The organism is Aromatoleum aromaticum EbN1, assembly GCF_000025965.1.
Lineage (GTDB): Bacteria > Pseudomonadota > Gammaproteobacteria > Burkholderiales > Rhodocyclaceae > Aromatoleum > Aromatoleum aromaticum.
Map to the genome: position 1 here is coordinate 1 of NC_006823.1, position 207,355 is coordinate 207,355.

Annotated in this window: 257 protein-coding genes, 2 pseudogenes and 2 CRISPR repeat arrays; of the genes and pseudogenes, 100 read left to right on the forward strand and 159 right to left on the reverse strand. The window is 57.6% G+C overall.

Going from position 1 to position 207,355, the window contains the following annotated elements; all coding sequences use genetic code 11:
* Positions 1 to 54 precede the first annotated feature (54 nt).
* A CRISPR array of direct repeats spans positions 55 to 579; the repeat unit is 29 nt; unit sequence GTGTTCCCCGCGCATCGCGGGGGTTGAAG.
* Positions 580 to 718: 139 nt separating this feature from the next.
* The 12 genes from EBN1_RS20520 to EBN1_RS20575 form a co-directional block, all read right to left on the reverse strand.
* Entirely contained in the window at positions 719 to 931 is a 213-nt protein-coding gene (locus EBN1_RS20520; RefSeq protein ID WP_004359146.1) for a hypothetical protein, read from the reverse strand.
* Entirely contained in the window at positions 928 to 1,686 is a 759-nt protein-coding gene (istB, locus tag EBN1_RS20525) for an IS21-like element helper ATPase IstB (RefSeq protein ID WP_011254920.1), read from the reverse strand. Before istB (EBN1_RS20525) ends, EBN1_RS20520 begins: the two co-directional genes overlap by 4 nt.
* A complete protein-coding gene (gene istA, locus EBN1_RS20530) occupies positions 1,673 to 3,163 on the reverse strand; it encodes an IS21 family transposase (protein ID WP_041647765.1) in 1,491 nt (496 codons plus the stop codon). Before istA (EBN1_RS20530) ends, istB (EBN1_RS20525) begins: the two co-directional genes overlap by 14 nt.
* A 1,031-nt stretch (positions 3,164 to 4,194) precedes the next feature.
* Positions 4,195 to 4,784: a CRISPR direct-repeat array (repeat unit 29 nt; unit sequence GTGTTCCCCGCGCATCGCGGGGGTTGAAG).
* 198 nt (positions 4,785 to 4,982) lie between these two features.
* Entirely contained in the window at positions 4,983 to 7,004 is a 2,022-nt protein-coding gene (locus EBN1_RS20535; RefSeq protein WP_011254915.1) for a PcfJ domain-containing protein, read from the reverse strand.
* A 230-nt stretch (positions 7,005 to 7,234) separates the two neighbouring features.
* Positions 7,235 to 7,690: a hypothetical protein gene (locus EBN1_RS20540; RefSeq protein ID WP_011254914.1), complete on the reverse strand. Its 456-nt coding sequence runs from the start codon at positions 7,688 to 7,690 to the stop codon at positions 7,235 to 7,237.
* 105 nt (positions 7,691 to 7,795) lie between these two features.
* The gene (locus EBN1_RS20545) at positions 7,796 to 8,365 is read right to left on the reverse strand and encodes a zinc-finger-containing protein (RefSeq protein ID WP_011254913.1); all 570 of its coding nucleotides are present in this window, start codon (positions 8,363 to 8,365) and stop codon (positions 7,796 to 7,798) included.
* Between the two features lie 115 nt (positions 8,366 to 8,480).
* Complete coding sequence (locus tag EBN1_RS20550) at positions 8,481 to 8,750, reverse strand: hypothetical protein (RefSeq protein WP_041647767.1); 270 nt, start codon at positions 8,748 to 8,750, stop codon at positions 8,481 to 8,483.
* A complete protein-coding gene (locus EBN1_RS20555; RefSeq protein ID WP_157866758.1) occupies positions 8,734 to 8,931 on the reverse strand; it encodes a hypothetical protein in 198 nt (65 codons plus the stop codon). The genes EBN1_RS20550 and EBN1_RS20555 overlap by 17 nt, the downstream gene beginning before the upstream one ends.
* Positions 8,928 to 9,233: a hypothetical protein gene (locus EBN1_RS20560; protein WP_011254912.1), complete on the reverse strand. Its 306-nt coding sequence runs from the start codon at positions 9,231 to 9,233 to the stop codon at positions 8,928 to 8,930. The genes EBN1_RS20555 and EBN1_RS20560 overlap by 4 nt, the downstream gene beginning before the upstream one ends.
* A 119-nt stretch (positions 9,234 to 9,352) precedes the next feature.
* Positions 9,353 to 9,700, reverse strand: a complete 348-nt coding sequence (locus tag EBN1_RS20565) for a hypothetical protein (RefSeq protein WP_162014374.1) — start codon at positions 9,698 to 9,700, stop codon at positions 9,353 to 9,355.
* Between the two features lie 19 nt (positions 9,701 to 9,719).
* Positions 9,720 to 9,944: a hypothetical protein gene (locus tag EBN1_RS20570; protein ID WP_041647770.1), complete on the reverse strand. Its 225-nt coding sequence runs from the start codon at positions 9,942 to 9,944 to the stop codon at positions 9,720 to 9,722.
* 192 nt (positions 9,945 to 10,136) lie between these two features.
* The gene (locus EBN1_RS20575) at positions 10,137 to 10,541 is read right to left on the reverse strand and encodes a cell wall hydrolase (RefSeq protein ID WP_041647771.1); all 405 of its coding nucleotides are present in this window, start codon (positions 10,539 to 10,541) and stop codon (positions 10,137 to 10,139) included.
* A 138-nt stretch (positions 10,542 to 10,679) separates the two neighbouring features.
* Between EBN1_RS20575 and EBN1_RS20580 the strand changes: the two genes are divergently transcribed.
* Positions 10,680 to 11,744, forward strand: coding sequence for an ankyrin repeat domain-containing protein (locus EBN1_RS20580; RefSeq protein ID WP_241762889.1), 1,065 nt, complete (start codon positions 10,680 to 10,682; stop codon positions 11,742 to 11,744).
* 62 nt (positions 11,745 to 11,806) lie between these two features.
* Here the strand turns inward: EBN1_RS20580 and EBN1_RS20585 are convergent, their stop codons facing one another.
* Both EBN1_RS20585 and EBN1_RS20590 read right to left on the reverse strand, forming a co-directional pair.
* Positions 11,807 to 12,421, reverse strand: a complete 615-nt coding sequence (locus EBN1_RS20585; protein WP_011254908.1) for a hypothetical protein — start codon at positions 12,419 to 12,421, stop codon at positions 11,807 to 11,809.
* Between the two features lie 204 nt (positions 12,422 to 12,625).
* Positions 12,626 to 13,606, reverse strand: coding sequence for a hypothetical protein (locus EBN1_RS20590; RefSeq protein ID WP_011254907.1), 981 nt, complete (start codon positions 13,604 to 13,606; stop codon positions 12,626 to 12,628).
* Between the two features lie 295 nt (positions 13,607 to 13,901).
* Here EBN1_RS20590 and EBN1_RS20595 point away from each other — a divergent pair, with 295 nt between their 5' ends.
* Positions 13,902 to 14,048 carry a zinc ribbon domain-containing protein gene (locus EBN1_RS20595; RefSeq protein ID WP_422103735.1) on the forward strand — a complete coding sequence of 49 codons (147 nt, stop codon included), beginning with the start codon at positions 13,902 to 13,904 and terminating at the stop codon, positions 14,046 to 14,048.
* Positions 14,049 to 14,242: 194 nt separating this feature from the next.
* Here EBN1_RS20595 and EBN1_RS20600 read toward each other — a convergent pair whose 3' ends face one another.
* The 6 genes from EBN1_RS20600 to EBN1_RS20625 form a co-directional block, all read right to left on the reverse strand.
* Positions 14,243 to 14,914, reverse strand: coding sequence for a hypothetical protein (locus tag EBN1_RS20600; RefSeq protein ID WP_041647773.1), 672 nt, complete (start codon positions 14,912 to 14,914; stop codon positions 14,243 to 14,245).
* A gap of 12 nt (positions 14,915 to 14,926) precedes the next feature.
* A complete protein-coding gene (locus tag EBN1_RS20605) occupies positions 14,927 to 15,298 on the reverse strand; it encodes a type II toxin-antitoxin system VapC family toxin (RefSeq protein ID WP_041647774.1) in 372 nt (123 codons plus the stop codon).
* Entirely contained in the window at positions 15,295 to 15,495 is a 201-nt protein-coding gene (locus EBN1_RS20610; RefSeq protein WP_020686163.1) for a type II toxin-antitoxin system VapB family antitoxin, read from the reverse strand. Before EBN1_RS20610 ends, EBN1_RS20605 begins: the two co-directional genes overlap by 4 nt.
* Positions 15,496 to 15,771: 276 nt before the next feature.
* The gene (locus EBN1_RS20615; protein ID WP_011254903.1) at positions 15,772 to 15,975 is read right to left on the reverse strand and encodes a DUF2283 domain-containing protein; all 204 of its coding nucleotides are present in this window, start codon (positions 15,973 to 15,975) and stop codon (positions 15,772 to 15,774) included.
* A complete protein-coding gene (locus EBN1_RS20620; protein ID WP_011254902.1) occupies positions 15,972 to 16,244 on the reverse strand; it encodes a DUF4258 domain-containing protein in 273 nt (90 codons plus the stop codon). The genes EBN1_RS20615 and EBN1_RS20620 overlap by 4 nt, the downstream gene beginning before the upstream one ends.
* Positions 16,245 to 20,090: 3,846 nt before the next feature.
* Positions 20,091 to 20,681 carry a hypothetical protein gene (locus tag EBN1_RS20625; protein WP_041647777.1) on the reverse strand — a complete coding sequence of 197 codons (591 nt, stop codon included), beginning with the start codon at positions 20,679 to 20,681 and terminating at the stop codon, positions 20,091 to 20,093.
* A gap of 627 nt (positions 20,682 to 21,308) precedes the next feature.
* Here EBN1_RS20625 and EBN1_RS20630 point away from each other — a divergent pair.
* From EBN1_RS20630 to EBN1_RS20640, 3 genes are all read left to right on the forward strand, one after another.
* Complete coding sequence (locus EBN1_RS20630; protein ID WP_011254894.1) at positions 21,309 to 22,310, forward strand: ParM/StbA family protein; 1,002 nt, start codon at positions 21,309 to 21,311, stop codon at positions 22,308 to 22,310.
* 13 nt (positions 22,311 to 22,323) lie between these two features.
* Entirely contained in the window at positions 22,324 to 22,647 is a 324-nt protein-coding gene (locus tag EBN1_RS20635) for a plasmid segregation protein ParR (protein ID WP_011254893.1), read from the forward strand.
* A 550-nt stretch (positions 22,648 to 23,197) separates the two neighbouring features.
* Entirely contained in the window at positions 23,198 to 25,168 is a 1,971-nt protein-coding gene (locus EBN1_RS20640) for a helicase-related protein (RefSeq protein WP_068881199.1), read from the forward strand.
* A 136-nt stretch (positions 25,169 to 25,304) separates the two neighbouring features.
* Here EBN1_RS20640 and EBN1_RS20645 read toward each other — a convergent pair whose 3' ends face one another.
* Positions 25,305 to 27,320, reverse strand: a complete 2,016-nt coding sequence (locus EBN1_RS20645; protein ID WP_011254890.1) for a DEAD/DEAH box helicase — start codon at positions 27,318 to 27,320, stop codon at positions 25,305 to 25,307.
* Between the two features lie 63 nt (positions 27,321 to 27,383).
* On the opposite strand from EBN1_RS20645, the gene EBN1_RS20650 reads away from it, so the two are divergent.
* Both EBN1_RS20650 and EBN1_RS20655 read left to right on the forward strand, forming a co-directional pair.
* The gene (locus EBN1_RS20650; RefSeq protein WP_157866760.1) at positions 27,384 to 27,620 is read left to right on the forward strand and encodes a hypothetical protein; all 237 of its coding nucleotides are present in this window, start codon (positions 27,384 to 27,386) and stop codon (positions 27,618 to 27,620) included.
* 133 nt (positions 27,621 to 27,753) lie between these two features.
* A complete protein-coding gene (locus EBN1_RS20655; protein ID WP_157866761.1) occupies positions 27,754 to 27,978 on the forward strand; it encodes a hypothetical protein in 225 nt (74 codons plus the stop codon).
* On the opposite strand, the gene EBN1_RS20660 is transcribed toward EBN1_RS20655, so the two are convergent.
* The 17 genes from EBN1_RS20660 to EBN1_RS20740 all read right to left on the reverse strand — a co-directional run bounded on the left by EBN1_RS20660 (position 27,949) and on the right by EBN1_RS20740 (position 41,193).
* Positions 27,949 to 28,236 carry a hypothetical protein gene (locus EBN1_RS20660; protein WP_011254888.1) on the reverse strand — a complete coding sequence of 96 codons (288 nt, stop codon included), beginning with the start codon at positions 28,234 to 28,236 and terminating at the stop codon, positions 27,949 to 27,951. The genes EBN1_RS20655 and EBN1_RS20660 overlap by 30 nt on opposite strands.
* 153 nt (positions 28,237 to 28,389) lie before the next feature.
* Entirely contained in the window at positions 28,390 to 28,725 is a 336-nt protein-coding gene (locus EBN1_RS20665; protein WP_157866762.1) for a hypothetical protein, read from the reverse strand.
* A gap of 632 nt (positions 28,726 to 29,357) precedes the next feature.
* Positions 29,358 to 29,576, reverse strand: a complete 219-nt coding sequence (locus tag EBN1_RS20670) for a hypothetical protein (RefSeq protein ID WP_011254885.1) — start codon at positions 29,574 to 29,576, stop codon at positions 29,358 to 29,360.
* 72 nt (positions 29,577 to 29,648) lie between these two features.
* The gene (locus EBN1_RS20675) at positions 29,649 to 30,011 is read right to left on the reverse strand and encodes a hypothetical protein (protein WP_011254884.1); all 363 of its coding nucleotides are present in this window, start codon (positions 30,009 to 30,011) and stop codon (positions 29,649 to 29,651) included.
* Positions 30,012 to 30,105: 94 nt separating this feature from the next.
* Positions 30,106 to 30,534, reverse strand: a complete 429-nt coding sequence (locus tag EBN1_RS20680) for a hypothetical protein (RefSeq protein ID WP_011254883.1) — start codon at positions 30,532 to 30,534, stop codon at positions 30,106 to 30,108.
* Between the two features lie 11 nt (positions 30,535 to 30,545).
* Entirely contained in the window at positions 30,546 to 31,496 is a 951-nt protein-coding gene (locus EBN1_RS20685; protein ID WP_011254882.1) for a DUF3150 domain-containing protein, read from the reverse strand.
* Between the two features lie 101 nt (positions 31,497 to 31,597).
* The gene (locus EBN1_RS20690; protein ID WP_011254881.1) at positions 31,598 to 33,397 is read right to left on the reverse strand and encodes a phosphoadenosine phosphosulfate reductase domain-containing protein; all 1,800 of its coding nucleotides are present in this window, start codon (positions 33,395 to 33,397) and stop codon (positions 31,598 to 31,600) included.
* 124 nt (positions 33,398 to 33,521) lie between these two features.
* A complete protein-coding gene (locus EBN1_RS20695; protein WP_041647784.1) occupies positions 33,522 to 33,707 on the reverse strand; it encodes a hypothetical protein in 186 nt (61 codons plus the stop codon).
* A gap of 75 nt (positions 33,708 to 33,782) precedes the next feature.
* Entirely contained in the window at positions 33,783 to 34,574 is a 792-nt protein-coding gene (locus EBN1_RS20700; RefSeq protein ID WP_011254879.1) for a PRTRC system ThiF family protein, read from the reverse strand.
* A gap of 110 nt (positions 34,575 to 34,684) precedes the next feature.
* Positions 34,685 to 35,350 (reverse strand): PRTRC system protein A, encoded by a 666-nt coding sequence (locus EBN1_RS20705; RefSeq protein WP_011254878.1) that lies wholly within the window; start codon positions 35,348 to 35,350, stop codon positions 34,685 to 34,687.
* Complete coding sequence (locus tag EBN1_RS20710) at positions 35,350 to 36,069, reverse strand: PRTRC system protein B (RefSeq protein ID WP_011254877.1); 720 nt, start codon at positions 36,067 to 36,069, stop codon at positions 35,350 to 35,352. The genes EBN1_RS20705 and EBN1_RS20710 overlap by 1 nt, the downstream gene beginning before the upstream one ends.
* Positions 36,070 to 37,164 (reverse strand): PRTRC system protein F, encoded by a 1,095-nt coding sequence (locus tag EBN1_RS20715; RefSeq protein WP_011254876.1) that lies wholly within the window; start codon positions 37,162 to 37,164, stop codon positions 36,070 to 36,072. It abuts the gene before it with no gap.
* A 110-nt stretch (positions 37,165 to 37,274) separates the two neighbouring features.
* Positions 37,275 to 37,484 (reverse strand): PRTRC system protein C, encoded by a 210-nt coding sequence (locus EBN1_RS20720; RefSeq protein ID WP_083783038.1) that lies wholly within the window; start codon positions 37,482 to 37,484, stop codon positions 37,275 to 37,277.
* A 9-nt stretch (positions 37,485 to 37,493) separates the two neighbouring features.
* On the reverse strand, positions 37,494 to 37,973 hold the full coding sequence (locus tag EBN1_RS20725) for a PRTRC system protein E (RefSeq protein WP_011254875.1): 480 nt from the start codon (positions 37,971 to 37,973) through the stop codon (positions 37,494 to 37,496).
* A gap of 61 nt (positions 37,974 to 38,034) precedes the next feature.
* The gene (locus EBN1_RS20730; protein WP_011254874.1) at positions 38,035 to 39,708 is read right to left on the reverse strand and encodes a PRTRC system ParB family protein; all 1,674 of its coding nucleotides are present in this window, start codon (positions 39,706 to 39,708) and stop codon (positions 38,035 to 38,037) included.
* Between the two features lie 115 nt (positions 39,709 to 39,823).
* Positions 39,824 to 40,444, reverse strand: a complete 621-nt coding sequence (locus tag EBN1_RS20735) for a hypothetical protein (protein WP_011254873.1) — start codon at positions 40,442 to 40,444, stop codon at positions 39,824 to 39,826.
* 107 nt (positions 40,445 to 40,551) lie between these two features.
* A complete protein-coding gene (locus tag EBN1_RS20740) occupies positions 40,552 to 41,193 on the reverse strand; it encodes a hypothetical protein (protein ID WP_011254872.1) in 642 nt (213 codons plus the stop codon).
* Positions 41,194 to 41,219: 26 nt separating this feature from the next.
* Between EBN1_RS20740 and EBN1_RS20745 the strand changes: the two genes are divergently transcribed.
* Complete coding sequence (locus tag EBN1_RS20745) at positions 41,220 to 41,489, forward strand: hypothetical protein (protein ID WP_157866763.1); 270 nt, start codon at positions 41,220 to 41,222, stop codon at positions 41,487 to 41,489.
* Positions 41,490 to 41,656: 167 nt separating this feature from the next.
* Here the strand turns inward: EBN1_RS20745 and EBN1_RS20750 are convergent, their stop codons facing one another.
* The 13 genes from EBN1_RS20750 to EBN1_RS20810 form a co-directional block, all read right to left on the reverse strand.
* Positions 41,657 to 41,929, reverse strand: a complete 273-nt coding sequence (locus EBN1_RS20750) for a hypothetical protein (RefSeq protein ID WP_157866764.1) — start codon at positions 41,927 to 41,929, stop codon at positions 41,657 to 41,659.
* A gap of 323 nt (positions 41,930 to 42,252) precedes the next feature.
* Positions 42,253 to 42,447: a hypothetical protein gene (locus tag EBN1_RS20755; RefSeq protein ID WP_041647793.1), complete on the reverse strand. Its 195-nt coding sequence runs from the start codon at positions 42,445 to 42,447 to the stop codon at positions 42,253 to 42,255.
* The gene (locus tag EBN1_RS20760) at positions 42,447 to 42,953 is read right to left on the reverse strand and encodes a hypothetical protein (RefSeq protein ID WP_011254869.1); all 507 of its coding nucleotides are present in this window, start codon (positions 42,951 to 42,953) and stop codon (positions 42,447 to 42,449) included. Before EBN1_RS20760 ends, EBN1_RS20755 begins: the two co-directional genes overlap by 1 nt.
* A gap of 96 nt (positions 42,954 to 43,049) precedes the next feature.
* Complete coding sequence (locus EBN1_RS20765) at positions 43,050 to 44,051, reverse strand: hypothetical protein (RefSeq protein ID WP_011254868.1); 1,002 nt, start codon at positions 44,049 to 44,051, stop codon at positions 43,050 to 43,052.
* A 1-nt stretch (position 44,052) separates the two neighbouring features.
* Positions 44,053 to 44,277 (reverse strand): hypothetical protein, encoded by a 225-nt coding sequence (locus EBN1_RS20770; RefSeq protein ID WP_011254867.1) that lies wholly within the window; start codon positions 44,275 to 44,277, stop codon positions 44,053 to 44,055.
* Positions 44,278 to 44,336: 59 nt separating this feature from the next.
* Positions 44,337 to 44,573, reverse strand: a complete 237-nt coding sequence (locus EBN1_RS20775) for a hypothetical protein (protein ID WP_011254866.1) — start codon at positions 44,571 to 44,573, stop codon at positions 44,337 to 44,339.
* Positions 44,574 to 44,629: 56 nt separating this feature from the next.
* Complete coding sequence (locus EBN1_RS20780) at positions 44,630 to 45,022, reverse strand: putative quorum-sensing-regulated virulence factor (protein ID WP_011254865.1); 393 nt, start codon at positions 45,020 to 45,022, stop codon at positions 44,630 to 44,632.
* Positions 45,023 to 45,140: 118 nt separating this feature from the next.
* Positions 45,141 to 46,133 (reverse strand): ATP-binding protein, encoded by a 993-nt coding sequence (locus tag EBN1_RS20785; protein ID WP_011254864.1) that lies wholly within the window; start codon positions 46,131 to 46,133, stop codon positions 45,141 to 45,143.
* A 123-nt stretch (positions 46,134 to 46,256) separates the two neighbouring features.
* Positions 46,257 to 46,676: a hypothetical protein gene (locus tag EBN1_RS20790; RefSeq protein ID WP_011254863.1), complete on the reverse strand. Its 420-nt coding sequence runs from the start codon at positions 46,674 to 46,676 to the stop codon at positions 46,257 to 46,259.
* A gap of 94 nt (positions 46,677 to 46,770) precedes the next feature.
* Positions 46,771 to 48,684: a VWA domain-containing protein gene (locus tag EBN1_RS20795; RefSeq protein ID WP_011254862.1), complete on the reverse strand. Its 1,914-nt coding sequence runs from the start codon at positions 48,682 to 48,684 to the stop codon at positions 46,771 to 46,773.
* Between the two features lie 49 nt (positions 48,685 to 48,733).
* The gene (locus tag EBN1_RS20800) at positions 48,734 to 49,231 is read right to left on the reverse strand and encodes a nucleoside 2-deoxyribosyltransferase (RefSeq protein WP_011254861.1); all 498 of its coding nucleotides are present in this window, start codon (positions 49,229 to 49,231) and stop codon (positions 48,734 to 48,736) included.
* The gene (locus tag EBN1_RS20805; RefSeq protein WP_157866765.1) at positions 49,219 to 51,354 is read right to left on the reverse strand and encodes an HD domain-containing protein; all 2,136 of its coding nucleotides are present in this window, start codon (positions 51,352 to 51,354) and stop codon (positions 49,219 to 49,221) included. The genes EBN1_RS20800 and EBN1_RS20805 overlap by 13 nt, the downstream gene beginning before the upstream one ends.
* Positions 51,355 to 51,429: 75 nt before the next feature.
* Entirely contained in the window at positions 51,430 to 52,389 is a 960-nt protein-coding gene (locus tag EBN1_RS20810; protein ID WP_011254858.1) for a hypothetical protein, read from the reverse strand.
* A gap of 389 nt (positions 52,390 to 52,778) precedes the next feature.
* On the opposite strand from EBN1_RS20810, the gene EBN1_RS20815 reads away from it, so the two are divergent.
* A complete protein-coding gene (locus tag EBN1_RS20815; protein ID WP_048704725.1) occupies positions 52,779 to 53,306 on the forward strand; it encodes a hypothetical protein in 528 nt (175 codons plus the stop codon).
* Between the two features lie 95 nt (positions 53,307 to 53,401).
* On the opposite strand, the gene EBN1_RS20820 is transcribed toward EBN1_RS20815, so the two are convergent.
* The 7 genes and pseudogenes from EBN1_RS20820 to EBN1_RS23015 form a co-directional block, all read right to left on the reverse strand.
* Positions 53,402 to 54,406, reverse strand: a complete 1,005-nt coding sequence (locus tag EBN1_RS20820; protein WP_011254855.1) for a YqaJ viral recombinase family protein — start codon at positions 54,404 to 54,406, stop codon at positions 53,402 to 53,404.
* Positions 54,407 to 54,482: 76 nt separating this feature from the next.
* Positions 54,483 to 54,938 carry a hypothetical protein gene (locus EBN1_RS20825; RefSeq protein WP_011254854.1) on the reverse strand — a complete coding sequence of 152 codons (456 nt, stop codon included), beginning with the start codon at positions 54,936 to 54,938 and terminating at the stop codon, positions 54,483 to 54,485.
* A gap of 63 nt (positions 54,939 to 55,001) precedes the next feature.
* Complete coding sequence (locus tag EBN1_RS20830) at positions 55,002 to 55,538, reverse strand: hypothetical protein (protein ID WP_011254853.1); 537 nt, start codon at positions 55,536 to 55,538, stop codon at positions 55,002 to 55,004.
* Between the two features lie 123 nt (positions 55,539 to 55,661).
* Positions 55,662 to 55,925 (reverse strand): DUF7696 family protein, encoded by a 264-nt coding sequence (locus EBN1_RS20835; RefSeq protein WP_011254852.1) that lies wholly within the window; start codon positions 55,923 to 55,925, stop codon positions 55,662 to 55,664.
* 100 nt (positions 55,926 to 56,025) lie between these two features.
* On the reverse strand, positions 56,026 to 56,355 hold the full coding sequence (locus EBN1_RS20840) for a KTSC domain-containing protein (RefSeq protein ID WP_011254851.1): 330 nt from the start codon (positions 56,353 to 56,355) through the stop codon (positions 56,026 to 56,028).
* On the reverse strand, positions 56,352 to 57,014 hold the full coding sequence (locus tag EBN1_RS20845) for a toprim domain-containing protein (protein WP_041647802.1): 663 nt from the start codon (positions 57,012 to 57,014) through the stop codon (positions 56,352 to 56,354). The genes EBN1_RS20840 and EBN1_RS20845 overlap by 4 nt, the downstream gene beginning before the upstream one ends.
* A 72-nt stretch (positions 57,015 to 57,086) precedes the next feature.
* Positions 57,087 to 57,362, reverse strand: a pseudogene (locus EBN1_RS23015) (CHC2 zinc finger domain-containing protein); the annotation flags it as partial.
* Between the two features lie 130 nt (positions 57,363 to 57,492).
* Between EBN1_RS23015 and EBN1_RS20850 the strand changes: the two are divergent.
* The 4 genes from EBN1_RS20850 (at position 57,493) to EBN1_RS20865 (ending at position 60,107) form a co-directional block, all read left to right on the forward strand.
* Entirely contained in the window at positions 57,493 to 58,308 is an 816-nt protein-coding gene (locus EBN1_RS20850; protein ID WP_157866766.1) for a helix-turn-helix transcriptional regulator, read from the forward strand.
* A gap of 210 nt (positions 58,309 to 58,518) precedes the next feature.
* On the forward strand, positions 58,519 to 58,791 hold the full coding sequence (locus EBN1_RS20855) for a hypothetical protein (RefSeq protein WP_011254848.1): 273 nt from the start codon (positions 58,519 to 58,521) through the stop codon (positions 58,789 to 58,791).
* A 6-nt stretch (positions 58,792 to 58,797) separates the two neighbouring features.
* Positions 58,798 to 59,769 carry an RNA polymerase sigma factor gene (locus tag EBN1_RS20860; RefSeq protein ID WP_011254847.1) on the forward strand — a complete coding sequence of 324 codons (972 nt, stop codon included), beginning with the start codon at positions 58,798 to 58,800 and terminating at the stop codon, positions 59,767 to 59,769.
* Positions 59,766 to 60,107: an ArsR family transcriptional regulator gene (locus EBN1_RS20865; RefSeq protein ID WP_157866767.1), complete on the forward strand. Its 342-nt coding sequence runs from the start codon at positions 59,766 to 59,768 to the stop codon at positions 60,105 to 60,107. Before EBN1_RS20860 ends, EBN1_RS20865 begins: the two co-directional genes overlap by 4 nt.
* A 1-nt stretch (position 60,108) precedes the next feature.
* Here the strand turns inward: EBN1_RS20865 and EBN1_RS20870 are convergent, their stop codons facing one another.
* Together EBN1_RS20870 and EBN1_RS20875 are read right to left on the reverse strand one after the other, a co-directional pair.
* Positions 60,109 to 61,230 (reverse strand): tyrosine-type recombinase/integrase, encoded by a 1,122-nt coding sequence (locus tag EBN1_RS20870; protein WP_011254846.1) that lies wholly within the window; start codon positions 61,228 to 61,230, stop codon positions 60,109 to 60,111.
* Positions 61,230 to 61,772 carry a hypothetical protein gene (locus EBN1_RS20875; RefSeq protein ID WP_011254845.1) on the reverse strand — a complete coding sequence of 181 codons (543 nt, stop codon included), beginning with the start codon at positions 61,770 to 61,772 and terminating at the stop codon, positions 61,230 to 61,232. The genes EBN1_RS20870 and EBN1_RS20875 overlap by 1 nt, the downstream gene beginning before the upstream one ends.
* A 437-nt stretch (positions 61,773 to 62,209) precedes the next feature.
* Between EBN1_RS20875 and EBN1_RS20880 the strand changes: the two genes are divergently transcribed.
* The 5 genes from EBN1_RS20880 to EBN1_RS20900 are packed head-to-tail and all read left to right on the forward strand — an operon-like array spanning position 62,210 to position 65,309.
* The gene (locus tag EBN1_RS20880; RefSeq protein ID WP_011254843.1) at positions 62,210 to 62,686 is read left to right on the forward strand and encodes a hypothetical protein; all 477 of its coding nucleotides are present in this window, start codon (positions 62,210 to 62,212) and stop codon (positions 62,684 to 62,686) included.
* A complete protein-coding gene (locus tag EBN1_RS20885) occupies positions 62,676 to 63,083 on the forward strand; it encodes a hypothetical protein (protein ID WP_011254842.1) in 408 nt (135 codons plus the stop codon). Before EBN1_RS20880 ends, EBN1_RS20885 begins: the two co-directional genes overlap by 11 nt.
* Entirely contained in the window at positions 63,080 to 64,057 is a 978-nt protein-coding gene (locus EBN1_RS20890) for a DNA-binding protein (RefSeq protein WP_011254841.1), read from the forward strand. Before EBN1_RS20885 ends, EBN1_RS20890 begins: the two co-directional genes overlap by 4 nt.
* Positions 64,057 to 64,857, forward strand: coding sequence for a hypothetical protein (locus tag EBN1_RS20895; RefSeq protein WP_011254840.1), 801 nt, complete (start codon positions 64,057 to 64,059; stop codon positions 64,855 to 64,857). The genes EBN1_RS20890 and EBN1_RS20895 overlap by 1 nt, the downstream gene beginning before the upstream one ends.
* 8 nt (positions 64,858 to 64,865) lie before the next feature.
* A complete protein-coding gene (locus tag EBN1_RS20900) occupies positions 64,866 to 65,309 on the forward strand; it encodes a bactofilin family protein (protein WP_011254839.1) in 444 nt (147 codons plus the stop codon).
* Between the two features lie 301 nt (positions 65,310 to 65,610).
* Here the strand turns inward: EBN1_RS20900 and EBN1_RS20905 are convergent, their stop codons facing one another.
* Positions 65,611 to 66,972: an IS1380-like element ISAzo40 family transposase gene (locus EBN1_RS20905; protein ID WP_011254719.1), complete on the reverse strand. Its 1,362-nt coding sequence runs from the start codon at positions 66,970 to 66,972 to the stop codon at positions 65,611 to 65,613.
* A 425-nt stretch (positions 66,973 to 67,397) separates the two neighbouring features.
* Here EBN1_RS20905 and EBN1_RS20910 point away from each other — a divergent pair, with 425 nt between their 5' ends.
* Positions 67,398 to 68,660, forward strand: a complete 1,263-nt coding sequence (locus tag EBN1_RS20910; protein ID WP_157866768.1) for a hypothetical protein — start codon at positions 67,398 to 67,400, stop codon at positions 68,658 to 68,660.
* Positions 68,661 to 68,739: 79 nt separating this feature from the next.
* Positions 68,740 to 69,195, forward strand: coding sequence for a 50S ribosome-binding protein YggL (locus EBN1_RS20915; RefSeq protein WP_011254835.1), 456 nt, complete (start codon positions 68,740 to 68,742; stop codon positions 69,193 to 69,195).
* Positions 69,196 to 69,205: 10 nt separating this feature from the next.
* On the opposite strand, the gene EBN1_RS20920 is transcribed toward EBN1_RS20915, so the two are convergent.
* From EBN1_RS20920 to EBN1_RS20950, 7 genes are all read right to left on the reverse strand, one after another.
* On the reverse strand, positions 69,206 to 69,697 hold the full coding sequence (locus EBN1_RS20920) for a GNAT family N-acetyltransferase (protein WP_011254834.1): 492 nt from the start codon (positions 69,695 to 69,697) through the stop codon (positions 69,206 to 69,208).
* Positions 69,694 to 69,975: a type II toxin-antitoxin system TacA family antitoxin gene (locus tag EBN1_RS20925; RefSeq protein ID WP_011254833.1), complete on the reverse strand. Its 282-nt coding sequence runs from the start codon at positions 69,973 to 69,975 to the stop codon at positions 69,694 to 69,696. The genes EBN1_RS20920 and EBN1_RS20925 overlap by 4 nt, the downstream gene beginning before the upstream one ends.
* A 98-nt stretch (positions 69,976 to 70,073) precedes the next feature.
* Entirely contained in the window at positions 70,074 to 71,318 is a 1,245-nt protein-coding gene (locus EBN1_RS20930; RefSeq protein ID WP_041647813.1) for a hypothetical protein, read from the reverse strand.
* Between the two features lie 496 nt (positions 71,319 to 71,814).
* Positions 71,815 to 72,708, reverse strand: a complete 894-nt coding sequence (locus tag EBN1_RS20935) for a ParB/RepB/Spo0J family partition protein (protein WP_011254830.1) — start codon at positions 72,706 to 72,708, stop codon at positions 71,815 to 71,817.
* Positions 72,705 to 73,859: a ParA family protein gene (locus EBN1_RS20940; protein ID WP_011254829.1), complete on the reverse strand. Its 1,155-nt coding sequence runs from the start codon at positions 73,857 to 73,859 to the stop codon at positions 72,705 to 72,707. The genes EBN1_RS20935 and EBN1_RS20940 overlap by 4 nt, the downstream gene beginning before the upstream one ends.
* Positions 73,860 to 73,962: 103 nt before the next feature.
* Positions 73,963 to 75,867, reverse strand: a complete 1,905-nt coding sequence (locus EBN1_RS20945; protein ID WP_011254828.1) for a DNA topoisomerase 3 — start codon at positions 75,865 to 75,867, stop codon at positions 73,963 to 73,965.
* Between the two features lie 12 nt (positions 75,868 to 75,879).
* Positions 75,880 to 76,380 (reverse strand): PH domain-containing protein, encoded by a 501-nt coding sequence (locus EBN1_RS20950; RefSeq protein WP_011254827.1) that lies wholly within the window; start codon positions 76,378 to 76,380, stop codon positions 75,880 to 75,882.
* 138 nt (positions 76,381 to 76,518) lie between these two features.
* On the opposite strand from EBN1_RS20950, the gene EBN1_RS20955 reads away from it, so the two are divergent.
* Positions 76,519 to 76,767 carry a hypothetical protein gene (locus EBN1_RS20955; protein WP_011254826.1) on the forward strand — a complete coding sequence of 83 codons (249 nt, stop codon included), beginning with the start codon at positions 76,519 to 76,521 and terminating at the stop codon, positions 76,765 to 76,767.
* 38 nt (positions 76,768 to 76,805) lie between these two features.
* Here EBN1_RS20955 and EBN1_RS20960 read toward each other — a convergent pair whose 3' ends face one another.
* From EBN1_RS20960 to EBN1_RS21050, 19 genes are read right to left on the reverse strand one after another with little or no spacing between them, the layout of a single operon-like run.
* A complete protein-coding gene (locus tag EBN1_RS20960) occupies positions 76,806 to 79,688 on the reverse strand; it encodes a conjugal transfer protein TraG N-terminal domain-containing protein (RefSeq protein WP_011254825.1) in 2,883 nt (960 codons plus the stop codon).
* A 9-nt stretch (positions 79,689 to 79,697) separates the two neighbouring features.
* Complete coding sequence (locus EBN1_RS20965; protein WP_011254824.1) at positions 79,698 to 81,122, reverse strand: conjugal transfer protein TraH; 1,425 nt, start codon at positions 81,120 to 81,122, stop codon at positions 79,698 to 79,700.
* 2 nt (positions 81,123 to 81,124) lie between these two features.
* Positions 81,125 to 82,072: a thioredoxin family protein gene (locus tag EBN1_RS20970; RefSeq protein ID WP_011254823.1), complete on the reverse strand. Its 948-nt coding sequence runs from the start codon at positions 82,070 to 82,072 to the stop codon at positions 81,125 to 81,127.
* Positions 82,050 to 82,616, reverse strand: coding sequence for a S26 family signal peptidase (locus EBN1_RS20975; RefSeq protein WP_162014375.1), 567 nt, complete (start codon positions 82,614 to 82,616; stop codon positions 82,050 to 82,052). The genes EBN1_RS20970 and EBN1_RS20975 overlap by 23 nt, the downstream gene beginning before the upstream one ends.
* Positions 82,591 to 82,980 carry a hypothetical protein gene (locus tag EBN1_RS20980; protein WP_011254821.1) on the reverse strand — a complete coding sequence of 130 codons (390 nt, stop codon included), beginning with the start codon at positions 82,978 to 82,980 and terminating at the stop codon, positions 82,591 to 82,593. The genes EBN1_RS20975 and EBN1_RS20980 overlap by 26 nt, the downstream gene beginning before the upstream one ends.
* The gene (locus EBN1_RS20985; RefSeq protein ID WP_011254820.1) at positions 82,977 to 83,195 is read right to left on the reverse strand and encodes a hypothetical protein; all 219 of its coding nucleotides are present in this window, start codon (positions 83,193 to 83,195) and stop codon (positions 82,977 to 82,979) included. Before EBN1_RS20985 ends, EBN1_RS20980 begins: the two co-directional genes overlap by 4 nt.
* A 2-nt stretch (positions 83,196 to 83,197) precedes the next feature.
* On the reverse strand, positions 83,198 to 85,645 hold the full coding sequence (gene traC / locus EBN1_RS20990; RefSeq protein ID WP_011254819.1) for a type IV secretion system protein TraC: 2,448 nt from the start codon (positions 85,643 to 85,645) through the stop codon (positions 83,198 to 83,200).
* Between the two features lie 14 nt (positions 85,646 to 85,659).
* Positions 85,660 to 85,974, reverse strand: a complete 315-nt coding sequence (gene traA / locus EBN1_RS20995; protein WP_011254818.1) for a TraA family conjugative transfer protein — start codon at positions 85,972 to 85,974, stop codon at positions 85,660 to 85,662.
* Positions 85,975 to 85,990: 16 nt separating this feature from the next.
* Positions 85,991 to 86,647: a type IV conjugative transfer system lipoprotein TraV gene (traV, locus tag EBN1_RS21000; RefSeq protein WP_011254817.1), complete on the reverse strand. Its 657-nt coding sequence runs from the start codon at positions 86,645 to 86,647 to the stop codon at positions 85,991 to 85,993.
* Positions 86,647 to 87,144: a hypothetical protein gene (locus EBN1_RS21005; RefSeq protein WP_011254816.1), complete on the reverse strand. Its 498-nt coding sequence runs from the start codon at positions 87,142 to 87,144 to the stop codon at positions 86,647 to 86,649. Before EBN1_RS21005 ends, traV begins: the two co-directional genes overlap by 1 nt.
* A complete protein-coding gene (locus EBN1_RS21010) occupies positions 87,144 to 88,406 on the reverse strand; it encodes a TraB/VirB10 family protein (protein ID WP_011254815.1) in 1,263 nt (420 codons plus the stop codon). Before EBN1_RS21010 ends, EBN1_RS21005 begins: the two co-directional genes overlap by 1 nt.
* Positions 88,403 to 89,287, reverse strand: a complete 885-nt coding sequence (locus EBN1_RS21015; protein WP_011254814.1) for a TraK domain-containing protein — start codon at positions 89,285 to 89,287, stop codon at positions 88,403 to 88,405. The genes EBN1_RS21010 and EBN1_RS21015 overlap by 4 nt, the downstream gene beginning before the upstream one ends.
* Positions 89,284 to 89,904 (reverse strand): TraE/TraK family type IV conjugative transfer system protein, encoded by a 621-nt coding sequence (locus EBN1_RS21020; RefSeq protein ID WP_011254813.1) that lies wholly within the window; start codon positions 89,902 to 89,904, stop codon positions 89,284 to 89,286. The genes EBN1_RS21015 and EBN1_RS21020 overlap by 4 nt, the downstream gene beginning before the upstream one ends.
* Positions 89,901 to 90,191: a type IV conjugative transfer system protein TraL gene (gene traL, locus EBN1_RS21025; protein WP_011254812.1), complete on the reverse strand. Its 291-nt coding sequence runs from the start codon at positions 90,189 to 90,191 to the stop codon at positions 89,901 to 89,903. Before traL ends, EBN1_RS21020 begins: the two co-directional genes overlap by 4 nt.
* Positions 90,191 to 90,796: an OmpA family protein gene (locus EBN1_RS21030; protein ID WP_011254811.1), complete on the reverse strand. Its 606-nt coding sequence runs from the start codon at positions 90,794 to 90,796 to the stop codon at positions 90,191 to 90,193. The genes traL and EBN1_RS21030 overlap by 1 nt, the downstream gene beginning before the upstream one ends.
* The gene (locus EBN1_RS21035) at positions 90,793 to 91,431 is read right to left on the reverse strand and encodes a thiol:disulfide interchange protein DsbA/DsbL (RefSeq protein ID WP_011254810.1); all 639 of its coding nucleotides are present in this window, start codon (positions 91,429 to 91,431) and stop codon (positions 90,793 to 90,795) included. The genes EBN1_RS21030 and EBN1_RS21035 overlap by 4 nt, the downstream gene beginning before the upstream one ends.
* Positions 91,406 to 92,848 carry a GspE/PulE family protein gene (locus EBN1_RS21040; RefSeq protein WP_011254809.1) on the reverse strand — a complete coding sequence of 481 codons (1,443 nt, stop codon included), beginning with the start codon at positions 92,846 to 92,848 and terminating at the stop codon, positions 91,406 to 91,408. Before EBN1_RS21040 ends, EBN1_RS21035 begins: the two co-directional genes overlap by 26 nt.
* Positions 92,845 to 93,234: a hypothetical protein gene (locus EBN1_RS21045; RefSeq protein WP_011254808.1), complete on the reverse strand. Its 390-nt coding sequence runs from the start codon at positions 93,232 to 93,234 to the stop codon at positions 92,845 to 92,847. The genes EBN1_RS21040 and EBN1_RS21045 overlap by 4 nt, the downstream gene beginning before the upstream one ends.
* Positions 93,234 to 93,683, reverse strand: coding sequence for a lytic transglycosylase domain-containing protein (locus EBN1_RS21050; RefSeq protein ID WP_338390413.1), 450 nt, complete (start codon positions 93,681 to 93,683; stop codon positions 93,234 to 93,236). Before EBN1_RS21050 ends, EBN1_RS21045 begins: the two co-directional genes overlap by 1 nt.
* Positions 93,684 to 93,773: 90 nt before the next feature.
* Here EBN1_RS21050 and EBN1_RS21055 point away from each other — a divergent pair, with 90 nt between their 5' ends.
* Positions 93,774 to 94,679: a tetratricopeptide repeat protein gene (locus tag EBN1_RS21055; RefSeq protein WP_157866770.1), complete on the forward strand. Its 906-nt coding sequence runs from the start codon at positions 93,774 to 93,776 to the stop codon at positions 94,677 to 94,679.
* Positions 94,680 to 94,718: 39 nt separating this feature from the next.
* Here the strand turns inward: EBN1_RS21055 and EBN1_RS21060 are convergent, their stop codons facing one another.
* The 6 genes from EBN1_RS21060 to EBN1_RS21085 are packed head-to-tail and all read right to left on the reverse strand — an operon-like array spanning position 94,719 to position 100,570.
* A complete protein-coding gene (locus tag EBN1_RS21060) occupies positions 94,719 to 95,120 on the reverse strand; it encodes a hypothetical protein (RefSeq protein WP_011254805.1) in 402 nt (133 codons plus the stop codon).
* Between the two features lie 51 nt (positions 95,121 to 95,171).
* Positions 95,172 to 97,343 carry a conjugal transfer protein TraN gene (locus EBN1_RS21065; RefSeq protein WP_157866771.1) on the reverse strand — a complete coding sequence of 724 codons (2,172 nt, stop codon included), beginning with the start codon at positions 97,341 to 97,343 and terminating at the stop codon, positions 95,172 to 95,174.
* A 44-nt stretch (positions 97,344 to 97,387) separates the two neighbouring features.
* Entirely contained in the window at positions 97,388 to 98,152 is a 765-nt protein-coding gene (trbC, locus tag EBN1_RS21070) for a type-F conjugative transfer system pilin assembly protein TrbC (RefSeq protein WP_011254803.1), read from the reverse strand.
* Positions 98,149 to 99,204, reverse strand: coding sequence for a TraU family protein (locus EBN1_RS21075; RefSeq protein ID WP_011254802.1), 1,056 nt, complete (start codon positions 99,202 to 99,204; stop codon positions 98,149 to 98,151). Before EBN1_RS21075 ends, trbC begins: the two co-directional genes overlap by 4 nt.
* Positions 99,201 to 99,836: a type-F conjugative transfer system protein TraW gene (gene traW / locus EBN1_RS21080; RefSeq protein ID WP_011254801.1), complete on the reverse strand. Its 636-nt coding sequence runs from the start codon at positions 99,834 to 99,836 to the stop codon at positions 99,201 to 99,203. The genes EBN1_RS21075 and traW overlap by 4 nt, the downstream gene beginning before the upstream one ends.
* Complete coding sequence (locus EBN1_RS21085; RefSeq protein WP_011254800.1) at positions 99,833 to 100,570, reverse strand: DsbC family protein; 738 nt, start codon at positions 100,568 to 100,570, stop codon at positions 99,833 to 99,835. Before EBN1_RS21085 ends, traW begins: the two co-directional genes overlap by 4 nt.
* A 62-nt stretch (positions 100,571 to 100,632) precedes the next feature.
* On the opposite strand from EBN1_RS21085, the gene EBN1_RS21090 reads away from it, so the two are divergent.
* The 6 genes from EBN1_RS21090 to EBN1_RS21115 are packed head-to-tail and all read left to right on the forward strand — an operon-like array spanning position 100,633 to position 105,701.
* Positions 100,633 to 102,339, forward strand: a complete 1,707-nt coding sequence (locus EBN1_RS21090; protein ID WP_011254799.1) for a type IV secretory system conjugative DNA transfer family protein — start codon at positions 100,633 to 100,635, stop codon at positions 102,337 to 102,339.
* Entirely contained in the window at positions 102,336 to 102,641 is a 306-nt protein-coding gene (locus EBN1_RS21095; protein WP_041647820.1) for a hypothetical protein, read from the forward strand. The genes EBN1_RS21090 and EBN1_RS21095 overlap by 4 nt, the downstream gene beginning before the upstream one ends.
* A 21-nt stretch (positions 102,642 to 102,662) precedes the next feature.
* On the forward strand, positions 102,663 to 103,622 hold the full coding sequence (locus EBN1_RS21100; protein ID WP_011254798.1) for a hypothetical protein: 960 nt from the start codon (positions 102,663 to 102,665) through the stop codon (positions 103,620 to 103,622).
* Positions 103,622 to 104,155, forward strand: coding sequence for a D-Ala-D-Ala carboxypeptidase family metallohydrolase (locus EBN1_RS21105; RefSeq protein ID WP_157866772.1), 534 nt, complete (start codon positions 103,622 to 103,624; stop codon positions 104,153 to 104,155). Before EBN1_RS21100 ends, EBN1_RS21105 begins: the two co-directional genes overlap by 1 nt.
* A 56-nt stretch (positions 104,156 to 104,211) precedes the next feature.
* Positions 104,212 to 105,201 (forward strand): S49 family peptidase, encoded by a 990-nt coding sequence (locus EBN1_RS21110; RefSeq protein WP_011254796.1) that lies wholly within the window; start codon positions 104,212 to 104,214, stop codon positions 105,199 to 105,201.
* Positions 105,202 to 105,215: 14 nt separating this feature from the next.
* Positions 105,216 to 105,701, forward strand: a complete 486-nt coding sequence (locus EBN1_RS21115) for a hypothetical protein (protein WP_011254795.1) — start codon at positions 105,216 to 105,218, stop codon at positions 105,699 to 105,701.
* A gap of 36 nt (positions 105,702 to 105,737) precedes the next feature.
* Here the strand turns inward: EBN1_RS21115 and EBN1_RS21120 are convergent, their stop codons facing one another.
* Positions 105,738 to 106,238, reverse strand: coding sequence for a hypothetical protein (locus EBN1_RS21120; protein WP_011254794.1), 501 nt, complete (start codon positions 106,236 to 106,238; stop codon positions 105,738 to 105,740).
* A gap of 360 nt (positions 106,239 to 106,598) precedes the next feature.
* Entirely contained in the window at positions 106,599 to 106,994 is a 396-nt protein-coding gene (locus EBN1_RS21125) for a hypothetical protein (RefSeq protein ID WP_011254792.1), read from the reverse strand.
* A 126-nt stretch (positions 106,995 to 107,120) separates the two neighbouring features.
* On the opposite strand from EBN1_RS21125, the gene EBN1_RS21130 reads away from it, so the two are divergent.
* Positions 107,121 to 107,513, forward strand: a complete 393-nt coding sequence (locus EBN1_RS21130) for an H-NS histone family protein (protein ID WP_011254791.1) — start codon at positions 107,121 to 107,123, stop codon at positions 107,511 to 107,513.
* Between the two features lie 57 nt (positions 107,514 to 107,570).
* On the opposite strand, the gene EBN1_RS21135 is transcribed toward EBN1_RS21130, so the two are convergent.
* Genes EBN1_RS21135 through EBN1_RS21155 form a run of 5 tightly spaced genes read right to left on the reverse strand, consistent with a single transcriptional unit; the run spans position 107,571 to position 111,294 of the window.
* The gene (locus EBN1_RS21135) at positions 107,571 to 107,963 is read right to left on the reverse strand and encodes a hypothetical protein (RefSeq protein ID WP_041647919.1); all 393 of its coding nucleotides are present in this window, start codon (positions 107,961 to 107,963) and stop codon (positions 107,571 to 107,573) included.
* Complete coding sequence (locus EBN1_RS21140) at positions 107,960 to 108,493, reverse strand: hypothetical protein (RefSeq protein WP_041647823.1); 534 nt, start codon at positions 108,491 to 108,493, stop codon at positions 107,960 to 107,962. The genes EBN1_RS21135 and EBN1_RS21140 overlap by 4 nt, the downstream gene beginning before the upstream one ends.
* A gap of 57 nt (positions 108,494 to 108,550) precedes the next feature.
* Positions 108,551 to 109,348 (reverse strand): IS21-like element ISAZo16 family helper ATPase IstB, encoded by a 798-nt coding sequence (gene istB, locus EBN1_RS21145; protein ID WP_011254727.1) that lies wholly within the window; start codon positions 109,346 to 109,348, stop codon positions 108,551 to 108,553.
* A complete protein-coding gene (gene istA / locus EBN1_RS21150) occupies positions 109,345 to 110,841 on the reverse strand; it encodes an IS21 family transposase (RefSeq protein WP_011254726.1) in 1,497 nt (498 codons plus the stop codon). Before istA (EBN1_RS21150) ends, istB (EBN1_RS21145) begins: the two co-directional genes overlap by 4 nt.
* 36 nt (positions 110,842 to 110,877) lie before the next feature.
* Positions 110,878 to 111,294: a hypothetical protein gene (locus tag EBN1_RS21155; protein ID WP_041647825.1), complete on the reverse strand. Its 417-nt coding sequence runs from the start codon at positions 111,292 to 111,294 to the stop codon at positions 110,878 to 110,880.
* 186 nt (positions 111,295 to 111,480) lie between these two features.
* Here EBN1_RS21155 and EBN1_RS21160 point away from each other — a divergent pair, with 186 nt between their 5' ends.
* Both EBN1_RS21160 and EBN1_RS21165 read left to right on the forward strand, forming a co-directional pair.
* Positions 111,481 to 113,202 (forward strand): DUF4942 domain-containing protein, encoded by a 1,722-nt coding sequence (locus tag EBN1_RS21160; protein ID WP_011254786.1) that lies wholly within the window; start codon positions 111,481 to 111,483, stop codon positions 113,200 to 113,202.
* 82 nt (positions 113,203 to 113,284) lie between these two features.
* Complete coding sequence (locus EBN1_RS21165) at positions 113,285 to 113,674, forward strand: DUF6884 domain-containing protein (RefSeq protein WP_338390414.1); 390 nt, start codon at positions 113,285 to 113,287, stop codon at positions 113,672 to 113,674.
* A gap of 4 nt (positions 113,675 to 113,678) precedes the next feature.
* On the opposite strand, the gene EBN1_RS21170 is transcribed toward EBN1_RS21165, so the two are convergent.
* Genes EBN1_RS21170 through EBN1_RS21185 form a run of 4 tightly spaced genes read right to left on the reverse strand, consistent with a single transcriptional unit; the run spans position 113,679 to position 116,512 of the window.
* Positions 113,679 to 114,281, reverse strand: coding sequence for a helix-turn-helix domain-containing protein (locus EBN1_RS21170; protein WP_157866773.1), 603 nt, complete (start codon positions 114,279 to 114,281; stop codon positions 113,679 to 113,681).
* 3 nt (positions 114,282 to 114,284) lie between these two features.
* Positions 114,285 to 114,701 (reverse strand): hypothetical protein, encoded by a 417-nt coding sequence (locus EBN1_RS21175; RefSeq protein WP_011254783.1) that lies wholly within the window; start codon positions 114,699 to 114,701, stop codon positions 114,285 to 114,287.
* 36 nt (positions 114,702 to 114,737) lie between these two features.
* Entirely contained in the window at positions 114,738 to 115,217 is a 480-nt protein-coding gene (locus EBN1_RS21180; RefSeq protein ID WP_011254782.1) for a thermonuclease family protein, read from the reverse strand.
* Between the two features lie 14 nt (positions 115,218 to 115,231).
* Positions 115,232 to 116,512, reverse strand: coding sequence for an RNA-guided endonuclease InsQ/TnpB family protein (locus EBN1_RS21185; protein WP_011254781.1), 1,281 nt, complete (start codon positions 116,510 to 116,512; stop codon positions 115,232 to 115,234).
* A gap of 36 nt (positions 116,513 to 116,548) precedes the next feature.
* Between EBN1_RS21185 and tnpA the strand changes: the two genes are divergently transcribed.
* From tnpA to EBN1_RS21305, 24 genes are all read left to right on the forward strand, one after another.
* Positions 116,549 to 116,998, forward strand: a complete 450-nt coding sequence (gene tnpA / locus EBN1_RS21190) for an IS200/IS605 family transposase (RefSeq protein WP_011254780.1) — start codon at positions 116,549 to 116,551, stop codon at positions 116,996 to 116,998.
* A 352-nt stretch (positions 116,999 to 117,350) separates the two neighbouring features.
* On the forward strand, positions 117,351 to 117,509 hold the full coding sequence (locus tag EBN1_RS21195) for a DUF4926 domain-containing protein (RefSeq protein ID WP_085938689.1): 159 nt from the start codon (positions 117,351 to 117,353) through the stop codon (positions 117,507 to 117,509).
* 195 nt (positions 117,510 to 117,704) lie between these two features.
* A complete protein-coding gene (locus tag EBN1_RS21200; protein ID WP_011254777.1) occupies positions 117,705 to 118,379 on the forward strand; it encodes a tyrosine-type recombinase/integrase in 675 nt (224 codons plus the stop codon).
* 33 nt (positions 118,380 to 118,412) lie between these two features.
* The gene (locus EBN1_RS21205; protein WP_041647827.1) at positions 118,413 to 118,616 is read left to right on the forward strand and encodes a helix-turn-helix domain-containing protein; all 204 of its coding nucleotides are present in this window, start codon (positions 118,413 to 118,415) and stop codon (positions 118,614 to 118,616) included.
* 75 nt (positions 118,617 to 118,691) lie between these two features.
* On the forward strand, positions 118,692 to 118,913 hold the full coding sequence (locus EBN1_RS21210) for a hypothetical protein (protein WP_011254776.1): 222 nt from the start codon (positions 118,692 to 118,694) through the stop codon (positions 118,911 to 118,913).
* A gap of 17 nt (positions 118,914 to 118,930) precedes the next feature.
* Complete coding sequence (locus EBN1_RS21215; protein WP_041647828.1) at positions 118,931 to 119,152, forward strand: hypothetical protein; 222 nt, start codon at positions 118,931 to 118,933, stop codon at positions 119,150 to 119,152.
* A 14-nt stretch (positions 119,153 to 119,166) separates the two neighbouring features.
* Positions 119,167 to 119,412, forward strand: a complete 246-nt coding sequence (locus tag EBN1_RS21220; protein WP_041647830.1) for a hypothetical protein — start codon at positions 119,167 to 119,169, stop codon at positions 119,410 to 119,412.
* A 19-nt stretch (positions 119,413 to 119,431) separates the two neighbouring features.
* Positions 119,432 to 119,839, forward strand: coding sequence for a hypothetical protein (locus EBN1_RS21225; protein ID WP_011254773.1), 408 nt, complete (start codon positions 119,432 to 119,434; stop codon positions 119,837 to 119,839).
* Positions 119,840 to 119,882: 43 nt separating this feature from the next.
* Positions 119,883 to 120,113 (forward strand): hypothetical protein, encoded by a 231-nt coding sequence (locus EBN1_RS21230; RefSeq protein ID WP_157866774.1) that lies wholly within the window; start codon positions 119,883 to 119,885, stop codon positions 120,111 to 120,113.
* A 17-nt stretch (positions 120,114 to 120,130) separates the two neighbouring features.
* Positions 120,131 to 120,490 carry a hypothetical protein gene (locus EBN1_RS21235; RefSeq protein ID WP_011254771.1) on the forward strand — a complete coding sequence of 120 codons (360 nt, stop codon included), beginning with the start codon at positions 120,131 to 120,133 and terminating at the stop codon, positions 120,488 to 120,490.
* Between the two features lie 320 nt (positions 120,491 to 120,810).
* Positions 120,811 to 121,371, forward strand: coding sequence for a hypothetical protein (locus tag EBN1_RS21240; protein WP_011254769.1), 561 nt, complete (start codon positions 120,811 to 120,813; stop codon positions 121,369 to 121,371).
* A gap of 17 nt (positions 121,372 to 121,388) precedes the next feature.
* Positions 121,389 to 121,580 carry a hypothetical protein gene (locus EBN1_RS21245; RefSeq protein ID WP_041647833.1) on the forward strand — a complete coding sequence of 64 codons (192 nt, stop codon included), beginning with the start codon at positions 121,389 to 121,391 and terminating at the stop codon, positions 121,578 to 121,580.
* Between the two features lie 9 nt (positions 121,581 to 121,589).
* On the forward strand, positions 121,590 to 121,868 hold the full coding sequence (locus EBN1_RS21250) for a hypothetical protein (protein WP_011254767.1): 279 nt from the start codon (positions 121,590 to 121,592) through the stop codon (positions 121,866 to 121,868).
* 45 nt (positions 121,869 to 121,913) lie between these two features.
* A complete protein-coding gene (locus EBN1_RS21255) occupies positions 121,914 to 122,138 on the forward strand; it encodes a zinc ribbon domain-containing protein (RefSeq protein WP_011254766.1) in 225 nt (74 codons plus the stop codon).
* A gap of 19 nt (positions 122,139 to 122,157) precedes the next feature.
* A complete protein-coding gene (locus EBN1_RS21260; protein WP_011254765.1) occupies positions 122,158 to 122,367 on the forward strand; it encodes a hypothetical protein in 210 nt (69 codons plus the stop codon).
* 27 nt (positions 122,368 to 122,394) lie between these two features.
* Positions 122,395 to 122,622, forward strand: a complete 228-nt coding sequence (locus EBN1_RS21265) for a hypothetical protein (RefSeq protein WP_011254764.1) — start codon at positions 122,395 to 122,397, stop codon at positions 122,620 to 122,622.
* A gap of 12 nt (positions 122,623 to 122,634) precedes the next feature.
* Positions 122,635 to 123,051, forward strand: coding sequence for a hypothetical protein (locus EBN1_RS21270; protein ID WP_011254763.1), 417 nt, complete (start codon positions 122,635 to 122,637; stop codon positions 123,049 to 123,051).
* A 55-nt stretch (positions 123,052 to 123,106) separates the two neighbouring features.
* Positions 123,107 to 123,253, forward strand: a complete 147-nt coding sequence (locus EBN1_RS21275; RefSeq protein ID WP_011254762.1) for a hypothetical protein — start codon at positions 123,107 to 123,109, stop codon at positions 123,251 to 123,253.
* 17 nt (positions 123,254 to 123,270) lie between these two features.
* A complete protein-coding gene (locus tag EBN1_RS21280; protein WP_011254761.1) occupies positions 123,271 to 123,483 on the forward strand; it encodes a hypothetical protein in 213 nt (70 codons plus the stop codon).
* The gene (locus EBN1_RS21285) at positions 123,473 to 123,910 is read left to right on the forward strand and encodes a hypothetical protein (RefSeq protein ID WP_011254760.1); all 438 of its coding nucleotides are present in this window, start codon (positions 123,473 to 123,475) and stop codon (positions 123,908 to 123,910) included. Before EBN1_RS21280 ends, EBN1_RS21285 begins: the two co-directional genes overlap by 11 nt.
* 5 nt (positions 123,911 to 123,915) lie before the next feature.
* Positions 123,916 to 124,137: a hypothetical protein gene (locus EBN1_RS21290; RefSeq protein ID WP_041647835.1), complete on the forward strand. Its 222-nt coding sequence runs from the start codon at positions 123,916 to 123,918 to the stop codon at positions 124,135 to 124,137.
* Positions 124,138 to 124,232: 95 nt separating this feature from the next.
* The gene (locus EBN1_RS21295) at positions 124,233 to 124,595 is read left to right on the forward strand and encodes a hypothetical protein (RefSeq protein ID WP_011254759.1); all 363 of its coding nucleotides are present in this window, start codon (positions 124,233 to 124,235) and stop codon (positions 124,593 to 124,595) included.
* Between the two features lie 26 nt (positions 124,596 to 124,621).
* A complete protein-coding gene (locus EBN1_RS21300; protein WP_011254758.1) occupies positions 124,622 to 124,867 on the forward strand; it encodes a hypothetical protein in 246 nt (81 codons plus the stop codon).
* 22 nt (positions 124,868 to 124,889) lie between these two features.
* Positions 124,890 to 125,285, forward strand: a complete 396-nt coding sequence (locus EBN1_RS21305; RefSeq protein WP_011254757.1) for a hypothetical protein — start codon at positions 124,890 to 124,892, stop codon at positions 125,283 to 125,285.
* Positions 125,286 to 125,545: 260 nt separating this feature from the next.
* On the opposite strand, the gene EBN1_RS21310 is transcribed toward EBN1_RS21305, so the two are convergent.
* The 6 genes from EBN1_RS21310 to EBN1_RS21335 form a co-directional block, all read right to left on the reverse strand.
* Positions 125,546 to 126,595 carry an IS5 family transposase gene (locus tag EBN1_RS21310; RefSeq protein ID WP_041647837.1) on the reverse strand — a complete coding sequence of 350 codons (1,050 nt, stop codon included), beginning with the start codon at positions 126,593 to 126,595 and terminating at the stop codon, positions 125,546 to 125,548.
* A 9-nt stretch (positions 126,596 to 126,604) separates the two neighbouring features.
* On the reverse strand, positions 126,605 to 126,997 hold the full coding sequence (locus tag EBN1_RS21315; protein WP_011254755.1) for a hypothetical protein: 393 nt from the start codon (positions 126,995 to 126,997) through the stop codon (positions 126,605 to 126,607).
* Between the two features lie 135 nt (positions 126,998 to 127,132).
* Positions 127,133 to 127,657 carry a hypothetical protein gene (locus EBN1_RS21320; protein ID WP_011254754.1) on the reverse strand — a complete coding sequence of 175 codons (525 nt, stop codon included), beginning with the start codon at positions 127,655 to 127,657 and terminating at the stop codon, positions 127,133 to 127,135.
* Positions 127,658 to 127,769: 112 nt separating this feature from the next.
* Positions 127,770 to 128,360, reverse strand: coding sequence for a PDDEXK family nuclease (locus EBN1_RS21325; protein ID WP_011254753.1), 591 nt, complete (start codon positions 128,358 to 128,360; stop codon positions 127,770 to 127,772).
* Positions 128,357 to 128,842 (reverse strand): Lcl C-terminal domain-containing protein, encoded by a 486-nt coding sequence (locus EBN1_RS21330; RefSeq protein WP_083783040.1) that lies wholly within the window; start codon positions 128,840 to 128,842, stop codon positions 128,357 to 128,359. Before EBN1_RS21330 ends, EBN1_RS21325 begins: the two co-directional genes overlap by 4 nt.
* A gap of 190 nt (positions 128,843 to 129,032) precedes the next feature.
* On the reverse strand, positions 129,033 to 129,977 hold the full coding sequence (locus EBN1_RS21335; protein ID WP_011254750.1) for a recombination-associated protein RdgC: 945 nt from the start codon (positions 129,975 to 129,977) through the stop codon (positions 129,033 to 129,035).
* A 182-nt stretch (positions 129,978 to 130,159) separates the two neighbouring features.
* On the opposite strand from EBN1_RS21335, the gene EBN1_RS21340 reads away from it, so the two are divergent.
* Together EBN1_RS21340 and EBN1_RS21345 are read left to right on the forward strand one after the other, a co-directional pair.
* Complete coding sequence (locus tag EBN1_RS21340) at positions 130,160 to 130,885, forward strand: Sak single strand annealing protein (RefSeq protein WP_011254749.1); 726 nt, start codon at positions 130,160 to 130,162, stop codon at positions 130,883 to 130,885.
* 84 nt (positions 130,886 to 130,969) lie between these two features.
* A complete protein-coding gene (locus EBN1_RS21345; RefSeq protein WP_011254748.1) occupies positions 130,970 to 131,608 on the forward strand; it encodes a hypothetical protein in 639 nt (212 codons plus the stop codon).
* A gap of 72 nt (positions 131,609 to 131,680) precedes the next feature.
* Here the strand turns inward: EBN1_RS21345 and EBN1_RS21350 are convergent, their stop codons facing one another.
* The 3 genes from EBN1_RS21350 to EBN1_RS21355 are packed head-to-tail and all read right to left on the reverse strand — an operon-like array spanning position 131,681 to position 133,007.
* Positions 131,681 to 132,103 carry an NfeD family protein gene (locus EBN1_RS21350; protein WP_011254747.1) on the reverse strand — a complete coding sequence of 141 codons (423 nt, stop codon included), beginning with the start codon at positions 132,101 to 132,103 and terminating at the stop codon, positions 131,681 to 131,683.
* Positions 132,100 to 132,627, reverse strand: a complete 528-nt coding sequence (locus EBN1_RS23020) for an RES domain-containing protein (RefSeq protein ID WP_422103736.1) — start codon at positions 132,625 to 132,627, stop codon at positions 132,100 to 132,102. The genes EBN1_RS21350 and EBN1_RS23020 overlap by 4 nt, the downstream gene beginning before the upstream one ends.
* Positions 132,525 to 133,007 carry an antitoxin Xre-like helix-turn-helix domain-containing protein gene (locus EBN1_RS21355; protein ID WP_048704501.1) on the reverse strand — a complete coding sequence of 161 codons (483 nt, stop codon included), beginning with the start codon at positions 133,005 to 133,007 and terminating at the stop codon, positions 132,525 to 132,527. Before EBN1_RS21355 ends, EBN1_RS23020 begins: the two co-directional genes overlap by 103 nt.
* Positions 133,008 to 133,140: 133 nt before the next feature.
* On the opposite strand from EBN1_RS21355, the gene EBN1_RS21360 reads away from it, so the two are divergent.
* From EBN1_RS21360 to EBN1_RS21380, 5 genes are all read left to right on the forward strand, one after another.
* Positions 133,141 to 133,734 carry a phospholipase D-like domain-containing protein gene (locus EBN1_RS21360; RefSeq protein ID WP_011254744.1) on the forward strand — a complete coding sequence of 198 codons (594 nt, stop codon included), beginning with the start codon at positions 133,141 to 133,143 and terminating at the stop codon, positions 133,732 to 133,734.
* Positions 133,731 to 133,964, forward strand: a complete 234-nt coding sequence (locus tag EBN1_RS21365; RefSeq protein ID WP_011254743.1) for a hypothetical protein — start codon at positions 133,731 to 133,733, stop codon at positions 133,962 to 133,964. Before EBN1_RS21360 ends, EBN1_RS21365 begins: the two co-directional genes overlap by 4 nt.
* Before the next feature lie 123 nt (positions 133,965 to 134,087).
* The gene (locus EBN1_RS21370; RefSeq protein WP_011254742.1) at positions 134,088 to 135,071 is read left to right on the forward strand and encodes a ParB/RepB/Spo0J family partition protein; all 984 of its coding nucleotides are present in this window, start codon (positions 134,088 to 134,090) and stop codon (positions 135,069 to 135,071) included.
* Positions 135,072 to 135,076: 5 nt separating this feature from the next.
* Complete coding sequence (locus tag EBN1_RS21375) at positions 135,077 to 135,481, forward strand: hypothetical protein (RefSeq protein WP_011254741.1); 405 nt, start codon at positions 135,077 to 135,079, stop codon at positions 135,479 to 135,481.
* Between the two features lie 4 nt (positions 135,482 to 135,485).
* Positions 135,486 to 135,854 (forward strand): hypothetical protein, encoded by a 369-nt coding sequence (locus tag EBN1_RS21380; RefSeq protein ID WP_011254740.1) that lies wholly within the window; start codon positions 135,486 to 135,488, stop codon positions 135,852 to 135,854.
* A 75-nt stretch (positions 135,855 to 135,929) separates the two neighbouring features.
* Here the strand turns inward: EBN1_RS21380 and EBN1_RS21385 are convergent, their stop codons facing one another.
* A complete protein-coding gene (locus tag EBN1_RS21385; RefSeq protein ID WP_049780403.1) occupies positions 135,930 to 136,430 on the reverse strand; it encodes an RDD family protein in 501 nt (166 codons plus the stop codon).
* 62 nt (positions 136,431 to 136,492) lie between these two features.
* Here EBN1_RS21385 and EBN1_RS21390 point away from each other — a divergent pair, with 62 nt between their 5' ends.
* The gene (locus EBN1_RS21390; protein ID WP_041647841.1) at positions 136,493 to 136,726 is read left to right on the forward strand and encodes a WGR domain-containing protein; all 234 of its coding nucleotides are present in this window, start codon (positions 136,493 to 136,495) and stop codon (positions 136,724 to 136,726) included.
* 14 nt (positions 136,727 to 136,740) lie between these two features.
* Here the strand turns inward: EBN1_RS21390 and EBN1_RS21395 are convergent, their stop codons facing one another.
* From EBN1_RS21395 to EBN1_RS21405, 3 genes are read right to left on the reverse strand one after another with little or no spacing between them, the layout of a single operon-like run.
* Positions 136,741 to 137,565: a hypothetical protein gene (locus EBN1_RS21395; RefSeq protein ID WP_011254737.1), complete on the reverse strand. Its 825-nt coding sequence runs from the start codon at positions 137,563 to 137,565 to the stop codon at positions 136,741 to 136,743.
* On the reverse strand, positions 137,562 to 138,935 hold the full coding sequence (gene dnaB, locus EBN1_RS21400) for a replicative DNA helicase (protein ID WP_011254736.1): 1,374 nt from the start codon (positions 138,933 to 138,935) through the stop codon (positions 137,562 to 137,564). Before dnaB ends, EBN1_RS21395 begins: the two co-directional genes overlap by 4 nt.
* Positions 138,932 to 139,861, reverse strand: a complete 930-nt coding sequence (locus EBN1_RS21405) for a DUF1376 domain-containing protein (RefSeq protein ID WP_041647843.1) — start codon at positions 139,859 to 139,861, stop codon at positions 138,932 to 138,934. The genes dnaB and EBN1_RS21405 overlap by 4 nt, the downstream gene beginning before the upstream one ends.
* A 1,255-nt stretch (positions 139,862 to 141,116) precedes the next feature.
* Between EBN1_RS21405 and EBN1_RS21410 the strand changes: the two genes are divergently transcribed.
* The 4 genes from EBN1_RS21410 (at position 141,117) to EBN1_RS21425 (ending at position 142,935) form a co-directional block, all read left to right on the forward strand.
* The gene (locus EBN1_RS21410; RefSeq protein ID WP_157866775.1) at positions 141,117 to 141,992 is read left to right on the forward strand and encodes a class I SAM-dependent methyltransferase; all 876 of its coding nucleotides are present in this window, start codon (positions 141,117 to 141,119) and stop codon (positions 141,990 to 141,992) included.
* Between the two features lie 280 nt (positions 141,993 to 142,272).
* On the forward strand, positions 142,273 to 142,470 hold the full coding sequence (locus EBN1_RS21415; RefSeq protein WP_041647847.1) for a hypothetical protein: 198 nt from the start codon (positions 142,273 to 142,275) through the stop codon (positions 142,468 to 142,470).
* A 114-nt stretch (positions 142,471 to 142,584) separates the two neighbouring features.
* Positions 142,585 to 142,791, forward strand: a complete 207-nt coding sequence (locus EBN1_RS21420) for a hypothetical protein (protein ID WP_011254729.1) — start codon at positions 142,585 to 142,587, stop codon at positions 142,789 to 142,791.
* Positions 142,792 to 142,809: 18 nt separating this feature from the next.
* Positions 142,810 to 142,935, forward strand: a complete 126-nt coding sequence (locus EBN1_RS21425; protein WP_011254728.1) for a hypothetical protein — start codon at positions 142,810 to 142,812, stop codon at positions 142,933 to 142,935.
* Between the two features lie 5 nt (positions 142,936 to 142,940).
* On the opposite strand, the gene istB (EBN1_RS21430) is transcribed toward EBN1_RS21425, so the two are convergent.
* Positions 142,941 to 143,738 (reverse strand): IS21-like element ISAZo16 family helper ATPase IstB, encoded by a 798-nt coding sequence (istB, locus tag EBN1_RS21430; protein ID WP_011254727.1) that lies wholly within the window; start codon positions 143,736 to 143,738, stop codon positions 142,941 to 142,943.
* Entirely contained in the window at positions 143,735 to 145,231 is a 1,497-nt protein-coding gene (gene istA, locus EBN1_RS21435) for an IS21 family transposase (protein WP_011254726.1), read from the reverse strand. Before istA (EBN1_RS21435) ends, istB (EBN1_RS21430) begins: the two co-directional genes overlap by 4 nt.
* A gap of 239 nt (positions 145,232 to 145,470) precedes the next feature.
* Between istA (EBN1_RS21435) and EBN1_RS21440 the strand changes: the two genes are divergently transcribed.
* The 5 genes from EBN1_RS21440 to EBN1_RS21460 all read left to right on the forward strand — a co-directional run bounded on the left by EBN1_RS21440 (position 145,471) and on the right by EBN1_RS21460 (position 148,012).
* The gene (locus tag EBN1_RS21440) at positions 145,471 to 145,680 is read left to right on the forward strand and encodes a hypothetical protein (RefSeq protein ID WP_041647848.1); all 210 of its coding nucleotides are present in this window, start codon (positions 145,471 to 145,473) and stop codon (positions 145,678 to 145,680) included.
* Between the two features lie 63 nt (positions 145,681 to 145,743).
* A complete protein-coding gene (locus tag EBN1_RS21445; RefSeq protein ID WP_011254724.1) occupies positions 145,744 to 145,968 on the forward strand; it encodes a hypothetical protein in 225 nt (74 codons plus the stop codon).
* A 108-nt stretch (positions 145,969 to 146,076) separates the two neighbouring features.
* Positions 146,077 to 146,472, forward strand: coding sequence for a hypothetical protein (locus tag EBN1_RS21450; RefSeq protein ID WP_041647850.1), 396 nt, complete (start codon positions 146,077 to 146,079; stop codon positions 146,470 to 146,472).
* A 286-nt stretch (positions 146,473 to 146,758) separates the two neighbouring features.
* Positions 146,759 to 146,965 carry a hypothetical protein gene (locus EBN1_RS21455; RefSeq protein WP_041647852.1) on the forward strand — a complete coding sequence of 69 codons (207 nt, stop codon included), beginning with the start codon at positions 146,759 to 146,761 and terminating at the stop codon, positions 146,963 to 146,965.
* A gap of 264 nt (positions 146,966 to 147,229) precedes the next feature.
* Positions 147,230 to 148,012 (forward strand): EAL domain-containing protein, encoded by a 783-nt coding sequence (locus EBN1_RS21460; protein ID WP_011254720.1) that lies wholly within the window; start codon positions 147,230 to 147,232, stop codon positions 148,010 to 148,012.
* A gap of 237 nt (positions 148,013 to 148,249) precedes the next feature.
* Here EBN1_RS21460 and EBN1_RS21465 read toward each other — a convergent pair whose 3' ends face one another.
* Positions 148,250 to 149,611, reverse strand: coding sequence for an IS1380-like element ISAzo40 family transposase (locus EBN1_RS21465; RefSeq protein ID WP_011254719.1), 1,362 nt, complete (start codon positions 149,609 to 149,611; stop codon positions 148,250 to 148,252).
* Between the two features lie 182 nt (positions 149,612 to 149,793).
* Here EBN1_RS21465 and EBN1_RS21470 point away from each other — a divergent pair, with 182 nt between their 5' ends.
* From EBN1_RS21470 to EBN1_RS21490, 5 genes are all read left to right on the forward strand, one after another.
* Complete coding sequence (locus tag EBN1_RS21470; protein ID WP_011254718.1) at positions 149,794 to 150,531, forward strand: PEP-CTERM/exosortase system-associated acyltransferase; 738 nt, start codon at positions 149,794 to 149,796, stop codon at positions 150,529 to 150,531.
* A 131-nt stretch (positions 150,532 to 150,662) separates the two neighbouring features.
* Positions 150,663 to 151,700, forward strand: coding sequence for an IS5-like element ISAzo41 family transposase (locus tag EBN1_RS21475; protein ID WP_041647856.1), 1,038 nt, complete (start codon positions 150,663 to 150,665; stop codon positions 151,698 to 151,700).
* Between the two features lie 176 nt (positions 151,701 to 151,876).
* A complete protein-coding gene (locus EBN1_RS21480; protein ID WP_011254715.1) occupies positions 151,877 to 152,098 on the forward strand; it encodes a hypothetical protein in 222 nt (73 codons plus the stop codon).
* A gap of 18 nt (positions 152,099 to 152,116) precedes the next feature.
* On the forward strand, positions 152,117 to 152,431 hold the full coding sequence (locus EBN1_RS21485) for a hypothetical protein (RefSeq protein WP_011254714.1): 315 nt from the start codon (positions 152,117 to 152,119) through the stop codon (positions 152,429 to 152,431).
* A 31-nt stretch (positions 152,432 to 152,462) separates the two neighbouring features.
* Entirely contained in the window at positions 152,463 to 152,939 is a 477-nt protein-coding gene (locus tag EBN1_RS21490; protein ID WP_011254713.1) for a hypothetical protein, read from the forward strand.
* A gap of 209 nt (positions 152,940 to 153,148) precedes the next feature.
* On the opposite strand, the gene EBN1_RS21495 is transcribed toward EBN1_RS21490, so the two are convergent.
* Genes EBN1_RS21495 through EBN1_RS21510 form a run of 4 tightly spaced genes read right to left on the reverse strand, consistent with a single transcriptional unit; the run spans position 153,149 to position 159,573 of the window.
* Entirely contained in the window at positions 153,149 to 154,021 is an 873-nt protein-coding gene (locus tag EBN1_RS21495) for a DUF7281 domain-containing protein (protein ID WP_011254712.1), read from the reverse strand.
* Positions 154,006 to 155,205, reverse strand: a complete 1,200-nt coding sequence (locus EBN1_RS21500) for a hypothetical protein (RefSeq protein ID WP_157866776.1) — start codon at positions 155,203 to 155,205, stop codon at positions 154,006 to 154,008. Before EBN1_RS21500 ends, EBN1_RS21495 begins: the two co-directional genes overlap by 16 nt.
* A gap of 8 nt (positions 155,206 to 155,213) precedes the next feature.
* Positions 155,214 to 155,840, reverse strand: a complete 627-nt coding sequence (locus EBN1_RS21505; RefSeq protein WP_011254710.1) for a condensin complex protein MksE — start codon at positions 155,838 to 155,840, stop codon at positions 155,214 to 155,216.
* Entirely contained in the window at positions 155,833 to 159,573 is a 3,741-nt protein-coding gene (locus tag EBN1_RS21510; RefSeq protein ID WP_011254709.1) for an ATP-binding protein, read from the reverse strand. Before EBN1_RS21510 ends, EBN1_RS21505 begins: the two co-directional genes overlap by 8 nt.
* 85 nt (positions 159,574 to 159,658) lie before the next feature.
* On the opposite strand from EBN1_RS21510, the gene EBN1_RS21515 reads away from it, so the two are divergent.
* From EBN1_RS21515 to EBN1_RS21540, 6 genes are all read left to right on the forward strand, one after another.
* The gene (locus EBN1_RS21515) at positions 159,659 to 159,964 is read left to right on the forward strand and encodes a hypothetical protein (protein ID WP_011254708.1); all 306 of its coding nucleotides are present in this window, start codon (positions 159,659 to 159,661) and stop codon (positions 159,962 to 159,964) included.
* A gap of 72 nt (positions 159,965 to 160,036) precedes the next feature.
* Positions 160,037 to 160,210 (forward strand): hypothetical protein, encoded by a 174-nt coding sequence (locus EBN1_RS21520; protein ID WP_157866777.1) that lies wholly within the window; start codon positions 160,037 to 160,039, stop codon positions 160,208 to 160,210.
* Positions 160,211 to 160,259: 49 nt separating this feature from the next.
* Positions 160,260 to 163,100, forward strand: coding sequence for a class I SAM-dependent DNA methyltransferase (locus EBN1_RS21525; protein ID WP_011254707.1), 2,841 nt, complete (start codon positions 160,260 to 160,262; stop codon positions 163,098 to 163,100).
* Positions 163,101 to 163,261: 161 nt separating this feature from the next.
* Complete coding sequence (locus EBN1_RS22925; protein WP_083783041.1) at positions 163,262 to 163,789, forward strand: thermonuclease family protein; 528 nt, start codon at positions 163,262 to 163,264, stop codon at positions 163,787 to 163,789.
* 119 nt (positions 163,790 to 163,908) lie between these two features.
* A complete protein-coding gene (locus EBN1_RS21535) occupies positions 163,909 to 164,244 on the forward strand; it encodes an HPF/RaiA family ribosome-associated protein (RefSeq protein WP_011254704.1) in 336 nt (111 codons plus the stop codon).
* 67 nt (positions 164,245 to 164,311) lie between these two features.
* Positions 164,312 to 164,974, forward strand: coding sequence for a Bax inhibitor-1/YccA family protein (locus EBN1_RS21540; protein ID WP_011254703.1), 663 nt, complete (start codon positions 164,312 to 164,314; stop codon positions 164,972 to 164,974).
* A gap of 75 nt (positions 164,975 to 165,049) precedes the next feature.
* Here EBN1_RS21540 and EBN1_RS21545 read toward each other — a convergent pair whose 3' ends face one another.
* The 10 genes from EBN1_RS21545 to EBN1_RS21590 all read right to left on the reverse strand — a co-directional run bounded on the left by EBN1_RS21545 (position 165,050) and on the right by EBN1_RS21590 (position 174,004).
* Positions 165,050 to 166,261, reverse strand: coding sequence for a TerD family protein (locus tag EBN1_RS21545; protein WP_011254702.1), 1,212 nt, complete (start codon positions 166,259 to 166,261; stop codon positions 165,050 to 165,052).
* 35 nt (positions 166,262 to 166,296) lie between these two features.
* Positions 166,297 to 167,205: an HpcH/HpaI aldolase/citrate lyase family protein gene (locus EBN1_RS21550; RefSeq protein WP_011254701.1), complete on the reverse strand. Its 909-nt coding sequence runs from the start codon at positions 167,203 to 167,205 to the stop codon at positions 166,297 to 166,299.
* Positions 167,198 to 168,289 carry a cysteine protease StiP family protein gene (locus EBN1_RS21555; RefSeq protein ID WP_011254700.1) on the reverse strand — a complete coding sequence of 364 codons (1,092 nt, stop codon included), beginning with the start codon at positions 168,287 to 168,289 and terminating at the stop codon, positions 167,198 to 167,200. The genes EBN1_RS21550 and EBN1_RS21555 overlap by 8 nt, the downstream gene beginning before the upstream one ends.
* On the reverse strand, positions 168,286 to 169,035 hold the full coding sequence (locus EBN1_RS21560; protein WP_011254699.1) for an HAD family hydrolase: 750 nt from the start codon (positions 169,033 to 169,035) through the stop codon (positions 168,286 to 168,288). Before EBN1_RS21560 ends, EBN1_RS21555 begins: the two co-directional genes overlap by 4 nt.
* Complete coding sequence (locus EBN1_RS21565) at positions 169,010 to 170,209, reverse strand: phosphoribosyltransferase domain-containing protein (RefSeq protein ID WP_049780406.1); 1,200 nt, start codon at positions 170,207 to 170,209, stop codon at positions 169,010 to 169,012. The genes EBN1_RS21560 and EBN1_RS21565 overlap by 26 nt, the downstream gene beginning before the upstream one ends.
* The gene (locus EBN1_RS21570; protein WP_011254697.1) at positions 170,206 to 171,228 is read right to left on the reverse strand and encodes an ATP-grasp domain-containing protein; all 1,023 of its coding nucleotides are present in this window, start codon (positions 171,226 to 171,228) and stop codon (positions 170,206 to 170,208) included. The genes EBN1_RS21565 and EBN1_RS21570 overlap by 4 nt, the downstream gene beginning before the upstream one ends.
* A gap of 7 nt (positions 171,229 to 171,235) precedes the next feature.
* Positions 171,236 to 171,835, reverse strand: a complete 600-nt coding sequence (locus EBN1_RS21575) for a TerD family protein (RefSeq protein WP_011254696.1) — start codon at positions 171,833 to 171,835, stop codon at positions 171,236 to 171,238.
* A gap of 108 nt (positions 171,836 to 171,943) precedes the next feature.
* Positions 171,944 to 172,648 (reverse strand): TIGR00266 family protein, encoded by a 705-nt coding sequence (locus EBN1_RS21580; RefSeq protein WP_011254695.1) that lies wholly within the window; start codon positions 172,646 to 172,648, stop codon positions 171,944 to 171,946.
* 160 nt (positions 172,649 to 172,808) lie between these two features.
* Entirely contained in the window at positions 172,809 to 173,384 is a 576-nt protein-coding gene (locus EBN1_RS21585) for a TerD family protein (protein ID WP_011254694.1), read from the reverse strand.
* 41 nt (positions 173,385 to 173,425) lie between these two features.
* On the reverse strand, positions 173,426 to 174,004 hold the full coding sequence (locus EBN1_RS21590; protein WP_011254693.1) for a TerD family protein: 579 nt from the start codon (positions 174,002 to 174,004) through the stop codon (positions 173,426 to 173,428).
* 350 nt (positions 174,005 to 174,354) lie between these two features.
* Between EBN1_RS21590 and EBN1_RS21595 the strand changes: the two genes are divergently transcribed.
* The 10 genes from EBN1_RS21595 (at position 174,355) to EBN1_RS21640 (ending at position 182,986) form a co-directional block, all read left to right on the forward strand.
* Positions 174,355 to 174,834, forward strand: coding sequence for a phosphatidylglycerophosphatase A family protein (locus EBN1_RS21595; protein ID WP_011254692.1), 480 nt, complete (start codon positions 174,355 to 174,357; stop codon positions 174,832 to 174,834).
* Between the two features lie 41 nt (positions 174,835 to 174,875).
* A complete protein-coding gene (locus EBN1_RS21600; protein ID WP_011254691.1) occupies positions 174,876 to 175,514 on the forward strand; it encodes a VWA domain-containing protein in 639 nt (212 codons plus the stop codon).
* A gap of 43 nt (positions 175,515 to 175,557) precedes the next feature.
* Positions 175,558 to 176,199, forward strand: a complete 642-nt coding sequence (locus EBN1_RS21605) for a TerD family protein (RefSeq protein ID WP_011254690.1) — start codon at positions 175,558 to 175,560, stop codon at positions 176,197 to 176,199.
* A gap of 14 nt (positions 176,200 to 176,213) precedes the next feature.
* Positions 176,214 to 176,858, forward strand: coding sequence for a vWA domain-containing protein (locus EBN1_RS21610; protein ID WP_011254689.1), 645 nt, complete (start codon positions 176,214 to 176,216; stop codon positions 176,856 to 176,858).
* 15 nt (positions 176,859 to 176,873) lie between these two features.
* Positions 176,874 to 177,923, forward strand: a complete 1,050-nt coding sequence (locus EBN1_RS21615; RefSeq protein WP_011254688.1) for a TerY-C metal binding domain-containing protein — start codon at positions 176,874 to 176,876, stop codon at positions 177,921 to 177,923.
* Positions 177,924 to 177,926: 3 nt separating this feature from the next.
* On the forward strand, positions 177,927 to 179,618 hold the full coding sequence (locus tag EBN1_RS21620) for a PP2C family serine/threonine-protein phosphatase (protein ID WP_011254687.1): 1,692 nt from the start codon (positions 177,927 to 177,929) through the stop codon (positions 179,616 to 179,618).
* Between the two features lie 7 nt (positions 179,619 to 179,625).
* A complete protein-coding gene (locus EBN1_RS21625; protein ID WP_011254686.1) occupies positions 179,626 to 181,128 on the forward strand; it encodes a helix-hairpin-helix domain-containing protein in 1,503 nt (500 codons plus the stop codon).
* Positions 181,125 to 181,364 (forward strand): hypothetical protein, encoded by a 240-nt coding sequence (locus EBN1_RS21630; RefSeq protein ID WP_011254685.1) that lies wholly within the window; start codon positions 181,125 to 181,127, stop codon positions 181,362 to 181,364. The genes EBN1_RS21625 and EBN1_RS21630 overlap by 4 nt, the downstream gene beginning before the upstream one ends.
* 48 nt (positions 181,365 to 181,412) lie before the next feature.
* The gene (locus EBN1_RS21635; protein WP_011254684.1) at positions 181,413 to 182,459 is read left to right on the forward strand and encodes a TerC family protein; all 1,047 of its coding nucleotides are present in this window, start codon (positions 181,413 to 181,415) and stop codon (positions 182,457 to 182,459) included.
* A gap of 74 nt (positions 182,460 to 182,533) precedes the next feature.
* Positions 182,534 to 182,986 carry a tellurite resistance TerB family protein gene (locus EBN1_RS21640; protein ID WP_011254683.1) on the forward strand — a complete coding sequence of 151 codons (453 nt, stop codon included), beginning with the start codon at positions 182,534 to 182,536 and terminating at the stop codon, positions 182,984 to 182,986.
* A 37-nt stretch (positions 182,987 to 183,023) separates the two neighbouring features.
* Here the strand turns inward: EBN1_RS21640 and EBN1_RS21645 are convergent, their stop codons facing one another.
* The gene (locus EBN1_RS21645) at positions 183,024 to 183,845 is read right to left on the reverse strand and encodes a hypothetical protein (protein ID WP_049780408.1); all 822 of its coding nucleotides are present in this window, start codon (positions 183,843 to 183,845) and stop codon (positions 183,024 to 183,026) included.
* 204 nt (positions 183,846 to 184,049) lie between these two features.
* Positions 184,050 to 184,205, reverse strand: a pseudogene (locus EBN1_RS21650) (DUF4236 domain-containing protein); the annotation flags it as partial.
* A gap of 579 nt (positions 184,206 to 184,784) precedes the next feature.
* On the opposite strand from EBN1_RS21650, the gene EBN1_RS21655 reads away from it, so the two are divergent.
* Positions 184,785 to 185,081, forward strand: a complete 297-nt coding sequence (locus tag EBN1_RS21655; protein ID WP_041647860.1) for a hypothetical protein — start codon at positions 184,785 to 184,787, stop codon at positions 185,079 to 185,081.
* Positions 185,082 to 185,145: 64 nt separating this feature from the next.
* On the opposite strand, the gene EBN1_RS21660 is transcribed toward EBN1_RS21655, so the two are convergent.
* Together EBN1_RS21660 and EBN1_RS21665 are read right to left on the reverse strand one after the other, a co-directional pair.
* The gene (locus tag EBN1_RS21660; protein WP_011254679.1) at positions 185,146 to 185,883 is read right to left on the reverse strand and encodes a complement resistance protein TraT; all 738 of its coding nucleotides are present in this window, start codon (positions 185,881 to 185,883) and stop codon (positions 185,146 to 185,148) included.
* 13 nt (positions 185,884 to 185,896) lie between these two features.
* Positions 185,897 to 186,175, reverse strand: a complete 279-nt coding sequence (locus tag EBN1_RS21665) for an HU family DNA-binding protein (protein ID WP_041647862.1) — start codon at positions 186,173 to 186,175, stop codon at positions 185,897 to 185,899.
* A 1,545-nt stretch (positions 186,176 to 187,720) separates the two neighbouring features.
* Here EBN1_RS21665 and EBN1_RS21670 point away from each other — a divergent pair.
* Positions 187,721 to 187,924, forward strand: a complete 204-nt coding sequence (locus tag EBN1_RS21670) for a hypothetical protein (protein ID WP_011254674.1) — start codon at positions 187,721 to 187,723, stop codon at positions 187,922 to 187,924.
* A gap of 71 nt (positions 187,925 to 187,995) precedes the next feature.
* On the opposite strand, the gene EBN1_RS21675 is transcribed toward EBN1_RS21670, so the two are convergent.
* From EBN1_RS21675 to EBN1_RS21730, 12 genes are all read right to left on the reverse strand, one after another.
* A complete protein-coding gene (locus EBN1_RS21675; RefSeq protein WP_041647863.1) occupies positions 187,996 to 188,247 on the reverse strand; it encodes a hypothetical protein in 252 nt (83 codons plus the stop codon).
* A gap of 170 nt (positions 188,248 to 188,417) precedes the next feature.
* On the reverse strand, positions 188,418 to 189,161 hold the full coding sequence (locus EBN1_RS21680; RefSeq protein ID WP_011254672.1) for a hypothetical protein: 744 nt from the start codon (positions 189,159 to 189,161) through the stop codon (positions 188,418 to 188,420).
* A 98-nt stretch (positions 189,162 to 189,259) separates the two neighbouring features.
* Complete coding sequence (locus EBN1_RS21685) at positions 189,260 to 189,634, reverse strand: hypothetical protein (protein WP_011254671.1); 375 nt, start codon at positions 189,632 to 189,634, stop codon at positions 189,260 to 189,262.
* A gap of 24 nt (positions 189,635 to 189,658) precedes the next feature.
* Positions 189,659 to 190,687 carry a 3'-5' exonuclease gene (locus tag EBN1_RS21690; protein WP_011254670.1) on the reverse strand — a complete coding sequence of 343 codons (1,029 nt, stop codon included), beginning with the start codon at positions 190,685 to 190,687 and terminating at the stop codon, positions 189,659 to 189,661.
* 20 nt (positions 190,688 to 190,707) lie between these two features.
* The gene (locus EBN1_RS21695) at positions 190,708 to 191,151 is read right to left on the reverse strand and encodes a hypothetical protein (RefSeq protein WP_011254669.1); all 444 of its coding nucleotides are present in this window, start codon (positions 191,149 to 191,151) and stop codon (positions 190,708 to 190,710) included.
* The gene (locus tag EBN1_RS21700) at positions 191,148 to 191,471 is read right to left on the reverse strand and encodes a hypothetical protein (protein ID WP_157866779.1); all 324 of its coding nucleotides are present in this window, start codon (positions 191,469 to 191,471) and stop codon (positions 191,148 to 191,150) included. The genes EBN1_RS21695 and EBN1_RS21700 overlap by 4 nt, the downstream gene beginning before the upstream one ends.
* Positions 191,464 to 191,793, reverse strand: coding sequence for a hypothetical protein (locus EBN1_RS21705; RefSeq protein WP_041647866.1), 330 nt, complete (start codon positions 191,791 to 191,793; stop codon positions 191,464 to 191,466). Before EBN1_RS21705 ends, EBN1_RS21700 begins: the two co-directional genes overlap by 8 nt.
* Complete coding sequence (locus EBN1_RS21710) at positions 191,790 to 192,167, reverse strand: hypothetical protein (protein ID WP_041647868.1); 378 nt, start codon at positions 192,165 to 192,167, stop codon at positions 191,790 to 191,792. The genes EBN1_RS21705 and EBN1_RS21710 overlap by 4 nt, the downstream gene beginning before the upstream one ends.
* Positions 192,160 to 192,597, reverse strand: coding sequence for a hypothetical protein (locus tag EBN1_RS21715; protein ID WP_041647870.1), 438 nt, complete (start codon positions 192,595 to 192,597; stop codon positions 192,160 to 192,162). Before EBN1_RS21715 ends, EBN1_RS21710 begins: the two co-directional genes overlap by 8 nt.
* 9 nt (positions 192,598 to 192,606) lie before the next feature.
* Positions 192,607 to 193,209, reverse strand: a complete 603-nt coding sequence (locus tag EBN1_RS21720) for a hypothetical protein (RefSeq protein ID WP_011254667.1) — start codon at positions 193,207 to 193,209, stop codon at positions 192,607 to 192,609.
* Positions 193,210 to 193,299: 90 nt separating this feature from the next.
* Complete coding sequence (locus EBN1_RS21725) at positions 193,300 to 193,695, reverse strand: ribbon-helix-helix domain-containing protein (RefSeq protein ID WP_011254666.1); 396 nt, start codon at positions 193,693 to 193,695, stop codon at positions 193,300 to 193,302.
* Entirely contained in the window at positions 193,695 to 194,282 is a 588-nt protein-coding gene (locus EBN1_RS21730) for an RICIN domain-containing protein (protein ID WP_011254665.1), read from the reverse strand. Before EBN1_RS21730 ends, EBN1_RS21725 begins: the two co-directional genes overlap by 1 nt.
* A gap of 122 nt (positions 194,283 to 194,404) precedes the next feature.
* Between EBN1_RS21730 and EBN1_RS21735 the strand changes: the two genes are divergently transcribed.
* Positions 194,405 to 194,716 (forward strand): hypothetical protein, encoded by a 312-nt coding sequence (locus EBN1_RS21735; protein WP_157866780.1) that lies wholly within the window; start codon positions 194,405 to 194,407, stop codon positions 194,714 to 194,716.
* Positions 194,717 to 194,901: 185 nt separating this feature from the next.
* Here the strand turns inward: EBN1_RS21735 and EBN1_RS21740 are convergent, their stop codons facing one another.
* The 9 genes from EBN1_RS21740 to csf4 all read right to left on the reverse strand — a co-directional run bounded on the left by EBN1_RS21740 (position 194,902) and on the right by csf4 (position 203,707).
* Positions 194,902 to 195,318, reverse strand: coding sequence for a defense against restriction DarA-related protein (locus tag EBN1_RS21740; protein WP_041647873.1), 417 nt, complete (start codon positions 195,316 to 195,318; stop codon positions 194,902 to 194,904).
* A 109-nt stretch (positions 195,319 to 195,427) separates the two neighbouring features.
* Positions 195,428 to 195,976, reverse strand: a complete 549-nt coding sequence (locus tag EBN1_RS21745) for a uracil-DNA glycosylase (RefSeq protein WP_157866781.1) — start codon at positions 195,974 to 195,976, stop codon at positions 195,428 to 195,430.
* A gap of 46 nt (positions 195,977 to 196,022) precedes the next feature.
* Positions 196,023 to 198,140, reverse strand: a complete 2,118-nt coding sequence (locus EBN1_RS21750) for a putative bifunctional diguanylate cyclase/phosphodiesterase (protein WP_157866782.1) — start codon at positions 198,138 to 198,140, stop codon at positions 196,023 to 196,025.
* Between the two features lie 186 nt (positions 198,141 to 198,326).
* Positions 198,327 to 198,650 carry a hypothetical protein gene (locus tag EBN1_RS21755; RefSeq protein ID WP_011254661.1) on the reverse strand — a complete coding sequence of 108 codons (324 nt, stop codon included), beginning with the start codon at positions 198,648 to 198,650 and terminating at the stop codon, positions 198,327 to 198,329.
* A 27-nt stretch (positions 198,651 to 198,677) separates the two neighbouring features.
* Complete coding sequence (locus tag EBN1_RS21760; protein WP_011254660.1) at positions 198,678 to 199,718, reverse strand: hypothetical protein; 1,041 nt, start codon at positions 199,716 to 199,718, stop codon at positions 198,678 to 198,680.
* Between the two features lie 120 nt (positions 199,719 to 199,838).
* Positions 199,839 to 200,126 (reverse strand): hypothetical protein, encoded by a 288-nt coding sequence (locus EBN1_RS21765; RefSeq protein WP_011254659.1) that lies wholly within the window; start codon positions 200,124 to 200,126, stop codon positions 199,839 to 199,841.
* A complete protein-coding gene (locus EBN1_RS21770; protein ID WP_011254658.1) occupies positions 200,119 to 200,487 on the reverse strand; it encodes a hypothetical protein in 369 nt (122 codons plus the stop codon). Before EBN1_RS21770 ends, EBN1_RS21765 begins: the two co-directional genes overlap by 8 nt.
* 2 nt (positions 200,488 to 200,489) lie before the next feature.
* A complete protein-coding gene (locus EBN1_RS21775; protein ID WP_011254657.1) occupies positions 200,490 to 201,137 on the reverse strand; it encodes a hypothetical protein in 648 nt (215 codons plus the stop codon).
* A 92-nt stretch (positions 201,138 to 201,229) separates the two neighbouring features.
* On the reverse strand, positions 201,230 to 203,707 hold the full coding sequence (gene csf4 / locus EBN1_RS21780) for a type IV CRISPR-associated DEAD/DEAH-box helicase Csf4 (RefSeq protein ID WP_011254656.1): 2,478 nt from the start codon (positions 203,705 to 203,707) through the stop codon (positions 201,230 to 201,232).
* 116 nt (positions 203,708 to 203,823) lie between these two features.
* Here csf4 and csf5 point away from each other — a divergent pair, with 116 nt between their 5' ends.
* From csf5 to csf3, 4 genes are read left to right on the forward strand one after another with little or no spacing between them, the layout of a single operon-like run.
* Positions 203,824 to 204,603 carry a type IV CRISPR-associated endonuclease Csf5 gene (gene csf5 / locus EBN1_RS21785; protein ID WP_011254655.1) on the forward strand — a complete coding sequence of 260 codons (780 nt, stop codon included), beginning with the start codon at positions 203,824 to 203,826 and terminating at the stop codon, positions 204,601 to 204,603.
* The gene (gene csf1 / locus EBN1_RS21790; protein WP_157866783.1) at positions 204,603 to 205,382 is read left to right on the forward strand and encodes a type IV CRISPR-associated protein Csf1; all 780 of its coding nucleotides are present in this window, start codon (positions 204,603 to 204,605) and stop codon (positions 205,380 to 205,382) included. Before csf5 ends, csf1 begins: the two co-directional genes overlap by 1 nt.
* A 49-nt stretch (positions 205,383 to 205,431) precedes the next feature.
* On the forward strand, positions 205,432 to 206,580 hold the full coding sequence (csf2, locus tag EBN1_RS21795) for a type IV CRISPR-associated protein Csf2 (protein WP_011254653.1): 1,149 nt from the start codon (positions 205,432 to 205,434) through the stop codon (positions 206,578 to 206,580).
* Positions 206,580 to 207,296, forward strand: coding sequence for a type IV CRISPR-associated protein Csf3 (gene csf3, locus EBN1_RS21800; RefSeq protein ID WP_011254652.1), 717 nt, complete (start codon positions 206,580 to 206,582; stop codon positions 207,294 to 207,296). The genes csf2 and csf3 overlap by 1 nt, the downstream gene beginning before the upstream one ends.
* Positions 207,297 to 207,355: the final 59 nt, after the last annotated feature.

A 207,355-nucleotide genomic window follows, 5' to 3' on the forward strand; every position in this document is an offset into this window, starting at 1 on the left:
CACCATCACCCAGGGTTGAAGTGCCTTGCGGCAAGAGCTCACGATCTCGACGAGGTGTTCCCCGCGCATCGCGGGGGTTGAAGCGTCAGGTCTGCAACAAAGATCAACCCTACTCGGTGTTCCCCGCGCATCGCGGGGGTTGAAGGGCTGCGAGGATGGCAGCAACCCGCATTTCAGTGTGTTCCCCGCGCATCGCGGGGGTTGAAGTGTCTTTTTTGGGTCTTGCTGTTTGCGCGGCTGGTGTTCCCCGCGCATCGCGGGGGTTGAAGGGCCGACGTTCGGTCAAGAGGCTGGACCCGTCCGTGTTCCCCGCGCATCGCGGGGGTTGAAGCAAGTAACGACACGCCCACCAGTCGCGCCCCCGGTGTTCCCCGCGCATCGCGGGGGTTGAAGAATGCCCTCTTGCGTCTCACGACGTTCGAGGCCGTGTTCCCCGCGCATCGCGGGGGTTGAAGGATCACACGCCGCTCGATTGGATCGTCATCTGCGTGTTCCCCGCGCATCGCGGGGGTTGAAGGGTGGAACGAGCCTTCTCCATGCCCCCTCCGGCGTGTTCCCCGCGCATCGCGGGGGTTGAAGTGACCCAGTGTTGCCGGCTGCCAGAATCCGCACAAATCCGGTGTCGTTAAACGGCGGCGTCGAGCGGGCGCCGCCGGCGCGGTAAGCGTCACGAGGGCCGCGCGCGTCGGCCCTCGTTGTGCTGGGGGGCGGGGCTCGATCAGAACGACGGATCGTCGAACGGCAGCTCGGCCTGCGTGAGGCGGTCCTGGCGGTAGTGCTCGAACAGGGCGAGCTCGTAGTGCGCCCAGATGCGCTCGCGCAGATCGTCGAGCAGCTCGATCACGGCCCGGGCCTGCTCGGGCGTCCAGTCGGCGTCGATGAGCAGGTCCAGGCCGCGCAGCAGCCCGGACGGCGGGTGGTCGGTCTTCATGCGGGACTCCGTGCGGATTTGCGTTTGCGGGCGTTGGTGGCGGCGCGCTCCTGGGCTTCCTTGTGGCGCCAGGACGGGCCCTTGAGGGCGATGATCTCGGCGTGATGGACCAGGCGGTCGATGAGCGCGACCACGCAGGCGGCGTTGGGGAACACCTCGGACCATTCGGCAAAGGACTTGTTGGTGGTGATGAGGGTGCTCTTTTTCTCGTGGCGACGGCTGATGAGCTCGAAGAGCAGATCGGCGTGGCGGTTCGAGTAGGAGAGGTAGCCGACCTCGTCGATCACCAGGAGCGTGGGGCTGGCGTAGTGGCGCAGGCGGCGGCGCAGCGCGGAGTCGGAGTCGAGCGCGGCGAGCTCGCCCAGGAGTTGGCCGGCGGTGGTGAAGAGCACGGTGTGCCCGCGCAGCACCGCCTGGTGGGCGATGTTCTGCGCGATGGTGGTCTTCCCGAGCCCGGAGGGGCCGACCAGCAAGGCGTTGGTGGCGGTCTCGAGGAAGCCGAGCGTCATCAGCTCTGCGATGGCGGCCTGGTCGCACTGCTCGGGCCAGCGCCAGTCGAAGTCGGCCAGCGGCTTGAAGCGGCCGATGTGCGCGCAGCGCAGCCGGCGCTCGAGTGAGCGTCGGGCGCGCTCGGTCTCCTCCCACTCGATGAGCGGGGCGATCCACGGGGCCTGGGCGCACTCGGCCCAGTGGCTCACCACGCCGTGCAGTTGCAGCGCGCGGGCGCGCGCGAGCAGCGGTTCAGGCGTCGTCATGGTCGTCCTCCAGCAGGCGGTCGTAGCCGGCCAAGGGGTGGGCGCGCACGGTGACGTCGCGCGTCTTCAGATGCGCGGGCAGCGGCACGCCCAGCGGCGGGGGCGCCTCGCGCCGGCGCTCGAGCGCCAGGCGCACCGCGTTGGGATGCGGCACGCCGCGCGCGAGCGCCTCGTCGACGGCGGCGCCCAGTTCGTCCGCGCCGTAGCGGTCGAGCAGGTCGGTGAGCGCGCGCGTGGTGCGCCCGAGCGGCTCGCCGCGCTCGGCGGCCTGGGCGAGCAGCGCCTGGCAGGTGGGCACGGCCGCCGTCAGGCGGTCGGTGGCGCGGTGCGCACTGGCCGCGTGCTTGTGTGCGACGAGCGCCTCGAGGTGGGCGTCACACTCGATCTGCTGGCGGCGGTCGTAGCTGCGCGCATGGGTGGCGATCACGTTCTCGCCGTCGAGGATGCGCACCCGCAGCGGGTCGGCGAGCACGGTGAGGGTGCGCCGTACATGGGTGTGGGGGATCGAGTAGTCGTTCAGGTCGAAGCGCACGTACGGGGTCTTGCCCGCCGACACCGCGCGCAGCTCGTCGGTCGGAAACGGTGTCTCGGGCCGCGCGAGCAGGCGCTCGCGCTCGGCCGCGAAGGCCTCGGCCACCGTCATCGAGGCGTCCTCGGGGCAGCGCCGCGCGCCGGCGGCGCCCTCGCACCAGGCCTGGGCCTGCGCGTTCAGGTCGTCCAGATCGGCGAAGGCGCATCCGGCGAAGAAGGCCTCGCGCACGTAGCGGATCGCGCGCTCGACGCGCCCCTTCTCGTTGCCACGCGCCACCGCCACCGGGCGCGGCTCGAAGCGGTAGTGGCCGGCGAGCGCGAGCAGGGTCGGGTGGAAGCGGATCGCGTTGCCGCAACGCTCGAGCACCGCGCTCTTCAGATTGTCGTAGAGGGCGATGCGCGGCACCGCGCCCCAGCACTCGAAGGCGCCGACGTGGCCGCGCAGGAAGTTCTCCATGCGCGCATCGAGGAAGAAGCGCAGATAGATCTGGCGCGACCACGACAGCACCATCACGAAGGCCATCAGCGGACGGCGCGCGCGCCCGATCGTCAGGTGCCCGAAGTGCCCCCAGTCGACCTGGGCCTGCTCGCCGGGCAGGGTGCGTAGCCGCAGGTAGGCCTCGGCGCTCGGGCGCGGGCGGTGGCGGGCGATGAGGTGGCGGAAGTGATCGGGGCGCCCGGGGTAACCGCGTGCGCGCACCATGTCGTAGAGCCGCGCGGCCGTAAGGCGCGGAAACTGCGCGAGCGTCTCGTGGAGGAAGGGCAGATAGGGGTCGATCGCCGAGGCGCGCTGCACGGGGCCGTGCCGGGGCAGGCCGGCCTGGGCGAGCACGCGCGCGACGGTGTCGCGGTGCAGCCCGAGCTGCACGGCGATGGTGCCGATGCGCCAGCGCTCGGCGTGGTAGTAGCGCAGGATCTGCGCTTCGTGTTCAGGGGACAGGGCCATGGCGGGGCGGACTCCGTTCGGATCGCGGACAGGGGCGCCGAACCGGGGAGTGCAGGAAGTCCTGACGCACGAACGGGGACAGCACACGGTGGCACAGGTGGCACTGCCCGCTCGCGGACGGTATGGACTCGGGCACGGTCGGCGCGGTCCTTACTTCAACAGGCGGGGCCGGGGGTGGAGAACCCTGATGCGTCACTTCCTGGCGTCGCGCGCGATAGCGGCGCTGGCGTTGCGCGTGCGCCAGGCGCCCCGCAAAGCTCGCCTGGTAGCGCGTGCCGGCTGCCCGCAGCGAGGCCGCGCGGGCACGCTGGGCGCAGCCGGCGGCGCAATAGCGCTGCCCCCGATCACAGTGGCTGCAGATCAGCACTGCCGCGCGGCACGCGGCACAGAGATAGCGTCGTCCGGTCGACTCCATGGGCCTTGAGGCCCGTGGGAGACTCGACGCCAGCGCCCACTTCGTGAAAGACTACGGGCGCAACGACCGCGCAGCCTTGCGCGGGTGTGGGGCGCGACACTGGGGATGACTTGGCGGTTTGAGCCGGTGTCGCGCCTGCGTTGCCACAGGCCGAGCCCGATTGTGCGCGCATCGGCCACTCGGGTGCCAAACGCCCTCCCTCCCGATTGCACGAACACCCCGCCCGCCATCGGCGCGCTGGGGTCAGGGGCGTTTCCAGTCGCCCTACGGGCGCCTTCCAACGCCCCTGACCCCATCAAGCAAACGGCTGCTATCCGCTCACCAGATCAAGGTCATGCTGTGCCGTGCCGACGGTGGACGCCGGATTTGTGCGGGAATCGACCGCCGTTAACAACCCAGAGCCTGGCAAAGGATCGGCGGCGCAGTGTTCCCCGCGCATCGCGGGGGTTGAAGGGTTATGATGATGTGTGTCGGCGCGACGGTGGCGTGTTCCCCGCGCATCGCGGGGGTTGAAGTGTGTCGCGTTTGCGGACGCGGTCCCCGTCGAGGTGTTCCCCGCGCATCGTATAAGCGGGGGTTGAAGCACTGACCCCCCGCGTTTCTCGGGTCGGCAGGCGTGTTCCCCGCGCATCGCGGGGGTTGAAGGAACGTGGTTCGAGTCGCATTGAGCAAGCTCTTGTGTTCCCCGCGCATCGCGGGGGTTGAAGGTTGTGCAGAACGCTACGGCTACACGCATGACCGTGTTCCCCGCGCATCGCGGGGGTTGAAGTGAGCTGACCTAGTAGCGCTAGCACCTATTCGAAGTGTTCCCCGCGCATCGCGGGGGTTGAAGGTAGCTGAGGGGGTGAGTACACCGTCGATCTCGGTGTTCCCCGCGCATCGCGGGGGTTGAAGCGCGGAAGGGGTCGGAGTTGAACACCATCGCGAGTGTTCCCCGCGCATCGCGGGGGTTGAAGTATGGGCTTCTATTGCGGCGCGTCGAGCGTCACTGTGTTCCCCGCGCATCGCGGGGGTTGAAGGGCCGCCGAGTTGGTCGGGTCGCTCCAGAAGCGGTGTTCCCCGCGCATCGCGGGGGTTGAAGGTCGCGTCCCAGCCCGTTACGTCACCAGCTCCTCGTGTTCCCCGCGCATCGCGGGGGTTGAAGGATCACACGCCGCTCGATTGGATCGTCATCTGCGTGTTCCCCGCGCATCGCGGGGGTTGAAGGATGTACAAACTCATCCAGGCGTCGGTCAAATTGTGTTCCCCGCACCTCGCGGGGTTGAAGGGACTTGCTGTAACTGCCCTCGAAGGCGAATGTTGTGTTCCCCGTATATCTCGGGGGTTAAAAAAACCGCAGCCAACCTTGTGAGGTTGAGCTGCGGCCGAAACCGAGAGCCGTTCTGAAGCCGACTCTCAAACTAACTACCACTGGATCACATCGGGATCGAACTTCGGCTTGGGTTTCGGACGAAAACGTGCCACGACCGCAGCAGCCTTTCGCTTGAACGACCGACCGCGCAAAACCAGAGGCGCCACCCGATAACCCAGCCATGACAACCGCTGGAGCCACCGTGTCCTCGCCACCAGCTCACCGACCACCAAGTCATCGACAACCTGCTTGAGAACCGCCTGGTGGGCCTCGCACGCGGGACTGTTGCACGGCCCGTAGTGTTGGCGGATCACAGGCCTCGCAAGATCGTCGAGACTGATCTCTGCCGAACTCCACATCGAGGTGAGCTTCTCGCTCGATCTGAGACTGAGCAAGACGGTTTTCCCGTAGGACAGCGCCCCAGCGTACCCGCCGATGCAATGATGCAGATCTTCGCCCTCCTGGAAGCATTCGGCTCGGGTCACCAGTTCCTTCACGGCAACGCCGTCATAAACTGACTGACGCAAACGGCGATGGATGAGTGGCTTGAGCATGTCTTCACGTGCCAGGCCAATCTGCTCGGTCAGGTACGCCTCAAGCCCATCGAACGGGTGGCCATAGACATCAGCCCTCGCCTCGATCAGCCCGTATACCCACTGGCCATGCTCGCTAGCGAGCTTTTGGACAACCTGCACCACCCCAACCTGCTCCGCAAGCGAATTCCTCATCTGCACTCTCGACATCAAGCCACGATGCCGGTCGCACACCGCCAGGAATCGATCCATCTCCTTCACCGAGACCTTTTCATGCGCCATCTCAATCACCGAAGAGGACGGATGCGCAGGCCAAATGTGAATGTGCCCCGTGATCGGCTCGAGCGAGACAGGATCGACCCGCAGCAACGCGGCTGCTCTTGCCTTAACTTCCGGCTTATGGGGCCGCAGAAACACCGCGGCGAGCCGAGCGTATTCGGCGACGTGGCGCCTTGACGCAAGCCGCAGAAAAGATTCATCTGGCAAGCGCTTGGGCTCAAGCGAGAACACCCCTCCCGACTGACCTTCCTCACAAAGCGAGAAATAGGGTGAAAGCGTCGACTCGTTGTCCCTCGCCTTTTGAGCGAGAAGCTTGCCGAAGCGCCGCTGGCCATAGAGCGTCCCCATCGCTGAACGAGGATCACTGGCACCCAATGTCGCAAGCGAAGCGATCATCTCGTCTTTCTGCCCTTTTCCCCGCTCGGTGTGCGCCTCCGCGACCTTGAGCCTCATGATCGCACCAGCCAGCGTGCGAAAAACCCGGTCCTGATCGACATACACGTTCTCGAGCTCACCCAGCTTCTTGGCCAGACGAATCGCCGTGTGGGCTGGCGTGTGCGTGCTTTCGACCTCGATCTGCCGTGTCGCCAAAAACCGCTCGAACGCAGGCGTCCAAACCAGCTTCCGCTCGACAAGATCGATCCCAACCTGGACGCAATTGAAATCGAAGGACCTAAGGATCGAGGCTGTCAGCTCAATCGGCTTGTTGCGAGCGTACTCGTCAATCTGAACCAGATTGAGCTTATCCATCCTGGACGAACTCAACACCCTGTACCGCGGCACCACACGAGCATTGATCTGCTCGTAATCGACCTCGCCCACCACGTCGGCCATCTGGACGGTTTTAACCCGACTGCGGACTTCCGTGCTCTCGAAATGATGACCAGCCGCAGGGGCAAAACAATCGACATCGTTGTAGACCCCTCCTCGTCCCCCGAAGAACAGGTCTTGGACAGCGCTGGACACTGCCTGCCCCGCGATACACCCCCCATCCCGATAGCCATCGTGCCTCGAGGCGATATGGAACAACTCCTCCACATCGACAAACTCTCCAAGCGCCGCCAGGATCGGCTCGACGCTCGCACCGGAGAGTGTTCTCCTTACAGCTTGAAGTTTCTTCATTTCGATCTCCATGTGAGGTTGGAACTGCACATAGGAGATGTGCCCAGCCACCTCAGAAAAGCCTATCGAAACGAGAATTTCCGTCAAATCGAAGACCAAAAACAAAGCGACGCCCCAGAGAAGCTGACTCGGACCGGCCAAGAAACCTCCTTCCTCCTGCCCTGCCCATCAAAAAAAGGGCCGCCCTCCTTTCGCGCCTTGGGGGCACTTCAGGAGGGGCTGGATGCGATTCTTAGGCACTTCTGCTCCTGTGGTCGGACGCGGCCTTGCTCCGCGCCGAGGGGGCGCTTCGCAAGGGCAGGAAGTATTGCATTTGTGCGACCCATACCTGTTGCGCGCTGTGTGGCGCGCGCCAGAGCCGGAAGATTGCCTTATTTGCCGGTTTTCCCATGGGATAAGCCCAAAAAGCTGTTTGGCAAAGGGGTGTTGCGGAGCTCGAGCGCACGGCGAGATTGCCTGCTTAGGTGAGGGATGCAATGACGGGTGAAAAGCGTTGCGTTACGGTAACGAGGGTGTAGCTGCGCCTCGGCACCACTGAGACCGACCGAGATGTGACAGCAAGAGGAGCACGCGTGCTTGCATCCGGCGTGGGATGAGATCGCGGCCGCGATCACATCCGCAAATCGTAAGATTCTCGCGAAGCGGCTCTTGAGCGAAGCGTTCTCGTTAGCGATCTGCAGGAGCTTGTCCTCGATCGTCAGAAAGTCTGGGTTGTCTTCCAGGATGCGCGAGAACGCACGTTCGGCGATAGGCCCAACGGCTTTCTTCCTGTGCAGGTACTCCATCTTGCCGTGGAGCTGAACGGGCTGGTCGGTTGTGGACTCCATGTCTGGATTCTCCTTGTGTGCGGGTTTGGACTGCAAGCAGGAGATGAGCAACAGCCCATGAGAAAACCCCCGTGCCAGCAGGCGACGGGGGTTAATGGGTAAGGATCAGAGCAGGCAGTCGTCAGAAAGCTGCGACCTTCTGGCCACGCAAAGTTCGATCACGCGTTGGCAAGTTGCGACGTCGAAGGCGCCAAGGTGTGTTTCTTCGACGCTCAGCCCTAGGGACTCAGCGAGCCAGGCGTAAGCCTTCCGCCGTGAAAGATCGCCTTTTTGCCAGAACGGGTCGAATGCTGCATGTGCGGCCCTGCGAGCGCGACGCGTCGGCTCATCGGCAAGCGTACCCTTTGGGCGCGTGCCGTTTCCCCAGCCGAGACCGGCCTTGTGCGTCCCAACATAGGCTTTGCAGTGATCGCAAAGCCAGAAGTTGAGATCATGCAGGTCGGGGCGATGTGGGTAGATGACTTGGCCTGTCACCAGCATGGCACGCCGGCTGCAGTACGGGCAGGTCACTGGCTGACGCTCCCAAGGCAAAAATTTAGCCTGTGGCTTGCTGTTCTTCGTTGCCTTCTTCTTGCTGTTTTGCTTCTGTTGAGCGGCGATCCGTTCTCGCACACCCCGCTTCCACTTGGACGACTGATTGCATTTGGGGACAGGCTTCTTTTTCGTGCTGGTCATGGCACATCTCCTTGTTGGTTAGGACTGCACGGAGAGATGTGGCGAGGAGCATGTGAACTACCCAAAGGCCGAAAAAAAACGCCAGACCGGGCTGGCGTTTTTTGGCTCGAACGTATCAGGCGTTCAATGTTCGGATGCGATGAGCAAGGATGTCTCCCAGATCATTCGGCTCCTTGCTTTCTTTAAGACAGATGGCGATACACCGCTCTCTCTCTGCACTCCTACCTTTGTTTCTTTCGACCTGATCAAGAAACGGCTTCAAGTCAGAACGAACGTGAATGCCCATGACGAGCTGCTGAAAATACATCTCGGCGCGGTTTTCAGATTGAGTGAGAGCTCTCTGAAGCCGGTTTATTTCCTCTTGAAGTTCAGCAGTGCTTGGCATGAGGCATCTCCATTTTCGACGGAACCGTCAGGGCAGCAACATCAGCCTGAGCCTTGAGTAGGGCTTCGGTGAAGGTATCTGCCACGACCTTTCGAAAGCGCAGACTGTCAGGAGGTACATCGGCATCGGGCTGAACCCGTTGGCCAACCCTGTCACGCACATCAATGATCCAGGTTGTCATTTACGGAAGTCCTCGATTGCATGGTCTCTTGCGGCCGACTCACGGATGTGGAGGCCGCGGCGACGTGCTGCGATTCGCTCAGCAACGCGCTGACGGGCAGCTGCACGGTCTTCAGCAAAGGTGGGAAACTGCATCAACAGTTGATGGCGCAGTTCTCGTTCTTCGGGCGTCATGAAATCGATGTCGGCACCACCGACGGCCCCTGCGAAGTCGGGCGCTGCGCCCAACCTTCGCTCACGTGCTATTGCGGTAAGTGCGTCGAGCTGGCTTCTGATCGGCGCAAGTTCGGGGGTGTTGGACATGCTCATCTCCTTGTTGGGTTGTGCTGCAAGGAGAGAGATGTGCTCAGGGAGAAGCGAAAAAAAATCGCCCTCGTGATGAGGGCGACGTTGGATCGATGTGCCGGATGGCGACAACGGCTTCAGTCGAAAATACGCTGCGCCTTCGCTTGCAGCGCATCGCCGGCGAGCTCACCGGTTGCCGCTTGTTGCGCCACCTCTACGCACGCAAGCAGGAACGGCATCATTTCGTGGGCACGCGCGATGAACAGCGCGTTACCCAGCGCGGAACCTCCGTGCTCATGGCACAGGCCGTTTTCATCCAGGCGGGCGACGACGGAGCGAAGGCCATTGCCAGTAATCGAGATGGTCGGCTTCGTCATCGAGGCCTCCGCATGCCAGCTGCCCTTGGTCGTAGCATCAAAGGCACAACGGAGGGCGTGGATTGATTCCGGTGTAATCCAGAAAACAGGATCAGAGACAGTATTCATTGCGATTCCTTTGTGTCGGTCAAGACAGGGTGCGAAGCACGGTCTGTGGTGCGATGCCGCGATTGATCATCAGACGGGACACAACACAGCGTTCTAAGGGCGTGAAATTGGCAGCCAGCAGGTGCGCGACCTCGATCTGTCCCTTTTCCACGTACTGAATGAGACGTGTCGTTGTGACCAGTACATCGTTGAAGTGGTGGGCCGGACGCAGACCTGCGCCGTCACCATTGATGAGGGTGAGCACGATCTTCTCCTTGCGTGATGGGTTGAACTGCAAGGGAGAGATGCCCAGGCGGAGAAGGTAAAAGGCCGTAATTTCCTGGTGTCCAGATAAGCGCCTAGCAACGCGCAGACAAGCGGCTGTTTCTTTCTTCTGAAATGAAAAACCCCTGCGAATCCATCAAGGAAACGCAGGGGAGCAAAGGTCAAGACCACATCATCGGTAGAAGACGTGACTCCCGATCTGGGCGACCTGACTGAAGGTCGAAGCCCATCGTGGTGCGACGTAGTCGGCATGGTAGTGGGTAGCGCCGCCAACCACGTTCCGTCCTCTTCCTTGGAGTGTTCGGCGAGCGATCTTCTTCGCCAACTCCCATGCCTGTGCTTCTCTCGGCATGTAATTCTCTGCCCGAGCTCGACGAATCTCGGGGGTAGGCGCTTCAACCAAGGGGTTTGTCCACGAGAATTGCCGTGGCTTGAACACGGTGTCACACACTTTGGCCGGATCATGCTCGGCCCGGTTCATCGTCACCTGGGCAACGGCCCATTGGCCGATCTCCGGTTCGCCCCTCGCCTCATGGTAGAGGTTCAGTGCAAGGCATGTGATTGCCATCTCGATCATGTCGATCTCCTTGTGGGTTAGGTCTGCCCCGTGGAGATGGCTTTGCGAGAAATGTAAAGCGTTACGAGCGTTCTGGCCGCGTAAGTGCGCGACTCTACGTGCTCAGATAAGCGCAGCATTCATGATGATGATGTGGAGATGTTCCTTCGGTCAGACATGATTCATACTGAAGGCTTTCGGATTCTTTCAGAAATCTGTATGAAAAATCGACCCGATCTTTCCTTCATCATTGATGCAGGGTTCAGCGAGGTCTATCCACATCAACTCGCAGCGCGTTTTCCTCATGTCGTCGCGAAAATGGAGGATCTTTGGGATAACCCCCAAGCCATGAACGTGTACTTTGAGGACCTCTTGGTTTCAAAGCGCCCAAATCGAAAAGGGTTTCCTCCCGAAGTCGGCAAAGAGATCATTCGGCTCAGCCTGGCTTACGAACGACTTCGCCTCATTACCAGACCGACGGCACGTCTGGAACCTAAGGCCGAAGATCTATCGGAGACGACAAGAAAAGCTCGTGAAAGACTGAAGACACTAGGGATTGAGAACGATCTGGTTAGCTTTGCGCGTGCAGTCAGCACCTGTAACAGTGATCTTTGTGCGCTGATGATCGAAGCTGGACTCGACATCAATATGCGTGATCATCGCGGACTCACCATGCTTATCGTTTGCGCGATGCGAGGCCAAAAAGAGTCCGCGGAAAGACTGATGAAGCTGGGAGCCGATGTCGATGTGAGGGACAGCGATGGCTACACCGCTTTGCACTGGGCGAGCGAAGGGGGCAATACACCATTCGTTCTATCGCTGCTTCGCAAAGGCGCACAAGTCGATCCACAGAGCAGAACTGGCGTGACACCGCTGATGCTTGCAGCCAGTGCCGGACGCTATACCACAGCAGAAGGCTTACTCAAGCATGGCGCTTGTCCGAACATCACGGCAGATACCGGGGCAACCGCCCTATACAGAGCGGTGGCGAATGACCATTTGGCCGTGGCCGAGCTTCTGGTTGCCAAAGGTGCGTCTGTCCATTCTAAGCTTGAGAACGGGCCGAGCTTGATCGAGCTGGCAAAACGATCTGAGCACCCAGGCATCCGCGAGTTGATCGAGCATGTGCAGACGAACCTTTGGAACACCTTCGATACGAAGGAAAACAGAGGGACACGGCCGGCTGGGCATTCGATTCTCGGCTTGTACCCAAAGCCAGCATAAGCGCCAGACGGAAAAATCCCCCGACAGCCAAGCTGTGCGGGGGAGGGGTGCTTGATGACGGATCAGGACTCAGGGCACTCGGACTTCAGTTCGCTGGCCAGTGCGCACATCGCGTTCTGCCAGGCTGCTTCGTACGAATCGAACACACTTTCGCTGGTTTCGACCTCAACCCAATCCTCACGGTAGAGCGACCACCAATACTTGCCTTCCAGTTCGGCGCCGTCGACTTCGTGCCCTCGGTGGACCCGATAGCCGAACTCTGCAGCGGCTTTCCAGAATGGAGCTTCGCGCAAGCCCAACACTTCAAGCGTTGGGCGCCCTTGGCCAAGGAGAAGGTCGGTAATGCTATCGACGGCATCGCCGCCACCGATCTCCTCATCGCGGTCGATCGCTTCTCCAAACTGGGTTTCTAGTGAGAGAACAACCTTCGCGGCCGAATCGAGCTTGATCAAATCCTGACGAAAATCGACAGAGCCAAGCTCGGTGAGCTCACTCTCGATCTGCTGGGCTTGTTGCTGCAGCGAGTGCAGAGACAGGCTGTGAGAGCTGGTCTGTCCATCATGCTCGATGATCTTGCGTTGCGCTTCGATAGCGGCATAGCAACTGGCGCGAAGGTCCAGCAAGTGCGTGTAGCGGATCAACCGCGTTGCGATGATGGTGACGGGTTCTTGCTGCATGAGAATTCTCCTTGAAGGGTAGATGATTGAACTGCCCTGTGGAGATGCGCACCGGTTGATGCGAATTGGCGTTACTGGAAGTCATAAAAGCAATTCAAGCGCGCTTAAATAGGCGAGCCGAAACGATCAGCTAATCGTCTAGTTCTCGCGCAAGCCAACAAAAATGACCGTCACACCCGCGAGGGAAGTGACGGTCTGGATGGCTTACGCGGCAACAGAGATCGTGTCGATCGTCGTCACCTCGATAGGCGTCACCTTGAAGTAGGACTTCACGATGCCGTACACCTTGTTGATGCTCCAGTGCCAGCGTGCTTCCCCGGCAAAGCCCGTCGCGTTGGCGGGTACCACCAGGTAACCATCGTAGGCATCCATGTAGCCCGCGCCGTTGAGCACACCGTCGTGCAGACCGATGTGAACCTTGCCCTGGGCTGTGCTCCAGAACATCGGCTTGGTGCAATCGTGCTCGAAAAGCGCCCGCACGTTGATCTGTGCGTGCGCCATCGGGACGGCCCAGGTGTAGCCGTTCTCGATGATTGACACCACCTCTTCGGGCGAAAGCACCGTTGGACGCTGAGGATCAGCTTCGACTTTCCAGCGCAGATCCGCGGTGTGCTCAACGAAAATCCGTCCCTCAGCGCCATGCGCCATGCAATACGCGCGAAGCGACTCACTCGAGCAGTTGCCCAGCTTGAGCAACTCGATCAACCAACGGCCAGGCTGCACCTCTTCGATGTAGTTCGAGTTATAGCGCTGGCTGCGCTGCCCGAACTCGTCCATCAGTTCATCGAGACTGACCCCGTTCCATCCCGGCACCCAGCACAACTCGCCATGCAGGCTGCTTGGGATGAGATCGAAAGCCCTTTCACGATTGGCCTGGATGTAGGCCTGGTGCATCTTTTCCTGCACCTCGTAAGAGACACAATCAAAGGTCATCCCTTCCTGGCGTGCAGCCTCCAGGAACTCGGCTTCCCATCCCTCGCTGAGTTCGATCACCAGATCGATCAGGGCGTCACGGAAACGAGCGTTGTCCCATTTGCTCTCGACCTGCACCCGCTTGAGCGAGATCCATCCGGCGATGAGCTTGTCGGCCCACGCATCCGAGAAGTGATAATCGTCGGGGTAGATGCAATACGCGGGCAGTGCCTTTGCGGTTTCGATGTACTTGCGGTGTTTCTTGCTGTTCATGGTGCTCTCCTTGTAGGCAATGGGTTAGTGCTGCCTGAAGGAGATGCACAGGGCGTGCTGAGAATCTGGCGACGTTGTCTTAAAAGGGCGTGTTTTCTAGCGCGCAAAAGAGCGCGTACAAGCAAGCAAAAGCGCGGCGTTCTTCACAAAAGAAGCACCAAGCCAGCGCTCATTGACGTGCCACTCCTGGTGACCTAGAGTTCTGCTCAACACGGCCCCTCTCGGTGACCCTGCTTCGGCGGGGACGCTGCTGAGGGGTTTTTTATCCGGTGCGCCGTAAAGCCTCGTCCAAGCGATCTGTCGCGAATGGACCTGCGTGGCGTGCGGAAGCACCCACGACCGCGACATCAACGCGTCCAGGAACATCCTCGGGCGCGGACGTGCGCCTCTAGCTGTAGGAATCCCCGTCCTTCCCCGCGTCAGCGGGCAGCCGGCAGGCTGAGGGCGGGGAGGACGTCAAAGATTCTTCCATCGGAATCCAGCCGCCAAGATGAGCGTTGGCGAACGTGCAGATGCACGGTGATTTCTAGCCGAAAAATCAGCGGATAAACAGGATAAGAAGACGTTGAGTGCAGCAAGGGCGACGATCGCTGCCGCATGCGAGACCGGGATCTCGAGGGTTGCCCACCCCAAGGCTCACCACCCCGGGTAGAGCGCATACAGCCGGGCCCAGTCCTGTAACGCGCCGTTGGTCTTGAGGATCTCGATGCCTTCAGCGGCATGCCATTTTTTCGGCACGCGTACCATCCAGTAACGGTCATCGGATTGAAAGTAGAGCTGCAGGATCGTTGCCACCAGTAGTTGGCGGTACATCGGCAGCTTCCGATAATCGGATCGCCACTGATCCAGTGCTCCAGAGATCTCTGGATTGTCTGCGTTACTCCAGTCGAAACCGCGGGGGCGCATGTAGTAGTGCTCACCGCGGCTGCCGTAGGGTCGATCGACGCGTTGGAAGAACGCCCCAAGGTCGAAGCGCTCGATCATCGACCACAGGTGGGTGCCGAACGGTTCGGGGTTGCTCCAAGAGCCAGGTTCGAGATCGAGCCCGCAGACCGCAGCCAGTGCCCGAGCCTCGATCTCGTCCATCGAAGGCCGCTTGTGAATGAGGTCGATGAAGGTGAATTTCGGAAACCGTCCCGTGGCGAATGTGGGGGATACCTGTGCGTAGCCAACAACTGCCACTGGAACGAGTGAGTGATGGATGTATGCCGTCTCAGCCTGATGGATGTCGACGAGCTCGACCTGGTAGGTACCAAGTGCCAGGCCGAGGCTATCGAGGAGTTGGGCAACAGGGGGCGTGGGTTGCATGGCGATCTCTTTTCAGTGGGCCAATTCGTAAGCGATCCCGAGCCGGGCAGTTGCGCTGCCGAGGCGCCGATCGCGCGTCCAGAGCCGGGTACCCGGTGAAAGCTTGGTAGCTGCCAGCAGGTGCGCATCGGTATAGCCGACGCCCAGCCCGAAGAGGGCGTGATGGTCGATGAAGCGAAAGACTTCGTCGTCGGTGGCCACGATCGCAGGCGGCAGATTCTGCATGGCCTCGAGCACGACTGCCCGATGCTTGAGACTGCCGAGTGCGATCTCGCCCAGCACATGGGGATGCATGCACACCCGTCCTTCGTTCAAGAGTTCGGACAAGTGCGCTTCGGTGCTACGCAAGTGGTCGATCCAGACCGAGGTGTCCACCAGGATCATTCGTCGTGTTCCGGCCGGCGCCGCGGGATGTCGGTCAGCTGTGGTTCTGAGCCGCCTAGCAGGGCCAGCCGGCGGGCGCTTTCGCGTTGGATGAGCGCTCGCAAAGCCTCCTTCACCAAGGCAGATTTTTCGGTCATGCCGGTCAGCGCCTGGGCCTTGGCTAAAAGTTCATCGTCGAGCGCGAGCGTGGTGCGCATACCGTATCTCCCAACAAAAGGCACGCCCTACTATAGCATCATCAAGTGATGCGCTTTTTCGTGCAGGGGAGGGCTTCTGTGACGTCCCCCAATGTGGATAACCAATTATCCGGATGACCGCACAAACCCCGCGCGCACGACCGCCTCTGCCACCCGGAATCCCGTTCGGGTCACTGCCGACCTCGAGGCTGTCTTCCCCTCCCCCTGCATCCTCCGTGGACGTGAAAAACCCCCGGTAGCCAATGAGACTGCGCGGGGGTTGAAATTTGATCGGGATTAAGCCGCGAGAGGCAGCAAATCCTTGGCGTTCTCCAGAGGCCAGTAGCCCGATGCCTTGGCGTCAAGGATCGTTATCTCAGCGATTCCGTTTGCCGCGTAGCCGATATTGACGTTCCAGCCATGCGAAACATCCCTGACGATAGGTTCCTTGGAGAACTCAATAAATAGGATGTCGTCCTGGTCATCGTACTTGATTCTCATGCTTCGTCCTCCAGTTCCCAATTAACCATGACGGTCTTGACAACCACGGCAGCCTGTTCAACCACGGCAGCGCAAATCAAGTTGTCTGCCCGCTCTTGGATCTGCGTGAAGATCCATAAATTCAGCTCGTCACGGCGTTTGATTTCGCCTTCCTCGATGAGTTGCTCCAACGTGGCATCATCAATGTCCCGACGTTGCATGCTTTCACGGGCATGATTTGTTACCCAGACATTCTTGCCAAACCTTTTGCTGAAAAAACTCGCCAACATAATCTCCTTGAGAAGAGAGTAGGGACCCAAAACTTAGAGGTCAAGCATCGCGGCTGCCTCCGGCTCGCCCGAATGGACAGATGGAGGAAGGGTTAGGCTTGCCTGAAGGAGATACCGTCTGCGTGATGGGAAAAAACGGCGAAGCAACAACCCGATGGCAACACGCGTCAAGATGCGCAGCGCCAAGTACCAAAGTGGGTACAAAAGATTTCTGCTGCACCTGAGGCTAACCCGTTATCCATCCTCCTCGCTTTACCCCCCTGTTGCGGCCTCCTACCCGGAAGGTGTCCTCCCGAGCGGAAGGCTGCCTGATGCCGATCCGTTGCCGCGTTGCCCTGACCAGACGGATCGCCTCCCCCTGCATCCTCCGGCGTCCTCCATCCTGAGGGCCAGTTCCTGTTCTCCTGGGCTGCCGCCGCCCTCTGCTGGCTAATTGGTTATCCACCCTATACGGCTGAACCCCGCGCCTTCGGCCCTCTGGACCCGAGGCCACACCGCCTGCCGCCTTCCCCTTGAATCGGAGGCAGCTTGCGCACCACACCGAGAGCGAGGTCTTCCTCCCCCTTGCCGCCTCCGACATCTCACCGCCCTGGAGCACCACCCGGCTCTCATCGGCCGCCGTCCTGCCGCCTCGCCTCCTGGCTGGTGGCTAAACAGTTATCCATCCTTGCCCGAGGAACCCCTCCGCCTGCGGCCCTCTGACCCGAAGGCAAGACCTCGCCCCTCCAACGCCAACGCACACACCGCCTGCCTCCCATCCAGATCGAGGGAGCGACTCGACCCCGCCTGCCTGGCTGCATCACTCGCCCCCTCCTGCCTCCTCCAGCCCAAAGCCCAGACCCGAGATCGCGCATCCCACTGCCCGCCCCCCACTACCCCGAACAGGAAGCCGCAGCCGTCCTTCCTCCAAACCCGAGGCCACCGCCCACCTTCCTCCGACCTCACGGACACACGCTCCTCCCTCCAGCCCCAAGGCCAAACCTCACCCTCCCCCTGCCTCGGCCGTCCCGATGCCCATCACCCGGCCCGACCTCAACCTGGCCAACGTGGCTAAATAGTTATCCACCTCCGCCACGGTAAACCCCGCCGGAGACAGCCTGACACCGGGACGCACCACCCGGCCTTCATCCAGTCAAGAGGACGAACGACGGACAGCAGCAGACAACAACAGGAGGCCGCGCCCGCCGCTTTTTGGTTTGCGGCAGGCGCATCCGTTTGGACAGAAGGGCAGAACCCGGCCCCCCTGCCCGTCTCCGGACGCTGCGGCATCGCCCGACCGACCGCCGATCACGCAGCGGCCACTCAGTTGCCACTCAGTTGCCACTCAGTCGCCACTCAGCCCGACCCCCGTTGCCCCGCCGAGCGCAGTGCCCGACTCAACCTCCGTCGTGTTGGGCAGAAAAGCGGAAAGGGGTTGCGGCCGACCACGCTGCTGTGCTTCCCCCATCGCCTGGCTTCCGAGCTCGAGGCTGCACACCGCTCCCTCGTTGGCGCCTGCGGCCCGGGTGCGTTCCCGCCCGCCTCACCGCCTGCGCCTGGGCCGCTCCCCGCAGGCCTGCAGCCCGTCTGCGTTGTCCGCTGAGCCTGCCGACCAAGACCAAGGCCTGTTTGCCCGCTGCTGCGCCTCCTCCTGCCCTCTGGACGCCTTCCTGCCTCACATCCGAACCGAGGGCTGCACACCGACCCCCTGCATGCAGCCTCCGGGACGAAGGGTCGTTGCCCGCAGCCTCCAGCAAGAAGCCCGGTCCCGGATGGCCTCCTGACACACAGCGGCTGCTTCGTCCTGCCTCCAGCACAGAGGCCTGCCCGTGGTGGACTGCCGCCACCCCATCCGGCCCTCATCCGACCGCCCCCCAGCCACAAGGCCGGACGCCATCCCCCCTGCAGCCTGACACCCCAGGGCTTGCCGGCATGTCGCCCTGATCCACATCGGCATCACCCGGCCTGCCACGACCTGGAGGCCCACCCCGCTTCATCCGACCCAAAGGAAGGACTCGCCACCGCCCTCCGCACCAAACGGCAGACCGCCCTTCCCCCTGCGGCCACCGACCTGGATGCAGGCGCAGGCAGACACCCATCCATCGTCCGAGGCAAAGGGCACGCCCGGCCCATCGTTCGAAGCAAAGGGATGGACTCAGCCTGGGCAGCCCAACCTGAGCCGTCCTCCGGCACTTCCCGCACCCCACCGGCCGGCTCCACACCGCGGCACCGCCACCGATCCGGCTCCACCACCCCACCGCCGCGTACCCGCCGTCCACCGCCACCCCGCACCGCAGTGCCCGCTCAGACGCAGACCGGTCTGGCAGAAAAGGCAGGGCTTCCGAGCTCGAGGCAGACCGCCCCGCCGGCGAAGGCGTTGTTGTGGGCGCGTGAGCATCCTCGTTGGTGCCTCCGGCGAGAGGGCCACGGTGGGTGCAGCACCTCCCGCGCGAGGGCCAGATCCAGCCCCGTCCCTCCGGCCCCGATGTCAGCGCTGCGGGCTTCAGTCCTTCCAGCCGAACGAACACCCCCGTTGCGGCCTCCGGCCCGAAGGACAGCTCCGGGCAGGGCCGATTCCGGCGAGGCTCATCCTGCACCTGGGCCTGCCGTTGACGACGACCTTCGCCCGATGGACGAACGCACCCCGGCAACGCACTGGCCGATGTGCTGCCCCGATCCGACACCGGCCTGAAGGAAGAACGCCTCCCCCGTTGCGGCATCCGATTGGAACGAAGCCCTCGGGCAGGGCCGATCCCGGTAAGCCACCGCCTGCTTCTTGGCAACGTCCAGCCCGACCTCCCGCCCGAAGGAAGGACGCACCCTCCATGCAGCCTCCCGCCCGAAGGAAGCCACCGGCAAGGCTCACCTCCTACCTCAAGGAAGAACGCCTCCCCCGCTGCGGCCTCCGGTTTGAAGCGAGCATCCCGCAGGCCTCGCCATCCGACCCATGGGACCGCTGCCGGCAGGCCTCCCGCCCGAAGGACCAACACCCCTCCCCCATGCAGCCTCCAAAGAAAAGGGGCGAACGCGCAGACACCCATCCGACTCAGACCGAGGCCATCCCTCGACCGCCTTCATGGCAGGGCCGCTTCATCGGGTGTCGCCTCATCGGTGAAGCCTCCCTCTCGCTTGAAGCGCAGGATGGACAGCACTGCGCCCTCCGGCTGGAACGCCATTCGTTACGGTAACGGCGTAGAGAGAACGAACCGGGTCAGGGCGAACCGCCTCCCCTCGCTGGGGCCTCCGACAAGGGCGCACAGGCAGGGCCGCGTCGCAGATCGCACCCTCCGTTCCAGCGGGACCGACGAGCCGCGCTCCCTCCGGGCGTGATGGCCATCTCCACCGCTGTTCGGTTCGGCAGAGACGGCAAGCTGGGCTTCCAACCTCGGTGACGATCCCGAGCGGCTCGCAGGTTTTGAGGGGGATGGACGAGAAACCCTCGTTGCGGCCTCCGGTGAGAAGGCCACTTCAGGCCTCGCGCCGTCCGGTACGGATGACGCCGCCGCACGCCTCCGGCCCGAAGGAAGAACGCCCCCTCGTTGCGGCCTCCGGCCAGGACGCTTGGGCAGGGCCGCCGAACCGGGTGACGCCTTCCTCACATCCGAAGTCAGGGCTTCCACCGGGAGGCCGAACTCAGACCCGAAGGTAGGACGCGCCCCCCCGTTGCGCCCTCGGAACAGAAGGACAAACCCGACGACACCCCCCTGCCGCCCCTTCCGGCCAGAAGGACGAACCTCGATGGGCAGCACCCGAATCATCAGCAGGACGAACTTTCTCCATGCCCCCTCCGGCCCATGGGCAAAAGGGCAGGACGAAAAAAAGGGAAGGCCTCCCCTCCCCCCCTGCGGCCTCCGGTTTGAGGCGAACTCACAGGCTGTCGAACAGCGCCTGGTCTTCCTCGCTCACATACATCTCCTGCGTCCCGACTTGTTGCCCATCGCGCCAGGTGCACGGGAGCATCGCCGCACGATTCTCGAGGCTCTCTATACGCTGCTCAAGTGATGCAAGTGCATCCTGATTCCGGTCGCATGAATACAAGACCGCCTTCTCGAGCGCGTTGATCGAGTCAACCAGCTTCGCCCGCCGATTCAGCAGCCAGGACAACTCTCGTACCGTTTCCTTCACCTCGTCCTTGGTGTCGTAGAACGCCCCGGACTTGGGCGTTTTTTGAACGAGGCTTTTCAGGCCTAACCGTGTTGTCCGCCACTTATCACCAACACGCACCCATCGCACAAGCACCGGCTTGCACTTCGCAGTCGCACTCGACCCTTCGTCCCGCCACGAAATCCGCACCCGGCCACTGACAGGCGGCTGCAACCGCGCCAGAACTTTGTCCAGCCTCGCGATCTGTCCGTCGATCTCCAGGAGATAGTCAGCAGCCTTGCTGTATAGCTCTTTCCCGCTGTCCGGGAGGGCCGAGAGCGCGCTTTGGGATGGGGTCACTTTGAGGGTATCCACTTACAGATGGTTATAGATAACTTTGAGGATACACGCCGTAGATAGGCCGCGTTGTATGTGGGCTTATCTAGCTTACTTTATAAGTATCTCTGTGCAGTATTTAGCACTACTCACATATCAAAGACAGAGCATTTTTACAAATTCGTGTCTCTTTTTAACTTCGAGGGTATTTTAGTGCAGTAGTTAACACTTGTACCAAATTAATTACAGTCTGTTTTTTTACAGTTGCATTTCCGCAGCGATCTCAACTTTCACGAAGTCCATCTGCGAGCCTACCACCGCGCAGCTTCGCGCCCCGCACTCTGCCCGCCCACCCCCTTCCTAGCAGGGCCGCCCCACCCCGAAAACCTCCGTTTTCGTTGAATCGAAAACGATGCAATTTGACAGGTTTTGATGGTCTGCTAGAGTTGCCTCAGATGCTTTCTTCAGGTCGATGCAAACAAAACTGCATCCAGAACTGGGCACAGATCTGCATCCAGAAATGGACGCAGCAATTAAAAACTGGGCACAGAACTGCACACAGAACTGGACACAGCAAATAAAAAACTGGGCACAGAACTGTGTCCAGAACTGGGCACAGTTCTACACACAGCGCGAGACGCACAAACCATCGCCAAGGAAACAGTAATGCAACGAACAATCATCGGCCTCGACATCGGCCACAGCTCCGTCAAGGTAGTCGCGTCCTCCTCATCCGGTCGCCATCAGTTCCTTTTCCCGTCGGTAGCAATCCCGGCCTTTGCCATTTCTGATGAAGGCGAAGCGCGGATCGCCGCAACGGAAACGGTCGCCGTAGGGCAGCGGAAGTTCTTCGTCGGCGAGACGGCGCTCGTTCAATCATGCGGCCAGCCGCCTGCTCTGGGCCTCACAAACGACTGGATCGAAACGCCCGAGCACAGCGCACTCATCGCCGGTGCAGCAAAAAAACTAGAACGCCTGGGCCTCGACCTTCGCAACTGCCTGGTCGTGACCGGTCTCCCCTCCGCTCTCCACACCCACCAAAAAGCCAGAATGCGCGAGGTGGTTCGGCAGCAAATTCAGGCCGAAGTGCTTGTTGCTCCGCAGCCGTTCGGACCGCTCCAGACCTTGATGCTGACCCCTGCCGGCACCCTTTCGAGCGCCCACGATATGTGCGAAGAAAACTGGGCCGTGGTCGAAATCGGCCATTTCACCACGGACTTCCTGCTGATCCAGTCCGGCCGGATCGTCGAGAAGGCCTCCGGGTCGTGTGGTGGCGTCAGGCTCGCCGTCGAGCACATGCAGCGACTTCTTAACCAGGAGAACATCCAAGTCGATCACTTCGAAGCCGAACAAGCTCTTCGCGAGCGCCGCATCAAGTACTTCGGCAAGGCGCTCGATGTGACCGAGTACGCAAAACAGGCAATCAGCCTCATCGCGTCCGAAGTGATGGACACTGCTTCTCGCGTCCTCGACCCTGTCGCCCGCAAGCTCGACGGCATCCTAATCGCAGGTGGCGGCGCTCCGGTCATCTTCCCCGAATTGTCCTTGAAATGGCCTCACGCCACGATCGCCAACGAGCCGCGCATGGCCATCGCTGAAGGCTTCTGTCGTTTCGGCATGAGCATTTCAGCCAAGACCCAAGGCGCGAAAGAGCCGGCCGCAGCCTGACAGATCACGCACGATGCCCGAAATTCCACACCCGCCCCAGAAGGACAGTCTGCGTCTCACGCTGTACCTGAACAGAAAGAAGCATTCGGAACTGTTTGAGTTTCTGGTCGCACTGCCCGACGGGACGATGCCGACCTTCGTTCGGGACGTACTTGAGAAGTACATCCAGTCGGGCGGATTTTCCTCTCCCTTGCCACAGCAAAACCGAACACGCGAAGGCGATGCTCTACTGCCATCCACCACTCCAATCAGGGTCGCGCAATCAAAAGCGCACGCCATCGAGCTGCCCCCTGATGCTGACCCCGGGAAGCTTTATCCAAAACACTGGAGTTCGTGATGGCTGTTAATCGCAACGCCGGTAAAACAGAAAGCCGGAACCGCTACATCCTCTATCTGCACAAGAGCAAGCACGCCGACCTGTGTAGCTTCCTGGACTCTCTACCTAACGGTAGCGTGTCTAATTTCCTCCAAGAAGCCGTTCGAACTTACCTCCTGGCCGAGGGACATTCCGGAGCAACGAAGCAGCTCGCGCCCGAGTCGGCACCGCCGACTCGAAGAACCCGTCGCAAAACACCAGAACAACCCCTGACCGCGCCCGTTACCGTAACGACAAACATTCCGCAATCAGTGCAGACATCTGCTGCCCACCCCACCTTCGAATCCACGCCCTATTCCGCTGCCCCTGCCATAACTACACCGGCCCAACCCACCCAGGCAGCGGGTGCTTATTCGCCACCCCCCGGACCCATTGCCCCACCTCAACCCGCCCCTGAAACCACACCGCCGGTCGCAGTAGTAACACCGGCCCAAGCGCTGCAACCCAGCGCAGCACCGCAACCACCGAGCGCAGACGACCTTCTCACAGAACTGCTTGCCAATTTCTAGCCATGCCCACCGCGATCGCTCCCTCCGACAAGAAAGAAGCACCGCCCGTCTGGAAGCGGATGGGGCTGGCCGCACCCGAAGAGCTACTGCTATGGGCCCCTCACGGGTATCTCGACTTTTCGACACCACACTACGCGTTCCCCGAGGCCAACACAGGCAAACGCCTCTTCGCCTGCCTCGTCAACGGACATCGGATGTTCGACAAGGACGGATTCCCCACAAGTTCCATGCGTCAGGCTCGACGCCTGGTGATCAGCGTTAAGGACCATTGGGGCAACGCTGCCGAAATTCCCGTCTTCGGCAACGTCTGGGACTGGAAGGATGCGATCCAGCAGCAGGAGCTCTACCTCTACGCCGAGACCGATTTCTTCAACAAGACGCTACAAATCCGGAAAGCACTGACCATCGACCCCTCGCAGCTAGGATCGATCGTGGCGCTCTACAAGGGCATCCCCGGACGGCTGAAGGCACAGACCGTCAGCGGTGCGATCGCTGAAAACCTCACGCTGCTCGAGAGAGCCGGGAAGCTGCTGCTGCAAAAATGCCGTCTGTCGCTCGCCGAGTTCGACCGGCTCACCGGCTATCAAACACCGCATGCGCTGCTCCTCGCACTGCACGCACCGAACTCTGTACGGGAGGGCGAGGAAGCGCTGGCCATCACCCGCGAGCTGTGCGTGCAATCCATCGTGAAGGCCGCTCAAGCAAACAAGATCACGCGCAACGTCCCGGCCTCGTCGATCCCGATTCAGGATGAGGAGGTAGCAAAGCTTCTCTCTGCCCTGCCTTACACTTTGACCAAGGATCAACAGATCGCCATCCAAGAAATCACGGCGGACCTTCGTAGCAAGCGGCCGATGAACCGCTTGCTGGCTGGCGACGTGGGTACGGGCAAAACGCTGGTTTTCCTGATTCCACTGGTGGCCGCCCACCTGGCCGGGGCGCGGGTGGCGGTGATGACGGCCAACCAACTGCTAGTCGAACAGGCCCTGCGCGAGCTCGCCGAGTACTTTCCGGACGTGCCGACTTTCCAGGTTAAGCCCGGCACGAAGGATCTGCCCAACGCCATCCTCATCGGGACCACGTCAGTGATCGGGGCGCTGGCTCGAGTCAAGGGCACGCTCGATTTCGTAGTGACCGACGAACAGCACAAGTTTGCCGTAAGCCAGAAGCAATCGCTCATGGACGAGCACACGAACCTGCTCGAGGCGACGGCAACCGCAATCCCTCGAACGCTGGCGGTCGTGCAGTTCGGCGGCATGGATGTCTCGCTCTTGCGAGAGTGCCCAGTCCAAAAGGACATCGCTTCGCGGATCGTTCTTTCACACGAGAAAGATCGCCTGCTCGACTTTATCAAGAAGGTCGCAGCGGCAGGCAGGCAGACCGCGATTGTCTATGCGGCAGTGAACGCCGGCTCCGAAGGGAAAAGCATCGAGGACAACGCGGCAAAGTGGCTCAAGCACTTCCCTGACCAGGTAGCGATCGCGCACGGGCAGATGCCTGCGGAGGAAAAGCAGGAAGCACTGCGCCAGATGCGCGACAAGGAAAAACTCATCCTCGTATCATCGACGGTCATCGAAGTCGGCATCACGCTGCCCTCGCTGGCTTGCCTGATTGTGGTGAACGCCGAACGCTTCGGTGTCGCGCAGCTGCATCAGTTGCGAGGCCGTGTGTCCAGGCACGGAGGGCGTGGCTACTTCTTCCTCTATCTGCCGCAGCCGGTGACCGACGACGAGGACGACGACGCGGCCTATGGGAAAACTGCGGCCGATCGCACGATGAAGCGCCTGCAGCTTCTGGTCGACCACAGCAACGGCTTCGATCTTGCCGAAAAGGACGCCGAGTTGCGTGGCCTCGGCGATCTCTCCTCGACCGGTTCCAGCCAGCACGGCAAGACGGCGTTCCTGTTCCCGAATCTCAAGATCCACGTCCACGAGCTAAAGAAAGCATTGGTCGTCGCGGGGCTGGAAGCCTAATTTCCGCCGTCGTTCCGCAGCAAGAGCGGACGTGATGCGGACTTGCCATCCGTACGGGACAACCCACCAAGGATCAGGATCGCCAGAAGCAGCGGCCAGGATGGGAGCGGCGACCGTGGTGTGCCATACTGGCGACCTAAACGACCGCCACAGCTTTACGGCCGCCCTTCACCAGTTCGGTAACCTTGCGGATTGCCGCCCGCTCGGCCTCCTCGGGATCGAGCACATCCTCGACGATCTCAGCCTTTCCGGAAATTAGCTCACGGATGGCCTCATCGATCGTGCCCGCGAAGATCGGGATCTCGACCCGGACCAAGCGGGTCTGCCCCAATCGGTTACAGCGGTCTTCGGCCTGTTCCAGCGTCGCCGGCGTCCAAGGCTGAGACGCGATGTAAACATGATTCGCCCGCCAAAGGTCGACCCCCTCTGCAAGAACGCCATACGACCCGACGATTCCTTTAACACTATCGTCTCGCTGAACACAATCCAGGAGTTCTTGCCGTTTTGCGTCAGACAGAATATCGCCGGTTAGCACAACGAAACGCCCCTTACCCAAGCCCGTGAGGTACTCAGCGTGCGCGTAGGCGTCTTCGGTGTAGTTGACGAAAACGACCATTTTTTCATCCTTTGCCACCTCCTTCTTCAGGTACTTGCCCGCTTCCTTGATGCAGGCTTCCTGAAGGAATCGGCGAGTGCTGTGCAGAACCCCGAAGGTCGATGTGCCACTGTTGAGCGCCTCCTGGTAAGCCTGCGCCATCTTCTTGGGCATCGGAATCGAGCGGTAATTGCGCTCCTTGCCCGGCACCTTGCCCCTCAGCACCTGGTGCTTGCTGCGACGGATCATCCAGTTGCCGGTGATCGCCTCATTGAGCGCAGCCCTGAACTCTCTCGACCCCGCAAAACGACTCACGAAATCGGGTAGCTCCATCGATCCGAGAGGATGCCCTGTGATCTTCAGCAGCGCATACATCTCGGACTCACGATTGAGAATCGGCGTTGCCGTCAGGAGATACCGCACAGGAATTGTCGAAGCGAGCGCATAGACTGCTTGCGTCCTCAAGGCGCTTTCAGTCTTGAGTTTATGGGCCTCGTCGACGATCAGCGCGCAGGCCTGCTCGCCCAAAATCTGCCATTTGCCTGCCTGCTCATAGTTCAGGAGCACCCATTCCGCCTCGGGTGCAACGTCCACGCCCTCGAGCACCTGGACCTTCTCTTCCGGGTAGATTGCCAAAATCTCACGCTCCCACTTGTAGCGGACCGACTTCGGAACGACCAGGATTACCAGTTTGCGCTCATGCTTGAGTTTGACCGCATACGCAGCGAGGATCGCTTGTCGCGTCTTGCCCACGCCCATGTCATCTGCGTTAAGGGCACCCGTTCGCGTGGCCATGAAAACGGCCCCGGTCACCTGATAGTCGTGCGCGGCCCCCTTAGGAATGCAAGCCAACACATCGGCCTCGGTGAGTCCCGTTTCCGCGACCCTTTCGATTGTTGGCACAACGATGCCGTGATCGCCTTCGCTTTCCGCGTCCTGACAGGCCGAGAGGTCGTGCTCGAACGTCGGGAACGGGATTGGTGTCGCACCAAGGCCCGACAGCAGGTGTACGTCCTGAAGGGTGAAGGAGCCCGGATGGACCAGAATGTTTTGCTCGTCATAACCCGCCTCGCGCTCGAGCGTCGTCACCAACATCGGTAACGATGTGTCGCGAAGATGCCATCCGCCTGCTTCCTTTAGCCATCGGCCGCCCATCTCTTTGAATGTCTTGACCGCAATCGCGTGGAATTTTGATCCAATCACGACGAACTCCCGCTCTCCGATCGGGTATATCGTCTGCGTGATACCGTACCCAAATGCCCCCGGATTGATCTCCGCCTCAGCCAACGCCTCCAAAAATTCCTGGCGCACGCTTGCATAAGCCATGCTAACCGCCCGAGCGATGGTGGAGATGAGTACTTCGAACGGCTGCGCGTTATCCATGATCGAGCGATGGAAACGCCAGTATCGTCGATACGGGTGATTAGCATCGTGCACATAGAACGGACGGACTTCCCCCCGCTTGATTGCGGCGGCGATCTGGCCGTCGTGGTAGTGGAACAGCAGCCCGTACTCAGCCCCGTCGAACACCGCTCTCTGCAACACTTGCCAAGCCATGCGCGATTTCTCCCTGCCCTGCCTGCATTACTCCCGAACAAACAGCATCTCGGGAGAGTTGACGTGGATAAGATTCTTTTCAAGAAGTGGTTCGGGCTTGCCCGAATGTATTGGCGTGATGCACAAGGCTCTGGCCTACCTCATGTCTCTCAATTGCGGAGCTATCTGGCCGCATCCGAACGACTCGGCGTACACCAGGGGATTGTCCAAGCACTGTTCGAAAACGGACTGGACGCAAGTCGTCAGCCGAACGCTCGCATGTTCGAGTTAGCCGACCTGCTCGACGCTGCACGTAGCTGACCAATCCAAAGCCCGGTAGTCCTTCCAGGACACTGGGCTTCTCCGTCTCTGCGGCAAAATTGGACCGATTACCTCTTGAGCGTAGAATGATGTTGTGCAAGGTTCTCTTGCTTCCAACATGACGAGGCTCGCCATGAGCACCATCCGCGGTTTCTCCAGTTCCCAAAGCGAATCTATCCTGCAAGGACTGCTGATTGAGGCCCGGCAGAAAGCCGATGAAAGGCCGCTCTGGGCTGCGTTTGCCAGCATCCTGGAAGATGATCTCGAGACTGCTGATGCCCTTCTCGATCAGTTCCGACCGAAACCTGAGCAAACATCCACCTTGAGTTCAAATGTTTTCCCCTTGCGTCGCAGGTAACTTCGGTTCCGCGCGCAATTTGCTGTAATTCACCCATTTTTTTGCAAGCACATACTCGTTTTTCCGCAAAAAACCGCCAAGCAAGCGCGCATAAGCCAGTGTGTGCAGCATCGGCAGAAGCAGGTATCCAGTCGATCCAACTTCCGCCTGACGAGGCGCCACTTCAAGATCGATGTACTCGATGTCATTGAAGTCGTCGTCCGCGACCAGGGCAGCCTTCAACTCCGGGCTCCAGTCGTACATCTTTCGCTTCTCCATCGCTCTTTCCTCCAGCAAGAATTGACAAACAACCCGAAACGAGATATTCGCCTGAATAATACAATGAGAATCTAAACAGATTCAAACAGGCTGTAGAAAGAAAAAACCCCCGAGACCTTGAAATTCAAGGAGTCGGGGGTTGAGGTCAGTTTGTTAGGCGAACTTCCACCTATCAAACTCATGATGACGTTCCCGGTCAACCGAGGAACGCTTCAATGCAAGCAGCGCCTGGGTGGCCGCTGCTTGAAGCTCATCGTCACCTTGTTCGGTGGCGAAACGGAGCACGTCGCGCAAACGTGCCTCCTTCTGCTGAACTTCTACTTCAGACATGATCATGATCTCCACCGGTGTCACTCGGTAAAGGTGAGTTGCGAGGTAGTGACACACCCGAAGCGGCCAACTTCGGGCTACCAACGCAGCAAACCAACAAGTCTGCACCTCGGTCATGCAAGAAGCCGCGTAGGAAAAACCAAGAACCAGAACATCCATCAGCCCGCCCTGCTACCAAGCGCGTTTTACCATCCAGCAGCGGACATCTCTCCTTTGCAGTCTTAACCATAAGGAGAATTGACTATGTACACATCAAAGGAGAAGGTAATCCTCAAGCGCATCAAGGAGATGCTGGACAAGGTAGCCGCAGTCGTTGCTATGCTTGCCCTTGGGGCATTTGCGAAGAGCACCCCTGACGGCTTTGTATGGGGAGCAGTTGGGCTATTCGTAGCCGCTGCACTATGGGGGGTTGCGACCTGGGTCGCTTCCGAAGTAGAAAGTGAAGGTCGATAAGTCGGCCAAAGGACAAAGTAAATGGACCTACTGCCTGCACTTCAAGCTGCCATTGTGGTTGCTTGTGTTGCAGCGGCAAGTTCTATCGCCGTTGTTCTGAAAATTAAGTCCTCTCATCGGGACTGACACCAGCCCTTCATTTCTTACCGAATTGAAGGGTTTTTTATTGCGTTAAAATCATGAACCCTATCCCACCGCTCATTGCTGCAATAATCGTTGGCTTTATCATCGCAGTTGGCGCTTCAATTTTTTTTCTCTTCAGGCGGAAAAAAAGTGCAAAAAAAACCCGCACTCAATGAGTACGGGCAAAGGCGGAACGGGCGAAATAGACGAAATAATTACATTGCGGCACTGCTTTTCCGTGACTGAATGGCTAGCTTGATATTAGCCAGGGCGATTTGGAGGCGCTGAACAAGATCAGCGTCACCCGTTTCTTGGGCGAGACTGGCAAGGTCAGCAAGCAGAAACCGTTTTTTGAAGAGCGAATTAAGATCGTTTTCCATTTTTAGATACTCCTGAAGATCCTTTTGATAGTGCTGAGATGCGGTGGAGGACATAGTAAATGTCCTTCCTCCAGGGTTGCTGAAGGAAGGACTATGTCCAACCAGATAGGTGGCTAATGAATTTCTTCACGCTGCGATACGCAAGCTTTTTCCACAAATCTGGCTTTTAACCACCCCCTTAGTAGGTAATTTCAATACATTCTGACGATAGTGCTTGCCTGCAACTTGAATGGACGGGCGCTGTGCAAGCTTGCGGCGAACAACAACAGGGTCAGCGCCGAGCAAGTCGCAAACGAAAGCAAAAGACCCTCTTGATCGATCTTTTAGGCTCGTATAGAAAATCCATTCAATCGCTTCCAGCCCTTCCTGAATAAGAGGGGTGGATTTGGCAGTGAAGCCGCGCGCCAGGTGATCGCCACAACGCTCAGCATCGGCGATCGAAACACTCAGGAGTTCGATCCAGAGTGCAGCAAAACTACGTTCGTTCATGATCCTCTCCTTGCTAGTGGGTCTGCAGAGAGGTAATGCGTAGATGGAAATAGTAAAAAAAAAAGGCCGCCTCGGAAGAGAGGCGGCCTTTCGATTAGAACCAGGAGTCCGATGTGTCGCTGACAATCGGTCCTTCAAACGCACGAGGCTGCTGCCTCCTCGAAGACACCTGTTCAAGAACGAGCTCGCATCGGTATCCCTGCCTCTTTCTGAACGTACGAAGCACGTCAGCGTGCTCAAGGTCGATGGTGACAGCCCCCCCGTGTGAAGACTGATGCATCCGCTTCATGGCTTTCGAAAGCGCCTGAATAGAGACCAGGTCCACGTCATGAAGCACGCCAAGATCAAGATAGCCATTGCTGAGTTTGTCCTGGATCGTTTTCCAGAGGTCTGAATCAACCGACTTCTGGATCAGTGTGTTGCCAATAGACCCAAAAACAACCACATCCCCACGAACGCCCGCAGCCCAAATTTTCGGAAGCCGCTTGCCTTCGTTCGGGTGAAACAGCACATGAAACTCCATGCCGGCCTCCCCTAGAACCAAGAGTCAACGTCTTCCTCTTCATCAACGGGCCCTCGCTCCGGCATGTCCACTGCGCTTGCCATCTCTGCTATGGACACGACTACAGCCTCGGTAGGCGTAGGCGCTTCGGTGCCCTGATGCGCCTCATCCTGCTCAGGCAGGAGGTCGGTTGCCTTGACGAACAAATCTTCGCCAAGGTTTTCGCCTTCAGCCAGAAGTCGCGCGGGGTCTTGGAGGAATGCGATCACCACCCCGATGTTCAGGGCTTCCTCACCCCGATAAGGCCCGTCAGGAGGCAGTCGGCTTAACAAGCCGTCGACCAACCCTGGAACAGCAGCCAAGGACGGATGAAGAAAGCCAAACGACCCCGCTTTCTTCGCAACCCGCCGAATCACATTGAGGGTGTCTCGAGTGTAGCGATGACCACTCCCTAGTGAATCCCTGAGGTCTTGGGCCATCTCGGAAGCAACCTGCCCGGGTAGAGAGTCGAGCTCGCGCTCGAGCCCGGTTTCCCGAATCTCCTCCGGTAGCTGATAGAGCACGCATGACGCACGCAGAACTTCACGCACGGCAGTGTCAGCAGGCGCAGCGCCGCGGATGTCTTCCGCATCCAATGGGTGCGCGATGCATTGCGCGTCCACCAGATCCCGGTACTCTGCGCAAAAATCCACCGCAGCGTCCTCGTACTGCTGGACCAGTCGCTTGAACTCTTCATCGGCCGCATCTGCACGATCAAGAGGGACCAGCCAAGCGCCCAACGCCTCAAGCTTGGTTCCGTACTTCCTGGCGCAGGTGAACATCTCGCGCTTGAGCCGCTGAAACGGGTTCAGCTTCTTCGGGTTGAACAGAACAACCCCCTTCTTCTCTACCTTAGCCCCCTCGCGGAGGGTTGAGATTTCCCGGACAGCGGAGAGCTGCCTGGCGCTGTAGTTGAGCAAAACGCAACTTTTCAGGACTTCCATGATGATTTCTCCTTGATTGAGACTGCGCAGAGGTAATGCGCCAAGGAGAGGCATAAAAAAACCGGCACGCCTCCGAAGAAGACGTACCGGTTTGGGTGGGGTCAGAAGAGCGAGCTCTGCAACTGTTTTACACGCTCATCCTCCTTGCTCTCACGAAGCTGAGAAAGCCTGGAATCGGACAGAAAAGCTTCCTGAACAGGCTCGGAGACTTGATCCCATGCGGCCGACGCCTCGAGCAACTGCGTGACATCGACGAACGGGCCGCTGATACCCCTAAGCCGCTTGTAGGCCGTTCGGCGCAGCGCCTTATCGTGGTTGAGAACCTGGCGCGCAGAGAGCTTTACCAAACCGTACTGGAGGTACCACCGATAGGCGATCCCACGCGTGTCTGTCTGCCTGCTCCGGTATCGCTCAACTATGTCTTCCGCCTCGAAGTAGAAGAACATGGCAAGAGACTCAGGATCGATGAAAAAACCGTCCTCTGATACGAGGTCGCCCCAGGAGCTAACTGCATCCTTCTTGCCGTACGCCTTCACTGGCAAACAGTCCTCGAGCATTGCAGCCACGAACGGCTCACGTATGCCGGCCCAGTGGTCACCGCAGGCCTCTGCCCAGTCCTCCCCAACTTCAAGAAAATGCGGCTGAGGTCTGTCGGCGGACAAGACTTCTACCGCCTCTGGTACAGGAAAGCGCCGCCCTCCGTGCCAGATATCCAGATAGTCAGCGATCGCAGCAAAGCCGTCGAAATGACCATCGCGGCTCCAGAGCAAGTCAACGCAAACCGCCGCATCCGGCGGGATCAAGCGGAACCGCGGCTCAATCCCCTGCGCCTGCGCTGCCTCAGCCTCCTCAACATCGAGCGTCACGGCATACCGATAGATCCGTCGCATCTCTTCTGGACTGAACACGTCAGGTCGTATCGCGATGTGACTTTTGCGTATCGTCCTGCCAACCCAAAGACGGCGCCCCATGTCATGCTGGATCGCCATCAGATAGTTGCGAAGCCTGCCCAGGCCACGCATGAAGGCATAGTCCGGATCGCTGCTGAGCAGGTTATCCATGCTACTGTCGTTCTGGACAACCGTGCACAGCGCGCATCCGAAACGCGCTCCGCAATTCTTCCCCTTCTTGTCACCCTCCATGATGGAATCGTTTACGACGGCGCAGGACGTGGGCCCGGCATCTCGATAGGCTGTTAGCACTTCCTGAGCGTCGGTATAGGACTCAATGATTCCCGCCCCGCACAGTCCGAGCAGCTCAAAGACAGCATCCGTATCCCAATCAGCGATCGGCGACAGAACCAGCTCTCCGTCCTTGTTTCTGACCGGAGTCACAGATGAGTCGCCTCGTTTGAGCATCCTCGCTCCCCTTCTGGCGGATTCTGACCTTCTGGTGCCTGTGCAGACGACAACTTCCTTTTCATCTCCAAGCTCCTCGAAGATAGCGAGCCTGAGTTTGCGACTTGGCTCACACTTCCACGCGACACTGCAATCCGCATTCAGTCCCGGATAGGAAGGAAGTGCTCGCCCTCCGCAGATCCGCGGCCCCCAACTATCCAGCAACTCTGGCTGCGCCACATGCACCTGAACATCCAGCCCCTGACGAGCCGCATAGGCTTCGATCTTCCTCATCTCACACCGCGCTAACTCAGCGATAAGCGGGTTCTCGACGCCCGTATTGGAATGGCAGACCGCAATTCGTGGATTGCGCCCCTCCTGCTTTGCTTGAATCCCCGCCATGAACGTCAGCATCATCAGCGCCGATGAGTCCTTCCCGCTCGAGAACGCGACAAGTACGGGATGACCATGATCGAAAAGCTGCTTGATGGAGGCGATCGACCCCGCCATCAATTCATCCAGGGATGCCTCCTTACGTACAACTTGTGCTGTAAACAGATCCATTTCCTTGCCTCCTGTGACGTTTAACTGCAAAGGAGGGATGCAGGACCGGTATTACGAAAACGAAAGCGTTTTTTGCGCAAAAAAATACCGCTTCTTGAGGAAGCGGTACGTGATGTCTTGGCATTTACTTCGAGAGCGGGGCTTTAATCTCCTGCCAAATGGCGTCGGCCCGGTCAAAGAGCTCTTCGACTTCGACCTCCGTGAGGTCCATCGACTGGCATAGTGCTTCGATGTCGATCTCTTGCGTAGCCATAATTTCTGAAATCAGTCGAGGAAATTGAATCGCATTATCCTTCCAGTTGCTTCTCATCTCTTTTCTCCTTGAAAAAAGCCGCCCTCTCCTGCGTTGATGGAGAGAGCGACCGTTTTACCCAATTAAAACATGCTATGCCGCCTGCTTTACCTGATAGCCGAATCTCCCCCAGGCCTCAGGGTCGATCATTAGAGGCGAGCTTCTGTCGGTCGCAAGATTGACAAAAACGCCGTGTGCCTCAAGGCGCGCGAGGCGGAACAGCTTCCATAGAAGGTTGAGCGCATGAAGGGCCATGGCGCGATTGATGAACAACGACTGTTTTTCCAGCGCATCGGCAAGTGAACAGCTCGGTTGGTCATCTGTCTGATCCAGCCTCTCATCGACAGCCTCAGGCAACAGATCGGCAACGGTCGGCAACCGAAGCCGTTTCTTTCCGTGCCAAGTAACGTAATGTCCCTCCCCGATTTCACCGAGGATGACTTGACCGTCGTTCTGGTTGTTTCCGATATCCAACCAGTAGCCATAGCCGAAGGTTGATGCGATGGCTTTTCTGGCAAGCCGGTTATCGACGCACCCGATGACGAGGTCTGGTCGCATTCGCAAGCGACCCGTTCGGGAAACCCCGATGCGCTCCGGACATGCCTCCCAGTCAAGCCCGAAGGCCTGGTTGAGCCGATTGATCAGCACTGACGCCTTGTTAGCACCAATGTCTGACCACGCAAATGCTTGGCGGCCGACGTTCGATTCCGACACGGTGTCGTCGTCGAATGCGGTAACGTGAAGGCCGGCTGGATGACCAAGCGCAAGCAGGGCCGTATGCAACTGCACAAGGCCATTGATGACATGACTCCCAGTGCCGCCAGCGCCGACTACGACGATTCGTACTTTTCGCTGCAACAGGTCCGGGATGATGAAGTGCTCCATCTTTCTCTCCATGTGTGTAACTGCATAGAGGGAATGCCGGAGCGTAGGGCGTAAAAAAGCCACCCCTCGATCACGAGAGGTGGCTGGTTTTGATCGGTTCGATACTGGCTTCACACCAGAGCATCGACCATGCTTCGCGTTCGCTCAACAGGCACTGGCTCGAACGTCAGGCCATCGACTGCTGAAGCGAGTTGCATCGGAACGAACATCCCCATCAGGCAGAACCGTTGTGCTGTGACCACCCTCTGGTCACAACGACCTAACACGATGGAAAGCTTCACCTCTCCTCGATCGTCAAAGTCATCTGTGCCAGAAAAGAACGCCGACGATGCCCCGTGCGAGTGAAGATCCACCACCAAATGCTCGCTCTCGTCCAGGCGTGGCCTGTCGAAGTGGATGCGAGAGGCCGAGGCTTCGCGCACGCCAACTTCTCGGAAGGCGAACTGGTTGCTGACCTCGTTCCATGTGATCCAGCCAGCCGCCTCGAGTGGGCAGCTTTCTCGCGCAATTCCGGCAAAACGCTCGAAGAGCGAAAGCGGGATTGGCGGGCAGAGCCACTCCAAACAAGCAGTGACCACGCCGTATGGTTTCACAACAGGCGATGGCTGCGTGAGCTGGACCCGCGCATACATCCACGCGCGACGCACCTCCAACCACTCTCCGTTCTGCCCCACCAGAAAACGATGCCCCGGTTGAGATAGCGGCTCGAAGCAGCCAAACCTGGGCACCATCACAGTGGGCGTGAGCGCCTGCAACGCCATGTCACGAGGGTCCATCACAAACGCCCCCCGATCTGCGCTAGAAGATCCCTGACGGTCAGTTCTGCAGGCACCAGCACCTCTTGCGGAAAGCTCTTGAACTTCCCACTGAGCATAGCGTTCCAGAACTTCGCCGAGCCGCCCTTGTACTTCACAAGCGCGTCTTTCTCGTGGATGTTCGGATGCGAGAAGCGACTCGAGAAGAAGCTCTCCTCCCATCCAGACGGATCAGCCTGAAGGCCTGCACTTGGAAGCCGTGCAGAGCCGGCACAAATGCGGCCGCCCTTCCAGACGTTCCAGTACGGCGCCTGGTAGAGCTTGGTTCCGGGACGTGGCCGTGACCTGCCTTGAACAGCGAATACACGCCATTCCTCCTGTGTGACAGCAAACACAAGGCCGGGGTGTGGCACCTCAGCCGTCTCAAGCTTGATCTCCTTGCTTTCGAACCAGACCCGTCGTGTTTGAGGCTTCATCCACCACACGAGCCATCCAGGTCCTTGCGACAGGACATTCGGCTCGAGGAAGACAGGCCGAGCGCTTCTGGACGGGTCAAGGGAGTCAAACATTTTCCTCAAACCGTCGACCGTTGCCGGCACACCAGCTTCAATCGAAAGCTCCCCCGATGAGTCCACACCCACGCTATGCACTGAGGCATAACTTGGACGACGCTGCCCATAGAGCAGGATCGCATGCGAGGCCCGGAATGGCGCCTCTTCAGTATTAACGCTGACCTGCATTTACTCCTCCTTTACGCTCGTATGCAGCATGGCAAGCAGCTGATCGAGCGATTTGTAAAGTTGCAAACCCAAGCGGTAGCTTTTCAGCCACTCAGAAAAATCCTCTCGCGTGATTTTCACGTCCCAAACAGAACAAAGGGTCGTATAGCAATCCGCGCCTTGGTTGGCGTACTCGATGTGATCATCAATCACCTGCTCGATTGGATCATTCTTATCCCAACGAATCAGACACCCTCGATAGACGGACTCCCGATCAGTCGGACTGGCATCAGGAAACGCCGATCTTCTGTTATTCAAGAGGCACATGAGCTCGCATAGCTTCTCGGCCACATCCCCCACGGCTGGATCAGGATGATCCAGCGCCTGAACAAGAGCGAAACCGTCGAGCTCCATCTGAGCAGAGCATGCCCAATCGACCTCGAACCCCTCCTCGTACTGCTTCGGAGAGAATCCGTAGTCGTCTGGGTCTTCACCCGAGGCCTCAAGCTCTTCTAGCCACTCCTCCTGAGTGTCCGCTCCCCGCCAGTAGATGTAGGACGATAGATCGCGCACGAACAGAGGTGACCAACACCCCGTAGTTCTGGCACCCGCGCTCTGTGCTACATCGAGCGCGGTTTTACCCAACCCTGGAACTGCTTTCTCCAGTTCCAGCAACCGCTTACCTGCAAAGCATGGCTCTAGCGCGTTGGTTAGCTCGAGCGCAAGCCAATAGGTTTGCGGAACGGGGTCACTTTCTTCGACCGAAAAACCTTCACACCCCTCCAGCGTGCTTGAAACGGCCAAGTCCACAGGAGCAACAAAGACGAGGTCACCCAAAGTACCTTCGGTCAGACGCATCAGGCCCAATTTCACCACCTCAGCGAGGCCCCAGTCGGGGTCTGCTTCCGTGATGAGGCCTTCCTCGTAAAGCGCCAAAGCAAGATTTGCCAACGGCAACCCTGCAGAGGCGTGCTCCACGTAGGCACCAGGCGCCAAACACTTCCTGGGTAGCCTCAGAGGATCATTTGGATGGCGTTTGATGGAGGCCGAAGCCGAACCACTGACGCCGAATTCTTCTGTGAGCTTTCGACTAACTGCATAAGTCCGGCCACGCATTTTTTCATCTCCTCATCATGAAAAACGGGAAGCACAGTGTGAGTGCTTCCCGTTTCGATGATTTCGCCTTTGGAGATGGCCTCAAGCCTATCCTTCAGCGAACTCATAAATCACCCCTTTGTGCCTGCTGCACGCCGGAACTCGTAGATCAACCGATTCCCCTTGCGCGTAGGACCTTCAACCACAGCGCTCGTAAGCTCCGGAAAGGTTGCAGAGTAGAGATCCCGGACCTGCTGGACCGACATTCCCTTACCTGGATCACCAAGGCTGGTTCCGTTGTAATGGAACTCGCGAACTGCTTCCTCAACTTGGATCGCCATGACGCCCCCTTACAGCAGGCTTGCCAAATCAAGCGCGGAAGAGACTTCCGTCTTGGCCTTGGCAGCAGGTTGTTGAACAGCAGCAGGCTTGGCTTGCACCTCACCCACTTCCTCAGCATCACCTTCGACGTCTTCATCGCCTTCGTCAGCGAGCTCATCGAGCGTCACCGCTTTGGGCGCTGCTGCCTTGGGTGCCCCCTTGACCGCCTTGGCCGCGCTTTCCCTCTTTGCGCGATCAAGAACGGCCTGAGTCTCTGCCAGTTGTTCCGCAAGGCTCTTGTGAGCACTCACGTAACCGGCCAGCACCTGAGCGAACCCCTCGTCGAGCTCCGCGGCCGTGCCAGAGATCACCAGCGGTGTTTTTAGCGAAGCATCCGCACCTTCAGTCTTTGGCTTCGGGATCACCGTGACGGTGATCTGGTCACCTTCTGACGTCAGCATCAGGGTGGCGGTATTGCTTGCCAGGAACGACTTCAACGTTTCAAACATGTATTTCTCCTTGGTTTAAGGGCCTGGCCTGCAACCAGGCCTTCCTGCATTGAAAAAGGCGTTACGCCTTCCACATCACATTCGCCGGAAGCTTCCCGGCATAGTCAAAGCCCGAGACCGCCAAGAGCTTCTTGACGCACTCGTCCTTCTTCTCCCCGAGAACCTTGTCCAGGTCCTTGCCCATACGTGCGGCGAGTCCGATTTGCTCGGCCGCCACCCTGATCTCACTCTTGGTGAGCAACCCCAGGTAGTCGGTGTTAAGCGTCCAGTGATCCGCGAGGTTCACTTTCAGCTCATTGAGCAGCGCGACCACCTTGTGCTCCTCGAGCCCCTCTGCGGTTGCGGCCGGCAACATGACCTTCAACTTGGAGACAACCTCGTCGCTTGCTTCACCGACCTGGGTCAGCGCCACAGTCAGAGACAGACTGGGCGACGAACCTTGAGTGAGCTTGGCGAACGCTTTGCCAAGCTGAGTTGCGCTGATGTGACGCGCATCCCCACTCATGCAAAGGGCAAGCAGCACACGCTCCCCAATTTCAGGATTCATGTAGAGGTGCTTGGCCAACGCGGATCGCCAGACCTTTGCCCGATACTCCTTGACCCGCGTGGAGTCTTGCACCTCAGCAGCCTTCTTCTGAGTTGCAGGTTTCGCAGCGGGTGATGTGTTGCTCGCTGAACCGGTCGTTGTTGCTCCTGGGGTAGGCGCAGCGGGTTGAGCCGATCGAGCGGCTGCAACAATCGCCTGATGGTTTGCCTTCACCTTCTCGGCGTTGCATCCCGAGTCGAAGCACAAGTCCTTGAAGACCTTGCCAACCTTGCCGGGAACCGCGCTGATAGCCGCCCCAAACTTGCCGCAAGAACGGCAGGCCTGAGCCTGAGCATCACCGACGCCAGAACCACCTTCGGCGACGAGCTTGATGACGGTGAAGTTCTCACCGGGGCGAACAATCCTGACTTCAGGAAAGTCTTCGACAAGCTCCTTGCGGATCTCCTCGAGCGCGGCTTCCGTCTTCCCATCCCAGCATTCACGGTTGGTGCAATGACCTTCGTCGACAGCCTCACTAAAAAGCGCTTTCTGATTCCCGCTGCTGTGAGGGCATTGCGCACACTCCGTCTTGTCGAATACCGCTGTCGACAACGCGTTAGCGAGCTTCTGGATCTCCTGCTTGAACTCGGCCACGCCGGCGAGCACGGGAGTCTTGAGCAGGCGCTCCAGAACATGGTCTTGCTTTGGTCGCGGAAGACCCGCCAACAACTCGGCATGGCCCAACTTGATGCGACGCTCAGCGAGCGCAGTGCGAACTGCGTCCGTGGCGTTCATCAGGCCCAGGCGTTTGTCGAGGGTGGCCCGACTCCAACCAAGGCGCCGTGCCGCATCGTCCCGATCGCCCTCTGAGCGAGCCAGGATCTTGGCGGCCGCCTCAGCTTCCTCTGCTGGCGACATGTCGGCCCGCTGAACGTTTTCGATGAGCGCCAGTTCTTCGGCTTCATCGTCGTCCAGCTCCTTGATGACAACGGGCATGGGGTAGTCATCCCCATGAGCTGCCTTAGCTGCTGCGTAGCGGCGACCGCCCGCAACCACTTGATACCCGCCGTCCTGCAAGGGGCGAACGAGAATCGGTTGGATGACCCCCTTCTCACGGATCGAAGCGGTCAACTCCTCCATCTCCGCGGGGTCAAAGAACTTCCGCGGGTTGTTGCCAACGACGATTTCCGAGATTTGAACGGTTTGCATTTCCTTCTCCTGGTTGGTTAGTGCTGCAACCGGGAGATGCATCAAGCTGAATGTAAAAAGCCCGCCAGCCCCTGAAAACAGAGGCAAAGCGGGCTTTGGGATGGGCGGTGAACGTCTAGGCGTCGACCAGCTCAGTCATGCGAACCCGAACCCCAGGGGTGTTCGAGATCACGCTGTAGTCGAAGTTTTCGACGAAATCCTCAAGGGTCGCATCGCCGATCATCGAGACATCGACCTTGATGCTCAACGTCAGCGTCTGCTCAACGGCCGGCTTCGGGCTCCTGCGGGCACGTGCAAACGAGAGCGCTTCGGGTGAGATCTGTTCGAGCTCCTGCACGCCGAAGTAATCGCAGATCGACTCGCACACAGCAGTTTCGCTGGGGCCACGCCAGTCGAAGTGCGCCAGGCCAACCTCGTCCGTACGCTCCTCTCCGTCGACCATGGCGACTAGCTCGGCGTGATCGAGCAACAGAACATGGTCGGTTGCATCAAACTCCTCCGTACCGACATAGATTGCGTCGTCGCCCTTTCGACCGCCCCATGCCTGTTTTGTGAAGCTGCCGATGATCTTGCGGTTCGTGAACACAGCAACGCACTTACCCTCCGCACTTTCGACCGATACAGTCGCTTCACCTTGAGGATCGACATAGCCAAAGACCATCTCGGCCATGTCCACCGCGGCCTCAAGCGCCACAAACTCGCTGTACAGGCCGCCGTTTTCCATCACAAAAAACATGATCAACTCCTTTTTTCGTATGAGAAAGAACTGCACCAGAGGAATGGCACGTTAAGCATGCGAAAAAAAACCGCTCTGCCTCGAGAGGAACAGAGCGGCTGCGATCCTTAATGGATGGACTGCATCGATGCGGTAGTCACTGACAGGACAGGATTCTCGATACGTCCAGGCCCCTGAGGGGTGGAGTCATGGCTGATGGATGCGAGGAAGGTTCGCGCGGCATCGATAAGAGCCATCAACGCGTTATGCGAGTCCTCGTAGCCATCGGACGGTGGAGCGCACTCGTTGAGCGGATTACCCTGGTCATCTGACCAGTCCCACAACTTCAAATCGGCAACCGAGCAAAGCCACGCCAAGGCGCGATCCTCAACGGTTTCGATGGTATCGATCCCGAAGTGTTGACACACCTCATCAATACGCTGGCGTTCGGTGCAGATTTTGACTGCGGTGTGTTTGAGATAGCCGGCAAACCAAAATTCGGCTCCACTAACCACCAGGGCATCGAGCTCAACCGCTTCCTGATTCTCCGGGTCTTCAATGTCGGCATCGCTTTGTGCTGACTTCTTGAGCCAGGTCGTCCGATAGTCAAAGACTTCGATCTTGTTCGCGTCGGCATCGAGCACCTTGCGCGAGAGTGCAGCAATCCCAGCGGCACTCGCCGCGTCGATCTCAAAGATCGCTTGCTCAGGGATGTCTGCATACTCGCTGTCGGAGCGGACCTCGGTGACAAACTTTAGTGCATGCTGCATGGTGATTCTCCTTACGTGGATGGTTGGTGCTGCACGAAGGAGATGCCGATATGAAGGGCGTAAAAAAACCCGCTTATCAGCGGGTTTTCAGGATCGAACTCGAACGAGTCCTCTGGAAGGCCTGGTTATCCAAGCCCTGCTTCTTTCGCCGCGAAGGCAAGCATCCTCCGATACTTGACCGGCAAGTTTCCAAAAGACACCTGCTGCTCATAATCGGTGAAGTACGTCTTATCGAGCGGCAGCCAGAACATCTTTCGGAAACTGAACTTGGTCGGCTTCTCCAGAGGAAGATCTGAGCAGCTAACCACAAACTCACCCCTTCCGATCCTGTCGATGTGCTGACTCGTGCCATAGACACACAAAACCTCCGTGCGCCCATTACGATCGTCAGTCGCCACGACGAAAACTGGCCTGAACTTTCTGCCTGGACTGCAAACCTCCTCAGTCTCAGGCATCCAAGCCTTTACAACTTCCCCTGGTCTGGGGATTGAGAGCGTGCACATAGCTCAACCTCCCCAGTTCCGGATTTGAAAACTCCTGAATGGATCAGGAAGTCGGTGAGACTTTTGACCTTCTTTCCGGGCGGCAGCTCTTGTAGACCGTAGTCCCCAAGATGCTCCGCAATGGCGCGTCGGATTAGCATCTCGGGCGTGATGCCCAGCTCGGCCGCCCTCGATTCGATGTGCTCCGGCGTCGTCTCGTTGTCCGAGAACGACACTGTGAAGACAGTTGGCATGATCAAACCCTCCTTCGGGTTCAAGCATACTCCGGTGGATCTGATGTGCGAAAAACTTGCCATTTTCTTCTCCTGTCATTGCCCTTCTCCTGCGAGTTGGATCTGCAGGCTAGAGATGCAGTGACATCAATCGGAATCCGATCCAAGTGGCGCCATACGTGAAAACGCCCCTGGCTGTGCAGGGGCGCGTAGAACGGTTCAAGTTAGTGTCGCCACCAACAGAACCACGAGAAAACGTCCTCGATCAGGCTGCCGAAGACGTCAAACCCGCCGAGGCTACGATCAAAAAGATCTCCCCATTCGTCATCGAACATGACAGCCCCTCAGTAGCGCTTGACGTAGTTCACGCGAAACCAGTCGCCACCGTTGATCACCGGGTCCGTTCGATAGACATCCACTACGAAGCCTGCCTTTCGCAGGTCAGACGGCATATTCTGACGCCCCCACCGTTCTGCTTGGCTACGTGTCATGGGTTTCTCAAGCTCGCCACAACCCACCTTCACGATCAATCGCTCCATCACGCAGCCTCCTTCAAGCCATACACCCGCTCGAGTTCATCGACCGCCGCATGAAACGCCACAGCATCGAGTTGCCCCGTGTTGTAGGCGTAGACCAACTCGACGAACCGCTGCCCTTTCAGAAAAAGCGGTTGAAGGGCTAGCTGGTCAAGCACCTGGACGGGCCAACGGTAGCCGTCTCGCACAGCCTCTTCGAGCGCAGCCTCCGCCGTCTTGAAGACCTGATGCCCGTGGAAACCGTTCTCCCGAAAGCTCACCAGGCGGCTTTTCCCACTGCCGTCTGGCTCGGGCAGAATCGCCACAAAGGCCGGCTCCTTCGTTCCTCCTTCAGGTACGTTTGAGAGCTCCAACCCCTCCGCTCCGCCCTTATCCCGCATGAGGCGCTCCACCAGGCTGCGGTTCTGCGCCCTCCTTCTGGCTGCCTGCAACAGCAGCGCAGCGACGCCGCGGTCGCCTTCACGCTTGCACTCCTGCGCAAGGGCAAACTCTTCGCTATCGATCTTCATGATGCTCTCCTGTTTGTTGTTGACCTGCGAAGGGTGAAATGCAGGAAAGCACCATAGAAAAAGGGCCGGTGACGTGAACGTCAGCCGGCCCTTCGTTTAGATCAAGAACGGCACATTCAAACTTTGCGCCAACCGATTCGCCGCTTCCAACGCCCGCGGCTTCGCCCGATCGCCATAGGTGACGTTGCACCACCAGTTCGCCTTACGGACCATCGACTCGCCTTTGCCCGAAAATGCGACTTGAACAACAGATTTTGCCCCTTCGTCCTCTTGCGTTACCGTAACGAGAGCGGGCTCCAGATCTGCGGGTATTCCAAGGCATCCGCGGTCGTAAGTGATCCTTGCAAGCACCGCCACCCTAGCGTGGGCCTCTAGGGCCGAGCAAATCCGGGCTTCAACGGACTCTCGCGTTTCAAAGATGCAAGTCTCGAGAAGGGTCACATAATCAAGCTCGTCAACGACGGGGGCGTACATCACGCTCATCCCATCAGGAACCTGAGTAGCAAAGGCTCCATCGTCATCAGCAAACTCAACGATGCCCTGCGTACATTTGCCATAACCAGATCTCACACGCACACGACCTTCGATCAGATCCTCATACGTCGATTCCCACGCGATCGGCATCCCCTCCCCATAGTCATCTTCATCTATCAGATCAGACGCAGTCAGCTGGACTTTCATGGCTGGGGGGCGACATGAAGTGAACCGCAGTTTGGGAGGTGGCAGCTTATCAAGCCTTGTCACAGAAAATGGCCTCATTCCTATCCTCGGCGCAGGTAGAGCCGAAGTCATTTCAGGGGACAGATCAAGAACATCCATGGCCAGCAGTTCTGCTCCCTTCAGCTTAAAAGTATCGCGAAAAGTTGCGCTGCGCGAAGCTTCCCGGAATAGATCTACAACACCTCGTTTAGCAGCACTCTCAGGACTGAGAGCCCCTTGATGAATGACCTCTCTACACCACATGGTAAAAGCAACACGAAGGGCGTTCCAGGCATAGAAATCCCACTCCTCCGCATCATTTTCTTCCCATGTGGAGGACACAATGTTCACCGCAACGACGGCAGGCAGATCAGCCCGCAAACTCATTAGCCGAACCATTTCACAGCTCCTTTTCTGTAATTTTCAAAGCCGCCCCCTTAAGCGTCTTCGACACACAAACACGCTGCCCCTTCATCGTGAAGGCCACGTATTTCCCCGGGCGCCCCATCACTTCACCCACACGCTCAGGTGCCTTGCTGCTTTTCAAGGAGGAACGGACAAGCCACCTGCCCTCCTGAACCAGCTCAACGAAGACACCAGCCAGAACCTCTTTTCCGACATCCATAGTCGACCTCAATGAAAAACCCGCAGTCTCGAATTGAATCGAAATCTACGGGTTTGGTATCAGTAGAGGATGAAAGCGGCCACGAGGCCGACAATCAACCACCCAAGCACGTCCTGTCCGAGACCAGACATCCTTTGCTTCCTGATCAGGGTGATAGCCCTGAATCTACTCGCCGGCGCCATGCCGATATCGCCAAAGCACAGAGCCCTTTCCAGCCTCGCAAGCCCCTTACGCCTCATCCCTTCAGGACAAATCGAAAGAGCCGCAATCGAGGCAAATACAAGAACACGTGACATATCCTTTCTCCTTGGTTAGAACTGCACTGAGCTATGCCGCCTGAACCTTGAGAAAATCAGGGCACGTACTGGCGCTGCTGAACGACGTCAACGAGCTTGGGTACAACGCCATCCTCATCGAAAACGAAAACGAATCCGGGTAGTGCATATCGCCCACCATGGATCGGACTCGTTCGCAGTGCAGCGCTGGCCAACCTGTTGAGCCAAGGCAAGAAGGACTCTCTCGGCTTCCGAGTCCGCTGCCACGAAGCCTTGTGATAGCGCTCAAGCCTCGAGAGTACCTTCGGCTCGATCAGCACGTCGCTTTGCAACGCCATGCGCCGTTGCATCTCCTGCTCCGCCAGCTCTGCCTTGGTGTGCTTCTCAAGCACCATCCAACGCAGGTACCAATAAGGCAGTTCTGCGTAGTGCCGCCCCTTGAATTTTCCAAAAGTAACGACTGATGACATGACCGATTACCTCCTTGTGGTTGATGTGCAAGGGGGAAATGCGAAGCACGGGCAGGGAAAACGGGCACAAAAAAAACCGCCTCAGAAAATGACTCTCTGAGGCGGCGGTGTTACATCATCACTTCACAGGGGCGTATCGAGCAGAGACGATCTTCTCGATGGCTTCCCGCTCAGCTTCCGGTGATCGCGCCGTAACAGCGGCGTGGAGGGCTCCGTTTAGGCAAGCCAACACCTCTTCCGTTGCACCTCGAGCACTGGCATCCGCAAGCGAACGACCATTCGCCAGCAACATCTTTCCCCAGCGGATGAGGCCGCGGGTCGAGATGGTAGTGGTCATTTCGCCCTGCTTGAAGGCTTCCCGAACGTCCCCAGCCACCTCAACGAGGAGTTGGATGAAAGGACCGGCAAGATGTTTGCACTTCGCGTGCAGGATCTTGCTTTCCTCCATCGGTGACAGGTAGTCCACCGTCCCGACGAGGAAGCGGTCAAGCAGCGCGATGCTCTGCCGCTGGATGCCCCGGTAGTTAGCTGCATCCATGTCGTGCGCCACAGCGTTTGCCGTGAATGCAACCCGAAAATCCTGGTGCGGCTGAACCATTTCACCCGTTTCAGGCACCAAAAGCGGCGCCCCATCCAGGATCGTATTCAAGCCACCGACTACGGCTGGATGAAGGAAGTTGCCTTCATCCAGAAGCAGGATACCCCCTACCTTCATGGCTGCCAGTAGCGGGCCGTCAGCCCACTTCCACTCTTGGCCGCCACCAGGTACGGATGCCATGCGCCAGGCGCCGACAAGTTCCTGAAACTCCATTCGCCCGTGGCAAGCCACACGAAAGAGCGGCCACCCCGTACGAGCCGCGAAGACCTCGACCATCGAAGACTTCCCAGATCCAGTGGGGCCGGTCAACATCAGATTCTTGCTCACCCCGGCCCAGACCCATGCCACTAGCAGACGTGCATGAGCTTCGGTGAAGCTGTGGGACGGGTTGTCTGGGGGCGTAAACGGCCCCGCTGACCTTACAGGAACTGCCCTTTGAGCCGCCTGGGGGTCCTTGAAGGCAGACCCAAAGATGTTGCCAAGCTTCTCGGTTACGGCTGTCGTTTGTGACATTTGAATCTCCTTGTGTTTAGGGCTGCAAGGAGAGATGGCAAGAAGGCGAAGTGAAAACTGAACGTACGCGAAAAAACACCCTCTGCCGAAGCGAGAGGGTGAGGGGGGCAGCACTGAGATTAATCAGTGCAAGCTCCTGGTGATAGGCTCACCAGTGCGACCGCTCCTCATCACTGCAGGAAGCAATGATGCTTGAGGAGCAACAACCGGCTCGATCTTCCGTTGGCTCTTACGGGCCTTGGAAGCGATCGGTTTCTCATGAGCACGCTGAAGCTGCTCAAGAGCGAGAGCAAGCTTCTTGCTCTCTTCTTCCGCGCGTTTTACAACGCGCTCAAGCTCGGCGATACGCCTTTCATCTGCTGAAGGAGCCTCGCGACGATTAGCTGTCGGCTGGCGCTTCTCTTTGTCTCCGTCAAGGTTCCTCCGAAGAGCTTGCTGCAGCTCGCGAAGCTGAGCACGCTTCCTGTCTCGGCGCGACGTCATGAAAAGACGAAGCGACAAGAGCGCGAGGGCACCGATGACTACAAAACTGAGTAATGACACGTCAATCTCCTTGGGTTAGGTCTGCCCTCAGAGATGTGCCTAGCACAGTGATAAAAAAGGGCCCAAGCGATTGCGCTTGAGCCCTTGTGTGATGTCAGCCTACCGCTTTCGCGACAGCACCAAAGACCGCTTGCGAAAGCCGGTCTGCACTCATTGCCCGGTCAAAGGCAACCTCCTCCTCCTTGAGCATCGCCTCGAGAGCATGGCCCATGGACCCGATGAACACCACCGCGATCTGGATTCCGTTCTGGCGGGCAAACCTGCACCCAGCCATCAGAGAATCGTGATCGTTGGGCTCGCCATCGGTGACGACGACCAGAATGCGTTTTTCCTCCTCACGAGCCGTGATGCGGATGAGTGCTTCCTCAACCGCATCGCCCGTGGCCGTGTCACCCGACGAACCATCATCCCACCGGTGCGCCGACAGCGGCTCATCAAACTCCTTCAGCACGCACACGTGATTGGCGAACGCGATCGAGAGGAAAGGGACCTCGTAGGTCGACAGCACGGAAGCGAGCGCAAAGTGCGTCTCATAGGCCGCTTCTTGTGCGGTTGTTTGGCCCGCGGTTGTCCTGGAACTACCGTCGGTCAGCGGCATTGTTGTCCACATCGATCCCGAGTAGTCGACCAGAAGGGCGACGGCAGTATTGGTGCCTTCAGTTTCTTCCTTCTTCCGGAAAACCTTCAAGTCACCACGCGCAAGCCTCTCCGGTGCACTGTGAGAGAGCTTACGCCCCGAGTACCCATCCCACGAGGAATCTTCGACCGTGGACTCGATCAGGCTTCCAAGCCGGGTGCCAAGCTTTGCCTTGAGCTCGTGCCGTTTCAGATAAGCCCTGACCTGACCGTGGTCTTTGATACCGGTGGTACGGGTTGCATGTTGCGACCGAGCACCGGCCCCCATGACCTGGCTGGCCCCCATCTGCTGACGCAACATATCTTCCATGCTGACCGAGCCGACAGACTGTGCAGTGAGTGCTTGACGCATCGCTGCGGCCTGCTCGCCTGCGGAGCCTTCTTCATCCCCCTGCGACGAAAACTCGCCAGTTTCAGCGCCTCCTTCATCTGACACGTCAGACTCAGAACTCCCGTCTTCACTCTGAGATGACTCAGGGGCAGAAGGATCATCTTCGCCCTGATCGTCCGACAAAGCCCCCGACGACGCATCTTCTTCATCCTCACCACCGGAAGCAGCAGACTCAGAAGCATCGCCCTCATCCTCGCCACCGTAACCGGCGGGCTGAGAGGCATCCCCCTCATCTTCATCCTGCCCTGCCTGCGACGATTTCTGCGACTCATCCTCCTCGTCATCTTGCGATGCCTTGGATTGCTGTTGCTGCTTCTGCCGTTGCTGCTCTTCCTGCCTTTCCTTCTCTTCAGCAGAAGTCTCGAGGAGCTCGTAGACCTCCCAAGCCAAGCTAGAAGCCTCGTCCGTGGACGTTATGGCTGCAGACCGGTCGGCAAGCGCGAAAACGTCCTCGACCAGGTCGGTACCAAACACCTCCTCGGCGAGAGTCCGCCACTGGCCAGCCATTTCATCTAAGCAGTGCTGCCTCAGGTGCCTACTGCGAAGCCCCATCACAAGCGCCCTGCACAAGATGTCGGCCGGCTGATACTCCTCGTCTTGCTGTGGAGCCTCAAGGATGCCACGCACTGCGAGACCGCTGGCCGCATCGAAGAGCATTCGAGCCGCCCCGGGGAAGATCCTGGCCAATGCCAACTCGATCCGTATGTCCTCGAACACGTTATCGAGGGCGCGAACAAGGACGTTCCCTTTCGAGCTATCCTTGAACTCGGTAAAGCGGCAGTGCGCCGCCTCATGCGCGACCAGCCCGTACAGAAGGATCATGTCCTCCTCTGAGCCAGTCGTTGCGAGGTTGGGTAGATAGATCACCTTGCCCGTCGTCGCTGCTGTTTTGATGTTGCCGAAGACGACCTGGACGCCGAAGCGACGCCCCAACATGGTTGCGACGAGGCGAAGCGCCTCCTTACGGTTCTGCTTGAGCATTTCAGACTCCTGTAGGTTAAGGCTGCAGGAGCGAGATGCGGTGAGCGTTCTATGAAGGCAACTCGAGACGAGCCGCCAAGTTAATCGCGTCTTCGACAGTCGCAACGATGGCAGTCGTACACGTAGCCAGCATCAGGTTCACAGGAAAGCCAAAGTTTTCGATCACAGCCCCATCCGAGCATGTCAACAACCCATCTTCATTACAAAGATGGGTAGCCGGATCAATTCTCAACATCATTGGTCGGCGATCCTGACATACCCCAATCACAGGGATACCAGAACTCCAGGCAAGACCGCATTCGAAAGCAGTTCCAGAATCCGGCTCGACTGAGCTTCTAAACGGATTCAAGTTAGCGATTAGCAAGTGGGCTTCTCGTATTTTTGCTACATTCTCTCTAAAAATAACCTTCGAATCGCTAATTTCATCGTCACCTGGGAAAAGAGGGTAAATATCTCGCGCCTCGCACATCCTCCTTATGGCGTCTTTCTTACCCTGGTAGCACCCGAAGAACAAATCGGGTCCGGCAAAATAGACTAGCTTGCGCATAGAGCCTCCGGAACACCAACCCAAATCAGTTCGCCATTCTCGTTCCTGGCCAACTCAATAAAGCCAGGCGGCGTTTCCGCGGCGAGTTTAGAAAAGCCTTCATCTGTCAATCCAAATGATGATGCTTTATACCAATTTAACCCGCGCTTCACCTTATAAGGCTGACCTTTTATTGAATTTAGAACGAAGGCCACGGCATTCTCTTTATTCCGATTTTCAAGAACAGCATTACTCACGTCTCCGAATTGACTTAGCTTATCCTTATCCTTCCTCGGTAATTTTTTCAACTGTTTCTCCTTGCGCTCACGTTCCAACTCTTCTTCTTTTTCGACGATCATTACCGCTTTTTCTTCAGCCTGCTTTTCGATGACTTTCGAGAGCTCTTGCATCACATCTTCATCGAGGACATCACCAGATCCAGATTGATCGGCAGCCTCGTCAGGTTCAGAGGGCGTGCCTTCCTCCTCTAGACCATCAAGATCGTGCTCAAAGCTGTCGTTCTGACTGGAACCTCTTTCTCCCGCGATAAAATCATCAAGAGCTGCGCTAACAGCAGCAGAGGTTTGTTCAGCGGATTCTTCCGAAGGGGATGAAGCCCCGTCTGGTTCGACGTTTTCGTGTGCATTGCTTGGCTTTTCTTCAGCCGCGGGCGAAGAAGCCTCCTCAGGCGCTTGCTCTTGTGCGCCGCCGTCATTGACTTGCGATACAGGCGAGTTGTCTTGCGCGATGCTCTCAGTGGGAAGAGGCGCCTCTTCAGTGTGGACCTCAAAAAGCGCAGGGTGGTCAAACAGGCTGGAGAGCCCGGGAAGTATGTGTTTTGGCATGATCACAACAGCACCACGCCACGTTGCCAAATGCTTCCCGTTCGAGGCATTGAAGAACGAAACCGAATAGGTTCTGAGCGGCGGCGTAGGATTTGATGATGAACGCATGTTCGGGTTGGGGTCGAACAAAACTTCCTGGTCAGCAAGCACTTCGAGGAGCGCCCTCTTCAGGTCTTCAGTTGGACTAATGGACAGTTTTTGGCCAAGAAAACGGAGAAGCTCCCGCTCTTTGAAAACAACGATCTCACCTCTTTTCTGGCCTATGGTTTGTGCCTTGTTACTCCCATTGACGCGCCCAGGTTCGGAAGTAAGCTCGTGAAAAGCCGCCCAAAGGCGCGTCATAAATTCCACCGTTTGCTGTCCGGTTTGAACCGACGGAGCTATACCTGACTCGATTTGGCCTGCGGACCGATCTGCCGCAATCAGTAGCTCCATCAAGGCGTGCGTACGGTCGTCATATGCACGCTGCCCCTTATCGAGCGGGAAAGACTGGGGCCGATGGTAGTACCCGACAGCTCCAAGAATTGCCTCCTGGTCGCTTCGTGGGATCTGCCAAAACTCGTCGAGTTTTGTCACCATAAGCGCTGAGACGCTATCGTGCTCGTGAGTTTCTTTAAGGACTTCACCCGTCTTGGGATCGCGCAGGAAGGTTTTTAGCTTCCCAATATCATGAGCGAGCGCGATGATACCTACTAGGGGGTCAGCGGGATCAAAGGTGTAGCTGGTGTCCCGGAGGGCTGTCACCAAGTCACCCTTCGGTGTCTTCAATCCCTCATAGGTCCAAGTAGGCGCGATAACGATCGCTCTTTCGCAGACCAACAGCGAATGTTCCCACAGAGTTTTTCCTCCATGACCTCCGCGAACGTGAGACGCAGGCATCTTCGGGTCAGATAGCAGGATGCGAAGAATCTGCTTTGCGAGACGGTAATGTTCGGGGTGCGCTCTCTTGAGATATGAAAGCCACCGATCAACTGAATCCCTCCCCGTTTTTTGTGGAACGTTCTGCGCCATAGGGATGTGATATGGAGGAATGGGAGGTGCCCCAAGGGAGCAGCTCAAACCACGAACCCTTTTCCCCTTCAAATACTTGCTTAAAAGATATTCGTTAATGATGTAGGCAGAAACGACTATGCCAATGGCGATGAAGATGGCAAGACTGATGGAAGACCCTGCCTCTAGCACGTAGCTAGACAGTTCTTCTGTTCCATTCCATGAGCCATCAAATAGCCCATAGAGCGTTAGGCAAAACCACCAGAATGAAGTCACCAAGGCAACGGACTGGACAAGTTTGTAGCGCATTCCACACAACCCGAAAAATGAAAAAGGGGGCCTAGCCGATAAACCGGCGCCCCCTTGTCTCAAAACCAACCTTTCTCAAAGCGTATCGAAAAGCGCTTGCGCCTCTGCGTCACTCACTTCGGCCACCGGAGACTGCTTCGAACCGCCCCCGGCCAACAAGGCTGCCTTCTGTTGCTCAATCCGGCGAGCTCGCGCTTCCGCGCGTTGGCGCTGGGAGTCCTGAAGCTCTTGGCGCATCTTGACCATCCACTCCGGAGTGACCTTGATTTCATTCTTGGTCGTTACCCCAGGCGCGGTTGTACATTCAATGAAATGGATTTTCCGTACGGGCTCAATGCCCGTTTCAGGATCAATCGGCTCTCCCGTCCTTTTCACGTCGGCCAGTAGCCGGCCAACGATCTCACATGCGGCGCCGCGCATCACGCGCTCATACACAGCCGATGCCAAACGCCCGTAGTAGCGAACCGGGATCAGTTGAGACTCATCCTCTTTTTGTCTGAGCAGAATCTCGCATCGCGCTCGAATTCCCTTTTCAGGGTTCGGGGCCCGGAAGCGTGTCGCAGCGATGATGCCGGCCAGACGGACCATATTGCTCGAGTCAGAAAGCTTGTCGTCCCTGCCGCTAAAGAGCTTGACGCCGTGGTCCTCGAAGTTCGTCGTCGGGGCACCTGCCACTGGAATCTTGTCAAACGCCGAATCGATCGGCATGTCGAGAACGGTTGCCACATCGAAGCCGACTGCGGTCGCAACAACAGTCCGAATCGGCTCCTTCGTCACAGGGTCTTCGCCGATGATCTTACCGGTCAGGTTGCAGATCGCTCGAAGCGGCTTCAGATCGTGAAACTGAGGCGGGATCTCGTCGTACTTTCGCAGAACAAGGTCGAGGTTATGGTTATCCAGGTTGGTCTGCTGGATCTGGAAGTGACGACCATCTCCTGCCTTGCGTCGCAGATACCCAGCGAACCACCCCACATTCAAGAAGCCGTCAGGGTACTGGTACAGGGCTGCGATACGTCTGCGCTCTTGTGAAAGCATGATGATTCCCTATTTCGTGGCATCGGAAGTGTTACATCTAGGATAGATAATAACTCGACGCCACCAGATTGCAAGCAATCCAGGGCATACTCGCAGGAACCAGTTGCAAACTGTGCGTATCTGTGATCATCGGATCGGCGCCGACGTCGTAACCAAACGCTACAAGCTGAAGAAAAATCCTTCCTTTCAGACGAAGGAAGGAAGCACAGAGCGCCTTTTTTGCGCATACAATGACCATGCAGAACGCAAGGTGTGATGGAAAACAAGGAACCAATGCAAGACCGTACAGGCCGTTTCCGGACGGGAGCCTGTTTTTTTTGCATCGGTACTACATGCATCCCAATCCACCAAGAGAGAATTCGACCCAAAGACTTAACATCGGAAATAACATGACCAAGGATATCCCCAAGGGGAAGCCGCTGATTGACGCCATTCATAAACGTAAATGGGAGTTGGGCGTAACAACACAAGACGCCGCAGCTGCAATCAATCTTTCTCCGCCTTATTTCCAAGCAATGCTTTCAGGAACAAGGCCGATTCAGAGCATGTCTGATGAAGCCAAGCGCCTTCTTGCGGAATGGCTTGGAGTAAGTACGGTCGATGTTTATATCCTGGCCGAGATTTTGGAACCCAACGACTTCCTGATTGAGCAGGATCTTGGGGATCGGATGCGTCTTACTATTCAAAAGATAAGTGAAGACCCAACCGTAAGTCAGTTTGCTCCAAGCAAGGACGAGTGGGACATCCTTTCGGACAGAACAAAATTCTTTATCTGCATGATCTACGAAAGAATGTACGAAACTGAGATACTTAGAAAGATACAGCGAAAAGAGTGGGTTATTGAAGAGCCCAAGACAAAGAGATCTCGGACGAAGAAGAAAGACGCCGACGCAGAACAGAGCTCTTCCGGCGAATGAACCGCATATAGTTTTTATCGCGGTGCAACGAGATACCCGCAGAGCAACAAAAAACCCCGTCACAAGCAATACAGGCTTGTGACGGGGTTAGGTTTCTAGAACCAAGCTTCCTCTGCTGCACTCTGAAGCATTGCATCAGCGATTTCAGTCTCAGCCTCTGTCGTTCGCTTCGTAGAAGCTTTTGCCGCAGGAGCCTTCTTCTGCAAAGTGATCTTGAATCGCTCAGAGTCATCCTTGCGGAACTGCTCAGCAAGCATAACGAGATCGATGCCGTGGTGCTCCTTCACGCTCTCGAAAAGCGCGCCGTAATCCACCGCTCCCTTGCTTGAGTACTTGGTGGCGACGATGCCGCAACCTTCGTACGACGACTCTCCATTAGCTGCAAGAAGGTTCTCGATGTCTTTTGCACGCGCATCGAGGGTTTCTTTTGCCATGTCGTACTCAAGCTTCGCTTGACGCCATGCACTTGCTGCATCGATCCAAGCATCGGTCGCAGGGATGTCATCGTTGATGACAGCCTCCCTGAAAGTCTTTGCTTCAGCGTACAAACGCTGCTGCTCCAGCGGATCAGACTGCACGGGGATCTTGATCCCCTTCCCCGCCCAATAGACCCAGAAGTCCATCGAGAGGATCTCGCCATTCGATGCAAACATCTGCCACTGCATCTGGGCGAGATAGTAAGCAGGGATTTCACCGGCTTGCGCGGAAACCCATAGCTTCGGCGCATCCCCGTAGCGGGAGTATGGGCACTTGATCTCAACGGCTTTTGTGCCCGTCAAGGTCAAACCATCGAGACTGGCAGCAACCCACGGAATGCCATCATGTTCGATGCAGCACGGCTGGGCATAATCGCCATGATCCTGAATCCAGGCAGCCAAAGCCTCATCTTCCGTCTCTACGCCATGCGCCATAGCAGGGTTCATCTTGTCTGGCTCCCTGCGGCCGGTCATCTCTTCCCACAACTGATACCTCGACTTGAAGGGCGAGATGCCGGCGATCACGGCGATGTTGCTTGCAGTGATTCGCGGGCCGTCAATGTCCTTTCCTGCCCTCCAGTCGTGCCACTCCTGGCTACGCTGGTCGAGTTTAACGATCTTCATAACGATTTCCTCCTATTAAGGTCAGTGATGCGGGGAGGAAATGCGGGTACTAAAGGAAGAAAACGTGCGGGAGGCGTCAACGCGCTGCAGGCTGGCAGGAGGCATCGCACGGAATGAGGTATTTTCCCTTATCGTCTTTGGCAAGGATGTACCACCGTTTTGCCTGGAGCTCGGGCATCCCCTCCCAGACAGGCCGAGAGAAGTTATGTCCCACATTGGCGAGGCTGATCTCGCCTTCCTTTTTCGAATAGGTGATGAACACCTCAGGAACCTCCTTCTTCGCCTCAAGCGCCGACGCGACTTTTGTCCCAGCAAACGCACCGACTCCAACCTTGACGACCGCATCAACCGGCACCTTGAACCAGGGAACAAACAGTCCGAGATCAGGGTTACTTACGTCGAATTTCACCTCTTGCAGATAGACCAGGTCGCGGCCTTGTGTGTCTTTGGTCATCGAAGCGCACCCCATAGCAAGCGCAGCCAAGGCTAAAGCCAGAGCCGCTGTGACCTTAATTTTCATTTTCTGCTGCATCTCAAAATCTCCAGACGAAAAAAAACGCACACACTCAAAGAATGAGCATGTGCGTTTTGGTTATTACATCGGAAGTGAATCAGCAGCAACTTGCTGCTTTGCACCACCTTGGCGTTCAGCCTTCTCTTCACCAGTCTGAAGACTGATGAACTTCTCGCCTTGGGGACGCTCTTTGCCGGCGCCAACTTCGCGAACGAAGCCGGAAAGCCAGACTTTGCGGCCGCCGCCGACCTCAAGGTCGCCGTTGTAATACGGCACGTCGGAGTCAGACACTGCCTTGTTGCGCGCCTTCTCGAGACGCTCCTTCGCTTTCGATCGTTCCTCTTCAGTCATCTTGAAAAGGGTTCCACGAAGCCCGCCTGCGACCGAAATAATGTAGCGGCCGTCATGGACGGCACACTCAATCGGCAAGCGCCCAAAGGCCCCGGGACTATAGGACCCGTCCTGCTGCCTTACGTCCTGAGCCGACAAATGTCCAGCCAGAACAACAGCGGCTTTGACACCCTTGCCGACAGGGATCTCGCGGGCTTTGGATTTCTCCTCAGCAGTGAGGGTGAACATGGCGCCCTGAAGGGCCGAAGTGATGGTGATGATGCTCATAATCTTCTCCTAGTAGGTAGTTGGACTGCACGAGTGAGATGCAGTCCGTCGATTGGTAAAAATTGAATTTCACATGCAACGCTGCATGAACCTACTTCAATCCTATCAGAATGTACAACCGAGCTAGGCGCCTTCAAGGTTTTGCTCTTTCGAGAGCTCATCCATCAGCTGCTGCTTACGAGTCAGCAGCCACTCCTGAACGCCTTTCTCCAGGCGCACGGCAGCCGCGCCCCCCCTGTACCTCTTGATGAGCTCGAAAGTCGATACCCACCATGCCTGAACATCCACTTGTCCCTCGTTTTTGAGACGAAGCGCCTTCTTTGCCCACGACTTGCACTCGCAGACGTGCCTGAATTCTTCCGAATAGGTGTCGCTCTTGCTTTCCATTTCTCGCTCCTGTTGAGACTGCACAGGAGAGATGGCGAAGGCCAGTAATGAAAAAACCCGCCGCTCACAATGTGGTTTGTGAGGGCGGGCGATTGGGGCGCTAGAACCAGGCTTCGGACACAGCATCTTCTGGCAGCACGTAGTCATCTGCCGTGTACTGAATGACTGATGACTCATCCAGGTTCCGCAATGTGGAAAAGGAAATTTCCGCCTCGGTGCCAGCATAGTTCGAGCGGATGTTCTCGCTGAAGTACTTCCCCCTGCTGGAGGACTTCTTCCATGCGGCCCATACGTTTTGGGATACACCGTCGTAGACATAGCCGCCGCCGATTGAGAACACAACGCCCAGTCTTTGCTTGAGGACGTCGTAGCCGGCAGTGGCTACCGAGCTCGAGGCCATCTTGTAGCCCTTGCTGAACTTCACCTTCATGCCACCCTCCGTCGCAACGAAGCCAGCAGCACGTCATTGATATCTCCGTCCTTAGGGCAATCGACCCATGCACGAATCCCCTCAGACTGAAGTTCACTTGATAGGTCTGCTGCTGCAGCCTGACCCGGCCCATCAGGATCGAACTTGATGATTACAGTCCGATCTGCAAGGAGCGGGTTCCATGCATGGTTCCACTGCCGACAACCTGGAACAGCAATCACCTCGTCCTCATACCCCATTGCCACAAGTGACAGCAGGTCTATCAGACCTTCCACCAGCGCAACCGTACCCTTGCCTTCGTTCCACCGCCACGGCATGAGCACGCTTCCATGTCGCAACGCTTTTGGCCCGTATGACTCACCAGGGAGGCGACGGAACTCAACTGCATCATTACCGGGAAACCCGAACAGGATCGGCCGATAGACGATGGCAGGGAGCTTCTTTTCCGGACTAAGCAACCCGCTTGCCAACAACAGTTTAATTCCGACAGTGCGAGCCACTTGGCTTGCTGCGATACCCACATCGGACGAGAGCATCCGGAGATACCCTTTATCGTGAGCCTGCCTCAACAGCGGCAATGGCAGTCCTCGCTCCTGTGTGAGGTAAGTGACTACGTTGTAGTCCCAGTACCCAACCTGAGCATCCAGTAGCTTCTGCATTGCCTCAGCAACCAAGCCAGCGTCCGGAGACGAAGGAATGGCCGCTCTCCTACTATGGCGAAACGGGACAACAACCCGTGCGTCTCCGGCAAGCTTAGCTGCTGCTTCCTTGTGAGAGCAGCGGTGGTACAAAGCCGCTGCCTCAATCACATCTCCATGTGACCCACACGCGAAGCACCGAAAAAACTCTCCTTTCCCAGAAAGAGTCGTCTTTCTGGAATCGTGCTCACTTGGACCGCAGTGAGGGCAGCTGGACCAGCGAGGCCCAGTTCTTGTCTCCACCGGCTCCCCTAGTATTGATGCCAAGAACGACGACAGCGGAACTTGCTTCCTGACTTCTTCGTACATGTTTCATCTCCTTATTCAGGCGTTGATCTGCACGAAGGTAATGCGACCTCAACGATAAGAACTCGACAGGTGTGTTGGCGACCACGGCCGCTAGAGGTGAGAAGCAGTTCACAGATAGCAAAAACCAGCAATGGTAAAATTCAGTAGAAATGACACCAAAATACTGATGCATCCAGCCCAGGCGCGTCGGCGCACCGACCCATTCATGAGTGCCCTTCGCAAACTGCGCTACATGCAGTCCGAGGCGGAGGTTGAGGCGTTGGTTTCTGCTGCGCTGACAGTCGCCGGAATGCGTTCATGGTTCTTGATGATCGGGACCAAAGATAAAGATGGCCTGTTCGGTGGAGCCAGCGTCCTAGCCATGAGTTCAGACGCGACCGGATGGATGCCCCGGTACGCGAGGAACAACTGGGCGCTCGTTGATCCGTTCGTTCTGCACACCCAACACTCAAACACCCCAATCCTTGTGCCGTACGACGTTGATGGCGAGTCAAGTGGCCAGAAAGAATTCTTGAAGAAGCTCTACGGAGAGCTATTCGCTTACGGAGTAGTCGTCCCGATTCATCTTGCTCAGGAACGCCTGGCTCTCTTGTACGCTGGGAACAACCAGGAGCTATCACGCAAGACAATCGAAGAGGCCGTACCGATCGTTGCAGCAATCGGGCAGGAGGCCGCAATCTGGCTGGAAGCGCAGAGGGAAGTTGAAGAACGGAATCGAGTTCTCCCCCTTACAGCAACCGAGCTTGAGCTTCTCAGCCTCGCACGGCGAGGGTTCTCTACGAAAGACATCGCGGCCATGCAGAAAATAACTACAGCCACCGTGAACAACATTTTCCGCAGAGCCAACGAAAAACTTGGCACGCACTCCAGGCAAGACGCAGCGATCACAGCAGAGCGGCTAGGCCTCTACCGCGCCGCAATGATCCAAAACGCATCGTTTCTATGACGAAAGTCATATAAGGCCCTGTTATAAAACAGATTTAAAAAACGTTTCTCTACCAAAGCACCGCCCGCGTGTCAAGGAAGGAGGCGTCGCGCTGCACTGCAAAAATGCCCCTGGGTTTGCTGGACGAAATTCTCTGCGCATGTAAAATTCCTTTTACTAGGTACTTATTGTGCACACAGAATTTCATAGTAAAACCACAAGAGGACAACCATGCATCAAGAAGCATCGCTCACTGACGCTATCGGCAAAGCCCTGCTTGGCTTTGAGCCGGGCCAGACCGAAATGGACTTCGGCACGCTCTGCACCAGGAGCGTTACTGCGCTCGAATCTGTCTCTGAGCCCGTCGAAGCTGTTGATCTACTGATCACAGTGATCTCCTGCCTCTCGAATCGCAGCCTCGATGCCGACGAACACAACAAGTTCCGCGAGATGGCAGAATCCCTGGGGCGCGTTTGGACCAAAAAGGCTAACTGCTCACACTAAGCAGAGATGCCAAAATTTTTCTCAGCCGTAGATGCGATCAAGGCGTATCGCGCGGGGGGCCTTACTGCAGACAACTTTCTCTGCTACCTCTATCAGGATTCCCGCGCTCGTTACATCGTCAAAGTAGTCGTACGTAAAACCGGAGTACGGCCATCGCTCTCCGAAGAACTGTTCCAAGAGTCAGTTCTGGTCATCTACAAGCTCCTTGACAAGATCGACGAGCCCGAAGGCTTCTACAGCTTCTGGTACACAATCGCGTGGCGATCTTCCCAGACGATAAGGCGCCTTTACCCTAGCCGCGAGATCCTCGACTCCCAGCGAAGCGAGAACCAAGAACCAAGAGAAGAGGATAGAATCAGCGCCGAAGAGGCTGATACGAGCCTTTTGCCGCTTGACGAAGGCAGCGCTACAGCCTTCGCACGCTCCAAGTTTTCTGAAAAACTTGCGGGGGACCTCTTACACAGGGAAATCGTCGCAATGACCACCAAGGCCAAGAAGCCTCGACAAGTCGTTGGTTTTGTCTCTAGCAGCGTCCAGCAGGGCGTCATCAAGGCCGAAACAGGCGAAAAAAAGACAAGATCCGACCTATCTCCGGAGCAGGCGGAGCTTGCGGCAATCCGCGGCGAACTTGGCATCAAGATTGACGACTATGCTCTCGCCCTGAATATCCCGCGCGACCGCTTGACCAGCTACCTGTACGGCAGAGCCAATGTTCCAGCTGAGGTGCTCATCTCTGCTCGAGAACTGCGAGATGCTAGCAGTGCGAACTCTGATTACCCTCAGAAGATCAAGACCCTGTTTTCTGACTGGCGCAATCGTCTGTCGATCACCCCTAGCGATGACGTGAAGCTTGCTGCAGCACTTGGCATCACCGTCGAGCGCCTGAACGCGATCGAATCTGGCAAAGAGCCGATAACATCCCTTCAGTTGGATGAATTCGATAAGCTCGTCGAGCGATTCGAACTCTTCCTTGCATGATGATTGCTCATATCCTTGGGATTGCGCCGCTTCCGGAGCGCCCCTCGGCAGCTCCAGTACGAAGAATTTTGGTTGAAGACACCGTCCGCGCCCCGTCCAGCCCATCCCGGGCAAGCTTCCGGGACACTGTTCTTCGAGTTTTGGCAGAACAGCCACTTACGGTGCCGGAGCTTGCTGACGAGTTGAAAGTCAGCGTCAAAGTAGCTGCAGCAGAGGTCAACAAACTGAGCCAGGCTGGGCTGGTTGCAGAGGAAGGCGTTTTTTTCACGGGCAAGCGCTCCCTCCCCCTCTTCAAGTCGACCGAGACAACTAAAACCGCTCCCCTGCCGAGGAAGTGAGTTAGCGCTCCATCTCCTTCGCGCTCTCGATGTCATCGGCCCCTGCTGTATCTGCATGTCGAGCTGCGTCAGGTCGATGCGCATAGATCTCCGTCGTTGTGACAGAGCTATGGCCAAGTTGGTCTCGCACTGAAAGCAAGTTAGCTCCCTGGCGAATCCAACGGCTCGCTGCGGCGTGACGATACAAGTGAGGGTGCAGGTTCGCCGACAGCTCCTTCCCCGGGCTGTTTTCATCGAATACCGCATCAAGGCCTGCCGCCACAATCCGCTTGTGCATAGCCCGCCGCGTGATGGGCTTTTTAGGGTCCCATTTCGAACCTACAAGCGGCCAGTCTTCACCCCTGGGCTCGGGACTCAACCCGACGTCCAAGCGGTACGCGGCAAGCAACCTCAAACAGACCTTGCTCACTGCAACGTCGCGCCGCTTAAGCCCTTTCCCGACCACCGCCAAGAACCAGGCACCGTCTGACACAAAGAGATCGCTCATCCTGGCTGAGCACAGTTCGCTTACACGCAACCCGAGAAAATACAAGGCCCCAACAGACCATCGATCGGAAATACTGGCTCCTGCTTCATCATCGAGCCACTGCCTGACCGCGCTTTCGACAGACGACTCCAACTGCTTCCGCGTTCGCTGGCTACGGTTTTTTTTGCGCGCGTTCTTCTGCCAAGCACGGTAGAACTTAACCGGGTTCATGCTGACTCGCCTGCTTTCATGCAGGAACGAGTAAAGGTTCGCGATCACGCTCAGCGCCCTCTCCACCGAGGTAGAGGAAAGCCCTGCGCTGGCAAAGGGACGCCAATCTGGCGAGCCAATCGGCCGTCGAGGACCGATCAGATCGGCAGGAGGGTTCCGGAGCCACTCTTCGAAATCCTGGAGATCTTCATAGACAAGTCCATCAAGCGAAATTGACCGCGTCTTCATCCATGCCAGAAAGCGCAGTGTTTCTGCCTTGTACGCAGCCATGGTGTTTTCAGAGGCGGCGCCTACGGCGTCGAGCCAGAGGCGAATTAGCTCTTCGTCGCTGTTGGCGCGTACCAAGGCTCGAGGCAGACGATCGGGAGCGGCCTCCTCCAGCCTTGTAACCTGCCCCTTCTGAACCAGATCCACATCACCGATCATCAAGCACCTTCCTCCCGGCCGGTTTCGACCATGCAGGACCACAAATCCTCTTCCGATTCGAACCAGACCAGATCGTCACCATCCCATCGTCGCACAGCCACCATGCACCCGCCGGCGAAGAGTTTTTTTACTTCCGCAACGACCCACTCCTCACCCTCCTCGATCTCCCCTCTCGACTCCGTGGCAATCAGGATCGCTCCTGGACAAAGGAATGAGTAGAGCGGCTCGCCAGAAACTGTTTCCTCAGCCGGTTCATCCTCGAAGATCCCAGTGGCACCTGGGCCCACCTCGAGATCGGGCTTGGTCTTCTGCTGTGCAAGCCGACTGATCTTCATGAACCGCGCTTCGGCCCGCGTAAGAACAGGCAACCCATTAACCGCATCGACCCATCGCTGCTCAACTTCATCTCCCGTGAAGACGCGGCTCAGATGACGGACCGTAACCCCCCATCGATACGCAAGGTTCGAGAGCGACCAGCCTTTCGCGGAAGCTGCTTCGCGCAGTTCGTTCCTGGCCAACCGTTGCGTGCGCTCTCTGATCATCGGCGATCAACCCGCGGGTCACTGAATTCTGAACTTACGGCCATCTGTGTCACTGAATCTTGAAATCTAGGCCTCTATTTTAGACATCGGCGTCTATTAATACAAACTTAAACATTTGATTTTAATTGATTCATGGGCAATCAAAGGCCACCGCCTTAAGTGTTTTAGAACCGCCATCTTCCATGCCCCCCCTTCCAAAGTTCCCATAATGGGGGGTTATGGGAACCGACTGACCATAACTAATAAGTTTTGGACGTTTGACGTCCGAAAAACGTTTGTAAAAATCCGATACAATCAGAGTCCTTAGCACTACAATCAGATCGAGAATCCAGTGAGCGCACTGACGCAAAATGCAGCAACCGACGAACCCAAGGGGCGACAAGGGCTACCGGCTCTTTCCCACACACTTATCCACACAAATCTGAGGACAACGGAACGTGCGCAGCGCTTTTTCCGCTTGGCTCAGGCTAGTGCGAGCCTTCCTGCATCACGGCGCCCTGCTTTTGGCTGGCCGTGCGGTCTCGAGGCGTCCACCGACCGCTCACCGAGGCCTGTTCATCCACCTGTTCACGCTCAACGTGCTGACGCTCGCACTTGGCTCAGCCCTTCGATCCTGGCCCCTGACGGTGATGCAGCTGGTGGCCACAGTCCTGCTCGCAGCTTTGTTCCTGGTGGCGTGCGTTCGCCTATGCGAGTACCTGTGTCGCTACCTGGCAGGCAGCTCCGCGTTGAGCGATGGCGCTTCATGGCTGCTCCTGCTCACGCTCCTCCCTGCCACGACGATCGAAACGATCTCGTCAGCGCTCGGCGCATCAGTCTCTCCGCTGCTGACGGCATTGGCCCTCACCCGGCTGCCGCAGCAAATACGTGAACTCCAAAAACTCAAGGACAAGGACCCAAGCCATGACCTCTGAACAGACAGCAAACACCTATAGCGGCCTCACCGTGACATGGCACTTCGTGGCAGCCACCGTATTCGTCTTCTTGAGCACGATGCTGGCGGCGATGGCCGTGCGCGGTTACGCCCCGCTCCTGAGCGGTAGCCTCTCTGCTGCGTTCCTCGGGACCACCGTCCTAAGCGCCTTTGCGGGCTACGGCCTGCAACAGAGGAAGCGCTGGGCGGTAGGCCTGAGCCACATCCTTACAGGAGTGATCGCCATCGGCGCTTTGGCCCTGATCCTGATGCCGCACTACGCGCCCGAGATCGCCCCGCGTACCAACCTGCCCTTCTGTGCGGTAGTACTCCTCACCTCGATGGCCTGCCTTGTCTCAGGGCACCTCGCCATTCGCTCGAAAGGGGCCACTCGATGAGAGCCACCGCAGTTTCCTTCGAGGACGTTCGGAACGCCTTCTTCGAAGTTCTCGCCGAAGGAGGAAATCCAACATTCGAGGCGATCTACACCAAAATCGGCCGCAGAGGCGGCGCAGATGTGGTCAGGAAGCTCATTGCCGAGGTCAAGACAGAAGCGGCAAACCTGCACGAAAAGCTCACGCTCTCACGCATGCCAGGAGTGCCTGACCCCTTGGTCGATCTGCTCAATGAGTTCGCGCGTACATCATGGGATCTGGCCCTGGACGGAGCCACCAAGAATCTCGAGGCAGCTCGGGCTGACCTGGAGCGTAAGGAAGACGCGCTCGAGGAAGAAAACAAGGCCCTACGAGCGACCGCAGATGACTTCGTACAGAAGGCTCTACTGCTGCAGAAGGAGCTTGCCGGCCTCGAGCGTATGTGTGCTGAGCGCACAGAGCGCATCCAGGCGCTCACAGAAGAGGTCCAGCACCTCACGGAGCGCAACGAGAACCTGCACGCAGAGATCGCCCATTACCAGAGACGGATTGGCGAACTTGAGGGCAGCGTCCAGGCTGAACGCGAGCGTGGTGATCGCTTGCTCGCATCAGCGACGGAACGTCACGAGGTCGCGCTCGCCTCCCTGACTGAGCGCCACCAAGCCTTGGTTGCCGAGCTAAGGGCGGAAGCCGAGCGGCAGATGAAGCTTGCCGATGACCGAGCAGACGGCGACCGAAAGCATCTTTTGAAGCAAACAGACGACCTTCGACAGGAGTTCGTCAGGAAAGAAAGCTCGCTTAAACAAGCGCTTGAAGGCGCTCAAATAAATGAGAAAAAAGCACGGGAAGAACTGCGAGATTGCCGCAAGGAGAGCGCCGGACTGAGAGAACAGCTTGCGGAAGCCAATGGAAAGATTACAGCGCTATCAAGCATTGAGGCCTTGATCGGGTCGCTTAGGACGGCAAATAACACACCGGAACGTAAGGAGCAGGACTGATGAGGTACGACGAAATTGAGCGTTCGCTAGGGGTAGGCTCTGAGGACAGTGATCGCGTTATCGATGCCGAGCTCGTATCACCCGGGCGACTGAGGCTGATCACGATTGCATCGTTGGTCATCTCCATGGGAGCAGTGGCGACCGCTGCATGGTTTGCAGCCGTCGCCACGACTCGGCCAGCAGAGCAGAGTGCTGTCCATCAGTCCTCGCAACCCCTTGTTGATGTGGTTCGTCAGGATGCATTTGATGCGCTACACGCCTCAATTGATGACCGGGAAGAAACATACAAGGCCCTGTTCGAAGCCAACCAGGATCGCGTCTCAAGCCTCGAGGCACGCACGAAGCAACTTGAAACCGCGCTTGCCGCTCTGCTGCCGCTGATCGGGAACGCAATGAGTGCGATTGAGGAGTCTCCACGCTCCGAAGCCGCGACGAAAACAACACCTCAGAAACCTGTTGAAAGAAAACCGCAAGTAGCGATGCCTGCCAGACAAGCAGCTCCTCAACCGTCCGTAGCCACAATCGCTCCTCCTCCCCCGCGCCCGGCTCAAATGGTCGTGCCGCCCATCGCCCCTACACCAACGCAGACCTCAACAATCGACGAGACCTCGCTGCCGATGCGCGTCATCAGCAAACAGGCTGCTGGCATTCAATTCAAGGGAGAAAGCGAGATTATGGACTCGAGCGGCAAGTCCGTACGAGCTGGGCAGACTGCAGCAGGTCTCGACGGAAAGGTCCTACGAATCAGCCCAGAAGAAGGCTTGGTCATCACCGACCAACGAATCTACGTACTCGAGTGAGGCGCCCCATGTTCAAACTTCCAGGCAAAGGGAAAGACCGTAAGCAAACTTCTCATGAGACAGCCCAAGGTCTTGGAATCACTTCTCTCATCGCGAAGGGTGTGACCGTCAAGGGAGCTATGGACCTCCAGGCGGGAATTAAGATTCACGGCCGCGTGCTGGGCGACGTCACGATCGCGGACGGATCAGGCGTCGTTCTGTTGCACGCAGAATCAGAGGTCTTTGGTTCAATCCTCGCTGAGCGCGTATTTGTGGCCGGAACAGTTCAAGGTGACATTCGCGCTCGGGAAGTTCACCTGTACGGGACTGCCAACGTCACCGGAGAAGTGAGCTACGGCACGATTGTGATACACGATGGTGCGATCCTGAATGGCTATGCACATCACAAAAATGCTGACCGGTCCCTACTTCGCGAAAAGGTGCAAACCAAAGTCATTATCGACGCAAAATAGATTCAATTTCCTTCAAAGAAGATTGCTTTGTAAAAGGATTCCGTCGACATAAGCTAACTCCTGAATCCGTGTTGTCTTCAGCGCGTACCCGCTCCGCGAGCCCCAGCGCATGATTTTTCTGCTGCCTGACTCCCAATCTCAGCTCACCGCAGCCCCGAGCGCCGTCCTTTCACGGCCCGGAGCGCCGGTGAGCCGGGCTTCCGGCGGGGGCGCTACGTCATTTTCCTGCTCCCGCGCGGCCGTCGCCCTTCCGCCGCTGCGAAATAGCCTCGATTCGGAGAATTCAGTCGCCGGCTTCGCATCACGGCGAAGCCACCACACACAGCCGCGCCTGCACCGTGGTGAACACCTTCACATGCGCGGCGACGCCGCGCCCGAAGTCCAGCACCAGGCGGCGAGCGTGTTCGACGAACTTCGCCGCCCGGTACATCACCTCCTGCAACACCGTCTTGATGCGCCGGCGCTTGGCCGGGTGGCGGATCGGCGAGAGCTCGCCGGTCAGCCCGAGCTGCCCGATCAGGCGCAGGCAGTTGTAGGCGAATGCGGCCAGGTGCACGACCGCGTCGTTGGTGTCGAACTTGCCCGAGGGCAGGCGCTCGAGGTCCAGGTCGGTCTTGATCTCGGAGTGGAACTGCTCGTGGGTGCCGTGGTGCTTGTAGAGCTCGATCACATCGGCCATCGGCACATCAAGGCTGGTCCACCAGCCTTCGATCTCGATCTCGGGGGCCAGCAGGTGCTGGCCCTTCTTGTCGATCGTGCGCTCGGTCACCCGCACCACCAGACGCAGCGTGCGCTTGGCCTTCTTCCAGGCGCGCTCCACCTGCAGATCGAGCAGTCCCACGCGCTTGCCCGCGCGGACCTCCTCGAAGACGCCGGCGGCCTCGGCGCGGGCGACCCAGGCGGCCTTGTCCTGACGGCGCGGATTCCACTTGGTGAGGTAATCGAACGAGCGCTCAAGACCGGCCCAGCGCTCGCGCTCGGCCGCCAGCGCGAACAACAGCCGGGCGCTGTCGAAGCCGCTGTCGGCGCGCCACAGCACCTTCGCGTCCGCGGCGCACACGCGCTCGAGACGCGGAAAGACCCGCTCGAAGAAATACTCCGTCTCCAGTGCCGAGTGGTGCGAACCCGCGCGCAGCTCCAGGCCGAGGTTCCAGCCCTCGTTGCCCAGGTACAGCGCGATCGGCGTGTAGCCGTCGACCCCCTGGTAGGTGCGGCTGACCGCCTCCTTCTTGGTGTCGGAGTTATCCATCACGAAGGTATCCATGTCGGCGCACACGTAGCCCTTGTGCGCCGTGATCGGCGCCTCGGTGCGCTCGAGCAGGCGCAGGCTCAGCTCGTCGGTCAGCTCGCGCAGCTCGGCCGCGCGGGCATCGAGCCGTTGGCGCATCCACACGCTGCCGGGCACCTTGGCGAGCCCGAGCGCTTCCTTGAAGAAGCGATCGCTGCGAAACGGCTCGATCGCCTCGAAGTCGCTCTTGCCCAGGCTCAGCAGCCCCACCATCGACTTGACCAGGTCCGAGGTGCGCATGCCCTGCGACACCGGCAGCCTCGGGTCGATCACCGCCTCGACCTGTGCCGCCTGGCAGCACTGCCCGATCAGTGCCAAGCCCGAGTAGGAGGTCAGGTTGAGCTTGGCGGATTGCTTGACTTCGAAGCGCGGCATGGTCGGTTGGGTGAATGAGTCGGATGCGTAATTGTACAATTACATCAATGTGTTAGGCTGGATTTCCGGCTAAGCGAACACGGATTCAGGTAACTGATAGAATCGGTAACGCGCCTTTTTAGGCCAAAAGAATACAGAAAATCAGACCGATTAGAATTTCTGCGAGAAACCATCTAGCGAAGAAAATCAGACATTGAAAACACAAAGCCCTGGGATCGAGGTACGAACTCGAGCCCAGGGCTTATGTGTACAACTTGCGATTACGTGTGATACGTGATCTGTACTTGCTAAGAAAAATCGGTTGGCGCCGATAAATCCAATCCCACAACGATGGAGCTATCTTAGCAAGTGCAAATTACGCGTCAAGGGCTTCTGTCGACTTTTTGCCAGAAAAAGGGAAAAGTCGGCCTCTTGGACCGTCTTTTGTGGCCTCCTCATACTCTGCTGCCCCGCTGTCTTCACAGCCACGGCGGCTTCCCAAGCTCCTCGTCGACGCTAAAGCGCGCGTCTTCGATTCGCTCAAATTTCTAGACCTGAGCACCCTTGCCCGGCGCACGCTGTCGGGGCTCCTCACTTTCCTGAATATCAGGAAGCTCGATCAGCCTTTGTGGCCTGAAAGAGAAGTGCTACGCAAGGAGTGCCATCTGGGCAGCGTTGAAACCCTCAGTCGCGGCATTCGAGAACTCTCCGATCGCGGCTACCTGGTCAGGGAGCAATGGCGACGACGCGACGCAGCTCGCCATGGACAGTTCGCTTATTCCAAAACATGGCTGACGAATCGTTGCCTGCTTGAACTTGACCTCATCTGCCCTGCCCCACAGATCGACCCCTCGCAAGACCAGCTTGATGCTATCGAGGCATGGGAGGCCATCCAAGCAGCAGTCCCCGTCACCGATCTGATTCTGGACGCAGAAGAAGGCGCAGGAGACGACGAAAAGCATTTAGACAGCCCACCCTATCCCGACGAACCATTCGAGGCGCTAGCCGCCCCAGAATCGCGTTTTGCCACGGAAGTGCGCGACGACAGCGACGCACATTCCCTCGAAAAATTTTATCCACAGGCGCCGTCGGTCAATTTGACCCTCGGTATACATGAGAGTGAACGTCCCACTAAACCTCAACTCATAAGAGAACAACCCAGAACCGCCAGTGCAAGATCAACCGGCAGGTCATCAGGGGACTTTTCTGAAAAACTTCAAAACCAGATAGACCCGTCAAGCCGTTTACCAGTCGAGCTGACCGCCTTGTTTGACTATGGCTTGAACAAGCCGACCATTGCTTATCTCATGCGACTTGCCAGAGAGGCCGACAAGACTGGAGCCCTTGGGTCGATCTGGAAGCTTGCGAAGTCTCGAATCGATGCGCTGAAACTGCAAGGCCGATCTGTCTTCAAATACCTTCGTGCCATGATCAACAAGCCAACTGACTTCGCACGGGTCGCGTCGAATAAGGCCCAAACTGAAGCGATCAAGCGGGCGCAGTCTGAAGCTGCGCGACACGTTGAGATCAAGTGCGACGAGCTCGAGGGGCAGCTTTTCAGGGGCGAAGGAGGGACGATGATTCAAGTCGAAGCAAACGGACTGCTGCGTGTTCATAGGCCGGGAGACGTGGTGCGATACGGCCGGATGAACGCAGAGTTTCTCGAAGCACTTGCAGCCGGGCACTTACGTCGGATCGTAGCGGCTTAATTGAGAGCCAATAAGCCTCATGCATGAATCTATGTGGCGGAGTTGATCGATAAAGGCCAGTTTTCGGAGACACAGTTAAATGACGAAGAACTACCGCAGTGAAGCACTCGGTGCTATCCACGAGACAATGGAAGCGCTCTCCGAGATTGGCGCAGTCGACGAGCGCACCATGCGCGAGTTTGACGAAGCGTGCCTCACGTCCGTTGAGGCTTTGTCGCCCGATGAGATTCGTGCGTTGCGCGAGCTGGGTTTTCAGCTGAAGGTACAACTAAAAGAAGGCAACGACGAGCCCGCGTTTGATGCGCTTATCGACGACCTGATCGTGTTCATCGAGGCGCGAGGCTTGCTGATGGGAGGTTTTGGAAATCCGAGTGAGCTTTGGCATGAATCGTTGATCTGCGCGGCGGGTCGTGGTTCAGCGTCAGATGAGGACCGATTCGCAGTGCGCAAATGGCTTTCAGGGCACCCAGCAGTTGAAGAGGTGCAGACTGGCGCCTTGGTTGATGCCTGGTATGGTTGGGAAACGGAGGATTGAATCCCTGCATCTACCTTACTGACGCCAACGGTAGGAAGAGTCGTAGAGGGGTGTCGCTTAGCGCGATGAAGTCGTAATGTCGGTAGAAGGCGGCAGCGTCATCGTCCTTGGCATCAACGATCAGGGCAAACGCGGCGATCTCGGAACTGGCGGCACGGCGTAGTGCATTGACCAGCAACGCCCCACCCAAGCCTTGGCCCTTGAGCGCCTCATCAACAGCCAAACGCCCCATTCGTATGGCTGGCACCGCCGCATAGCGCGGCAACTTCCGGGCGATGTCGCCAGGTAGATCGGTCAGCGGAACGCTAGCCGTAGCGAGCGTGTAGTAGCCGACGATTTGTTGATCCTCGCCAAGGGCAACGAAACAGGCCGCGACTCGACGACGAACATCTTGGCTAACCTGCTCGCGGAAGTAGCGATCTAAAGGCGCTGAACCGCTGCTGAAGGACGAGCGGTCAACTGTGGAGTCGAGGGCAACGATTCGCAGCGGCGAACGGTTCATTCAGCACCAAACAGTTGATCATGCTTGGCCATCGCCCGCTTCAAAGCAGTGGAGGGTTTAGGCGGCGAAAGCAAGGCGTCGGCAAAGCGCTGCTGGTCGGCCAACGAGAGTCGGATTACCTCAGCTTGCTCGATGGCCTTCTGAGCGGCGTCCTTTACGGCAGTGACGACGAAATCGGTCATGGTGCGTCCTTGAATCTCAGCCGCGCGTTTGAGCAAAGCGTGCAGGTCCGGGCTTATTCGGGCTTCGAGCCGGGCGGTGGAAGTTGTAGGTGGCATGGTAGGTTCCTCCTGCGTAAATTGTACGGCTAGTTGCCGGTATGTTCAATGTCCCGATCTTAGCGCCCATAGCGGCCCGCACGGGCGGAGGAACGCACTCAGCACGGCCGCAGATGCAAGCGACCTTCTTCCACTGCCTGCATAAAGCGCAGGTTAGCCGGCAGCGCAACGCGGCCGCGCTTCGGATCAAAGCCCTCCATGTATCCAGTTTCACCGTTCGTGCGCAGCGTCCCGATCGCTTGACCTTCTGCGTTACGCACTTGAAAGCCATCCCCGCGTGCAAGCAGCACCGCCAGCTTCTCGGACAGTCGCGCCCTGGCTGAGGCGGTGAGCACCCCGTCGATCTCGCTGGCCGCTTGCTGCTTGAGCAGGTAGGCGTAGTCGCGTTTCTGGCTGAGGACTTTGCGCAGATAGGCAAAGACCGATCTGCCTCTTAGCCCATGGATGTGCTGCCAGAAGAGCTTCACTGCTGCGCCAAGCGCACCTTGCTGACCTTGGCGCTTGGCGTGGGCCATCAGGGTGCAGATCAGCGTCTTGGAGACACCGAGCTTCATGAGTGGCGTCACGTCCTGTGGCAACCGGGATTTGGGATCGATGTTTTCAGAAGAATCCTTCAGCGACGACGGGTCGGGTAGGGATTCGCGCGTGGGAAGTTGTCCTTTTAGCTGTAGATCAAGGGTAGGTTCACTCTCTTGTATACCGTGTCTCACCACGAGACACGGCTCCTGTGGATAAGTAGCGTACGGGGTGACGGTCGTGGGCTCCTGGGGAGCCGCGTCCGCTTCCCAGCCCGATTCGTCATCCTGCCAGTAGTTGCGGCCGGCCTCCCACGCCTCGAGGATCTCTGCCTGGTGCTGTGCCTCGCAGGTTTCAAGCGAAGCATCGATCTCGAGCAGTCCGGCGGCACTGGAGAGTGAATCGACAGAGGAGGGGAGGGCGTCGAACTCAGCGGAGGAGGATGGGGGTACTCCAACTTCTGTGTGCTGTTCGTCCTCAATCGAGGAGGCCTGCGTTGATGCGGGCGAGGTCGAGAGTATCCGAGGGCCTGCCAGTCCGAGCATCAACAATGTCTTGTCGAGGACGTAGATGTGACTTCGACTGAACTGCCCATAGGATCGACGGCCCCAGTTGCGGACTTGCTCACGACGGATGTAGCCCTTGTCTTCGGCTTCCTGAAGGCCACGAAAAAGTTTGGAGCGACTACTGAGCAGGGTTTCAGCTTGAAGCGTGTCACGAAAGGCAAAAACAGGTTGTTCAGGATGGCCAAGCTTAAAAAAGGCCAGCACACCGTAAAGCACCTGGCGCGCGGTCTGCGACAGGTCCTGGCAGTACAGGCGGTTCATCACCGCGGCTCGTGCGTTGATCAGGGGGACAGGGAGAAAGCGCGGACGTGGTCCGTCGCAGTCCCCTCGGCCCGCATTGAGGCGAATTGGAGTAGTCACGTGAAAAAGTCCGGGTTCGCCTTTTTCAAGGCAATAGAATCCCTTGACGTTTCCCGGCTGTTTGATACCATTCACCTCAGTTGGCGGTGAGGTCTGACCGGTTGGCCCCGGTTTGGTATCAGACAGCAGAAAAGCATCACCCTTTTCAAGAAAGCCCGGCTCGGTTGGCCCCGAGACCGGGTTTTTCTTTTGTCAGCAGGATGTGTCTTTGTTTTGGTCGCTACATCGCGATCTCCAGTCTATAAACGTGCGAAACCCCGCTCGGGGGCGGGGTTGCGTGATAGTCAGCAGGACTTTAGAGGCCGGGTGATGCGGGCGTCCGCTGGGGGGCGCCGTAGTATCCGATTTACCATCTCTGCTAACCTAAAAATAAAAAATCGTTAAAAATCAAAGGTGTTCAAGTTGAAACACGGCCTTCAGCTGCCTTTGCATACTTCTTGATCAAGTTCTCGATCTCTTCCTTAAGTGCATCTGTGGCGGATTCGTCTGAAAAATCCAGTCGAAGACATGATCCAGTCTTCCTGACAGAGCAGAACGTTGTATTGCCCCTTCGAATCGTGATGATCTCCGGCACTGGTTTCTCTCTCGCCTTGCCTTTTCCAGCGCTCTTGATCAGAGAAATCGCCTGTTTCATGCTGATTTCTTCTGATGCAACCTGCTTAAGAGCTTGTGCAATCACGTCTGCCGGATGATGCTCAACAAGCTTCGATACCTCGAAAATTCCAGCAAGGCCGAACTTCTCAGGGTTCAGTTCCACAACATTCAATGCAGCTGATGGAAGTGTCCCGAACGCCATGAGCCGAGAGATAAGACTCCTATTGATGCCCGCCTCTTCAGCAATCTCCGATTGGTTCTTGCCGGTCGAAGCCATACGCTCCTTGAAGCCCAGGTATTTTTGGTAGTCGGGCAGGTCGATAGAAAGCAGGTTCGAGTAGAAGGCTGCCCGCTCGACGCCGTCGTCATCGAGATCGACGACGTGAACGTCGATCTCTGTGCGCTCGAGCTCTCGGTATGCGGCCACACGGTTGTGGCCGGCGATGATCTCGAAACGGCCGTTATCGATTGCGCGGACAGTTACCGGCGTCGCAAGAGGATTGTTCGCCAGGTTCTCCACGAGTTGCTGGTACTGCTCGTCGGTGAGCTTCCTGCGTCGGCCGGGCACTTCTTCCAGGAGGTCCAGGCTGACCTTCGCGGTTACGGCAGGGAGTCCTTCCGCGGGCCTTCCGAACTCGCTATCGGCGGGCATGGTGCGAAGCACCAGGCCGACTGGATCGCGTTGCCGCGTCTTCATTTCCTATCCCCTTTGGTTTTCGAGAGCCTGTCGACAATCTTTTCGCGGATGTAAGCCGCGAACGCCCTGTACTCGCAAGCCGATGTTGATGTCGGTTTCGTGATAGAGAGCGGCATGCTGCGCTCTTGAGAGTTTGGCAGGTCTTCACTTACAGAGATCACGTAGGGCGAAACGCTGTCGCTGTAAGTCTCGAGCTCACGCCGCATGCGGCTGATCCGACCGACATTTGTAGAGTAGTGCGTCGGGAGAATGATGAGTTCAGGCTTCAAGCTCCATTCATCCTTAAACACATGAATCTCGGAAATCATCTTGCTGATGCCCTTGATCGAAAAAACATCCATCCGTATCGGCGCAATCAGCAGGTCAGCGGCGACCATTCCCGAGGATGTGGTAGTCGAAACGGTAGGTGGACAGTCGAGAATGATTACGTCATAGATGCTGGTGTCAAAACCGGGGATCGCACCCTTTGCAGCTTCATCGAGCATGTTGCGCAAGAACCGCTCACGGTTTCCTGTCGCGACAAGAAGAGTCCGTTCGATGCTGCTCAGGAATGTGTCGGCGGGGACGAGATGAGGCCCGTGTTCCCCAAAGGGCTTTTTGATGAGACTTTTCAGGTCATAGGGCATCTGCCTAACGCGGCCGCCTTGCTGCGAGCTCACGTATGCCTCAAGGACATTCGCGAGCGTTTCGCGGACCACTGCCTTCTCACTCAAGCCGAAACTTTCGGCTTCCTCCATCATGATGTCAGGTTCGTAACCCATGATTTGTGTTGCGGAGGCCTGAGAGTCAAGGTCGATCAGCAGCGTCCGAAAGCCCAGTAGTTGAAGCTCAACGGCCAGCTCAACAGAGGTGACTGTTTTGCCTGTCCCGCCTTTGCACACGGTCACTGCAATGACGAACGGCTTTCCATGAGTCTGAGGAACCTTGAGATAACCCTGCATCCGTCGCCAGAGCGCAATCTCGAAAATCTGCGAGGGCTCATAGATCCGGATGGGGGGTGCCCCAGGGTTCGTATCGGAAGCTCTCCGAATGTCGAAGTTCTCCGAGTAACCCCGGAGCGTGACATCTGTGACGCCAAGCATCGCTGCCGCCTGTCGAATCCGATAGGTCACGCTTCCGATGTCTGCAAAAGTGTCTCGAGGTTGGCTCATGGTGTGTTTGTTGTCGTTGAACTATGGTTGCATTTATAGCCAAAATCGAGACTTGATGCAAATGCCTTCTAAGTGAATGTTAGCAGGGCGACCTTGATCAAGGTCAGAGTGGCAGTCCTGCAGTAGCGCTTGCCCTACTGGACGACTGTTGGGATCTGCGTTGCTCGAGCAGCTTCGCCCGTTTGTTCTTCACGAGCTCCTTGTCGCCGACGATCGCCTTTTTCCCTACGGAGTCACGCACGTCGTCGACGAGCTGCTTGCACATACCCCTGACGCGCAGCATGTAGTCGCCCGGCTTCATCCCTCCGGCCGCAATCAAGCCGAGCGCATCTTCCCAGAGCGCTGTCAGGCAAGGGTCCGTCAAACGCTCGGGGAGACCATGAACCACGGCACGGCCAAATGGGGTCGAGATGAGTTCTCGGTTCTTCACTGCGACGTAGCCCCGTTCCTTGAGCGTCTCGATGATCTTCGCCTGAGTCGCAGCGGTCCCGATCCCTGAGGTTTCCTTCAGAATCGCCTTGAGCTTGGGGTCCTCGACGTACTTGGCCACGGAGCTCATGTCGTCGAGTAATGTCTTCTCGGTGTAGCGCTTCGGAGGGGTCGTTTTCCCCTTCACTACCCGGAGGCCAGCCATCTGCAGCGTTGCGCCATCCGCGACCTGAGGCAGCGGCTTATACGTATGAGGGGCCAGTGCTCGCCAGCTCTGCGCCATGTTGAGCGACACCTCGCCCTTGGCGGAGAACTCGATCTCACCGTGAGAGAACGACACCACTGTCTCTTCGATTTGGTGCGAAGGAAGCAGGCTCATGAGGAACCGTTCAGCCAGGAGCAGCCAGGCCTTCTGTTCGTCGGCGGTGAGCGTTTTGAAGTCGGCCGATTTCACGGTCGGGGTTAACGCGTGATGTTCCGTGACTTTCGATGAGTCGTAAATCGACGCTCTCGGTACTGCAAGAGAAAGCAGGGGAGCGAAGGCAGTGAACGAAGTCTGCTTGACGATGTGTTGAGCGATTGTCAGCGCGTCGTTTGCCTGCCCTGCCGGCATGTACTCACAGTCGGTCCGTGGGTAGCTGGCCAACTGGTGCTTTGAGTCGTAGAGCGACTGAGCAAGTTCGAGTGCTTTGGAGGCTGACCAGCCATAGCGCGAGTTGCACTCGCCCTGGAAGGTTCTGAGCATGAACAACCTCGGAGGGCTCTCCTTTTTAATGCCTGTAGTTACCGTTACGGTAACGGATTGTCTTTGCTTGACCTCCTCGACAATCCGCTTTGCGTCAACCTCGCTCCAGATCCGCTTGCTCTCGTCTGAAGGGTTGTAGGTCAGAACGATCGGGCCTTGAGGTGTTTCGAGGGTCACTTCAAGTGAAAAGAACGGGCGGGCGCCGAATTTCTCGATCGCTTCATCCCGGCGGACGACCAGTGCGAGAGTCGGTGTTTGAACACGCCCTACAGAGACGAGCTCGTCATTCGCCAGGAGCTTAGTCGCGGCAACGGTCAGGTTCATGCCTATGATCCAGTCTGCCTCGGACCGACATTTTGCTGCCTGGTAAAGATTGAAGAACTCCGAGTTCGGCCGCATCGAGCTCAACGCCTTCTTCACGGTTACCGGGTCTGTTGCGTTGATCAGCAGGCGCAACGTCGGCCCCTTCCACGCGCTCGACTCGAGAATCTCGTCGATGAGCATCTGGCCTTCGCGATCGGGGTCGCCAGCGTTGACGACCTCGGTAGCCTGAGAGAGCAACGATTGGATGACGCGGAGCTGCGCCTTTGAGTCCGGCTTGGGCAAGAGCTTGAAGCACTCGATAGGGTAGGGCAGGACATTGACCGCGGTGTTCCAGCTCTTCCACGCGGGGTTATATGCTTCTGGAGGCGCAAGCTCGAGGATGTGCCCGTGCGCCCACGTAACCACGTCGGTGCCTACCCGTATGAATCCGTCGTCGCGGGACTTTACGCCAGGAAGATTCTCTGCGATTGCCTTGCCCAGGGACGGCTTTTCGGCGATGTACAGGCGCATAGTCGATTCTGTTTAGTCGTGGATGGTTCGAGATCGGTCTTTGCCAAGCATCTTGGAGACCAACTCCTTTGTCTGCATGGGACGGCTAACGGACTTGAAAACGATCTCCGACTCGTCGCTGCCTGCCGAAGAAAATTCCAGATCGCCGTAGCCAAAGAGCCGGCCGACTAGAGACTGCGTAACGGAGATCGAGCGTACATGGGCGACTTGGATCTGGTGAGATTTGCGTGCGATGAGGCCGTATCGAGCGGTGATCGCATCGGGCGTCACCGTGTAGAGCGCCGAAAACTTCAGGTAAGCGATCCTGAGTCCCGCGAACCCTACGCAAGCAAAGCCAGCTGCAGCGAGGACGGAGGCCTCAACATCCGATGCCTCGGACAGCGCAGGCAGGAAAAGCACAACGGCGACCGCGAGCATGGCCAGGCCTGCCAGTAAAAGCGCCCACAGCGGGTAGATCGACCGATTGGCGACCCGTAGGGCAAGAAAACGCCCGTCGATCACTGACGAATCCATAACTTTCCTCCTAAAATTTGACTAGCACCCTTCCTTCGGTTAGAACTAACTTCGTACACCGAGGAGCCACGGGAAATGCTGCCTCGGGATCATCTCGACTCCGAACAATCAAGGGCAGGTTCGGTGAGGAGACTTTAAGTGGAACTAAGCACGGTTTTGTCCATTGGCGCTATTGCGCTGTTTTACTACTTGATCGCTAAAGTGCTAATCGCTCTTTCGAACACGTGGGTAGGTGATCTTATTCTCGGCGCAACCAATCGAAAGCCCAAACACTGGACACATTACGTCGGCGAAACCCCAGAAAACCAAGCTTTTTACGACACGCGTCACGTAACAAAGCTGGGGGTTGGCGCATTTACCCTCACCACTGACGATGATGACCTCTGAAACGAGGCCGCCAATTGGAATGGCGGCCTCGTTTTGCTTTAGCGGTCAGTATTTCCTGATGGCGACGATTCGTTATTCACGCGTGTGTTTGTGAAAAAATCGTTGACGGCGTTGGAAAACGGCACACCGATATTCGAATTGTAGGCGTCAGCCGCAGATTTGATTGCTCGTTCAGGCAGGCTCAACGTCTCGTCTACCATATAACCTCCAACGCCCAACGCAGCTTGAGTAGCATTAATATCTGCACCGCGAGCAAAAACGCGGGCCTCTTCTGCTGTAAATACGCGTGCGCCCTCAGGCTTAGCGGGGGATTCATTCGCAGGTCTTGAAGGAATTTCATCGATCGGTGCAGGCATCTCTCCAGATGCCATTTTTGCAAAAGTAGGATTAACCTGCGGTGCAGGCGGGCCTGCAGGGGCAGTTCCATGCCGTGCCTTGAGTTCTTCTACTGATTTTCCTTCAAGGGTTGTAACAGGACTGCCAACACCCTTGTTGCTGCCAAGCTCAGGCGTATCGAGACCTTGGGCCCCCGTGATCTGTTGTCCTACGCTCATAACGTTGTCGTACTGGCCGGACGAAAGCATCGCACCCATCACCCAGCCAAGTTGAGCATCGAATGCTTGGACGCCGAGACCTTTCTCATGGCTTTCGATCTTGTTGTAGGCCTCACGGTATCGATCGGACGCCTCTCCTGTACCGTTATAAAGCGATGCATGCATACCCATCACTGTTTCGTACATTCCGGCCGCCATCAAATTCCTATTGATTTCACCCGCATGGCCAGAATAAGTTCCGGAAATACTCGATGCGACTTGCGTTGCCTCCTCATAGGCACGAACGGTGGAAGCCTGGCGGGAAACGCTCTCACGAATCCCCGCTGCCTCATCCTCCGAGTACCCAGCTTTGGTAGTAAGAGAGTCGGTACCCTGAAGAGATGAGTACTGTTGTTTGCTGAATTCGTTGCGAATCGCGTTTGCCCAATCCTTACCCTCCTGCGTATTCTCAGCCCACTCACGCGCCTTCTGACTTACTCCAGTCATGTTTCCTGCTGCAACCCCAGTCACGCCGGTGCCCATAATGGCCCCATTTACTGAAGTCTTTAGCTGAGCACCAAGTTCGCTACGGATAGCGTCAGACACCTTGTCACCAAAAGCGCTGTTCTGGGACATCTTGTCCGCAAACGAAACGGCTTGCGCCCAAGTTTGACCAACCTGCGATACATCTGATCTAGCGGTTTGTACGGCGCGATCCCATCCGCTGCTAAAGCGACCGCCTTTCGACCAGTCTTGCGTAACTTCAGACCCCACCCTAAGGGCTTCTTGTTCCTTGTCAGCGACGGACTGAGAGAGGCCATCTTGGAGGTTGTACTTGACGCGTGCGGCGCCTGTCATTTGTCCGCCGGCACCAAGCGAATAATCCCGTACTGCCGCGTTGCTACTAACCGCACCCACATTCGATAGGCTGGGGGCGGCCATCTTCTCGTCTGAATAATCCTTGCCACTCCAGCGCTCACCAAGTTTGGCTAAGGCGAAATACGAGCCTGTCATGGCAGCCAGGGTGATCAACGGTACTGCCGCAAGCAAGTCGGAAGCCACCGCGATCTTATCCATCGTCTCGGAAAAGAAGAGCGGCACCGCTTCGATGGGGAGGGCCGCGTTAGCGGGAGCTGGAACTGGAAGAAACATTTTCTTCAGGTTAGCCATGCTTTCCGTCCAGGTGTACACGATGAAGTAATTCACCATGTAGGCCGCAGGCAGCCAACTCTGCGTCCAGGCACCGAAGAGGATGTACTTACCCAAGAGAGGAAGGGCATTGGCACCGGACATCAGTGCCACGATGATTACTAGCGGTGCCAACCCAATAAAGATCGCCAGCAAGAACCCCATGGATGTGATCACTGTACGAGTGAAACCCGCGCCCGAAGCCGCTGAGTCAACCGTGAACGCTTGCTGTTGGCCCGATAGCACCTGGGTGCACTGGAAGTAAGCAGTCGGATCGCTAGAGTTGTTGCCACACTTGAAAACATCATTTGTCGTTTGGTGCATCATGATGTTCGCGCTCGTCCGCTGGGCGCTAAGGCCAGCAAGAGTGGAGTTCGTGGCGTAGAAATTCGACAGATCAGTCCACGTTTTATCGGTCGACGTAGAGTTCCTTCCGGTAGCGTCACGCATAGCGCGGTTCAAAGCCGGATTCGTTTCATTGAAATACGCGATGAAATCAGATTGGATCTGAGGGCCTGCGTCAGCGCAACTCATGACAGTCGGACTAACCGCATTGGCTGGGTAATAATTCGTGTGCCGATGTGCAGTCAAATTAGCGGCGTTAGTCAAAGCGCCATAAACACCGTCGGTACTTGATAACAGTTGCTGCGGCGATGAGGCTCCAATCATGCAGTTCCGGACAAAGCCCCCCCAGTTCTGCGTCATGTGGGGACTGTAGGATGCGGCCTGACGAACGGAAAGCATCAGCTTGAGTGGATTGACAAAGCCATCCGTCGTCAGCTCCGTAGCATTGGCGTCAGCTGCTTGAAAAGCGGTCTGCGAAAGACGGCCGAGATCCATTGCTACAGTTGTGATGATCGAAGCGGGTACCGCTACCATTAGAGGTACATTATCAACAGCTCGCGAGCTACCAGAGTAGATGTCCTCGATCACAACTGTTGCCTTCGTGTAACCCCCAACCATCCAAACGATGAACAAAACGAGCAGCATCGTTGGGTTGTTGCCAGACTTCCATTGACTCATCAGACCATTCATTAGAACAGCAATCAAAGCAAACAGAAAAGCCAGGTAGATGAGGGTGCCACCGAAGTCGGAAGCATCGCCTCTGAACGAACTAGACCCGAAGATCATTGCAATGGCGTTGAACAGCCCGGCAAAAAAGCCAGCGTCACCTAGTGTGTAAACCATCCATGAAGACATGGCTATTCCTCAACGCGGGGTCGTGAACGTCAGAATCGAAGGGTCGCGCCTGGCGATCGTTCTGACGTATTCGTCAAGCGCAACAAATTCCTGAGCGTTCGCCTTCCGGTTAGTGACGATTCTCGAGTACTGATTGCCAAGCTCTCTCACTCGATCATGGATCTCGGGCGGAATGGTCGTTGATCCTTTCGTTGAAAGAACCTGCCTTGCTGCACGCAAAACCGCTTCCGATAGAACGATGTGCAGCTCCTCAGCAATCAAAGGGGCCGCTTGTGCGGCAACAGCCGAGGCTGCACCTTCTTGACTCTGAACCTCGAGCATCATGGAGATGAAAGGAACAGAGGTCGCATTGACGAAGCTCTGTTGTGTCGCAGACAGCGTGCAATCAACCGCGCACGCAGGGCTCATCTTTCCAACGATCGAATCAGCCGTGGTACTGGTTCCATCAATCGACCCAAAAAGCATACGATTGGTATAGCCAACCGTCCCCTCCCAGTCCCAAGCGACTTCATCCATCGAACGGCAGCCGTCGCGGGCCGGCGCCGAACTGCACGAGTACTTGATCTTCTGGGCACCACTTGACCTTCCTGTCTTGAGGTCATGAAGATCAATTTTCCCTGGCCTTTGCGCCATGCGAGGAGTCTCCGATGCACTCGGAGCCGACTCAGGGTCGTAGATTGCGGTCCCCGTCATCGTCATCACAAGCTCTGCCGCGTATTTCGTTGAAAGGCCGGCGAAGTATCCTCCCCCGAGAAGTTCACCAACCCTGTTGTCGGCCATCAAATCCCAAACAACGTTACCGCAGAACTCGATCGAGCCGGCCTCGCAAGCCTGCTTAATCTTCGCCTTAGGAGATGCTTTCACTGCTTCTTGAGACTCGAACAGATCGCCAACACCCCCCGCAATCGCTTCAAAAAAAGCAGCTCCACTTTCGGCGCTCGTGGACGCACGTTCAACGCTATTGAACACGGTGTCTACGGCCTGCTTTGCGATCGCACACGTATTAGAGCTAAGTTGGTTAAGAGATTGAAGCTTCGACTGAATTGTGCTGACGAGGCTTTGCAGCTTCGGATCAATCGCAGCGAGCGCGCGCATGAAAATGAGCCCGAGCGCATTTTGTGCGATTGACCGAAATACCGCGATAAGCTGATCGGAGTCGATGAACGAGAAGCTTCCAGCAAATAGGTCGATTCCCCCACAGCCGGCAGACATTCGCGGCGGATCGAAGGACACGATGTTAACGTTCCGAATAGGACTTCTCATGGCAACGTTGCCTCCAACGAAGCCGCGTCGCGTTTGTGATTGATAAGCTACCGGATCTGTTACGTTGATCAGCATTCCATCGAGCGCTCCACCCAGACTCGCGTGCGTCGGTGTCATCATGGTGTAAAGACTCAAGCCGACAGCAAGGGCAGCGATTTTGATATTTGGCATTTTTAGTATCTCCCCTGTAGGCGTTCTTTCAACAATTTAACCCATTCGGCCGGATCATCTGACGCACCATCAACCATGTCTTCAATTCGTGCGACGCCCCGCATGGCAGGATTGACCGCTGCGATCATTTCATCTGATATCAGCTTCTCAGACTCAGCCACAACTAGAAGGCGATCAACAAGCCCACTTGCGGACATGGCGCCTTGAGCAACGACGTAAAAATTGTTCGGCGGGACAGCATAAACAACGGTCGGTGTGAGTTTTAGGTTGAGTGACTGAAACTGCCCTGCGTCTGGTATCCAGTTATCCATACCTGGAAGGGGCTTGCCATCAACAGATACAAACCGAGTTTCAAAACCATACCTTTCTTTAAGCATGCCAATGACAGGAAACTGCTTCTCGCAATGAGAGCAGGACGAGTCGAAGAACATGAAGATGCCACCCTTTGATGCAAGGTGCTTCGTTACTTCGTCTTTTTGTTCCTTGTTCGTAGCAAGTACTGTTTGCCTGATGAACGTATCAAGGGGCATCCGGTTATTTTCATCGAGAATGGGGTCAGTCTTGACGACGAGTTGTTGAAGATGTGCAAAATTCTGCGCCTTGTCGAGCGCGATTCTTTGGGCGTACAGATACGCTTCCATGTCTTCACGCTTTCCTGAATCCATCGCTTTCTCAAGAAGAACCGGCAAGTTATCTCTGAGCCACGCTGTAGAGAAAGGCTGAGTCCCCGTATTAGCTGCTGTTTCAGTGGCTGGAGAGGCCGAAGCTGGAGGTTCGGGTTCTTTTTCCAATTGAACGGGTTCAGCCGGAGGGGGAGGGGTCTCATACCAGAAATAGCCTTCTCCTCCCCGCTTGAAGAAGCTTTGAGCGTGAACGCTCGAGGTTGCGGCTACGATCGCTAAAGAAACAAGAATCGCCCGTACAGGCTTACCAGATCGGATAAACGACACCGACGACCTCGTCAACATTGATTGGACCCCAATATCTCGCATCGAAACTTCTCGGCTCAGTACCCATCATTGCAAGCTGTCCATCGACCAATACTTGGGTCCGGTCATAGCTACCTGGCGCGCGATTTAGCTTTTCCAGCAGATCGAGATCACCGAATTTACGCCCAGCTACGGTGACTGCATCGTTTTCTACCTTGATGATGTCGCCTGCGACACCTGCGAGATATTTAACAACAAGTATCGAGCCGTTTCCATCAAGTAGGCGTTGATTCAATTGATCAGTTAGCCTTCCGTATGGAAGGAACGCGAGTAGCTGACCCCGCTCGAAATCAATGTTCTCTGGACGGGTCATTTTGACGACAACGAGTTTGTAAGGGATGCAGCTGAGATCACCAACCAGAAGAAGAAGGCGATACTTTCCAGAGACGTGTGACGTCGCTGCAAAAAGCAAAGCGAGGAGTACCGACGCAAGGAAAACCACCCTTATAAAAAGAGTGGCCTTTTCCGGGCGAGTAGTCTCATTCGAGATTGAGGCCGAGTTCATCTGCGACGAGCTGTGTGATTTCCAACTGGGGTGCGTAACCAAGAACTGCCGTCCGGTGTACGACGACGTAGCCTGCATCGACGTATCGCTGCGTTGCGGTCTTCAATTGGTCAGCAAACCTAATGGCCGCGTCCCTTGCTGCACTCTCGTCGAGGCCCTTTCCTCGAAGGTCGTTCATGGAAGCAGTAACAAGTTTTCCAGAGTCGATGACAACGAAAGGAACACTGCTCTGCTGAGGTGCAAGGTAAGGACTCGCGACAAACAAAGTGCCAGCGGTCAGGACAGCAGACAGTACTGCTGCCATGATGACTGGGCCAACGTTGGAACCGTCAGCTGTCTTTAAGGAAGCAGTACTGTCGCTCATTTCGATGCCTCGGCCGCGCCTTCTACGCCAGCGGGACGCTCAATCGGGCGACGCGCACGACCGAAAAAGAACATGCTCCCGGAACCGAAGCAGACGCCGGATATGAGAACCAGTGGATCAAAATTGCTGAAGAACGGAATCAGAAGGATCGCGCCACAATAAAGAGCAAAGACCAGGATCAAGTCTTTCTGGGTCAGGGTTTTCTGCTTGGACATGTTCAGTTTCCTTTTTCGAGACGTTTCTGCGTGTAAAAATCAATTACTTCTTCAGGATCGGCTCCTTGTTCAATGGCTGCGATTGCTTCATCGCGTTCCTCACCATTGCTTGCAAACAACGTGAACATGAATGGATCAGGCCTGAATCGAACAATCCCATAATCTGAATCCGAGCGTTTGATCATCAATTCGGAATACTCACCAGGCACAACATGAAGAGACTTGACCTGATGAATCCCGAACGCATCCATAGAAAACTGTCCGGACGCAACGGCCGCATCGACGGATTCAGCACGCTGCTCAAGAACAATCTGCCATGCGCTATTGGCGTAAATCGCTCGGCCGTTCGGTGACTGGAAGAGATCGCCAACGCCCTGGGTGATGAAGATGACTGCCCCTGAATTTTTCCGCACTTTGCGATAAAGCGCTTCGATCGCTTTCGCCATCAGGGGGTCATCCATAAGCTCCCATGCTTCGTCCAGCACGAGAATCTTACGACCCGGGGTCGTGTACATCTCGGTCGCGATGCGGTTCATCAGTTGCAGGAGAACGACCTTTTGAAGAATCGGACGTGACTTGAGATGCAGGAGATCAAGAACGGTAAAGCGATTACTGACATCGATTGTGGCCTCACCCTCGAACCAACGCCCGTAGCTGCCGCTAACGGTGAATGGGTAAAGCTGCTGACCAAGGTCACGAACGCGCGGATCAGGCTGTTGCATGCACCATTGAGCGACAGCGGTCACGGTCGAGTTATGGGCATATCGGTCCCACGTGGCCTTGATCCCTTCTTCGAGAGCCGCCATTTGATAGTCATCAAGACCGCCCTCTGGTGCAGCCATCTTGGCGATCGTGGCCTTGATGATGTCGATGTCTTCATCAATCTCGCTGACGAAGGTAAAAGGGTTCAAGATGATCTGCGACTCTTCGGAGAATTCGATGTAATCCCCCTTGAGGGCACGGTTGAGCTTAAAAAATGACTTGCCAACGTCAATGACCCACACCTTGCAGCCTTCAGCAAGGTTATCGACGATCACAAGCTGTGCCAGGAAGGATTTACCCCCGCCGGTGCCAGCAAAAACGACTACGTTGTATCCAGTATTCGAGTCCCAAACCGAGAATGCGGACACCTGACCACGCCTCGTTACAAAGAGACTCGTAGCGTTCGCGCCGCTGCCTTTGTAGTCAGCGAACAGCGGGACCAGCGGTGCAGCCTGTCGCGCACTCATGGTGTTGGTGCGGAAGGTCCGGGTCATGGCATCAGCCGACGCGTTCATCGGCAGGGCGTTGTGCCAGAGGAAATCCAAAATGCGCTTGTCTTCGCGCATGTCGAAGCTAAGCGTAGAAAGGTAGGAGTTCAACGAAGCGGTTTGACGTGCCAGTCGATCCCTGTTCTTCGAGAAGATCATCAGGCTAAGGTTGACCTCGAGAGCCATCCCGCCTTGACCGTCAATTTCATGAATGAAGGTCTCGATGCCTTCCTTCTTGTAACCAAGGATGGGAAACCAAGTTGCGGAGTTTCCAATGCATTGCTGGGTAATCCACATGTGACGCTGTCGAACCTCACCTTTCTTCTTGACCTGGTCAGGATAGTGGGCAGTGAACTGAAAGAAGAATGGCTCAGTGATTTGGTTTGCTCCGCCCATCTGGTCACCGATCAGAAGGTTGGCAACACCAAAAACAGTTCGTTTCGGAAACAGCTTTGGGCTCATTACACGCACAAAGAATTCTTGATCACTCCCTTGGTGAAAGAGGATCTCATTTTCTTTGAACTCAATATCGTCGCCCGGATAGAAGGCTTGCTCTCGAATTGGTATAAGTTCGTCGTAGCTGAACTCAGGCTTCTCCCACATGTGGTAGAACTTCCGAATCAAGTGCAGATATCCATGTGGGTCAAGCATCCTGAACTGGAAGCCAATGGAGCTAAAGCCTTCCATCACCCGTGTGACATCAGATCGGATCGATTGGCGTTCCTCAAGATCCGGAAGACTAGAGCACGGAATCTTGACGGTGAAGATCAACCGGAAATCACGGTTGAGCACGCCATTTGTCTTGAATTGAGGCTTATGGACGGCATCCTGGAACATCTTGACGCGGGTGCGAACGAGCTTCTCCAGAAGACCCGTAGCCTGTTCTTTCCCATCGGTATAGGCGTCAAGATAGGGGTCAATATCGGGAGAGCCGAGAAGACCTACCTGTACGAAGGAGCCTGCCGGAAGCGGGCAAGCTAATGCAGCTTTGAATTTCTCAAAAACTGACCCCCCGCCCCCTAGGAGCGGGGTGGTCATGAACGTGGCTCCAAGATGTCTTTCGCCAGACGGCGAAACGCAGTAAAACAGGCCGGTTTCGTCGTCAAAACCCTCTGCGCCAAGATATTGCCAAGGAAGGCGCCTCTGATCCGCAACGGTACCGCGGACAGGGGTTTGCGAGGACTTCGTGAAGCCAAACATGGGCTAACTCCGTGTTAGAGGGTGGCGGTGAACATGGATTCGAGGATGCCCGGGCCCATGGTGGCTGCCAGAGCAACGCCGACGGCCAGAACCAACCACATGAGCGAGTGCTTGACGATCGTCATAGCCAGGCCGGTCGCCAGAACGCCAAATGCGACGAGCAGACCGAACGTTCCTTCAGTCCAATCACGAACCTGCTGGGATGCGACGTCGAACGTGGTGTCGGTAACGGCCATCGCGAAAATGGCGTACGCAGCGAGTGCGATCAGCAGGTAGGCTTGCTTTTCGAAACGGGCGAAGCCGGCGGACAGGTTTTGAGCGTATTGCATGTGAAACTCCTTATCGTTACTCGAGGGTTAAGGTGCTGAGGTCGGTCGAAGGCGCGTTACGTGACGCCTGCAGCCGGGTCGGGGGAGTGATCGTCTGCGATGCAGCAGACTGACCATTTTGCGCATCACCAGTTGGCGATCCCGAATGCGCAACACCGGTAGTTACACGGTGAGGAATTCTTGCATTACGCAAGGTGCCTTCCTCGTGCACTCCAAAAGTCCATTTTCTTTGCTCGATTTCTGTATATACATACCCTCCCGAGTGCAAATTGTCGTTCTTGTCAGTCCATGGGAATACCCGAATCCGCATTACTTGAGCGGGCATCCGCACCGGTGCAACGCCATCCGAATGGATTGCAAGTTCAGGCGGCATTGTCCCTACAGAGGAGCTTGTGGCCGTAGAAGAAATAACCGATGGAAGCCTTTCGCCTTCTTTCTGCTTGCGAATAACGGCGTCAACATCGATCTTGTTCTCGGTTGTGTGATTGGCAATGCGCTCCTCGAATTCATCAATGCTTCCGCTCGTGATCGCATAAACATCACCAGGAGATGCGCAAGCGCCAGGACCGATGCCAGGGCAGGACGAAGAGTCGCGGCCTGCAGTGTTAAGCGCGGAGGCGCAGCCGGTTAGTGCAATTACCGAAAGAGCAATAGCCAAGGCATGGGGTTTCATTATTGAATCCCCCCCGGAATCCGGCCTTCCGAGACAGCCAGAACTGCGCCCGTCCGCGCATCGACGAGTCGATAGGAAACCACCGTCTCGCCACCCAGATGGTGATAGGAGCCAAGTGCAATCACTCCAGCGTTTGCGGCTTCGGCGCGTCGTTTGACAACTGCATTAACCGGGTGGCCTGAAGTCCAACCGGAAGACTCGGTTTGCACGACCGGCACACCCGAATTGACAAGTGCGCCGGAGATGAGCGTCGCAAGGCTTTCGCCGTAATAGCTTGGGCGCAACTGTCCGTCATGCTTAACAGCCGGTGCAACAACGACAGTTGCTGGCATTGGCGTGTTCTTGAGGTAGAGTCGCCCGAGATTTGTACCAAGCTCGGAAACCGTGCTCGCCACCCACGGAGTTGGAGCTTCGATTTGAACTTGGGTCGCAGTAGTGCAAGCTCCGACAATCGAGGATGAAATTGCGATTGCGACCAAAATGGACTTCTTCATCATCACTTAACCTCCAGACCCTTCGTCAGCACGATCGTCGCGCGTCGGGCTGCATCAATTTCAACTACAGGGAACATCTCGCGAGCCATTTCCAGATAAAAGTTGGCAACCTGGTTTGCCGCGGAACTTGCACCGCTCATTGCTCCAGCTGTCAGTACGTCACCCATTTCAAAACGCTCGGCCTGACCGACGCTCGTTTGGGTATTGGCCCATTGATCCGGGGTACCCCATGGCTGAAGACCCTTCGCAATGCCGCCCAGGAATCCCGCAGTGAGTGATCGGGCGATCATCTGGCCTTGTTTGGATACCAGTTCGCCTTTGATACCTACGCGACCATCGTCACCGACGACATACCCTTCCATCGGACCTTCGATAACCGCACCGTCGTCCTTGATGCACGAGAAACCTTCGGTGCGCATAACGGCTCGTTCGCTCGAAAGGTCACCGAATCCGGAAATGATCACGAAGCACTCACGAACGTCATGAGTGAAGTGATTGGGGAGAATTGCATCGGTTTTCACACGAAGGACTGCCGGAACGGGATCTTTGCTCTTCGCGTTGGAGGTCGGAACGTCCATACCGTTGAGCAAGAAACCTTCGAACTGACTTCCCATTGGCAGGTAGGCAATCCGCTCCTTGTCGTCTTTTGTCTTCTTTTCCTCTTTGGGGGTCGCTGCCCCTACTACACGCAGAGTTGGGGGCGGTGGTGCGAACACTGGCGCCGCACTGACTGAGGGTTGAGGAAGCGCTCCAGATGAGAAAGCATCTGCAGGGTTGTCGGCAGAAAGCGGTTTCCCATCCTCACCAACAACGGGCAGGCCATCAGGTCCCACGAGGCCTTGTGCCACTGCGCCGCCACCGGAAAACTTCAGCCTTTCGAGCTCGCGGCTCAACCGCTGGACCTCATCCACAAGGTCTACGGTCACACCGTTTGAACCCTGAGTGCCGCGCATCTCCTGAAGCTGACGGAACAGCAACTGGCGATCGGCCTCCATCTTCTTGACTCTGTTATCCATGCCCACTGTGCTCTTCTCGATACTTTCGAGCTTCGCAGCGAGGTCATCGACGCCAGTTTCCCGAGCAGTAGGGACACGGAAGTTCGCGGGCCTGTTTGCACCGATAGGTTGTCCAGCAATCTCTCGCGTCGGGCCTCGAGTTGATTGAACAACTGCGGCGAGCGCGATAACGCTGACAAAGATCCCGCCCACCATAATGCCCAGCCGAGCGTTCGATGGAAGCTCTTGCCATTTCTCTTTCAGACTCATCGCGCACCATTCTGGAAGGCGGTTTTATCCGAAATCACGTAGACGTAGGCGTGATCACCTTTACGAAGACGCGTGCTCGGAAGGATGGCGACAGCACGAACGCCTCGTTCCCAAAATGCTGCTTCATCGAGTTCGATTTCTTCGTCACTAATCGATTCAACTCGGTAACGCCATTGATCCATGGTGGCGCTCGAGTACCGCATTTCCGGCCGGATCAATAAAGGGCCACGGCGACCCACAGCGCGAGGCAGGGCTGCTTCGGACATGCCGACGGGAACCTGATTGACGGCAGCCTGGCGCATCATCTGGATCAGCCGCTGCTGGTAGTTGTCGGGTTCATTGTTTTGATCTGGCTGTAGTCCAGGCTCCGGAACATCGAACTGAAGAATCGCTGTCTGTGACGGGATCGCCTGGGGAACCAGAATCAGTGAGATAACCGGATCGTTCGGACGAGATCCGGTCACAAAGAGTGACTGCGGGTCCGTGCTAGTGCTGGGCATCTGAATGTAGAGGCTCTGCCCGACAGCCTCCACGATCATCCCTTCGGGGATGATTCCAACGGCCTTAGGTGCGGCAAATGGAGTGCCGACTCGGTTGGCCTGAACCATTGAGACGTTGACGACTTCGTTCTGCCCAGGCGTTACGCGGATTGTCTGCGCTTTAAGCGCATTAACGTCGCCCGAGAGGCTCGAACCGAACCCCGGCATGGGCAAAGGCGCAGTTGCGCGGGGCTGTACATCAAGTCGCGGTTGCGGCGGAACTGTCCCTGCCACAAATGGAACTGCGGGCGGCTGGTCCGGAGTCGGCGGACGAATTGTCGTCTGTGCAAGAACCGATGAGGAAATCAGCGTTGCAACAGCAGTCAGTACAAGTCTTTTCATTTTCCAGCCTCCTCGCGGAAGTTCGGATGCTGTTGTCTCCATTTCTGGGTACGCATTTCTCGGCCGTCGTAAGTTTCAATGCTGGTAATCCATGGGCGGCCAGTTCTCATCTCGACGCCCAGCTCGTAAATCATTTCGGTATCTGTCTTTCGCCCTGCAGCATCTCGGTGAGTTGCAGTGCCACCAACGAAAACCTTCATGGTTTCGGGTTCGAAGAGAATTTCGTTCGGCTGGAATACAAGCGAGCTGCCCGTCCCTCTGAATTGAGGGTTTTCGGCGGTTGCTTTTAGCGTGCGGCGAACGTCCGGGAAGATTCTTGAATCCACGAAGAGCTCGAGGTTCTGAGCGACGAAATCGATGTTGTTCGGGGTTACGTTCGCAGCCAGAGTCGTGAAGTACATCCCAAACGATTTAAGGTAGTCGGCTGACGCTGCCGACCACCCGAGCTGAACTTGTCGATCCAAGTACGGAGGAATGAGGATGATTCGTTCGCGTTGTTCCATCGCCCGACTGACAGCTATGCCGCCGACTGCTATAGCGATCACCAATCCAACCGTAAGGACGATGACCATCGCTGTTGCAGCCTGCAGGCTACGAAAAAGCATCGGAACTTTCATAGCCAGAACCTCCGACGCATCCCGTCTGTGTACACTTTATTCATTCCGCCAAAACCCTTTGCATAGAAAACATGCGTGATTGCGCCTTCGAGTTCCCCTTCCTTCCAGCGCCTCATTATTCGAATAGAGATAAGCATCACTGCAACGCCGAGAAATAGACCGATCGTTGATCGCGAGAGAATGCCAACAGAGAACAGAGTAAACCCGACAATAAATTCGTCAAATTCCCATGCGTAAAACTGTTGTTGGGAATCGACATAACGGGGAATATCAACCTCGAGCGCCATTATTGCTTCCTCAATTCAATGAGAACTTGTCGATTCTTTTGGCGACCAGACTCGGTATCAGTTGGAGCAATTGGCGACCGTGCGCCCAAGGAAACAAGTTCCATCTGGGATTGCTTCATGCCTTTCAGCTTAAAGAGAGAGGCAACTGAGGCCGCGCGTTTGTAGGCAAGACGATCGTTGTACGAGTTGGTGCCGATCGGATCTGTACGCCCAATAAGACGAATCTTGGTGTCATCCCCAAACTGGAAGCTGGATATGACCTCGGGGTTCAACGGAACCGTAGAGTCAAAGGCAAAGAAAACGGTGGCGCCAGGAATGAGGTCATAGTCACCCGTGTTCGATCCAGTCCCGTCGGACTTGGCTGATGTCGAGGCGGTACGAAGTGGAGTGCGCTCCATTTCGACCCACTGAGTTTCACCTTTCTGAACGGGGCGCTTAATAAGAGTTGTTGCCGTGTCCTGGCCCACGCCGTAAGAGAACTGGCTAGGTTCGTATTCAGTAGCCTCGAACGGATACACGCTATGCCGGTCTTGTGCGATTACCGATGTCGCGCCGATGAACGCCGCGGCAGCCAACAGAATATTCAGAGGTACTTGGGGTTTCACAGCTTTCTGCCTTCGATCACAGCAGAAGTGATCCCGTTGAGCAGTTGAATAAAGATCCCTTCATGCCCATTGGCGTTGTCGGGAGTAACGAGGTACTGGCCTCCGATCGTGATCGACGGTGTTGCCTGAACCTGATTCCGGAAAAAGATATGGGCAAGTGGCTCAAGGCTGTCCTTGGTGATCTTTGCCCACGCAGCAGCGTAGGCCGCATGAGGGATACCGGCGTCTCGAGCAACAACAGACCAGGTAGCGGGCTTGACCGGATCGAGCCCCCCGCTTTGCAACGCCTTGTAGGCCGCAGTTTCAAAAGCTCTCAACGATGCTGCGTCAAGAAGAGAAGCTGCAAGCCAAGCTCTCGCGGAAGCAATGACAGACATGTCAGGATAGATGACCGGAACAAACTCGAAGGTCATTGGACTAGGGACCGTCGCGCCCCAACGATGGAGCATCTCGTGCGATGCACGGCATGCAGGGCAGCTGAACTGGAAGAAAGCAAGAATCTTGTTCTTGTCTTCCGGGTTTGGGCCGATGCGACGAAACGGTTCCGGAGGGGCATCTTGAGCAAACAAGGTGGGCGCCGCGAGCGTAGCTGTAGCAGCCATCGAACCGTTAAGCAGAAACTGACGACGATTCAATTTTCACCTCCTCAAGCTTCTCGTCCTGGCCAAGAGCCTGACGAATTTCGATTTCAGAGCAAACTCCCATCTCAATGAGCACTCGACCAATAGGGCGCAATACACCATTGCGCTTGTACTCAGTCTGCCTACTAATGGCCTGCTCAATTTCGGATGAAGTGGCAACCCCAGATTCAATCAGGGCATAGCCCAGGCGTTTGTACTCAAGCTTCAGTGCATCCGCCGACGAGGTAACGCGTCGAGCTTCATCCAGCGTCGTCAAGCCCCTAGTTGCTTTGGAAGCGGCTTCGAATGCGAGCAACTCAAATTGAGGCTGACGGGAGGCGGCTGCAACAATCTCTTCAGGGCTGCCTCCGCGAGAGATAACCCGCCGGACGGCCTCGTCGCCAACAATCATCTCCACAAGCGGGACATTCCCTTTGTAGGAGAGGGCGTTCGGAACACGGGGAAACGATTCGCCCTCGAACGGCAATCCATGGATTCGCATCCATTCGAGCTCAAGCTCATTCGCCGAGCCCCATGATGGCTTGAGTTCTGGATCAATTCGACGAACCAGCCGTTGCGCAGTGATTCCGCGCAGGGATGCGGCAAGCGTGCCAGGATCAACGCCGAGTTCAATGAGCCGCGTGCATCCCATCGCAGCGTTGTTTGCGTGCATCGAAGCGATGACGAGGTGACCGGTATTTGCCGCTTCAACCGCTATACGTGCCGTCTCGGCGTCGCGAATCTCACCGATCATGATCACATCCGGGTCCTGACGAAGAACTGCTCGCAGTGCGGCCGGATACGGCATGTGAATTGGATCGATGTTGATCTGATTCAGGCCGGCAAGTCGATACTCAACCGGGTTCTCGATCGTGATGATGTTCAGGCTGTGGTCGTTGATCTCATTGACCAGTGCGTACAGCGTCGTGGTTTTTCCAGACCCTGTCGGACCGGTTACGACAAATAACCCGTGCGGTTCTTGAAGGATGACCCGCATTGCCTCATCGACTGCTGGAGGGAGCGCAAGCTCAGTAAGGTCCATCGATACGTTCGCCTGATCAAGCAGTCGGCAGACGACGCTTTGCCCATCGACCGTCGGTACAATGGACACGCGAATGTCGATGACTTTTCCCTTTTCGGGGAAGCGAAGACCCATGCGCCCATCAAGAGGAGTGTGGTGATCCGAAAGGGAAAGGCGAGAGCGACTCCGTACCTTTTGGTCGAAGATTCCTGCGTAATAAGACGGGTATTGGCCGATTTCCATCAGTGCTCCACCAGGTGCGCGTCGGCGCACTCGAACCCCCTTGGTGTCTTCTTGAAAGTGGATGTCGGCCGATCGAGTCAGCGCAGCTTCAAGAAAGAGCTCGTTCAGTACCTGAACTGCTTCGCGTTCATTCGGATTGTTTGAGATGAAATTGTCTGGCTCTTTCAAGGCTGCTGCTCCGGTTCTTGTTTCGTCCGATTCTCTTGCTCAATAGCGCCGGGCTGGGACGCTGCAGACTCATCGAGAAGCTCCAAAAGGCGCTCTCTGAATTCGTCTCGACCGTGCCACTTCGTGCAGTCCATGCGGTTGAAAAACTGGTTGGCGACAAAGCCCTTGAAGCTGTTCTCCGCCTGAATCGACCACCGAAGCATGTCCAACTTCGTATCGGAGCTAACTCTTGGTTCGAGCGTGTCTCGCAAGACGTTGCCGATACCTCTGATGACACTTCCGGAGCGTTCAATACGCTCACAGGAGTCCTGCGGGACGATCACCCAAACAAACCATCCAACCATCAGAACAAGGCCCGCACCTCCGAGAAGACTTTTGATAATCATCAGGACGACCTGTACGCGGCCCACACCTTTCGGATGTAGATGTCACGCTTTTCCGGAGAGCGTGCGTTGTAGCTACCCACGGCCTCCCATGTAGCGCCATGCCGCTGAATCTTCATTGCCAAAACCCACGCCCCCATTCGAACGTTGAAACACGGATCAAACAAATCTCGCCGAGTGATCTGAACGCCAAATCGAAACTTCAGGTCCTCGATGTGGATCGTTCGAACTTGCATCAAGCCCAGATCCTTGCCGTCGGGTCCGATCGCATCCGGGTTAAAGCCGCTCTCAACCTTCGCAATCGCCCACAACAAACGGCTATCCACACCGAACTCGCGTCCCGCAGCATCAAAACAAAACGCATGTGCCGGCCCCGACAGGTAGAGCAGGAGCGATGCGAGAGTGAGAGCGGTTCGGATAGGATTACTAAGCATTGCGGATTGCATTATCATGCGTTCAAACAAGATTATCAACCGACGCAGGGAGAATCACAAATGTTTCTACGAAGACTGCCGAGATCCCTACTGGCTGCAGCGCTTACAGTGAGCTTTCCTGTCGTTGCCGAGGCCAGGGGCCTTGTGGATCGTGGAATACAGGCGGCTGCCGATGCGGCGAGCTCTGTAAGTTCGTGGGCGACGACAGGGGTTGAGAGCACTGAAGCCACAAGCGCCTGGAGGGCATTCAAGGGACGCAACAAGAACGCACTGGTGCGGCTCGAGCGGCTGGCCGACCGAGGGAACGCTGACGCGCAGAACTACGTGGGGCACATTTATGCAGAGGGGCTTAGCCGCCAAAAGAAGGCGGAAGATGTGGCTGCGATCGCCGCACGTTATTTCGCTCAGGCAGCTCAATCCGGGCACGCGGTGGGAACATACAACTTCGCGCTCATGCAGCTGAAGGGGGCGGGCGTACAGTTCGATGAGAAGCGAGCGATGTACGCGATGAACATCGTCAAGGATCAGATACCTGCAGCTGCTGTCCACTTGGCTCTTTATCATTACAAGCGAAATGAGTACGGTATCGCTTGGCAGAATGCGCAGTTTGCAGCGTCGCGAGGCGAGGCGATGGGTGCCTATATCGCGGGGAAAATGCTTCACGAAGGGACGGCGAGTGGTGGATCGAGCCGTCAGATTCGGGGATACCTACTGGATGCTGCGAAGTCGTACATTTCAGATGCGGCCTGGATCGTGGCCACCACCTATGATGACGATGCATCAACGGCAGACAGCCTTATGCTCTCCCGAGCGTACCGTCTTATTGCAGTGGGGATGGAGCGAAGCGGATCGAAACAGACTCCACAGATCCTCGCGGGACTTTCGACTCAGGAAGCCCGTAGGGCTCAGAACTTTGCTCAAAACTGGTTCAAGCGGTTCAAAAAACCTGATAATGCCTCCTACATGAAGACACTTGCCGAGCAGCCTGCGATTCTTCCGCCTCGAACCTACTAACGCCGGGTCAGTTGCTTCTACCTGCATTCCGCGATCACGTTAATCGCCGACGCCCTTTATCTCTTCGTAGTTCTGCATAAGGCGCCTGTACATGTCGGGAGGTAGAAAGCCCGGAGCCGGCAAGCCGTTCTCGCATACGGGCACCCTTATAGGCTGCTCGTAAGGGGTCACGCCACCCTGTTGCGTTTTCACGCTCATCTTCAAGCGCACATCAAAAACTCGGCATCCGGCCTCTCTTCCGGCGTCAACGACCAGTGCGTGAATATCACCAACTGCCTGAGTGTAGTCGCGAATATTGCGCTCAAAGCGGCCGGTAACCACCCCTTCTGCCCTGCCCCTCTCTGACGCAATATCGAACAGATCTGCAATCTCACCAGCATGGATAGAGGGTGCAACAACAAGAAAAGTAATCGCCATCAAGCGCAGTTTCAATGTCTGCATTTATTTCTCCAAAAAGGAGCCTCATCGTCAGAGGAGGCTCCGCATCATGGGTTATTCGTACCCGCTCATCGACTCAATGACACGCTGTCGGGCGAAATCCGCCCCAGGCTGGCCCGTCGAATTCATCAAATCGGCGTAGAAAGGACTGAAGTCGATTGCGCTGAAGTTAAGACTTTGGAACTGGGATGCAGTAAGCCCTGCGCAGCTTGTGCCAGTTCCCAGCTGTGCTCTGCCTGCGTCACCGATAATCTTCGCCAGCTCTGAGTTGTAGCAGCAGTAGCTGCGTCGGCAAGTCTTTAGAATGCGACCGCTACATCGGCTCCCGACTTGAGTACATAGCCCCGCGCCTTTCTTCATTGAAAGCATCTGCTCGGCTTCTGTGCAGGATGTCAATTCGAAGTAGATGTAAAGCAATACCATCAAGGCGAAGAGGTACGGGTTGAAGTAAAGATTGAAATTGGTTCCAGCGACATTTGTCGCCAATGTCGTTGTGCCAGGTATAGCCCCCCCGATAAGAGGAATGGTCGGCATGTTATAGGCGAATGTGAAACCATAGAAACTGAAGCTCGGATTGAAAGTGACATTTGTCCAGCTATTGGAGATCCATCCCTCCATACCAACCGCAGAAAGGAATGGTTGAGTCGAGCTGTACATGAAGTCATAAACGTAGGGCGCAGACTTGTACCAGACGTAGTCGATCCCCGTCATTACAGCTGATACTGTAGCCGCCGATACGAACTGAGAGACAACATCGTTATTGCTCTGGGCGCCACCTGAACTTTGGCAACATTTGATTGAGATGCCCTTGTTACGGTAACGGCATCGCTCAGAGCTTCCTGAAAAGAGACGGAATGTGTCCGGATTCAGGTAAGTACCGGCCTCCTTTGCAAACTCCATTGCTGCGGCAGCCTGCAGGAAATCTTCTTGATTCGACGCATACCCAGAGTCCCAGCATTTTGTAACTCCATTGTTATCAGTAACGCACACTTGCTGTGATGAGCAGTTGTCGACTGGAATAGATGCGCTATCAAGAGGGCACTCATAGTTCCTTGCGAAGGTTTCACACTGGTTCGCGTATGGGTTTGCGACAATTACTCCATCAAGTCCACGCTTCGTCGCGGGGAATGTCTTGGCACATGTCCGCTCTCCTTGCTGCTGGCAAGAGAGCGCCTCCATCGCGCCGCAGCCTTCCTCGAATCGATCAGTGATGCATCCGAAGGGTAACGATTGCGACCAGCACCGTGTTATTGCACGACCGTTGATAATTCGTGTGCCGTAATCGCTGCAGTGCGCCTCAGGGACAAGGCCAGGGTTTTCAGGGTCAGGTTCATTCTCAAGGTCGCACCGTGAATTTGACTCGAGGTGGCCGCAATTATTCACCCATGTTTCGGAGGAGATAGTCCTGCAAACGTAGGTGTCTTGCTCGGTCGTACATACCCAGGTTTCGCCGACTTGAACTTGTTCAGTACCGGTAACCGCGCCAGTTTCCGGATCGACGATGTTGCGCGTTTCGTAGATCGGGTCCCAATAGCCGCCAACGCAGGTCGTGCCAGTTTTGGTACAAACCGGGCTTTCCATACGGCATGTCGTTTCAAGGGGTTTTTGCCACGTGTTCGTGCATACCTGTATCGGGGCCGGGGGCGTAATCGAGCATGAACCCCCAACAGGGCGGGTGCAGCTACGATTAACGCTCGACACGGTGACATTCAGGTTGTAAGAGCACCAGGCTTCATCAACGATCCGCCCCTCATTACATGTCTCAGTCCGGAAAGTAGCTCGTTCGAAATCCTCAGCAACACATGCGTTCGGCGAAGCGGTAATTCCGAAGCCCATCGTGCTCAATTGCGAATTCGGACTCTGTTGGATTACCCTAGATTGCGTAAAGATTGGATCGGTTGGAGCCGGCCCTTTAGACATGTCGATATTGGCTTGCGTTGAGGTATTTACCGCAAAGCACTCCATATGCGCGGGATTGTTGGGGTCGAGTGTTGCAGAGCCGCATGCGTCGATACGGGCTTGTCCTCCAGGGCCCGAATCAAAGTTCGAACTAAAGTTCAGGGCTTGCGGTACGTCCGCTGTTGCGTCCGGAAAAGGCAAGGCGTCTTCGGCTTGTTGATAGATGTCAAAAGTTGATCCGGGGCGGACGAGATTCGAGAGGTTACTTGCTTCCGAGTATGGGTCGACTGCATAAACAACAGACGTGAAGCAAACCCAGAAGGCCATGAACCTTGCCAAGAACTTGAAGAAAGCACACTCTATGAACACGGCTATTTCTCCTTGATCATCGCAAGCCGCTTAGCTGCAAGTTGTCGAATCTCTGGCTTGGTTGCGCTCTGGGATATTTTCTCGAGAGAACCGATGATCGATATATCTCCAAAAACGGAGGCGTACTCGCCAACTGGAAAACAGCCTTCGTCGTCGACATTCAGATTGTCGCGGGACAGGACTAACGCGGGTACAGCGTCGATCTTGTAGCCGGTGAACACCTCGGGATTGATAATCCACCCAGCACCGCCGGCGTTTAGTGCGCCGGCCTGCTCCGTGGTGCGTCGAACCGTCCCGCCCTTGTAGTTACCTCGAAGCACGAGCGTTGCCCCAGCGGCTTGTGCCTGCCGCGAGTACTCGCGGATAACGTCGGGTGGCATTGAGAACGAGACAAACAGCATGAGGGTGCCGTCGGAGTTTGTCGGCGCAGCCTCGGAGGTGCGTGCAGTCTCGTACCGCTTGACGAGTTCGTTGAGGTCAGAGAAATCCTTTTCCCCTGCAGCCTTCTTTGCTGCTGCGTCGGTTGTAACGCCGAGCTGATTCGTGCCTTTGAGGGCCCGTGCTGCCCGCATGGCCTTATTCATTGAGTCCATGCCTTCGACACGAAGCTGTGCTTCATCGTCTTTAAGCTTTACGTCGGCTTTGTCAAAAAGCTCTTTCGATTCCGTTCTGATCCTGTCGTATTCGGTAGATGTCGGATGGAGATTCTCTGAGAACGCATAAGCAGAAAGTGTTGAGAGAAATAAGGTCGCGAGTTGTTTTTTCATTGCAGGTCTACAACTCCCTGGCAGCAATGACGTTTGCGGAAAATGGTGTAGCCCATGTCTTTGCCATAGACGGGAACTTCTGCTCCTATTTCGGCAAGATCAGTCATTCGGCCCAGAGGATCGCAACACCGGCCGGCAACCTTTCTTTGGGGAATGTAAAAGGTGCGGGACACCTTATAGGCACGCTTATCCATCATCAGCATCGGATACCCTACACGGCACATCGCGTCGCTACCATGTGTGGCCCAGATCATTCCAGATGCATGCATCTTTGCCAGCAACCGCTGAGTCAGCAGTCGTCCCGTTTGCTCGGCGGAAAGATGCGATGTGTTATCGCCTGTCAGTGGATATGTTCCGCCGTTGCAACCTGCGCACCAGAACAGACTGGAGATCGGAAAGCCCACCGCGGCAGCCCCACAGTCGACTGCGCAGGCATTTTGAGCAGCAGTGTCAGCGAAGGCATACATGTATGGGGTGATGATTCCCGCGAGCTCCGGATCGTCCCACATAGGGTCAAGGTTCGATGTGTAGGCCAGGTCGAAGTTGAGTTTCTCCATGCAATCGTTGTCCATCACCGTTTGCATGATGAACATGAAGGGCGAGACGTAATAGTTGATATTGCGGAACGACTTTTCGCCGGAACGGATGGCACCTTGGTCATAGTCTGTAGCGGTTGTGATCTCTTCTGTTGTTCCGCCAATCAGGCCTCGAAAAGAGATGTCCAACTGCATACCGCCAAGCATCGGGTAGCAATAAGGCTCGTTGACGACCTCTGCAAAGCGCGATTGCTCCCAGAATTCCACTGGAACGCCAAAAACCGTACTACCCCCTTTATCCAGACAGCTGCATAGCAGAGAGCTGTCACGAGTCAGAGCATCTTCTTGTCCCATAGAAAGGACGTTTGCATTGAAGATGCGAATTGGAAACATGCAACTCCAACAGATATCCGTTAGTGGATTGGGAAATTTACCGGGGCAGGTTTGCGCGAAGGACGGGAGAGGCGTCAACAGCGCAAGAACGAATGCGATGAGGGGCAAGAGACGCTTGATCATTGGGTTACCTCATCGACGCGTATCTTCATTCCATCTTGAGAGAGGACTGCTGGAACGCGCTTGATACCGAAGTGCTGGGTCAGTTTTCCGTGCTGGTCGTAGTAGATCTTCACTTTCCAGCGGTCTTGGAGCTCACGCCAGGAGCCTCCGACCAGCACCACTCGATTGAGCGGATTTTCCTCAAGGTAGCGAGCAGCGATAGAAACCTGCTTCTCATCCCGAGCATCGATAAAGACGAGTGACTTGGAGAGGGCGATGTAGTTGAAGGGGTTGTAGACGACGCCCGCTTTTGCTACGACCCGCCCTTGTTCGTCGACTACATCCTCGGAAAAACTGACAGACGGATCGAAGTGCCAAGTCTTGTTCTCTGTGGCGTAACTGATCCCTGGAACTGGGGGAGGGTCAGAGAATGTCGCAAGCGTTTCTTCTTGAAAGCGCCGTTGCATTGCATCCATCTCGCCATTCGACTGAAGCCGTTTGATGAGATCCTTGATCTGTTCAACCATGTCTGGCTCAGCGATCGGCCATGTTTGCCCATACGTTGAGCCGATGCGCTCGGCGGAAGCTGAGGAGCACATTAGCGCGGTCAAGCAGGCGAGCAGGATCTTGGTTCCTGGCCGCACTGGATTCATCGTTTCGCGCTCGAGTCGTTAAGCCATGCGTCCATGGCGGCCACGGGCATGTAGCCGGCCTTGAAGGTGCCGTCGTCGCGGACCAAGGACGGGGTTCCGGAAACACCAATTTCGCGTGACAGGCGCTCGATCTTCTCAAGCGGGTTGTCGCACGTCGCGACGGGGGGCGTCACCCCTTCGACCATCATTGCCGTCCAGGCCTGTGCTCTGTCTTTGGAGCACCACACGGATTCAGCCTTCTCTTTGGCGTTCGGATGCAAGGACGCGATCGGACTCAGGAAGACATGCATGGTGTAGTTGTCCAGCTTCATGAGTTCCTGCTCGAATCGCTTGCAGAACGGACAATCAGGGTCGGTGAATACGGCGAACTTCCTGCTTCCGTCGCCCTTGACCACCTTGAAAGCAAGATCGAGCGGAAGCGAGTCCCACTTGGCGCGCGACAGGTTGTTGCGGGCCTCTGCGGTCAGGTCGACTTGTTCCTTCATGTCGAACATCGGGCCAAAGATGAAGTAACGCCCCGATTTGTCTGCGAAAGCGACCGTACGCCCCATAGTCACTTGAAAGATTCCAGGCACCGGAGAGCGCTTGATTTCAGCGATCGGAGTGTTGGGATAGGTCTTCTCCATGTAGGCCTTAAGTTCTGCCTCTTCGGTGGTTGCAGCAAACGCACTGCCCACCACACAAGCGGCGGCCAGAGCGGTAACAGACAGAGTTCGGGCGAATTTTGAAAGCATCGTGTGATAACCTTACAAGAAAAGACAAATGGAATAGTAACTGTCACCCAGAAGGATATCAAATGCTTCCACGACTTGGCGGATGCTCTGATGCGGTTGCCCTTTGCAGTCTTGGCGCAGCAGTCGCCGCAACAACTCCGTTTGTAGGGGTCGATCCCCAGCATGCAGCTGCGCTGGCAATGGCCGGTACTACGTGGTTGGGCTACCGGGTGCTAGAGAAGGTGTCTTTCTCAAAGGCTGCGTTCGACTCGAACGTAGCGATCTCGTCGTCAGTCAAAACCCCTGATCTGGCTGGAGAAGCGGGAATGCTTATTGGCTACAAGGTCGAGGACGGAAGGCCCGTGTATGTGCCGGACGAAGACCTCATGCGGCATCTGTTCATTCTGGGTCAAAGCGGCGTTGGCAAGACCGTCCTGGGCGCCAACCTGATCTTTCAGCAGATTGCACGCGGGGGCGGGCTCACGTTCATCGACGGCAAGATGACGGACGAGGAACTGCAAAAAATCTGGCAGATGTGCGCCTGGTGCGGTCGGGAGCGCGACCTTTTCATCATCAACCCCGGCCGGCCCGAAATGAGCAACACCTACAATCCGTTGCTCTATGGTGATCCAGACGAGATTGCTGACCGGCCGATCTCAACCATTCCTCAGAATGACTCCAATCCGGGAACGGACTACTACAGAAAGGCCGCGCACCAAGGCATCGTGACTCTGGTTTCAGCAATGAAAAAGGCCGGGTTGGCCTATAACTTCATTGACTTCGCGGTCATGCTGATGAACTCCAAGGCTCTTGAAGAGCTTGAGCGCAAGCTCATGGAGGTCGCCCCAAACTCCGATGAGGCTAGAGCCTTCAGTCTTTTTGTCGATCAGTTTCGGTATTCGGCTAAGCCCGGCGCAGATGCCACCATCGACATGAAGCGGCTGAAGGAAGTGTTCGGTGGCATTGGGCAACGAATGTATCTGTTGGGAACAGGAAAATTCGGTGAAGTACTGAACTCGTACACGCCAGATTTGAACCTCTTCGAAGCAATTATGAATAACAAGATCATTTATGTTCAGTTGCCTACGATGGGGAAGAACGAAGCAGCGATGAACTTCGCCAAGATGTTCATCTCTGATTTTAGAACGTCGATCTCGTGGCTTCAGGATCTACCCGAAGAAAACAAGCTTCAGATACCTCACCTCTTCTTCATGGACGAAGCAGGCGGGTACGTTTCCATGAACATGACAAGGCCTTTTGAGCAAGCTCGCTCTGCCCGAGTGATCCTCTGTCCGGCCGCCCAGACCATGGCGAACTTCAAAGCGATCAGTGAAGAGTTTGCCGAGATGGTCATCGGAAACACCTGGACGAAGCTGATTTTCAAGGTCGGAACGCAGGCGTCTGCGGAAGAGATGGCGGAAGTCGCGGGAATGCACATCGTCAACGTACGGCAAGTTGCGGAGGCGCGAAATAAGGGGACCAGCTCCCAGCTTCTTCGTCTCGACCCCGCAGCCAGCGAAAGCGAGGGTCTCAGCGAGACGGTGACCTACAAGGAGCAAGAGGAAAACCGGGTTAGCGCCGATCAGCTCAAGGCGCTTGGGAAAGGTGAGTGCGTGATGCTCTATGGCGGTGATCAGGTGCACCACCTCAAAATACCCATGCTGAAATTCGATTCTCAAGAAGCGAAGAAGTTCGGAAAACCACGTGTGCACAGATTCAGGAAGCGTGCCGTCAAAGGTGCAGACTTCTTCAAGAACGCGGAAAAATATCTCTCCCGGAAAATGTCATGAACGAATGGTCACTCGGAGAGATGTTGGTTGACGGAATTCGCAAGTCACTTTTCTACGGTCTTGCGATATTCCTCATCTTGATGCTCATTCCGGCAACTCGTGAAATGTTTATGAAGTTTGTCGGAGTCGTTGGGGGCGAGACCGGTACTCGCGTCTTCAATACAGTCATCTATCTGATAAAGGGAATTTACAAGGCACACGTTACGTTGATCTGGCATCTCTTTAATAGCAGAAAGCAAGTCTTTTTGTCTCCCGATGAAAGCCAGATAGGTGGGGCGGCAAAAGAGAAGATCAAGACTTGACTGATGAGGATGGATTGAGACGTGAGCAAAATCAAGAAGGATGCCCTTGAAGAGGCTATTGAAATTGCTGACGAGGTTGTGTTCAGCGATAAATGGCTTGAAGAGAGTAGTCTTGAAGTCTTGAAAGGTGACCCTCCCCCCTTTGAGCAATTTTTTGCAGAAGGGACCGACCTTGAGGAACTGGATGTGGCGGATTCGCTGGACGATTTCGCGGCAGACTTCAGTTTTGATAACTTCTCGGAAGCGGAATCTGAATCATCTGCAAGTCAGAAGATTCAAGCGGCCCTTAGTACCCTGAATATCAAGGACACAGAGGGCGTTGTTACGGCAGAAGACTTCGAGGAAGGCCCTCCACGCCAGGCATTCCAGATCATCATGCACTACGCAACTGCACTGTTGCCAGAGCTTGCCTACCCAACGAAGCGCCCGAAGAACATCGTCTACTCGCACGAAAGAGTGATGCAGGCGGTTCGTTTCATCTTTGGTAGAGAAGAGCATGAGGGTGAAGGACGGGAAGGAATCAATTTTGCATTGTGCTGCGAGACGATTGGAGAGTATGTCCGGCCTGATGTAATAAGACTGCGGTTCCACTACGAGTTCTGGCTAAGGCAACTGCGCTTCCAACACGAGTTCCCGTTCCTGATCGACCCGGTGCCAGCATTCATCGAAAATCACGCATATTTCTTGAATGGGAAAAGTGCAGCGATTATTTGCGATTTGCTCTGGTCACACCCTGGACTCAACGTGCATGAGCTTTACCGGCGTGCAATCGATATGGAGCCGACCATCACGTTGAAGGAGTGGGAAAAGAGCCTGGTGATGCTGGACGAGGAGTACATCGTCAGCGAATTCGTCGGTCACTGGTATCTCACAGGGAAAAACCCGGTTCGCTCGCATCAAGACGACGTTGCTGCGGGGAGACGCTATCTATCTAAGTACGGCCGACTGAATTGGTCCGCCCACTTTGGGACTCCGGCGTGATGAATCGTCGAGATTTCCTGTTATTTGCAGCCAGCGCTGCTGTTGCCACGGCGCTACCTCTCCCTGCTCAAGCGCAACAGTTGCCGCGAACGCTTTGGATCGCTCGCGATAACCCTCAGGATGGTGTGCTGCTCGATATCAGCACTGGGAAAGGGATTGCCTACCTCCAATACCTTTTGCGTGATGTTCGTGCAAACCGTCAGGGATTGGTCCATCCCCAGATCGTCAGCAACCTTGCTTGGGTCCAAGCGTGGCTCGCGCACTGGGGGCTGAAGGCGCCGATCGTGGCGACGTCCGGCCTCCGAACGGAGGTGACCAATCGTGAGGTGGGAGGAGCCCATCAGTCTCAGCATCTCCCTGACAATAATGGCGTCTTTCGCGCTGTCGATTTCTGGGTTCCCGGCGCAAACTCTGAGGACGTTGCCAGAATGCTCGAGTGGGCAAGAACGGGAGGTGTCGGCTTCTACCGGTCCTCAAAGCACATTCACCTTGATGCCGGTCGCCCGCGTTCGTGGGGACTGGCTAGAAACTGAACAACACCATGCTACGAAAAGTCAGTCTGTGGCTTTCTAAGAAAGCAGCTGGAGATATGGATCTCGACATTGCAGGAAACAACACCGTATCGGAGGCAGAGCTCCACAATACGATGGCGAGCATTCTGCTGGCAGATATTTTGAAAGAACGGCGGTCCGAACGCAGATGGAAGCTGTTTCGGCGCTTCATGATCGCATCTTTCTTTATCGGTGGTGCTGTGCTGTACGCGATGTTTTACACAAGCACCCTTGGCATAAAGGTGAACATATTTGAGCGATTCAAAGAACGCGAGCCTGAGCTGGCAGTGGTGCGTATCTCTGGGACGATTGGTGAATTGGTGACGGCGGACACGTTGATTCCTGCCATTCGATCGGCCTTTGAAGCTAAGACTACGAAGGCCGTGGTGCTTCAGATTAACTCACCAGGGGGGGCGCCCGGGGACGCCGAACGCATAGGTAGCTTCGTGCGCGAGATGCGTCTTTCCAGTGAAATCCCGATCCATGCAGTGATCGAAGGGATTGGTGCCTCCGCGGCGTACTTGATCGCGATGGAGACAGACAGCATCTACGCTGGTCGTTACAGTCTCGTAGGCTCAATCGGCGCAGTTCTGTCTGCGTGGGAAGCTCACCAGTTGCTCGATCGCATCGGAGTTCAGCAAAGGACGTTCTCGTCTGGCGAACTCAAGTCGATGTTGAATCCGTTCGCCCCACCAAACGAAGAGGGTAATGCCAAGGCTCAGAGCTTGGTTGACGAAATGGGCGAGATGTTTAGGGAAGACTTGATGCTGGCAAGGGCAAAGAAGCTTACATCGGGTATCGACTATGGGACCGGGGAGGTATGGAATGGTGTGGTGGCACAAGAGATCGGGCTAGTCGATGAGATTGGAACGATCGAGTCGATCCAGTCCAAGTACGGACTCGAAAAGTTGCGCGTTTATCGCCCGTTTCGACCCTACAGTTTCATGCGAATGATGGCAGAGTGGGCGCAGGACCTGGGTATGGCGTTACCCTGGATTTCTGAAGGTTACAGTTACGAGCTGCGCTGAGGGAGTGGAAGGTCATGATCGGTTTCATCATTCGGCATCCAATTTTGTCGACAGCAGCAGCAGTGATTATTGCGCTTAATTTTACGGATGCTCCGCTGTCACATGCTTTCGAGAAAGCCAACGTGTCGGAAGTAATGGGCTTGGATGCGAACGCAAGTGGCTTGCGTGATGATGTTGAGAGCTGGATTCAAGGGCTCTACCCAGAGGCAGCCCACCCGATCCGGGTGGCCGCAGAACAGCTTGGTAAAGCGTATCAGCTTGGGATGCTGGCTTTCCACGAGAACTCGCCAGCGCTTAAAAACAATGCGATACAGGCCTATGGGATTGCGCAGGCCTGTGTGGGAAAGCATTTCTCACCCGAAGCTGCTGCGAAGATCAATGCTGGGATTGAAAAAGCTATGGGAAATACATCGGAGCGAGCGCAGTACGTTGTTGCACTCAAGGCCCAGCACGCGCGGGTTGTGAATAGCAACCCTGGCACTTACAGCTGCCCGTATTGAGCTCGGGGCGGCACTGGTTCAGGCTTTGCCCGCACGTCAAAGGAAAAACGGTTCGCCGTGAGGAAACGTGATGGCAGGCAAGCCAATTTCCTTGCGTCCCTTGAGATAGGTATCCATCTCAACAAAGCCAAACTTTGCAATTCGCGGCAGATGAATAAAAACGCCGTAAGTAAGGTGATACTGCTTCAACAGTTTTTCGATTCCATGATGAGGCGGAAGGCCCGTCTTCATCCAATCTTTGAGCAAGTTGACCTCATCGCTGTCCCAGCAAGGGCAGCCAGGTTTCTCATAGAGGTGCATTTCGTTGCAACGCGCACAGACGGTCGCTAGGCCCCTGACCAAGATAATTTTACCCTGCTCGCTCTGGACAAGAAGGCGCTCCTGGTTGTAGCCCCGAGCAAAGAAAGGGTCCTGTATTGCTAGATCGAGAGGCGCGATGAATCCTTCGCGAGCAGCCCTGCGGCCTTCACGAAAATTTTTCAACTCTTCTTCATCAAAGAGTTTTACGGGCTTCTTGTGCGCGTCGATGGATCTCAACCGTAATCTCGAGATTGCTCATTGCTATATTCAACGGAGCCTGCATCCTTTTTGCAGCGATGAAGCTTTATAATCGTCAGAAATCCAAGAGCAAACTCTTCGTAGTTCATTCCTTGGTATGGCTCTGTGCGTTTGAATTTGCGACACCAGAAAGCGTAATAGCGGAACCCTTCCTCAGTGAAAAGTGCGCCACCCTCTGTGGTCCTGGATACTCCTTCGCGCCAAAAGCCTTTCCAGCGGAATTGGTCGAAGCGGATAGGATTGCTCTGCGTCATTGAGTAAGGCTAACACTGGAAAGGTTTGCCTTCAAGGATTCTTCTTATACAAAAAAAACCCGACCTCATGAGGCCGGGCTGTGTGTCATCGTTTAGAGATCCGCACGTAGTGCCGACAACGTAACGCTTGGCGGACAGCTGCAGCAGATCCACCGGCATGGGCTACTGCTTCCGAACCCTGGTCATGCAATCCCCGCACTCTCAGTCCAAAGAGTGCATTCGTCGCTTCACCCGTAGTTAGAAGACAACTTTGAATCATCGTCTTGATAAGTCGCCTGTAGCGATTCTCGATTCCAGGAAGATCGATAAAGAATCGACATCCATTCAGTTTGCTCCGTTCGATCTGATGTTCGGAAGGATCGCAAGGTGAAAAGAGGCTGACGACTTCGGAACTGACTCCGCAGATCTCGAAAACCATTCCGTCAATAATGACGCTGTCACCAGAAGCCCAATTATTTAAGTGCATCGCTGTAACTTGCATCGTATCTCCCGTTCGATAGTCCTGCCTGCAGCAATGCAACTTCTTGTGTGAGAAAAAAGGTTTAGGGCTAAACTGCGCCGCAGAGGGCTGCGGAACCCTCTATTCCCGCGTTTACAAGGAAAAACAATGATGGACCTGAAGAACTTGTCGCTTCCTGAGCTGAAGAAGCTCTCTGTCGCCGTTCAGAAGGAGCTGGACCGGAGGACACTTCAGTCGAAGAAGGCGCTGATCAAGCAAGTACAGCAGATGGCAGCTGAACATGGCTTGGATGCCGACGAGATGCTTGCTGAGGTCGGCTCGTCCGGCCGGGAAGGGTCGAGCGTGAAGTCAGGTGCCGGAAAAGCTGCTCCTGGGCGCAAGAAGAAGGCACCTGCCGTGAAGAAGGAGAAGTTGCCGCCGGTGTACTGGAATCCGGTGAACGCTCAGGAGGGCTGGAGTGGCCGCGGCCGCAAGCCGTCTTGGGTGATCACGTTCCTGGAGAACGGCGGCGATCTCGAGAGCCTGAAGAAGCGGCAGTAAGTTGGAGGCAAAAAAACGCCCGGGACAATGAGGTCTCGGGCGTTTTAGGGTCAGGATTCAAATGAAGCCTTGGTGGCGGAAAACCGCCTCCTTGACCACACTGCCATCGGGCAATGCCTTTTCGACGCTCACACGTTTAGAGAACGAGTAGCGCGGTTCGATGCCCTGCTGCCGCAGCGCATCCTCAAGCGCCGACATCATCCACGGCGCCCCCCCGATCATCGCTTCGAAAGCGAATCCGGGGTTTCCGTCATCGCGATCGTCCGGACTCGCAAGACTCGCAGCCAGTGCGGCAATACTTTCGCACCGCTGAAAAATCTCCTCTTTCGAGGGGAGCTCATTGACTGTCAGACAGCCGATGAGCATCGCCCGAGCTTCGGCGGGCAGATCGACAACTCCGGCTTGCTTCTGCTCCGGTGTCGCCATGTGCTGCGTTAAATTGAGCATCATGCAAATTCCTCCTCGAAATGCTCATACCTGTGCCAGGGTTCCGACTCAGGTTCTTCGGCCTTAAAAAGACATTCTGGATTGTGACCGCCGTAGCCGTCGACCCACGGGGTTTCACCTTGGGGTAGCCCGTCGATTTGGAAGCGCTCGTACCGGTTGACCCGGCCCATCTCTCGTGTTGGCGTAATGTGCCACATCGGCACCGTCGAGACGGAAAGCCATCCTGCCTTGATGAACTCGTAGAGATCTTCAGAGCGGACATCTGTCACCTCCACGCCCCTCCAAACCTTGATGGTCGGAATGAGGCCATTGAAGGTTTCTACCCGCCAGCCTCGGCGGAGAAAATGCCTGACGTTCCTCGGAGACACCAACTCCCTCACGACACCGCCGAGCGTGATCTCGGAGCAAAACCGCGGCTCCGTGACCTTCTTCAATACAAAGTGCCGCCCCGACAGCCAGTCCTCTGTGACAGAGTAACCACCAGCGATCAGCAGCGCCTCAAGGACGTGATGCTTGTCCCTGCCCGGCGTCAATTACCTTGGCCTGTCGACGTCAATTATCCTGGCCGGTGGAAGCGAGGCATGAGGGGTTCAGCCTTTCGGGTTTGAGGTTTGGGGTTTGCGTTGCTCAGAAGGGGCGAGCCCCTTCTGAGCAACGCGGCGACGGAAACTCTCCACGTTCATCTCGAAGATCGTGGCGTGATGCACCAGGCGATCGACGGCGGCCAGCGTCATGGCCGGTTCGGCAAAGACGTGATCCCAGCCGGAGAACGGCTGGTTGGCCGTGATGGCCAGGCTCTTGCGCTCGTAGCGTTCGGCGATGAGTTCGAACAGCACCGAAGTCTCGCCCTGATCGCGGCGGACATAGCTGAAGTCGTCGCAGATCAGCAGATCGAAACGATCGAGCTTGGCCAGTTCGGCCGGTAGCCGCAAATCCCGCCGGGCGGCTTGCAGCCGCTGCACCAGATCGCTCGTGCGGGTGAAGAGCACGCGGTATCCGCGTTCGACGAGCGCGTGGCCCAGGCTGGCAATCAGATGCGTCTTGCCCACGCCTGGCGGGCCGAACAGCAGGATGTTGGCACCTTGCTCGAGCCAGCTGTCGCCCTCGGCAAGCGCAGTGACGTGGGCTTTGGAGACCGTGGGCACGGCGGCGAAGTCGAACGCTGACAGCCGCTTGTCCGGCGGCAGGCCCGACTCGGCCCGATGGCGATCGATACGGCGCCGCTCGCGCTCATTCATTTCGTGCTCGCACAGTGCCGCCAGAAACCGCTCGGCAGGCCAGCCCTCGCGGTTGGACTGCTCGGCCAGGGCCGGCCACAGACGCTTGATGGTGGGCAAGCGCAGTTCGGTGAGCATCATCGGCAGCGTGACGGCCTCGACCGCGCTCATGCCGCCACCGCGAACAAGTCGTCGTAGGCCGACAGCGGCGGCAACGACACGGTGACCACCGGCATCGGTGTCTCGCGCGGTGCGAAGCGCTCCGCCAGCGCGTCCAGATCGGGTACGGCGTCCGCCTGCAGCACCTCGCCGAGCACCTGTGCCAGTTGCGCTTCACAGGCGCCGCGTGCGGCCAGATCGAGCAGACCGACCATGAGCTTGCACGCCTGGCGCTCGGGCAGTTTCTCGACGAGCCGCTCCCAGGTCTGCCGGTACTCGGTGCGGGGGAACATCTCGTCGCGCAGCGCCCAGCGGGCGAAGGCGCCGGGCTTGCGCTTGAGCGCGGGCAACAGGTGGCGGTAGTCGATCTGCTTGCCGCGTGGCTTGCCCGCCGGCACCGTCCCACGCACGCTCTCGAACACGGACACCCCGCCGAGCCAGCCCTCCAGGCGCTCCGGGTAGAGCCGGAACTGGAGCCGGTGGCCGATCAGGCGCGAGGGCACGCTGTAGAGCACGCGCCGTATGCTGACCGTACCGAACTTGGTCACGCGCGCCTCGATCTCCTCGTACTCGCTGGTGCGGCGAACCGGCAGCGCCTTGAGCTGGCTGCGCTCCTCGGTCAGCGGTGTCTGGATGCGTCGGTTCAGCCGTGCAACGACATCGGCGACGACGCGTTGGTAGTCGGCGACCGTGGCAAAGTCGCGATGCCCGCGCAGCAGCAATGCCTGATCGAGCGCGCCCTTGAGACTGCCCTGGCGCGATTCGATCGCGCCGTTCTCATGCGATTGCCCGAGATTGTTCCGCGTCGGACGCATGCCATAGTGCTGGCAAAGGTCTGCATAGCGGCGCGTGAGCGTTTCCGCTTCCGCCAAGTTATTGAAGGCGGCCGACAGGCTGTCGGTGCGGTGCTCCTCGGGCACGCCGCCCAAGGCCCACAGGGCGTTCTGCAGCCCCTGCGCCAGCGCGGCGAAGCTCTCGCCGCCGCACACGAGTTCGGCGTGGCGCCAGCCCGAGTAGGCGAGCGCGAACTGGTACAGGCGATGCTCGAAACGCTCACCGGCGATCGAGACGTTCAATTCGTTGCACACCGTGAAGTCGGACAGTGCCAGCCGCCCGGGCGGATTGGACTGGGCGAAGAAGACCTCCTTCTCCTGGCCATGCTCGGCCCGCCACATGCGAATCCGCCGCTGCAGCGTGCGCAACACGCCATCACCGAACACATCACCGTGCCGACGCTGCAACTCCTCGAGCAGCGTACGGCCCTGCAACCCCGGCTCGCGCGCGAGCAGCGGCAGCAACTCCTCCTCCCACACTCCCGCCAGCGGGTCGGCACGTGTCCTCCAGGTCCTCGGCCCACCCTGAGACGGCAACCCGTCTGCCTGCTCGATGCGTCGCGCCGAGCGCACGCTGATGCCCATCCGGGCCGCTGCGATCTGCTGCGTCGCCTGCCTTCTTGCTTCCGTGTATTTGCGCACTTGTTGGTCCGTGATCTTCCTGCCGGGCACTGAGCGCCTCCCAACGTCTGTCGTCAGAAGAGCACTCTATCCCTCGCTTCCGGACCTTCCCGGCTGCAGATCCAACCGGCCAAGATAGTTGTCGTCGACCGGCCAGGCTAATTGTCGCCGGCCATTGTCCCCATAGACCTGGTAAAACAGGTGGCCAGCCAACAGAGCGCGAGCGACAATAACCCCACGCTCGTCCGCAAGTGTTGCGATCACGACCCCAAGCAGGGAATAGAACTGGTGGCACAGAGCGCCTTTCCCCTGCATGCAAGAACGTACATCGTGGTAAGCGGCCTCAAAGGCCGAATAGTCACCGCTGACCGAGAATCTCAGCCCGGCGAGTTGCGCGAGGCTCTGGATTTCGGCATCGCTGCCGCTGAACACGCGCCTTGCTGCACGGCCCGGCCGCATGCCGCCGGCGACCAGGGACTCGAACTTCGCGATCTTCTCCTGCATGATTTCTCTCCTCTCTGAACTGTGGCACACGAGGGCGCCACGGCAGGCTGATGACAAGCTTGTGATCAGAGATGAGCTTTGCGGGGTGTGAAAAATGTGGGCATAAACGAGTTCATACTGAGCTTGAGGCATCTCCTTGCTGCAGACGCAGCCTGATGGTCAGGCGCGAAACCAAGGAGATGTGAAATGGATCAGTATCAGTTCTACCCCACCCCCGCCACGCTTGCTTCAAGGGCGTGGTCGCTCTTCAAGAGCAAGGAATGGGTGCGTGTTTTGGAGCCCAGTGCCGGAAACGGTGACCTGGCGCTGGCTTGCCCCGCATGGCGAGACGATTACAGGCGCCGTGTACCTGTCGATTGTTGTGAGATTGACCTGAGGCGGCACCCTACCCTTCGGGCCAAAGGCTTGAATGTGGTTGGGACGGACTTTTTGCAGTTTAAGAACGGGCATCTTTACGACGCAATCGTTCTCAATCCTCCGTTCCGGGATGGTGTGAAGCATGTGTTGCATGCATGGGAGATTACGTGGGACTGCGAGATCGTCGCAATCTTGAACGCCTCGTCGCTCAAAAACGCCTACAGCACCGAGCGGGATCATCTTCTCAGCCTGATCGAGAAGCATGGCAGCGTGGAGTTTCATACCGGGGCCTTTGCAACGGAGGAGGCCGAACGCAGGACAGAGGTCGAGGTTGCGCTCATCTACCTTCGTAAGAAGGCTCAGGTGGAGGAGATTGTCGGCGACATTCTCAGTGAGATGAAAACAGATGAAGAAACCGGCGAATCGCTTGCGGGTGGGTATGCCGAAGCGCAGTGTCTTGCTCTGCCCAACTCGGTGCTCGAGAACACGGTGGTAGCCTTCAATGCCGCTGTTCGAGCCATGAAGGACGCAGTACTGGCCGAGGCGCGCGCAGGCTATTACTCGGGCCTCATTGGGGAGACGATGGCGGTCAGAGACGGCGCTGAAGGCGGTAGCAAGCGCGACATCTCAACATCGTGGGTACAGGGCGAGATGGCCTCGCGTTACCTGGAGTTGAAGGATCGCGCCTGGGCATCGGTGCTTCGCAGCGTCGATGTGATGGATAGGCTTTCTTTCGGGGCACAGCGTCGGCTCGAAGCCAGCTTCGCTGAGATCAAGCAGATGGAGTTCTCAGTGTCCAATGTCCAGGGGTTCATCCTCGGCATCATCGACAGCCAGGATGAAATCGCGATCGGGATGTGTTGCGACGTGTTCGATCACATTATTCGATGGCATACGGAGGAGAACGGGACGCTTTATCGGGGTTGGGCATCGAACGACCGCCACCGGACGGCCGGCATGAGAATCAAGACGACACGTTTCATTTTGCCGGGATTCCAGCTCGAAGGGTGGCAGCGTCAGCTCGGATGGAACCAGATGAAGATGCTGCAGGATTTCGACAAGGTTTTCGCGATGCTTGACGGGGGTAAGCTCAAACCGGAAGTTGGTCTGTGCGACATCTTCACCACGGAGCTCGAGCAGATGCGGAGAGGGGCCCGGGTGTCATCGAGCTACTTCGATTGCAGGTGGTATCCGGGGATTGGGACCATCCATTTCTTCAGTAGGAGCGCTGCGCTGACGGATGCACTGAACCGCAAGGTCGGCCGCCACCGCCAGTGGTTGCCACCTGAAGGGACGCGAGTTTCCGAGGATTTCTGGAAGCAGTACGAGAAGTCGGAAAAGTTCGACAAGGAGATTCGCCAGGCGTTGAATACGAACCGCAAACGGTGGGAACGCACAGCAATCGACCGTCTGTTCAGTAGCGATGAAAAGGAGCGTGAGGCGGCACACGAGGCCGTGGCCGATGTGATTGACCAGGTCCTTGCGCGGCACGGAATCAGCACTGATTTCTTGCTGGAAGATTCTCAACAGATGCCGCTCCTGGCGGCTTGACCAACACAACCCCGTAGCGCACCGTACTCAATGGTGCCTATGGGGTTTTCTTTTGAGGAGAAGCGTTTTGAGGATCGGCTTGGTGGCGTGCTGCGCGAAGAAGGGAGCGGAGCCATGTGCCGCAAAGGATCTCTACTTGTCCCCGCTCTTCAAGAAGTCTCGGGACTGGGTCGAGCGTCACTGCGATCGGTGGCTCATCCTGTCCGCGGAACATGGTGTTCTCGCGCCAGAGACGGTCATCGCACCTTACGACCGAACTCTGAACCAGATGAGCGCGAATGATCGGCGGGTGTGGGGTGATCTAGTACGGCAGCAGCTTGAATCGGTGGCCGGAAGCCGCTTCGTGGCCCTCGCCGGCGTGAGGTATTGCGAGCCGCTGGTCGCTCTCGATCTGGAGCGGCCGATGGCCGGCCTGGGCATTGGCCAGCAGCTCGCATGGCTATCGCACGCCAGAAAAGCAACGACGTTTTGAACGGTTAGCCGTTTACGCCAGCGATGGTCCGAATATTAGCGCCGGAGGCCATAGCGAGCGCCGCGACCTTGTCTATTGGCTTGTGCGCCTCGAAGTAGGCAACTGCTGCGACCAGAATGTTGCGATTCTGAATGACGGGATCAGGTGTGCCAATGTGCCCGTTGTATAGCTGCATGACCAGCTCAATGTCGTCGTCGCATGGGCGTAGCTGTTCGACGAAGGCAAGCACATCGGGCTCGGCGACATCTTTGAGGTGACCGTCGCGGATCAGGACGAGCAGCCTCAGGGCGCATTCGTTGGCATCCACCACCCCGGCACGGGCCAGCGCAACCTGAAGGCGGATGGCGCGGAACAGATCCAAATTGATCCCTGCACCCCCGAACATCGCCCCATCCCCCGCTAACAACCAGTCGGCGCTGATCCCGAACGTTTGCTTTATACCGAGGAGAAATTCGCCACCCGGCCTCTTTACGCCACGCACGACGTCGCTGACGAACCTCGGCGACGCACCAAGCTGTCGAGCGAATTCTGATTGGCTGATGGCGAGATGCTTGATCACGAGCGAAAGGCGCCTGCCAAGGCCATCAAAGCGTTCCTGAATCGTCATCAATCATTTTTCCGACTTAGCCATTGGAACGAAGAGATCAAGGTCTGGTTCGTTATCAACGGCCTCCAGCTCCGGGCGTGCGACGGCAGCCAGCATCCAGGCAGCCTTTCTGAACAGGATTTCGGCCGACGCACGATATCGCCTCGCTTCCTCTGTCGCGATGGTCTTTGAGCATCCGATCGGTGGGCGTGACTCGTAGCGCTGTGCGGTTGCCAGCGCATGATTAGCCTGAAACTCGAGGCAGCTTGCGCGCATTGCAGCCGTCTGGGTATACCAAACGTTGGTGACACTGACGACCTCCCCGCTATCGAGCATGCGGTACTCCAGAAAACCTGACTTTGAGGCATTTGCAGTCAGCAGCTCGTGTGGGCGGGATTTGTCGAAACTCTGCACGAAGGCAGGGCGTTGGTAGGGCGACATGTGTTCCTCCTGAAGTTTGCCGCGCAACAGCCGAATTCAGCGGCTCTTTCGCCACTCCCACGGGGGAACAGGGTTCGCATCGCGCCAAAGCCCACGTTTTGCGAGGCGTGCCTGCTGCTCAAGCCCGAATAGCGGCGAGTTCGCCGAGGCGTATTGGGTATAGACCCAAGCCAGCCCACTCTCGACCATTTTTGCGTTTGCATTGACGCCATCGCACGTCACGACGCCGACGTTGCGTCCATACCGGTCCTTGGTGTGAACGGTGATCTCCGCAAGTTTCCTGTAGCACAACCTACTGAGCGCATGCTTGGCTTGGTTCCCGAAGGCCTGGCCACTCGACTCTGGCGCATCAATTTCCGCAAGCCGTACGCGATACTCTCTTTTGCTCGAATCAAGAACCGACAGCGTGTCGCCGTCAGCCACACCTACGACGGTGCCGGTGATCTGCGGATTGCCGGCCGCGAATGTGTTCAGGGAAAAGCATGCAAGCAGAATCAATGTATAGCGATCGAACATGAACTCTCCCACCGCTAAACGCCTTGCGTTGTTGTAGCGGGGGTTTCGCGGGTCATAGACTTTGACTTGCGCGACCTTACGGTCGGCAGCGGTTTGGGTCTCGCCGCCACGCCCGTTCCAGGCGTGTGCGCATCGATGAGGACCACCGACGCACTGTTTTGATCGCGGGGTGCCGTATGCCCACAATGCGGGCAGACATGCACTCGCTGGGCGAGCGTCTTGGGCACGGTGGCCCAGCACTTCGCACAGCGTTGCGAGGGTTTGAGTTGGCGTGTATTCGCCAGGTGCAGCCTCGTGCCAGCTTCCGCCGCTTTGTACGAGAGCATCTGATGCGCCATACCGAAGGCTGCCGAGAGGATTTCCCGGTTGAGCCCGGCCTTCTGCCGCACGCGCCGGCCCGGTGCTTCCACCGTTCCCCGCGCACTGCGGCTCATGTTCTTTGGGGCCAGTTCTTCTGTAGCGATCACCGCGCACGTTTGAACGAGCTTCGTGGTTTCCTGATGCACAAACTCTCGACGCAGGTTGGCAATCCGCTCATGCAGGCGAGCCGCCTGCCAGGAGATGCGCTTGTAGCGCAGCGAGCCTTTACGCTTTCTCGCCCGCTCCCTTTGCAGCGTAGCCAGTTTCGGCAACTCCTCCCGCACCCATCGTGGGTTCGCAATTGCCTTGCCGTTGTCGAAGGTTGCCCAGTCGGAGATGCCGAAATCGATGCCGCGATGTTGGGCATCGCTACGCTCACGAGCACAGGCCGTTTCCTGCACGCGCAAGGTCACGGAGGCGAACCATTCGCCGTTCTTTCGAGTGATCGTCAGATCGTTGGGCTTTGCCTCACTACCGAATCGATGTTGACCGCGCAAGCGAATGGACATCGCATCCTTGCCGCTGCCCAGGCGTAGCGTTCCACCGCGTTTGCCGCACTGCATGAGTTTCCAGCCCGCAGGATCGGGATAGCAAAAGCCCGAGAACCGTGCCGACGACTTGAACCGAGGGAATCCCGGTGTCTGTCCAGCCTTGACGCGGCGAAAGAACGCGGCAAAGGCCAGATCGAGTCGGCGCAGGGTTTGCTGCAGGGCGTGACTACCGAGTTCGACCAGTTCCGGCCGTGCTGCCTTGATTTCGGGTAGGACATTCTGCTGGTCGTAATAGGAGATCGACTTGCCGCACTTTCGGTATGCCTCGATGCGCTCTTGCAGCGCCGCGTTGTACAGCTCGCAGTGCAAGCGCACCCAGCAGGTGAGCCGTTCGGCCTGCCGTGCGTTGGGGTATAGCTTGAAGGTGACTTTGCGGCGTTCCATGCGGATATACTACAAGAATTCTATTAAGGCGCAACCATGAAAAACGCCAACAAATCGAGTTCGCACGCAGTTTTTAACCTTAAGCTACATATTATTTTCGTGACGAAATATCGGCGTAAAACGCTGACGCCGGAACTGCTTGATTACCTCAAGGAAGCGTTCGCTGATTGCCTCTCCGCTTGGCGCTGCAAGCTGGTGGAGTTTGGCGGTGATCACGTCCATTTGCTGGCCGACATCCATCCAGCACTGGACATCTCAATCCTCATCAACAACCTCAAGACAGCGAGTGCCCGGCGTGCCCGCAACCGTTTTGCCGATCACCTCGCAGCGTTCTACAAGAAACCTTTGTTCTGGCACCGGGCCTACTTCGTTGGCAGTGTCGGCGGGGCAACTCTGGAAACCGTCCGGGCCTACGTCGACGCACAGGGCACCGAAGAACATGCGCGACAATCCGAAGCCAAGCGCAAGGCCAAACCGTCCGCTTGACCCCCTCCTGGCGTCGTGCTCGCGCACTGAGGAGCCAACGCCTCCGTGCGCCTAGCAGGGGGAATGCGCGGACAGGCGTTCATGGGCTTTGAAGCGGATAGCGGGCATTCGCCTAGCAGAGCCAAGCCATGGAGCGCGGTTATGTCAGTCGATCACTTCAAGAAACAGGCGAAGAACGCAAAACACCATTTGCCAGAGATCTTCGCGCAACACCCACCCCCCTACTCCTTGACGGAGTGCCAAGAGTTCATTGCAAAGATAAACGGTTATCCTTCCTGGCACATCGCCGCGAAGGAAGCCGGACGAAAAAGCGCTTCGCCGAGCGACGATCCGATAGCAGCTTTCTCAGCGGGTGGTGAAAGGTCAGGTTGGAACGGTGGTCGAGGAGTTGGACGCCGACCATGTTCTCGTCGAATTCGCTGACGTGAACGGAGTCGCCTATGGCATCGCGCCGATGCCTGTAGGCCAACTGATGGAACTCAAACACGCCCCCGCTGAACAGGCGGCGTAAGCGTGCATTCTCGGCCCGCCCTCCTTCTGGAGTGGCGGGCTTTTTACGTTCTCGACCCCGGCTTTCGTAACGCCCGGTGTTTCCGAGGATTCGAGCTTCCCTGCGGCTGTACGCCGTTGTACTATTGGCAGGCGAGCCCAATGTCATGTGCTCGTAACGCACACCAGTTCCCACTGCGTTACGAGGACCACCGACATGACCAAGCGAGCCGCCGTACTTCTCCCCTCCCAGCTTCGCCACCTTCTTCGCGTCACCGAGACCACCAGCCGCCATCCTGAGCGCGACGTGCTTATCCTCTGGCTTGGTTTCTCCTGTGGTCTGCGTGTGACCGAAACCGCCCGCCTGACCGTAGCCGACGTGCTGCTGCCCTCTGGCCGCCTGAAGGCCGAAATCAGCCTGCGAGCCGAAATCACCAAGGGCTGCCGGCAGCGCCTCGCTTGCCTGGCGCATCCGAAGCTCGTCGCCGCGCTGGAGCGCTACATCGAGTGGCGCAAAGCCAAGCGGTTCGCCTGCACATTCAACGATCGCCAGTATCGCGGGCTGAACCCGGCCAGTCGGCTGATTCTGACGTGGAAGGGTGGTCCCTATGCGCTCGACCTGAAGCGCACCACGAACACCGCAGGCGAGCCGGTCGAATATTGGGCAGCGGATAGCTTGCAGGCATACATCAAGGGGCTATACCGAGCGGCAGGGCTGCATCTGGCATCCAGTCATAGCGGGCGGCGCACCTTTGCCTCGCGCCTGCTTGCCGTTGGCGAGTCGCTGGAGACCGTGCAGGCCCTGCTCGGGCATGCCGACCTAGACCATGTGATGCCCTACCTGGAGGTCAATGAGGACACCTTGCGCGAGATGTTCGAGGTAGTGGTATGATGATACATCAGTGATACAAGCGAAACTCTGACGATGGAAATTGCAGTGATGTACGGGGAGGACGCGCAGGCGCTCAGAAAGCGCTGTGGCCTCACTCAGGAACAGCTCGGCAGGCTCTGGAACAAGAGCCGGGTGCAGATTGGGCGCTACGAGAAGGCCCGCCAAGTCGTCGAGCCCCAGGTGGCGTCGGCGTACCGGGGGTTGGCTGCCGAGCTTGCGCCACGTAAAGCAACATAGGTGTTGCATTGACGTGTCGCCGGTGGTATATTTGAATCATTGGTGCTTCATTCGAAGCGCAACAAAGGAAAAGTTATGGCTACGCTGCTTGAGTGCTTGAAGTCCTTGCCGCCGGACATGGTGATGCGGGACTTGTCTGCGGTGCGGAACGAAGTGGCCCTGGTATCTGAGCACATTGCCCGCCTTGGTCGTGATGAGGAGGGCTACGAGGTCCGCGAAGAGCGCCGGAACTATGGTAAGGACAAGTTCAAGGTTATAGGGCTCATTGGCGGATGGACCATCTATCGTCAGGTCTGAACGCAGAGGAAAAGATGATGAACTACGTCAACGTACAACCGACTGCTGAAGCCATTGAGAAAATGGCGGAGAACTTGCGTTCTGCGGCGGCGCAACTTGACGCGATTGCTGAGCGCACGCGACAGAAAGGCAACTTCGAATTGGTGGGTGATGCCGCGAGCTGTGTTGCAAACTTGATGCCGAATCTTCGCCTCGACCTCCTGGTGGTTCGTCCGCTGCGTGAGTTTGGCGCCAGTTGAACTGGAAAAGAACCTTGAACATCATCAACGCGACCCCGCCCGCCGACTTCCCGAACCAGGTCATCATCCTGGACAAGGAGCTTGGCCGGCGACACCCGAACAAAGCGTTCTACCTGCGCGTGCAGACCGAGGACGGCGTGGAACACGTGGATCTGGCCGGCGCGGTTACGCCGGTCGAGGCTCGGAGCATGGCACGCGAGAAGGGTTACGCGCCGACGCACTGGATGATGGTCGGTGACGCCGGGCCGATGATGTTCTGACCAAGGAAAAGGGAACCGTATGAAACCCGCTCAAGACGCCAATACCGACCAGCTGCTCGCGGCACTGAAACCGTTTGCGGAGATTGGCGCGTGGCTTTTCGCCAGAAACCTTCCAGATGAAACGCCTGTGGTTGAAATCAACGGTCTTAATGGCGCCGCTGGCTGCTTGACCCGTGGCGACTTCAAGGCCGCATTCAATGCGATGCGTGCCCTTGAGAACATGCAAGAGGCGGAAAGCGCACCCCGTGGGGAGGCATCAGTAGCGCTGGAGGGGTCAGGGCAAGGGTATTACCTTCTGACCCCGAAGAATGGAGGCAAGTCCTATACCTCCACCACGGCTCCCGACTCGTGGGAGCTGCGCGAGTGTGATATTCAGTGGGTGCCTGAGCAACCTGGAGCACAGGAGGCCGCCAATAGGCGGAAATAGTATGTGTCCGACTATTGCGAAACGTGACGTTCCTACAGCTTGGATGGACCGGTTTCGGGAAGCGCTGGCCAAGATGTGCGGGGCGACGCCGCCGGAGGACCTCTGCCAAGAATGGCTCGCCGGCGTGTCGATGGACCACGTTGACCGACTGCAGGAGTGGGTTGTCAATCAACCGGGCACTCCGGCATGGGCGCAAGGCATTGTGACAATCGAGGCGGCGATGATGTGGGCGGATGTGCCAACAGAAGGCGTGCCGCACGAATATCGAGACTGAACACCAAGGAAAAGAATGTGAAACGCGCCCCGATTGTCAATCCTGTTCTTGCCAAACTCATGGCTAACGAGCGAGACCCCGTTGAAGCGCTTGCTGGCGACCAAGTATCCGCGAAGGGCATTTGGGCGGTTGGGCTGGCGCAAACGGACCTCTTAAGGCATGGCCGGGTGGTGAAGTTGGCCTGCGGTCACTACACGCTCACAAAGGCGACCCACCGGTCTGGTTGTCCTCGCTGCGGCGAAATGATCCGGGCCGGCTACGACCACGATGCCTTTCGCCGGCAGGGAGCGCCAGATGAATTCTCGTGGCCGGACGATCCATTTCGTGCGGTCCATGAGCCGCCAAAAGCCGAGTTCCAACGGCGCTCGGTAATTTGAAACGGAAGCGGAAATCCGACATGAAAGCTCTCATTAACCTGCCGACCTGTGAAGCTGGGCGGGCTCCATCAAGTCAGTCTCAAACTGAACGCAACGGGAAAGGCCATGAGCAAGACCTTTACGGACACTGAGCGGCTTGACTGGCTCCTCTGTCACACCGATGCCGAATTCCACCCGGACAATTCGGGATGCAGCAGCGTCGTTTTCTGGTTGGGAGCGAGCACTGCGCCCTTAGGCAGGCCTGGTAAGCATATTGCTAAAGGAGAGTCTCAGCGGGGCTGCATCGACAGCGCCCTTGAAGGTCGCGTTGAGCGTCTTGATTGCTGACCGAAACGGAAAAGACCATGAAGGCATCCAGCATTGAAATTGGTGGCATCTACCACGACAGCAAGCTCGGCGTGCGCGAGGTGGTAGCGATGGAGGGCGCTCCGGGGTGTAGCGACACGAGGATCACCTACCGGATCTTGGCGGCCAAGTCCGAACAGGAATACAGCCATGCCGAAAAGGCGATGGTGTCGCTGATCGGAAGCACCAGCAAATGTGATCTTGCAAGCTTGGCGGCCTGGGCCAAAGTCAAAGTACCCCATGGCGAAAAGGACGTGCTACTGGCTTCGCTCGCAGCGGCTAAATTGCGCTTGCCTCCCGGTGAGGCAGCATTCATGGCGTCTGTCGCCAGGGAGTTCGACGATGAATTTCCGATCAAGGCCGGTACGAGCGTGTCCTTCAATTTCAACGAAACACGCCAAGCGCGCGGCATCGAGAAAAAAGGTTTGGCAACGGTCGCTATGGCCCGTCCCGGCGCCGGCGGCGAGATCACTCTGACCGAACTGGGTGCTGCATGGCTTCGTGCGAACCGTGCCGCCGCAGCGCCGACAAGCTAACCACGGAAAAGATGACGATGGCTACTCGACTGGACCAAGCATTGACGCTGCTCGGCTACCAGGATGCCAAGCAGTTGCACTACCGCAGCAACCTCGTGCACGCGATTCATCTATTCGCCGGGGTTCAGGGTGACGCTAAGCTGGAAGCCGAGTGCGAGGCTGAAATCGCGCGCATCCGCGCCGCTGTTGAGCAAGCGCGTAGCACATAGGAAGAGAACATGGACTTGAAAGCCGCGATACCATTTCTAATCGCTGTAGCGGTGTTCGCGGGACTTGCCCTCGTGCGCATGCTTGTTGTCGTGCTGATTGAGCGCCAGGCAATCCGCGCTTTCCGCGAATGCCTTGAGGCCGCCCGTGCAGCTGGCGTGGAAGATGCTTTCATGGCGCGTTTCAACTCCACTGCGAGCTACGGTGATTCCCTGGACAAAATCATCCGGGGTTGGGGTGCGGCAAGGATTCGGCGCATGTACGAGGAGGCCATTGCAAAGCCGACATGACAATTGCCAACGTGGCCGATATCTAACTGGATAGGAAAAGTCGCCATGCCGAACCTGAACATTGTCATCTGCCCCGGCTGCGGTAGCGAGCTCTCGGTGGACAACCGCGGCTGTCCGGACTGCGGCTATGAGAACAACGAAGATGGCCGGTTGCTGACCCTAGCCGAACTGCTGGAGCGACCCAGCTACCCTACCCTTGGCGCGATGCGCCTCAACGATGTCTGCCCGGCGTTTATCAAGGCCGTCATGGCGGCGGCCCAAGCGGTCTGACCGGGGGAAGGGAGCCGCGATGGCGATTGCTGACGAGACTCACATGCTTGATGACGGCACGGACGCTGAGCCGGAGTACCGGCTGCTGACGCCCGGCGACCTTATCCAGGCGGGAGACGAGTTCCTTCAGGCCGACGCTGTCACCTGGCTCGAGGGGGCACCGATATCGGTTGGCATGCGCTACATGCGCGTAATGCTCCCCGGGCGCCGTCGTGTACCGTCCAACTAGCGACATCGGCACCATCTAGGAAAAGGCATGGCGACGAAGCTGACGCAAGCGCAAATGCGCGTACTGAAGTGGATCGGCAAGGGCTGGGAAGCACAGCCCGGCGCTGGCAGCTCACTAGTGGTCAATGGGCAGCGCATCTGCAACACCGACACCATGATGGCGTTGTACCGTCAGGGGCTTGCAGCACAAGACGATAAGCGCTGCTGGCACGCCACCGAAAGCGGCAAGACGATTGCCCGCGAACTCGGGCTCTAGGAGAAGGCCGCCATGAAAATGAGAGAACATGTCGTCTTGCCGCTAGAGTCTGCATTACGCCTGCGAGATGCTGCGATCCGGTACGGAATATTGAAGGCGGGACAGTGGGTGTCGCTGGCAATCGCGGTAGCTGCGGCAATCGTGGGAACTGCGGCGATGCAGTTTGAGTGGCCGGCAGTCTTGTGGGGTGCCACGGCCGCGTGCCTCATCGGATTCGGCGGAGCTTACTGGGTATCGCGCCAACTGGAATATCCTCACTTTCCTCGTGTAGCAGAAGAGGAGTTGGAGGAAATGAGAGAGATCGGCATTCCGGCCGCCGTTGTAAAGCGTACAGAGTGCAGCGTACTCGTCGGGTCGCTTGCCGAGCTGGATGCGATGAAGATGTCCGGCGAGATCATTGCGCGTCTGCGCAGAAGGTCAGCAAAATAGGAAAAGTCAGCATGACCGACCGAGCTAAGACCCACGCTGAAAAGGGGAGCAAATTATGGACCTGAAGACAGCAACGCCCGAAGAACTCACGGCACGCCAGAAACTTCTCGAGAGCGAGATTGAGGCGAACGAAGAGGAGAACCGCATGTTTCAGGAGGAACTCGACAAGATTTACGCAGAGCAGGACAAACGGCGCGGATAACGACGGAAAAGAGCGCCATGGGGAAGCTAAGTTCTGCGCAAGCCAAGATCCTTGCCGCGATCAATGCCGGCGGCCGGTTGGCGCTTGAAGCCAGGGCGGGCCGCTACATTCGGACTCACGCGGACGGTAAGGTTTGCCCGGTCGATCAGCAGCCGATCCTCCTGATGATCCGCAGCGGCCTTTTGCAGCAAACCCTGACCGGCGAATGCAGCCCTTCCGATGGCCACTGATACTCCCCTCCAGACAAGGCCCGCTCGCCAGATCCCGGAGCGGGAGATCGCCATTCAGCTTGTCATTGAACTGGCGGAATCCGGCCTTCAATCCTTCTCACTTCTCGGGTTCTATGATGACGATGCCGGCTTCGTGGATGACCTATCGAAGCGCCTCAGGGTAACGGAGGACAAGACCTGGACGAACAAGCTGACGAAGGTGGTTCGCCGACTGGCGCGGTATGGCGTCCTGGATGCCGAAATGCGGGGCACCCAGAAATATTACATCGGTGAGCCTACCAAGCAGATGAACTACTCGCTGCCGCCCGGCAAGGTCAATCTGCTGACCCGAGGGATGACCGACCATACCGGCACTCCGGAATGGGAAGCCGCGTTTCTCCTGCGTCGGGCGTACCCGGCACCCGAAGAACAATCTGAGGAAGCATAGGCAATATGACCGGACAAGAATTTGAGCTGGCCATCAAGGCGGCCGGGTATAACCAGGCCCGATTTGCCAAGGTGATGGGCGTCCACCGGCAAACCATCGGCTCCCTCTGCCAGTCAGGGGAAGTGGCTCGGTATTGGGCGTATGCCCTGGCGGGCCTGGTGGCGTCCAAGTCGGCTCGGACCGTCGCCAGCATTGTCGAGGAATTCGACCTAATCGATGCAGAATAGGCGAAAAAGTCGACAGGCAACTGTTGTATAGGTCGTCATGTTCGACTAGAATAACCACATCAGGTCGAGAACGCCGACATAGCAGGAGAACGCTCATGGCAGGTCTAGGTAGAGTGCAGGTGGCGGAAGTGCCGGAATGGACGTACGCACGCTCCAAGCCCAGCAAGTACACCTTCTTCGCAGCGCTGGCGCTCGCCGGCCTGGAAGATCGCCACATTCGCCTGAATGCGGCGACTCAGCGCGCCTTACTCGGCGCTCCGGTGTTCGGCCGGCGCGTCCTTCGCGTGGACAGCAAGACCGGGATGGTCCAGGTGATGTCCTCCACTTGCTTCGGCACCGACATCAATTCGGGCGACTACCCGCCCTCCATCGTGCAGTTTGCCGCCGACCAGAAGAAGGCTTGCAACCCCGGCTTCTGGGGTGACGTGTATGTGCCGGCTGAGTTGCTGCAGTCATAGCGGAAACATACCAAGGAAATGTGAACATGCCAAAACTCTTCGGATTCTCTGCACTGCAACTGCTGGGCACACTCTTGGTAGCCGGTGCAGTAATGCACTTTGTCGGGGCATTTGCTGCCTTTCTGATTGTTGCCCTGATTTCCGCCGCTATCCACTTCCGGGCCATCAAGGCGCAACGCCCGGAGGCCGCTTGGGAAATTACAGAACAAGGCACGCGGGAACTTTGGAACGACGGCCCCAGGGCGCCGACTCGCCGAGAGATTAAGCCGTAATACTGACCAGGAAAAGGACGGCATGGACATCGACGCCATCATCAGGGCCGCCAAGCTGGGCCGCGAGCGCAAAGACGCCCAGGTGGAAACCTGCACCGTGTTCGCAGCGGCGCTCTACGACGTGCTCTCCGCTCAAGGTATTCAATGCGAAATGGTGACCGTCGTGCCGAAGGGTCTCGAGGCATGGGCGCATGCCCTGGTGGCAGTCGCCGGCCGGTACTACGACTCAATGGGCGAGTTTTCTGCTGACATTTACCGAACCCGCGCCAAGATTCATCCGAAAGTGCGGTTCGAGCTTGATTACCGGGCCGACGCCCGCTGCGAATGCTACGAGCCCGAGTTTGACGAGCTGCACGCTTTCTTCGTCAACGTGCTAACCAAGACCCTACACGAGCCGGCTGCTGCAGTGGCAGCCTAAACACCACGGGGAAGAAGATGCGCCGAAACCATGACGATGCAATGCCCTGGGAGCGAGTGATTCCGCCTCTCTGGTGGCCCGCGGCTGGAATGTATAGGCACCTCGAATAACCCGAGGTTTTGCATGAATTCCGCCGCGAGATGACGCACGCAACTGAACTCTGTTCATTTTCTTCAGCGAACCGCCATTTTGCTAGGCGGTGTCGCTCCGTTTTCTCTTCGAATCGCCCTGGAAACCGGCGATTCGACCCATTTCGGGCGTCAAAAAGCCTCGATTCCGGCCTTCTGGAAGTACACCAGCCGCTTCAGGTTGTAGCAGGCGGCCATCATCGTCATCGTAAAGTTCGCTCGCGCCTGGCCGATCGTGCGAACCATCTTGCCACCCATCTGATCGATGGCCGCGAACACGTGCTCGACCCGGGCGCGCGTCTTGGCGATACGGTGATTACGCCCTTGCTGACACTCAGACAGCGGCTTGTTGCGCGTACCCTTTCTCTGAATCTGGTTCCGGTAACCCTTGTCCTTCAACCAGTCTTCACGCCCCTTGGACGTGTAGCCCCGGTCCGCATAGACGTCTCGGCTCGTGTTCAGGGTGTAGAACACGCTCTCGAAGTGCTGGCTGTCGTGGATGCTGGCCGTACCCGTCTCGATCTTGCGGATGACCTTGTACTTCTTGTCGACGTTGATCGAGAGCTTGTAGCCGAAGTGACTCTTGCCGTGCTTCTTGGTCCAGGTGGCATCGGTGTCTTTCTGGCGCCGTTTGGCCGGTTTCCAGTCGGCCGGCATCGCCCCTTCCTTGACGAGCTTGTTCTCTTCACGGCTGTTGCGTTGCTTGGGCGCGGGCACCAGCGTGGCGTCGATGATCTGACCACCGCGGGCGATGAAACCGCGCTTGAGCAGTTGGGCCGACACGCCGTCGAACAAGACCTTCGCGCCGGCTTCACCGATGCGATTCTCGAACGTCCACACCGTCGTTCGATCCGGAATATTGATCGCGCTGGCCAACCCGCAGAAGCGCTTGTAGCTCATCCGGTCAAGCAACTGATACTCCATCTGTTCGTCCGACAGGTTGTACAGCCGCTTCAACACCAGAATGCGTACCATCGTCTCGGTCGGATACGGCGGACGACCGCCTTGCGGACTCACCGGACGCGGCGCCACCCGATCCACTTCCGCCGCCAACGCCCCGAAGTCGATGTACGACTCGATTTCGGCCAGTGGATCTCCGAGCGTGTCGATCTTCTTGCGGTGATGCTCGTCGGCGAACAGGTCGGTCTTGATGGCGGTGCGTTTCTTCGTGGCTGGCGGCAGAGAACGAAATCAGGACAATCCAATTTTACCAATCACAGAGGTGCCGAGGTTTTTCGAGGCGCCCTTAAGATCCAGCTCGGCAAGCTCTGGCTCAATGGGCACCTCGGCAAAGAACGGCAGGGTTCCCATCAGATCACCTAAAGTCCGGGGATCGTGTCGAGCCAAACATGCAAAAGGCTCGGCCTCGGTGCAGCGCCCCGATTCGGCCAGGCGCAACAGGACCCTGCCCAGCACATCGTTGTCGCCAGCTGCGCTGCACGACCGAAGAACATCGTCAACGATCGTGCTATGCGTGACGACAAAACGCTTACAGCTTCTACACGGCTCACCTTGCTCCGCCCTAAGGGCTGCTTCGGTGTCCTCAGAGAGGTGCATTCCTGACATTACTGATTTAGTACTCATCGACTTCTTCCCTCCTTGGGATGTGGTTGGACGGCACTCAGCAATGCGATTCGGGCGGTGAGAAAAGAGACGGATAAGTCCAAAAAAAACCCGGCATAGCCGGGTCCGCTGGGCGATAAAGGCGCTTTATTGCAATCACATTTCCATTTCCAAGAAACCACGCAAACGGACCAAAGCGTCACCTGTTGCGATGTTGAAGACAGGAATGTCGTGTCGTGACGCAAGCGCAATCGCTTGACCGGTGCCTCCAGTTAGTTGGGTGCGACCCTGCTCATCCTCGACGCCATCCGGCGTCCAGCACAAAACGAAGTCGACGGGGCTGGCAAGGTCCGTTCCCAAAATTTGATAGCAATTTCGTGCCATGAGTCTCCGGGCGGGGCTGCTCAGCCGCTCCCATCGAGGATGCAGGCTTGCCGCGAGGGCGAGCGCCTTGTTGCAAACGGTCTGAAACTCCGATTGCCGTCCGTTGAAGCCAGGCCAGGGCAAGTAGAGCTCCTTGCGGCAGCAGCCCTCTTCAAAGGCCGTGTCCGCGCCGTTGGCGCCGCCACTGCGCAGGGTGTAGCCCAAAAGCTCAAGACGAGTCGCGCAGCGCCGCATGAGGTCAAGAACAGGTTCCGGGGTGGCACGTGAGCCCACGCCGGCGTACAGCATCGATTTCATGAGGGCATCCTCCTGGTTAGATCAGCGAGGAGGAAAGGCTGCGAATGAACTGCGAAAATTGACATCCTCCCCGGCCTCTTGACGGGGCTTCTCAGGCAATCTGGTGAGCCCTCTAGCTAGCTTTCTTGCGAACCGCACGGGCTAAATGACGTACGCCTCCCCGAACAACCGCCACCCCCCGCCCCCCGAACGAATACCCCCAGAGGAGCTGCCAGAGCGTGGGGCTGGCCATTGGCAGCCAGATCACAGCCGCTTTCGCAGCGATGGTGTCTTGCTGTCGTAGAACCTGCTCGATGGCTTTCTTCTCGCGCCAATCGTCCCGGCCGCGGGCGCCCCAATACCGAAAGCTCTTCAGTTCAACGACAACGGAGGAGCCGTCCTTGGTAGCAATCAGATCGATGTCACCTCCTCTATGCAGCCGCTGCCCGAGGGCAACGGTGTACCCGTCTGACTCGAGCGCAGTTTTCGCCAACTGGCCGCACTTTGCCTCGACGTGCTGCCCGTGCTGACGTACCTGGGCTCGCCGGTGTTGATTCGCTGCCAGCACCGCGAGTGCGGCACATAAAATGACGTTAGCCTGAAGTCCAAGATCCACGACAGGGATCACGGCGTTGGCGGTCGCTGCCGTCAGAGCGCCAATAAATAGATTCCGTCTGCGCAGATTGTTGCGCCATGGCTCGAAAGCGGGTTTCTCTCGATTCAACCGAATCGCCTCCTTGTGACATTGCTTTGCCTTGCGCCCCCGAAGCGTCGCACAGCCTCCTCCCAAGTTATCCGAACCGCATTCCCAAGGCCTTTCCCCTGATTTTCATCCCACGCTTCGGCGATGACGAAGCGCTGCCAGAGAAGGCTTGTGCGCGAGTCGTAGATCGTCCCAGGTGGCCATTTCTCCATGATCCCCGTGCGCCGGCACAGCCGGACAAAGTGCCTGCACTCGGTCATCTCGGTATCAGGCTCTCCGATGGCGAAGTCGACAACCCATGCATGACCGGGATCATCTTCGCAAGGTGAGGATGTCCAGAACGTCGCCTTGGGGGTGTCAGGAAATGCGACTGGATCGATTGTTGGGCAGGCCTGGGTTTCATCGACGATGCTCAGCAACTCCTCCATCGTCGGCAGTCGCCATCCTTCGCGAACACCCTCAACTTCGGAAACAAGAACGAGGTCAGCCCTGTAGTCATTCATAGTTAAAAAACCGCGCGCGCGTTACGCCTGTGGATAACGTTTTGGATGCCGTGCTGGCATTGGGATCTAAAATTGCCAGCGTGGGTGATATAACGAATGGGGTGTGGGTGATATAACGAATCAATTCACAGGCACTGGCGCTTAAACGGGCTTCTTGGTCGCCAATTGGACATGCGAAAAGAGGCATCTTTTATTGAAAGGCCTCCCCTGATGCGAGCACTTCAACATCTGGCGCGATACCCCCAAAGGCCTCGAAAAGCTCGTTGACGATTCCTAGAAATTCTGTCACTGAGAATACAAGGTCCGAATCGAAAACCTCATCGGCTGTGCCTTCTCCTTCGGTCTTCCCATCGTTATCCCCGTAGTGGATTTTTGAGAATCCCAGGTCCTCGTCAGCGCTGCCGCAAGAGATGATGAATGACGTCGTTGATTCGTGGCGAAGGCCCAGTTTCACCGGCACTTTCCCCTCAAGAAGATGCTCGCGTATCTCGGGGCGGTCGAGCTCAAGCGCGGTGTACCGCACCTTGCTTTTCTCGTGCGTAAGCTCGCAATGCTCCCCGAGCACGAACCCACCATCGCACTCGTTGTTCAGGAGCCATTCAGTCATTTTCAGGCTTGGTGGCTGAACCGTTCGAAGCTTCCGAAATGAAGGTCGCATGCCTCGCTTCATGAAGCTGTCGGTGAAGACGCCATGAAAATCCTCTAGACACTTTGCCGAGGTGGTCAGGACGAGCAGCTGCTTCTTTGGGGGGATGAGAACGCCAAACGTCTGCTTGATGCGGGTCGGCGCTCCAGGCAGCAGCGACTCGTAGACCTGCTCCTTGAGTGCCTTTCGCTCCTTGCGCGAGGGGGGACGGCCTTCCCTCTTCGTGGCGTCGGCTTCTGCAGCGGCAAGCTTCTTCTTGACCGTCGAGGCCGGAACGATCTTGGTTTCCTTTGAAAGGGCGAGAAGGAAGATCGAGTCGACCGCATGCACCAAGGGGCCGTTCTCGAGTTCTCTCGGATTGACCCAGCCAAGATGATCGACATCGAGCTGACCGATGCCGCTGAACTTGCGGCTGGCCAGCACTTCCTCGAGCTCCTCTGGCGAGTGAGGACAGTCGCAGGAGAACACGAAGGCACTTCGAAGCAACATGAAAGCATCCGCTGAAAGAATTGAATACGATTCTAACCGGAGTTATTGGAATCGTTCTCCGCATCCCGCTAAGATACTGGTTATATGTACAGCAAAGGCGGTGCGATTTCACCTACGGATGCATGCATCTCCTACTCGCAGTATCAGCAACCTTGCGTCGCATGATCAAAAAGGAGATTCAGATGGATGAAGTGAGAAAGTCGATCTTCGACAACCTGTCGCAGATCCAGACATTCCCCTTTGAAGAAAAGAAAGGGAACCTGACGTACCTGTCCTGGGCGAACGCCTGGGGACTGGTGAAGAAGGCGGAGCCGGACGCCGCGTTCACCGTGGTGACGTTCGACGCGAACGGCATCAGGACCGAGGGGGGGCTGCCATACCAGAGAACCGATATCGGCTTCATGGTCTGGACTCGGGTCACCATCGCCAAGGTGACCCAAGAGTGCTACTTGCCAGTGATGGATCACCGGAACAAGGCAAAGCAGGTCCCGGACATCCTCGACATCAACAACACGTTGATGCGGTGCCTCGTGAAGAACCTGGCCCTCTTTGGTTTAGGCCTTCACATTTACGCAGGCGAAGACATGCCCTTCGGGATGCCGACACATGCTTCCGAGGTTGATCCTGAAACGGGAGAGATCAAGGAAACAACGAAAGTCCCTGTGGTATCGTCACAGTCGAAGGCAGGTGGTAACGGTACATCCTCAACCTTTGCTGCAGCAATTGCCCGTGTTGGGAAGTTGCAGGCGGCCGAGATGTCGAATGCGAAGCGTATGGCTCCCATGCTGTTCCAGGGGGCTGAGCTCGAACGGTACCAGGAGGCGCTAGCAGCGCGGGAGAAGGAACTCGCCTCGCCCGTGACCGCAACAGCAGCTACGAGCGCAGCGCCGAGCGGCTTGCCGATCTGATCGGCGCTCACCGCAGACTTCAATCGGCCCGTCACTGATAATCTTTCAGTGGCGGGTTTTTACGTTGACGGAGCTAGACGAACCTTGAAGAGCCAGAAGTTCGAGAAACTGGGGCGCGCACAAAAGCAATACCACCGGAACCACCCATGGGGCCTTTCAAGCAGCGGTCTGTACGTCCCGCACGACTACAGCGAGAAAACCGGTGCTGATCTTTCCTGGTGGGACGATGTCGGCTTCATCCTCAACAAGCGCCGCGTCATCGTCTGGTGGCAACACCCTCGCTACCTCTATTCGGAAGAGATTGGACGGCGGGCACGGGCGCTTGCAGGAGACGACCCGAGTGACGGTTGGCTCTTCGAAGGCGGGACGAAGAACTACAAGCAAGTGGGACGTTCGCGAAAGAGGCTCGTGAGCTACACGAGCAGGAAGCCGTCGGAAGCCCAGAAGCAGTACTACAGCGCGTGCAGGGAGATCGAGCAGCGCCTGACCGTCGAAGGGGTCGAGTTCGAGGTTGGGACATCCTGGAGCCGCGAGCGTTTGAGCTGGGCAACGGGCATCGAACTCATCGTTCCGCTCGAGGTGCGAGATGAAAAGGAACTGGCGGTTGTTGCGCAACTTGCCCGCAAACTACTTTTGGGGCAGACCACGCTCCATGCTGAGTTCCCGGGATACCGTTACACCAGAGAGCATTGGCTTGCAGAAAGGCAGGCTATGCCAGGTTGAGAAATGACCAACCGACGCATACACGGGGAACACTCTGAACGAATTGCCCGCGCTGTGGTTTGGTCCGAATCGTCACGGCCTCGCCTTCGTGCACCAGAGTACTCCGTTACTCACCGCGGCAACACCCACTCGATCCCCAGGCTGAACCTCCCCTTCGAGGATGATGGCAGACCAGGATGCTTTTTCGAACTCCGCAGTAACCGAGCCGTCCTCGCCGATCGTCAGGATGCTAGCGTAGCCCGAGCCGGGCAGCTGTCCTGAAAATACCTTCTTTAGGTACCGACAAGCACCAAAAGTAACCGTAAATAGCACAAAGATCAGAGCCTGGATTTCGATGCTGATCACCAGTCCTACGAGAACCAGTCCAGAGGTGAGCCCGGCCGCAACAGCAACCCAGCGCAACCCCTTGCGAGGCATGAACTGATCAATGAGTGCAAGTCCACCAGCGGCAAGCATCCACCAGTAGTCTGCAGGCAGATTGGAGAAGAATGTCATGGGGAAATGTGGTTAACGGTGCGTAAGCAAGACCATTTGATCTGCTCAAAGTCGGGGTGTTTGGGGGAGATAAGGTAGATCGTACCCTCAGCACAAACCGAGGACGAAGACACGGCAAGAAGTTGAGGTGGATTGTCGAAGAATCGACCACCAACTGCTTGCTCCTGCCCTGCCCGAACCTGCCTCAAGTCCAGCGGGGCGGATTGAGTGTCGGGAAGGCGTGCCTCGTGCAAGTACAGAGGCATGAGACAACGGCCGTTGGTGATCACCTCGCGCTCAAGCATGGCCAGAGCCGGATGCTCGAATCCATAGCAAGCCTGTTGCCCCGTTCGGTGCCAGCGACCGTGGTGGCGCCTGGCTTGCTGGAAACTGGCTGCGGACAGGCGCTTGTGCGGCGAGAGAAGAAAGCAGCGATTTGTGCTCACACTGGATCGCCATATAGCAATGCCGCCAGCACCTCTTCGATGAGCGCCCCGCCGTCTTCTGTAGCAAGCATGGAAAGTGGTGTATGTCCGCCAAGCCACCCTTGAGAAACCTTGAGCCAAGCTCGTGCTGCATCGCTTGATCCCAATGCTTGCGTCGCAAGGTGGTCGATTCTTACGAGCCTGGCCAGTCGTTCAGTCACAGAGGGGCTGAGCATCGCTGCTTCAGCGCTTAGTCTACGCACGCTGGCTGACGAGATCATCGCCATTGCGCAGATGTCATCGTATGTACAGCGAAACTCCCGGGACACCTCCCCGATTGCGCTGGCCGGGAGGCTCTTGCGAATCAACTCGATCCGGGTTCGGCGGTTCGCCGTCAGGACTGCCTTTCTGAACGCAGTCCACGCGCCCGTGCCACGCACCCCTCCAGCAGCGTCTTGCGTCACCGCATCTTCTTGATAAACCTTGACTATGTCATTCATAGCGATTGCCGAAAACTGCCAGTCTTGGGATGTTACAGCCCGACGTGGTAGGATACAAAGCAATCCTGACAGGAATTATAAGAAAACAGGGGATGTGGTCACCATACTTAACTGCACGTAGGTCTGCCCCTCGATGAAAAGACTGCTCTCACTTCTTGCGACAGGCTTCTTAGCCACGACACAAGTGGCCATCGCCAATGAAACAGAGATCGGAGATGGCGTTGTTCGCCCGGCCGCAGTCAGCCCGTTTGCACCCTCGATACGTGTCGCGTTCTCGCCGGGAGAAGCAGAAGCCGAAGTCTTCGACCTCGTACGTAAAGCTAACAAGAGCATTCGGATACTGACGACCTCTTTGGTCAACAGAGAGCTCGCCGACGAACTCTTGTTGGCCAAAAGTCGTGGGGTCGATGTTCGCGTCCTCTTCTCTGGTGCAAATAAAGACCAGAAGTCCTTTGTTATTGCGTTTCTAAAAAACGCAGGGGTTTTCGCCGCCTATGCATCGACACGACAAACACTGAACTCGAATTTCATTGTCACAGATGAATCTAATTCCCTCGCAGGAAGTGTCGATTATGCAAGCACCTCGTTTCGTCGGAATTATGAGACGATCATGATCGTCAAGAATCACCCCGATGCAGCATTCAAGCTCATGTCTGCTTGGGATGCACTCGCTGCTGAGGCAGAAGACCCCGCGTCGGTGCGGCAGAAACAAGGAGCCCCAGGATGACCCCAGCCTTCTCTTATGAAATGGTCGCTGAGGCGTTCATGAAGTGGTTTGAGACCCAAAATGGGGAGCGCATGTCCTCAGAAGAGGCGCGTTGCCGTGAGCGCATCATCTCGCAGATCAAGCGCTTCTACCCAAACGAAGAGCGACTCAGCCAAGATGCACATCAGCTTATCGCTGCGCTCATGAAGAGTCAGGGCGCGAGCGGCTCCAGTGGCCGCCTCGTCCACTAACCTCCCTTCAAAACAAATCCCAAAGAATCATTTCCGAGGGTTGATTCGTTTATATAAACGTGTAGAGTTCGACGCATCGCAGGCGAGCTTTCGCCGCAACGATGATCGAAATGGGAGAAATTCATGATCGAGAACTTAGACTCGTTGGAATCCGACTTCGAGGTCCAGCTGACCCCTGGCTCCGTCAAGACAGCCATGACCGCGGTTGACGCGAAGTCGCGGGATCTCTGGCAAGTACCTATCGAAGCGATACGGGTGATCCCCGGCTTTAACGTCCGAGTCAAGAACACCTCATATGACCAACATATTGAGGATTTGGCAGAATCGATCCTCCGCGAAGGCTTCAAGCCAGACAAGCCGCTGGCCGGTTATGTCTCTCAAGAGGATGGCGTCAACGTCATCAGTGTCGTTGATGGGCATTGCCGTCTCGAGGCGGTCCGCATAGCAATCTCTCGCGGGGCAGAGATCTCACGTTTGCCTGTGGTGGTGAGCCCCCCGGGAACCACCATGGAAGACCTCACCGTCTCCTTGGTCAGTTCGAATAGTGGCAAGGAACTCACGCCCTATGAGATCAGCATGGTTGTTCGAAGGCTGGTCAAGTTCGGATGGGAAACGCAGGAGATAGCCGCGAAGCTTGGCTTTACCCAGCGTTACGTCGCAGGCCTTCTTCAGCTTGCCTCTGCGCCTCTCGAGATCAGGAAGATGGTCATGGAAGAGCGGATCGCGGCGCGCATGGCGATTGATGCTATGCGTGATCATGGGGACAAGGCCCTCGCCTTCTTGCTGCGGGCTGAGAAACTTGCGAACGCTCGTGGCCAACGACGCGTGACAAACAAGTTCGCCCCCGGCCGCGCCTTCAAGAAGGCTATTACGAAAAATGCCCCTGTAATGGCAAAGGCGATCGAGGATCTGCGTCGCGATCCAGGGTATGCGGCCCTCGGGGACGAGGTTAAGGCTCAGATCGAAAAAGTTCTTGAGGCTTTCGAGCAGGCGCGAAAGAATGAAGCTGATGCCGAGGAAGAGGCAGAGGGCGCTTCCGAGCCAAGGCAAAACGATGAAGCCGCTTCAGGCATCCCTAATGATGCGGAAGATCTGTTCGCGGACTGATTCTGATGGACATCGAAACCTTCACGGTAGAACTCCCGGGTCAGTTGCTCACCGGTGCCTATGTGCTTGGCGCATGGCCTCGGGAGATCATCGAAGTGGAAGTGCCTTTCCAGCCACCCACCACGCTCGCGCTGGACATCTTCGAGATATCAGACAAGCGTCGAATCCTGGTCTGCACTGAGCTTGCTTGCAACCAGGGACGGAGCATCACAAACAGCTGGCCCGACTTGGCAGATCACCTGTTCAAGCTTTTGGGCGGACAGGAGACGCAGCTTGTTTTTATCGAGCACTATTGCGCCGTATCCTATCGAGACCGTGAGGTGCCAAGTACGTACGACCTTGTTGATCTTCGGTGGATCTCGGGTCACGCAAGTTTGCTAGGCTGGACGCGCCTAAGCAGCAAAGGATAGAAAAATGGGATACGGTCTAAATCATGACCAGGTAGAGCTGATGAAAGGCCCTACGCTTTCCTCATCACTGCCTGTCGTCTTTGACAACAGCGAGAAGATCGACGGCATCGTCATGCGCTGCCCAGAGTGCGATCGCACCGTCCCGGACGTCCTTGTCCGAGGTCGGGTGCAGCGGCCGACGGTGCATGTCGCGGTTGTCGACGCCGGGTGCTACTGTGAGCATTGCGACACCTTTGGCATGCAGACCCTGCGGTTCTACGACGACGGCCGGGCGATGTTTTTTAACGGTAAGGCCTGGAAAGAGTTCGATGCCGATCCGCCCAGCTTCTGGGATCGGGCAAAGCGATATTTCGCTCCTCGGCACAACATCTAACTGTCGCCACGCTCAGAAGAAGAATCGCCCGTCTAGCCTATAGACGGGCGATTTGGCATCAAGCATTGGACTAAATCAGGCAGCTTTTTCGAAAACGACCTCTGTCGGTGTGTTTCTGCGCACGACTACTGTCTTTGCCAACTTGTCGTGCCAGCCCTGTTTGCGGGAATCAAAAGCGCACCAGATTAGCCCCAGGCCAAGGGGAATGCACGCAAGCAAGTACCCGAAATACCTACCCACGTACTGACCTGGTGTCGCTGCCTCACCAGATGAGGCATCAACAATTCTCAGCCTCAATGCCATTTTTCCAGGCGTAGCCTGCTTCGCAATCCAGAACCAGAGTACCGCAGCCACAGGAGCGATCCAGGAGATCAGAATGTCGAAGAATCCCTGCGACAACTGCTCTGAGACAAAGTACTGGTCGCCGTAAACTGCGTAGAGAAGCGGCAGCGAGATCATTAGCCAGAGCAAAGAGTCGATCAAAAAAGCACCGAATCGAACCCAGAAGCCAGCGTAATGAAGGTCATTTGAATTTTGCACAATAAATTCCTCTAAACGGTAATCAAGAAACTTCACTTCAAACGAGAAGAAAGAACTAGAATTGAGCCGCTAATAGCGGAACAATGCGGGGTTCTCGGATGAAGATGCTCAATGAAAGCATCCGCCAATGGGAAACCGATACCCGGTACTACTGCGCCATGGTGGATACTGACCTTTTCGGACAGGTTGTCTTGAGGCGCTGTTGGGGCGGGAAAAAAAATCGGATGGGCGGAATGGCTAGTGATCCTTATGGGACAGTCGATGAAGCGCAGCAGGCGATGGAAGTGCTCGCGAAAGTTCGTAAGCAGCACGGCTATCGCCTATTGAACTGAGCTGAACTGGTCTATCAGCGCCTTACGGCTGCCTCCGCAACGTCCTGGACATACTGTCCTCGCGTGAAGCGATAGGTGGCCTTTTCAAGGGTGGAATACTTGTCGCCCTTGAGGCCTTCGTATGTCATCTCAAGATTCGCCACAGGTTGCCCCGGAACGGTGACGATGCTCAACGTGCCGCTGAAATCCATGCAGGCCCGGTTGAATGCTTCGAACTTCGCTGTCGGCCCATCGCACTTCATTTCCTTGTTGTGCGCGCCAGCAAAGATACGACCAGCCGGCGAAAAGGTCCCGTCAGCAACCATGAAGAGGTCAAGGAAGTGATCGGCCCCCTCGAAGTTGTCGATACGATTACGGACGATCATGAGGAGTTGGTCTGCAGAAACCCTTTCAAACTGGAAAGAGGTCTGAGGCGTGACTTCCCCACGCGTACCGTTCGTGAAAAGGTTGGGATTCACCACCTCCGGAACCCAGCGTTCGTCTTCGCCCATGCGAAAACTAACCAAACCGACCTGAGCGCCAACGTCCACTAGAGAATATGGCTCTTCCTTCTTGAAGAAGAAGAAGTGTCGGCGAACACCGTTGGTAATCAGTTCCTGCTCAAACCACACAGGCGGTAGAGACTTATCGACAGCGGCCATGAGTCGAGACGCGATAACGATGTGAGGCGACGGCTGTTTCGCCTGAATCAGCGTTGGCTCTGGGCAATCTTGCACAACGGTAGTCGGTTGGGGTGCGTCAGTATTGCTGAAAAGGGTGAGCGCGATTGCGCCCAGCGCAAAGCCCGCCGATACTGAGAGCAACGGAATGAGGTATGGAATCTTTCGGTTATTTTTCAATTTTCTTTCCTCGGTGTGTTTCTGAAGGAGAGGGTTTCAGGCTTGAAGAGAACCTTGACTGAGCCGATAGGGCCGTTTCGTTGCTTTGCAACAATCAATTCGGCTTCGCTTTCGGCTGATTGTTCTTCGGATTTCGTTGCGCCTTCGCGATAAAGGAAGATGATTACGTCGGCGTCTTGCTCAATCGAACCGGAGTCCCGTAGATCCGACAAGATTGGTCGCTGATTTGATCTGCGGTCGACGCTTCGGTTGAGTTGGGATACGGCAATAACCGGGACATTGAGCTCCTTCGCGAGCGCCTTGATCGACCGAGATATCCCTTGAACCTCAAGGTTACGCGTCGCGTTGTCGACTTCATCTGCGGTGGCCATTAACTGAATGTAGTCAACGATCACCAAGGCCAGTGATCCTGCTCTTTTGGCCGTTCGTCGGGCTCGAGCGCGCAGTGCGTTGGCGTCCAGGCGGGCTGAGTCGTCAATGTAGATGGGCGCTGCAGACAACTTTGCAAGTGAGCTCGCAAACACATCTTTCTCAACCGCAGAAATATTCCGGGTCCGTAGAGTGGAGTGCTTGATGCCCGACATAGATGAGAGCATGCGCAGGCTCAGCTGCTCCTTGGGCATTTCGGGTGAAAAGATAAGGACAGGAAGGCCACGTCTAAGACCAACCTCCTCTGCAATATTCAGTGCAAGTGTTGTCTTGCCGTGGGACGGCCGCGCACCAATCACAATAAAGTCGGCAGGACAAAGACCAAGGGTGATTTGGTCAAGTCCAGATAAACCGGTAGAAAGCCCTTGAAGTCCATTCGGCGACGGGACGGCCGTTGCATCGCGGAAAACAGCGCCTACGAAGTCTCTCGCAGGAACCGGCCCATCCTCCTGGCCAATTATCTTCCCTGTAACGCGAAGCATCAGTGCTTCGGCCTCATCGAGGATCTCTTCTGCTTTCTTGGTTCCGGGGTCGTGAATAGTCTGCAGGATTCGGTTACAGGCTGCGCCCAAGTGCCGCAACACCGCCTTGCTTCGTATGATTTTCGCGTACGAAGAAATGGCTGCCGTTGAGATTGCACCGTTGGCGACCTCCGCTAGGTAGGCAAAGCCCCCTGCTTGCTCAAGCGTACCTTTGGCGGCAAGAGAATCGGCAACCGTAATGAGGTCAACCGCCTTGTTTTGCGCATAGAGGTCGAACATGGCCTGATAGATCAGTCGGTGAGCCTGATCGTAGAAGTGCTGTACTTTTACGACGTCAATCACCCTGTCAAAGAACTGGTTATCGAGCAACAGCCCCCCGATCAGTCCCTGTTCGGCAGGAATCGAGTGTGGGGGCAATACTCCAGGCTGAACAGGCGGAGTGTTGTCTTTACGGCTCACAGCGCACCCTTTTGCGACTCATCTGTCCCGTTGAACGACAGAGTTGTGATAGCAACCTTGGTTGCTGCATCCCGCCCAAGTCGCGGATCGGTTTCCCACTGTCTCGCGTTTAGAAACTGAGCCGCAGTCGGAATCGTTCCAGCCTCCTTTCTTGCCCATTCATTGCTTAGTTTCCATTTCTTGAGACCGACTGTCAGTTGCTTGAAAAGAGCTTCATCATCATCAAAACCGATCAGACCCCAGACGGACCATGCTGCTTGAATGTCGGCTTGACGTGGGTAGGCTGCGATGAACTCAACAAAGCGGGGAGATTCGCGCGAGAGGATAGTGACACCAGAGTTGGAGAGTTTCTCCTCGATAAGTTTGTTCGAAACACGAATACGATTCCTCAGAAAAGTCCGAGGGTCGGTCCGGGGTCGAGCCGTAGGCTGCATGGCGACCTGTCGCGCCTGCTCGATCTCGGCCTTGATGTTGCATAACCGGAACTCATTCGCAAATGACTGGATTTCTTCCTCGGATGGAGCCCACCAGAAGATATGGTCTGAAGATCCGAAGGGGATCGATAGAAGATGATCCTGAGAGGAATTGGCAAAAAAGGAGTCCTGTTCGATCTGTTCTGAGCGCTTGGCTTTGGGCTTGCTGATCAAGCTTTTGAGACGTGGGTGATGGAGTTCGTCATCTTCTCGCACGAAAAAGCTCATCGCGATCTTGCCTGTCGCAAGCAGCTCCGGCTCACTTTTGGCGCCGATGATGCGCGCCAAGTGGTGAAGGTTTGCGCCTTCTGTCAAGCCGCTGTGCTTAGCTGGAAGTACGAAACCATTACTCTCAATGTAATGGTCCATCATGACGCGATAAACACCTTGCTCAAGCAAACTCAAGCCCGCGGTTTCATTGAGAACAGTTTCGGTGTCGTATTGATAGATCATGTTCTTGATTGAAGAGTGACAGACTTTCCGCTCTAGGATTTCTTAACCCAAGCGCTGATGTACGCGGCAACATCCGAGGCGAGGTAACGGGCACGAGGGCCGCGCCCGCTCCCCCTTGGGAGTTCCTCCCGCGAAATCCTTCTTACAGAGGCCGAAGAAAGTCTGAGCTCATCCGCGACTTCACTGGTCTTAAGAATCATCCCGTACCGCTCGACTAGCTCTGCCTCTATCCGGGCGCGGTCGTCGTCATCGCTCCTTTGCTTGGGGTGGCTTGGGCTAGTCATCGCATATAAACTGTTTGGAACTGTTGCGATTCTAAGCGAATTATTCATAACCCAGCTAGGCGAACAGTTAGAACACTGACGGAGAGTGCTTGACTGATACAAAGAACTATCGCCACGAAGTGCTCGTGGCCCTTCGGAATGCGCCATCCCCGATGCCCGTGCGCAAACTTCTGAGGCTCTTCCGACTGGCGAAGCCAACTAAAGCACTGAGGTCTGCCCTCTTTGAGCTTGAGCGGGAAGGAACGATCGTCCGTGGTGTAAGCGGTGAGAGCGTGATCTGGTTATTGCAGGGATAACCCCTCCTCCCTGCCCTGCCAAGAGGGGTTCAGTGCAGCGGCCCAGGAAGCAAGAACAGTGCAGCGAGCCTGAGCATCGAACCTATTGAGGACGCCGTGCTCCGCCGAGTCGTTCCTCTAACCCATACCAAGGAGTATGCGTTTTGAGATTTGACGACTTCTTCAGGTCTGGTAATCTGCAACCCAAGACGAACGAGTTGCCCTACTTGTTCCTCTGCCTCCAGGAGAAGGCTCCCAGATCTCCAACAGATACAGCAGCAGTCAGCGCTGCCATCTCCTTGAAAAAGGAACTGCCCCGGACCAGAGCGGGTGCTGACATCTGGTATACGATTTCCACGACATCAGTCGCCGATGTTCTCCTTGTAGTACTGCCCTTGCGCTGGGCAAGGTGGCGGCGCCCCAGCACTTACACACGGCATCAGTCGTCGATGCTCTCCTTGTTGGTAACTGCCCCCGAGCCGGGCGGGGCGACGACTCCCGGCACGAATTCTTGGCGTCAGTCATCGGCGCCCTCCTTGATGGTTGCTGCTCCCGCGTCGGGCGGGGTGATGACACCCGACACAGACACACTGCATCAGCCGTCGATGCGCTCCTTGGTTGACTGCTCTTGCGCCGGGCAGGACGACGGTACCCGGCACCCCCTCTTCTACAGCGTTCGCTTCAAGGCCTTGTCGGATGCGTAACCCCGATAAGCCGCTGCCGTTACGTGACGCGTTGCTCCGCTTCTTCCCTGCGTTCGATCCAACCGCCGCTGGCGAGCAGCATCCGATAGCACGCCTTTGCGCTCACATCGATCACATGAGCCACCTTCGATACGGGTGGGCCTCAACTGAGGATGCATTCGATGCTGAGATGGAGATGCTGTGCGATCTGCTGGACGAAGCCGAAGCACCGTATTTCATTCGGTACATTGTTTCCCGCGACATTCTCGTAGTCCCAGAATACTTCGCGAAGTGGTCGAAGCGAGTTCAGGGGCTTGGTATCGAGCTCTGCTACGGAGGCACTCAGGATCAGCGCTTTTGGGCAATCGAGACTTACTTCACAGGCGAAGGCAGCGCCCTGGTCGACGTCGGATGCGGGAAAGGTTTCTACCTTCTGCGCCTCGCCTCGCGCTACAAGCACGTCATTGGCTTCGAAGCCCAGGGGATGGAACGTGAGCGGGCGGCGCAAGCGATGGCGGCCGACGGGATTGAGCACGTGAGCCTCGAAGGCGCGTTCGGAAAGCAGCTTCTACCGGAGCACGCCGACGTCTTGCTCACCGAGGTCGTTGAGCACATCCCTTACTCGAAGGCGATCGAGCTGGTTCAGACGGTCAGTCGGCAGCGCCCAAGGCTCTTCGTGATCACCGCCCCAAACCGGGAGTTCAATCCGCACTACCGGATTGAAAAAGGGTTTCGGCATCAGGATCACAAGTGGGAGCCGACTCGTGCAGAGTTCGTCGAGTTCGTCCGGACCGCAACCCGTGGTCACGCCCTGGAGGTTCGGTTCCGCGCGGTCGGCGACAAGGTGCAAGGGGTGCCCACCTCGTTGATGGCCGTTGTCTCGTGCTGAGCTTTTCATATCGAACTTGCCGCATACCTTCCTTGCAGACCTAACTCAAGGAGATGAGCATGCCCGCACTGCTGATGCCGAAACATTCCTGGAACCTCCAGAAGAAGGCTGAAAAGCCGACAAAGCAGGTGTGCGCATTGCTGCGTCCTCCTGCTGCGTGACCCACAGAACCCGATCTTGCCTAGCGCTCGATCGGGTTCTTTTTTGAAATTGCTTCCGCATTTATCGCGGAAAAGCATCCCCGCGTTGGGAGGTGTTCCGCGCACATGGAGTATTGACCATGCCGGACATGGAACGACTGACTGACAAACTGATGCTCGATCTGGCGAAAACGCCCGAGCAGAAAGCCTATGCGAAGGGCTACATCGCCGGCAAGATCCGGGCACGTAAGGAGGTCGCAATCCTCGCGGCATTCTTGCCGGGTATGGCGCTGCTGGTGCTCGCCATTGTTGCCGTGCAACGGCTGTTCAGTCTTTAAGAGAAATCTGTCGTTACGATAGCCGGGTAACCGGCCGCACCATTCAAACCGCCCCAGGGACAAACCACCGTCCTCTGGACGGGTCTCTCAGGGCTTCAATCTGAGGAGAAAACGATGGTCTATAGCCAAGTGGTGCGGCAGGGACTTATTCTGCCGCACAAGCGCAAGTACACCATGGCCGATGTTGATAGCGTCAGGGTAGGCTCATTGTTTCACCAAGCGGGAACGTATTCGCGCAAGGAGGCCGCATTCATCGTGAAGTGTAGTGCCATCTTTCACGGTACCGACTATTCCAAGGCGGTGGGTGCGGTTGCGGCTTGAACATCTAGGAGAGGAAACATGAGCGAACAGAGTAAGAAATACGCCGTGTGTTGGGAAAACGACTGCGGCTATGGCACGGTGCCCGGCGTCAATTACCTTGGCCTGTCGACGTCAATTATCCTGGCCGGTGGAAGCGAGGCATGAGGGGTTCAGCCTTTCGGGTTTGAGGTTTGGGGTTTGCGTTGCTCAGAAGGGGCGAGCCCCTTCTGAGCAACGCGGCGACGGAAACTCTCCACGTTCATCTCGAAGATCGTGGCGTGATGCACCAGGCGATCGACGGCGGCCAGCGTCATGGCCGGTTCGGCAAAGACGTGATCCCAGCCGGAGAACGGCTGGTTGGCCGTGATGGCCAGGCTCTTGCGCTCGTAGCGTTCGGCGATGAGTTCGAACAGCACCGAAGTCTCGCCCTGATCGCGGCGGACATAGCTGAAGTCGTCGCAGATCAGCAGATCGAAACGATCGAGCTTGGCCAGTTCGGCCGGTAGCCGCAAATCCCGCCGGGCGGCTTGCAGCCGCTGCACCAGATCGCTCGTGCGGGTGAAGAGCACGCGGTATCCGCGTTCGACGAGCGCGTGGCCCAGGCTGGCAATCAGATGCGTCTTGCCCACGCCTGGCGGGCCGAACAGCAGGATGTTGGCACCTTGCTCGAGCCAGCTGTCGCCCTCGGCAAGCGCAGTGACGTGGGCTTTGGAGACCGTGGGCACGGCGGCGAAGTCGAACGCTGACAGCCGCTTGTCCGGCGGCAGGCCCGACTCGGCCCGATGGCGATCGATACGGCGCCGCTCGCGCTCATTCATTTCGTGCTCGCACAGTGCCGCCAGAAACCGCTCGGCAGGCCAGCCCTCGCGGTTGGACTGCTCGGCCAGGGCCGGCCACAGACGCTTGATGGTGGGCAAGCGCAGTTCGGTGAGCATCATCGGCAGCGTGACGGCCTCGACCGCGCTCATGCCGCCACCGCGAACAAGTCGTCGTAGGCCGACAGCGGCGGCAACGACACGGTGACCACCGGCATCGGTGTCTCGCGCGGTGCGAAGCGCTCCGCCAGCGCGTCCAGATCGGGTACGGCGTCCGCCTGCAGCACCTCGCCGAGCACCTGTGCCAGTTGCGCTTCACAGGCGCCGCGTGCGGCCAGATCGAGCAGACCGACCATGAGCTTGCACGCCTGGCGCTCGGGCAGTTTCTCGACGAGCCGCTCCCAGGTCTGCCGGTACTCGGTGCGGGGGAACATCTCGTCGCGCAGCGCCCAGCGGGCGAAGGCGCCGGGCTTGCGCTTGAGCGCGGGCAACAGGTGGCGGTAGTCGATCTGCTTGCCGCGTGGCTTGCCCGCCGGCACCGTCCCACGCACGCTCTCGAACACGGACACCCCGCCGAGCCAGCCCTCCAGGCGCTCCGGGTAGAGCCGGAACTGGAGCCGGTGGCCGATCAGGCGCGAGGGCACGCTGTAGAGCACGCGCCGTATGCTGACCGTACCGAACTTGGTCACGCGCGCCTCGATCTCCTCGTACTCGCTGGTGCGGCGAACCGGCAGCGCCTTGAGCTGGCTGCGCTCCTCGGTCAGCGGTGTCTGGATGCGTCGGTTCAGCCGTGCAACGACATCGGCGACGACGCGTTGGTAGTCGGCGACCGTGGCAAAGTCGCGATGCCCGCGCAGCAGCAATGCCTGATCGAGCGCGCCCTTGAGACTGCCCTGGCGCGATTCGATCGCGCCGTTCTCATGCGATTGCCCGAGATTGTTCCGCGTCGGACGCATGCCATAGTGCTGGCAAAGGTCTGCATAGCGGCGCGTGAGCGTTTCCGCTTCCGCCAAGTTATTGAAGGCGGCCGACAGGCTGTCGGTGCGGTGCTCCTCGGGCACGCCGCCCAAGGCCCACAGGGCGTTCTGCAGCCCCTGCGCCAGCGCGGCGAAGCTCTCGCCGCCGCACACGAGTTCGGCGTGGCGCCAGCCCGAGTAGGCGAGCGCGAACTGGTACAGGCGATGCTCGAAACGCTCACCGGCGATCGAGACGTTCAATTCGTTGCACACCGTGAAGTCGGACAGTGCCAGCCGCCCGGGCGGATTGGACTGGGCGAAGAAGACCTCCTTCTCCTGGCCATGCTCGGCCCGCCACATGCGAATCCGCCGCTGCAGCGTGCGCAACACGCCATCACCGAACACATCACCGTGCCGACGCTGCAACTCCTCGAGCAGCGTACGGCCCTGCAACCCCGGCTCGCGCGCGAGCAGCGGCAGCAACTCCTCCTCCCACACTCCCGCCAGCGGGTCGGCACGTGTCCTCCAGGTCCTCGGCCCACCCTGAGACGGCAACCCGTCTGCCTGCTCGATGCGTCGCGCCGAGCGCACGCTGATGCCCATCCGGGCCGCTGCGATCTGCTGCGTCGCCTGCCTTCTTGCTTCCGTGTATTTGCGCACTTGTTGGTCCGTGATCTTCCTGCCGGGCACTGAGCGCCTCCCAACGTCTGTCGTCAGAAGAGCACTCTATCCCTCGCTTCCGGACCTTCCCGGCTGCAGATCCAACCGGCCAAGATAGTTGTCGTCGACCGGCCAGGCTAATTGTCGCCGGCCAGGCACGGACTATTTCGCCACCCCGGAAGAGCGGGATGCCGAAATGGCGGCGATTCGGCGCACCGGGACCGACTCATGGCCGGTCGATTTGGACTGCCCAGGAAAAGGGAGCCGCGATGGCGATTGCTGAGGAGCTTCACATGCTTGATGACGGCACGGACGCTGAGCCGGTGTACCGGCTGCTGACGCCCGGCGATCTTATCCAGGCGGGAGACGAGTTCCTTCAGGCCGACGCTGTCACCTGGCTCAAGGGGGCACCGATATCGGTTGGCATGCGCTACATGCGCGTAATGCTCCCCGGGCGCCGTCGTGTACCGTCCAGCTAGCGACATCGGCACCATCTAGGAAAAGGGGTACGGCAAAATCACACGTTACGAGAGGAAATGACAATGGCTAACGCCCGAGTCAAAGAGTACAAGGTGACCTACGAAGATGGAACCAGTTCTCTTCAGCCCTTTACGGAAGCGCAGGCGGCTGACTTAGGTACTGTTCTGGAAGCGGGGGGCCTCAACATTGACGCCGCCTTCCGCCTGGTGGAACGGTGGAATGCCCAAGCAAATTTGCAGCGGAATGAGATGCGGTATTCGATTCTGCTCAGCAGCCTGCAAGGCTAAGTCGCACGTTACGATAACTCCACTTGAGTTGTCGAATATTCACTCACCCGAGGGGTTCAATCGCCCCTCCGGGCGAACTCCCTCTCCAGGCATTTAAGGAGATGAGAAATGCGCATGGAAGGCACTTGTGACTTCTGCGGCAAAGAGGGCGACTGGAACGCGGGTCTGTTCGAGAAACAAGCGGACGTGAAGGCTCGCCCAAATGACTGGGCGGCGCTGTTCCCGAGCAACGTCGAGCAACTGCCTCCGGGATGCAATTTTTCGGCGGACAGCTTGAAGCATCACTCCGTTGAAACCGCGTGCGCGTGCCCGAGGTGCGTTCGCACACCGAATGCAAGGTTCGTACCGCGTAAGCGGAATTCGAACGTGCGAAATCACGAAGCCTGGAAGCAAATTTTCATCCGCGACCAATGGGCCTACGATGACCTTCGGCGCGAGTTCAAGCATGACTGCTATCGGGCGGAGGATAACGATACCGCGCAGGTTGCGTGCATCGGCGCTTAGACTGACCAGGAAAAGGCAATGGCTACTCAGGCTGATGTGCTGCGCGAATTGGAAGCAATGCACGCATCTGGCATCAGGTCATTTCGCGCAAACACGCTCGCTGAGAGGTTGTGGCCAGATCAGCGCCGACAAAACACGAACGGCCAAGTTTTTCCGCTTGGGTCTGGTGTTGCTGGGCGTATGCTGCGCCGCTGCGCTGCAGTAATAGAGGTTCGGGAGTGCGAGTGGCAAATCATTCCTGAGCGGCTACCGAATAGCAACGACTGAGCATCAAGGGAGAGGAATCATGCTAACCGCCGACATCATTGGACAAGACCTTGCCTATTGGGTCGCCCGAGCGAACACGCAGGGCACTCCTCAGGAGCACAACATCTTGCGGCGTCACTATGGCGATGGCACCCCTACGCATGAGCCGTGCGATGAGGCGTCGATGCGTACATTCGTGGCCGCAAAGCGCGGCGACACGTTGCCGCCGCGTGCGGCGTGGCAGTAACCAGGAAAAGGCGCTCAAGCCGGATACATCAAGAGTGCTCAGGCCCTCGTTCGGCACGGCTTTGCGCGCTATTCAACCGAAACTGCCGCCTTGCTACGTACCCCACAAGGTCAGGCATATCTAAGCGAAGAGCACGCAACAAACCAACAACACAAGTGACCGCCAAACGCCGAAACCACAATTACCAGGGCTAATGAGAAACAACGCAGCACGTCAGGCGTAACGAGACCGCAAATCCGAGAAATCTTAGGTGGAGCTAAATCAGTGACAACGCTGCAAGACCTGAATAAGCATGGCGAATACTCAGCAAAGGCCCGAGAGCAAAATAGTAAGCTGAATTTGCCAACGCCGCGGTTCTACCCCGTAGCTTATTCGGGAACAATGGATCTGTATGGTTTCGAAGTCGCACTCCATTCGAAGAAGCCAAGCAGAACCATCACTACGGAACCCGAAGACACCGAACTTGAGCGGGAGCATGCTTCATTCATAGATTTATCAACCGTAAGCATGCTCCGAAACAAACTTCGAAAAAGTAGCAACCCGAAGCGTTACCGTATCTTTATAGATGTTTCCCATCATACGATTACTCATTCCGCCGGGGATTACATAATCGCGATGAGTGCCCTGGCAAGGGAGATTCTCAGAATCGTGATCAAGGTGGATGCAGAAGCCTGCAGCGCGAGCATTAACGAGTTCGCACACTTCTGCAACAAGTGCAAAGATCGGGAGATCTTTGTGTGCGTTGATCGCGCAGAAGAGATCACCGAAGCTGCAATGGAGGAGATCTTCGAAAAGTTCTCGCCTAATATGATTCGCATTAGCGGATCCTCTACCCTCAAACCACCAATTGCACAAAGCACTGTTAAAAGGGTATGCGCAATACTGGAAAACGCAAAAAAGCACGGCGCCACAGTGCTCGCCCACGGGATCGACAACACGCTACAGCGCAGGAATGCACAAGCACTCGGGGTACAGCTCATTCAGGGGCAAGCCGTAACTCGCCACATAAGTAACGGAACCGCAACAGTCCATACGGCAAATACCTGAATCCGTGTTGTCTTCAGCGCGTACCCGCTCCGCGAGCCCCAGCGCATGATTTTTCTGCTGCCTGACTCCCAATCTCAGCTCACCGCAGCCCCGAGCGCCGTCCTTTCACGGCCCGGAGCGCCGGTGAGCCGGGCTTCCGGCGGGGGCGCTACGTCATTTTCCTGCTCCCGCGCGGCCGTCGCCCTTCCGCCGCTGCGAAATAGCCTCGATTCGGAGAATTCAGTCGCCGGCTTCGCATCACGGCGAAGCCACCACACACAGCCGCGCCTGCACCGTGGTGAACACCTTCACATGCGCGGCGACGCCGCGCCCGAAGTCCAGCACCAGGCGGCGAGCGTGTTCGACGAACTTCGCCGCCCGGTACATCACCTCCTGCAACACCGTCTTGATGCGCCGGCGCTTGGCCGGGTGGCGGATCGGCGAGAGCTCGCCGGTCAGCCCGAGCTGCCCGATCAGGCGCAGGCAGTTGTAGGCGAATGCGGCCAGGTGCACGACCGCGTCGTTGGTGTCGAACTTGCCCGAGGGCAGGCGCTCGAGGTCCAGGTCGGTCTTGATCTCGGAGTGGAACTGCTCGTGGGTGCCGTGGTGCTTGTAGAGCTCGATCACATCGGCCATCGGCACATCAAGGCTGGTCCACCAGCCTTCGATCTCGATCTCGGGGGCCAGCAGGTGCTGGCCCTTCTTGTCGATCGTGCGCTCGGTCACCCGCACCACCAGACGCAGCGTGCGCTTGGCCTTCTTCCAGGCGCGCTCCACCTGCAGATCGAGCAGTCCCACGCGCTTGCCCGCGCGGACCTCCTCGAAGACGCCGGCGGCCTCGGCGCGGGCGACCCAGGCGGCCTTGTCCTGACGGCGCGGATTCCACTTGGTGAGGTAATCGAACGAGCGCTCAAGACCGGCCCAGCGCTCGCGCTCGGCCGCCAGCGCGAACAACAGCCGGGCGCTGTCGAAGCCGCTGTCGGCGCGCCACAGCACCTTCGCGTCCGCGGCGCACACGCGCTCGAGACGCGGAAAGACCCGCTCGAAGAAATACTCCGTCTCCAGTGCCGAGTGGTGCGAACCCGCGCGCAGCTCCAGGCCGAGGTTCCAGCCCTCGTTGCCCAGGTACAGCGCGATCGGCGTGTAGCCGTCGACCCCCTGGTAGGTGCGGCTGACCGCCTCCTTCTTGGTGTCGGAGTTATCCATCACGAAGGTATCCATGTCGGCGCACACGTAGCCCTTGTGCGCCGTGATCGGCGCCTCGGTGCGCTCGAGCAGGCGCAGGCTCAGCTCGTCGGTCAGCTCGCGCAGCTCGGCCGCGCGGGCATCGAGCCGTTGGCGCATCCACACGCTGCCGGGCACCTTGGCGAGCCCGAGCGCTTCCTTGAAGAAGCGATCGCTGCGAAACGGCTCGATCGCCTCGAAGTCGCTCTTGCCCAGGCTCAGCAGCCCCACCATCGACTTGACCAGGTCCGAGGTGCGCATGCCCTGCGACACCGGCAGCCTCGGGTCGATCACCGCCTCGACCTGTGCCGCCTGGCAGCACTGCCCGATCAGTGCCAAGCCCGAGTAGGAGGTCAGGTTGAGCTTGGCGGATTGCTTGACTTCGAAGCGCGGCATGGTCGGTTGGGTGAATGAGTCGGATGCGTAATTGTACAATTACATCAATGTGTTAGGCTGGATTTCCGGCTAAGCGAACACGGATTCAGGAAATAGCACTGTTCGTAGTTCGGAATCCAGATTCGCTGCGAGTACTTGACAGGCGCGGCGAGTCACCGTAACGCACATTCAAAGGAGGAGTCATGGACACACTCGAAGCGCAACCTACCTCTGCTAGCGATTTCTTGACACACTTCGGCCTCAAACTGGCCAACACCGCGGAACTCCTAGAGTCCGCATACAAGATCCGCCATCGAGTCTACTGCGAGGATCTTGGATTCGAGAAGCCGGCAACCGAGCCACTCGAATACAACGCCGCCGACGCTCACAGCGTCCATGTGCTCTTGCATCTGAATGATGCTGAGAAAACACCCATTGGCTGCGTTCGAGTGGTCTGGCTGAATGAGCAACGTGGCTATTCCACATTGCCTCTCGAGACAGTGTGCGGCCAACTCGATCTCCCCCCAGAACGGCCTCGTTCGGCGATCGGAGAAGCATCCCGTTTAGCGATTGTGCGCGAATACCGCCGTCGCAAAGGGGATCTCGGCCGATCGGAAAGTGACACCCCAACAACCGAAAGCCGTGCGGAGCGCAACTTCCTACTCCCTACTGCTCTAATGCTCGGAGGGTTAGCGTGCGCCCATCACATGCAGATCTCACATCTTTATCTGCTTGTGGAAAAGCGAATGGCCATTCATTTGCGTAAAATTTCCGTCATTCGGCAGGTCGGCGAAACAGTCACTTTTAACGGAGCGCGAACTCCGTATGAGCTCGATGTGCAGAGGACGATCATGGGTCTACCGTTCTCGTTCTTGCCGCTGTGGTCCAACGCAAGCAATGCCACTGCCGCTCTAAGGAATCGTGCAGTCGTCGCACCGTAGCACGTGCTCGAGCGCTCGAAAGCCGGCAGAACCGACGGCGCGGCAACACATTAGAGGGCGCCTCGAAAAACCTCGTCCCGCCCACTCTTGGTAAAATTACAGCGTCCTGAATCCTGCTGTTGCCTGCACCGATGAAACCGCGTAGCGCTATCAAGACTGACCTGTTCGCTGACGAACACCACCGCAAGAAGCTCGACTCGCTGGGCGACCCGCTGGCCGACATCGAGTTGCACATCGACTTTGCGGCGCTGGCCGCCGAGGTCGATCGGGTCGCACCGCGCACGGTCAGCGCGCAAGGCGGCCGTCCGCCTTACCCGACGGAGACGATGGTTCGGATCCTGGTGCTCAAGCGCCTGTACAACCTGTCGGACGAGCAGATGGAGTACCAGCTGCTCGACCGCATGAGCTACAAACGCTTCTGCGGGCTCGCGAACGCAGCCAATATTCCGGACCGCACCACGGTGTGGACCTTCGAGAACCGGATCGGTGAGCTTGGCGCGAAGGCGCTCTTCGAGGGCGTCTCGGCGCAGCTGCTCAAACGGGGCTTCATCGCGCGTGGCGGGCAGATCATCGACGCCACCTTGGTGCCTGCCCCCAAGCAGCACAACAGCCGAGGGGAGAAGGCGCTGATCGACCAAGGCGCGATGCCTGCCGACTGGAAGCCGGCCAAGCGCCGGCAGAAGGACACCGACGCCACCTGGACGAAGAAACACGGCAAGAGCCACTTCGGCTACAAGCTGTCGATCAACGTCGACAAGAAGTACAAATTCATCCGCACGCTCGAGACCGACACGGCCAGCACGCACGACAGCCAGCACTTCGACAACGTCTTCGACACGAGCAACACGAGCCGCGACGTCTATGCCGATCGCGGCTATCCGTCCGAGGAGCGGGCGGCCTGGTTGAAGGCGAACGGCTTTCGGAATCAAATCCAGCGCAAGGGACAACGCAACAAGCCGCTGTCCGAATGCCAGCAGCGGCGGAACACGCGCATCGCGCGGACGCGAGCGCGGGTGGAACACCCGTTCGCGGCCATCGCGCAAATGGGCGGCAAGTTGATCCGAACCATCGGCCAGGCGCGGGCGAGCTTCGCGATGACGATGATGGCAGCCTGCTACAACCTGAAGCGGCTGACGTATTTCCAGAAGGCCGGAATCGTGGCCTTCTGACGCCCGAAATGGGCCGAATCGCCGCTGCCCGAGGCGATTCTGTTAGTTACAACGGTCTTCGCAAAAATTGGCGGCAAAGGCTACGTATCCTACATCGCTGCATGCAAATAACTACAGCGATTAGCGCAAAGGAATTAGGACTTACACCGTTTTTTGCAAACGCATTGGAGGTAGCCTTGAACAAGGAAGAGGGGGATTTAATCATTCGCGTGGAAACCGCGAGCGATGTGCTTGGGAATGGTGTTTTCTGGGAAGGTCCAGCCAGTCGAGTAAACGAGATTCGGAACATTCCGGCAAGAAAGCTGGCGCATCTCGTCGCCACTGACGGCAAGCCACGCGCCTCCGGCATGTGGCGCGTGTCCGCGATGGCTACGCACCCAAGCACAGATTCTGAGTAAACAGCAAGGAGTATGGAAATGGGATGGAACAGCGGCTACACGGTATTTGAAGCTACGGTCGTCGGGGCCTATGACCTAGGAAAGCTCGATAAAGCGCTGCTGGCGGTGCTTATGGAGCCGTACCGCAGGACAGACATCGACAGCGGCGGTAGCTGTGACCTGACGTCCAAGGATGGCAAAGGTGTCGAGCAGATTGTTATCGAGACCTGGGGGCTGGAAATGCCGACGAACCCATCCTGCGAATCCGACGCCGACCCCGATGCATGGGATGCCTACCACGACGCGGTCTACTGCAAGTTTCGCGAAGTGACTGCGCATTTCGGCTGGGCTTAATCGTAAATTGATTCACATCTAGGAGATTGAAATGACCAACGAGTTCACACGTGAAGCGCGTTACGCGGTTCTCAAGAGCGCAGATGTCATGCAATGCCTGACGGTAAGCGAGCTTATCGAGCTACAACGCATTCAGGCTAAGGTGGAAGAGCACCGCGCAGAGATTGGGAAGCCGCCGTTGGATTGCGTCGTCGTCGAGTCGGACTGGCCGGAATACGCGCCGACGTGGCGGGCAATTGAAGCGCGGGTGACCGGCGCGGAGCAGCCGACATCGCATGCATTTGACGACAGCGCAACGATTGCGGGCCTTGAGTCGGCAGTGTCACACCTAAGCGCATGCCTTGACGAATTTCGGGCTCTGCTGGTTGAGGTGAATGACGTATGCGGACGCGATGGGCACGGCGGACCACTCGAAGAGGGAGAGTCGGAAATCATCGACAAAGTTCGCGCCGCGCTTTCAATGAGGACAGAAGCCAGACCACAAGAACCGAAGGAAATTTGCAAGTAGCTATGTTCGTTTGCGCAAAGCTATGTAATTTACACGAGTCTTCCCAAGAAGATGCAGCAGGCCATCCGTCACCAGCGTAGATACGGAGAGGCTTTGACGACTGGACGTTCAGCCTGTACGAGCACCGAACTTTGGTTCTGAAAGACTGATCCTGATCCACGCGCCCCTTCAAGAGGGGCGTTTTTTTCTTCTGCCCTGCTACCCTGATTTTACCCGATGAGCAAAATGCGCAACTTCACTCCCCTACCAATCATGCTTTCCTGCACAAGGCCTTTCCGCTGTTCGTGAATCCACCCGGCGCCTATGCGGACGCCCGGCGAGGTCGAGTCGAGCAAGCGCTCGAAGGCGGGTCCGACTTGCCGCGCATACAGCGACGCGTTGCCAAATGCGCAGAAGGCCGATTCAGGGTCTTCCGGAACTGTGATTGCTAGAGCATTCGGGAAAGTTGATGCCTCCACCAAACTTGCAGGGTCCAGATCCCCAAACATGATCACGGGCAGACTGTATGCGGATAGGAACGCCAGGACGTTGTCCATGCGGCTCTCGGTGGCGTCGCCGCGGTAGATGACCAACGCGTCTGCGTATCCGGCCTCGAGGAGGGCTTCGGCAATCTCGGTGCGGAGCAGGCCGTCGAAGACCTCGTAGTTCTCGACCACCAGGGCGACAGGATGCCCGAGGGCGGTGATCTCCCGCCAGTTGATGTCCACGTGGGCATAGTCGGGCAGGCTCAGGTGCCGACCGGAGAGTTTCAAGGCCTGCCCAGGGACTGCTTTTAACGAAATCCGGTCCCGTTTGACTGCGCCCCGGGCGAGCTTTTCTTCGTGCCCAAGATCCAGCGCCTCGGCGCGGGTGAGGCCTTGCCAGGCGCCCGGCTTCACTTGAGCGGCGTCGATGCCGGCCTTGGCCTTGAGCAGCGATGCAATCTCGGCCTTGTCCTTGTCGGAGAAGCGCACGCGTGTGGTGCCGACAGGGAAGCCGATCCCGTAGCGCTGACGAAAATCCTTGAGGCCGGCGCCATCGAGGAATTGAGTCTCGGGGCTCTGAACGATTCGGATCAATGTGTCGATCAGGCGCTTTTCCACAGGCTCAGATCCTTGATCAGAAGGTTTCCGGTGGAGAAAGGCCCCTCGCGACAGTGTTCGTCGTAGCCAATCTCGAGGCCATTGGTGATGCTGGTCCTTTTGGCGAGCATATCGAGCGCGAGCTCGAGCCAGAGTGTGTCGTCGAGCTCGAGCTCAGTTGCATGCTCAGCCCGCCATTGCCGCACTGATACGGGCGCTTGGGCGGCCTTGGCATCCTTGAGCATCTGTCGAAGGGCAAGGACGTGCGGCGGCACCTTGACGATGACCTTGGCGGGGACTTCCTCCGCGGTGAGGGCGCCCGCCTCGCGTCTTTTGCGCGGGCTCTGATCCGCTTTGATTGATTGGGCGATCTCGACCAGCGTGTCCTCGCAAGCGGCATGCGTGACGTCGGGGTGCGCTGCAATCGGAAGGCCTGGCGAGCGCTCGAGCCAGGCTGGCAGATCGGAGGTGTTGTCCCAGGCGCGAGGCTCGTAGTCGGGGGTCTTCTTGAGAAAGAGCCACATCTGCTGGATGCGTTTCGCGCGGGCTTCGATCTTGCGGAATTCGAAGAGGAATTGGCGCAGCGTCTCGTAAATGGTCTGGAGCGTGCTTCGAAAGACTGGGATGCGCGCAAAAAGCTGCGTTCGCAAAAGCGTCTCGATACGCGGAAACGCCTGGATGCGCTCCAGGAGATCGGAGAGATGGAAGGACTCGAGCACTTGAACGAGGGTATGCGTAGCGGCTAAGTAAAATTCATTTTGCAGCTTCTTCGCAGCAAGCGAGGTGACGGCCGCGAACCGGGTTTCGATGTTCGCCTGCAGGTTGGTGATGAAGCCCTGAAGGCTGTCGTTGATCTCGAAAACCGTTTGCGAGATCTCGTCTTCGTAGCTGTCCGTTGCGGCTTGATCGTCCTCGTTGAAGGCTGCGATGTAGAAGTCGGTCAGCTTCTCCAGGTGGGCGAAGATCGCGCCGATGTCGCCTGAGCTTTGAAGGATGCGGTGCGAACTGAAGGCCGATGCGAGAAAGCGCCGCAAGCTGCTATGCAGGCGGTACTCGTCCGGGGAATGTGGCACGAAGACCCGCTGCTGCTGCAGGACTTCGATCGCCTTGCGATTCTCATCGGTACGGATGACGGAGCCTTGATGATAGGCCTCAGAGACGAGATGCCTGTGGGCATGGAGACGCTCGAAGAGCGTGACAGTCACGTCGCGTGTCATAGCATGCGCATCTGATCAGGTTGATCATCGGAGGACTCCTCGACGATCTTCTCGTTGGCCATCAGGAACTCGATGACCTCGACCAGGAAGTCGAGCTTGCCGGTGAACGCGTAGACCTCGCGATCGCGATCAAGCTGGACCAGATACCCGCTCTTGGCAACCTGCGTGAAGACCTTGTCGAGCATGCTCCGAGTGGTCGAATCCGCTGCTGTGAAATCCCTTCCCAGTGAGGCGAAGTTGCGAAGCTCGTCGACAAGTTGAGGGTTTGTCGTCACAGCCCGCAGGATCGACGGGTAGTCAATCCGCTCGCCTGGCGAGGGGGCCTCCTCGTTCCTCAGTGCCTGCATGACGAACTTAAGGAAGTTCACCATCGGCCGCAACTCGTGCTTGATTTCGGCAAAGAGCCGCTTCACTTCGGTGCGCTCATCGGCACCGATGCGTTCAAAGGCCATGTAGTAGGCGTGCCCGCCTGCCGTGCAGGCGAGCCGGCGGCCGATCCGGCGCAGGTACGCATCGACGTCGTTGCGCATTGCGTCTTCTTCGAGGGCGCGAAAGGCTTCAGGCGCGGTGGTTTCGCACAGGAACTTTCCGCCGAGAAGCCGCATGGCGATCACATCAAACATGGTCCGCATCCTCCTCAAGCGTGATCGTGGCGCAGCCAGGATTGTTCTCGAGCTTGCTGCTCCCCTGTGGATCTGCTGCCTGCGGCGACTGCGAGGTTTCGAGCGACCGGTCCTCGTGCGCGAGTTCGGCCTCCATGTCGTCATCCAACACGACGCTGGCGATTCGCCGTTCTTCGAGGATCGTGTAACGGTGCGCGAAGAGGCGCAGCACCTCGGGGTCGGCGTCGGGGAACGCGCTGATCAAGGTCACACGATGCCGATCGAGCAGATTGAAGAGACGCTCGGTGTTCGCCAGATCAAGATTCTTGAGCTCGTCAACGGCACAGACGACCTGTACCGGCGCATCCTTGCGCACACGCTGCAGGAAGCCCAGGAACAGCACGATCAGGATGAGGTACGAGATGCCGTTCGAGCTCACGTGTTCGAGCGTCTTTTCATCGCGCACGGTCACGTGCCGGCCGTTCTCGACGAGATCGATCTCGAGCTGGATCAGATCGACCAGGTCTGCGGAGAGCGTGCTCTCACGCTCGAAGCATTGAGACACCCGGCGCAAGGCCTGGCAGAACTCCTGGTGAGGCAAGTCATCGTCCTGGCGTTCGACCCATAATCTGAACTCCTCGCTCAGCGCCCGAATACTGGGCCAGTAGTTGAGGGTATCGACGGTGGTCTGGATGCGGGCCTGGACGTTCGTGATTTTCTCGAAATCGGCCGAGGAATCGATGCACGTTTGAAGCTCACGGGAAAAGCTCTGCGTGCGATTCTTGAAGGTGCTCAAGGCGCCGTAGAACTCATCGACGGTCTGCCCGAGCAGCGAGGCACCATCACGCAAGACACGACGCGCCTCCAGGTGCCTGCTACCAAACCATTCCTGGATGGCCGGAAGCCACTCGCGCCCTCCCTTGCTCTGTGTCGCGAGATCGCTGCGATAGCTTTCGTAGAAGCGGTCGGGTGCGGTCCCACGGTGCTTAGTGAAAGCCCGCAGGATGACACCCACGTCGTCTTCGATCTTCTTCTCTGCATCAAGCTTGGCGCTCTCGTTGGTGCGCTTGAGCTCATCGAGGTAGGCAAGCGTATGGGCTGCCTCATGGGCGGCTTGGGCTGCATCCGCGTCCTCGCGCACGAAGGCGAGCCTTTCGATTCGGAGCCTGACGCCCGAGAGTTCGCCGTCGATGCGGTGCTCCTGCTTCTCGAGTGCATCGAGCTCCTTCATGAACGCCGCGTTGCGGCGTTCGGCGTCGGCTTGAATCCGCGCGAGTTCGTCCTTTAGGCGGCGAACCTCGGTCTCGATGGTCTCAACTTGGGCGACATAGGCCGGGCGCTGTGGCCATTGGCTTTGAAGCCAGACGTGATACTGCGCGATAGCGGGGCCATCCTTGCGGATTTGCTCGATCGTGGCGTGAAGGGTCGCGATCTCCGTTTCGAGGCGTGAAAGCGTCTGGGGGTCGATGCCTTTGGCGGCAAGACTGCGATGACGCTCCGTTTTCAATCCATCAAGCTGCGCCGCCAGAGCCGTTTGCTCTTTCGCGATGGCTGCTACGATTGCGGCCAGTTTGTCCTTCTTGGTTCCTTCAAGCGCTTTCAAGGCTTGCTGGCGGGCTGTCGTGTTTTCGCGGAGGGTGCGATCGAACGCAGCCAGCATCTGTTTGATTTCGAGTTCGAGCGCCTTCTGCTGCGCGGCGACGTCGCGGCGTTCTTCTTCCGCCTGCTTCTTCGCTCTCGTGCGGCTTTCCTCAAGCTGTCTTTTCAAGGATTGCTGCTCACCGGAGAGGCGACCAAGCCGCTCATCGGCGCCCTGGTAGGTCCGCAAAGCGTCTTCTTCGGCCTTGTCCGCGGCATCGAGTGCGGCCCTCGCTTGCCCGAGGGCTGATTCCTGCGCGGCGTGACGCGCGTGCTCGGCGTCGATGTCGCTCTTGAACTGGGCGATACGCGCCTCGATCGTTTCCTCGTGGGCGTGCCAGGGCGCCTCAATGCGATCGAGCCGCAGGCGCACACCGTACAGGTTCTGCTTCTGCGCTTCGTCGACCTCGGGAACGAGATCGGTGCGCAGCAGCAGCTCGCGCGAAGCGAGTTTTCCGATGTTCTCACGCCAGTCAGGGACCTGAGAACGAAGGAAATGAATCAGCGTACCCGGCGCAGCATCGCCCACCTGCATCGCGGCTTGCAGAGCGCCCTTCTGTTCCTGAAGTCGCGCGTGAATTCGCCCAAGATGGCGGTCGGCTTCATCAAAACGCGTCTTTGCGGCCAGCCTTGCGCGCTGAGCATCCTCACGGCCCTTGCGGGCAGCTTCAAGTGTGCTGCGAGCCTTCTCGCATTCGTCGTCCTTGGCCTCCTTCTGCATCACCAACTCGGGACTGGCTTGCGCATCATTGATGCGGCCGTTGAGCCAACCAATGCGTTCGGCGTAGCCTTTTGCCTCTTCATTGGCTTCACGAAGGGCGCCTTCGTGCTCGTGGCGCAACGCACTCTCGAGGCCCTGGTAATGGGCCTCGCACTCGGCTTTGAGGCGGTCGATTTCTTCGTAGATCGGCGCCCTGCCCTTCTCGATGTCTGCGATCTTTGCTTTGTTGCGTTGGTCCGCCAGAAGCTCTAGCCGTTCGTATTCCTCGGTTACGCTGCGCTGGCTCCCAAGCAATGCGGCAAGGGACTTCTCCTGCAGTTCGAGCTCGGATTGAACCGAAGGCAGACGTTCCTGATCCTGCGCACGGGTCTCGAGCCGCTCGTCCTGATAGCGCTTCGCCTGCGCGTCCAGTCGTTCAAGCTGGGCACGTGCTTGCTTGAGTGCTTCATCCTGGGCTGAAAGGCGCCCTCTCGTCTCGGCCGACTTCTGAGCGACTTGGGCGCGATCGGTTGCGACTTGCTCCTCGAGGGCATTGAGCCCCTCCTTGACCGCTTGAAGCTGTGTCGAGGAGGCCCGCTCGAGCGCCATGAGGTGCCCTTTTGTCAGGCTCAACGAAGCAATCGCCGATTCACGCGTCTTGCTGGCTTCGGCCAGCCCTGCGACCCGCCCTGCCTCGTTCATGACGTCCACGTACGCATCGTGATCGTGAATCCAGACGTCCATCTGGTCACGCTGGGCCCGGATCTCAAGTTGCCCTTCGTCTTGTGCAATGCTCGACACGATGATGGCCCGCAGGTCCCGGAACGTTGCTGCACGCACGAACATGCCGGTCACGATCCGGTCGACATGCGAAAGACGACTCCCGCTACCAGTGAAGGCGAACTGACCAGCCAGGCTGCGCAGTTCACGACGCTCCACGTCGTTCTGGATGATCGAGCGGTACTCGCCACGTGTGAGGGCTCTCGTGCATTGGATACCCTGCTTTTCGACGTGGCGGATGAGTTGGGTGTTGCTCTCCACGATCGATTGCCCGATCACGAAAAGCGCCCGGCGGTACCCCGCTGCGATGAATCGGTACTGAACGCTCTCGCCAGTCACATTCGAATGCAGCACAGCCATGCAGAGCTGCCCGCGGCGAGCGTATTCGAAAACGATGTAGGAAGTGCTGCGCGGAAGGTAGTGGTCAGTGAACGCCTTCTTGCCCTGTTCGCCCTTGAGCATTCGCGCAGCAGCCTCGCCGTAGAAGAGCGGGATGGTGCGCAAGAGTGTGGTCTTGCCGGCGGCATTGATGCCGTTGACGTTGACATGCCCATCGAGCCGCACTTCGCCGATATCGCCCTTGCGATACGAGTCGATCAGGATGATGCGTTCCAGATGGAAGTCGTCAGTGCGCATGGGATCTCGCTCAAATGGGTAACATGTTATCGCTATCTAATAGTATTATCATAGATTCAATCTGAACCTAAAGGATTTCAGTCAGATGGAAGTCGTCAGCCCCAAGCCCTCTGAAGGGGTGCCTAAGCCTCGCAAGAGCGTCGCACACATCGCACGCCTTCACGTACGCAACCGCGAAGGGAAGAGGACGACGATCTCGCTCGATCCAATGGTGATTTCGATACTGGCTGATCAACTTGGCAGCCGGGAGGAAGCGCGTGCCTGGCTCAAGGACGCAGCCTCTAGGACAAAGGCGAGAAAAGGCATCTCGTTCTCGCGCATGGTGCAAACTGCGGCGGTTCGTCAGATTCGCGCGCTATCGTCGGCAGCAACGACCTCCAACCCACTTTAGGACATCACTGTGAACTCAACTGCATTTATCCTGATTGTTATCAGTCACCTTCCCAACTATACGGGAAGCACCATGCTCACACGAACCCCGATCGTGTCGATGCAGGAGTTCGGGACGAGCGCAGCGTGCGAGGATGCGAAGGCCTACATCGAAAATACCATTCTCGAAATCCGCAAGAATCACAACGGCAACCCCACTTGGTCTCATGGCATGTACCAGCACATGGAGTGCAAGCCGAAGGGCTGAACACTCCTGCTATGCTTGTGGGCTGAAGTCACACTCCCGTTGCTTTTTCATGCCGCCCACGACCCCAGCCCAGCTCATCATCAAGTGGAAGAACAACCCGCTCTCCGAGCGTGCCGGCTCACAAGCCTTCTTCCTCGACCTCTGCAGCGTGCTCGGCGTGGAGCCGCCGAACGACCCCGACACCTACTGCTTCGAGCGCGGCGCCACCCGAACGGGCGCGTGCCATGGCTGGGCAGACGTCTGGAAGCGCGGACACTTCGGCTGGGAGAACAAAGGCCCCGGTGGGGATCTGTCCGGTGCGCTACGTCAGCTCATGACCTACGCCCTCGCCCTCGACAACCCGCCGCTGCTGGTCGTCAGTAATCGCGAGATCACCCAGATCCACACCCACTTCACCGGCACGCCGAGCGAGACCTACACGATCCGCCTCGAGGACATCGGCACACCGGAGAACCTGCAGCGCTTGCGCTGGCTGTTCACCGACCCCGAGAAGTTCCGTCCTGGTCGAACGGTGCTCGACATCACGGCCGATGCGGCCGGCCGCTTTGCCGATGTCGCGCAGTCCATGACCGAGCGTGACCACGACCCCGCAAAGGTGGCGCACTTCCTCATCCAGTGCCTGTTCTGCATGTTCGCGGAAGACATCGGCCTGCTACCCAAAAAGCTTTTCGAGCGGGTGATCGCGAAGCGCCAGGGCGACCCGGCCAAACTCGCAGCCTCGATGGCGGAGATGTTCGAGGCCATGCGCAAGGGCGGCGATTTCCTCCTGGAAGACATCGCCTACTTCAACGGAGGATTGTTCGAGCACGTGGAGGTGCTCGAACTCGCCCCTGAAGAGATCAGTGCCCTGCTTGCCGCAAGCCGCATGGACTGGAGCGCGATCGAGCCCTCGATCCTCGGAACCTTGTTCGAACGCGGCCTTGATCCGAAGGTGCGCGCCCCGCTTGGGGCGAACTACACCGATCCGACCACGATCATGAAGCTCGTGAAGCCGGTGATCGTCGAACCGCTCGAACGCGAATGGGAAGCCGCCAAGACCAGGATCGCCCCCCTGGTCGAGAAGTACCACGCCGGCGGAAAGGGCTCGCAGAAGGCCGAACAGGAAGCACAGGTGCTTTTCCTGGGCTATCTGGAGCGCCTGAAGATCTTCCGCGTCCTTGATCCGGCCTGCGGCTCCGGCAACTTCCTGTATCTCGCCTTGCGTGCGCTGAAGGACCTCGAGCACCGCGCCAACCTAGATGCCGAGGCGCTTGGGCTGCATCGCCAGCTGACGATCGAGACCAGCCCCGACAACGTGCGCGGCATCGAGATCAACGCCTACGCCGCGGAGCTCGCACGAGTGACGGTCTGGATCGGCGAGATTCAATGGATGCTCAAACACGGCTACGACTGCCGGAGAAACCCGATCCTCGCGCGCCTGGACCACATCGAGAACCGCGATGCGCTGCTGAACCCGGACTGCACCGAGGCGGAATGGCCGGTGGTCGACGTGATCGTAGGCAATCCCCCGTTCCTCGGCGACAAGCGCATGCGTGGCGAACTCGGCGCCGAGATGACCGCGAAGATCCGGGCCTGCTACGAGGGCCGGGTTCCCGGGGGCGCAGACCTCGTGCTCTACTGGTTTGAGAAGGCCCGAGCGCAAATCGAGGCCAAGCGCTGCGAGTCGGCCGGCCTCGTCGCGACAAACTCGATCCGCGGGGGGGCGAACCGAAAGGTGCTGGACCGCATTGTCGAGAGCACCCGGATCTTCAGGGCGTGGAGCGATGAGCCGTGGGTGAATGAAGGCGCCGCAGTACGGGTGTCGCTGGTCTGCTTCGGGAATCGCACCGACGCGGTGCTTGATGGGCGCCCAGTGCAGGAGGTTCACGCAGACCTGACTGCTACTGACGGAGGGCACGACTCGCCCAGCGACCTCACGGCAGCGCAAGCCCTCATCGAGAACGAAGGGGTCGCTTTCAGCGGGATCACGAAAAAGGGGAAGTTCGACCTGACCCGGGCGGAAGCGATCGAGCTGCTCCTGTACGGCGGAAATCCGCATGGAAGGCCAAACTCTGACGTCGTCGTCCCATGGATGAATGGCGACGGGGTCACAGGCCGGAATCCGGAGTCATGGATCATCAGCTTCGGTGAGCGCACAGAGGACGAGGCTCGCTGCTACGAGGGCCCGTATGCTCGGGTCGAGCTTCTTGTGAAGGAGCAACGGCTCGCAACTGGATCACCGGCGGAGAAGCGCGACTGGTGGAAGCTGGGCCGACGGGCGCCTGCCATGTTCGACGCCATCGCCCCACTGGAGCGCTTTATTGTGACGCCAGAAACGGCAAAGCACCGAGTCTTCGTGTGGATGAAGCCGCCGATCATTCCTGACAAGAATCTGGTAGTGATAGCTCGGGCGGACGACGTCACCTTCGGCGTGATCCACAGCCGCCTCCACGAGGTATGGGCGCTCCGAATGGGAACGAGCCTAGAGGACCGCCCCAGGTACACATCGAAGTCGACGTTTCGGACCTTCCCTTTCCCCGCTGGCATGACGCCCGCCGACACGGCCGCAGGCGCCCCGACTGGCCCCCAGGCTGAAGCGATCGCCGCCACTGCCCGCCGGCTCAACGAGTTGCGAGAGAACTGGCTGAACCCGGCTGAATGGGTCGATCGCATCCCGGAAGTCGTGCCGGGCTACCCTGACCGGATCATTCCGAAACCTGGCCACGAGGCCGAGCTGAAGAAGCGCACGCTGACGAACCTCTACAACCTTCGCCCGGCCTGGCTTGATGGCGCACACAAAACGCTGGATGTCGCTGTCGCTGCAGCCTACGGCTGGACGGACTACACGCCTGAAATGCCCGATGACGAGATCCTTCGCAGGCTGCTGGCGTTGAATCTATTTCAAAACTGACTCTGCGAAGATGTACAAACACACCCATTACTTACTTTGTTTTTTGCTGCTTACTCCTCACGCATACGCTCTCGAAGGCAAGGTGGTCGGCGTGACCGATGGGGATACCCTGGCCATCCTCGACGTCACTAAAAGCCAACACCGCATACGCCTAGCTGAAATTGACGCCCCGGACATGCAAACAAGCTTTCGGGCAGCGGGCCAAGCAAGCACTCTCCAAGCTCTGTTTTGGAAAACACGCAGAGGTTCGCAACACCAGCGCAGATCGCTACCAGCGCGTCGTGGGCACTGTCTATTGCGACGGTTTGAATGCCAACAGCGAGCTTGTGCGACAGGGCATGGCCTGGGTGTACGTGCAGTACGCCAGCAAGTCCTCCCCGCTTTTTGCCTTGGAAACAACGGCTCGAACCAAAAAACTAGGCCTTTGGGCAGATCCTCATGCAACGCCCCCCTGGGAATGGCGTCGCGCAGGACGCGCCGGTACCGGGCGCCCGATCGCGAGCCTGGCGCCAACTAGCATCGACGAAGCCTCATCAAGTAGCTCTGTGCGAGGCAATCGTCGCTCAAAGGTCTACCATTTGTTTCACTGTCCTAGCTACGACGCAGTCGGCCCGCAGAATCGTGTGGAGTTTTCGTCAGAGCGGGCCGCAGCCTCTGCCGGCTTTCGCAAGGCCGGCAACTGCCGGTGAGATCAGCACTGAGCGGCAGGGAACCTGGCCTCGCAACCACGGTCAGTGTCGTCGACAAGCGACGCACACAGGCGCCCGTTCGGGCTGCCCGAAAGACAACAAAAGCAAGGGAGACAGACATGCGTATTGATTTAAGTTGCGATGAAGCGAACTCAACCCATACTCTGCGTGAGTACGCGACGGGCCGGATCCGTACCGCGATCGGCCGCTTTCGTGATCACATCCAGTGGGCTCGCGTGAAGGTTGCGAACGTGCGCGATCCGAGCGGCAGCCAGAAGCGCTGCGTCGTTCAGTTACGACTCCGTAACCTGCCCGATGTGGTCTTTGCCATCACGCAGCTCGAGGCACGGGCAGCCGTTGACGAGGCGGCCAACCGCCTTGCTCGAGTCTTGGCGCAAAGGGTGCGGCGTAATCGACCGGCCAGGCATCAAAGCCTTTCGGCCTTGCCCGTGTGACCGCAATTCGGTAGCTTTCGCCTACCCGCAGCCAACATACAACCATCTCCCAAGGGGACCGCGCCTGATGCAAAACCGTATGACGATGACGCGCACCGACGCCTCGGTGCTGTCGACCAACAAGGTCATCCGCAACACCTACATGTTGCTGTCGCTAACGCTGGCGTTCTCGGCGCTAACCGCCGGGCTGTCGATGGCCATGGGTGCCCCGCGCCTGGGGATCATCGTTACGCTCGCAGGCTACTTCGGCCTGCTGTTTGCGACCACCAAGTTCCGCAACAGCAGCCTCGGCATCGTGTTCGTGTTCGCGCTGACCGGCTTCATGGGCTTCACCCTCGGCCCGATCATCTCATCCTATTTGGCGCTGCCCAACGGCGCCAGCATCGTGATGCAGGCGATGGCCGGCACAGCGGCGATCTTCCTGGGTCTGTCGGCCTACGCGGTGACGAGCAAGAAGGACTTCTCCTTCATGGGCGGTTTCCTGATGGTCGGCATCCTGGTCGCCTTCCTGGCCGGCCTGGGCGCGATCTTCTTCGAGATCCCGGCGCTGTCGCTGACCGTGTCGGCGGCCTTCGTGCTGCTGATGTCGGGCCTCATCCTGTACGAGACCAGCAACATCATCCACGGCGGCGAGACCAACTACATCATGGCCACGGTGTCGCTGTTCGTGTCGATCTTCAACCTCTTCACCAGCCTGCTGCACCTGCTTGGCTTCGCCAACAGCGACTAAGCCAGAGGTTACTCCTCGAGGCCAGCCTGAGGCCGCACAGAGATCGTTCTCTTGTGCGGCCTTCTCTTTTTGAGATCAGTCTTTCGACCCCGCCTTCCAGCGCAAGCCCCACTGATACCGCTCATCGAGTTGCACGTGGCCGGCGAAGTATTCGCCGAGCTTGGTGATCTTCAGGTTGCCGCCTTCGTTCTCGATCATCGCGATCGCGCACATGTTCTTGCTGTTGTCGTGGTTATCCAGGCGAACCTCTACCGGAGGATGGCCAGGAACGGTCAGCGTGACGACCCCGTCAGCTTGCCCCCAATTGGCCACGCCCTCGTAGATGAAAGCGTAGATACAGACCCGTTGGAGGTCTTTCAGATGATCGCCGTTGATGTACAGAAACTCGCCCGACGAATTCGCCCCTGTACGATCGTCCCCTGCCATGTGGATGTACGGTGCGCGGTTGAAGTCCCCGAAGGTGTTCCCGAGGGCTTGCACGGCACCCTTGTGGCCATCGGACAGCTCGAAGAGACACCCAAGGTCCAGGTCGATGCCAGACGACTTTGCTTTCCCGAACACGCCACCGAGAAAACCCCGTTTTTCTTGAGTCTGCCCCGACGACCAGTTCAGGTTGCACACGATTCGCCCGTGCCCGGCTTGCCCGCGCTTCTCGAGCGAGATCTTTTCACCCCGCTTCTCAAGCGTGATCTTCGATAGGGATACCTTCGGCGGCGCTGGAGGAGGCGGTGCTGCCGGAGCGGGACGCTGTTGCGCTGGCGCGGGAGCGGGCTTCTCGGCTACTGATCCGCCAAAGTGCTGTACCAACGCATCCAGGCCACCGTTGAACCCCTGGCTCACTGCACAAAGCCGCCACGCCCCGTCCTTCCTGTAGAACTCCAGAAGCATGACGGCACGCTCGGAGGCAAAGTGTCCCCCATCAAAGCGATAGCAGCCGGCTACGCTCGAGCCGTTTTTCAGGGACACAGAGGAGGCGCCAAGCTGCCGCATAGTTCCGGCACCGTCTATCGCGACGGTCATCACCAGCGCATCGATCGAGGCAGGCAGCCGCGCCAGATCAAAATCGAACTTGCCTTGCCCTGCGAACTTCACCGCTCCGCAAGGCGTTGCAGGCTGATTGAAGAAGGTCATGTAGCGCTCGTCGGAGAGCTTTCGAACACCGTCCAGACCAAAGCACGCCACATCCACCGTCAACGGCCCTGCGTTCAGATCCACCGTGACAGAAAACGCACCATCCGACAGCCCCATCGCTTCAAGTTTCAATCGTTGTCCGCGCGTGAAATCCATTTTTTAACCATTCCTCTTTTCAAAAGACATCGGACTTATGCGGCCAGCGAGTTCGCGTCTGCACCCTGCTGCAGCCCGAAACACGAGGCGGACTTACACAGGTTTCGTGCCCAGTTCCGGTGCGTGGCGGGCTCGCACATCGAGTCGTACATCCGAAACACAGCGGGCGCGTCGTCGCGGAGGATGTGGCTCGCCATCTCCAGATCTGAGGCATGCACCCGGTAGCAGGCATGAATCAACGGCACTTGGTCGGGATGAATCGCCGTCTTGCCAATCAAACCATGGGCGAGATCCTCCTCAACTTCTCGCTGCAGCGTCTCGATGTCGTTGAGGTACTCAAAGACAGGCGCGCTCAGGTTGAAGCCACTCGGCTTGAAGGTGGTCACCAATCGTGCGATCACCTGTCCAAGGGACGTTTCATACAGCGTTCGGCCACGAGGGCGACGCATACCGATGATCGAGAGCAGATCGTTGCCGCCAATCCGAAGCGAGAGCACGCGTTCGCGCACACCGTCCTTGTCCATGACCCGCCGCAAGGCGATCATCTCGCGCTCGTCGAACACCTCTTTGGTTTCCAACGTGGGCATGATCAGGTGGCCAGTGCCGCGCAGCAGCTTCAGATATTCGGAAAGCGCACTGCGAGTCACCTTGGGCAGCACGAAGCCATCCAGTCTCTCGATGCCGGGCAACGCAAGCACCTTGCGCATCACTTCCGGATTGCGCACCCGAATGAAGCGCATCTGGTGTGACGCAGATGTGAGCGCACGGATGGGCGCCCGCAAGTTCTCGATGGCAAAAGGGAGGTCTTTGAGCCTGACCGAGTCCTCGGTGCAAAAGATCACCGATCGCACCTCGGAGAGACGCTCTCCTCTCACTACCTCGAGTAGATCCAGGCGGGTTGCGGGCAAGTAAAGGCTTGCGCCCAGTTCGGTCGCGTCACGCATCACGGGCGCTCCTGATGATCGAAACGGCGTTGTAGGGCAAAGAGGCGTCGGTTTCGACCGGAACGGCCTTCTCCTCGGCAAGGGCCACAAGATGGGCCACCTTCCGGTCGTGACAGTCACGCACAATCACCCGCTGCGGGAAGCGACGCAAAAGGACGCGCGTTGCTTCACCGATCCCCGGCTTGATGAGGTTCTCATCTGTAACGCCGTACTGCGTCATGGCCTCTTTCATGTAGACGCGAGAGACTTCCGCTTGCGCATTCCTGCTTAGCTCCGGCGACCTGGGCGCACCACCGTTTTCAAGATGCTCAATCGCCCCGGCCATGACGTCGTCGACGAACCATTGGGACAGGTCATGCTCGGCGAATTCTTCAAAGAACACGCAGCCGTGGTATTCCCCAGGTTGGATCGCCTCGTTGAGGATCGAACGGCTCACCAACCCGCTGATCGTCGAATTGAGAATGCTCGACGAGATCAGGTAGTCCTCGCTTGAGGCCGCCAGCGCGGCCGACCCCGCCAGATCTGTCAGCACATTGAGGCCGGGGTCGATGGCGGTTCCGTGCGAACGGTTGTATTGGGTGATCGCTTTCGTGAGCTCACGGCTGATGACCCCCTTTCCTGTCCATCCGTCGATGAAGGCGATTGACTCAGGGCGATGCCCTCGCGACAAAATCTCCCCTAGGGCGGCAGTATCGATTCCTCGGTCCCGAATGATCGAGATCGAGTAGTGCGCGGGATGCGTGCCGGAGATCCGGGCAACGAGGTGCCGGAGAACAGCGCCGATGGGTGTGCCGGCGCGTGCCAGTGAGACCAGAGCTAAGTCCGAACCGTGCTTCTCGTAGAGCAGTTGCGCCAGGCGCAGGCAATCCCCGGACAACTGCGCACGGTTGCGCTGGTGGGCGTCATGAAACAGGCCAAGGTAACGCTCGGAGGGGACTTTCTCAGGGGAGAGCATTTCACTGTAATGCCGCTTTCCGGACTGGATCAGCGATTCCTTGAGCTCAAGGTCAGCCATGAAGTCGATCGTGATCGGCTTGAGCAAGAGCTCGACATCGCTCGGACGGTAGGAGCCGCAAAACATCATGCAGCCTCCCACTGGCGGTTGATCTGGCTCGCCTTGGGAACGAGCGCGTAATCGCATGTCGACATGAAGCCTAGATCGGAGAGGCTGTCACCCATCCCAAAAGTGACGATCTCGCCATGCTCACGGCGCAGCCGCTCGGTGAGGTGCTCGACGGCGTGGCGTTTGTCCAGCCACTGCGGCAGTACGGAAAGGTTGTTTCCGTTGCGATGAATCAAAAGTGGCAACGCTGCTTCGGCGCAGCGGTTGCGCAGCAAAGGCTCGGTGCGGTCTAGCGCCTGTTCATCGCCCTCATTGCTCTTGGCGCACAGGTAAAACGGCACCGCAAAGTCCGAAATGATCCGGATCCGCAACTGGACGCAAAGCGAGTCGGCAATCGATTGCAGGACCCCGCTGACATGCTCGAGCATGGGCACTGTCTGTGCGGCCTGAGTGCGACTCTGTGCAAGCCAACTCTCGTCTACTGCGCCGTCTGCCTTCAGGATGATGCCGCCGTAGTTGATCACCGCCCCGTTGGTGAACGGCCAACGTACGCGCGAGAAAGCATCGGCATTGCGAGCCGTAACCGGGATGACGGCCATCTCCTGCTGCATCAGCACGAGGAAGCTCTTTTGGGCTTTCGTCGCAAAGGAGTGCGCCGTGCCATCCTTGAGATACGCCATGGGCGTCAGAGGAGCACCCTCGGGGCACTTGCGGCCTGACTGGAACAGCGTGTCATCAAGATCAGCAAACAGGAATTTCTTCAGCATGGTCGTCTGAGGTGAAGTGAATCAGGCGGGCGCCAAGGATCGTCGCCAACTGCATGAGCGGATCGTTGGGCGCGGTTTCATGGCAGATCAGCACCCGGGCGTACTGCCCGGGGCGCACGTTGTAGAGGTAGTTCTGGACGGCTTCGCCATAGGGATCCGGTACCGCAAGGATGTGCCCCACCGCCCCCCACAGCAGGATCGGCGAACGGGTGGTGGACTGGACGCGCACGTCGACGCCACGCGCCTCAAGCGCCCGGCCAAGTGCGAAGGCCGCATGCATGAATTCGCCCGTACCGAGGACCAGGGTGGCGCCCTCCACCGGCTCACCAGCCAACCGTTCAACCAACCCTTTCGGTAGGGACACGCAGGTGGTGCGCCCCAGGCGACCGTAGCCGGCGTCCTCGAGCTGCACCTCATGCCCTGCTGAGCACTGGGCGGCGCTGTTCGTGAGCAAAGTTTCAGGCCCGGCGTCATCGCGGTGCTCGAAACACCAGGCGCCACGCAGCAAGCCACCGATTGAGCAAGGGATGCCCATGCGCTCGGAGAGCAGCCACCGCCGGTCTCCCGTGAAATCCGCAATCGTGGCGATATGCACACGAGAAAGCGCGGGCATGACACGACGCAAAGCCGCAACAAGGTTCACGAACGTGTTGCCGGTGCTCAACTCGTCGTCCACCAATACAACCTGGGTGGCCGCGGCCAACGTCGCACGGTCGACGTCTCGCTGCGGCAAGTGCAGGAATAGCCGTGGTGCGTGGCTGTGAGACTCATCGAATCCCAACCACTCGGCCCCGGGGACCCTATAGCGTGTGCTCTGCAGATACAACGGGTTCGAGCCGGGGTGCGCATGGGCCCAAGCCTCGAAAACCCCCTGCCCCAGTCCGGTTGCGGTTTCCGCCATGCCTATGAACACAACGGGCCCTTCGGCATCGGGCACCGTAGCAGCCAGTTGGCGATGCACGGACACCATCTCGCTCGGGATCGACGGGTAGTGCTTGCCAAGGACCTTGCTCAGGAAGAGGAACGCACGCTTTGGGTTTGCCCTTGCCGCGAAATCGAGGAGCGAGGCGAATGCAGATCGCCCCTCCTCGAGCTCGAGACGCAACACGCCGGTTGGAAGCTCCGAACGGATTGCGCGTGGCGCATCCCCAACGGCCAAGACCGCGGCACTCATGACAGGCGCACCGCCTGGTTGATCTCGGCTACGCGCAGGCCACCCTCGATTGGCCCCGGCGCAACGGCATCAAGGCCTTGGTCGAAGGCTACGAGACCCAGATAGGGGAGATTCGGCCCTGCGAGGCACGCCATTGCGATACCACCCGACATGCGAGGGTTGATCTCAAGAATCCTGAGACCCTGATCCCCCTCGCGGAACTGGATATTCACGTTGCCGTTAAGCGCGAACTGCCGGATCAAGTGCGTGCAGGCATCCAGGATGTCCTCCCGCACCACAATCGTTTGCCCCTCCCCTGAGGCGAGAGGTTTGCGTCGAGCAACAGCACACACCAGCTCGCCGTTGAGCGCCACGCAGTCGACGCTGAACTCGTGTCCCGCCAGGAAGGGCATCAGCAGCATCGGCCGAAAACGCCCAGCCCGTTGCAGCATCTCGCGCAGTGACACCAAGTCGATTCGGTACGGATTGCCGTCGAGCATCAGGTCAAAAGCACTTTTCCGTTCGGTGATCTGCCGGAACCCGATCCCGTAGACCGATACCGAAGGCTTCATGCACAGCACCTCGTGGCGCTCACGCATGCGTGCATATGCAGCGGCGAAGGTTTCGGCATCCTCGAATACTTCGAGTTCGGGCGAGGGTGCGCTGGGGGCGCACGCCTCGGCATAGAACCGGGCCTTATCGTGCAGGCGTTCAAGCGTGTCAGGCGCCGCAGCGCTAAGGACGCGCACCCCCTGATCCAGAAACCGCTTTGCATGGCGACCAATCAACGTGGCTTCCTTGCCGGGGACGAAGATATCGACACGCTGCTCTTTGCAAAAAGCCAGACACCAGCCAACGTAAGCTTCACCGGTCAGCCCACTGGGCTCTGTCGCCGCATCATCGGCGGCCAACAGAGCCAGAGACTGCGGGTTCGGGTGTGAGCAAAGCAATCGATACCGGGCCTCGGCATCCCCCTTGCGAATCAAGGAGAGCGCCGAATGCACGGACGAGAACGTCTTGTTGAACCAAACCCGCTTCATGAAAGGCTCACAGGTGGGGCGTGATCTGGGGCATCAGCTCGTTGAACGTGCGTCCCACCCCGTTCTCGCCGATCGCGTGCATTTTCCATTCGCCATTGTGGCGATACACCTTGGCCATGATCTGTGCCGTGTGATTGCCCTGCACAGAGAGGTTGTAACGCGCCACCTCGTTGTTGTTGGAGGCATCAACGATGCGGCAGTAGGCGTTGGCAACCTGCTGGAATGTCTGCCCGGTGAAGGAATTCACGGTGAACACGAGGGACTTCACCTGGGGAGGAACCCGCGACAGATCCACGATGATCTGCTCGTCATCGCCATCGCCCGCGCCTGTGCGGTTGTCGCCCGTGTGCGTGATGCTCCCATCGTGGCTCTTGAGTTGGCGAAACCAGACGCTGTCGGTGACTTGGCCCCGCTCATCAAACATCAGACACGAAGCATCGAGATCGATCTCCTGCTCGCCGCCACCGCCGCCACCCAGAAAGCCCATCAGCCCTTTCTTTTCTTTCTTGACTGCATCCCAGCCGAGACCCATCACGACTTTCGTGAGCGTGCCGCCGGCTTCCTTGCTCAAAGAAATCTTCTGCCCTTTCTGAAGGCTGATTGCCATTTTTTCTACTCCTGGATGAATTGGGTTCAAAAGCCCGGCATGAGTCAGCCGGGCAGGGAATTACACCGTACTGCGAAGCGGTACCGCGGTGAGACTTGCCAAAAGCCCTCAACTACGGACGTTGAGTTTTTCGGCTAGCCAGGCGAGAAAGCTTTGACGGTTACGCGAACAAACGATTACCTGCCCTTGCCCTGAGAAGCGCAGCACGACGCCTTCTCCACTGGTGACACTGTTGGTGAGGTTTCTCAGAAGGCCCTGACTCTGCGAGGTGGACGCCGCGATTTCGTAGCGCAGCGTGCTGTCCCACGCGACCACGTGACCGTTGTCGATCACAATGTCCTTACCGGGAGCGACGTCGAGGGTAAAAAGCGAGCCAAACCCTCCGACGACGACTTGTCCATCGCCCTGCGTTTCACCGATGAAAAACCCACCAGTGCCACCGAAGAGCGCATTGCCAAGGCTTTGCATGCGGGCATTGACTTCGATCCGCTCTGTAGCTGCCACGTAGGCCCCATCACTCATCCGGTACTGCCGTGCGCCCACGTCGAGCACTTGCATGCCGCCAGGCATGTTGGGGGCGAGCAAGCAGTCGCCGTCTCCGCGCTTGGCCTCGATGCGCTGCTGGAAGAAGGACTCCCCATTGGCCAGGCGTCGCATGGCGGCTCTGACCAAACCCCCTTGCATCGACCCAGTGAGATCGAGCGGGGCCTCCATCATGACCATGGCGTCGGACTCGCAGAAGATCGTCTCGCCTTTGCGAAGTGAAACGTGCAGGAAAGGATCGACGTCACCCGTCACGGTAAAAATGGGCATTTGCTTCTTCGTGTATGAGGGGAATCTTGCAGATTCGCGTGACTACGCGACCTACTCCTCAGGCTTTTCGAGAATCGGGGGCTAGTGATCTGAAAGGTCTGGAGACGCTTGCTGAGTACGACCCGGCAGCGCCGGGTCGTGAGGAAGCAAGGCGTGTCGGTTAGACGTTGACACCGAAGTTCTTCGCAAGCGGGCCGAGACCACCAGCGAATCCTTGACCGATCGCCTTGAACTTCCATTCGCCGTTGTGCCGATAGATTTCACCGAAAATCATCGCCGTTTCAACCGAGGCGTCTTCGGAAAGGTCGAAACGGGCTATCTCCGCGCTCCCCTCGGCGTTCACGCAGCGCACGTAGGCGCTCGAGACCATGCCGAAATTCTGGCGCCGCGCTTCCGCATCATGGATCGTGACGCACACCGAAATCTTCTCGATATCGGCCGGCACCTTGTCCAGTTCGATGATGATCGACTCGTCATCGCCCTCACCATCGCCCGTGCGGTTGTCGCCGGCATGCTGAATGCTGCCGTCAGAGGACTTGGCCTGGTTGTAAAAAATGAAGCCGGCATCATTTTGCACCTTGCCCGTGCTGTTGAGCAGGAACGCGCTCGCATCGAGGTCGAAGCCGTCGCCATCGGTGGAGCGGACGTCCCAACCCAGGCCGACGATCATCTTCTTCATGCCGGGGGCTTCTTTCGAGAGGCTGATATTGCCGCCTTTTTGCAGACTGATTGCCATGTGTATTTCCTTCCTGGTTGCGGGTGGTGAGTGAAGCGGATTTACTGAACGTTAACGCCGTGCGAAATCGCCAGTGCATGCAGGCCGCCGGCGTAACCCTGGCCGACTGCACGTAGCTTCCATTCGCCGTTGTGGCGATAGACTTCGCCGAAAATCATGGCTGTCTCTACCGAGGCGTCCTCAGTGAGATCAAAACGAGCCAGCTCGACATCGTTCTCACTGTTGATCACTCGGATGTAGGCGTTATGGACCATGCCGAAGTTCTGGCGACGAACATCAGCTTCATGGATGGTGACCGCCACGACCAGTCTCGTAATGTCGCTCGGCACCTTGTCGAGTACGACGTTGATCGCCTCGTCATCCCCATCGGCGTCGCCGGTCCGGTTGTCGCCCGTGTGCTCGACCGAACCGCATGCGCTCCGAAGCTGACCGTAAAAAATGAAATCACTATCTGAGCGCACTTTGCCATTGGCGCCAACCATGAAAATGCTCGCATCGAGGTCGAAGTCGTCGCCCGAGGTCGAACGAGCATCCCAGCCGAGTCCGATCGTTACGTTCTTCAGATTCGGGGTTGTTTTCGAAAGGCTGATGTTCCCGCCCTTTTGCAAACTGATTGCCATGTGTCAAAGCTCCTCTACGAGTGCGTTTTTCGGTCAGGGGGTGCTGCGCAAGGCTGCAGATTACGGGGGTCCGCTTTCAAAGGCGATTTTTTACAAAGGGCACTTCTGCATTGAACAGATTTCGAGGCAAACAGTTTTTTCGCCCTCATAAGCGAAAACGCCTCTCGGCGGCTCCAGCCATTATGCAGATGTTCATGTGGCCTGCAAGTGACAAGTGAGGACATTTTTCACAGAACATAAAATTTCATGGGATGGTGCAACATTGCACTTGTCGTTATGGCATATGATAGTGCTCATTGAGCGTGTGTTGCGCTCATTTCGGGTAGTTCCCTGGCCCTTCAGATCACACCATGAAACAGCCGATCCCCAAAGGATTCCTCCTCTCGAGCCCCGTGCACTTCGTTGCGCTTGGACTTGGCGCCGGTCTGAGCCCGCGCGCCCCTGGTACGGTCGGCACATTGGTGGGCTTCCCGCTCTTCTTTCTCCTTTCTCCCTTGCCCCTTGCAGCACAGGTCGCAGCCCTGATCGTTTTCTTTGTTGGGGGGTGCGTGCTGTGTGAAATTACCGGCAAGGCACTCGGCGTGGCCGATCATGGCGGCATCGTGTGGGATGAAATTGTCGCGTTTTGCGCCGTGCTGATGACCGTGCCGAACCACTGGGCATGGTGGGCGACAGCTTTCGTAGCCTTCCGCTTTTTCGATATCGTCAAACCCATGCCGATCGGATGGTTCGACCGGCGATACAAGAACGGCTTTGGTGTGATGTTCGACGACGTGTTGGCGGCAGGCTATGCCATCGCATGTCTCGCCTTCGCCCAGGCCTTGCTCTGAACCTCGAAACGAGAACCCGATTCCCTCAAAGGAGATACTCCATGCGTCGTCTTCCCGTGTACCTGCTCATCGACTGCTCCGGGAGCATGATGGGTGAGCCCATCGAAGCCGTAAAAGTCGGTCTGCAGACGATGACTTCCGCTCTGCGCACCGATCCGTACGCGCTTGAAACCGTGCATTTGTCGGTGATCACCTTTTCGCAGCAGGCGACGCAGAGCGTGCCGCTGACCGAGTTGGTTCAGTTCCAGGTACCGGACATTCACGCCAGCGGCACGACGGCACTGGGCGAGGCGCTGGCCTTGCTCGCGCAATGCATCGAGCGCGACGTGAAGAAGACGACCCCTGACAGCAAGGGCGACTGGAAGCCGGTGTGCTTCTTGCTGACCGACGGGCAGGCGACCGACGACTTGAACCGCGGCATCGCCGCCTTGCGCAATGTGAAGATGGGCACACTCGTAGCGTGCGCGGCAGGCCCTTCGGCCAACACCGCTGAGTTGCGCAAGATCACCGAGTCAGTGGTCTCTCTCGATACGGCCGATTCGAACACCCTGAAGGCCTTCTTCCAGTGGGTAAGCGCTTCGGTCTCCGTTTCGAGCCAGAAGATCGAGCGCGGCGGCAAGGAAGCGGACGGGCTCTCCGAACTCCCGCCGCTCCCGCCCGAAATCAACCCCGCACTCTGAAGCCCGGCATTCGCACAACCTCCGACTGGAAGAGAAATTCGATATGGCAGTGAGTCTGAAGAAGGGCCAGGGCATAAGCCTGCGCAAGGACGAGTTCGACCTCTCGAGCGTCACGATCGGGCTGGGATGGGACGTTGCGACGGAGAGCAGGGGACTGCTGAAGTCGCTGTTCACGAAGAAGGAAGAGGACTACGACCTTGATGCGATCGCCTTTCTGCTTGGAAAGGATGGCAAGGTGCAGGACCTGGGTCGCGATCGCGCCGGGAACGTAACACTCACGAACTCCGACGTGATTTTCTTCAACAACCTGCGCCATCCTAGTGGCGCAATCTGGCTGACAGGCGACAACCGGACCGGCGACGGTGACGGGGACGACGAGCAGATCATCGTCCGCCTGAATGACCTGCATGCACGCTACGAGTCGATCATCTTCGTGGTGTCGATCTATCAGGGAAAGGAGAAGGGCCAGAGCTTCGGAAAGGTCTCCAACGCCTTCATACGCGCCGTCGACGCACGAGGCAAGGAGATCTGCCGGTACAACATCAGCGGAGACGCTTCTTACTCACAGTACCGCTCAATGACCTTCGCGCAAGTGAGCCGGCAGGGCGGCGCTTGGGAGTTCCGTGCGATCGGCACGCCTCATGAGACAGATCGCTTCGTCGACGTCCTCAAGAACTACATTTGAGGGGAGTCGATTCCATGAGCTCTTCTCGTCGCCTTCCGGTCTATTTGCTCATCGATACCTCAGGTTCGATGCGTGGAGAACCTGTCGAATCCGTGAACGTCGGACTACGGGCCATGCAGACTTCGTTGCGCCAGAATCCTTACGCAATCGAGACTGTTCATCTTTCGGTCACGACCTTCGACTCCCAAATCAAAGATGTACTGCCGCTGACCGCCCTTGAGGACGCAACGATTCCGGAGATTGTCTGCCCGGCCTCTGGCGCCACCTTGCTTGGTGAAGCGCTCGAACACATTCTGGATCGAGCGAAGAAGGAAGTGCGCCAATCGAGCGCGGAACAGAAGGGGGATTGGGCCCCGCTGCTGTTCATCATGACCGACGGGAAGCCCACCGACACCTTCGTATTCAACCAGGTTGCACCGGCCATTAAGGCATTCAAGTTCGGTTCGATCATCGCCTGCGCAGCCGGCCCCAAGGCCGACCCTGCGGGCTTGCGACTCATCACTGATCATGTCGTCAGCCTCGACACCATGGATAGCGCTGCCTTCACCGCGTTCTTCCAGTGGGTTTCGGTCACGGTCAGCAGCGGCAGCATGAGCGTTGGCGCAGCGAATACGCTTAGCTTGCCGCCCACTCCCCCCGAAGTGAACGTGGTGATCTAACGAGGAACCCAAACGATGCGACGCCTACCGATTTTCTTCCTGGTCGATGTGTCTGAGTCGATGGCCGGCGACAACCTTCGCCAGTTGCAAGAAGGCCTTGAGCGCCTGGTCCGCTCGCTACGGGCAGACCCGTATGCGCTAGAGACGGTCTTCATCTCCGTCATTGCCTTCGCAGGCAAGCCGAAGACCCTCACGCCGCTGGTCGAGCTCTACCAGTTTTACGCACCACGGCTTCCGCTGGGGTCCGGAACCTCTCTGGGCAGCGCCATGGCACACCTCATGGACGAGATGGAGCGCACCGTCCAGCGCTCCACGCCCGAGAAGAAGGGCGATTGGCGTCCTGTCGTCTACCTTCTCACCGACGGCAAGCCAACCGACGACATTGAGCCGGCAATCAAGCGCTGGAAGCGCGACTTTGAGGAGCGAAGCAATTTAGTGGCGATCGGCGTAGGCAAGCATGCCTCCCTGTCTGCGCTCCAGCGCTTCACAGAAAACGTCCTGAGCCTGGACGCGACCACCGAAGACGACTTCAAGCGCTTCATCGACTGGATCAGCCAGTCCGTTGCGAGCCAGAGCCGCAGCGTGAGCATGAACCAGGACGCGAAAATCAGCCTGGCCAAGGTCGATCACTCGATCATGGAGAGGATCGAAGAGATCGCTCAGGCCACCACCGTCGACGAGGACTTCGTGATCGTCGCGGGCAAGTGCCAATCCACCAAACTCCCGTACCTGATGAAGTTCGAGCGCATCGGGCAACGCTTCTCGACTCAGGAGCTGAGCGTAAACGCTGATCGCTACAACCTCGTGGGTGTCTTCCCGGCCGAAAAGGACTACTACGAGCTGTCTGATCCGCGAGCAATGGCCAGAACGATCAACACCGATGCTCTGATCGGGGCACCCGGGTGTCCGCACTGTGGGAATCGATTCGGGCTGGCCATGTGCGGCTGCGGCCAGATCTTCTGTGTCAGTGGAACCGGCGAGGCAACCTGCCCCGGCTGCAACCAGACCGTCGTGATGGGCGAGTCTGACGGTGAAGGCTTCGACATCAGCCGAGCGAGGGGCTGACCGATGAACTATGAACAGCTCTGCTATTTGCGGACCGTCATCCCCTGCCGAGACAAAGAAATATTTGAGGCGTTCGACAAGGCAGCAAGTCTGCACGCAATGATCAAGGCCTTCGAGGCGGAGGTACGCGCTGCCTGGAAAACCTTCATCCATGAACAGGCACTGAAGTCCTCTTCCACGCCCGCACCAAATCAATACAAGAAGCCGGCCTTCGAAGATTTTGGTGCTGCCCGGGCGCCCGAGGTGTCCAACTCGCCGCAGAAGCTCGATAGCGGACTCCAGCAGACTGAGGCATTACCTCCAGTAAAGGTCCGCGAACCCATCGAGTACCGCCAGAACGCTGAATCGGATGCACAGTCCGCCCCGCCCCCACAAAACGTTCCGCAACTCAGTGCCGGATCGCCAAAAGACCACAGCGGACATGCCGTATCGCCAAAAGAGTCACCTCCTTCAAGTCCGCCTCCGTTGAGCCCCGCCATTCGCTTCTCGGTTCGCAACGCACGGCAGAACGAACGCTACGACGCAGAAATTCAACGCGACCCGAATGTGCCGGGGTTGCGCTTGCTGGACGTAACCCTTCCTGAGGGTGCCGCGCTCACGGTCGACCTCGAGCACTGGCACATCACGGGCACGCCTGCGATCGCAGGGGAGTTCAATCTCGGGCTGCGCTATGCCTATGCCGATCAGCCCGCACACGTCTCGCACACCGCGGGAATGCCCTTCGTGATCAATGCAGACCCCAAGACCCTCTGGCAGAACATTCCATCAGATCGTTCAGCGCCCTTCTGGAAGGAGGACTGCGCCACGAGCGTTATCCTGGGTCAGCAGGCGAAGCTGATCGCAGCCCGTAAGCGGGGGCGTTCGCACGCCCACAAGGGCACGTGCTGTGACGATGATTTCCAATTGCATTGCGACGACGCAAACGGCTGGTATCTTGCGGTCGTGGCCGATGGTGCGGGCAGCGCCAAGTTCTCTCGCCGCGGCTCCCAGGTCGCGACCCGGGCGGTGGGCAGTTATCTGAAAGACGTATTCTCGGATGAGCGTGGATCGAAGCTTGTCGAGGCGATCGAGGCGCTTGCAGAAGGCAGCCGTCCTGACGCAACAAACGAGGACTTGATCCGGTTGCAGCAGAAGACCCGGAACGAGCTCTTCACAACGATCGGGTATGCCGCGCACCACGCCGTTCGCGAGCTCCAAAATGAGGCCAAGAGCCGAAGCGACGTCATTTCGTCCCCGAAGGAACTGTCGACCACATTGCTCATCGGTCTGGCTCGAAAGGTGGGCGACAAGTGGTTCTGTGCCGCCTACTGGGTTGGCGATGGAGCGGTTGCAGTCTATCGACGCAACCACTCGGTCCATCTGCTGGGGTCCCCGGATTCAGGGGAGTTCTCCGGTCAGACCCACTTCCTGGACGCCACCCAGGTGAGCCAGGAATCCTTGCTAAGACGCTTGCGCTTCGAATTGGTCGAGGACATGACAGCCTTCTTGCTGATGACAGATGGCGTCTCCGACCCCAAGTTTCGAAGCGAATCAGCCATGGCCGAGATTCAAGACTGGGACCGCCTCTGGGACGACCTTGAGACGGGCGCACATCTGTCCTCCAGCGAAGAAGGGCACGAGGCCAGGCTGCTTGAGTGGCTCGATTTCTGGGCCCACGGCGAATACGACGACCGCACGATTGCCATCATCTACTGAAGACGCCATGAGCCAGATCATCACACTGACCGCCAGTGACGGTTCCACGGTGCAGTTTGTCGACGAGAAGAAAGCTTCCGGCGGACTGAAGGACGTTTTTTTCTCCCCCGACAAGACTTATGTGGTTGCCTTCTACCGTGACAAGCTCGACCAGGTTGGCCGAGAACGGCTCAACCTGATCACCGGCACTTACCGTGACCGGGTTTTCAACCAGGAAGGCGGCGACTACCTGAAGAACCTCCTGTGCTGGCCGAGAGCGACCGTCGAACACAATGGCCGGGTGGGCGTGGTCGTTCCCTTCTTCGCCAAGCACTTCTTCTTCGAGCACGGATCGCGCAACGACGATCAGATGCTCGGTATTCGCAAGCGTGAGAAAGAGGGCAAGTGGTTCGCATCGGCCAAGAACCGATCGAAGTTTCTTGACCCACGGGAGCTCGGCGATGGCCTCACGCAACTGAAGACGTGCATCATGATGGCGCGAGCCGTACGCCGCTTGCACTCTGCTGGCCTTGCTCACTCGGACCTGAGCTACAAGAACGTCCTCGTCGATCCTTCCGCGGGACGCGCTTGCCTGATCGACCTTGACGGACTGGTTGTCCCAAGCAAGTTCCCGCCAGATGTCGCTGGCACGCCGGACTTCTTCGCTCCGGAGGTGGTTGCGACCTCCAAACTCGATCGCCACGACCCGAACCGCAAGCTCCCTTCACGCCTGACCGATCAGCATGCGCTCGCGGTGCTGATCTACATGAACCTGCTCTTCCGGCATCCCCTACGCGGCGACAAGGTCCATGACGTCAACGACACGCAGCGCGACGAGGAACTGGCGATGGGCGAGCGGGCGCTCTTCATCGAGCACCCGACCGATCACAGCAACCGCGTGAAGTTGGCCAACGTGCCGCCGGCTGAACTGCCCTGGAAGGACACACAGAAGCTGCCCTACACGATCACCGGGCCATATGTATCAGAGCTCATCCGACGCGCTTTCATCGATGGGTTGCATCATCCCAACGCTCGGCCGACGGCTGACGAGTGGGAAACAGCCTTGGTCAAGACAGCCGATCTGCTACAGCCCTGTCAGAACCCGCAGTGCGCGCAAAAGTGGTTTGTTTTTGACAACACCACCAAACCCTGCTGCCCACACTGCGGCACAGCATTTCGTGGGAAGCTGCCCGTTCTGAATCTCTACTCTTCACACAAGGAAGGAAGCTTCAGAACCGACAACCATCGTCTCATGGTGTATTCAGGTCAGTCTGCCTTTCAGTGGCACTCGAGTCGTCTCGTCTTCCCCAATGAGCGGCTCACGCCTGAGCAGGCCAAGCGTGTTGGCTATTTCGTTTTTCACAACGACGACTGGTATTTCGTTAACGAAGCCCTGCCATCGTTGCGCGACGTGACCGCAATGCAGGACATACCAGTGGGCGGGCGCATCAAGCTCGAAGACGGCGGGCAGATCCTGTTCGCGCGGGAAACAGGGGGAAGGCTCGCAGTGATCCAAATGGTGAGTCAATGACAAACTACACCGAAGAACATAGGGTCGAGGAAGACACCAGCGACAAGCTGAGGATACTCATTGAAGAGTCGGGACTAACTCAAAACGAAGCTCTGGCTCGATTCAATCGAGGACAAGCACGAAAAATGGCCCTGCGAACGTTGAAATCATACTTGGCATCGCGCGACGCAAAGACACGCATCAACTGCTCCGACGCAATTTTGGAACGGATGCGAAAAGTTTTACGGCAGACGTGATTTGCCCTAACGTTTCAAACATCTCTCAACTTCATAAGGATTTAAGCTGTGCCACACTTTGGTTTTCCCGTCGAAGCAATCATCATCTTTCTGTCTGTGGTCGGGCTGTCCGTTTACCTCGACCTCTTCGCCCACAGAAAGAGCACAGAAATAACGCTGTCCGACTCCGTGCGCTGGTCCCTTTTTTGGGTTGCGCTTGCACTAGCCTTCTACGGATATCTCTGGGTTCGGTTCTCCAAGGAGTGGGCTGATCTGTATCTTGCCGGCTACGCCCTGGAGAAATCGCTCTCGATCGATAACCTCATGGTCTTCATGGCGATCTTCGCTTCGTTCGGGATCAAGGGCGTGCTACAACATCGAATCCTGTACTACGGGATTATCGGCGCACTGGTTTTCCGCGCTATCTTTGTACTCATTGGCACGAGCCTTTTCCTTGCGAGCCCTTGGGTCGGATTCCTGTTTGCCGCCTTTGTCATTTGGAGCGGGATCAAGATGCTCCAAGCCGGCGGCGGTGACGGTGATGAACTTGACGATTACTCCAATCACTGGAGCGTTCGTGTGACGGGCAAGATGATGCCTGTCTACACGCGACTGCACCTTGACCGCTTCTTCGTTCGCCACCATGAACTGCTTGAGGTGAATGGCGATAAAACGGCGGCCCAAGTGACGCGGATCGGCACAACGTATGTCACCCCGGCGTTCCTGTGCTTGATGGCGATCGAGACGTCCGACATCGCGTTCGCATTCGACTCTGTGCCGGCGGTTATCGCAGTGACTCAGGAACCGCTCCTGGTCTATGCCGCGATGATATTTGCAATCCTCGGACTGCGAAGCCTGTACTTCGTGCTTGCGGCACTCACGAAGTATCTCGTCCACCTCGAGAAAGCTGTCATCGGCCTGCTGTTCTTCATCGGTGCAAAGATGACACTGCAGTCCTGGAACCATGCAATCGGCGACACCGGCATCCATATCAGCCCGAGCATGAGCCTGTCTGTCGTTTTGGGCATGCTCGCTCTTGGCGTTGTGGCTTCCTTTGTCTTCCCGGCCAAAGATGAGCCTGACGAAGCCGCTACGAATCCGACGAATCCGAACTAATCAACACGCAAAGGCATGGCCTGCGAGACTGCAATTCTGCAGGCCATTTCCCAGTTACCACACAAGGAGTAGAGATGGCTTTTACAGATTGGCTCAAGCGCAACGTCACCGAGGCTCGAGACACCATCAATGCCGAGATCACCAAGTTCAAATCGAAGGATCTTCTTGAAGCGATCGTCGCATCCAGTGCGATGGTCGCCTATGCTGATGGCCAGATTTCATCGGACGAGAAGCAAAAGCTCATGGGCTACCTGCGAAGCTCGGAGCAGTTGAAGCACTTCGACCAAAACGACGTGATCAAGCTTTTCCAGAAATACGTTGAGAAGTACGAGTTCGACGCCACCATCGCGACCGGCGAAGTCATGGCCGCTGTCAGCAAGTTCAAAGGCAAACCCCAGGCACAGTTGGTCGTTCGGGTGTGCTGCGCGATCGGCGCCTCCGATGGCGATTTCGATCAGACGGAAAAGGATGTGGTTCGACGGATGTGCGCCGAGCTCGAACTTGACGCGACTGCGTTTGGCCTTTGAGCATGGCGCCCTCAAGGCAACGAGTCACGCAGTACGCTCAGAACGGCTCGATTGCCTTGAAAGCACCCTGCTTGGTCATCGCGCGGCGCAGATCGAAACGATCAAGCGCGTCGATCACATCGATCGACTCCAACGCGCCGAAGTTTATGAATCCCCACTGGCTGCGTTGAACGCGCACGGATAGCAGATACTGATCTGCGTCGTGCCCGGTACTCGGATCGACCCGTTGAGTGTAAGCAGAGAGGACCACCACCTCGACGGTCGGCAAAAGCGCAAACGCCTCGGCGATAAGGCGGAAGCTGATGGAGTGAACGTGGCCGGCGTATAACTGTTGTAGCTTCGTTGCGCTCAAGTCTTTCACCGAGAGCTTGTAACCACGCTGAGGCACCACTGCAGTTTTGGTGGGCATGTCCTCGATCTCTGGAAGATCAACGTCAAAGACAAGCCGCACGCCTCCTTCCTGCAATTCGAACGAGACCAAGGTCTCTCTTGGCCAGGCAATGTCAGAAAGGGCCGTTTCCAGGAACACTTCCATCGCGTGGATGTTACCTCCAACAGCCTGGCGCATCAGGTGCTGCCGAGTTTGCTCAGCGGCCTGATGCGCCTCTTTCTCACGGGTCCAACGGCCGCAGGCTTCGCGATACGCCGCTTCGGCCCGCGCATTCTCCTGTTCGACTTCTGCTGCACCGCCGAAAAGCCGCCTGAGCCAGCTCGGTCTCTTGGGTGTTGGCTGGTTCGGCTGAGGAGCCTCGAATGGAATCGGCCGATATGACGGGCGATCCGTCGGCCTGGGCGAGTGAAGGTGCAGCGTCCCAAGCGCCTCAATCTGCGCATTGATCTCATCGCACCTCTGTTGCATCAGATCTCTCAGGGATTCGCCTTGTTGCCGCTTCGTTGCAGCAACAAGCTCACTGGATAGCACGTTCCCTAGAGAATCCCGGAACGTCAGTGTGCCGTCATCTTCAACCCCAACGGTGACCCCGATCGGGGCCTGTTCGCCTCGTGAGACAGACGAACGGCCTGAGGCTGAGCTTCCAGAATCTAGGCGCTGGCGAAAGGACAAGCCCGTGCCGGGCAGCCCCGCATTCAGGTATGTGCCCCGCTTCCCAATCCCCACGGAAGCACCTCGAGGGCCAAGCGACCAGCTCAAGCCCCCACGCGAAAAGTTCATGCGTATGCCAGGGGCGAGCGTTACGGACTTTCGAAAACGAAGGGCCATGGGGTCAAATAGAGAGGTTTGCAGTCAGGTGTATGATAAAAAGATTCACGGGCCACGTCACCCATCACCAACGAGCGCGCTAAACAATGAGCACACGAAACCATCTTCTTGCTGCTGGCTGTATTCTCTCCTTTTTTGCCAGTACAGCTTACGCACAACAGCCTTTGAGCGGGCGCGTTGCCCCACCGGGAACAACATCAGCCCCGCCTACCCTCAATGCGGATCAGGTTGAACGTTGCCTTTTCTTGGCTCGAGACATAGCCCACCTTTCCGATGAGTCTGAGCGTGCAAAACGGGCAAAAGACTCTTCGAGGTACAACTCCACAGTCGCTCCCTACAATAGTGCAATTACTCGATGGAATAGCGAATGCGCTGAATCGTACATGCCCGGGGATATGATTCGGGCGGAGAACAAGAACGGCTTTAAGTTGTGCGCGTACACTTCCGCGCCGTGTCTCACCGAAGAGCAGCGTCGAAAAATATTAGAGGACGAGAGCGCAGCACAATAGGCTGAAGTCCCTTTTTCAGTACCCCCTGCTCGCATCTCCTTGACGCAGCACTAACCAAGGAGAATCTGCAATGGATGGCACATTACGTGACGAACTGCTCGACGTTCTCGAGCGCATCCGGATTTACTCGGAGAGCAAGACCGCTTCCGAGCCAGGATTGGTCATTTACAGGGATGGTCTGAAGGTTCGTGAGCGGTTTCGCGCTGCCACGAAGGAGGATGAAGAAAACATCGCGCTGCTTCGGACCTGGATGGACTTCTGGTGGGGTCGCGCCAGATTCGAAAGCGCGGCAGAGCGTCAATCCGCCTGGAGGGAAATCAAGGAGGCGCTGCGTCGTGTCTGTAGCGACCGTGCCTGCCTGACCTGAATCATGCAAAAAGCCCGGAGCCATCCATCAGGATGGTTGTCCGGGCTTTCTATTTCCGTTCCTTCTAGAACAAGCCTGCGATCGAGGTCACCAAACCGCGCTTGAGCTCCGGAACAGCAGCCTCGAACTCGAGGTTGACCTGGTTGGCCACGGAGACGATTCGGGTCTGGTAGATCTTGTGTTCGGACTGCTCCGAATACGTCACATTGGACCCGCCGCTCGTACCCTGCTTGAGCTGATGGGCGGAATTGACGGTTGCCGTGCCTCCACCGCGGATTCGTTCACGAATCTGCAAGTCCGTCGAGATCGAGTAGTAGACGTCCTTCACTGCGGCGCCTGCGATCGTTTCAGCCAATGCGCCGACGATACCTGCTGCAGCGATGCCCCGGCCGCTGCTGCCTCCGGCGTAGGCAACACCCGATCCCATCACAACGCCACCCAGGACGGCTGCACCATAACCCTGATTGAGGGCGGCTTCCGTCGCCGTGGGGGACGTCTTGCCGACCTGAAGGATGTTTGCCTGGAGGATGTAGTGCGCAGCATCCGGGTCATCCATCAACGTGTAGCCCTTGGCCTGAATCGCAGCAGCGATCTCTTGGCTTACGTCGAGCTCCTGACGGTCGCTGGTGTTGCGCACCGAGACGAATACAGTTTTTTTGGATGCCCCCACCGGGTCAAGAAAAACCGTCTGGCTCATTTTGGTCTGGACGTCGAGATCACGCTTGCTGATCGCAACCTGGGTAGCGGCACAACCGCTAAGGACGGTCGCGGCAACGGCCACGACAATAGCTTTCTTAATCAAAATGCACTCCGACTCACGTGTTATTGACGGCCGCCTTCAGCTTCGCTCCGGCGGAGAATTTCGGTACCTTGGCTGCCGGAATCTGGACCTCAGCACCTGTTTGAGGGTTACGGCCCGTACGCTCTGCACGCTCGCTCACCGTGAAATTCCCAAAGCCGACCAGCATGACCGAGCCACCATCGGCCAGCGTCTCCGTAACGCTCTCGAGAAACGCATCCGTTGTTGCAGCCGCGACGGCCTTGGTCACCCCCGCCTTGGATGCAATCGCATCAATCAGATCAGCCTTATTCACTCGCTCTTACTCCAATGAAGTTTTTCTTAGCCAGAGGTCGTTTGACTGGCCTCGCATCTCGCGCAATCGACCGACCTGTGGCGCCCGTCTTTCCGGGCCGCCATGCCATTTGTCGCCCTACGACCTTTCACGGACTCGAACCGCCCCCCGTCCTACCAAGCCTCGGCAAACGAGCCAGAATCGAACTGGCACTTCCTCAGTGACGACAGAAGCGTCCCACACGACTGACCACTGCGCCCGCATCGGGCCGGGTGTTGCCGCACCTCCGACAGTCGTTAATCCACCCTCGGCAAAAGATGGCGATCTGCCAGTGGCCATGCGTGTGAGGCCTGTCTCTCCAGGCTGTCTCGCCGCCGAATAGACCAGCCGAGACCGATCTACCGAGCAATCGCCTATCTCGTGCTGTGCGTTGGCACTTCCATTACAGGGGCGATCCCCGCCGTAGCTAAGCTGACTCGCCACGGATTACGGTTTTAATGACAGAAGGTTGTCAGCCCAGCCGTAAAAACCACTTCAACAGGAAAGAGGGAGCCTGACAGCGTTAGCAACCTGCGTCCGTCCGTTCGCATTACTCGGCAGCCCTGTTCAGCTTTTTTCACGGGACGCCCTCTTTCCTGTTGACACTGGCCTTTAGCCTCGCCAGTGCGGAGGGTGTGGAGGTGTGCTGCTACGCCAAACGGGGCTTCGGCCTTACCGTCTCCGGGGTGCCTCTGCGCTTACCAGGTGGCCCATGCGCAACTCGGTCTCATGGGAGCAACCCCATTGCTTCAGCGACGAGCGACGCCGCCTTGCTGTGTCGCAAGCGGATTCCCGCAAGCAACCTATCGACCTTTCACGCGGCTTGATGCCCTTCGGCCGCGCTACCCTGTCACTACATGCCCTTGCCCGACTCCTTAGCTGATGGCTGCTTCTAAGCCAACAGTCCAACCCACAAGGAAGGCGACTGATCTGCGCGCCCAGATTCCGCAACGTGGAGGGATTTCTCCCTGTGCGGCAGTCGCCTTTCTTGTAGGTGCCGGCCCTTCCCCGGCTTGCCGCATGCGCCTTCGGTTCTCGGCATGCTTCGGAACGCTACCTTCTACCCGGCAAGAGGGGGACCGGTACGCTGTACTCAAGTAGCTGTGCATGCGGGTTGCGACCCCGCGCTCCGTCGCATTCCTTGTCCACCAAGTCGTTGGTGGCTCAGAAGCAAAGCCGCTCTGTCGCCGAATCAGCTACGCGGGGTCGGCCAAGCCCTCAAAGAACGACCTTGCTTCTGAGCGCCGGACTTTCACCGGCCTGCCGTGATTCCCCACCACGATCTTGCTGCGTTACCTCCCGCCTCACCGCACGTTCCACGGCGCACCGCAGCCTTCGAAAAGTCCCGACGAGCAGTGCGTGCGGTCGCTGCCGGAACTGAACTTCAAGGGCAGGATAATGGGTTACAAGAAACGCTGCAAGTAACCTTTTTGATTCACTTAGAATCCCTTGCCAAACGACCCGCAAGTCCTTTTACTAGCCCGGCTATGGCATTTCCAGGGTGCAGTTCTAACCCAAGGAGATATCGTGGAAGCCTACATCCTGAACCAAGTTTTCGGTCATGTCGTATTTATGATCGGATACATCGCGACATCCGTAACCATCGGAGCGTCGGAACCACCTGAACTCACTCAGGCACCTGCTCCTGTTGTGGATGCGATTGTTGTTCAAATCGAACAACCTGGCCCGCCTCCTCCGGAACGGGTGATGATCGCTCGCGCTGGAGAGTGATCTTGAGTCTCTGACTCGACTCCAGGCCTCTCACTGATCCTTTCAGTCAGAGGCCTTTTTTGCGTTCACGCTCAGGCCTTCCTGATCGGCCAACCCATCGACTCACAGATCGCGATCGCTTCGTCCTTTGTCGGCGTGGCATCAAGCCAGAACTCGGGATTGACGTCAGGCAAGATCGCCCACAAGCAGTCCCCCTTGGCGCTGTGATCATCCCTGTACTCAATCACTACCCAGTTCAGCCGCTCGGCGATATCAAGGGCTTCTTTGAGCTGATACGGTGCGCCGGCCTTGAATCGGGCGGCCCATGCGGTTTGATCGATCATGATATGCAACCCTCAAAAACCAAGCTGGCATCCGGCCTGTGCAAAAACTCGCAACGCCTCTGACTTACCGAACAACACCCCAATGTAAAAGGCGATCAAGATCACGATTGAAAGCCGGACCAAGGGTCCGCGAAGACTCGCCCGTTTCTCATTGCTTGCACTTTCTGGCTTCATTTTTTTTGAACAGCGCTCAAAGCAGAGCATGAACAAAGATCGACTTGGTCTTCATTGCCGTAGCATCCTCGCCCGATTGCTTCCTCTTCGCGCCAATAAGCAATTGTTTCCTCGATACTTGCCCTGTCGTGAGATGCAAATTCACCGAAATTTCCGCAATATAAAGATTCGAAAATATATTCAAGAAGTATCTTTTCAACCTCAAGAACAGGCATATTTGGATCGATCAGTTCTTCACAATCGATCCAGTAGTTAACCCTCTCCTCCAGATACAGCGATGGATCTGCAGTGCTCATCAACCGCCAGTAGCCACGATAGGTTTCTGGTGATCTGCAGATGCAATCAGCTTGATAAGCCGCCTCGTCCTCGTCGGACCAAAATCCTTTTTCAATACGAAGGTTACGTTCATATTCTCGATCAGAAAACCAACCAAGGTGACTTGACGGATCGTCCTTCGCCCAATCAAAGAATTCAAATGCGAGGCCAGATTTACCCCAGCGTAATACTGTTCGCACTATCTCAGATTTTGAATTACCGAAAACCCATTCGTATCTTCGCAAAAAACCGACATCGTCATCACAATCACCTGTGCAGGCGAAATCGAACTGGTTTTTGTGCTCTTGCCAGAATTTACAAAGCTCATCGAGAGTCTGGAAAGTAACAAACATCGTTCCGTTCTCAAGCATCACTTTTTCAGGAAGCTTAATGTCTACGGGTAAGAGGAGTTTTTTGTAATTCAAGAGGAAAAGTCCTATAGAGGAAGCCCATACGCAGAGTCGTGGTTAGAGGGAGCCTCGCACGTCGGCCATGTCGCGGACGTCACTGTCGGAATGGGCGCCTAGTTCTGTTCATCACGATCCGCGATAATCCCTCCCCTTACAAGCCGGAAAGACTCCCTTCTTTTTTGCGCTCTCTCGTCGCTCGACTCAAAGTAGTTTTGATGCACGGAGCCGATGAGGCTCCATTCTTTGTCAACGATCACGTGGCCACTTCTTCTGAGCGTTTTAACCGCAAAATAGAGATCCATTTCTCCACGCGATAGGTTATCCACATTCAAAGGAATGCCATCATCCCAACGCAATGCCTTTAAACCATTCGCTTCTAGAACTTTATTGGCTAGTTCGCCGCGCACATAATAGCGACCTTCTTCAGTGAAGTTATCGATGAAAAAAAACCGGATTTTTTTGGAAATACGTCGTATCCACTTCACCACGATTCAACCTCAAACAAACCGTTGCTACAACGGCAAACCATGCGTCGGCACAGAGCTCGGCGTGCTCGTTCGACTGGGCTCCACAGCAGGAGCTGCAACGGGTTCCGGCACTTCAACATGAAGCCCGGGCAATGGACGCTTATCCCGAGAATGGTATCGATCTGTGAATCGCTCGTACCCGGTCATCGAATCGATCGTCAGATGAGCGGGTCGCAGATAGACCGTCCTGGCCAGCGTCTCGAGCTCAGCCTCGAGATCGACCACCCCTTGCTTGAACCATGCCTTGATCGGCTTGTCCGGGCTCGCCCCGTCGCTCCAGGAGTAGCCCATTTCCAGCTTCAATTTGTCCTTCGCCTCGAAGGGCGCCCCTTCAGCCCAGACGCAATACGTCTTGCGCCCACTAACCTCCAGCAGGTGAGAGAGGATGGGGCGGCCGCCCGGCCCCATCTGCGCGAGGATGAACAAGGTCACCTCCGCATCCACCAAAGCCCTGTGTGCTTCGTAAAAGCAGCCTCCTATCTGGAACGCTAGCCACTCGAGCTTGGTAGAGCCAGTCATCATCTGCGACCAGGGTGCCTCACGCTGCGAACAAGCCCACCACTTTTTCTGAAAAGAAGGGAAGCGCAATTCGAGGAAGCCACGGTCAAAGGGCGCGTTGTGGGCCACCACCAAGTCTGCTCGGGCAATGAGCGCTTCGACCCGCGCATCATCGAACGTTTGCTCCAAGACATCCTCATCCCGGATGCCGGTCAATCGGGTGATTTCCTCCGGGATCGGCCGACCTGGGTCTTCGAAGCCGCTGTAGCGCTCAAGCACGCGAAGCACTTGGCCGGAAACCCTGTCGAACTCAGCCAGGACGAGGCCAATATCGATGATCTTGTCCGAATCCTTCTTGAGACCGGTCGTTTCGACGTCCACCACCAAGACCGAACGAACTCGGCTCACCTCAATCTTCTCATCATCGAGCTGATACGACTCTGCCGGCACGAAGCGGCGCAGCACCCGGTACTGTCCGGTGGCTTCCAGCGCCAATACCATCTGCTCGTGGTCCATCTTCCTCTCCTGCCCTGCCATCAATGCATCAAAACATTAGCTGAAACTGCCTTCCGAGCCTCCCCCACTTCTACGCGCAGGGCCTCGAGCTGCATGAGCGCCAAGTAGGCGCGATCTGCGGTTTCCGGCGTGCTGTAGGCGATCAGGAAGGAGTTAACAAGGCTACGCAACAGTCCGCCCGTATCATGGTTCTTGATCACCGACATGACGGCAAACTGGTCGAGAAGCTCTACCGGCGTTTCCGAGAATCGATCAGCGCCCATGCCCTTGATGATTTCAGCAAACAAGATCATCAGGTGTTCGCGGCGCTGTTCAGGAGCGAAGGGCTTACCACTCGCTGCATCGGCCAACTCAAGGCGGAAAGTGTGCTGCATCGCAGCCTCCACTCGGGAGGTAAGCAGCTTGGCGATTTCGCGGACCAGTTCGACATGACCAGGCACGGTTGCACGATCCATTTCGCTCATCGCAATGCCCTCTCGACCCGTTCTGCGAATGCATCGTCGTCTGTATCGGCAGCGGCTTCTTCAAGAAGGCTTTCGAGACTGGCGATGTACTGAAGTGTCTGCGCGGAGACGATTTCCACGCCCGAATCGGCGAGGACGGCAGGGTCTAACGGCACGTTTACGCTCTGAGCGTATTCGGCAATCAGCCCTCGAACATCGTTGAGCAAATTATCTTGGGCTCGAGCATCCAGCGGCATGAACGACATACAGCTTCCAGTGCCGCTCCTGCGGACATGCAGGCAAAGGTCGTGCGGCCGTCTTTTTTCCAGCGTTTCAGGCACTTCTTTTCTCCGTTTCATCAGAATAAAGCGCCGCAAGCGCCTCTTCCCACACCCAGTGCGTCTCGTCATCCATCGCACCAGGCGGGAGTTCGAGGGCAGCATTTGCAGCCTCCGCGAGCTGCGTTGCACTACCGAACCCGTCCGCGTTGTTGCGCATCCACGACCGGACTTGTCTGCGATTGGCATTCGGTTTGGGCGGTATCACGCAGGGGCGCGGCTTGCGCTCCATCGTCGCTGCCTCGATCTCGCGCTGCCGATCGGTCACTGCACGGCCAGTCTCAAGCACCCACTTGTAGTAGCGATGCTCTTGTTTAACGCTCATGCGCTGCTCTCCTGGTCCGCCGCAATAATTGCCTCGCTTTCCAACTGCGGATCGAGCCAATCCCTGTTCGCAGGAAGTGCGTCCATGATCTGCCGTAGCAACCACCGGAGCCGACCATTACTTGCGGAGGCGATATCCAGCTTCGCCATTAGCGCGGCTTCTCGTTCGCTACCCATGCCAAGCAGACGAGCCTGTTCAAGTGCTTCGTCCCTCTCTGACTCGATGAGATCACGCAGACGCTCGATCTCATCGGCAGCCTGTGGACCAACGCCGTCCATCAGCGATTTAAGCTGTTCATCCCCCATGCCCTGCATGGCGCGAAGGCGGCCAATGAGATTGGCCAATCCATCTCCTTCCAACTCTTCGTCAAACATCGGAACAATCCTTTCGCGCGGACTGAACGAGCGACCGATAGCCATCGCGCTCCAAAATCGCCTGCATTCGGTCGTCAAGCACCTGGGGCATCAGCACCCAGCCGCCATTGACAGCAGGATCGCAAGCGACCCCCACGTGCCAGGCGATGAGCCTGCTCAATTTGAGCTTTGCCTGCTCGTAGCTCTCTTCGGGCTTTGCAATTCCAAGGAAAGAGCAAACCAGCTCCTCATCGATGGCACGAAGCCAACCGCTTGAGCCAAGCTTTCTTACCTCTTCCAACTGCGTCGACACCTCCTGCAGCGTGTTCGCGCAGTGCTGGTAGTCGGCAACCATGGCCCGGTACGCCAACTGCTGTGCCTCGATTGTTTGTCTTGCCCGGGCGAGCTCTTCCTGTAGCCTGTCAATCGTTTCGCTTGTCGTCTCAGTCACGCGCACACCTCATGCAGCCTCGGCGTTTTCCCTGCCAAACTCAGGCAACGCATTGAGAGCCTCGTATGCGTCAGCTGAGATTTCCACTGCCCACCCCGGAATAACGGGGTCCTCAAAGTTGCGCGAGTAACCGCTTCCAGTAGGCCTGTTCTTCGCGTCAGGCGTGGAGACGATCACCCGCCCATCGAAAAGCGGTTTGGCGCAACAGTAGTGAAAGGTCGTCGGAAACCCGCACGCAACAACGCCGTAGATGCCGAGGCTTTTTTCGAGTGACCACTGCCAGATTTCCTGCAACTCAGCAGTGTTCTGAAGCAGCTCCTCGAGCTTTTTGCCGGCGGCGGTTCTCTTGTCAGGAATTGCCACCCAGGCTTCTTCCTTTTCGAAAAAGGTGAACTTCCCAAGTCCCTCAACCTTGGCCGTTTTGGGGCGTTCCTTGAAGCTCATACCCCAGCCCTTTCCGGGGACAAAATACATTCCGGCCGCACCATAAGCCTCGATCTCGCGATAAGACGCACGGGCATCGGACTTAGCCAGCATGAACATTGAAATGGCGCGTTTAACTTCTTCTCGATCCGCAGGCAGAACGAAGTACTTGCGTGCAACGTATGACATTAGAAAGCTCCTGTAGGTGGCACAGAGGCATTCTGTATGTTTATATAAACGCAGTCAAATAGATGCATCGATTCCAATACAATGGAGAAATTAAGGTAACCCGACCGGCTTGTACGTCTGCGCCAAAACCTCGTCTACGAGCTCTCCGCAAGCTTCTGGGGTCTTGAAGTCGGCAGCGCGTTCCCGCAACCGAAGCACATAGGCTGCCCGCTCAAGTGCAATTGCTTCCCGAAGAACCGCCTCGATCTCGCTGGCGCAATCGCACTCTCTGGAAACACCGTCGCATGCTTCGGTCAAGGCTTTGCGAATCACTTCCACCTGCGAGCGGCCGTAGCCTGAAGCGATAAGCCGATCAAGCCCCTCTGCAAGCTCGGGTCCAAGGTCCACCACCACGCGGCGCCCTTTGCTGCTCTTGAGTCGCTCGAGGTACGTCTTCTGACGCTGAGTCGTCAGGTTTGAGAACTGCCTGTCTTCTTTCGCTCCCATCAACCATCAACCCCAGATCGAGGGATGTACTCAACGAATTCCCACTGCGAGCGCGTCGGATCGACCTCGCTGCAACGCGCCATGTAGAGCGGCCGCCATCGATGCGTTGGCTCGAAAGTCGAGTCGGACTGGTCGCTGACCGTCATGCAGAGGCCAGACCCGGAAAGCTCCACCCGTCCGTCCGGATGGAATGTGAAACGCTGCAAACTTTCCGCTTCCAGGAAAGGGCTTCGCTCGCCGCACTGACGCGGTACCAACGCAGCGCCAGGCAGCGCCCGGCCGTTGATCCCCGCCACCGTAGCGCAGGCGCCGTACGCCGGAAACTTGATCTTGCCTCCTTCCAGAATGACTGCCTCATCCTGGTACAACTGCGGTCCCTTGCAGTTATGCGCCGTGAGCGGCATGTCAAATCGGATGTAGCGCCCGGAGCCGACCACATCGATGCAATATCCGTCGACAGGTCGATCGAGGCTGTTCTTCAGCTTGAAATGCCCAACCGCAGGTGTGTCCGAGAATGCAGTTAATGGGGCAAAGCAAGCCGCAACGACAGCCATTCGCCCGAGAGAGCAAAAAGCAGAAAGTCGCATTGATTCGTGTTCCTGGAAAACAATTCTTCCTGACAGTTTATATAAACATCGGAATTTTGCACCCAAAGCAGAAATGAAAAAGGCCAGCTCATCCGATATCAGATGGCTGGCCTGGTTGTGTCATGAATCAAGGATCACGTACGCCTTTCCTCGGCATACGCATCCCGGTAGAGACGATCGGCAATCTGTCGATCCTCACCCTGTTCGAGCGCCTTCGCAGCCCGGAAGTGTCGAGCATGAAACTCAGCACGCGCTTCATCACGCTGATTCCGGGCCTTAGCAGCCTGTCGCCCAAGGTCCATGTAGAACTCACGACTGTTCAGCATGGCGAGCACTCCATCTCGGAATGCGATGGCCAAAACACCTCCATGAAAACCACGTCACGCTGTCGCCAAAGTGCGGCAGCTGCTCGCTTGACATCATCGAGGACATGATGTGCTTCGGGCAAAATCAGAAAGCTCATTCCTGCCCTGCCTGCAAGCTCCTCGTGATATGGGACGCCCTCCACGATCATGCCAAAGCGCTTGTTTCGCTCTCGAACGAAGGCCAGTCGAACCTGTTGTTGCTCGGCTGTTTCGAGATCCGATTTTCGATGTTGCCGGATACGGGGTCGCATAGATCAAACCTCCCCGTTCTTGGTTTCAACCAGGGTAGCCAGCTTTTCTGCGACCTTGCCTGCAAACACCGGCACCTGACCCACAAAGACCGAGTAAGGCCGGACATCTGCCAGACGATCCGCCACGATCGACTCAAACATCCCCTGATCTTCACGCCAAAGCTCGAGGTAGCTCTGCCCGTAGGTCGCAAGCTTGCTGGCCACCTCGGTAGCCAGGGTGTCGCGCTGGATGTCGTCGGCCAGCACAACCAGCTCGAAAGCACGAATCTCGCTTTCAGTCAGAGGGCGGTCATAAACGATGACACCGTGGCGCGTGAATCGCTCGGCGCCGGGTTCACCGTTTTCCCGAACCTCAAACAAACCGGGCGGCACAGCACCAATGCTGGCCGGCCGGAACTGCAAACCGTATGCGTATTCCATGATCTACATCTCCTTTTGTGAGTTGGAACTGCACAAAAGGGATGCGATAAGCAACCAGTGAAAACCAGCTACCATCCGCGAGGTGCTCGAGTACGAAGGCAAGCCCTGTTCAGCCCTCGCGCTGCGCGAGCTCGACCGCCAGGGCAACCTGGCGCTTCCCGACCTCCGACCACGGCTCGCCTGCCGGAGTCTTGCGGTTCCACGCTAGGCCGCTCGTGTGGGGCATCGGGACCGCAAGCAGCCCGCGTTGTGCTGCCAGCGAGCGAAGCGCTGGATGGCACATAGCCGGATCGACCCAAGTACCTCCGGGCGACCGCGACATCTCAATGCGTCGTGCAAGCGAGCCTGTCCCAACGATGTGCGCAGCAGCTGTGCCCCCAACTAACAGCAGCACCCGCGGCCGCGTTTGCTCGATGAACTCTGCCAGATACGGCATACATGCATCGACTTCCGCTCTCGTCGGCTTTCGGTTCTCAGGCGGCCGACAGCGGCAGATGTTCGCTCGCCCGTAGCCCTCGCGTCCGATGCCATGCTCGGCAAGCAATCGATCGAGCGTCTTACCTGCCTGCCCTGTGAACCCAATGCCCATTTCGTCTTCTTTCTCACCTGGCGCCTCCCCAATCGCCAATAGCCCCCCCAACGGGGCTGGCGTCGACATGACGATCTGGCTTCTCGACGCGCAGAGCGCTGGACAACGAATGCATTCAGGCACAAGAACCTCCTATATGTGCAGAAAATGCGGCATTGTAACCGGATTCATGTCGCACCCATTCCGTTGGCGGCAACCAATTCTCCAGCCATGGAAGAAACTCAGACGCGGGCATCGGCCGGGCAATACCGAAGCCTTGCGCAAAGTCGCACCCAAGCTCCATCAAGCATAGATAGTGCTCGAGGGTCTCAACACCCTCAGCAACGACCTCGCGTTTGAACGCTCGCGACAGACCGATCACCCCTTCCACGATCACTCGATCCTCCTCGTCGTTCAGCATGTCCCGGACGAAGGACTGATCGATCTTCAAGACGTCGGCCGGCAAATGCTTTAGGTAGCGCAAGGACGCGTAACCGGTACCGAAGTCATCCAGCGCAAAACGGATACCTTCAGCCTGCCTCCGACTGATAATCCCGGAAATGTGCTCGATGTCGTCAAGCGCAACCGTTTCGAGCACCTCAATCTCAAGGCGAGAACGATTTATTTCGGGATGAGCAGCCAGCAGTTTCGCCAGCGTGTTCATGAAATCATGGGTCTGCAAGCTGAGTCCGGAAACGTTCACACTGATACTGAGATCGAGCCCGATTGCGTGCCACAACATCAACTGCGCGACCGCCTCACTGAGGACCCACTGGTCAATCTTCTGACTGACAAGATGGTTCTGGATCTGAGGCAGAAAGGCGCTCGGCGGCAACAGACCGCGATCGGGGTCTTGCCACCGGATCAGCGCTTCGACACCAATTACACGCCCACGCCGAAGATCGACCTTTGGTTGGTAGAAAAGCAAAAATTCGCGTTCGGACAGCGCATGTTCGATACGCTCTACCAGTTCTCTCTGAACACGAACCTCTACATCAAACTCCGTGTCGTAAAGATGGATGCGATTCTTTCCAGCTTCTTTCGCCTGGTACATGGCGTGATCGGCGTGGCGCAGCAAGGTATCGGGGTCCGCTTCATCACAGGGAAACAAGGTAACGCCAATACTCCCCGTGGCAGTGAGATGATGCCCATTCAGTTGAATCGGCTCTTCTAGCTTGGCTAGCAAGCGTTCGAAGGTGTGATGGCACTCCTCGGGCTTTCGCAAGCCCTGCACCAAGATCACGAATTCATCGCCACCTAACCGAGCGACAGTATCGTCACCCCGCACCACACTTTTGATACGTTTCGCGATCTCTTGTAGGAACTGATCGCCTACCTCATGGCCGAACTGATCGTTCACCGGCTTGAACCCATCCAGATCCAGATAGCCGAGGGCGAACAGCGTCGACTCGCGCCGACTGCGCGCAATCGCCATGCGCATGTGATCCGCGAGGAGGGTGCGATTTGCCAGGCCTGTCAGCGGGTCGAAGTAAGCTAGTAATTCCAACCTTTTTTCGTTGCTCTTGATCTGGCTGAGATCCATGAACACCGAGATATAGTGCGAAACCTCACTCTCTTCGTCCCGCACTGCCGAAATATTGAGCCACTGCGGGTAAATTTCTCCGTCTTTTCTCCGATTCCATATCTCCCCACACCAATTTGAAGCTTTGTAGAGGCTCTCCCACATGCCAGCATAGAAAGCACTATCGTGGCGTCCAGATTGAAGGATGCGAGGATTCTGGCCGATGACTTCCTCACGACCATAGCCAGTGATACGGACGAATGCCTCATTGACATCCAGGATTATCCCGTTCCGATCTGTGATTGCGATTCCCTCGCGGCTGTTGGCAAAGACACTCGCCCACAACCGAAGTGCCTCATCAGTCCGCTTACGCTCCGTGATGTCTTGGAACACGATAAGAGAGCCATCGAACTGCCCATCAGGGTCGAAGCGAGCCGTAGCGCTAATGCGACTCCAGCGCGCCGAGCCGTCCTTGCGCCGCCAGCGAAGTTCGTAATTTCCGCTCTCACCCCGCCTGCGCTTCTCAGTTTCCTCGGCAAAGCGCCCCAGGTCCTCGGCCTCAGACCAAACCAAGTCGCCTGCCCACACCCCGTCTAGTTCATCCGGGGAATAGCCAAGAATTCGGAGCATGGCTGGATTGGCAAAACGCGCGACGAAGTCCGCATCGAGCACCAAGATTCCATCGCTAATCTCGTTGACAATCAGGCGATACATTTCCTCGTCAGCTTGCATTTCAATCCTTCTCGTCTGAATTGTCTTAGATTCAAGGAGAATCAATATATTAACAGGCCCGCACTCCACCTCCTCCTCACAAGAACAGATCAGCCAAAAAGAAAGCCCAGCGCACCTCGTGAACGGAGGTGTGCTGGGCTTGTGATCAGAGTCGAATCGGCATCGCGCCGACTCGATCCACCTCACTCAAGCGGCTTGGGGCCGCTTCAAGAACCGCTCCAACATGAGCTTGGCAACATCGTTGGTCGCGCTGTAACTGACGTCTTCACCGAACGGGTCCAACGTGTACCCGAACCAGGTTTGACCTTCGAACAACCGCCTGCTGCACACGACACCATGACGGTTGATCGTCATCTCATCAGGCTTTCCGGGCAAGGCATCCCTCCAGTGAAAATCGACCCGCGTTGAGGTGGCCTTCCTGACAAATCCCGCAAACTGCTCCGAGTTCTGCATGAAGGCCGCTTCGTTGGGCGCGATAGATGCAACGATTTCCTGTGCCGACTTCGCCATGTTCGTTCTCCTGTCGACCATCCACGCTCACTCGACCCAAAAGAACGCATCGTCCGAGACAGACGTTGGGGCTTGACCTCGCAACGTGACGCCGACCTCCGGCCGCAGCACGATCCCGTTACCGACCCGGTAGAGCGAGAACGCGAGCGCATCTGAATCAAAGTGGATATGCGCGCACGGCACCTGGTCGATCCCATTGACGGGGTTCGTCCCGACCTCCATCGTCACCGACAGAAGCTGGTCGAGGTCACCCTCACCCTGCCCTGCCGTAAGGAACAATTGACCCGAATGCAAGCGTTGGTCATCGGCCTCCATGACATGAGTGGGTTCCAGATCGGCAAACGCGTACGAGGCCCAGTGCTTGACAGGCACCGAACTGGGTAGCGCTGCCTTGTCTTGCTCAGGCTTGGCCAGTGCTCGAGCCAATCCCTCACGCAACGTGGCGCGGACCGCTTCATCGGTCACTTCCTCAAGCCGACCTTCAACCTGTAGAAGCAACTGCTGAACAGCGCGTTCAAGGCGACCTTCACTGAGCGCCCGTTCCAGACCACTGCCATCCGCGATCGCCGCAGCCGATGAACGATGCACGACGACATGCTTCCCAATGAACAAGCCATTCCCGCCGAATTCGTGGAGCCGTGGCTTGCTGCAGTGATACGCACCTTCAGTCTCGATCGACGTGAGCTCGTGGCCATCATCAAACAGTTGAGCCAACTCGAAGAGCACCGTAAGTTCCGGCCGATCATCATCGAAGGCTTGCCCATCGAGCACCTCGATTACCTTTTCTGAGGAGTGCCCAAAGTGCTCGGCAAGCAGCACCGCGCAGGCTTTGATGCACTCACGGGCACCCTCGGTGACCGCGAGTTCGTACGATTCAGCCAGTTCGACAAGCGCCTCGTGGATCTCATCCCAACGCAGGCAACTGCCCTCTGACATCTCCGCGATGTACGCCTGCCCGTTGCCGGGATACGCAGCATCCAGATCAGCACCGCCAAAAAGCGCCTGAATGACGCCGGTGACCTGCTTCAGGTTGAGGACACCCGTCCAGTCGTAGTAATTCTGTGCCATCTTCGTTCTCCATTCATTCCGAAAGAAATGGCGAACACTCACCCCCTGGCGGGAAGTGACTGTCCGCCGAGGGTGGTCGGGGCATTTCGCCCCATTGAGTTAGATTGCTACTTGCCTAGATCAGAGCGCCGCCCTGGATACATCCAACTCCAGATTTGCCTCTGCTACCGGCATCCAGTAGCAGTCCGTATCGAGGAGATAGCGCCGGCCCGTTGCGTACAGCGAGCACGGTTCGGACGGCTGATACAGGCCCGTCACACGCTGCTTGAACTGCACGCCATAGGCGTTGGTGTAGATCACGGGGTCGCCAACGCTAAAACGAAGCGCATCACCGTTTTCAGGCGCAAAAGGCTTGTCCCTGTCATGCTGAGCGATCACCCGCTCGGCCCACGCCCAGTGGCTACTCATGATGAGCCTCCACAGGCACCCCCAGAACCTCGGCGAGGCCCTTGAAGCTTGAAGGCACGCCAGCCGTCGCTTCGGGATCGGATGCAAAGGCGTCATGGTCGAACACGGCCACCTCAACCCCTGGATCGCAGGCGATGTCGGCAACTCCGCCGCTAACGCTCACCAGAACCCGCTTCGCCTCGTGGTCATCGACCGTGTTGAGTCGTTCGCACAGCACATCGACCTCTTCCATGTTGAGGGGCCGCAGCACCTCCCCTTCGGTTGCGATCGAATGCTCCAGAGGCGTACCCGAGATGCCGGTACGCGCCCAGAAGCGCAGGGCTGCCAACACCGTTGCCAACTCGCGTTGAGAGAACACCATGATCAGGCCTCCACCACGCGAGACAGCCTGCCGCACACCGCATCGATGCCTTCCAGCCAAAAGGCCAGAAGCAGACTCGTGCGAGGCTCAAACTGCGAGTAGCTCGCGCTGACCCAGCTTTCGGCCAGTGCCAAGGCTTCCTCCTGATCATCCTCACGCGAACCGACTGCGTTCGCGCATCGGCTGCCCAGCGCCCCCTTCAGCAGATCGACACGATCCCAGTGCTCGTCTTCATCGAGGACGATGCGTCCGGCGTTAACCTCCTCTGCCAGCGCAGCGATCTCGCCTTCGTGCTTTTGGGCGAACGCCTCGAGTTCAGCCCGGTACTCCTCGATCGCTCTGGTAATCACGATCGACTTGAGCTTGGCGCGAACCGGACTCTCACCAGAATTGAGGCGATGCACCTCGCGCAACACCGCAACAACTTCGCAATGCCGCGGCTCGGTGACGTCGTAGTTCATCTCGATCACCGCTGCGAATTCGGCAAACGTGTAGCGCCGAAGAACACCCTTCGGTGGCTGGTGCGTGAGCAGAAAGCCGTAGGCTTGAAGCGCGTGAAACACCGTCTTGGCCTGGTCATCGCTGGCCAGGTAGTCATCCATACCGATCGTATCGAGATGAACGACAATCGGACTTGTGGTGATGCCCATATTTTTCTCCTTGGATTGAGGTTGAACTGCACCTCAGAGATGCGCTGGACGGGCGCATAAAAAACATGCTCCTGAGTACCACGCGAACAGGCTCAGCCGCGCCCATACGGAGCGAATATCGAGCGAACTCTCTCATCGATCATTTTGAAGTGAGGACGATGGATTCGGCTATCGAGCAAATGGATGCGGCGATTGTTGGGTAGCCCCGCACGACGAATCAGTCGGCCCATGCCTTGCTTGAGCCGCAAGATCATGTCGAGCACTTCCCACGGCACGGCCGGCTCGTTCCTGATTCGGTATTCATGTGTGACGGACTTGTTCAATCCAAAGGGCAAGCGAGGGATCACCACGTCAGTGAGCACGTTATCCTCTTCGGCGCTCAATGCTGGCTGACCCAGTAGCGTGTGCAGGGGCTCGTGACCACCGATATCAAGCCCAGTCCATGCGCCACCGGTTGCAAACCAGACGGCCTTCCTGCCCGCCATCCGTAGCCTCAGAAACGCGCTCGCCTGCTCGGCCAGGGTTGCGTCGGCAGTGCCGAAAACTGCGCTTGCACGCAACTGAAAGGGCATCAAGGCGCTGAGCACTTGAATCGAATGGTACGAGGTCATCAAAACCAGCACACCGCCTGCTGCACTGGCCTGGATGCGTGTCACCTCTTCGCAGACGGCTTCGAGCCACGTGCGTTCAGCCTCCTGCAACGCAGCCGACGTGAGCTTGTCCCCGCGAGACGGCGGGCAGAGCCTTGGCTCTGCGACCGGCAAATGCACGCTCTGGATGGCCTCTCTCAGCCAGGATGGAGAAATCGGTGCGAAGGCATGGAATCGTCCATCTGGAATGCTAAGCAACCGTTTGTGGTGATAGCTCGAGTAGCCACCGTCTGCCTTTGGAAGCAAAAGTGTTGCTGAAACGCACGCAGCACCGGAGACACTCCCCCACAGGCTACCCATCAGACCATCCACTCGCCCGGCACCGACATAGAGCTGCGGGTAGGTCCGCACGGGCGAAAACTTCACGAGCGCATGCTGCCTGGATGATTGGCTGTTGACCGCGGCCCGAAGTATAATTTTGGCATACTCCACCTCGCGGAGTTTTGCGTGAGCCGAGCGATTCTCATCCCTGTTCCGAACTCTCCCTACGCTGCAGGCATCGAGAATCTCCGCAAGGGATGCGCGCACCTGCTCGGCCGCGCTAGTGCGTTCAGACAAGGCGATCGTTTCGCCCTTGGCAAAAAGCGAGATCGCTCGCAGGCGCTCAATCCCGGCCCTGATTGCAGCCACCTTTGCCGCGGAGATGCCATACCCCTCTTTGTGACAGTACTCAGCCGCACGAAGTAGGTCACGCAAGGAAAGGTAGGACGCGTTGGCTGAGGCCATGGCGGCCTCGAATTGGTGTGCCTCATCGACAAGCAGGTACGCGAACGGGGGAAGTTTGCCTGCGTGCTCAGATGCCTCGGCCCCGCACCGGATACGCTCTGCCTCGATCTCTCGCAACGCCTGCAAAAGCCTCGCCTTCTCCTTACCGTTCTCCTCGGCACGGATCGCAAGCATCAGGTCGATTTCCCGTGTTCGGAGAGCTCGTACCTCATCGCTTCGGGAGGCGACCCAGTGCCGCTGTTTGGTCGAGTAGCCGAGCATCGCGTGCGTGCACAGCAAGATTTCACTTTCCGGCCTGATCTCGTGCTCGAACTGCTCCAGGTACGACTGAAACCCAGGATCATCCTCATCGGGTGTATCGGACAAACAGCACACCGCCACAGGGAGTGCCGGAGCAATCTGCTTGAGCGTGGAGACGAGCCACCGCTTTTGGAACGGCGAGTCAGGCAATGGCTCACCATCGAGCTCGATCCAACGCTCAACGGCTTGCATGGCATCGAAATATTTCGGGTTCTTGAGTAACTCGCGCACTGCATCCCGACTTACGAACTCACGCCGACCAAAAACCGCATGAAGTGGGTGCATGCTGAGGCTGCCAGGAAGCCTTCCATAGGCCTCCGCGAACTGCCTCATGAGCGCAATCGTCGGGACGGCGATCGCGACACGCCCGCCCGGGTGGTCCCGCAGGCACTGTTCGGCCGCAAGCAACATAGCCAAGGTCTTGCCCACACCTGTCGCTGCCTCTACCAGCGCAATTTGACCACCTTCGAACGCGCCTCGCAGGTTCAGGAAGACCTGGGCCTGTTCAACACGGGTACTGAGCCCTGCCGCCGCCCATGCCTCCTCGAGGAGCTCACACCCGCCGGGCACAGACTCGAGATGCGCGGACTCATGTACTGCCGCATAGCTCAAGATCAGTCGCTGGCAAACGACCGATTCCGGCACGCCGCTCGACTTCGAGAGTACTCGGACCTGCTCTGCAAGCTCGCTATTCAGGCTGAGGTTGACCCGCTCGATGGCCGCTTTGGATGGGACCTCGATATGGAGGAGATCGAGTTTCTCTTCCAGGGCCTTTGCGACCGTGCTGCGCATCACGTGCTTGACGGCAAGGGCGTCTGCGGCAGGCGTGCCAAATCCAGGAACCAGCTTCTCGCATACGTTTTTAGGCACGCGGAAAGTCACGACGACAGCCATGTTCCACCTTTAATCAGTTGTTTTCTTGATTTATTAGAAAGCAAGAAGCCAAACTTGTAAAGGAGACAGCGTCATGTTAGCTTGTTCAGGAAGTTATCTGATTAAAGGAAAATCGAATGCAGCAACATCTACTTCGGTTTGCGCTCCCGGCTGGCAAAAAACTCTGGCCCAACGATCTCCGCGAAGCACTGGCCAAGCACGATCTGCCGCCACTTTTTTTCAGCCGCGACCCACAAACCGGCCATGCGATCACCCGCGCGATGCGAAACGAGAAAAGGGTGCGCGGCTACATCGAACAGCACGGTCACGAACCGCCACCGCCAACCGAGGAGCAGCGGGCAAACCCGCTTGCGATCCCGGGAATTCGCATTGTCGGGTCATCGACCTGGGTGGGCATTCTCGCTACAGGTGAGCGCTACAAACCCCTCCTCGAAGCGGCCACCCTGCCCGCAATCCAGATCGTCACGCAGCGGTGCGGTCGCGGCGTCGGGGTTGAGCTTGAGCAGCACACCCTGAGCATCAAGGGACTGGACGACCCGAAGCGGTATTTCGTCCGGAACTTGGTGATGAAGCGGGGACTGACGAAGACCGCAGAGAACACGACGCAGGTCGCCTCGCGCATCCTTTCTGCCCTTGAGCGTCAAGCAGTCGCGTATAGCTTGGATCTTCCACCCACGGCGCAAGTGGACATCCATGTAGAGAGCGTCGTACGCCCTCGCGGCATGCGCCTTGTGACGTCGACGGGCGCAACCGAGCAATTCGTTGGCCTGGCTGACGTGGAGTTTTATGCGTGCCTGGACCTGAAGGGGTACTGGTTTGCAGGCAACCTGACATCACGCGGATACGGACGAATTATTGCTGATCACCCTGCGATGAGCACCGGGAGGTACGCGTGATGATTTCTCCCACGCAGCTTCTCATTTCGTATTTGCGCATCCCGACCACAGGAAAGAGTACCGCCGATCACGACGGGCGCTGTGTCATGTGCGGAGGCCATTACGCTGTCGGCGACCCGTGCGAGGCATGGAAGCCGACCGCTTCCTTCACGGACTTTGCGGATCTGCAGAACCCGTGGGGGACCCACGTGTGCGGCGCCTGCCTCGCCGTCAATGCACGCGGGAAGGACTTCATGCAGGACTACACGAAGTCGATCGTGTGCAAGGGCGGGGTGTTTGGATTCTTCAGTAACGATGCAGTTGCGCACTGGCTCGTGAACCCACCCGAACCCCCGTATCTGGCCTTCATCAGCACCCAGAAGTTGGGGCACATCGCCTGGAAAGCACCGGTCAATCTTTCGAGAGAACGGATGGTCGTGCGTTACAACGACAAAACCCTGGTGATTCGCCGAGCACATCTCCTTGAGTCGATCGAAGCCGCGAAGGCGCTCTCGGAAGCAAAGATCGCCGACGAAATCGCCAAGGCAGCCGAAAAGAAGGGCAAAAAGATCGGAAGGCCGACCGCGTTCCGAGCTCCAGTCAGGCTGGAACGCGAGATGGAGAACCCGGAGAGCGGCGCCCTGGCGCCCTGGGTCGATGAAATCGCCGCTGGCGACCCTGCGCTCATGCGCGCGGCACACACCTTACGCTCGGCGACAGTAGGGGAGATCTGGGGGCTCACCCACATCCTGTACGCAAAAACCCCTGGCAGCGAACTCAAGCTTAAGCCCGGCGCATAACCCACCGAACCCTCGGCAAATAAACTTCGTTCACGAAAAAGGAAAAGCGATGACAACCCACAGCAATATCCAGGGGATCTTCAAACTCACCGCACCCATGCACGTAGCCGACTCCATCCAGTACAGCCTGGACGACAAAGGTTACGTTGTGCGAAAGACTAACGGGATGGCGAACGTGATCGCCACGATGCGTCAGAATATTCTGACCGATGGCATGCGGGTCAAGATTCCGTACTTTCCGGCAAACGACCTGCGGGGGCGTCTGCGTCGCAAGGCGGCCGCGTTGGTGATGGAGGCACTGGCTGCCAAGGGCGATAAGGTCCCCGTCGAACTCTACGCCGGGCTGTGCGCAGGTGCCTCGGGAGCCAAACCCGAGAACAGCGTGACGATCGAGGAGATCAAGCGCGCGTCGAAACACGTCTACATGGGTCTCTTTGGCGGCGGCACGCGAATGCTGCGCTCTCGATTCATCGTCTCTGACGCCGTGCCGATCATGAACGCCACCGTCAAGGCGGGCTTGGTACCGGCGTTGTTTGGCCCCTATGAGAACAGGGCACTACCCCTCTCGAACGGCAGCGAGGCCGTCGAGTCGGGCGACGGGTACAAGCTCACCGAGGTGCGTCATATTGTGCGCGTCGATGACGTGACCCGCGTCATGCGCTCAGATGAGCTTCGGGCTTACGTACAGGACGCAGAGAACGCCGTCGCCCAGTGGCAAGCCAATGTGCTCCAAAACCGTTCCGATCGAAAGAATCAAGGGGAGCAAAAGACCACGGGCGAGGAGACTGCGAGCATCAAGAAGTCCGACCTCGCGAACGTCGTCTCTGTCCAAAGCATCATCGCCGGCACCGAGCTCTACGTTCGGTTCGACCTGCAAGACACCACGACGCAGGCCCAACGCGGCCTGCTGCTGTGCGCTCTGCGTGACCTCATCAATGAGCAAGCCCTGGGCGGCTGGATTCGTAACGGCTTCGGCAAGTTCACGGCCGAGCACTTCACGGCGAACCTCGAAGACAAAGCCTTCGCACCGTTCGCATTGGACGACAAAACGGGCGAGCTCAAACTGACCGATGCTGCTGGCCCGATGCTCGAAGCCATGAAATGCGAGCTTGCCGCGCTCACAGTGCCGTCGCTGATGGAGTTCTTCACCGGCAAGCAGCCCAAGGAAAAGGTCAAGAAGGCCAAGGAGGCGGCGTAATGCTCGCCCCGCTGAAGATCACCTTCCATCTGGACACCCCGATGCAGCGCTCGGGGTATCCGATTCACCTTGACGCGCTGGTTGCCTATGCCCAGACACATGCTGCCCTAGCCGGAATGGACGCAGACAATGCGCCTACTGGCATGCTCCGCGAGCTGGCCGAGGATCTTCCTCTAGCCAAGACAGAGAACAACGACGAGTGGGTATGGAAGGCGTCGGCGCTGATCCCTGTGAGTTTCGGTGAGAAATCAGTGCGGATGTGGACGCGAAAGACCAACCCCTATGACATCGCACGACGGATCATCGCCGACAAGGTGGAGATCGGGGTGCGAACGGAAAACGCGCTCAAAGCGGGGAAACCCTACGCTGGCGCGATCGATACGGCGCGCGGATTGCTCAAGAATATGCATGAGTTCTATCCGGTCGAGGAGATCCATCAACTCGACGCGTGGTGCATTGGTGATATCGACCTACTGGAAAACCTTCTCGCGCCCGAATCGGGTTGGATCACCCACATCGGCAAACGCACGCGGATCGGCCACGGTCGGGTCAAGACGATCCAGATCGAGGAAGACGAGGAAGCGCTGGAGAAGTGGAAGCTGCGCGTACTTCCATGGCCCGAGGCAGGCTATGAACCGATCCAGGCCGGCTTGAGACCCCCCTACTGGGCAGTTGAGACTCGGGGACTCGGGTATTGCCCGGACTCGTTGTTCTGAGTCATTCTGGCTATGCAGGATCAAATAGTCGCCCCCATGCTGGTACTGGAGCCAGGCGT

Excerpts from the sequence above, each read along its gene's own strand:
- EBN1_RS21580 (WP_011254695.1), bottom strand. The coding sequence starts at position 172,648 with ATGCCCATTTTTACCGTGACGGGTGACGTCGATCCTTTCCTGCACGTT.
- EBN1_RS21575 (WP_011254696.1), bottom strand. The coding sequence starts at position 171,835 with ATGGCAATCAGCCTTCAGAAAGGGCAGAAGATTTCTTTGAGCAAGGAA.
- EBN1_RS20555 (WP_157866758.1), bottom strand. The coding sequence starts at position 8,931 with ATGACAACCTGGATCATTGATGTGCGTGACAGGGTTGGCCAACGGGTT.
- EBN1_RS20765 (WP_011254868.1), bottom strand. The coding sequence starts at position 44,051 with ATGGTTCGGCTAATGAGTTTGCGGGCTGATCTGCCTGCCGTCGTTGCG.
- EBN1_RS20915 (WP_011254835.1), top strand. The coding sequence starts at position 68,740 with ATGACGAAGAACTACCGCAGTGAAGCACTCGGTGCTATCCACGAGACA.
- EBN1_RS20940 (WP_011254829.1), bottom strand. The coding sequence starts at position 73,859 with ATGAGCCAACCTCGAGACACTTTTGCAGACATCGGAAGCGTGACCTAT.
- EBN1_RS21185 (WP_011254781.1), bottom strand. The coding sequence starts at position 116,512 with ATGGAACGCCGCAAAGTCACCTTCAAGCTATACCCCAACGCACGGCAG.
- EBN1_RS21085 (WP_011254800.1), bottom strand. The coding sequence starts at position 100,570 with ATGCTTTCAAAATTCGCCCGAACTCTGTCTGTTACCGCTCTGGCCGCC.
- EBN1_RS21245 (WP_041647833.1), top strand. The coding sequence starts at position 121,389 with ATGGCTACTCGACTGGACCAAGCATTGACGCTGCTCGGCTACCAGGAT.
- EBN1_RS21540 (WP_011254703.1), top strand. The coding sequence starts at position 164,312 with ATGCAAAACCGTATGACGATGACGCGCACCGACGCCTCGGTGCTGTCG.
- traW (WP_011254801.1), bottom strand. The coding sequence starts at position 99,836 with ATGAATCCAGTGCGGCCAGGAACCAAGATCCTGCTCGCCTGCTTGACC.
- EBN1_RS21750 (WP_157866782.1), bottom strand. The coding sequence starts at position 198,140 with ATGCAAGCTGACGAGGAAATGTATCGCCTGATTGTCAACGAGATTAGC.
- EBN1_RS21755 (WP_011254661.1), bottom strand. The coding sequence starts at position 198,650 with ATGGCGAAGTCGGCACAGGAAATCGTTGCATCTATCGCGCCCAACGAA.
- EBN1_RS20860 (WP_011254847.1), top strand. The coding sequence starts at position 58,798 with ATGCCAAAATTTTTCTCAGCCGTAGATGCGATCAAGGCGTATCGCGCG.
- EBN1_RS21125 (WP_011254792.1), bottom strand. The coding sequence starts at position 106,994 with ATGCAAGTTACAGCGATGCACTTAAATAATTGGGCTTCTGGTGACAGC.
- EBN1_RS20885 (WP_011254842.1), top strand. The coding sequence starts at position 62,676 with ATGACCTCTGAACAGACAGCAAACACCTATAGCGGCCTCACCGTGACA.
- EBN1_RS21610 (WP_011254689.1), top strand. The coding sequence starts at position 176,214 with ATGAGCTCTTCTCGTCGCCTTCCGGTCTATTTGCTCATCGATACCTCA.
- EBN1_RS21585 (WP_011254694.1), bottom strand. The coding sequence starts at position 173,384 with ATGGCAATCAGTCTGCAAAAAGGCGGCAATATCAGCCTCTCGAAAGAA.
- EBN1_RS20835 (WP_011254852.1), bottom strand. The coding sequence starts at position 55,925 with ATGGAAAGCAAGAGCGACACCTATTCGGAAGAATTCAGGCACGTCTGC.
- EBN1_RS21075 (WP_011254802.1), bottom strand. The coding sequence starts at position 99,204 with ATGATCAAGCGTCTCTTGCCCCTCATCGCATTCGTTCTTGCGCTGTTG.
- EBN1_RS20655 (WP_157866761.1), top strand. The coding sequence starts at position 27,754 with ATGAGCACCATCCGCGGTTTCTCCAGTTCCCAAAGCGAATCTATCCTG.
- EBN1_RS20770 (WP_011254867.1), bottom strand. The coding sequence starts at position 44,277 with ATGGATGTCGGAAAAGAGGTTCTGGCTGGTGTCTTCGTTGAGCTGGTT.
- csf2 (WP_011254653.1), top strand. The coding sequence starts at position 205,432 with ATGACAACCCACAGCAATATCCAGGGGATCTTCAAACTCACCGCACCC.
- EBN1_RS21525 (WP_011254707.1), top strand. The coding sequence starts at position 160,260 with ATGCCGCCCACGACCCCAGCCCAGCTCATCATCAAGTGGAAGAACAAC.
- traV (WP_011254817.1), bottom strand. The coding sequence starts at position 86,647 with ATGAAACCCCATGCCTTGGCTATTGCTCTTTCGGTAATTGCACTAACC.
- EBN1_RS21285 (WP_011254760.1), top strand. The coding sequence starts at position 123,473 with ATGGCCACTGATACTCCCCTCCAGACAAGGCCCGCTCGCCAGATCCCG.
- istB (WP_011254727.1), bottom strand. The coding sequence starts at position 143,738 with ATGAGCGCGGTCGAGGCCGTCACGCTGCCGATGATGCTCACCGAACTG.
- EBN1_RS20800 (WP_011254861.1), bottom strand. The coding sequence starts at position 49,231 with ATGCGCAAGCTAGTCTATTTTGCCGGACCCGATTTGTTCTTCGGGTGC.
- EBN1_RS21520 (WP_157866777.1), top strand. The coding sequence starts at position 160,037 with ATGCTCACACGAACCCCGATCGTGTCGATGCAGGAGTTCGGGACGAGC.
- EBN1_RS21205 (WP_041647827.1), top strand. The coding sequence starts at position 118,413 with ATGGAAATTGCAGTGATGTACGGGGAGGACGCGCAGGCGCTCAGAAAG.
- istA (WP_041647765.1), bottom strand. The coding sequence starts at position 3,163 with ATGGCCCTGTCCCCTGAACACGAAGCGCAGATCCTGCGCTACTACCAC.
- EBN1_RS20640 (WP_068881199.1), top strand. The coding sequence starts at position 23,198 with ATGCCCACCGCGATCGCTCCCTCCGACAAGAAAGAAGCACCGCCCGTC.
- EBN1_RS20665 (WP_157866762.1), bottom strand. The coding sequence starts at position 28,725 with ATGGATGTTCTGGTTCTTGGTTTTTCCTACGCGGCTTCTTGCATGACC.
- EBN1_RS21630 (WP_011254685.1), top strand. The coding sequence starts at position 181,125 with ATGACAAACTACACCGAAGAACATAGGGTCGAGGAAGACACCAGCGAC.
- EBN1_RS20815 (WP_048704725.1), top strand. The coding sequence starts at position 52,779 with ATGACCAAGGATATCCCCAAGGGGAAGCCGCTGATTGACGCCATTCAT.
- EBN1_RS21655 (WP_041647860.1), top strand. The coding sequence starts at position 184,785 with ATGGATGGCACATTACGTGACGAACTGCTCGACGTTCTCGAGCGCATC.
- EBN1_RS21415 (WP_041647847.1), top strand. The coding sequence starts at position 142,273 with ATGCCGGACATGGAACGACTGACTGACAAACTGATGCTCGATCTGGCG.
- EBN1_RS21625 (WP_011254686.1), top strand. The coding sequence starts at position 179,626 with ATGAGCCAGATCATCACACTGACCGCCAGTGACGGTTCCACGGTGCAG.
- EBN1_RS21475 (WP_041647856.1), top strand. The coding sequence starts at position 150,663 with ATGAAACCGCGTAGCGCTATCAAGACTGACCTGTTCGCTGACGAACAC.
- EBN1_RS21390 (WP_041647841.1), top strand. The coding sequence starts at position 136,493 with ATGAAGATGCTCAATGAAAGCATCCGCCAATGGGAAACCGATACCCGG.
- EBN1_RS21595 (WP_011254692.1), top strand. The coding sequence starts at position 174,355 with ATGAAACAGCCGATCCCCAAAGGATTCCTCCTCTCGAGCCCCGTGCAC.
- EBN1_RS20905 (WP_011254719.1), bottom strand. The coding sequence starts at position 66,972 with ATGCCGCGCTTCGAAGTCAAGCAATCCGCCAAGCTCAACCTGACCTCC.
- EBN1_RS20620 (WP_011254902.1), bottom strand. The coding sequence starts at position 16,244 with ATGTTGGCGAGTTTTTTCAGCAAAAGGTTTGGCAAGAATGTCTGGGTA.
- EBN1_RS20635 (WP_011254893.1), top strand. The coding sequence starts at position 22,324 with ATGCCCGAAATTCCACACCCGCCCCAGAAGGACAGTCTGCGTCTCACG.
- EBN1_RS21110 (WP_011254796.1), top strand. The coding sequence starts at position 104,212 with ATGGATCTCGACATTGCAGGAAACAACACCGTATCGGAGGCAGAGCTC.
- EBN1_RS20605 (WP_041647774.1), bottom strand. The coding sequence starts at position 15,298 with ATGATCCTGGTGGACACCTCGGTCTGGATCGACCACTTGCGTAGCACC.
- EBN1_RS21265 (WP_011254764.1), top strand. The coding sequence starts at position 122,395 with ATGGCGACGAAGCTGACGCAAGCGCAAATGCGCGTACTGAAGTGGATC.
- EBN1_RS20975 (WP_162014375.1), bottom strand. The coding sequence starts at position 82,616 with ATGAACTCGGCCTCAATCTCGAATGAGACTACTCGCCCGGAAAAGGCC.
- EBN1_RS21260 (WP_011254765.1), top strand. The coding sequence starts at position 122,158 with ATGGCGATTGCTGACGAGACTCACATGCTTGATGACGGCACGGACGCT.
- EBN1_RS21775 (WP_011254657.1), bottom strand. The coding sequence starts at position 201,137 with ATGGGCATCACCACAAGTCCGATTGTCGTTCATCTCGATACGATCGGT.
- EBN1_RS20520 (WP_004359146.1), bottom strand. The coding sequence starts at position 931 with ATGAAGACCGACCACCCGCCGTCCGGGCTGCTGCGCGGCCTGGACCTG.
- EBN1_RS20795 (WP_011254862.1), bottom strand. The coding sequence starts at position 48,684 with ATGCTCAAGCAGAACCGTAAGGAGGCGCTTCGCCTCGTCGCAACCATG.
- EBN1_RS20585 (WP_011254908.1), bottom strand. The coding sequence starts at position 12,421 with ATGCAGCAAGAACCCGTCACCATCATCGCAACGCGGTTGATCCGCTAC.
- EBN1_RS21360 (WP_011254744.1), top strand. The coding sequence starts at position 133,141 with ATGAAAAGACTGCTCTCACTTCTTGCGACAGGCTTCTTAGCCACGACA.
- EBN1_RS20985 (WP_011254820.1), bottom strand. The coding sequence starts at position 83,195 with ATGTCCAAGCAGAAAACCCTGACCCAGAAAGACTTGATCCTGGTCTTT.
- EBN1_RS20565 (WP_162014374.1), bottom strand. The coding sequence starts at position 9,700 with ATGAATACTGTCTCTGATCCTGTTTTCTGGATTACACCGGAATCAATC.
- EBN1_RS21490 (WP_011254713.1), top strand. The coding sequence starts at position 152,463 with ATGACCAACGAGTTCACACGTGAAGCGCGTTACGCGGTTCTCAAGAGC.
- EBN1_RS20960 (WP_011254825.1), bottom strand. The coding sequence starts at position 79,688 with ATGTCTTCATGGATGGTTTACACACTAGGTGACGCTGGCTTTTTTGCC.
- EBN1_RS20560 (WP_011254912.1), bottom strand. The coding sequence starts at position 9,233 with ATGTCCAACACCCCCGAACTTGCGCCGATCAGAAGCCAGCTCGACGCA.
- EBN1_RS20845 (WP_041647802.1), bottom strand. The coding sequence starts at position 57,014 with ATGCAGAAGCTACTGGATGCTCAGGTTGGGTACTGGGACTACAACGTA.
- EBN1_RS20825 (WP_011254854.1), bottom strand. The coding sequence starts at position 54,938 with ATGCAGCAGAAAATGAAAATTAAGGTCACAGCGGCTCTGGCTTTAGCC.
- EBN1_RS20710 (WP_011254877.1), bottom strand. The coding sequence starts at position 36,069 with ATGCAGGTCAGCGTTAATACTGAAGAGGCGCCATTCCGGGCCTCGCAT.
- EBN1_RS21710 (WP_041647868.1), bottom strand. The coding sequence starts at position 192,167 with ATGTTTGACGAAGAGTTGGAAGGAGATGGATTGGCCAATCTCATTGGC.
- EBN1_RS21115 (WP_011254795.1), top strand. The coding sequence starts at position 105,216 with ATGATCGGTTTCATCATTCGGCATCCAATTTTGTCGACAGCAGCAGCA.
- EBN1_RS21045 (WP_011254808.1), bottom strand. The coding sequence starts at position 93,234 with ATGATTATCAAAAGTCTTCTCGGAGGTGCGGGCCTTGTTCTGATGGTT.
- trbC (WP_011254803.1), bottom strand. The coding sequence starts at position 98,152 with ATGAAAAAACAACTCGCGACCTTATTTCTCTCAACACTTTCTGCTTAT.
- EBN1_RS20855 (WP_011254848.1), top strand. The coding sequence starts at position 58,519 with ATGCATCAAGAAGCATCGCTCACTGACGCTATCGGCAAAGCCCTGCTT.
- EBN1_RS20865 (WP_157866767.1), top strand. The coding sequence starts at position 59,766 with ATGATGATTGCTCATATCCTTGGGATTGCGCCGCTTCCGGAGCGCCCC.
- EBN1_RS21095 (WP_041647820.1), top strand. The coding sequence starts at position 102,336 with ATGAACGAATGGTCACTCGGAGAGATGTTGGTTGACGGAATTCGCAAG.
- EBN1_RS21175 (WP_011254783.1), bottom strand. The coding sequence starts at position 114,701 with ATGTCGCCCTACCAACGCCCTGCCTTCGTGCAGAGTTTCGACAAATCC.
- EBN1_RS21015 (WP_011254814.1), bottom strand. The coding sequence starts at position 89,287 with ATGAAAAGACTTGTACTGACTGCTGTTGCAACGCTGATTTCCTCATCG.
- csf4 (WP_011254656.1), bottom strand. The coding sequence starts at position 203,707 with ATGGCTGTCGTCGTGACTTTCCGCGTGCCTAAAAACGTATGCGAGAAG.
- EBN1_RS21420 (WP_011254729.1), top strand. The coding sequence starts at position 142,585 with ATGGTCTATAGCCAAGTGGTGCGGCAGGGACTTATTCTGCCGCACAAG.
- EBN1_RS21760 (WP_011254660.1), bottom strand. The coding sequence starts at position 199,718 with ATGGCACAGAATTACTACGACTGGACGGGTGTCCTCAACCTGAAGCAG.
- EBN1_RS21770 (WP_011254658.1), bottom strand. The coding sequence starts at position 200,487 with ATGGTGTTCTCTCAACGCGAGTTGGCAACGGTGTTGGCAGCCCTGCGC.
- EBN1_RS20680 (WP_011254883.1), bottom strand. The coding sequence starts at position 30,534 with ATGGAGTTTCATGTGCTGTTTCACCCGAACGAAGGCAAGCGGCTTCCG.
- traL (WP_011254812.1), bottom strand. The coding sequence starts at position 90,191 with ATGGCGCTCGAGGTTGATATTCCCCGTTATGTCGATTCCCAACAACAG.
- EBN1_RS21135 (WP_041647919.1), bottom strand. The coding sequence starts at position 107,963 with ATGATGCTCAATTTAACGCAGCACATGGCGACACCGGAGCAGAAGCAA.
- EBN1_RS21720 (WP_011254667.1), bottom strand. The coding sequence starts at position 193,209 with ATGTCATACGTTGCACGCAAGTACTTCGTTCTGCCTGCGGATCGAGAA.
- EBN1_RS21740 (WP_041647873.1), bottom strand. The coding sequence starts at position 195,318 with ATGGAATACGCATACGGTTTGCAGTTCCGGCCGGCCAGCATTGGTGCT.
- EBN1_RS20575 (WP_041647771.1), bottom strand. The coding sequence starts at position 10,541 with ATGATCGAGATGGCAATCACATGCCTTGCACTGAACCTCTACCATGAG.
- EBN1_RS20895 (WP_011254840.1), top strand. The coding sequence starts at position 64,057 with ATGAGGTACGACGAAATTGAGCGTTCGCTAGGGGTAGGCTCTGAGGAC.
- EBN1_RS21405 (WP_041647843.1), bottom strand. The coding sequence starts at position 139,861 with ATGATCTATCAATACGACACCGAAACTGTTCTCAATGAAACCGCGGGC.
- istB (WP_011254727.1), bottom strand. The coding sequence starts at position 109,348 with ATGAGCGCGGTCGAGGCCGTCACGCTGCCGATGATGCTCACCGAACTG.
- EBN1_RS21735 (WP_157866780.1), top strand. The coding sequence starts at position 194,405 with ATGAATCAAGGATCACGTACGCCTTTCCTCGGCATACGCATCCCGGTA.
- EBN1_RS21545 (WP_011254702.1), bottom strand. The coding sequence starts at position 166,261 with ATGGATTTCACGCGCGGACAACGATTGAAACTTGAAGCGATGGGGCTG.
- EBN1_RS20760 (WP_011254869.1), bottom strand. The coding sequence starts at position 42,953 with ATGAAGATCGATAGCGAAGAGTTTGCCCTTGCGCAGGAGTGCAAGCGT.
- EBN1_RS21295 (WP_011254759.1), top strand. The coding sequence starts at position 124,233 with ATGGCAGGTCTAGGTAGAGTGCAGGTGGCGGAAGTGCCGGAATGGACG.
- csf1 (WP_157866783.1), top strand. The coding sequence starts at position 204,603 with ATGATTTCTCCCACGCAGCTTCTCATTTCGTATTTGCGCATCCCGACC.
- EBN1_RS21730 (WP_011254665.1), bottom strand. The coding sequence starts at position 194,282 with ATGCGACTTTCTGCTTTTTGCTCTCTCGGGCGAATGGCTGTCGTTGCG.
- EBN1_RS20550 (WP_041647767.1), bottom strand. The coding sequence starts at position 8,750 with ATGCCAAGCACTGCTGAACTTCAAGAGGAAATAAACCGGCTTCAGAGA.
- EBN1_RS21695 (WP_011254669.1), bottom strand. The coding sequence starts at position 191,151 with ATGAGCGAAATGGATCGTGCAACCGTGCCTGGTCATGTCGAACTGGTC.
- EBN1_RS21535 (WP_011254704.1), top strand. The coding sequence starts at position 163,909 with ATGCGTATTGATTTAAGTTGCGATGAAGCGAACTCAACCCATACTCTG.
- EBN1_RS21250 (WP_011254767.1), top strand. The coding sequence starts at position 121,590 with ATGGACTTGAAAGCCGCGATACCATTTCTAATCGCTGTAGCGGTGTTC.
- EBN1_RS20725 (WP_011254875.1), bottom strand. The coding sequence starts at position 37,973 with ATGTTTGAAACGTTGAAGTCGTTCCTGGCAAGCAATACCGCCACCCTG.
- EBN1_RS21050 (WP_338390413.1), bottom strand. The coding sequence starts at position 93,683 with ATGATAATGCAATCCGCAATGCTTAGTAATCCTATCCGAACCGCTCTC.
- EBN1_RS21590 (WP_011254693.1), bottom strand. The coding sequence starts at position 174,004 with ATGGCAATCAGTTTGCAAAAGGGCGGGAACATCAGCCTTTCGAAAACA.
- EBN1_RS21440 (WP_041647848.1), top strand. The coding sequence starts at position 145,471 with ATGGCGATTGCTGAGGAGCTTCACATGCTTGATGACGGCACGGACGCT.
- EBN1_RS20630 (WP_011254894.1), top strand. The coding sequence starts at position 21,309 with ATGCAACGAACAATCATCGGCCTCGACATCGGCCACAGCTCCGTCAAG.
- EBN1_RS21450 (WP_041647850.1), top strand. The coding sequence starts at position 146,077 with ATGCGCATGGAAGGCACTTGTGACTTCTGCGGCAAAGAGGGCGACTGG.
- traA (WP_011254818.1), bottom strand. The coding sequence starts at position 85,974 with ATGCAATACGCTCAAAACCTGTCCGCCGGCTTCGCCCGTTTCGAAAAG.
- EBN1_RS21505 (WP_011254710.1), bottom strand. The coding sequence starts at position 155,840 with ATGTTTGATGTGATCGCCATGCGGCTTCTCGGCGGAAAGTTCCTGTGC.
- EBN1_RS20870 (WP_011254846.1), bottom strand. The coding sequence starts at position 61,230 with ATGATCGGTGATGTGGATCTGGTTCAGAAGGGGCAGGTTACAAGGCTG.
- EBN1_RS21300 (WP_011254758.1), top strand. The coding sequence starts at position 124,622 with ATGCCAAAACTCTTCGGATTCTCTGCACTGCAACTGCTGGGCACACTC.
- EBN1_RS21280 (WP_011254761.1), top strand. The coding sequence starts at position 123,271 with ATGGGGAAGCTAAGTTCTGCGCAAGCCAAGATCCTTGCCGCGATCAAT.
- traC (WP_011254819.1), bottom strand. The coding sequence starts at position 85,645 with ATGTTTGGCTTCACGAAGTCCTCGCAAACCCCTGTCCGCGGTACCGTT.
- EBN1_RS21255 (WP_011254766.1), top strand. The coding sequence starts at position 121,914 with ATGCCGAACCTGAACATTGTCATCTGCCCCGGCTGCGGTAGCGAGCTC.
- EBN1_RS21765 (WP_011254659.1), bottom strand. The coding sequence starts at position 200,126 with ATGAGTAGCCACTGGGCGTGGGCCGAGCGGGTGATCGCTCAGCATGAC.
- EBN1_RS21350 (WP_011254747.1), bottom strand. The coding sequence starts at position 132,103 with ATGACATTCTTCTCCAATCTGCCTGCAGACTACTGGTGGATGCTTGCC.
- EBN1_RS20540 (WP_011254914.1), bottom strand. The coding sequence starts at position 7,690 with ATGGAGTCCACAACCGACCAGCCCGTTCAGCTCCACGGCAAGATGGAG.
- EBN1_RS20705 (WP_011254878.1), bottom strand. The coding sequence starts at position 35,350 with ATGGACCCTCGTGACATGGCGTTGCAGGCGCTCACGCCCACTGTGATG.
- EBN1_RS20945 (WP_011254828.1), bottom strand. The coding sequence starts at position 75,867 with ATGCGCCTGTACATCGCCGAAAAGCCGTCCCTGGGCAAGGCAATCGCA.
- EBN1_RS21060 (WP_011254805.1), bottom strand. The coding sequence starts at position 95,120 with ATGCAGACATTGAAACTGCGCTTGATGGCGATTACTTTTCTTGTTGTT.
- EBN1_RS21465 (WP_011254719.1), bottom strand. The coding sequence starts at position 149,611 with ATGCCGCGCTTCGAAGTCAAGCAATCCGCCAAGCTCAACCTGACCTCC.
- EBN1_RS21615 (WP_011254688.1), top strand. The coding sequence starts at position 176,874 with ATGCGACGCCTACCGATTTTCTTCCTGGTCGATGTGTCTGAGTCGATG.
- EBN1_RS21640 (WP_011254683.1), top strand. The coding sequence starts at position 182,534 with ATGGCTTTTACAGATTGGCTCAAGCGCAACGTCACCGAGGCTCGAGAC.
- EBN1_RS21510 (WP_011254709.1), bottom strand. The coding sequence starts at position 159,573 with ATGCGCACTGACGACTTCCATCTGGAACGCATCATCCTGATCGACTCG.
- EBN1_RS20830 (WP_011254853.1), bottom strand. The coding sequence starts at position 55,538 with ATGAGCATCATCACCATCACTTCGGCCCTTCAGGGCGCCATGTTCACC.
- EBN1_RS20750 (WP_157866764.1), bottom strand. The coding sequence starts at position 41,929 with ATGCCAACTGTCTTCACAGTGTCGTTCTCGGACAACGAGACGACGCCG.
- EBN1_RS21375 (WP_011254741.1), top strand. The coding sequence starts at position 135,077 with ATGGACATCGAAACCTTCACGGTAGAACTCCCGGGTCAGTTGCTCACC.
- EBN1_RS21560 (WP_011254699.1), bottom strand. The coding sequence starts at position 169,035 with ATGCTGAAGAAATTCCTGTTTGCTGATCTTGATGACACGCTGTTCCAG.
- EBN1_RS21365 (WP_011254743.1), top strand. The coding sequence starts at position 133,731 with ATGACCCCAGCCTTCTCTTATGAAATGGTCGCTGAGGCGTTCATGAAG.
- EBN1_RS20820 (WP_011254855.1), bottom strand. The coding sequence starts at position 54,406 with ATGAAGATCGTTAAACTCGACCAGCGTAGCCAGGAGTGGCACGACTGG.
- EBN1_RS20615 (WP_011254903.1), bottom strand. The coding sequence starts at position 15,975 with ATGAGAATCAAGTACGATGACCAGGACGACATCCTATTTATTGAGTTC.
- EBN1_RS21210 (WP_011254776.1), top strand. The coding sequence starts at position 118,692 with ATGGCTACGCTGCTTGAGTGCTTGAAGTCCTTGCCGCCGGACATGGTG.
- EBN1_RS20730 (WP_011254874.1), bottom strand. The coding sequence starts at position 39,708 with ATGCAAACCGTTCAAATCTCGGAAATCGTCGTTGGCAACAACCCGCGG.
- EBN1_RS21180 (WP_011254782.1), bottom strand. The coding sequence starts at position 115,217 with ATGTTCGATCGCTATACATTGATTCTGCTTGCATGCTTTTCCCTGAAC.
- EBN1_RS21565 (WP_049780406.1), bottom strand. The coding sequence starts at position 170,209 with ATGAGTGCCGCGGTCTTGGCCGTTGGGGATGCGCCACGCGCAATCCGT.
- EBN1_RS20810 (WP_011254858.1), bottom strand. The coding sequence starts at position 52,389 with ATGCTTTCACAAGAGCGCAGACGTATCGCAGCCCTGTACCAGTACCCT.
- csf3 (WP_011254652.1), top strand. The coding sequence starts at position 206,580 with ATGCTCGCCCCGCTGAAGATCACCTTCCATCTGGACACCCCGATGCAG.
- EBN1_RS20900 (WP_011254839.1), top strand. The coding sequence starts at position 64,866 with ATGTTCAAACTTCCAGGCAAAGGGAAAGACCGTAAGCAAACTTCTCAT.
- EBN1_RS20805 (WP_157866765.1), bottom strand. The coding sequence starts at position 51,354 with ATGCGCTACAAACTTGTCCAGTCCGTTGCCTTGGTGACTTCATTCTGG.
- tnpA (WP_011254780.1), top strand. The coding sequence starts at position 116,549 with ATGAAAAACGCCAACAAATCGAGTTCGCACGCAGTTTTTAACCTTAAG.
- EBN1_RS20920 (WP_011254834.1), bottom strand. The coding sequence starts at position 69,697 with ATGAACCGTTCGCCGCTGCGAATCGTTGCCCTCGACTCCACAGTTGAC.
- EBN1_RS21410 (WP_157866775.1), top strand. The coding sequence starts at position 141,117 with ATGCGTAACCCCGATAAGCCGCTGCCGTTACGTGACGCGTTGCTCCGC.
- EBN1_RS20935 (WP_011254830.1), bottom strand. The coding sequence starts at position 72,708 with ATGAAGACGCGGCAACGCGATCCAGTCGGCCTGGTGCTTCGCACCATG.
- EBN1_RS21130 (WP_011254791.1), top strand. The coding sequence starts at position 107,121 with ATGATGGACCTGAAGAACTTGTCGCTTCCTGAGCTGAAGAAGCTCTCT.
- EBN1_RS20545 (WP_011254913.1), bottom strand. The coding sequence starts at position 8,365 with ATGACCAGCACGAAAAAGAAGCCTGTCCCCAAATGCAATCAGTCGTCC.
- EBN1_RS20670 (WP_011254885.1), bottom strand. The coding sequence starts at position 29,576 with ATGTCCTCCACCGCATCTCAGCACTATCAAAAGGATCTTCAGGAGTAT.
- EBN1_RS20645 (WP_011254890.1), bottom strand. The coding sequence starts at position 27,320 with ATGGCTTGGCAAGTGTTGCAGAGAGCGGTGTTCGACGGGGCTGAGTAC.
- EBN1_RS20965 (WP_011254824.1), bottom strand. The coding sequence starts at position 81,122 with ATGCCAAATATCAAAATCGCTGCCCTTGCTGTCGGCTTGAGTCTTTAC.
- EBN1_RS21330 (WP_083783040.1), bottom strand. The coding sequence starts at position 128,842 with ATGAATGACTACAGGGCTGACCTCGTTCTTGTTTCCGAAGTTGAGGGT.
- EBN1_RS20685 (WP_011254882.1), bottom strand. The coding sequence starts at position 31,496 with ATGGAAGTCCTGAAAAGTTGCGTTTTGCTCAACTACAGCGCCAGGCAG.
- EBN1_RS20950 (WP_011254827.1), bottom strand. The coding sequence starts at position 76,380 with ATGGATTCGTCAGTGATCGACGGGCGTTTTCTTGCCCTACGGGTCGCC.
- EBN1_RS21275 (WP_011254762.1), top strand. The coding sequence starts at position 123,107 with ATGGACCTGAAGACAGCAACGCCCGAAGAACTCACGGCACGCCAGAAA.
- EBN1_RS20700 (WP_011254879.1), bottom strand. The coding sequence starts at position 34,574 with ATGGAGCACTTCATCATCCCGGACCTGTTGCAGCGAAAAGTACGAATC.
- EBN1_RS20695 (WP_041647784.1), bottom strand. The coding sequence starts at position 33,707 with ATGAGAAGCAACTGGAAGGATAATGCGATTCAATTTCCTCGACTGATT.
- EBN1_RS20850 (WP_157866766.1), top strand. The coding sequence starts at position 57,493 with ATGGTAAAATTCAGTAGAAATGACACCAAAATACTGATGCATCCAGCC.
- EBN1_RS21725 (WP_011254666.1), bottom strand. The coding sequence starts at position 193,695 with ATGGGAGCGAAAGAAGACAGGCAGTTCTCAAACCTGACGACTCAGCGT.
- EBN1_RS20660 (WP_011254888.1), bottom strand. The coding sequence starts at position 28,236 with ATGGAGAAGCGAAAGATGTACGACTGGAGCCCGGAGTTGAAGGCTGCC.
- EBN1_RS21675 (WP_041647863.1), bottom strand. The coding sequence starts at position 188,247 with ATGATCGATCAAACCGCATGGGCCGCCCGATTCAAGGCCGGCGCACCG.
- EBN1_RS21315 (WP_011254755.1), bottom strand. The coding sequence starts at position 126,997 with ATGAGTACTAAATCAGTAATGTCAGGAATGCACCTCTCTGAGGACACC.
- EBN1_RS20755 (WP_041647793.1), bottom strand. The coding sequence starts at position 42,447 with ATGGAGCGATTGATCGTGAAGGTGGGTTGTGGCGAGCTTGAGAAACCC.
- EBN1_RS20925 (WP_011254833.1), bottom strand. The coding sequence starts at position 69,975 with ATGCCACCTACAACTTCCACCGCCCGGCTCGAAGCCCGAATAAGCCCG.
- EBN1_RS20600 (WP_041647773.1), bottom strand. The coding sequence starts at position 14,914 with ATGCAACCCACGCCCCCTGTTGCCCAACTCCTCGATAGCCTCGGCCTG.
- EBN1_RS20720 (WP_083783038.1), bottom strand. The coding sequence starts at position 37,484 with ATGGCGATCCAAGTTGAGGAAGCAGTTCGCGAGTTCCATTACAACGGA.
- EBN1_RS21290 (WP_041647835.1), top strand. The coding sequence starts at position 123,916 with ATGACCGGACAAGAATTTGAGCTGGCCATCAAGGCGGCCGGGTATAAC.
- EBN1_RS21555 (WP_011254700.1), bottom strand. The coding sequence starts at position 168,289 with ATGATGTTTTGCGGCTCCTACCGTCCGAGCGATGTCGAGCTCTTGCTC.
- istB (WP_011254920.1), bottom strand. The coding sequence starts at position 1,686 with ATGACGACGCCTGAACCGCTGCTCGCGCGCGCCCGCGCGCTGCAACTG.
- EBN1_RS20675 (WP_011254884.1), bottom strand. The coding sequence starts at position 30,011 with ATGAACGAACGTAGTTTTGCTGCACTCTGGATCGAACTCCTGAGTGTT.
- EBN1_RS21065 (WP_157866771.1), bottom strand. The coding sequence starts at position 97,343 with ATGGCCTTCTGGGTTTGCTTCACGTCTGTTGTTTATGCAGTCGACCCA.
- EBN1_RS21645 (WP_049780408.1), bottom strand. The coding sequence starts at position 183,845 with ATGCAACAGAGGTGCGATGAGATCAATGCGCAGATTGAGGCGCTTGGG.
- EBN1_RS21605 (WP_011254690.1), top strand. The coding sequence starts at position 175,558 with ATGGCAGTGAGTCTGAAGAAGGGCCAGGGCATAAGCCTGCGCAAGGAC.
- EBN1_RS21270 (WP_011254763.1), top strand. The coding sequence starts at position 122,635 with ATGAAAATGAGAGAACATGTCGTCTTGCCGCTAGAGTCTGCATTACGC.
- EBN1_RS21515 (WP_011254708.1), top strand. The coding sequence starts at position 159,659 with ATGGAAGTCGTCAGCCCCAAGCCCTCTGAAGGGGTGCCTAAGCCTCGC.
- EBN1_RS21225 (WP_011254773.1), top strand. The coding sequence starts at position 119,432 with ATGAAACCCGCTCAAGACGCCAATACCGACCAGCTGCTCGCGGCACTG.
- EBN1_RS21215 (WP_041647828.1), top strand. The coding sequence starts at position 118,931 with ATGAACTACGTCAACGTACAACCGACTGCTGAAGCCATTGAGAAAATG.
- EBN1_RS21355 (WP_048704501.1), bottom strand. The coding sequence starts at position 133,007 with ATGAATGACATAGTCAAGGTTTATCAAGAAGATGCGGTGACGCAAGAC.
- EBN1_RS20780 (WP_011254865.1), bottom strand. The coding sequence starts at position 45,022 with ATGTCATCAGTCGTTACTTTTGGAAAATTCAAGGGGCGGCACTACGCA.
- EBN1_RS21005 (WP_011254816.1), bottom strand. The coding sequence starts at position 87,144 with ATGATGAAGAAGTCCATTTTGGTCGCAATCGCAATTTCATCCTCGATT.
- EBN1_RS21620 (WP_011254687.1), top strand. The coding sequence starts at position 177,927 with ATGAACTATGAACAGCTCTGCTATTTGCGGACCGTCATCCCCTGCCGA.
- EBN1_RS20690 (WP_011254881.1), bottom strand. The coding sequence starts at position 33,397 with ATGGATCTGTTTACAGCACAAGTTGTACGTAAGGAGGCATCCCTGGAT.
- EBN1_RS21305 (WP_011254757.1), top strand. The coding sequence starts at position 124,890 with ATGGACATCGACGCCATCATCAGGGCCGCCAAGCTGGGCCGCGAGCGC.
- EBN1_RS20735 (WP_011254873.1), bottom strand. The coding sequence starts at position 40,444 with ATGTTTTTTGTGATGGAAAACGGCGGCCTGTACAGCGAGTTTGTGGCG.
- EBN1_RS21010 (WP_011254815.1), bottom strand. The coding sequence starts at position 88,406 with ATGAGTCTGAAAGAGAAATGGCAAGAGCTTCCATCGAACGCTCGGCTG.
- EBN1_RS21105 (WP_157866772.1), top strand. The coding sequence starts at position 103,622 with ATGAATCGTCGAGATTTCCTGTTATTTGCAGCCAGCGCTGCTGTTGCC.
- csf5 (WP_011254655.1), top strand. The coding sequence starts at position 203,824 with ATGCAGCAACATCTACTTCGGTTTGCGCTCCCGGCTGGCAAAAAACTC.
- EBN1_RS20840 (WP_011254851.1), bottom strand. The coding sequence starts at position 56,355 with ATGAAGGTGAAGTTCAGCAAGGGCTACAAGATGGCCTCGAGCTCGGTA.
- EBN1_RS20930 (WP_041647813.1), bottom strand. The coding sequence starts at position 71,318 with ATGAACCGCCTGTACTGCCAGGACCTGTCGCAGACCGCGCGCCAGGTG.
- EBN1_RS20980 (WP_011254821.1), bottom strand. The coding sequence starts at position 82,980 with ATGAGCGACAGTACTGCTTCCTTAAAGACAGCTGACGGTTCCAACGTT.
- EBN1_RS21570 (WP_011254697.1), bottom strand. The coding sequence starts at position 171,228 with ATGAAGCGGGTTTGGTTCAACAAGACGTTCTCGTCCGTGCATTCGGCG.
- EBN1_RS21340 (WP_011254749.1), top strand. The coding sequence starts at position 130,160 with ATGGATGAAGTGAGAAAGTCGATCTTCGACAACCTGTCGCAGATCCAG.
- EBN1_RS20890 (WP_011254841.1), top strand. The coding sequence starts at position 63,080 with ATGAGAGCCACCGCAGTTTCCTTCGAGGACGTTCGGAACGCCTTCTTC.
- EBN1_RS21320 (WP_011254754.1), bottom strand. The coding sequence starts at position 127,657 with ATGAAATCGATGCTGTACGCCGGCGTGGGCTCACGTGCCACCCCGGAA.
- EBN1_RS21090 (WP_011254799.1), top strand. The coding sequence starts at position 100,633 with ATGCTTCCACGACTTGGCGGATGCTCTGATGCGGTTGCCCTTTGCAGT.
- EBN1_RS21445 (WP_011254724.1), top strand. The coding sequence starts at position 145,744 with ATGGCTAACGCCCGAGTCAAAGAGTACAAGGTGACCTACGAAGATGGA.
- EBN1_RS21600 (WP_011254691.1), top strand. The coding sequence starts at position 174,876 with ATGCGTCGTCTTCCCGTGTACCTGCTCATCGACTGCTCCGGGAGCATG.
- EBN1_RS21230 (WP_157866774.1), top strand. The coding sequence starts at position 119,883 with ATGGACCGGTTTCGGGAAGCGCTGGCCAAGATGTGCGGGGCGACGCCG.
- EBN1_RS21335 (WP_011254750.1), bottom strand. The coding sequence starts at position 129,977 with ATGTTGCTTCGAAGTGCCTTCGTGTTCTCCTGCGACTGTCCTCACTCG.
- EBN1_RS21550 (WP_011254701.1), bottom strand. The coding sequence starts at position 167,205 with ATGCGTGACGCGACCGAACTGGGCGCAAGCCTTTACTTGCCCGCAACC.
- EBN1_RS21155 (WP_041647825.1), bottom strand. The coding sequence starts at position 111,294 with ATGCAGGAGAAGATCGCGAAGTTCGAGTCCCTGGTCGCCGGCGGCATG.
- EBN1_RS21455 (WP_041647852.1), top strand. The coding sequence starts at position 146,759 with ATGCTAACCGCCGACATCATTGGACAAGACCTTGCCTATTGGGTCGCC.
- EBN1_RS21485 (WP_011254714.1), top strand. The coding sequence starts at position 152,117 with ATGGGATGGAACAGCGGCTACACGGTATTTGAAGCTACGGTCGTCGGG.
- EBN1_RS21170 (WP_157866773.1), bottom strand. The coding sequence starts at position 114,281 with ATGACGATTCAGGAACGCTTTGATGGCCTTGGCAGGCGCCTTTCGCTC.
- EBN1_RS21370 (WP_011254742.1), top strand. The coding sequence starts at position 134,088 with ATGATCGAGAACTTAGACTCGTTGGAATCCGACTTCGAGGTCCAGCTG.
- EBN1_RS21705 (WP_041647866.1), bottom strand. The coding sequence starts at position 191,793 with ATGAGCGTTAAACAAGAGCATCGCTACTACAAGTGGGTGCTTGAGACT.
- EBN1_RS20610 (WP_020686163.1), bottom strand. The coding sequence starts at position 15,495 with ATGCGCACCACGCTCGCGCTCGACGATGAACTTTTAGCCAAGGCCCAG.
- EBN1_RS21200 (WP_011254777.1), top strand. The coding sequence starts at position 117,705 with ATGACCAAGCGAGCCGCCGTACTTCTCCCCTCCCAGCTTCGCCACCTT.
- EBN1_RS21425 (WP_011254728.1), top strand. The coding sequence starts at position 142,810 with ATGAGCGAACAGAGTAAGAAATACGCCGTGTGTTGGGAAAACGACTGC.
- EBN1_RS21745 (WP_157866781.1), bottom strand. The coding sequence starts at position 195,976 with ATGTCGACGCCAGCCCCGTTGGGGGGGCTATTGGCGATTGGGGAGGCG.
- EBN1_RS20775 (WP_011254866.1), bottom strand. The coding sequence starts at position 44,573 with ATGTCACGTGTTCTTGTATTTGCCTCGATTGCGGCTCTTTCGATTTGT.
- EBN1_RS20715 (WP_011254876.1), bottom strand. The coding sequence starts at position 37,164 with ATGCGTGGCCGGACTTATGCAGTTAGTCGAAAGCTCACAGAAGAATTC.
- EBN1_RS20785 (WP_011254864.1), bottom strand. The coding sequence starts at position 46,133 with ATGTCACAAACGACAGCCGTAACCGAGAAGCTTGGCAACATCTTTGGG.
- EBN1_RS21160 (WP_011254786.1), top strand. The coding sequence starts at position 111,481 with ATGGATCAGTATCAGTTCTACCCCACCCCCGCCACGCTTGCTTCAAGG.
- EBN1_RS21470 (WP_011254718.1), top strand. The coding sequence starts at position 149,794 with ATGGACACACTCGAAGCGCAACCTACCTCTGCTAGCGATTTCTTGACA.
- EBN1_RS20740 (WP_011254872.1), bottom strand. The coding sequence starts at position 41,193 with ATGCAGCATGCACTAAAGTTTGTCACCGAGGTCCGCTCCGACAGCGAG.
- EBN1_RS20590 (WP_011254907.1), bottom strand. The coding sequence starts at position 13,606 with ATGAACAGCAAGAAACACCGCAAGTACATCGAAACCGCAAAGGCACTG.
- EBN1_RS20875 (WP_011254845.1), bottom strand. The coding sequence starts at position 61,772 with ATGATCAGAGAGCGCACGCAACGGTTGGCCAGGAACGAACTGCGCGAA.
- EBN1_RS20580 (WP_241762889.1), top strand. The coding sequence starts at position 10,680 with ATGTTCCTTCGGTCAGACATGATTCATACTGAAGGCTTTCGGATTCTT.
- EBN1_RS21690 (WP_011254670.1), bottom strand. The coding sequence starts at position 190,687 with ATGGACCACGAGCAGATGGTATTGGCGCTGGAAGCCACCGGACAGTAC.
- EBN1_RS21380 (WP_011254740.1), top strand. The coding sequence starts at position 135,486 with ATGGGATACGGTCTAAATCATGACCAGGTAGAGCTGATGAAAGGCCCT.
- EBN1_RS21020 (WP_011254813.1), bottom strand. The coding sequence starts at position 89,904 with ATGAAAGTTCCGATGCTTTTTCGTAGCCTGCAGGCTGCAACAGCGATG.